Here is a 205,202-nt window from a genome sequence, read left to right on the forward strand (position 1 = left end):
ATTGCATGACGAATTGCTGGATGTCCTGGAATGCCGCCAAACGGGCGATCGAGTGGGGCTACAGTTCGGTAATCTGGTATCCACTCGGCGCTGATGGGTGGGAAGGTGCAAATCTTCCGCTGGAGGTGAAAAGACCATATGAAACGAGCAATTGAAGGAAGGTTTTGCTATTATTCCCGGTAGTTTTGCTTTTCGATTTTTCAAAACCTACTTTTTCGTTTGTCCATTTTGAGACGTGATGGACGAGCCATTGCTTCGGTGCCCTGCAATGGTTGGCTAACAACAGGGATCGGTCCCTTCGGACTGGTATAAGAGGAGAAATGTCATGAAGAAAAACTGGAAAAAACCGACCATGTGCCAGGTTGCTGCGGGCATGGAAATTTCTCGGTATCTGCCTGCCGAAATTACTCCCAAGAGGTAGGCCGCAGAGGTGCGTGTCCCTGGCAACAGGGGCACGCATCCCCGCAAGGGTTTTGGCGAAAGGTTTTGACGCGTGTAGGGCGCGCGCGGCACTTTTCAGGGCTGCAAATTGCCTGCTGGTCAGAGAAGCCGCGGGGCGGGCGTTTTCATGCATTTGAGGATCATCGGATCGGCGGCAGGCGGCGGCTTTCCGCAATGGAATTGTAATTATCGTCTCAGTCGTGCGGCCCGCTCCGGGATGGCTGGCGTGCATTCACGAACCCAATCAAGTGTCATCGCTTCGACGGATGGCGTCGGCTGGGTTCTTTTCAATGCCTCACCCGACATTCGCCAGCAGATCGCGGCAACGCCAGAGTTGCAACCTGCGCGCGACGCGCCGCTGCGTTCGACGCCTATCCGCGCGGTGGTGCTGACCAATGCCGATGTCGATCATATCGCCGGACTGCTCAGCCTGCGCGAGCGGCAGCCTTTCGCCATCTATGCAACGGCGCAGGTTCTGGCGACGCTGGAGGCGAATTCGATTTTCAACGTTCTCGATCCGGCGGTCGTGCCGCGGCGCATCCTGCCGACAGCGAAAGAATTGGTCATCTGCGATGCGGAAGGCAGCGAGACCGGCGTGATGATCGAGAGCTTTCCGGTGCCTGGAAAGATAGCACTCTATCTGGAGGACAAAGACCATCCGGATGCCAATTTCAGCTCCGACGCCGGTGACACGATTGGAGTCCGAATTGCGGGTATCGGCAGCCGCGATTCTGTCTTCTACATCCCGGGCTGCGCGCGCATCGATGCGACGCTGCGCGCGCGTCTTTGCGATGCAGCCTGTCTTCTGTTCGACGGCACTGTCTACACCGACGACGAGATGATCGTCGCCGGCGTCGGTCAGAAAACCGGCGCGCGCATGGGGCATCTGGCGATTTCGGGAGACGCGGGTTCGATCGCCAGCCTGGCCGATGTGAGGCTGGGCCGCCGCGTCTTCGTCCATATCAACAACACCAATCCGATCCTTGACGAGAATTCGGCCGAACACGCGGCGGTCAAGGCGGCAGGCTGGGAAGTCGCAGGCGACGGCATGGAGATGGAATTTTGAACGATTTCCGCGATGCGGCCAAAGGCGGCCTGTCCACGAGCGATCTCGAAGCCGTGCTGAGGCAGGTCGGCGCCGAGCGCTACCACAATCATCATCCCTTCCATCACAGGATGACCAGCGGCGCGCTGTCGAAGGCCGAGATGAAGGCCTGGGCGCTGAACCGTTATTGCTACCAGGCTGTCATCCCGCGCAAGGATGCCATGATCCTCGCACATGCCGAGGATTCGGCGTTTCGCGCCGCCTGGCGCAAACGTATCGAAGACCATGATGGCGAGGACGGCTGGAGCGGCGGTATCGCGCGCTGGCTGCATCTGGCAACCTCGCTCGGTCTGGACGCCGAGGCCGTGAAGAGCGAAAGGCTGGCACTGCCGGCGACACGGTTCGCCGTGGGGGCCTATCTCTCCTTTTGCACCAACCGGACGCTGTTGGAGGCGGTCGCGTCGTCGCTGACCGAGATGTTCTCACCGCTCATCATCGGCGAGCGCGTACCGGCGATGCTGGCCAAATACGATTATATCACCGAGGATACGCTGGCCTATTTCAAGCAACGGCCCGAACAAGCCTCGCGCGACGCCGACTTCGCCCTCACCTACGTGCTCAGCCATGCCGATACGGCGGAACGCCAGCAGCAGGCAATAGATGCGCTGGTGTTCAAATGCGATATACTCTGGGCCATGCTTGATGCGCTTCAACACGCCTATGGCGAGCCGGAAAACATACCGCCCGGCGCCTTCCGCCCCGAGGCAGCCCCATGATGCTGCGCGAAAGAGCCTTGGTGTCGCTGCGATCGATACCCTTCCTGCCGAAGCACGTGCGCATACAGTACGATTCCGTGCGGCAGGCGTTCGCCGTGCTTTCACCGGAGAGAATATTCTGGCCGAACGATATCAGCCTCGACATATTGCGGCGCTGCGACGGACGGTCCACGGTCGGCGAAATCATCGCCGGCCTTGCCACGGATTATGAGGCCGAGGAGGAGGCCGTGGCGGCCGACGTCATCGCCTTCCTGCAAGAGTGGTCGGACAAGCTGCTGGTGAAGCTATGAACACGCCCCTCCTCCCTCCTATCGGCATGCTGGCGGAACTGACACATCGCTGCCCGCTGCAATGTCCTTATTGCTCCAACCCGCTCGAATTGCAGAAGGCCAATCGCGAACTCGACACACAGACCTGGCTCAGCCTGTTCTCGGAGGCCGCCGATCTCGGTGTTCTGCAGGTGCATCTGTCAGGCGGTGAGCCGACGCTGCGCCGCGACCTCGAGCAATTGATCGCCGGACTTTCAGCGCGCGGCGTCTATACAAATCTGATTACCGCGGGCGTCGGCATCGCCGAAGGCCGCATCGAAGCATTTGCCGAAGCCGGGCTCGACCATCTGCAATTGAGCTTTCAGGGCGCACGGCCTGAGACCACCGAACGCATCGGCAACCACAAAGGCAGCCACGACAAGAAGCTGGAGACGGCACGCCGCGCGCGAGCTGCCGGCTTGCCTCTCACCATCAACGCGCCGATCCATCGCCATAACATCGAGGAGGTACCGGAGTTCATCGATCTTGCCCTTTCGCTGGACGCGGAGAGGCTCGAGATCGCCAACGTCCAGTACGCTGGCTGGGCTTTGATCAATCGCGATCAGCTGATGCCCGAGCGTGCAGCAGTCGACCGGCAGGCGGAAATCGTCGCGGAAGCACGCGAGCGGCTGGCCGGCATTATCAACATCGATTTCGTGACACCAGACTATTTCGCCATCTACCCCAAACCGTGCATGGGTGGCTGGGCGCGTGACGCGTTCATGGTGGCGCCTGACGGCACCGTGCTGCCGTGCCATGCCGCGCAGACGATCCCGTCGCTCAGCTTCGAGCGTTTCAAACCACACACCCTCTCCTCGATCTGGGCCGATTCGCCGGCGTTCAATGCCTTCCGCGGCACGGACTGGATGCAGGAACCCTGTCGCGGCTGTGAACGACGCGAGATCGACTGGGGCGGTTGCCGCTGCCAGGCGATGGCGATCGCCGGCGATGCCGCCGCAACGGATCCGGCTTGCGCGAAGTCGCCGATCCACGCGCGCATGGCGATGCTGATCGACGAAGCCAAGCGTACCGCGACAGTTCCTTCGGAGGACGAACCATTCACCTACCGGCGTATCGGCGTCGTGACCGAGCCCGCCTGACAGGTTCTTTCATTCCGCCGTATTCTCGCGCTCGCGCACTGCGTCGGCGAAAGCCAGGGCATCGCGATTGATCCCGACATTGTGCACACGAAAAATCGAAGCACCCTTCAACCGCAGGATGACGCTGGTTGCAGCTGTGCCAACGTCCCGCCCTTCGTCGCTTTCGCCGACCAGGTGATGGGCAAGCCTCTTGCGCGAGGTGCCGACGAGCCATGGAAAACCAAGAGCGCGCAGTTCGCCGAAGCGAGCCATGAGTTCAAGGTTCTCCTCTCCGCTCTTGGCGAAAGCGAAGCCTGGGTCCAGCACGATGCGGTCGTCCGGGATGCCGGCGTTGCGCGCGATCTCCAGCGATCTGTTCAGGAACAGGAACTGGTCGGCGATTACATCGGCCAATTTTTCCCGGTCGCGCCCGGTGTGCATGATGACCAGGCCAGCGCCAGCTTCCGCCGCGACGTGCGCAATGTCGGGTTCGCGCTGCAGGCCGTGTACGTCGTTGACGATATGTGCACCCGCCGCGACCGCGAGACGCGCCGTCTCGGCCCGATAGGTGTCAACCGAAACGATGCAGTCGCCGTCCGACGACAGCGCCTCGATGATCGGGAGGATACGCGATTGTTCCTCAAGCGCCGAAACGCTGCCGGCGCCGGGCTTGGTGGACTCGCCCCCGACATCAATGATCGCCGCGCCCTCGCCGATCATACGCCGTGCCTGTTCGAGTGCCCGCTCCGGCCGATCGAATTCTCCACCGTCGGAAAAACTGTCCGGCGTAACGTTCAAGATCCCCATCAGTAACGATCTCGCACCAAGATCGAGATACCGTCCATGAGCAAGTTGCCAACGGTTCATCGGGCGAGCGCGGCGAGCATCGACGCCACGCCTCCCTGGTGATCGCTCGGACATAGTCTACCGGGTGCATTCTCGCGAGGGATGCTGAGCTCCATGCCACGCAATACCGCAGTTGGTGTCGTGGTCATCGTCATTGTGGAATTCGCGTCGTATTCGATCTTTCGGTCGCCCAGGCTATCATAACCCCACAGTGCGAGAAGCGAATGTTCGGGCGCCGCAGGGTGTGCGAGAGCCGCCGAGGAAGGAACCACGGAGATGGCAATGGCAATTTCGATTTTCGGCTGGTGTCGTCAGTTCGGGCCAGAGATTAACGGAGCCATCGCTGCATAGGCGTCTGCCTCAATGAGTATGGACGGTTTCACTCATGCGCAATATGTATGAGGATTAAGCCTGCCGTGGCGCTCACATTTTTGCCCGCATCGCTAAGGCAAGTAATGCTCGTTCAATGACGCTGCTAACGCCGCCCGCCTAAGTGTCGATATCAGGGGATCTGGTCAATGACCGACAACAAGTCAGACGTTACCAAGGATTGGCAAGCGACGCAGGGCCAGAAGTCCTCCGCCACGCGTCTTCGTCTTTTCGCCGCACTCTCGTGGATCGTCGCCATTGGCGGCGAAATCTACGGGATTATGCTGCTTCGCCAGAACAAATTCGATCAGGCACACCTGCCGCTGATCATCGGCCTTCTGGTCGGCATCGCGATTTTCGCAATCGCCGGCAACTTGCTGTGGAAGGCGGCGAACAGGCATGATCCGGCCCGTGCATCCGACACGGCCAGGTTCTTCTTCCAAAACCAGCTCGGCGCAATCATCACGCTGATTGCCTTTCTCCCGCTGGTTTTCCTCATCCTCACCGACAAAAACATGGACCCGCGGACCAAGAAGGTTGCCGGCGGCGTCGGCGCTGCGCTGGCCGTGCTCGCGACGATCATGGGGATCAGCTTCAAACCCCCGTCGGTCGAACAATACACCCAGGATATGAACGCATGCGCAGCCCAGATCAAGTCGGGGCAGCCCACCACTGCCTGTTCGCCCGACGTCGCCGCTCAGGCGCAGGCGATCGCGACGGACACCGCCGCGGTGGCGGCGGCGACGCGAGACGCGAGCCACCCCGCAGGTCAGGACGTCGTCTACTGGATCGCGCCCGAAAACGGAGCCGCGAAGTCCACCGAGCCGCATGTTTTCCACCTCTGCGCAGGCGTGAGTCCGCTGAAGGACAAGACCGTGAATAGTGGCTCCGTGACGGAAGCCTACGCACAGAACGCCGTCCGCATCACGAAGCAGATCGATATGGAACAGAAGCAGTGCGGGTTCACTGCCACAACCAGCACCAATTGAACCTGCCTGCGCTCGATCGCGTCCAGCCGTTGGTCTTGTCGAGAGAGGCGCGCAAGCGCAGATTCAGTATCGACTCGCCGGAGCAACGCTATTGGGCATGGCTCAGAGCCCTAGCAGTCCGCATCGCGTTGCTTGCCAACAGTGACGGCCCGATGTCTCGGTCGAGCGTAAAGCGCTCGCAACGCTCGCCGTCGGACTCGTCGATGAAGCTCTCGACATGTTTGAATCCAAGCTTCGCAAATATCCGCACCGAGGCAAAATTGCGCGCCGCCGCTTCGCCCGTCACCCGTTCAAGCGCCAGAGTTTCGAAAGCGTAGCGGAGAACTTCGCGCGCCGCCTCGCTGCCCAGTCCGTGCCCCCAATGCGCACGCGCGAGCACAAATCCCAATGCGGCTGCCTTGGCGTCGGTTGCGCCGAAGGACAGGGTTATTGTCCCGATCGCTTCCGAAACTCCTACTTGATCTATGGACCACTGGATCGCCGTACCGTCAGCGAAACGCTGACGCGAACGGGCGAACCATCGCTCGCCCGCGCTTATGTCGTCGGGAACAGGATCGCCGGCAAGAGAGGCGGATTCGACATCCGTCGCGCGCGCAAACCATGCCGGGATATCCCGTTTTCTCGGCGCCCGAAGCACGAGCCTTGGTGTCGTGAGCTTGGGAAATCGGACAGTTTCCATCGAAGCATTTTCCACCTGAGGCGGCGCCAATGATAGCCGGAAAGCGGCAATCATAAGCAGCCGGCAAGCCCCCCGGAAAGCCGTCGGCAAGGCAGGCCGTCAACCCGCCAGGCGTCGGTCGCGCGATATGGAAAGTCCCGCGAGAAGCGGAGCGTACGCGGCGAGCCTGCGGGATACGAATTCCGTGAAGAGCCGCACGCGCTTCGTCTTGCGTGTCTCCCCCTGCGTGAGAAGCCAGAGCGTTCCGTACATGTGCAGGTCGGTACCCGGCACCCTCACCAGCAGGGGGTCGGCATCTCCGACGAAGCACGGCAGTGTCGTGATCCCGAGCCCTTGCCGTACCGCAACGATCTGTGCCTCGGCGTCCGTGGTCCTGAATGGAACCTCCGTGGTGCGAACCTCGCCCTCGCGAGCCCAGTCCGGAATTCCATGAATGCTTATGACGATCCACCGGACGGGATCGGGCGCGCCCGCATGCCAGGCGGCGAGTCGATCGCGGGACATATAGACGCCGCCGAACAACTCTGGCCCCTTCAGGCCGTGAAGATTGAGCGGCAGGGTTTTGCGGTCATAGACGACGCGGATCGCCACGTCGGCCTCTCGGTTGGTCAGATTTGCCAGCTCCCCGGACGACAAGACGTCCATCTCGATGTCCGGATGCAGACGCGCGAACTCGGCGAAATCAGGCATGAGCAGGTGTGTCGCAAGGGTCGGAGCCAATGTCACCCGCAGAAGCCCGCGCACGCTCTGGTCGCGCCCGAAGACGCGTGTCTCCAACTGGTGCGACGACGCTTCCATCTGGTTCGCGAGCTCGAGCACCTCCTCGCCCGCAGCCGTCAGGCGGTAGCCCGAAGGCAGCTTTTCGAACATCTGCGCCCCAAGGCGTTCCTCGAGCTGTCCAACGCGTCGCAGCACGGTCGAGTGGTTCACACCGAGGCGCTCGCCGGCGGCCCGCACCGAGCCTCCGCGCGCCACGGCCAGAAAATAGCGAACATCATCCCAGTCGATCATGGCGCGATCCCGCACCGCGCGGTGCGCTTTCCAAAGCCCGTATCCAACGCAGTCGTACAGCAGTGTGGGCAGTTATCATAGCTTATGTCGACGAGCGCGGCCCAATTCCGAACGACGGACACCAATTCGTCGCGGCTGGCGGCAGTCGTCCGACCGGATCGATTTTGCACCACCGATGTGCGCACTTCCGCACTCAAAGCCTGACCCCTGCAGACTTATTTCCAGGCTCTCGGGGTTCTTCCCGAACGATCAAAGGCAGAGCCTGGAAGGAAAAGTCATGGGAAAGCTAAACGGGAAGGTTGCAGTCATCACCGGCGGCGCTACCGGCATCGGCCGCGCCGCGGCAAAGCGCTTCATCGAGGAGGGCGCCTTCGTCTTCATCTTCGGCCGCCGGCAGGAAACGCTCGACGCGGCTCTGGCCGAGCTCGGGCCCAATGCCCGCGCGGTGACGGGCTCGGTCTCGGATGAGGCCGACCTCAACCGACTCTACGCGACGGTGAAGGCCGAGCGCGGAACCCTCGACATCGTCTTCGCCAATGCCGGGGCGGGAAGCCAGCTTGCGCTCGGCGAGATCACCGCCGAGCACATCGACCAAACCTTCGACACCAATGTGAAGGGTACGATCTTCACTGTCCAGAAGGCGCTGCCGCTGATGGGCCAGGGCGGTTCGATAATCCTGACCGGATCGAGCGCCGGCACCACGGGCGCCGCGGCAATGAGCGCCTACAGCGCGAGCAAGGCGGCAGTGCGCAACCTCGCGCGGACCTGGGCAGAGGACCTGAAGGGCACCGGCATCCGGGTCAACGTGCTATCGCCCGGGGCGACCGCCACCGAACTCGCGAAGGAAGCGCTGGGCGAGGAGGGCCAGAAGGTCTTCGCCGCGATGACGCCGCTCCAGCGAATGGCCGATCCGGCGGAGATCGGCGCCGTCGCCGCCTTTCTCGCGTCGTCGGACAGCAGCTTCATGACCGCCAGCGAGGTCGCCGTCGACGGTGGCCTTGCGCAACTCTGACGCGCCACGCCCGGCCGGCACTCCATTCAACTAACCAGCGCCGTTGAGGGCCGGGAATCGACATCAACACGGATCGGAGAAGTATTATGAGCTATGCAATTGTAGGATTCGGCAAGATAGGCCAGGCCCTCGCCCAGGCCTTCGCCCGTAAGAACATCAAGGTGGCCGTCGCGAGCCGCCGGCCGCCCGAGGCATTGGCGTCGCAGGCTCGGGCGATTGGACCCACGGTCATCGCCAAGTCGCTGCGGGATGCGCTCGAGGCCGACACAATCATCTTGGCGGTCCCGTTCTGGGAGCATCGCGAGGTCGCGAAGGCCCTGCCAAACTGGGAAGGCAAGACGGTCATCGACGCGATGAACACTTTTGGAGTTCTCCCCGAAGAGCTGGACGGTCTCCCGTCCTCGGCCTTCGTCGCGAAGGCGTTCACCGGCGCCAAGCTCGTCAAAGGGTTCAATCACCTGGCTGCGGCCACCCTGGCTGCCGATCCGATCGTCGAGGGCGGCCACCGCGTGGTTTTCCTGTCGAGCGACGACGAGGACACGACCGCTCCCGTGGCGGCCTTGGCCAAACAACTCGGGTTCGCACCCGTCAAGCTGGGAAAACTCGACGAGGGTGGCGCGCTGGTGCACGCACGCGGCCGCACTTGGGGCCACCTCATCTTCCAGGATTTGTTCAAGAAGGAGCAGTAGTCAATCTACGACCGCGTGATCAACGCCGAGAACTGGTCGCGCGCTAACTTCTTCGAGCAGCGCGCGACCGAATATTTGAAGACCACAAGGTCGCGAAGGCTGGCGTGGGATTGACGGCGTATGGGCGCCGTTCGAAGAGCGGGGAGCGGCCAAGCGTGCGCCATGCGGCGGCCGCAATTGGTCGTAGAGCTTTGGGCTGCGGACTGACCGATTGCGCCGGCAGCAATGCCATGCGGCGGCGCGAAAAGGCACTTGGTTGCTGGGCAACGCCCTAAAAGGGCGGAAGTACCGCGGTCAGTCTAATGATCCCTGACCAGTTGCATGAAAGCCCCTATCGGACGTAGCGTTTGGCGAACCTTCAGACACGCCGCGAAGGATTGCGTGAACGGCTTGTGATCCGAGATCGAAAGCGCCGTCAAACGATCGTCCGGAAGGTACTCGGTCCTGGAAACAATACCGGCGCCAAGGCCGGCGGCGACAGCTTCACGAACGCCGTCGCGTGGAATTTCCATCACCACATTGGGCCGCACGCGATTCCTATCGAGTACCTCTTCCAGTGCGCGCCGTGTCATCGAGCCCGGTTCGCGGAAGATCAGGCGCTGCCCGTCCAGTTCCTCCAACTCGATCTGCTGGCGCCCGCCCCAGGGGTGGTCGCGATGCACGAAGATGATCACTTCATGGCTGCCGAGTTGGACAAGATCGAGACGCGGATCATCATAGTCGCGGCCGATGATGGCGACGTCGACCTCGTAGTTCAGCAATTTGTTATAGATGACATCGGAATTACCGCTCTCGAGGAAGACCTGCATCAGCGGGTATTTCGCGTGGAAGGCACTGAGCAGTTCCATGACAAAGAACGGGCCAACGGTGCCGACGCGCAGCTTGCCCGATATCTGGTTGCCCTCGGCCTGCAGAATGCCGACCGCCTGCTCCTCCAGCGAGAAGATCTGGCGGGCAACGATAAGCAGCGCTTCGCCTGCGTCGGTGAGCTTGAGGCCGCGCGGCGAACGCAGGAAAAGCTGAACGTCGTATGTTTCCTCCAGCGCCTTCACTTGCGTCGTCACCGTCGGCTGACCGACACACAGCAGATCGGCCGCCTTGGTGAAACTCAGTTCGCGTCCCACCGCATAAAATGAACGCAGCTGGCTGAAATTGACGAAATGCAGCTTGTTAGAGCCACTCAACCCGTTTCTCCTCCCTGCGGAACGCTTGCGCCAACCGCATGATCCCTTCGGCTATTTCCGACCGCTCCTCCAGCAGATCGCATAGGACCGTGTAGTGGTTTTTGTCCCGCAGCGAAACCAGTTCGGCATGCTGGCCGGCTGCACGCCAATGTTCGACGAACTGTCGCGACTGCCCCGCAAAGTCCGATGTTTCGGCGGCCCCGACAAAGGCCGTCAACGGGCAAGCCATCGGCCGGCGGCGTATCGGGCTGAGTTTTGCGGCTCGCTCCTGATCCAGCTCCAGAGCCGCATTGAGCGACGTTTCCACCAGAGGCTCGAGATCGAAGATGCCGCTGATCGGCGCACAGGCCGCGAGCGCCACATTCGCGGCGTGGCTCGTCATTGCCAGCATCGCGGCGAGATGCCCTCCCGCCGAATGGCCAGTCGCGATCCAGAACGGCGGCGGCGGCCGGAGCGCTTCCAGGACCATTGGCAGGCAGCCGCGGACGCTTTCGACGATCTCCGCGACGCCGGCAGCCGGCGCAAGCGGGTAGTTGAGCAGCGCCACCGAGAAACCACGCGGCACGAGCGCCGCCGCGACGAACGAATAGCGATCCTTGTCGAGGCTCTGCCAATAGCCGCCGTGAACAAAGACGACCAGCGGCGCGCCGTCACTTCCTGGAAACAAGTCGAAGATCTGGCGAGGATGCGCGCCATAGGGCACGTCGCGGCGGCATGGAAAGGAAGCGCGCGCTGCGGCGCTCGCCTCGTCGAACCGGCGATAAACATGCTCGCGCTCCGGATAACGGTCGCGGAAGACGTAGCCGGCTTCATTGGCAAGCCCCATGCCGCTCACTCGAAGTGGACGACACTGCGAACAGTTTCTCCCGCCCGCATCAGGTCGAAGCCGCGATTGACCTCATCGAGCGCAAGCGTGTGGGTGATCTGCCGGTCCAGATCCAGCCGACCCTCCATATAGAAGTCGATCAGGCGGCCGAGCCCGCTGCGCCCCTTGACGCCGCCGAAATAGCTGCCGCGGATGCTCCTCCCGTAACGGACACCGACCGGCGGAAAGCCCAGTTCCGTACCTGGAGGCTCGACACCGAGCAGCACCGCCGTACCCCAGGCAGGCTGGCAGCAGTCGAAAGCTTGGCGCATGACCGGGACAATGCCGGTGCATTCGAAAGCCACGTCGACGCCGCCGTCCGTCAAGTCGCGGATCGCCTGCACGACCTTTGCGCCTTCGCGGCCGGCATTGACGAAGTCGGTCATGCCGTAGGCTCGGGCAAGCGCGTTCTTGCGATCGGTGACATCAATGCCGATGATAGTCTTGGCGCCCGCCAACCGCGCACCCTGCACGACATTGATGCCGATGCCGCCCAGGCCGAAAACGGCGACGGCGTCGTCTTCGCGAATTTCGGCCAGCGCGGCGCCCACGCCGGTAGTGACGCCACAGCCGAACAGGCAGACTTTATCAAGCGGGGCATCCGGCCGTATTTTGGCCAGTGCGATCTCCGGGACAACCGTATAACGAGACAGTGTCGATGTTCCCATGAAATGATGCACGGGCTGGGTCTCGAATGCGAAACGCGACGTGCCATTCGGCATCACGCCTCTGTCGCGCGTCGGCTTGATCGTCCAGCAGAGATTGGTGCGGCCGCTGCGGCACATCCGGCAATGCATGCACTCGGGACCGTAGAGCGGGATAACGTGATCGCCGGGTTTCAGGTCGTAAACCCCCTCGCCCACCTCGAGCACGCGACCCGCGCCCTCATGGCCCGGGATCAATGGATAGACACAGGTCGCGTTGACGCCTTCCAGCGCGGTCAGATCGGTATGGCAAAGGCCGGAAGCGACAATCTCGACCAGTGCTTCACCATGGCCGGGCGGCGCCACCTGGACCTCTTCGACGGCCAGTGGCTTGTTCGGCTCGAAACAGATCGCGGCGACAGAGCGGATCACAATGCCAGCCTTTCAGGCTGAGCTGCGCCAAATGCCGCAAACCCCTTCCCTGCGAGTTCGGCAGGATTCAGTCGGCCGCCGGTCCTGATCGTCTCGCGAGCGATGCGGATGTCGCGTCCGCAGGCGACGCCGATAGCGCCGACAAGACGCTCCGCATCGGCAAAGTAGGCGAGATAGGTGCGGTCGCCCGGCCTGCCGCGCTCATAGGCGGGTTCCCGATCGCCTGGTATTCCCGCAATCTGGATGTTCAGGTCGTATTGGTCGGTCCAGAACCACGGCACCTCGTCATATGACGCCGGGGTGCCGCAGATCTGTGCGGCGACGATGCCGCCCTGGTCTTCGGCGTTCTTCCAGGATTCGAGCCTCCAGCGCCTACCGAACAGACGATTCTCATGGGAGGCGACGTCCCCGGCGGCGAAGATATCGGGATCGCTGGTCTGGCCGAACTCGTTGACCACGATGCCGTTGTCGACGTCGAGCCCGGCATCGCGGGCGAGCTGATCGTTCGGTGTTCCACCGATGCCGACAAGCACGACGTCGGCCTCGATCTGGGTGCCATCGTTCAGTCGGAGCAATGTCTTGCCACCCAACGGCTCGGAAGCAGCGACCTGCCTGCCGCAGAGAATCCTGACGCCCGCCTGCCGATGAACGCCCGCCAGCCATTGCGACATATAAGGCGGGAGCAGCCTGCTCAGCGGACGATCCGCTGTTTCCAGCACCGTCACGGTCGCACCGCGCTTCACTGCGCTCGCCGCGACTTCCAAACCGATGAGCCCTGCCCCCACCAGCACCACCGAAGAGCCGGGCAGGATGCGGTCGCGCAAGTCGAGCGCGTCCTGAAACGAGCGGAGATAGGCGACCCGGTCCGCGACCGGCTCCAGCGATTCGATGCGGCGCGGCGAGAGCCCGGTCGCGAGCACCAGCTTGCGGTACGACAGCCCGCTGCCATCGGCCAGCATCACCGCCTTGGCCTGCCGGTCGATGCTGGTCGCCTCGGCACCGAGATGAAACCTGACACCGAGCTCGCTCCAGCGAGCCGGCGGCAGAAGATAGGCGTTCGCCGGAACCTCGGCCGCGGTCAGCACGCTCTTCGATAGCGGCGGGCGCTCATATGGCAACTCGTGTTCGATCCCGATCACATCGATCGGGCCAACGAAGCCACCGTGCCGCAGCCGCTCGGCGGTACGACCGCCGCCATGTCCTGCGCCGACGATCACCACGCCGGCCGTTCGTCCCAAACCAGCCACGGCCGATCAAGCCTCCTGGCCGGCTGGTGCGGCGCCGGGACGATCGTTCTTCAGCACTTCGCGGATTATCTCGCGATGCACCTGGATGTATCCCTTGCTGACGCATTGCAGATGCGGCGAAACCTCACTGTGAAGGTCGCCGAGCGCATGGAACGGCACGGACGAGGCCAAGTGGTGCTCGGCGTGGAACGGCATGTTCCAATAGAGCATCCGCAGGACCGGATTCGCCAGGGTGGTGCGGGTGTTGGCGAGCAGGTTAGGGCTTTCTTCCGCACCGGTATGCTCGGCCATGCGTATGGCGCGCAGCACCGGTTCGCCCATGATGCGCGGTAGCAGCCAGTAGACCAACGCGATCGTGCTTCCGTAGTAGATCGAGAAGACAGCGACGACGACGTAAGCCAAGACCAGCAGCCGGATCTCCAACATCACCTGCTTCCAGACGGATTCCGGCAGGAATTCGCGCTCTTCTTCGGTGAAGCGCCCGATCGAGCCACGCCATAGGGTACCGGCGAGCTTGGGCCAGAAGGACAGGCCGAGTATCTGCCCGAAATAGTCGCGCAGCGAGGTGGGGAACGGCACGATATCGGGATCGTGGTCCTCGTGCTGGGTGTAGGTATGGTGCGCGGCATGGCGGTATTTGAAATACAGAAAGGGCCGGAAGGTGAACGCGGCGACGGCGAAGCCAATGAGGTGATTGATCCAGCGCGAGTGAAAGGCCGTGCCGTGCGAGCATTCGTGCAGCGGTGCAAACAACAGCACGATAACGACGCCGTAGACGAACATCGCCGGTATCTGGAGCCATGGCGTGCCTGACGACAGATAGACGGCGAGAGCGCCAAGCACCAACGCGCTGATGTGCACCGCGAGCCGGACAAGGCCCGGTCCGTTGGTGCGCGTGCGAAGCCTTTTCAGCTTGTCACGCGAAATGATCTCGGGTCCCGTCAGCGGCCAAATCTTGCTGCCGATGCCGCCGATGCCCGCATAGCTGGCAGAATTATCGCCCTGCATGCCGATCCTCCTTCAAATTAATCGTTATCGAGGAGACCTACCGACCCGGATGGGAAATAGAAAATTCATTGTTTCCATACCGTTATCGATCCTGCGTTCAGGCGACGAAACAATGAGCTATCGCCTCGGCCGAGAATTCCTTGCGCTGGAAATGCCCGGTTATCCGACCACGGCTCATGACCAGGATACGGTCGCAAGCGTCCATCATTTCCTGCAGCTCCGTGGTGAGCAGCAGCACCGCTTTGCCTTCATCGGCAAGGCCCTGGATCGCACGCCAGATCTCGAATTTCGCGCCGACATCGACACCCCGCGTCGGATCTTCGGCGATTACGATATCGCCGCCGCGCGCAATCCATTTGCCGATGACGATCTTCTGCTGGTTTCCGCCCGAGAGCTGGGAAGCGGGCTGCGACAGGCCGCTGGCCTTGATAGCAAGCTTGCGCACCAGGTCATTGGCTGATGCATTTTTCCGTCGGCGCTTGAGAAAGCTGCGGCGGCCAAAGCTGCGCAGGACCGTCAGCCCGAGATTGTCGCCGACGCTCATCGGCAGGACCAGCCCCTCACCCTTGCGGTCGGCCGGCATGAAGGCGATGCCGGAAACGATTGCATCGCGCGGTGAGCGAAACGCCACGCTCTTGCCGTGCACAAGAATTTCCCCGCGGTCGATCGATGAGGCGCCGAAGATCGCACGCGCGACGGCTTCACGCTGGCAGCCAAGCAGGCCGGCGATGCCGACGACCTCGCCGGCACGCACCTCAAGGGATATGTCGTCAAACACCCCGGCCTTGCCGATCGCCTTGGTCTCCAGGGCGACGGAACCTTGCCGGCGCTCCTTGTAAGCGCTCTGGCCCGGCTTGTGCTCGCGCCCAACCATCAGAGAGACGAGCGCCGTCTCGTCGAGGTCGGCAACGTCGCGCGTGCCAACGACACGGCCGTCGCGCAGCACGGTCACGCGATCGGCTATGTCCAGCACCTCGCCGAGCCGATGCGAGACATAGACTATGCCGAGGCCACTTGCCTTCAGCTTGCGGATGACGGCAAGCAGGTGACCCACCTGATCATCGTTCAACGAAGCGGTCGGCTCATCGAAAACCAGCACTTTCGGCCGGCTTGCCAGCGCACGGCAGATCTCGACGATCTGCTGCTCGTTCAGACTGAGTTCGCCGACCGGACGCGAGGGATCGAGGCTGACATGGATTTCGTCGAGGAGTTCCCGCGCCATGCAGTTGAGCGCCGCCCGGTTGTTGCGGCCGAGGCGGGCCGCGGGCTCGCGGCCGAGGAAGATGTTCTGGGCGACGCTGAGGTTCGGGCACAGCACCAGTTCCTGGTGGACCAGAGACAGTCGGTTCGCCAACGCGACCGTCGGATCGCTTAACACGACCGGCTGGCCATCGATGCGGATCTCCCCGCTGTCCGGCGCGATCAGGCCGTTCATGACCGACAGCAGCGTCGACTTGCCCGCGCCGTTCTCGCCAACCAGTGCATGCACCTCCCCGGCCTTCAGGTCGAAGGTGACGTCGGCCAGCGCGACCACGCCGGGAAACGTTTTACGGATCGACTGGACCTCGAGCAGCGGGGTATCCATCGCTGTCATCCCGAATGGTATTGGTTGAGCAGGGCGCGATGACGATCCATGTCGCCACGCAAATTCTGATAAATCGAGGACCAGACCTCGAAGAAATCCTGGTAGCGCTCGTGCAGCTTCGGATCCGGGTCGATTGTCTCCTTGATACGCACGATGCTTTCGAGGGGCTCGATCGGCGACTTGTATATGCCAGCCGCAACGCCCGCGAGGATGGCGTCGCCGATGGGCGCTGCTTCGCCGATGTCCGGCACCTTGAGCGGCAGATTCACGACGCTGGCGGTGATCTGGTTCCAGAAACGGCTCTTGGTCGGGCCGCCGTTCAGGATCAGCCCATCGACATTCACGCCGGCCTGATTGGCGATACGCACGTTCGAGTACAGGTCGAATGCAACGCCTTCGATAAGCGACCGAATGAAATGCGCGCGCGTCGTCGTCGGGCGCACGCCGAAGAAGACACCCGCGGCGCTGCTGTTCCAGTTCGGCGACAGCGTATTGCCGAGATACGGCAAATAGAGCAGACCGTCGGAACAGGCGGGCACATGCTTGGCCTGCTCTGTGAAAAGATCGAAGACATTGTGACCCATGCGCTCGGCCAGCCGGAACTCGGAATCCCCGAACTGGTCGCGAAACCATTTCAGCGATGCGCCGGTGAAGGCCATCGGCCCGTCGAACATGGTCAGGCCGGGCAGTACGTGCGGCCATTTCAAGATGCGATATTCGTGGACGTCCTGCTCGGTCGGGATCATGATGCCGAGGTTCGAGCCAGTGCCCATCGAATAATAGGCCTCGCCGGCCTTGGTTACACCAACGCCCAGTGCCGCCGAGCTGATGTCGGTGCCGCCGGCCGCCACGATGGTGCCGGGGCGCAGTCCGGTCTCTTCCGCCGCCTGCCTGGTGACTTCGCCCACCACCTCGTGAGACTGGTATAGGCGTGGGAATTTCTCCAGTGGGATGCCGATCGCCGTAGCAATGGATTCGTTCCAACGCTCCTTCTGGTACTCGTACGCATAGGCCAGGCCGGCGTCACCGGTGTTCATCGTGAAGTTGCCGCACATGCGGTAGGTGCAGTAGCCGGATGGCGACAGGAACTTGTGCGTTGCGTTGAAGATGTGGGGCTCGTGTTTCTTGATCCACAACGCCTTGGGATCGATGAACCATGGGGCGACGCGGTTACCGTTGTTCTTGTTGATGGTCGCCTCGCCGACGCTGCGGCGAATATCCTCGCATTCTTCTTCCGAGCGGGAATCCATCCATATCATCGCCGGACGCAGCGGCTTGCCCTGATCGCTGACCGGCAACGTGACGCCGACCAGGCCAGACAGCGCGATCGCCGCGATGTCGTCGGAAAACCGGCCCTGCTCCAGGCACTGCCTGACGGCTGATACGACCGCCCCCCAATAGTTCGAGGCTTCCTGTTCCGCCCATCCGGGGAACGGATGGAACAACGGATGCTCCTGCGAGCCGAACGCCACCACCTTTCCCGTGTTGGTATCGAGGATCGCCGCCTTGACGTTGGTCGTGCCGATGTCGATGCCGAGCGTTAGATGTCCGCCCATGAAATGCCTCTCCCCATTATGGATGTGTCTTCTTGCGGCTCATCTTCGACAGGCCGACCGATGCGATGAGTGCGATGCCGACCGCCAGGTTCTGATACCAGGTGCCGACGCCCCAGATCGCCAGCAGGTTCAAGCCGGCGGCAAAGGCAACGCTGCCGAGCAACGTGCGCCATGGCGACCCGACGCCCCCTGAAAGCGCTGTTCCACCGATGACGGCGATGGCGATGGCCGTCAGTTCGTAGCCTGCCGCAAGCGGTGCGTCGACCGACTTCAGCCGCGCCGTAAAGACGACGCCGGCAATGGCGGCGCAGAGCCCGCTGATGACGTAGGCCAGCAGTACGTAGCGATCCGTCTTGATGCCGGCATAGAGTGCCGCTTTCTCGTTGCCGCCGATGGCGTAGAGGCGAGCGCCGCGCACAGTTCCGTTGACGAAGGCGATGAGCGCCAAGAGCACCGCGAGGAAGATCAGGAAGCTCACCGGCATACCGAGGATCTTGCTGTCGCCGATCCAGCCATAGAATGGCGCCTTGAGGTAATAGGGATGGCCGTTGGTGAGCACGTAGTTGAAGCCGCGCAGCGCGGTCAACGAGACCAGCGTCATGATGAAGGACGTAACCTTCAAGTAGGCAACGCCGACGCCGTTGATAGCGCCGGCGATGATGCCAGTCGCAAGCGCGATCAGAATCACCGGCACGATCGGCCCCGCATAGGTGTTGCCGCGCACCAACCAGCGGCTGCCCAGCATCGGCCCGATCTCCGCCATCACGACCACGCCGACAATGATCGAAAAGATCATCAGCGCCGCCACGGAGAGGTCGATGCGGCCGGTGAGCAGCACCACCGTCATTCCGAGCGACAGCAGTCCGATGACGGCCACGTTGCGCATCAGGTTTTCGAGATTCAGCGCGGTCAAATAGTATTCGGAGGTCAGCGCGCCGACCAGGAAGATAACAGCGATCAACCAAACGATCGGGTCGCGGAGCAGACCCTGCGGAAATGGGGCTGCACGGGACGACGACGGACCGGACAGTTCAATGGCACTCATTTCGCGATCCCCCGCTGCCGCATGCCGGGCAAGACCACCGCCAGGATGACCGCCGCGGTTACCACCTGCTGCAGGTATATGCTGACGCCAAACTGGTTGAGGAGGTTGTTGACGATACCGATGATGAGGGCGGCAACCAAAGTGCCCGCGATGGAACCTGAACCGCCGGCGAGTGCCGCGCCGCCCAATACCGTCACCGCCAGCACCGAAAGCTCCATGCCTTCAAGCCCGGCAGGATTGATGTAGGACAGCCGTGCGCTCTCCAGCATGCCGGCGAGCGCGGCACAGGCGCCCGAGATGATGAAGACAGTGGTGCGTACGCCTACGACATTGATGCCTGACAGCGCGGCGGCCCTGACGTTCCCGCCGGTGGCGTAGAGTTCGCGACCGAAGATCGAATACTTGGTCAGCGCGATCGCGGCGACGCCGAGAACGACAAGCAGCACGACCGGGACCGGAATGCCGGCGATATTGCCACGGCCAAACCAGAGGTAAGCACTAATGGCTTCGGGATAGAGCGCCTGCCCGCCGGACGCTATGTTGGCGAGCGCGCGACTTATCCCCAGCATGCCAAGCGTAGCGATCAGCGACGGAATGCCCAAGACGGCGACAAGCACGCCGTTCATCAAGCCGACGACCAGCCCGGTGAGAAGCGTAGCGCCGATGACCAGCACCGCCGATCCGGTCGGAATCAGCAGCCCTCCCACGACACAAGAGAGGATGGCCGCGCCGGCGACGGAAAGGTCGATCTCGCCGGTAATGACGACCAGCGTCATGCCATAGGCCATGATGCCGATCGCGGCCACAGCCAGCAGGATCACGTGGATATTGGCAAGGGAAAGAAAGGACGGCGCGATCACCTGCCCGAGGATGACGAGAGCTGCCAGCACCGCCACCCGGCTTATCGCTCCGATGCTCAGATGCCGACAAGCATCGGAAGGCCGTGCCGGCAACGCGGGCTCGACCACTTTTGTCTCAAGAGTATTCATCGTCATGACGCACTCGCCTGCCTTGGATCAGCAACCGCCGCCCCTCCCGCGAGAGGGCCGGCGGTCGTCCTGGGAGCGGATATCAGCCCGAGACCTCCGGGCCATATGCATAGGGCCATTCGTCGGGCGTCAGCGTCTCGATACCTTCGATGTTCATCTTTTCCTTGGTGATCATCGGCAGGTTCGGCGTCATGATAAGCTTGGGCGGCGCTTCGTTGAGGCTCGCCTTGGCGCCGATGTGCATGACGACGGCGCGGATGCCGATGTCGCCGATCAAGGGCGTGTAGGGCGATACCATGTCGATATTGCCGGCCTTGATCTCCTTCAACACCTCGCGGGCGTCGTCGTTGGCGAGTATCATGATCTTCTTGCCGCCCGGCGCGCTGTTCAGCCGGTTGGCTTCGCGGATCGCGTCGAGCGCACCCATGGCCTCCTCGCCGCCGGTGTTGAACGACACCGAGATGTCCTTAAAGGCCTGGAGGGCATCCGCTGTCGATTTGAACGCCAGCGTGCGCTGGCTGTTGGTGTGGTAGTTGGCCAGCACCTTGTAGCCGGCCGTGTTGCCGATCGCTTCGAGGAAAGCACCGGTACGGATCGAGTCCGCGGTGCTGCCGAGATCCTTGCGATTGAATATGATATTGCCGTCCGGAGCAGCATGCTTGAGGTAAAGGCCCTGCTGGAGACCGTTTGCATAGAAGTTGCCCAGAACCTCAGAGCTGATCTGCTCGGACGAGGTGCGGCGGTCGAGGCTGACGACCGGAATGCCCGCGGCGATGGCACGGTCCACGGGCGGGCCCATCGGCGCTTCACGGTTCGGCCACAGCACGATGCCATCATATTGCTTGGCGATCCACGTATCGATCACCTGACCCATCTTGTTGTCGTCGAACTCGGCGTCGATCACCTCCAGTTCGATATTCGGATGGCGCTTGGCTTCCCAGGCGGCGGTGTCGGCGAGGCTGATCAGCCAGGGATGGTTGAAGCCATGGAAGACGAGGCCGATGCGATATTTCTTGCTGGCGTCCAGCACCAGACCTTCAGGCAGCGGCAGATAATCCGTGAAAGGCGCCTTGATCTGCAGCTTGCTGTAAGGGCCGACGAAGCTGGCGCCCATGCCCGGCTTCCAGACGAATCCGCCGGCGAGGTCCCCGACCGGATAGACGTCGAGATAGTCCCGGAAACCGTCCTTTTCGAACAGCGCACTGACGTCGGCATTCGATATGCCCGCCTTGGCTTCGTCGGAGTATTTCTTGATCAGGCCATTGAGAACGGCGTGGACGGAGTCTTCGGCGAAGGCCGGAACTGTCGTCAGCGGTGCAGCAGCGAGAACGGAAAGCGCCGCGGCTGTCTTCAGCAGATGGCGACGTGATAATTTCAGCATTTTAGGTCTCCTCCCATATTTTGGTTTCAGCCCGGGGTATGTCCCGACAAGTTCAAGTCACTCCTCCTTCCACCAGGATGTGGACGTAGCCGTCCGACACCTTGGTTTCGTAGGTCTTCAGCCGCTCGGTGACGGGCGGTGAAAGCGGTGTGCCGGTGGGGATGTGGAACAGTCCCTGATGCAAAGGACACTCCACCGTCTGGCCGTCGATATAGCCTTCCGAAAGGAAGGCGTGGGCGTGCGTGCAAATGCCTGAAGTGGCGTAGAACTTGCCGGCAAGATTAAAAATGGCGATACATACCCCCTGGTGCTCGATGCGCGTCGCATCGTCGACGGAAAGACTGTCGGCACGGATCGCCTGGATCCACTGCCTGCTTTCTGGATTAGTCTGCGCGTCCATGCGCCTCCCCATATCCGTTTTGTTTCGTTTATTTTCGTTCTCTTTCCTTCGCTCGCAAATTCATTGTGGGAATAGAGATATCGATGAACCCCATGCCGAGTGATCGACCACAGGCAAGCAATCGCCGAAAATACAGCTGCATGGCAGCCGGACGCGGCGATATGTCAGGCACGGAGATCTATCGGAGAATTCGAACCGGTCGTGCCCGAGACGATGCGCCAAGCGCCAATCTGGTGATCAGAAATGGCCCTCACGGTCCATTGCGATGCCTCACGCGCCAATTTGCTGTCGGGGATCTTGATCCTGGAAATCACGTTACCATTCATTATTCTGCTCCATCAATTCTCGAGAACGGCCTGGGGCGTATTCCGAAAGCTGATGGCCATTCGGTTGTAGCTGTTCATCAGGCTGATCGCGATCGTCAGGTCGACGAGCTGCTTTTCATCGAAGACGGCACGCACGGCTTCATAGGCGGCGTCCGGAACCCCGGTCTGTGCAACATTGGTCACGCTCTCGGCCCAGCGAAGCGCGGCGCGCTCTCTCTCGCTGAACAGGCTGCCGCCTTCCTGCCAGGCTTGCACCAGCGCGATCTTCTCGATCTTCACGCCCTTCTTGACGAGGTCACGCGTGTGCATGTCAAGGCAATAGGCGCAGTTGTTGATCTGGGAGACCCGCAGATAGACGAGCTCGACCAGTTCGGCAGGCAAGCCGCTCTGGAGAACATAGCCGTAGACGGTGCCGAGCGCCTTGGCGCCGCTCGGGGCGATCTGGTTGTAGTCGAGCCTCTTGGCCATCGTTCCGATCCGTTCAATTGAGGGGAGTAGTGAGGGCCTTGTCGTCGGAATCGACGACGAAGACCGCAAGCAGCTTCGCCGGCCTGGTCTTGCTGGCGTTGCGGCTAACCGAATGGGTTGCGTTGGGCAGCTCCGACCAACTCTCGCCCGCTTTGTAAATGCGGGTCTCGCCATCGTTCACCTTGGACTCGATCTCGCCCGAGACGACATAGGCGAAGATAAAGGCGGACCTGGCATGCCGGTGCGGCTGGGAAGCGGCGCCCGGCGCATAATCGACCTCGACCACGGCCATCGATTTGCCGGGGATGTTCGGGATCACCTGCTCGAACTTCGGCGTGACCGTCTCCGATTGGTCGTCCTGCGCCCAGGCCGGCCCGACGATGGCAATCGCGGCGCAGGCGGCGGTGAAAATGGCACGAATTCGCATTGGCATCTCCTTGCACGGATAGATGCCGGCGAATCGGGCCAGGAAAAAGCACCAAGAACGCAAAAAAAATCGTGTACTGAGGCTTCATGAGCAAGCCGCTGGACCTGGATTTGGACCGCGCCGCCAAGACTTCCCTTGCGGAGCAAATTCGCAAGGGCGTGGCCGTCGCAATCGAGGAAGGCGCGCTGGAACCAGGCGCACGGTTGCCCTCATGGCAGGACCTGGCAGCACAGCTGGGCGTCGCGCGCGGCACTGTCCGGACAGCCTATGAGAAGCTCGCGGCCGCCCAGTTGATCGAGGCAACGCCAGCCGAGGGAACGCGCGTCGCAAAGCGCCCCCGCGCCGTCGCGAGATCCGAGCCGGTGCCGGATGAAGGCTCCTTCATGCGGATTTATCAGGAGATGACGCAGGGTCCCGGCATCTTCCAGATGGGCATCCCCGCAAGCGATATCTTCCCCGCCACCTTGTTCGCGCGGATACGCGCGCACGCCATCCGCGCCGAAGCCGCTGCCGCCGCCCTCTACCCCGATCCTCGCGGCGAACTCGAGTTGAGGCGGGAAATCGCTGGCTACCTCGCCGTAGCACGGGGCATCATCTGTCTGCCGTCGCAGGTCATTATCACTGGAGGTTTCGGTGCGGGGCTCGGCCTGGCGCTATCCGTTCTGAAGCTGGCGGGGGAGACCGCCTGGATCGAGGAGCCCAGTTTCCCATGGACCCGAAAGGGGCTCGAACTCGCCGGTTTGTCTCTCGCTCCGGTCCCGGTCGATTGCAACGGCATCGATCTCGATGACGCACTGTGCCAGCATCCGACCGCGAAGCTTGCCCTGGTCACACCGGGTCAACATGCGCCGCTCGGCTCGACCTTGTCGCTCGAGCGGCGCCTGCGCCTGCTCGAATGGGCAGCTTCGACCCAGGCCTGGGTGATCGAAGACGATTATCTGAGCGAGCTTCAGCTGACCGGCAGGGCCGCGCCGGCGCTCGCGTCGCTCGACCGCGACGGGCGCGTCATTCACATCGGGTCCTTCAGCAAGACAATCAGCCCGACCCTTCGGCTGGGTTTCGCGATCGTGCCGGCCAGCCTCGTATGCGCTTTCGCTGAAGTCGCGGCGTGCTTAGCGCCCGCCCCGGGACCGGCAGTGCAGCTCGCGACCGCCGAATTCATGCGGGAGGGCCACTATATTCGCCATCTCCGCCGCACGAAGCGGGCCTATGTCGCAAGGCGCGCGACGTTGCTCGAGCAGCTTTGGGCGAATGTGAATGCCGACCAGATTGCAACGCCGGGCCTGGCCGTGCTGCTGAAGCTGCCGAGGGAAATATCGGACATTGCGGTGGCGCGCGAGGTTTCGGCCTTCGGGATGTCGCCCGCACCGCTCTCCGCGTGGTATGCGTCGCCCGCCACTGCCGAATCCGGCCTCTTGCTCGGGGTCGCCACCACGCCGGGCAAGAACCTGGCAAAATCCTGTGATCGGCTCTTCGAGGCGATTAGGCGAATCGACGGCGGACAGCCGATTTGAGACTGCTCCAAGTAAGACGTTGCTAGGCAGCGACACTCGTTGAAACAAGCGACCACTGAACGAGGCCGTCTATGGTAACGCGAATCTTCGCCGGCAGCGCCTTTGTCTGCGGCCACAGGACGCTGATCGGCAGTTCGCCGCCTGACAGGCCCTCCAGGACAATCTGAAGGGCCCCGTCTTGAAGATCGCCTTCCACCATCCATGACGGAAGTTGCGTCAGACCGTGTCCTGCCTTAGCGGCCATTAGCACCGTCTCGAAATCCTGCAGTTCATGCTTGACTGGGACGGCCTGCCGCGCTGTCGAGCCGTCGGGTTGCTTCATCAGCCAGGCGATGCGGTTGCCTTGCCGTCGTCCGACGATGCAATCGTGTCCGGCAAGATCGCTCCAGGATCGCGGAACGCCCCGCCGTGCGAGATAGCCAGGTGCTCCGACTATCACCGTCTGCTGGACCCCAATCTGTCGCGCGACGAGGTCGGTCGAATCCTCAAGATTGCCGATACGCACGGCGAGGTCGATGTTTTCGCCGATCAGGTCGACCCGCCGGTCGGTGAAGCTGACATTGAGGTTCAGCGCCGGATAGCGTTTCGCAACCCCTAACAGTACGGGCATGACGTGCAGTCGACCGAACGCCGTCGGGAGATCGATGCGGACTTCGCCGCCAGGCGTGTCCCGCGCGAGCGCGAGGGCGCTCTCGCCACGCTCAAGTTCGTCGAGTGCCGCGACGCAGTGCTCCAGCCAGGCCTCTCCGGCAGGCGTCAAGGTCAGGCGGCGAGTCGTCCGGTGGAGCAGCTTGGAGCCCAAGCGCGCCTCCAGACGCGACACCGCCCGGCCGATCGCGGACTTGGCCATGCCCATTTCCGCCGCAACCGCGGTGAAACTACCGAGCCGAATAACGGCTACGAATTCGGCGATGCCATCGAAACGCGAGTTCATCCGCCTATTGTAGCTTCAGACGCAATAGTGAGTCCACCAGGCCGGCACTAATCTGCTGAGGAGTCCCTTTATATCGTCTGGAGCTTTAATTCTCCACAGGAGCCGCCCCATGCCCTCTCTATTCGATTCCTTCGATCTAGGTCCCGTCCACCTCACGAGCCGCATCGTCATGCCGCCGATGACGCGCACCCGCACCTCCGAGGGTGCTCTTCCGACAGATGGCGACCTCCCGAACGAACTGACCGTCAAATATTACGGTCAGCGAGCTAGCGCCGGCCTGATCATCTCCGAAGTCAACGACGTGGATCAGTCCAGCCACGGCTACGCGCGGATTCCCGGGATTCACTCCGAAGCCCAGAAGCAGGCCTGGCGCCCGGTGACCGAGGAGGTTCATCGTCAGGGCGGCACCATCTTCATGCAGCTGTGGCATGTCGGCCGACTGGCGCATTCCTCGCTTCTGCCGAACGGCCAGGCGCCAGTGGGCGTGACCGCGGAACAGGCCGTCGGCTCAGAGGTGTTCGCCCATGGCCCGGACGGCCGGTTGCGCTTCATGGCGGCAGAGACGCCGAGGCCGCTCAGCACCGAGGAAGTGACGGCCATGGTGGGAACCTTCGCCAAAGCCGCCGCCAATGCGCGGGAGGTCGGGTTTGACGGCATCGAGATCCATGCCGCCAACGGCTATCTGATCGAGCAGTTCATGAACTCGGTGCTCAACACCCGCACCGACCGCTACGGCGGCGGCAGCATGGAAGATCGTGCGCGCTTCCTGATGGAAGTCGTCGACGCGGTCGTGGCGGAATTCGGCGCGGGACGCGTGGGGGTTCGCCTTTCACCGTTCGGCAAATATGGTTCGATGCCCGCTGATCCGCTCGTCGAGGAGATGTTCCTGTACATCGTCGAGCAGCTCGGGCGCCGCGGCGTGGCCTATGCCCATCTGCTGTATGAGCTGCTGCCCGACGGCAACATGGAATCGGCCACGTTCGAGGCGCGCCATCTCGACCATGACATGCTCGCCAAGGCGCGAGCGTCGTTCCCCGGCGCGTTCATCTGGTGCGGCGGCTTCAATGACGTCGAGCGCGCCCAGGCAGCGCTCGCTACCGGGCTGGTGGACCTGATTGCCTATGGCAGGCCGTATATCGCGAACCCGGATCTCGTCGAGCGTCTTCGGAGCGGCTGGCCATTGGCCGTAGCGGACCGGTCCGTCTATTACACCCGCAATGGCGAGGTGGGGTACACGGACTTCCCCACCTATTCGAAGAATGGCGCCGCAAGCAGGGCCGCCTGACACGACGAAAGGCCGAGCAGGAGTCCGGCGCAGCGCCACGCACTCCTGCCGGTCGAGACGACCTCCATGGGTTCCGGCGGAGTCGCCCTGTGCCCGCGCAGATCCTGGATCTGGGTGCGCCTGACCGCCCTTCTTTCACTACAGGCAGAAACATCATGACAAAGCGAACATTTCTCGTCACCGGCGCCAGCAAGGGCATCGGCCGCGCGCTCTCGGCGCGGCTCGCCGCCGACGGTCATCACGTTGTCGGCATCGCTCGTGGCGATGATCCAGCGGACGAGCTTGGCGTGAAGGCCATCGCGAAATGGAAGAGCAGCCCGCCTCGAGGCCATTGGCAGGAGGCGGGCGTGAGGATTAAATATTCGCTTGTGCTAATATAAAAATGACGTAACGTAATGTCCGGCATCTTGAGGATGCGCAACCGTGGGGGAGTACGATGAGAGTTGCTATATTTTGCGCGGCTATCACGATCGCTGCGACTGGTGGCACCATTGCCAAGGAAAAGAAAGTGGTGGTCGGTGATGCTGCGGCCCTGTGCTCTACGAAGCATTCGACCAAGAAGCCGGTGAGAGATCTGGACTGCGGTTTGACTGGCACGGCCAAAATGCCGGATGGAGCAACCCCGGAAAAGCCGCGCCTCGGATACGACACCGATCCGTGGATGGTCATTGGCTTTTAAAGCTGGCTGCAGATAGCCGCCAACTTGCGGCGTGGCCGATGGTCGCCAGGTACTTGGAATGACACTCGTATCAAATTCCAGTACAACCAAACGAATTACCGCAATCCACCAGCAATCCCCAATTGCCGTGAGCCCATCGGGCGCTTGGCGAATTGGGACGTGGTTTCGGCACGACTACCTGCCGACGAAGTAGCTATCTGCGCGCCGATTGTCGCTGATTGTCTATGGAATTTTTTTACTTTTGTTTTCAGTATGTTGCGTCGCAGATTGGCGTATTTTCGGCGGCGTTTGAGTGGGGGTCAGTAATGATCCGGTGGTGGGCCGAACTCGACGATCCTGCCACGATGCATGACAGAGAACCGCTCGCCAAATGGGCGACGACGGCAACATGGCATGGTGCACCGGCTGCATACGATCTGAGGCGTCACGTTTGCACTCACAAAAAGCTCCATCTCGGCCCTGCGATATTCATGGATGAGGCGTAGGTGTGATAGTTGTGGTAAGGGAATGACGCTTTCTTTTCATGGAGATTGCGATGAGGGAGAGAACCATTGAAAGCGGCCTCAGCCCGCAAATGCAGGAGGCCATTCCGATAATTCGACGCGTTTTCAGACAACATGCGCCGAGGCGGCTTGAGCTTGAGCTTACTGCTGGAAAAGAGTGGTATAATCATTCCCGCTGGTCCCTGCATCATTCCGGCAATGCGGTTGATATTAGGACGAAAAAGCTGGCGGATCGCGGGACCGGTATGTTGTCAATCCTTTTAGGATACTTTTTGCAGCAGGAGCTTAACTCTGAACTTGGCAAGGCCAAGTATTTAGTCCTGGTGAACGATCAAGGGCCTATGTTTCCGCATATTCACGTTCAGTATAATCCAGGGGCCAGAATGAGCACACCTGGGGACTATGACGGCAAGCGACGGCGAGCGGTCTAGCCGCCCAAAGGAACTCATTTGCGTGCTTGGTTGCCTTTTGCACGCTAGCGCGGACAAAAGCCTCGCCGCGCTCTTGCGCCATGCCGTGGAAGGCATCCTTCAATCCACCGCGCGGATACAAAGCCGTTTGATGCGCCGGTACCATCCGCCCAAATTACTCGAAGAAATAAGTAAAGCCCCCGTCGGAGGCTCCGACGGTCACCTTCGTCATCTTTTCACCGTCAAGCGACCGGTTGAGCACGCCGCGGCTTAATTCCGGCAGAAGCGTGTTGGTTAAGATGGCATCGATCATCCGCCCGCCGGATTCGATTTCCGTGCAGCGTGCCCTGACCAGATCGATGACGCCGTCGCCGATCACCAGTTCCGCGCCACTGGTTGCACGCAGCCGGCGAGCGATCCTGGCGAACTGATGACGGGTGATCGCCTCGATCATCGAATCCGACAGCGGGTAGTAAGGAATGGTTACCACCCGTCCAAGAAACGCCGCCGGAAAAACCTTCAGCAACGGCCGGCGCAAGGCCGTATCCAGATCTTCGAGGCCGGTCCGAACCGTGCCGTTCCTCGTCCGGTCCATGATGACTTCAGAGCCGACGTTCGAGGTGAGCAGGATCAATGTGTTCTTGAAATCGATGCGCCGCCCTTCGCTGTCGTCCATCATGCCCTTGTCGAAAACCTGGAAGAAGATTTCGTGGACGTCCGGATGCGCCTTCTCGACCTCGTCGAGCAGGATCACCGAATAGGGTTTGCGCCGAACCGCCTCTGTCAGGATGCCACCCTTGCCGTAGCCGACATAGCCGGGGGGCGCTCCCTTTAAAGTCGAGACAGTATGCGCCTCCTGAAACTCCGACATGTTGATCGAGATCAGGTTCTGTTCGCCACCATAAAGCGTCTCCGCCAAGGCCAGCGCGGTTTCGGTCTTGCCGACGCCGGAGGGGCCACAAAGCAGGAACACCCCCACCGGCTTTTCCGGCGCGCCGAGCCCGGCGCGGCTGGTCTGCACACGCTTGGCGATCATCTCCATGGCATGCTCTTGGCCAACCACGCGCTCGCACAGAGTGGCCGCGAGCCGGAGGGCTTTTTCGGTCTGGCTCGACAGCATGCGCCCCGTGGGGATGCCGGTCCAGTCCTGGACCACCGCGGCCACGGCATTTCGATCAACCGAGGGCAGGATCAGCGGCGCCTCGCCTTGCGCCTCGGCCAGTTCAGCCATGCGTTCGCGCAACCGGGTAAGATCGGCGACCGGATCAGGTGGAAGTCCATCGGCAACAGCCGTTTTCACTTTGGGATCGGATGCCTTGTCCTTGGGCGTTTGGATCTCAGGCAACTCAGACTCAGAGGCGTTGGCATCCGCTGGCGTTTCCATCGCATCGAGCGGCATACCGTCGCCGCGCAGTCGGGCACGCAATTCGAGTATCTCGGCAACTAAAACTCTTTCGCGGTCCCAACGTTGTTGCGCGGCAGCCAGCGCGACCCCTGTTTCGGCAAGTCCGGTGTCGACCCGTGCCTGCCGTTCGGTCACCTCGATCCCGATCGCCGCCTCACGATCGATGATGCCGTGCTCGACCTCCAGCGCCTGGCGCCGCCGTATGATATCCTCGAGCTCGGCCGGCGTGGCATGCTGCGAGATTGCGACCCGGGCGCAAGCGGTGTCGAGAAGGCTTACCGCCTTGTCGGGTAGTTGCCGCGCCGGGATATAGCGGTGTGACAGGCCCACTGCCGCCTCGATCGCCTCATCCAGTATCTGCACCCGGTGGTGCTGCTCGAGAACTCCGGCCACCCCGCGCAACATGAGAACGGCCACAGCTTCGGAAGGCTCGTCGATCTTTACCACCTGAAACCGACGGGTCAGCGCCGGGTCTTTTTCTATGTGCTGCTTGTATTCAGCCCAGGTCGTTGCCGCGACGGTACGCAGTTCACCGCGTGCCAGCGCCGGCTTCAGGAGATTGGCCGCGTCGCCGGTTCCAGCAGGGCCGCCTGCGCCGATCAAGGTGTGAGCTTCATCGATAAAAAGGATAACCGGTGTTTCGGACGACTGCACCTCGTCGATTACAGCCTTAAGCCGTTTTTCGAACTCGCCCTTTACGCTTGCCCCGGCCTGCATCAAACCGACATCGAGCATGCGCACGCTGACGCCCTGTAGCATCGGCGGTACATCGCCCTGGGCAATACGCAAGGCGAAGCCCTCGACGACCGCGGTCTTGCCTACCCCGGCTTCGCCCGTCAGGATCGGGTTGTTCTGCCGCCGCCGCATCAGCACATCAACGATCTGCCTGATCTCGGGGTCGCGGCCGACGACGGGATCGATCTTGCCGTCGCGGGCGCGCTGGGTCAGGTCGGTGGCGTATTTCGCCAGCGCCGAATCCCCACCCGGAGCCCGCCGTGGCATCTCCGTTGCGGAGACCGTGGTCGAGGTGCCAGCTTCGAGTGAGCCCTCCATGACATCGGCGAACCGCGCGATCACCGCGTCGGCGTCGATCTCGTCGAATACGCCGCTGATCTTCGACAGCAGGCCTTCTAGGACCGGGGTCTTCAGGCAAGCGAGCAGAATATGCGCGCTGCGGACTTCCTCGACGCTGAACTCAAGCGTCGCCAAGTTCCAGGCCTCCTGGATGGCATGAAAGATGTGGTCGGAAAATTCCTCGATCGATGTGGCGCCGTATGGCAGCTTGTCCACGGCGCGGGTCATATCGGCCGTGAGCCGGCTGGCATCCACTCCCGCATCGGCGATGATCATTTGCACGTCCGAGCGATCGGAAAGCACCAGTTGCTCGATGAAGTGGACGAGTTCGACGTAAGGGTTGCCGCGCAGCTTGGCGGTGTCCGCGGCTGCCTTGAAGGCGCGCACGCCGACAGGATTGAGCTTGCCGACCAGTTCCTTACGCTTGAAGCTCTGTGACGACCGGCGCTGTTCCATCGAACCTGCTCCTGCAATCTGCCAGTCGACAACCTGCCACATAAGCCGTCGCTTGACAAAGCGCCCGATGGACGGCGTCGCCAAGGCCGTTCGCGGGGCCGTCAGCCTTTGGAAGCCCGAACCACTGGCGGCAGAAGAATTCGCGCATCCGTGTGGTGTATTTTGCCGATTGGGTTCGGCAGTCTCGCCAAGCCATCCCATAGCGAACACGCGGTGGTCAGCTTTCGTTAGCTTTTAAGCAGCGGCTTTAATTGGCGTACGGCACATCAGTGTGGTAACCTTGGGTCAGGTGCCGTTGAGGGCCGGTCGCTGGGGGTCTGTGTGATTGATGTCGCACTTTGGCTTACTCCGCTCGACGGTGAAAATCCGTCAGGGGAGGATTTGCGCAACGACCCGGCCTTTCATGAGCTGGAGCGACTGACGGAACAGCAGAAGAAAGTCGAGTTCCAAGGCAGCAAAAACACTGAAGTCGACGTTCCGATAGACTGGCCTACCGTGCTTACCAGGGCTGAAGAGCTGCGGTCTCACGGCCGTGACCTGCGCCTTCTCGTCATTGTTACGCGTGGACTGGCCAACGAGCATCGGTTGGCCGGCCTGGCTGCCGGCCTGACCCTCATCGCGCAAACTGTCGATCAGCATTGGACGACCATGCATCCGGCCCTGCGGTCCGGTGCCACGCCGCGCGAAGCAGCCTTGCGCCGCATCAATGCGCTTACCGACCTTCAGAACGGCCAGGACGGTCTACTCAAAGATTTGCGGAAAATGACATTCTTTGCGCCGCGCGCCATTGGGCCGATCCTGGGCGCGGATCTGGAGAAGGGTTCGCTTGACGAGCGGGTCATGCTGCAGGAGGCTGCTTCGGGACTGAATGCGGCCGAGAAGGCGAAGCTGGCAAGCGAGCACAGCCAACTGGTGAACCGGGTGCGCAGCGCATGCGCGGCGCTGATTGATCAGGCCGGGCCAGAAATGACGTTGCTCATAGCCGACGCCCGCGCCGCGATCGCCGCTCTCGTGAGCGTCGAAGCCGCCTTTAACTCCCGCCTCGAAGGCGCTGGCGCCACGCTTCCCGAGTTAAAGCGGTTTCTGCAGCGTCTGCTGACGACCCTCGAACGAAACGCGACCGGTGCCACTGCCGCGAACGGCCTCGCAAAGCCGGTCGCGACGCCAGCAGAACCGGCAGCACGTGTTCGCAACGGCGATGGAGCCGATACGATGGCAAGCGTGGCAAGCTACGCAGAATCCGGCGACAGCAGCCTGCCCGACCGGATCTCCTCGCGCGACGATGTCGTCAAATGCCTCGATCTCGTCGTCGCCTTCTATGACAGCACCGAACCGTCCAGCCCGATCCCGCACCTGGCGCGGCGCGTGCGCCGAATGGTGCATATGGATTTCGTTGAACTGATGGAAGATCTCGCCCCGTCGGGACTGAAGGAATTTCGGCTTCTTGCCGGCGTTCCCGATGTCAAGAAGACGGCACAGAAAGATGAAAGGTAAGACACATGCCAGCCGAAAGCAAAGCCAAGGTCATCGAACGAAATCGCGCGCCACGGGTGCAGATCGCCTATGACGTGGAAACCTACGGCAGCCCGACGACGATCGAACTGCCGTTTGTCATGGGCGTGATGGCCGACCTTTCCGGTGCTTCGCAAACCAAGGAAGCGTCAAAGTCGGTTCTGGACCGCTCCTTCGTCGAGACCGACGCGAACCGCTTCCCCAAGTTCATGGAGGCGCTCGGACCCCGCGTCAAAGCGCGGGTGAAGAACACGCTGCCGCAGGCCGAAGGCCAAGAGCGCGACGAGGAACTGGCGCTCGATCTCACCTTCACCAAAATGGGCGATTTCGCCCCCGACAAGATCGCCGAGCAGGTTCCGCAACTGGCCGAGATCCTCAAGATGCGTCGTCAGCTCGAGGAATTGCTGGGCTTCATGGATGGCCGCGTAGACGCCGAAAAGCGTATCGCGCAGTTGCTGAACAACGAGCCACTTCTTGGCAAGATCGCCAGCCAGGCGCTGACTGACGACGACAAGGCGGGAGAATAAACCATGGCCGAACAGCAAAAGACCGCCACCCTCGCCGCCGAGGCCGAAGCCATAGACCTTGGAGAATTCAGTGGACTCCTCGAAAAGGATTTCAAGGTCAAGAAAGACGACAGCGAGAAGCTGCAGCAACTCGTGCGCAATCTCGCGCTCGCAGCGCAGTCCCGTTCCGACACCACAACCATCTCGTCCAATGCCATCAAGTCGATCAAGTCGCTGATCGCCGGTATCGACAAGATGCTGACGGCTCAGGTCAACGAGATCCTGCACGCGCCGGAAGTGCGCGAAATGGAAGGCACATGGCGCGGCCTGTGGTACCTCGTCAACAACACCGAGACCGACCAGAAGCTTAAAATCCGGGTGATGAACATCTCCAAGGAGCAGCTGGCCGACACGCTCGAAGACTACGAAGGCCAGATGTGGGATCAGAGTCCGATCTTCAAGAAAGTCTACACAGACGAATATTCGATGCTTGGCGGCGAGCCGATCGGCTGCGTGATCGGCGCCTACGAATTTTCCAACCACCCGCGCGACGTCGGTCTGCTACGCAACATCTCCGGCATCTGCGCTTCTGCGCATACGCCTTTTATCGCGGCCGCCTCGCCTCGACTGTTTCGTATGGATAGCTGGCAGGAATTGCCGAACCCTCAGGATCTGCAGCAGATCGTTTCCAACCCGGCCTATGCCTCCTGGCAGTCGCTGCGCGAAAGCGAGGATGCTCGCTACATTGGGCTGACCATGCCCCGCGTCCTGGCCCGGCTGCCATATGGCACGGACACCGTTCCGGTGAAGGGCTTCACCTTCGAGGAAGAGGTGCAGGGCGATCACAACAAGTATGTCTGGATGAACGCCGCCTTCCCGATGGGCGTCAACATCAACCGCAGCCACAAGCTGTTTGGCTGGGGTACCCAGATCCGCGGCGTCGAGAACGGCGGAACGGTGCTTAATTTGCCGGTGCACAGCTTCCCGACCGATGATGGGTCGATAGCGATGAAATGCCCCACGGAAGTCGCCATTGATGACCGGCGTGAGGCGGAACTCGCCAAGCTTGGCCTGATGCCGATCCTGCACCGGAAGAACACGGATCTTGCGGCTTTCATCGGTGCCCATTCGTTACAGGACGACGAAACGCGCGCCGGCCGACTGGTGGACCCCGATGCGCAGTCTAATGAGCGGCTGAGCGCCAACTTGCCCTACTTGTTCCCGGTTTCGCGCTTTGCGCACTATCTCAAAGCCATAGCGCGAGACAAGGTCGGGTCGTTTAAGGAACGCTCCGACATGCAGATCTGGTTGACCGAGTGGATCAACCGCTACGTGCTGGCCAACCCGGCCTTTGCCGACGACAAGGCGCGCGCCAAGCGCCCGCTCGCCGCCGCCGAGGTCCAAGTGGACAGCGTGGAGGGGCGGCCGGGCTACTACAACGCCCGCTTCTATCTGCGCCCGCATTACCAGCTGGAGGGCATCAATGCCTCGCTTCGACTGGTGTCGGAACTGCCGTCCGTTAAGACTTGATTGCAGCAACAACAATCTTTTTTTTGACAATGGTGGAGAGAGACAATGCCAGTAAAGATTGATGGTTTTCTGAAGGTTCCCGATATCAAGGGCCCCAGCACCCGCGACGGCCACGATGATGAGATCGAAATCCATGGCGTCGACTACAAGATGGTCGCACCCTATGACCCGAATTCGCTCTCACGTCGGGGGCGCGTGTCCATGGGCATGATCAAGTTCATCAAACACTACGACAAATCTTCGCCTTATCTCAAGAAAGCCTTGTTCGAGAACAAGGCCCTCGATGAAGTGGTGTTCTCGGCACGTCGGACGATCGATGGCGAGACTAAGGATTATCTGGTCGTCACCCTCACCGACGCCTCGATCATGGAATACGACATGTCGCAGGCCGAGGATGAGGAAGACCTGATCCAGGAAGAGGTCAGCTTCGCCTACAAGAAGATCAAGTTCGTCTATGACGGCAATGATGAAGCCGAAATGGATGTCTATGTCGGCAAGTGAGGGTCGGCGACCCGACGCTGGCAAGCAGCACAGTACCGGCAGCTTGCGGGCAAAAAGCGAGGCCGTCCAGCCGTCGCTTTGGGATCGCCTCGTCAATGACCTGCCTGGTCTGACCTCGGAGATAGACGGGCTGCGCCATGTCTTGCTCGACGAGCTTGGCGCCGACCGTGTCGACGCCCTCGTTGGCGCCAGCGCGCGGGCCATCGACGCTGATGCCGAACTCACAGCCGAGCAAAAACGGCGTCTGCATCGATTGGCCTTTCAGACCCAGCATCGGGTCGAGATCGAAAGTCGCGGCGTTGTGGTGTCAGCCCGCGTGCTCAGAGAAGCAGTGCGGCGTGACGTCGAGGCGCTCTTCAATACCGAGCGCTTCGAGGCCACGCCGCTCCTGTCCGATCTGGAAAATGAACAGGTATCGGACAACCCACCGTCGCTCGCAGATTTCCCGGAGGTGCGCCGGAGCGTGGTCAATTACGGCGTCCCCTCCTTCTCGGGCAGGTCTTCGCGCGACTTTGATCGCGATGTGCTGGCGCGTGAGATCCGTGCGGTGCTCGCCACCTTCGAGCCCCGCCTCAAGGAAAGCGCAACAAAGGTCACAGTGACGCTTGGCGACAAGACCGCGGGCCTCAAGATCGAGATTGACGGTGTGCTGATCATAACCCCGACACCGGAACGCATGCGCCTGCGCACTACGATCAATCTCGATAACGGCGCGGCGCGGACCGAAATCAGGGACGCCTGAGATGGATCGGGTCTTCGTCGAATATTACGAGGAGGAGTTGACCCACATCCGCGGCCTTGCGGCCGAATTTGCCGATATGCATCCAGCGGTCGCGCGCAACCTTTCCCTCGACACGGTCCCCTGTCCGGACCCCTATGTTGAGCGGCTGCTGGATGGCGTGGCTTTCCTCGCGGCGCGCACCCGGCTAAAGGTCGACGCCGAGCGTTCGCGATTTTCGCGCAGTGTGCTCGACGTTCTTTATCCCGATCTGGTCACCCCGGCGCCGGCAACGGCGATGGTGGTGCTCAAACCAGGCCAGCAGGTCCAGACCATGCTCGACGGCCACGTCGTCAGGCGCAACACCCGGCTGGTTTCCAGCCTGCGGCCCGGCCTTTCGACGCGCTGCACTTTCTCGACCGCGCAAGAGACGACCCTGTGGCCGATAGCAATCACTTCGGTCAGCTATTTTCAGGACCGCAGCGCGTTGGCGGCGGCCGGGATGGCCACGGTCGGCGGTGTGCGCGGCGAGGCGGCGCTCCGCATCACGCTGGCCCCGACCGGAAAAGGCAAGCTCCACGAATTGACGCTCGACCGGCTCGATATTTATTTTGCCGGGCGAACCAAGGCGCCGCTGCTATTCGACGCGATCTTCGGCACTTGCTCAACCGTTGGCGCACGCGCTGAGGGCAAGAGCAACCCGTTGTCGCCCTTGCCGGCGCCCGAAATGGTTGGCATCAGCGACGACGAAGCCTTGATGCCGCGTACCCGCCCGACATTCGAAGGATATCGCCTCCTGCGAGAATACTTCATAATGCCCGAGCGCTTCCACTATGTGCGGGTTTCGGGGCTACAGCCTGTCATGCGTCGATGCGACGGAGGGCTTGAGATCGTCTTCCAATTCAGGCGTCCGGTGCCAGAGTTGGCCGATCTGACATCGGCCGACTTCGAACTTTTCGCAACGCCGATCATCAATCTTTTCGAACGTGAGTGCAACGTCGTCGAGATCGATGCGCGTAAGACACGCCAGGTTTTGCATGCAGACCGCACGAGGGCGCGCGACTTTGAAATCTATCGGATCATTCGTGTTGAGGACGCCGACACCGAAGGCAACGACGCCGAAATTCCGGAACTGTTCAGCCTGGGGCAGAACAGCGGCAGTGGGTGGGTCTACTCAACCGAGCGGCGCCCTCGGCGCGCGACCGAAGACGAACGGCGCGACGGTCTAACGCGCACGTCATACACCGGCGACGACGTTTTCCTGGCCGTATCGCGACCGCTCGCAAGCCCGGCGTACCGACCTCTGAAGCGTCTCGACGTCGTAGCACTGTGCACCAATCGTGACCTGCCGATCCTCGATGACAATCCCACATTGACGCTTGAGGCCGGCGACCCGGTCGAAATCGTCAGGCCCCTTGGAGCCCTGCGTCCACCGCAGCCGGCGATCCCCGCAGCACTGCCCACAGGGGCCGAGGGTGAATCGCGCGCCGACGATCTCGCCTGGCGGCTGGTGGCACAGCTCATGCTCAACTTCCTCAGCCTTGCCAAGGAGGGCCGCGGCGTCGACCCGTTGCATGCGCTTCTCGATATCTATGCCGACCGAGGCGATCCCAGCCTGGCTCGCAATGTACATTCGATCGCCCGCATCGACTCGCGGCCCGTCGTGGAGCGGCTTCAGATCGAGGGGCCGATGTGCTTCGGACGCGGCACCGAGGTGACGTTGCATGTCGATGAATCCATCCTGGCTGGCCAAAGCACTTTGCTGCTTTCGGCTTTGCTGGCGCGGCTGTTCGCCCGATATGCCGGAATAAACGGTTTCGTGCGGACCCGCACGCGGCTGCTGCAGAAGCAGGAGGATGTGCCATGGCCGATGACGCCCGGCAATCGCTCCCTGATCTAGACAAGCCCAGCCCAAACCCCGCTGAAGGTCTGTCCGAAGGGTTCGACTTTTTCGAATTGCTGCGCCGTCTCGAACAGCAAAATGCCGTGTTCGGCCATTCCGGCCGTCCCGACCGTGAGCCGGCAAGGCTTGGCCAGCATGTGCGCCTCGCCTTCTCGGCCAGGGACCTGGTCCATTTCCGCGAAGCCGACAACGGCAAGCCGGCCCGGGTCACGATTGCAAATCTGGGTCTCTTGGGCCCCGAGGGTCCAATGCCGCTGCATCTGACGCGCTGGGTGCTCGACCGGCTGTCGCAGCGGTGGTTCGCCGGGGCCAACGCACAGCTGACCAGCGACACTACTTTCGTCGATTTCGTCAACATTCTGCAGCACCGCATGATCGCCCTTTACTATCGGGCGTGGGCGGATGCGAATCCGGCCGTTCAGGTTGAACGCGCGGTCGGTGGCCGGGTTCGCGCCATGCTTGCGGCCATGGCCGGTATCGGACTTCCCGGCACCCGAAACATCGATCTCGACATGGTGAAGCTTCGCCAGGCGGCTTCGCTCGCCAGCCAGGTCGAGGGCCCGGAACGACTGACACTGTTCCTGGCGGAAGCCTTCAAGGTGCCGGTAAAGATCAAGGAATTCGTCGCCGCCTGGACAATCATACCAGCAGGCCTCCAGACCCGCCTCGCAAAATCCTTTGCTGTGCTCGGTCGGGGGGCGACGATCGGCCCACGCGTTTTCACCCGCCAAAGCAGGATCGAACTGCGGGTCGGCCCTTTGAAGTATGATGATTTCAAGACATTCCTGCCGGGCAGCCAGCGGCTCAAACTGTTCCAGCACGCGGTTCGCGACATGGTCGGAGAATCTCTCGATGTCGATCTGCGTATCGTGCTTGCGCGTGAAGCAGTGCCGCCGCCCCGTATTGGAGCGGTGCAGCTCGGCCGAACCGCCTGGCTTGCGCGACCCGCTGAAAGGGGAGATGCTGATGATATGCGGCTGCGCACAATCGTCGGATGGCGGCCGGAAATGGCGGGGGGCGCGGCATGAGTCTGCTGCTAACGCTAGAGCAAGGGCCACGCACCCAGGCGGTGCGGCAAACTCGCCTGGACGAAGGTGAGCTGGTGATCGGCCGCAGCGCCGATGCAGGCTGGCAGATCGATGATCCCGACATGTTCGTTTCACGCGCTCACTGCAAAATCTCTGGCGGGCGAGATGGATATTTCGTCACCGACACATCGAGCAGCGGTTTGTTCATAAACGATTCCGATAGCCCGCTTGGTCCAGGCAAGTCCGCACGCCTTCAAAGCGGCATGCGGCTCAGGCTGGGCGATTACGTCGTCTGTGTCGACCTGCAGATCGCGGCCGCTCAAGCGCCCGCAGTCATCCAGCCGGTACCAGAACGTCTGCCAGCGGCATCGCGGGCGCCGGTAAGCATCGGCCGCGATGACTTCTTTTCCGCCAAGGTCGAAGAAGCGCCGCAACGGCCTCGACCTGCTGATCTGCCGAACCCATTCGAGCAGCCGATCCCAGGGGCGTTCGAGCGCGCGTCCTCCGGCCAGCGCAACTCGCCTGCTTTCGACGACCCGTTCAGCCTCGATCCGGTTTCAACGCCGGTGTCGAAAAACGCCGCCGTTTATGTCGAGCAGGGCGGGGTGGGCAGCCGGGCGGATCCATTCAGCCTCGACCGGCCCCCCCCTCCCAGCCACGGAGCTGAATCCGCAGCGGGAAAGCTGTCCGACTTCAACGATGATTTTGGTTTCGGACCGGTCTCCTCGCCCAGTTCGACAAATAACTCGGCCTCGACCGGCCAGCGCGAGCGCATTGCCCAACGGCCACCATCCGCCAATCCCTGGGATATTCCCGCGCAACCGGCCGATGTCCTGCCTCCAGCGCGCATGGGTGCTGCTTCCAAACCTGCCCGCCCGCCGGCAAGCGCGCAGCCCGCCGAGATGGCGCTCCGCGCCGCCTTCTTGCGCGGCATGGGCGTCGAGGAAGCCGATTTCCCCGGGCGCGACAGCATCGTGGAAATGGAGAAGTTCGGCCGCGAATACCGGCTGATGATGGAAGGGCTGATGCAGCTTCTGCGCAAGCGGGCCGAGGAGAAAGGAAATGCTCGCGTCGCCCAGACAATGGTCGGTGCCTCCGAAGTCAATCCGCTCAAATTTCTGCCGTCGGTCGACGACGCCATCGTGACGCTGATCGCCGAGCGCAGCCCCGGATTTCTCGCCGGGGAGGCGGCCATCGCCGATGCAGTTCGCGATCTCGCGCAACATCACGTGCGCGCTTGGCGAGGCATACAGGCCGCTTTGCGACGGATGATCGATCGTTTCGATCCCGCAGCGATCGAGGACGAGCTGAAATCGAATTCGGCGATCGGCACCCTGCTTTCGGGCGGGCGCGGCGCCAAGCTGTGGGAGCTCTATCAAAAACGCCATCGCGAAATCGCCGAAAGCGCGGAAAAAAGCTTCCTTGGCGAAATCGGCACTGATTTTCGAGATGCATATGAGGAGGAGTAAGCCATGATCGACCGACGTGAATTGATGATTGCCCTGGGCGCGACCGGGCTGGTTGCAGCGTGCCAGAGCGGTCCGCCAAAGCCGTCGGTGATCACCGTCAACGTGACCGGCGGGGCCGGCATGAATCCGGGGCCAGGTGGCGGCGACCGGCCGGTGACGGTTCTCGTGATGCGGTTAAAAAGCACCGGCAAATTCAATTCCGCCGACTATTTTGCGCTGCAGGGGGATGCCGGCAGCGCACTCGCAGGAGATCTTATCGGTTCCGACCAGATCGCCGTCGGGCCCGGAAAATCCGCATCCAAGACCATCACTGTCGAGCCGGACGCGACGGCTCTGGGCTTCGTTGCACTGATCCGCGAACCTGGCGGCAGGAACTGGCGGACAACCAAGTCGGTGTCGCCGGGATCAAAGTTCACCATCAATGTCACGTTGGGCAGCGGCGGCATCTCCGCCTAGCAGCCAAGGTAAGGGAGCTCAATGCAGAGAGTAGCGGCATGAGCGATGCAAACAGGGTGCTATGGTCCGAAGGACTTTTCCTGCGAACCCAGCATTTCCAGCAGCAGGATCGTTTCTTCGAGGCGACGGTGCGCGGCGCGTTGCAGGCCGGACAACTGCATACGTTCGGCTTTCGACAGCTGACGCTGGACCAGGCATTGCTGGAATCCGGCCAGGTCGCGATCCTGTCGGCCCGGGGCATCTTCCCGGATGGGACACCTTTTTCCATTCCGGATTGGATGGACGCGCCGCGACCGCTGCCGGTCACCCCCGAGACGGGCGCAGGGCCGGTGCTGGTCGCCTTGCCGCTGGAGCCTCCCGGTGGTGTCGGCTTCGATCCGGCACACGCCGCCGCCTCTGGAGCGCGATATCACGGGCGGATCGTTTCGGTGCGCGACGCTGTCCAGGGCGGTTCGGATCCTGAAGAAATAGAAATCGCCCGTCCGCAGGCGCTGCTGCTTGCACCTGGCAAGTCGGTTGGTGGCTACACCGCCTTGCCGATAGCCGACCTCAACGGAGTTCGAGCCGATGGCGGCGTCTCTCTGGACGAGACCTTCCTGCCACCGGCACTGGTTACCGGCGCGGTGGCCTGGTATCGGCAATTGCTTCTGGAAGTTGTCACCGGCCTCGACCAGATCGCCGAGGCGCATGGCAAGATGGTCATGGGCGGGCCTGGGCGCAGCGTCGAAGATCTGTTGATGCTCAATCTCGCCAATGCGGCGCGTCCGCGTCTGGCTCACATGCTGGCGCAGGATGTCTTCCATCCGGCCGAGCTTTACCTGGAACTCGCCGGGCTCGCCGGTTCGATGGCAACTTACGGATCGAGCGCGCGGCGGCTGGGCGAGTTGCCCGCTTACGATCACATGGCGCCCGGCCCTGCCTATTCGGCGCTGGCGGACGCGCTGCGCTCGCTCATTCTCAGCCTTCGTTACATCGAGCCGAAATCGCGTGCGCTGCCTGTCATGCGGCACTCGACCAATGTCTGGAAAATTCGCATCGACAACCCAAAGCTGCTGGTGGCCAGCCGCATCGTCATCCGGGTCGGCTCGGAGCTGTCGGAGGATGCCCTGCGCAAGATCTTCGTCAATCAGGCGACCGTCGGCTCGGCCGACGAGTTCGAGGGCCTGTGGAAATCGCGCTTGCCCGGCATTCCGCTAAAACCGCTTCATTCCCAGCCACGCGAAATCCCTTACGACGGCGATCGACTGTGCCTCGAATTGGATCAGAAAAGCGAACACTGGGCCTCGCTGCTCGACGCACCAGGCTTCGTCATCGGTGTTTCGGGCGTGTTGCCAAGCGAGCCGCAGGTGGACTGCTATTCGGTGAACAGGTGAGATCATGAGCCGCGATGATCCTTTCGGACTGTCGGAGGATCGCGAACGCACTCGCATACGATTGAGCGGCGCGCCGATGCCAAGGCCCATGGCGCCACTTTCGCCGGGCGCACTGGTAAAACGCTCTCGCACCCACCCGAACGCGCTTGTCAACGCCTTTGCGCCCTTGCTCGAGTTCGCCCCCGAGCTCGAAAGCGCAATGCCGCCAGACAATCCGGAAGTCTTGCGCACCCGTTTGCTCGAAGAACTGGTTCGGGCACGCGACACGGCTATGTCGACGGGGTCCTCGATGGAGCGAGCCGACCAGGCAGCCTGGGTGGTGGCTGCGTTGCTCGACGATCTGGCCCTGAACACGCCTTGGGGCGGGGCCAGCGCCTGGCCGCGGCAGCCGCTCGTCGTCATGCTGCGCGGCGATGTCGATGCCGGCACGCAATTCTTCACGCGACTCGACGAACTGGAACGACATCCTAACCGGGACCGAGAATTGCTTGAACTGCAGTACCATTGCCTGGCGCTCGGCTTCCGTGGCAAATATCGCGTGCCCGGCCGCTCAGGCGACCGCTCGCTCAATGCGGTTCGCGTGGCGGCGGCCCGCTTCCTGCGCAATGCCGACGCCGAAGGCGCGCCTTTAGCGCCAAACTGGAAAGGTGTCATCGCCTCCGACCAGCCGCAGCGCTTCATCGTGCCGATCTGGGTCATGGCGCTCGGTGCTGCGGTTGCAGCCGCGGCGATCCATATCGGGCTGTCGATGGGACTGAGCAGCCAGGCGGTCGAGCTTTCCGCACTTGTTCGTGCCCTGCCACCGCCTGCCCGCGGCGACATCACCCGCGCGTCGCCCAAAGTCGACGCCCCGCCACCGGAAAAAGTGGATTTTGCGCTGTTGCCGGAATTCCAGGCGGGGGCGCCGGCCGAGCTCAAATCTGCTCTCAGCGGCACGGAGAGCGTTTCACTGGCCAAGCTGATCATCCAGGCCTCCAACCCCGAACTATTCCAGTCATCGCGGCCACAATTGACCGATGGTTTCGAACCCTTGATCGGTTCGATCGCCAAGGTGATCCTCGCCAATCAGGAGCTGATCGGAAACATCACGGTGGTCGGCCATACTGACAGCGTTCCTTTGCAAAAGACCAACCCGCTGTCGACCAACCAGCGACTATCCGAGGCTCGCGCCCGGACGATTGCCGACATGCTGGTTCAAAACGGAGTGCCGCAGGATCGCGTCCATTCGGAGGGCCGGGCTGCCACCGATCCTGTGGCCAGCGACAGCACGCGCGAGGGGCGAGCCTTGAATCGCCGCGTCGAGGTGCTCGTCGAAAAGAGGCTGTGAGATGTTCATCCTGCGCTTCCTCTGGGCGGTCCTGACATCGCGCTGGCTGTGGACGCTGATCGGCCTGACGCTGCTATCCCTGGTTATCTGGATCTTCGGTCCGATCGTCAGGGTTGGTCCCTACGACCCCTTCGCCTCCGAAAATGTGCGCATCGTCATCATCGCGCTGCTGGTCATCTTCTGGCTGGTCTGGCTGATCGTTGCCCAGCGCCGGGCGATCCGCGCCAACCGCATGTTCGTCGCCGAGATTGCCGCGCCAGCGGTGGAAAAGCCGCTCAGCCCAGGCGAAGAGAACGTCGCCGCCGTGGGCGCCAAGTTCGCCGAGGTGATGACCGAACTGAGGCGCCGCAAGCTGGGCGGGCGCAAGTTCCTGCGCGAGATGCCTTGGTATGTGATCGTCGGGCCGCCGGCCACCGGCAAGACCACCGCCTTGCGGCAGTCCGGACTGAATTTTCCGATCGACCTCACAGACGACTTGCAGGGGGTCGGTGGCACGCGCAACTGCGACTGGTTCTTTTCCGAAAACGCGGTTCTAATCGACACCGCCGGCCGCTATGTCCAGCAGGAGAGCCAGCCGGATGTCGACGCGGCCGAATGGCTCGGTTTCCTCGACCTCTTGAAGAAACATCGCGGCCGCCGTGCGCTGAACGGCGTGATCGTCGCGCTTTCGATCGACGTCCTTTCCGAGGGCGACGAGGCCATCAAGGCGCACGGGCGCAAGATCCGCCGCCGGTTGGCCGAGCTCAACGACCGGCTTGAAATCCGCCTGCCGGTCTATCTGATGCTGACCAAGGCCGACCTGATCAAGGGCTTCGAGCCCTTCTTCGGCGGCCTGTCGACCGCCTCGCGCGAACAGGTGTGGGGGACGACGTTCGCGCTGGATGCGCGCGTGGATGGCAAGACCATCGAACGAGAAATCGCGACGCTGGCGACCGAACTCGAGCGGCGCCTGGTGACGCGCCTGGAGGACGAGGACAAACTCGCCGCCCGTGCCGAAATCTTCAGGTTTCCCGCCCAACTGACAAGCTTGTCCGAACCGATTCAGGTGCTGGTCGAAGCCATGTTCGGCGAAAGCCGGTATGAGGAGGCTGCCTGGCTGCGCGGCCTCTACCTGACATCGGCGACGCAGGAAGGGGCGCCTATCGACCGGCTGACCGCCGCGCTGTCTTCCTCCTTCGGTCTTCCACCGCGGCGCGCCCTGCCCGCATCTCGGGTCGAGAAACGCAGCTTCTTCCTGAAGAACCTCCTCACTGAAGTCATCTTCAAGGAAGCAGGCCTCGGTACATTTGACCCACTGGCGCAACGCCGCCGAGCCTGGATCTGGCGCGGCGCCGCTGCCGCATGCGCTGCGGCGGCGTTGCTGGCAGGCGGCCTGTTCACCTGGTCCTATTTTGACAACCGCCATGCGATCTCGGCGCAGGCAGGCCAGTTCGAAGCGCTGCAAACGCCGCTGACCTCCGCTGCCGCAACCCCGGCATCGGTGGAGCGGCCTGCCATGGACGGCGCGCTCGAGGCGATGGACGCGGTCGCAAATGCCCGGACAGCACCGCCGGGCGCTGCCCACGATCTGCTTGGCCCATCGGCCTCGGCGGAACTGGTCAGGGCACAGGCCGACACTTATGACCACGCCCTCCGCAACGTGCTCGAGCCCCGGATGGTGGCCCTGCTCGAGGCGACGATGTGGCGCCAGATCCGCGATCCCGACTTCATGCTCGGTGCGCTCAAGACCTATCGCATGATGACGGGCCTGTCGCAGATGGATCCAGACTACGCCCAGAACTGGTGGGTGAACAGTCTGCCCGAATTCGCGGCCGCGGCGCCATTTCCGACAGCCGACGCCGAAGAGCATCAGCTTGCCGCGATCCGCCGGATGACGGTCGACGAAAGCTATGTCGCGCCGGACCAGGCCCTGGTTGCCGAAGCTCTGAAAACGGTCTGCACGATTTCGTTGCCGGCGCGTGGCTACAAGCAGTTGTTGGCCGATCCGGCAGTGGCCGGGCTGAAGGAGTGGATACCGGCCAATTTCGCCGGCCCAAACGGCGGCAAGGTGTTTGCACGGCGTTCGGGCAAGACACTACGCGTCGGCATTTCGGGCGCTTTCACCTATTCCGGCTTTCACGACGTCATTCTCGACCGCATCGACGATGTCGCCGCCCAGGCGGCGCTCGATCGTGCGGTTTTCGCCGGCGGTTGCTCGGAAAATGCCGAGACATCCGTCTCGGCGCTGTCCGAGGATATTCTGAAGCTCTACTACGACGACTACATCGCGCAATGGGATAGCTTCCTGCGCGACATGAGGCTTGCACCATTGACCGATCTCAATGTCGCCGGCGAAAACCTGAAAGACCTCTCAAGTGCGGATTCAGCGCTGAAGCGGCTGCTTACGGCGGTCGTTCAGGAGACAGAACTGACCCGTTCCGACGAAGCGCCTGCCGACGACAAGGCGGCAGCCAAGGGCGCTTCGAAACTGCTCGGCAAGCTGGGCAAGCTGGGCAAACTGGCGACGTCGGGTGCGAAACTACTTCCCCGCGCCGGATCCGCCAGTGAGGTGGACCTGACCGGCAATCTGGTGGCCGAACATTTCAAACCGCTGAAGAGCACCATCGCAGAGGTCGACGGCCAGCCACCGGCGCTGGATGCTGCCGTTGTCGCACTGACCGCGCTTTCGAACGTCCTGCAAACGGTCACCGCGAACCCCAATCCACAGGACGCCATCAAGAAACAGGGGGGCCTTGCCGAACTGACGGGCGCGGTGGCAAGGCAGGCCCAGATCCTGCCCGATCCCATCAACAGCTGGTTGGGCGGGATAGCCGGCGACACCAGCAATTTGACTCAAAAGGCGGTCACTTCGGAACTCAACGCCATCTGGCGGGCCGACATACTGCCTTTCTGCCAAGCGGCGCTGAACAATCGCTATCCCTTCAGCGAAGCCAGTGCGGTCGACGTCAACGTGCACGATTTCGCCCGCCTGTTCGGGCCGGCCGGGCTGATCGACGGTTTCATCAACGACCACCTGATCAATTATGTCGACACGACCGGCGAGCCTTGGAAGTGGCGCGCCGATTTCGGCCTCGACCCTTCGGCGCTGGCGGCGTTCGAGCAGGCCAGGCACATCCGCGACGATCTTTTCCCCGGGGGTGCCGGACCGGTGATGAGCTTCACGCTCGAACCGAAGGATCTGTCTCCCAACCTCACGCGCGTCACGCTCAATCTCGATGGCCAGAGCCTCGTCTACTACAACAACGCAACGCGGCCGCAACCGATGACCTGGCCCGGCAAGGACGGCACCGGGGTCATTTCGCTCGCCTTCCAGCCGATCGACGGATCGCCCGAAATCATGCTCAACGAGACCGGCAGCTGGGCATGGCTGAGGATGTTGCGCAGCGGCCGATTCACCGGAACCTCGCTTTCGGATGTCTACAGTCTGCGCCTGGGCACGAAAGGCATGTACGCCGATTTCGAGCTCAAGGCCGCCAGCGTCGAAAACCCCTACAACCTCGAAATGTTCAAGAAGTTCACATGTCCCGCGCAGATATGAACGCGCCCGGCTTCTACGGCAAGATCCCGGCGACGGGGGATTTCGTCGCTTGGAACCTGCCGCGGACTTTTATCGACCGCTGGGACCGCTGGATGTCGATGGAATTGCTGGCGCGGCCGGATGAAGGTGAGTTGGACTCGCGTGTCTGGCGCTTTACCATGCAGCCCGGTATTTTTGGTGACCTGCCCTGCGCCGGCGCATGGCGCATGAGCGAGGACCGTGTCGGGCGCCGATACCCCTTTGCCATTGTGCGGCTTGGACCGCCACCGGAGCCTACCGCCAGATGGTTTGACGAAATCGCCGCCTGCCTTAACGGCGCTGTGGAAGGAAACTGGTCAACCACCAAGCTAGCAGAGACGCTGGCCTTGCTGAGAGAGACGAGCACGGGCGACGCTTCCGCCATAACGTTCTGGTGCGATGACTTCGACGTCATCGAGTTTAGCTTCGCTGATATCCACGACCTCGCCGACAACGCCTTGCCGAAGCTACGGGCCACCAAGCCCACAATCGAGGATATCTGACGATGGGCCTTACTGTCTTCGCTGAGAGCATGGGCTTTTTTCACAAGGGGAGTGGTGGCAAGGGCATTGCGCCAGGCGACGTTTGTCTCAGCCCTCCTCCGCCACCGGCCGGGCCGGTGCCTGTGCCCTATGTAAACATGCTGCAGGCCGGCGACCTTATTAAGGGAAGCAAGAGCGTTAAAATTGATGGCGAGCCTACCGCGCTCGAGAACGCGTCCGAGATTATGATGAGTTCCGGCGACGAAGGCGGTGTTCAGGGCGGCAACGTCGTTACGCACAAGATCAAGGGTAAGGGCTTCTTCATGCTCTGGTCCTTCTTGGTGAAAGTCGAGGGCAAGGGGGTTGGCCGCCACGGCGATCCGATGGGCCAGGCGGCGGCATCCGCGCCCGCAGGGGCATGCGACATGTCCGCCCTTGCCCGCTTCAAGCGACGCAAGGCTTTCTCGGGAAAGAAGAGATGCTCCCGTCACTACGAGCGTTCAGGCAAAGGATATGGTCCTACTCCCACGCAGACTGCCCATATCCAAGGCAAGCCGTGCTGGGTGATCGGGCCAACAGGAGCACGTTGCGGAAAACCGGGCAAGACGGCCGACCACCAGCCCCCGATCGTCATCGCATGGTACAAAGGTGGTTGCCGGAACGGAGCAGCGTTCAAGAGGTGGGCAACATCCAACGCCGCAGTTCAGCCACAATGCGCCAACCACAGCCTTAATAATGTGCAGAAAGGTATGGCCCATTTCACGCGGTATAATGAGACCATTGCCCAGGTTCAGCAGCGCATCAAGACCTATCTGGCGTAGGACACACGCGCATGAATGCCTTCGATCGCCTGTATGGAAATTACGTTTTTGACCTGCGTGAAGCCTTAGGCGCGGCCAACGAGTGGTGGGCAAAGCTTCAGGTGAAGATTGCAGGCGAAACCTCTTCAAAGGAGGAAGCCGCCCGTATAATCGAGGCCCGCTGGCCGTTCGGTCCGTCCTCGCATCCATTCGTGCTGGCGGTCTTCCGCAAATATTACCTTAGCGTGGTGGCGATCAACGAGGAAATCGAGACCTACGGCGACGCACGTGATTCTGTTGAAAGGATTCCGCCGTCGGAGGACGACTGGGGTATCGACGACGAAGATGATGACAATCGGCGATTTGAAGACGGTGTTCCAATCGCTCCCTGGCTGCTGCTCGTGGATGCGCTGCATGGCGAGGACGAGGATCTCGTCGACGCCGTTGTTTGGCTGGTCTACCAGCCGGTTGGTCTCGACGCCAGCGACCACGTGGTCTGAGAGGAGCCGAGCCATGTCCCCGATCCTTACTCAGCATCGACGCGAGCAGAACATTCGTCGCCTTCTGGAAGCGCCGGACGACCTCATGCTCTCCGGCGCGCCGCTTGCCGGATCGGCCGTGCCACAGCCGGGAGCGCCGCCACATCGCGAACTGTTCGCGACCTATCTCGACCAACTCCGGCCGCACGTGGAGCGTGTCGCCTCTGATTGGCAGGAGGCGATGACCTATCAGACCGTCAGGCTCGGCAGCCCCGAGGCCGCGCGCGACTTCCTAACTCAGGAATATCCGGCTGGTCCTGCTGCCGATATGCATTTCATCGCCGTGGTGCGCAAGTTCTGGCTGGCCTGCGACGCCCTCAACGACGGTGGAGCCGAATCCGTCGACCCGCCGATATTCCTACTTGCATGGGTGATCGAAGCTGGCGAGAACCTTTGCGTCGAAGTGCTGGCCAGCCAGCCCTACTGGCCTGTCGGCCTGTCCAAAGAGGGGCGTTGGTGCTGACATGGCTGCTTTCAACGTCTGGATAGAGAACCGCACGCCGTTTGCCACCGCCACCATGGTACAGGTCGACGCTGAGGGTCAGGAACTCATGGTCGCCATGTTCTCCGCGAGCTTCGAGGCGGCCGACGCGGGCGCCCCATTTTGGCCGGCCGCCGAACAACTTCCCGTGGCGTTGAGCGACGAGCCGTTCGGCGACCCCGCAGCCTCCTCGATACGCTATGAGGCCGATATCGCGCCAGTGAAGACGGTCGCCGAGGTCGTGGTCAATGGCACCGCATACGCGCCGAACGATAAGCCGGTTCGCGAGATGCAGGTTGGCTTGAGAATTGGCGTAGTGCGCAAGGCGCTTCAGGTTGCCGGCGACCGTATCTACGACGCTGGCAGCTATTCGACGCCGCACCCTTTCCGCACCTTGTCGCTGGTCTATGAGCGTGCATATGGCGGTACGACCGAGGACGGGCGCGTCGAAACACGCAACCCGGTTGGCGTTGGCTTCCACCATGCTCGCTCGGCCGACCCTGCGGTAAAGACCCATGCTCCCAACATCACCTATCCGGGGGAACCCTATCTCAGTCCTTCCGACCGGCCGAAGCCTGCGGGATTCGGTGTAATCGGGCGGGGGTGGCAGCCTCGCATCCGTTATGCCGGCACCTATGATCAAGCGTGGACTGACACGCAGTGGCCCCTTCCGCCTAAGGACTTCGATTCTCAGCATTATCTTTGCGCGCCGGCCGACCAGCGCCTGCCGCAGATACTAGGTGGGGAGGCTGTGACGCTAGTCGGGCTAACGCCCGAAAGCCGCTGGGATTTTCGCCTCCCATCCGTCACCGCGCCGGTACGGCTGATCTTCGACGATCGCATCGAGAACGCTGCGTTCCGGGCCGACACGGTAGTGATCGAGCCTGATCTCAGACGCGTCACGCTCAAGGCCCGTCTTGCGGTCTTGACGCGGCGCAACGCGCCCGCGCTGCGGGAGATCGTCTTCGGCCACGTGACACCGATGTTCCTTACTGCTGCCCGCAAGGGCAAGGAATACACAGGCATCGGCGGTGACGGAACACTACGCGACCAGCCTGTGTGGCGGCCATGAGGCGACCGCTTTATATCACAGGCGCAGGCGCAGTCACAGCTGCTGGCCTCAACGCTGCGCAGACGCTCGCCGCTATACGCGCCGGTCTATCAGCAGTCGATGCGTGGATGACCGAGGAGGGCGAAACAATTACCGTTGCCCGCGTGCCGGCGCGCTCCCGGGTACGCCGAAACGAAGGCGAGTGGCTTGCCAACATAGCCGCCCGCGCGATCAACGAAGCGATGCGCACCGGCGAATCGCGCACGGAGGCGACGGCGATTCTTATGACTCCACCTGAGAGCTTTCGCCAGCATACCGCCTACGGAGACATCCGCCCGTCAGCCTTCCCTGGCGCGATCATTGCGGCGACGGGGCAGCACTTCCACCGCGCGTCACGGGCTGTGGACGGCGGCGCGGCGGCCAGTCTCGGCCTCCTTGAACGCGCCATCAATATCCTAGAAACTGAGGGCGCCGAGCAGGTACTGCTCGGCGGCGTCGACAGCCTTGTCAACGACACCGATCTAGCCCGGCTGGCCCGGGCCGGACGCCTTTCTGGGGATGACAACGCGCAGGGTCTAGTGCCAGGCGAAGGCGCCGTCTTCGTACGTCTCACCCGCGAGCCTAAGGCGGTGGATCGTGTTCATGTGGCGATCCACGGCGTCGGCACGGCGCAGGAGACCGATGGCGTGTTATCGAAGCGGTTCAGTCAGGGCCGGGCAATGCTCGGTGCCCTGCGCGATGCGATGAGCGGACCGGGTCCGTCCGAACCAGACATCAATTTCGTCGTAAGCAACGGCAATGGCGAGCGCTACAACGGCTGGGAGCAACTCATTGTGCGACAGCGCTTTTACCGCACGAGCCGTGAAATCCTGCCCACCGCCTATCCAGCGATGACGATCGGCGACGTAGGCGCTGCCGGAGGGGCGATGGCCCTGATGCTGGCCGCTGATAGCTTTGTGAACGACTATGCGCCCGGGCCGACCGCCATCTGCGAGGTGTCTTCCGAAGGCGGCCTGCGCGCGGCAGCGGTGATGGCCGGCATGACCCGCCGCTAACCCTGCGGCCGAACTCACATCCAAGCCGGGAACCGGCGCGTCCTGCGCCAATCGGTCAGCGGCGCATCCGGCTCAACGAGTGCGGCGCGTATTGCGTCCAGCCGAAGCCTGCGCATCGAATAGAAGGGCTCGTGATTGCCTCCGCCGCGCACCTCATCCCACCACGCCGTGATGCGATCGGCAACCGGAAGCGGGCTGGCGGTCAGGAATTCAAATTCCCTGCCGAGCAAGGCCGGATCTATCGTGAACAGGTTGGTATCATTGAAATCCACGTCGAAAAGATCTCGCAGCGCCAGCCCGGCGGCGAAGACAAGCTCCGGCTCACGCATCTTGGCGATCAGCCAGGGCATGACCGACCGGTCGCCAAAGAGTCCGATCGCCGCTGTTGCGGTGGCGCGCAAGGCAGACTGCTTCAAATGGTCCTGCAACCAGCCCCTGCCGGTCTTCAGGGGCGTCGTCAGAAGGCGCATCTCGATCGCTGCGGGCGCGAGGCCGGGTTCTGCCAGCACTATCCGGTCGAGCGCCGAGTGAGCCGAGCGCGCTTCGCCAAGAAGGCAAGCCGCAAGAGCGGCAGTCAGACGTTCCTTCGGCGTGTCGCCCTCAAGTCCGGCCAGCACCGCCGGAAGGAGGTCGCGCCGTTTGAGCCCGCCGGCAAGCCGAAACGCACGTCCACGAACATCCGGGCACGGATCGCTCAGCAAAACGCCGAGGCGGGCACCGGGATCCACGCGATGATGCCAGAGTGCCGCGAGGCCGAGGGCGCGCAGCCGCGCGTCGCGCGCGTCCAGCCAGTCCGCCATGAACGGACGCAGGTTTTCGCGCGGCGTGCGCGCAATCGCGCCGGACAAGCCCGACACGCCAACCTCGCCCAGCGTCGCCGCGGCGTCAATCGCCGAAGCAACGGCTTCGGAATCGCCCCAGCGCAACGCCAGCGCGCCAAGCACGAAAAGCTCGCCGAGTTCGGCATAATCGGCGAAATGCGCCTGCGCCGCCTCCCAACCGGCTTTTCCGGACGCCATCAGCCCGTCGAGATTTGCATTCAGGCGTTGGTCGATGCGGCCGATATCGGTTTCGCCCAGGATCGGCCGATCGATTTCATGGCGGCGACGGAACCAGAGGAAGGCTGCGTTGCTGGCGTGCTGGTCGACGATGGCAGCGATAGACGCGATACGCAGCATCGTGAATGCCTCAGTTGAGATGGATGGCTCCGCCACGGATGCAGTTGGTGCCGCTGGCCTGGCTCGTCAGCTGGCTGCCGCGAATTGTGATACGCCCATCCTTCTCCAGGATGATCGACGCCTGTCCGCAGCGCAGCTCAATGCGCTGGTCTGCGGTTATCGACACCCGTTCACCGTCGCGGAGGATCTGCAGGTCCTTGTTCTTTCGCAGGGGCTCAACGATTCGTCCCACCACAAGCGGCCTCGTTGGATCGCCGCCTTCAAAAAGTAACGCCACTTCCGAACCAATGGCGGTCGAATCGAGCTCGGCCAAGCTGCGCGCCGGGATCGCAGTCTCGCGGGGATTGCCGACAAAGACCACAAGCGGCATTCCGCCGTCAATGCCGATCACAAGCCCGATTACCACTCCGTCAATCCGATTGAGCACATCCATATTGCCTGTCCTCAATTATTGTGAACGTTGCTGCCTTTAATATTCACATTGCTGGAAGCACTGATGTCAATCTTACCGCCGCCCTTTATGGAGATATTCTTCCCATCGATCAGAATCGTTCCATCCTTCTTCATAGTAATCGATGCACTGCCGCATTCTAATGTGATCGAATCCTTCGCATTGATCGTTATATTCTTGCCAGAAGCGATCGACATGTCTTCAGCGACGTCGATGGCGCTGCCCTTGCCGACCTTGAGCGAATGCGCTCCATCGATTTGGGTGCCATCGTCCGCGGTGATCTTGGCGGTCCGTCCCTTGCCGATCGTCGAAGCATGATCGCCGTCTACATTGAATGTCTGATTTCCATTAATTTTCACCGTCTGGTCGGATTTGATGGTCCAACTGTCGGAAGCCCCGATGTCGTGGCTCTGCCCCAGCACCACGCTGACAGAACGGGTCGCGCCGATGCTGTTGATCTGAAAACCGCCGACGCTACGGGTCTCCGCGGCGCCGACGGTGTCGAAACGCGCCGCCTTCACCGTAATCGTCTGTACAATCCCCACTGTCTGAGAATGATTGGCGTCGATGTTTTCCGTCGAGTTCGACACGACATGAATGGTCTCGTTGGCCATGACTGTCAGCGAGCGGTTGGCGCCCACTGTCTCGGTGTCGTTCGAGCCGATGTTGGTGGTCTGGTCGACGCCGATCTTGACCGTCTTGTTGTTGCCGACGTCCTCGTCGAGGTTGTGGCCGACGGAGTGTTTGGCGTCGTGGTCAATGCGGTCGGACTGATCGTGCTGGACCAGCTTTGTGCGGTCATGCTTGATCAGAAGGTTGTGATCCTTCTGCGCCTGGAAATTGACCAGTTCGGAGCCCGCCTTATCCTCGAACATCAGTTCGTTGTAGCCGCCACCGCCTTTGGAAGAATCCGACTTCCAGCCCGATTGTGTGGCGTTGCCAGGCAGGCCGTAGGGCGGCATCTGCGAGGCATTGTAGACCCGGCCGGTGATGATCGGCAGGTCCGGGTCGCCTTCGATGAAGTCGACGATGACCTCCTGGCCGATGCGCGGTATCTGGATGAACCCCCAGCCACTGCCGGCCCAGCTCTGCGACACCCGTACGAAACAGGAACTGTTCTGGTCCTTCTTGCCGACGCGGTCCCAATGAAACTGGATCTTCACCCGCGCATATTTGTCGGTGAATATCTCCTCGCCGGATGGACCGACCACCGTCGCCGTCTGCGGGCCGCGCATGATCGGTCGTGGCGTGGTCCGCGGCGGGCGATAGGGCAAGGCTGTCGGCGCCACACCGAGGACCACTTTGAAACTCTCGCTTTCGACGTCGGCCTGGGCTCTATAGCCGGGGTCAAACAGCCTGTATTCGGCGCTGACCACCAGATATTCCTGGTTCTGGTCTTCGCGCGGAAAACCGTCCAGCTTGAACGTGCAGCCGGAATACAAGCCGCGCACGGTGCCGGCCGCGGCGATGCGCTGGTGCAAGGCCTGGATCTCCTCGCGCCGGATCGAAGCCAGGCTGTCGCCCCGGCTTGCTTCGAGATGCGCGCCCGGCTGGCGGTAGTTCTCACCCGCGGACAGTTTGTGACTGAACGGCTGGGCCGACTTGGCCATGAGGTCGGCGCCCGGCTTCTTGAAATCATAATCGGTGTGGGCATAGGCGCCTGGGCGCACCGAGCTGCCCGGTATCCATTCGGTGATGTATTCGACGTCGCGCCGGGAGCCCTGACCTTCAAAGTTATAGAGCACTTTCTCGTAGCCCGGCGCAGGCTTCAGCTTGCTCATCGCATCGGCCAGGACAAGCGTATGCTTGCCGTCATCGTGCTCGAAGAAATAGAAGATACCTTCGTGCTCCAGCAGCCGCTGCACAAAGTCCAGATCGGTCTCGTCGTATTGCACGCAGTATTCACGCGCCGGATAGGACCCTTGCAGGCGTAGATCGAATTCGGAAATACCGTATTTCTTGAAGACATCCTTGACGATGTCGACGACGCTCTTGTTCTGGAAAATATAGCAATCTGTGGTGTTACCGAGAAACCAGAGCCACGGCCTCATGACGGCCTCGTAGTAGGCTAGCCGGTCCTCCATGCGGGTGAGCCGAAACTCCGATACGATTCCACTGAGCCAGCGCTTTGGATCGGATTCACCTTCGATCGAGACAGGCCCGCCCAGCATCTTCAACGGGTCGATATCGGAGTCTGTGCTCACGAACCCGACCGTGTAGGCAAAGCAACGGCTGATCTCATCGCGTCCGACAAGATGCGTGAAGGTCAGCAAATCGGAGCCAACCGGTGTGCGGACAACGGTGGCACGTTCATTCGGCATGGGTCGAGCCCCCTCCTGGACGCGGCCGCCAATGTGATGGATTTGAAGTTCCCGCTATATCAACGGTGTCATTAGCGGTGTTACGTTCAGGAACTTTCCAAATCCGCCACGCCAGGCCATGTTTAGCCTACCACATGTTTTCCCGCTGACCAAAGAGGACAGGCGGGCGACAGAATCTTATCCGTCGACTCGTCGGCTTGAAACGCCGCTGTCCTGTTTTGCCTGCAAGCTGCTAGAATGTTGGAGTATCGATCAACGATCGACGGCGATCTTGGATGTACATCAGTCTGCGGATCAACAATGTCGACGCCCTGCTCGCTGGCACCTCGACCAGCTACGTGGCGCGTGATAGCGGCTTCGAAATCGGGCGCGATGCTTGTGACTGGACCTTGCCCGACCCCGACAAGTTCATCTCGGGTCGGCACTGCGAGGTTCGATACGAGGCGGGCGCGTTCTGGCTGTACGACATCTCGCGCAACGGGACCTTCATCAATGGATCGAGCCAGCGCATGAGCGGCCCGCATCGGCTGGTCGATGGCGACCGGATGCTGATCGGCCGCTATGTCGTCTTGGTATCGGTCGAAGAAGAGCGCGCCACGGCAGACCACCCCAGCCGCGATTCGACACAGCGGGAAACGCCGGTCGCGACAGGCCGGCCGCTGGAATTCGGAGATGGGCCTTTCTTCGAGCCCGCGCAGCAACGGTCCGCACAGCGCAGTTCCGCGCCGACATTCTCGTCGCCTGCCCTTCCCTCAACCAGGGACGAGGTGCTGCGGGAGATCGCGATCGCAGCCGGCATTTCGCCGGAATTGCTTCAATCGCGCGACCCCCATGAAGTTGCCGCCGAAATCGGCGCGGTCTTGCGGGACGTGGTCGAGGAGCTGACCCTGCTGCTGAAAGCACGCGCGGCCGCGAAAATGTTGGCCAAAAGCACACAGCGAACGATGATCAGCGCCGCCGACAACAATCCGATGAAGTTCGTTCCAGGAACCGACGACATCCTGGAAATCATGTTCGCCCGGCGCAGGACCGGCTATCTTGATGCCAGGCGCAGCATCGAAGATGCATTCCGCGATCTCAAGACTCACGAGTTTGCCACTTATACCGCGATGCAAACCGCGCTCTCCCGGCTGCTTGACGACCTGTCGCCCGAGGCGATCGGCAGGAAACTCCCGCCTACCTCGTTTACGAAGAAGAAGAGCCAAGCCTGGGACGTCTATGTCGCGACATGGCGGACCATGGAGGAGGCACATGAAAACGGCATGCTTGATATATTCCTGGCCTATTTCAGCGAGGCCTACGCCAAGGCCGGCAAGCAGAAATAGGAGGTCCCAGGAAGGCACGGCCCCCGTAAACGTATGGCCAAAAAGCACATGGCCAAAAATGCATGGCACGGCAGTCGGCGAAGAAAAGTCTCGCTGACGCCCGACGTCCGGTTCCAATCGACGATTTCTGAGATTACGATCGCATGAGACAGTTCGCCAAGCGGGTAAGACTCATTGAGCTGGGGGTCTGCGGCAAATGTCATGCCACGGCGGGATAGCATTTTCTAGCCACTGCCACGGCCGGCAGCGGCTGTCTTTCCTTTACCCGACCGGAAACCGTTCTGCGCCCATCTCACCCCATCGCCGGCGCCCCGCCTGCACGGACGATCTGCGATGAGTTCGAAAGACGACCCCTTCGGCCCGGCGGGCAAGACGGTCATTCGCGCAAATCCGCGGAGCAAGCAAAAATCGGCGCTAGTTCCCGAGCTGCCCGTCGCGGACAGAGGCCAGCCCTCTCCGATCAAGGATTCGACGGTGTTCGATCCAGGCGGCGGGCGGTCGCCAGGCTGGGCATCCGGAACCGTGATTTATCAAGGTGGCCCCGGCGATGTTGGGGCGCCGACAGGCTCTGCTGGGACTGCGCCGAGGACAGGCATCGAGCAGGAAAGCCTATTCAACGCCGGGAGCGGCATCAAATACGCCGCGGCAAACCCCATTCTCGCCGCGGCGGCACCTTTGCTGATGCTGCTCGGACAGCTCAGGCTCTTGCCCGTTGAAAGACAGGCGGCGCCATTGGCGCAACATATCACCGAGGCGATTGAGAAATTCGACCGGATAGTTGAGAAGTCAGGCGTTGCCGAAGAGGATGCCCGGATTGCGAAATTCGCCCTCTGCGAAACCGCCGACGATCTCATCGGTAACCTGCCCTGGCCTAGGAATGACGCCTGGGCGCCACACGGGATGCTGCGGCAATTCTTTCACCTCGAGCCCACCGGCACCGGCTTCTACGAAGCGCTGAACAAGATCCTGGCCAGTCCCGAAAAACACTACGATCTGCTCGAACTGATGCATGCCTGCCTGTCGCTGGGTTTCGAAGGCCAGTATCGAGGCGTGACGCGACAAGACAACAATCTCGAACGCGTTCGTCGCGACGTTTACGAGACGCTTCGCTATTTCAGGCCGCGTTCCGGTGGAGACATCTCGCCGCATTGGCAGGGCCTAGCGGCGGCGATGGCGCAGTCCTCCGCCCCCCTGCCGCTTTGGGTCGTCGCGGCAGCGGCGACCGCGTTGCTGACAGCGGCGTTCTTCGCGTTGCGGGTCTTCATCACCAATGAAGGTGAGGCGGTCGCGGGTGAATTGCTGGCGCTCGACCCATTAACACCAGTCGTCATAGAACGCGCCGGCGTGGCGCCGTTGGCTGAGCCGGCGAAAGTCACCCCACCAGCGGCCACCGCGCAGATTGATCGTATTCGTGCGGCATTGGCCAAGGATCTCGAAGGCGGCGGGCTGACCATCGGCACCAAGGGCGACTTCATCGTCGTGGAGATCAACAATCTCCTGCTGTTCCAGTCCGGCAGGGCCGAGGCGAGGCCGGAATTCCAGCCCATTGCCACCGACATCGCCGCGGCTCTGGAACACGAGCCTGGACCAATCCGGATCGTCGGCCACACGGACAATGTGAAACCACGAAAGTCGAGCGCGTTCAAATCCAACTTCGACCTTTCCGTCGCCCGGGCGAAGGCAGTCGAAGTGTTGATGGCAGTGAAATTCAGCGATCCCTCGCGACTGACGGTCGAGGGCAAGGGCGAGGACGAGCCAATCGCCGACAATGCGACACCGGATGGCCGCGCCAAGAACCGCCGTGTCGATGTGATGATCCCCAGGGAGGAAACACTGTGAGCACGGCCCGCTGGAACCACCCATGACGCGTTGGCTGTTGCGGATATTCAGCGTGATCGCGCTGGCCGGCTTCGCCGCGGCAGTGTGGTTTGGCGGGCCATTGATCCGCTTCGCCGACATCCGGCCGCTCGGACCTGGGTGGCTGCGCGCGACGATCATTGGTGTGATCCTCGCGCTGCTGGCGCTTTTTTACGCGCTGCGTTTCTGGAAAGCGAGGAAGGCGCAAAAAGCGCTCGAAGCCGTCGTTGCGCACAATGACGACTGCGATGACGATTCTCGGGTGCTCGAAGCGCGGATGAATGAGGCCGTGGCGGCGCTCAAACGGTCGAGCGGCAAGCGCAACTTTCTCTATGAGATCCCCTGGTACGTTGTCATCGGCCCGCCGGGTGCCGGCAAGACAACGGCTCTGGTCAATTCAGGCCTGAATTTTCCGCTTGCCGGTTCGGGGGACGCCCAACCGGTGGCCGGTGTTGGCGGAACACGTGCCTGCGACTGGTGGTTTACCGATCAGGCCGTGCTGATCGACACCGCAGGTCGTTATACGACGCAGGACTCCAATCCCGAGATTGACAAGAAGAGCTGGCTCGCATTCCTGTCACTGCTCAAGAGGTACCGCACCAGACAACCGATAAACGGCGTCATCCTGGCCATCAGCCTTGCCGATGTGATGAGCTTCGATGATCAGCAGCTTGATGCCCACATCGTCGAGATACGCAGCCGCCTGAGAGAAATTCACGAGACGCTGAAGATCCAGTTTCCCGTCTATCTGCTTTTCACCAAGGCCGATCTGGTTTCAGGGTTCACGGATTATTTCGGCGGTTTCGACGAGGCGCGCAGACGCAAGGTATGGGGCACGACATTCCAGACGGCGGAGCGCGATAGGAACATGGCCGCCGCGGCTCCTGCCGAACTCGATGGGCTGGCGGAACGACTGGCGGACGAGATGGCCGACCGCCTCCAGGAAGAGGCTGATCCGGTCACGCGCATCTCCATCTTCGGCTTTCCGGCTCAGTTCGGCGCGCTGAGGGCTCGCATTACCAGTTTTGTCGCCGGTCTATTCGACCCGTCCCGCAGCCAGGTGAACGCCAGCCTGCGTGGACTCTATTTTTCGTCAGGCACGCAAGAGGGAACGCCCATCGATCAGGTGCTGGGCGCAATCGGCCGCAATTTCGGGGGCAATTCCCGCCCGCACCTTTCCGGAACCGGCAAAAGCTTCTTTTTGCATGATCTGCTGACGGACGTCATTTTTGCCGAATCCGGATGGGTTTCGTATGACAAATCAGCTGCGAGGCGGGCGGCGGTGGCCAGATTTGGCGGCCTCGGTACGATAGCGCTGATCGCTGCTGCCGCACTCGGTACGCTCGCTCTGAGCTTCGCGGCCAACCGCTCGCTGATCGCGTCCGCAACGGTTGCCATGGGCCAGTATCGCGCGACGGCGGAAAAGCTGCTCAAGGCGGCCACGGTTACCGATGTGGACCTTGAAAACGTCATCGGCCCGCTCGACCAGTTGCGCGACCTGCCGGCCGGGTTCGAAGCCGCTGAGCTAGCGACACCGATCGGGGAGACGTTCCGCCTCAGTCAGCGGGAAAGACTTCTTTCCGCGTCCCGGACCGCTTATCGGAAAGGCCTGGAACGCATGTTGCGCTCGCGCCTGCTGATCCAGGCCGAGCGAACGATCCAAGCCAAGATGGGCGATCCCGCCGCACTCTACGAGCCGTTGAAAATCTACCTCATGCTTGGTGGCAAAGCGCCGAAGGTCGATGACGCGCTGATCGTTTCCTGGATGAAGCAAGATTGGGAAAAGAACCGATACCCGGGCGAAAACAACCGCGAGGGACGAGCGCACCTCGAAAAGCACCTGCGCGCCATGCTCGCCTTGGACGACGCCTATGACCCCGTTTTCGAACTGAACCAGCCACTTGTTGAAGCCGCACAACGCTCTCTCGAACGCATGAGCCTTGCCGATCGAGCGACCGCTTTGATCAAGTCGGCGATCTACGCGGCGGCGCTGGAGGACTTTTCCATTTCCAAGCAAGGTGGTCCCGAAGCGCAACTGCTGTTCGAACGTATCGATGGCAGCGATCTGGCGGACCTTCGTGTTCCCGGTCTCTACACCAATGCCGGCTTCAACAGGTTCTACCTTGCCCAACTCTCGCGCGTTGCGCAGATGCTCGTTGACGAGCAGTGGGTTCTCGGTGGTGGCGGAGAGCAAGGCGACATCGATCAGCAATTGCTCAGGCTCGGCCCGGAACTTCTCGATCGCTACGACAAGGCGTTCGCCGCGGCGTGGAACAGCGTTCTCGACCAGTTGAAATTCAAGGCGATGCTGACAGACAAGCCGCACTATACCGCGCTTTCAGCCGCTGCCTCCCCCAATTCGCCGATAAAGCGGCTGTTTTCGGCGATCGCCAACGAGACGGCGCTGACACGGGACCCAGGTGACGGTCCTGGCGCCGAGACAGAATCCGCGGCTCAAAACCAGCAACGCAGCGCCGCAGAATTAGCCAAGGGCTTAGCCCGTATCGGCATACACATAGCCAACGGCAAATCGCAAATCCGCGCCGGCGCACAGCCCGCTGACGTACAGAACTTGAATCCGGGCGCGAACATTGAAGCGCGATTCAAATCATTCCAGGTCCTGGTGAACGGGCCCACCGGACATCGCCCGATCGACGCACTAACCCAGAACTTCAGCGACATCTATCAAAGCCTGCGACTGGCCACCGAAGTTCCTTCGCAGGTGGAGCGGCTCAACGGTAATCTGCAGCTACAGATTGCCACCCTTCGCGCCAATGTCTCGCGTCTGCCCAAGCAACTCGGCCGGATGGTCAACACGACGGCAGATGAGTTCGAAGGTAACGTCGCCGAAACCTCGGTGACAAACTTGAACCAGATACTCGACCAGACGGTCACAGCCCCCTGCGAGGCAGCGATCAACGGCCGTTACCCCTTCGACGGGAGCAGCACCGAGGATGTCGTCATGACCGATTTCGCGAAGCTGTTCGCCCCAGGCGGACTGATGGACCGGTTCTTTGCACAAAATCTGGCCTCGCTGATCGACATGACCGGCCAGGACTGGCGTTGGAAACAGGATACGCGCTTTGGACGCAACTTGTCGAAATCGACCTTGAAGGACTTCCAGTTGGCTGCGGAAATCCGCATTGCCTTTTTTCCATCGGGCGCTTCAGTACCCTCCGTCAGCGTCACCTTTACACCCTTCTCGCTGCATGGCGATGCCGACATGGCCGTACTTGATATCGATGGCCAGACCGTTCAGAGCAACCAGACCGGAAATGGGCCGAGCACGGTGACTTGGCCGACCGGTACGGCTACCCCATCCGCGAGCCTCAGCCTGACGCCAGAAATGCCGGGGCGCCAGTCCGCCATCACGTTCGAAGGGCCGTGGGCCTTGACGCGGCTTCTGAGCAAGGCGGCTATCACGGGCAACGAGGGCAGCATGCAGGCCCGCTTCGTGATCGGCGGGCGCGACGTCACCTACACGATCCAGACAGGGTCCGGCACCAACCCCTTCCTGCTCCCGGCCCTTTCCGGGTTCACCTGTCCCAAGGCGTTCTGAGATTGAGATGATCCTGGGCAGTAAGCCGCAGAAGCGCAAAACCAGGCACACACATATTTTAGTTTTCGATACTCTAATGTTTGAGCCTGTGGCAAAGTGGCACGAACGCGCCCGAAGGTGCGCCGCGGAGGACGCTGGGTGAAGCGTTTGGTGGCAAATTGAACAATGTCGCCCTTCCCATTGAAAGCTTCGGCGTGAGCCACAGAGGCTGTGTGCGGGAGCTCAATGAAGACAACTACCTGGTCGAGCCCCAGGCTGGCCTGTGGTTGGTCGCCGACGGGATGGGTGGTCACGACGCCGGAGAAGTCGCTTCAGCCAGTATCGTCAATCATCTGGCAACGATCGGGATTGCCAGCTCCGCACCGGATCTTCGGGCGCGCTTCGAAGACAGGCTGAGCAGGGCTAATGCCGAGATCCGCCGCATATCCCAGTCTCGCGGGATAACAATCGGCTCAACTTTTGCCGCCCTGCTTGCCATAGACGGGCGGTTCGCCTGCCTCTGGGCTGGTGACAGCCGCGTCTATCTGATCCGCGAGGCCTCGATCTCGCAAATATCGAAGGACCATACCGAGGTTCAGGAACTCATCGATAAAGGCATGCTCACCGAAGCCGAAGCGCTCACCTGGCCGCGCCGCAATGTCATCACGCAGGCAGTCGGCGTCAGCGACGAGATTGTCATCGATTTCCAGCAAGGTGAAATCCTGCCGGGGGACATCTTTGTGCTGAGCACCGATGGCCTGACGGCGCATGTCACCGATGCCGAGATCAAGGCTGCGACAGTGTCCGCGACACCTCAGTCGGCGTGTGAAAACCTGCTGGAAACGGTTCTGGCGCGTGGCGGAACAGACAATGTGACCATCGTGCTTGTCAGGGTCGCGGGCGGATACGATAGCCAGTCGCCCCGTCCAGCTCTGTACAAAGCGCGGGGGCGGGGCTGATGAGCGCCGACGACAAGACGCGGATATCGCCAGGCGCGGCCAACACTGCCGTGGGCACGCAACTGAGCGGTATCTACGAACTTGACGAGCGGATCGCATTCGGGGGCATGGGCGAAGTCTACCGGGGCCACAACATCCAGACCGGCGACCATGTCGCGATCAAGATCGTTTTGCCGGAATTCGCGCGCGACCAAACGATCTTGTCCCTGTTTCGCAAAGAGGCAACTATCCTGAACCACCTGTCGCATGACGCGGTCGTGCGTTATCACGTCTTCACGATCGATCCGGGGATCGGTCGTCCCTACCTCGCCATGGAATTCGTCGATGGAGCGTCGTTGTTCGACATCATGCGACGTGGGGCGATGCCGACGGGAGAGGTACGAAAGCTGTGCCATCGCCTCGCCTCCGGTCTAAGCGCCGTGCACCAGGCCGGAGCAATACACCGCGACCTCTCGCCGGATAACATTATTCTGCCGGGGGACCGGGTTGACCGTGCGAAGATCATCGATTTCGGCATCGCACGCTCGGCGACGGTGGGCGGAGAGACCCTGATAGGCGGAAGGTTCGCGGGAAAGTACAACTATGTTTCGCCCGAACAACTCGGGCTCTACAGCGGCGACGTCAGAGAGCAGTCCGACATCTACAGCCTTGGGCTGGTATTGGTTGCCGCCTTGCGCGGCAAGCCGGTCGATATGAGCGGCTCGCAGTTCGAAGTCATTGAAAAGCGCCGGACCGTGCCTAATCTCTCCGATATCGATGACGATTTTCGCGGCATTGTCGAAGCCATGCTTCAACCGGATCCGCGAGACCGGCCCGTCAGCATGGCCGAAATCGCCAGGATGACACGTGACGACAACGAGGAGACAATCCCGCCGACTTCCCTCACACCCCGCGTTAGGCCGGGTTTGCCGCCGATAGGGCAAGCCGCTGCTCCAGCCAGCAAGAATGAGGTCGAGCGGCACGACGACGCAGACGCGACGGGTTCAGGTAGGCCGCGCTTCGTCCAGCATGTGCGGCCCGCGCATTTGTCTGGACCGCCGCGCCCGCCCCCCCTCGGCGCTGCACGTACGGCCATGGCCGAGGTGCCTGGCAAATCCACAAGGACCCGAACGATCGCGCTCTGTGCCTTGGCGGCGCTAGCCGTGGCCTCTGGAGGCGGCCTTTATCTGGGCGGCGTCATGACGCCCGCGACGCCGACTGTCGGCAAGACGTCGCTTTCCGCGGCAGAGCCAGCAAAGCCCACGCCCCAAACGTCACAGCCCGCCGCTATGCAGGATGTAGCGAACGCGCCCGAGCCGCCAAAGGTTGTTCCGCCGGCGCAGCCGGAAACGCAGGCCGGCACACCGCCCGCCGAGGATAAGCCACATGCTGTGGCAGCTCAAAGACTGCCGTCGGCCAAGCCCGTCGACATACCTCTACGAACCGAGGCGCCGCCGAAGCCAATCGCGACGAACGCGCCGCCGCCCGAAAGGGCATCGCCGGCAATCCAGCCCGACACGACGGCCAGCGATAGGCAAAAGCCGACTTCACCCGCTACGACCGCTCCAACCCCGCCAGAAGCCGAAACGGTCCAAACTCCGCCGCCGGCTGAGACGGAGGTTGTCGAGACCAAAAAGCCCGAACCACGGGCCAGCCCGCCGGCCGCCCCAATCCCGGAACTGAAATCGAATGCAGGTCCAGCGGTGGATGCCAACGGCAACAGCCAGATTTCTGCATTGCCGACAGGCAAGCAGCCGAACCAACGCGTTGTAGCGTTGAACGTGCCCAAACCAGCGATCCCCCCGGCGGTCGACGATATCGCTCAACGCGTCGCCTGGGTTCGCGCCTTCGGCGGCGGCGACTGTTTCTATGCCGCCGTCACATCTGCTACCGACAAGGCCGCCGCAATCGAAGGATTTGGCACGGCCGTCCAGCCATTCGAACGCATGCTCGGCGATTTCCAGGCAAAATTCCATGTCGAGCCAGACATCAGCGTCCGCCTCATTGAGCCAAGCCAATGCGAGGTAACCAATTTTCTGCGCTTTCTGGGACAGACCGCGGCCGACCAGCCGCAGCTTGTTCTCGACCGAACATCCGTGCCGAACGGTACGCCGATTAGCGGTACATTGGTAACGCGCAGAGGGCTCATCTCCAGCGTTCTGCTGATCGACCACAAAGGCATGGTGTTCAATCTCGACGACCGCATCGTCACGGGGTCGGACAAGGCGACCTTCAGGATCCCGATTGGTCTCGGCACGGCCGATAAGGCTGCTGGAAAGTCCGTGCCGCAGATAATACTGGTGATCACGGGCCCTCGCGACATTCAGTCGGCTGCCTTCTCCGATCCCACGCCAGCTTCGGCGCTGTTGCCCAAAATCATCGAGGAAGTCGAGACCGACGGATCTCGGTTCTCAGCCACTGCCAAGTATTTCCGGCTCGGCGGATAGCGTGGGCCTAGCATGGAACGCCGCCGCTGGTGTTTGACCGCTTGGTCTGCCCTGCCCGAAAAGCAGCAGGTCCGGTTCCAGCCCTATCTGCCCCGAGGGCGCGCATGAAACTCGCGATCATTTTGGGCGCTCCCCTCGCCCTGCTGTTGTCCAGCCAAGCGCGAGCCGAGTTCACGGTCTGCAATCAGACACTCGATGTCGTCAATCTCGCCGTCGGCCAGAAGGTCGACAATGCGGACCAGACCGATGGATGGTGGACCATCGGCGCAAACCAATGCGTGAACGTTATCCGGGAGGAACTGACCAACCGCTACGTCTACATCTATGCAACTGACGTGTTTGGTCATGCCATCCTCGCCGGATTGACCGAAATGTGCATCGAACGGCGACGTTTCTCGATCCGCGGCAGTGACGAATGCTGGCAGCGCGGCCACATCACCGCCCGGTTTCTGGAAGTCGACACCCTCGAACAGGTGCGGTGGACCTTCTTCCTGACCGCAAGCAATCCGTGACACACCATATCGACACGAGCTTCAGACAGAAGAAGCAGGCGCGCGCCGCCCTTCGCAGGCGCACGCTATGGCGTAGGTTGATGGTGGGTTTGACCTCGGCTGTGCTGCTTTGCGTGGCCGCCGGTTTTTACCTGACCGCGGACTATTGGGCATTCGGCGACGAAGACGAGGAGTTGCATGCAGTCGAGGGGGCGGACGATGTGCCGGCCGACGCATCCGTCTACGTGCCAGCGCTGATCGATCTGGCGGGGGACCCGATGTGGATCACCCTTGCGCCAGATGCCGGCGCCGCAACCAAAGGCCGAGTGGTCCCGCGTCCGGCAGAACTCGATCAGGCCGACGTTTCTCCCCAGCTCGAAGTCCTGTCAGACGTCATGCTGAGCGCCAGCGAAAAATTCATGACGACGATACCATCGACGCAGGAGGATTTCGCATTCTTCCAAGCACAACGAAAAACCGCTGCCGCGCCATCGGGCGATCTGGAGAACGATCTTCAACCCTCGCCTCCCGCCAGGGAACTTGAAGCGGCTTCCGGTCAGAAAGCCGACAGCGACGATCCCGAAGCCGGATGGGGTGAGACGATCGATGCAGGCGATGCAGCCCTGCCGGCATTCCAGAAGACCGAGATCGAGAACAACACGAGCGTCGTAGCCGTCACCAATGAGTACCAGCGATTCGCGGCGACCGAAGACACGTTCGTGAAGGTTCTCAATGATCGCAGTCTGGACAGCGTAGCGTTGGATGCGCACTTCTCCGCGCAGGATGCCAAGCTGGCAGGCGAGGCCCTGAGCGCGCTTTTCCACCGGGACGGCCTGGCAGCGGGTTACGTCGTTGCGATGCGAGGGTTCAGGCCGACGCGCGACACGAGCGCAATGTCCCTGATGCAGGTTTCGATCTACGCCAAGAACCTGTTCGTCGGCACGCTGACGCGCAACGGCGCGGGCGCCTTCGTGTCGGGTGTTGATCCCTGGGTTCGCGAAGATCTGTTCAACTATTCGGGCGCACAGGAAGAAGGTACGCATAAACGACAGTATCGTCTGCTCGACGCCATCTATTCGACGGCAGCCCGCAACAATGTTCCAACCGGCGTGATCGGCGAGGCGATCATGTATCTTTCGAGAGGACAGGATCTGGACGCCTTTGCAAGCGAGGACCAGCGTCTGGTGATGATCTATTCACAGACGCCCAGGGGCAAGGACGAGGGCGCGGGACGGGTTCTGTATGTGGGCGTGCAGGGGAGCGAGAAAAGCCTCGACTGTTTTGTCTTCCAGCAAAGCGACGGCCAGTTTGCGTGTGTTACAGGTGACGATCAGGTACGCTCGCTGACAGTCACCAACGGCATGGTCACGCCGGTGAATGGCGTCATGACCTCCACCTTCGGACCACGAAAGCACCCCATTCTGGGGACCGTGCGCATCCATAAGGGCGTCGATTGGGCGGCACCCGTCGGCACGCCGATCGCAGCCGCCTTCGATGGCGAGATCACCTTCCAGGGCGATGGGGGAAGCTACGGCAATCTGGTCAAGATCTTGCACAAAAACGGCCGCGAGACGCGTTATGCGCACATGCAGAAATTTGCAATCGAAGCCGGCGTCGGCACCAAGGTCAAGGCAGGCGACGTCATCGGCTATATCGGCACCACCGGATTATCGACCGGCCCTCACCTGCATTTCGAGCTTTACCAAAACGGCGAGGCGATCGACCCCTTGGGCACGGTTACCGCGGTCGCATCGAACGATTCCGCGGTCGAAACGCTCACCGAGCGCATCGTTCACGTCGAAAGTGGCGGTAGCGCTCGCGCCAAGAATCCTAATTCTTCCGCGACGGGCGCCGGCCAGTTCATAACCAAGACCTGGATCAGGATGATGAATACCTACCGCCCGGAGCTTGCACGCACGCTGTCGACCGACGACCTACTCGCCCTGCGCTACGACGCCACGATCTCGCGAGAGATGGTGCGCAACCTGGCGCGCGAAGGCGAGGCCTACCTGCGCCAGCGCGGCCACCAAATCACGGCCGGCCGGCTCTATCTCTGTCACTTCCTTGGAATGGAAGGCGCGCATCAGGTTCTGTCGGCATCAGGTTCGGCGCAGCTGAGCGCTGTCCTGGGGTCGGCCGTCATCCAGGCCAACCCGTTCCTCACCGGCAAGACAGCCAGCTACGTGGTGGACTGGGCCGAAAGAAAAATGGGCCAGAAGCTGACTCATCTGGCAACCGACGCCGGGTCACAGACAACGACCACCGAAATCCGTCAGACGTCGCCGGAGTTCGAAAAATACAAACAGGCCATCACTGCTCTCATGGGCTCGATCCCAAATACGCTCTGAGCGTCAGGTCTGGCATGAGTTTCTTGCGCAGAAGGGTTCCCCCTCGGTTTGCCGCGCAGTTTCGACGGTTATTGCGTTTTTATCCGCATTTCCACGCGGCGGTTGGCAGGATCGTACGGGTTGGCGTTGCGAGGGTTCTTCTCGCCCATGCCGACGGCGTTGATGCGCGCGGCCTCGACACCGCTGGCCGTCAGGAAAGCTGCCACCGATTTCGCTCTTCGTTGTGACAGACCTTCGTTGTAGCGCAGCGTGCCCGTCGCATCGGTGTAGCCTTCGACGACGAAGTTGAACGTGCTCAGCCGGTTGTCTTTCAAAGCCTTGGCAAACTCTTCGAGCTCAGCGCGCGCGGTTGCGTCGAGTTGGGCCGAATCCAGCCCGAAATTGATCAGCATGTCGAGGTTGGATCTGCCTTCCTGCTGCCCATTGGTGTTGCTCTTGTTGCACTCCTCTTCGGAACCGACACAAATTCCTCGAGATTTGCCAAGATCGGCTGCGCCGGCAAAAAACTTCACGATGTCTTCTGATTTCCGAGCCGGATCGGCGGAAGCATGGTTCGAGAAAAACACGACCGCCAACACAAAGGCTGAACGACTCCACTGCATAGCGCTCCTCCTGTTTGAGTATCCGATTTTGATCGATCGCGAACATATCAAATTCCAGCGCAATTGTCTGTGGCCAAACGTTGGAGGTGCGATCATCGCGACTGTTTTGGCCGTGGCACGGCTTGAGACTTGACCCGCGCCGTGCCTGAGGCTTGAGTGGCCAAAGTTCCTCGATGAAAGCGCGGCGTTCATGGCCCATGGGCTCCGATTCAAAACGGCACGGGATCTTTTCGCAGCTTGTCCCGCTATCACCAGGGACATGCGCACTCCTCCGACCGAACAGCACTCGATCGCGTTTTGCCGCGACCTCCTCGCCGGGCGCATTCCTGAGGAAGCGATTACATTTTGCGCCTACCTGCTTCCCGAGCGGGCCGCGGTCTGGTGGGCCCACGAATGCCTAAGCCATCTGAGCGACCTCTTCGATGAGACCGATCACCGGTTGCTCGGTCTTGTCCGCGACTGGGTGAGCGAACCCGACAGCCCCCGCCATCGAACAGACGTCAGAGCCGCCGCGGCAAAATCGCCAACAACCCCGGTCGGCTGGATTATCCTAGCTGCGGGATCGCGTGAAGATCGGTCAGCCGTGGCCGCGATGCCGGCACTGGATTTGCAGCCTTCTCCTGCTGCCTATGCAATCAATGCCGGAATTCTGGCCGGTCTGGCACGCGTGGCGCTCGTGGACCGCTTCTCGGTGCTGTCGGCGTTCGTCGAAATCGGTATCCAGATGGCCGAGATCGAGGCCCTCCACCAGTCAACGGATGCATCTTAGGGGCACTCGCCCACAGGACCGGCTCCCACAGAACTGGAGGACGCCCTCCGTCCCGCCTACTTGCAACCGCCTTGAGCCCATTTGGCGAGCGCCACCTTGAAGCGTGTCCCAAGCGGATGCTGCAAGCGCAGAACGGAGACATCGTTGGCGGCGAAATTCTTCGCCTGATCACACAGTCGGGTCTCGTTCCACTCATGGCAGCCGTCGCAGTGCTTGCCCTGCCATACCGAATTGTCGAGGCCCTCCACCGGACTGAAGCGTGGCTCGCCTTTTATGAGCTCCGCAATACTCTTCCCATCGATTTCGGGGTCACCGAAATCGATGGGAACGTCGAAAAAGATCGGGTCGTCAGAGGCGAGTTTTGGGATTTTCTGACGGAGCACATTGAGTGCGAGTTGGGCGTCATTGGCGGAGCTCGACGGATTAGCAGTGGCATTGCGCGTATCCGAGCCGCCTTGCGGTCGGGGAACGCCCGCCTCACCGACGATCAGCGGTGCGTTGAGATCAACCTTGTGCAGGACGACCTCGGTGGTCAGCGAGACGTTGCTCCAGGGGCGCTGCTTGCTAGCGGTTGCCTTGAACACATCGGCGGTAACACGGTTCATCGCCTCAGTGATGGACACATTTGTCTCGCCAATGTGCGCAAGCAACGCCGAGGTGAACGGCGAATGTTTGCCGGATCCGTCGTAGGCGACCTGATTTGGACTGGTGGCGAACGCGACAAGCGTACCGGCACCGCCATTCTCGATCGAGATTTCCGCAAGGCCGCTTTTTGCTCCCCTGACGCCGGCGGTCTTTGCCAGCACCTCGGCTAGAGGATTGTCGCGACAGGCGTCGAGGAAAATAAGCCTTATGCTGGTCTCGCGAGACATCTGTCGCAGAACGAAATCGACAGGCACCGCCTCGAAGTCGAGCGAAGTCTCGTCCTCCAGGGCGGCATCGATCGGAAGAAGGTAGTTGCTGCCTGAAACCTGCAAGCCATGGCCCGCATAGAAGAAAAGCGCGATGTCCGCCCCGCGCACCTGCTTTGCGAACTGCGCTATTGTCGTCTGGGTCTGCAACTTGGTCAGATCGAAGCCGGAAACGACTTCAAAACCAAGATCTTTCAGGCTTTCGGCCATGGCTTTGGCGTCGCGCACCGGATTGGCGAGTGCCGGGGCGTGCTGATACTGGGAGTTGCCAAGCACCAGCGCTGTACGGCGCTCGGCATCGGCTGCCGTCAAAGTGAAAAGCAGCGCAACTGCCGCGAGCCCGATTGCGCGCAGAAGGCTACTGCGACGGGCGATCAGATCGAAACCCACCGGGACAACAGATCCTTCCTCAGTTGACGAGCTTGGTGGCGGAAAACTCGATCCGCCGATTGAGCGCCTTGTTCTTCGGCGTGTCGTTGCCGGCGACTGGGCGCTCCTCGCCGTAGCCGGTCGCCGTGATCTGCGTGCGCGGAATGCCCGCCCCAACAATGGCGTCGGCCACTGCCTGGGCCCTGCGCTCCGATAAGCGTTTGTTCTCTGCAACCGGTCCATCGGCATCGGTGTGTCCGGAAACTTCGACCTTTAGGCCTGGGCATTTGCTGACGACACCGACGACCTCAGCAAGGAGCGGGCGGCTTTGGGCATCGAGCCGCGCGCTCGCGGGGCGAAAATAGATCGCCCCGGTACGGGACAGCACCGCAAACCTGTTGAGGCATTCCTCATCGTTGAAGTTGGTCTTCGTCGCATCGGTGGCGACGGGCCCGACCTCAGTGCTTGCCGCAACGGTCTGGGCGGGGAGCGGCTTGCTCCCGTCGGCCGTGAACACGAAATCGAACGACACCGATGCGGTGGGAACAATGTTGGTCACACTGGCCGCCTGTTGGAGTTTGTCGACATTGGGCAATAGACCGAAGTCCTCCACATGCACCGCGACAGGGGCCTCCGAGGCAACCGACACCATGGTGTCGCTGACCATGGTCACCACGACGTTGGCCTCAAGATCCTTGTCGACCCCATGCAGGTTGAGACGGAATGGAAGAACCGCCTTCATACGTCGCTTGGTGGCGAGGTCGGCAAATGCCGCCGGATCCACTTTCGCTGTCAGTTCGGCGGTTGGAAACTTGTAGGTCTCAAAGAAGAGGAACCGCATCCGGACATTGCGCAGGTCGACCCCGGTATCGACTGAGTTGAGGTCAAAGGAGACCTTGGCGTCGCCGGTCGAAGTAAGGCTGCCGGAAATATTCCTGATCTTGTTGGTTTCGACGATCGTGTTCTTCTTGACCGACTGATAGGTGAGGACCGAAGCGGTCGGATCGAGCGCCCAGTTCGTCTGGGCGTTCGCCGTTCCCAGTCCGGGCAAAAACAACACGAACAACGAAACGATCAAGCCAAGCGTCTTCGCGGCGACTCTGCTTCTTGACCGTGCTTTGCGCCAGACTCCGAGAACTTCGAACATGGCTCCCCCTGCCTACGACAACAGAACCCCGTATCGACATCACGACCATGCGGTGTCTCCAGAGAGCATAGAGCACTTGCTGCCAATTGGCGAGCATCCCGGTTGGTGTGTTTGGCCAGCCCGCGATCCCGGCATCACGATACCGCACCTTGCCTGAGTGCGGGGGATTCGAAGGTCCTGCTATTCCCATCCCAAAGACGTCAGGAACTCAGCGCGGGCGCGGATGATCCGCGGATCGAGGAACCGCTAGAAAGCTATCTTAAGTCCGAGCTTGGCGCCAATAGTGGAGCTATCCGACGAGGCCTTACCACGGACTTCGCCGTTGACGGTCGTCAACTCCGAAACTTTCAGGTTGAACCCCGTCGATAGCGCCACGGAAAAATCCGCATCGTCGAAGGCGATCGTCCTGGTACCGATCTCGGTCGTGTTCTTGTAACCGAAACGCTGCTGCAATTCGCCACGCGCATAGGGGCTGAACACCATACCGTTGCTCAGCGTGTAATCGCCATAAATGCCAGGCTCGAACTTGATGGCGCCAAATGAAAGCCGGCTCTTGCCGAACTGATTGCCACCGCTGTCAGTGTAGGGATCGCCGCGGAATGAAACACCAAGCAGGCCGCCACGCAGATCGAAACGGGTGCGTTCGCCCAGCGCGAAGATGTGGCCGACAGATCCCGTGACCGCGTAGCCCTCGGTGTCATAGCTGCCGGTGGTGTCAAGCACCCCGTTCATCACGTCGCTTCGGCCGAAGAAACCGGAGGCCGAGACCAGCGCGTAATTGTAGTCCTTGCGCAACAGTGCGTAGCCGCCGAACAGTCCGGCCTTGTTGTTACCTTCCCCTATGGCATCAAATCCCTGGAAGGCCCCGAGATTGACGTCAGTCGAGGCGTAGCCGGCGAATACACCGATGTTCAGGCCATACTCATTGTCGAACTGGAAATGCTTGGCGGCATTGAAGTCCAGGCTGATGGCGGCCGAAAAATCATTGGCATCGAAGCTCGGGCCCGGGCCATTCAAGCCGCCGCCACTGATGTTATAGCCGTCATGCTCGGTATGAGCGAACTGGCCGGAAGCAAAGACCCCGAAGCTCGAAGAAACCGGTACCATTCCAGATCCGGATGCAGGCGAAAGGTGGAGGTCAGCATCGATCGCGTCGCGGTTTATGCCGTAGAGAGCGTCGAGTGCCACCTCGACCGCGCCCGCGTTGGTCGCGCTGGTCGGCGCCGCCGCAATGCCGAAACTGGCCGGCGTGGCACGCAGGAACAAGCCGCCATTCGGGCCGTTTACGATCTCATAGCTGAAAAGCGAACCCGGCGTGCCGGAAATACTTCCGAGACGGAAGGTGCCGGCAACCGGTCCGCTGGCCGAGACGATGATCGGGATATTGGTCACTTGGGCGAATTGGGGGGTGCCCAGCAGATTGACAATAATGGTGCTGGTGCCGGCGGCCGAAAACGCATTGGCAACGAGTTGATCCGACCGTAGCGTCTGTTGGTTGATGTCGAGGCTGATGGCGGCGCTGTTGAGGGCGAGGCCGCCGAGCGTCAACACGTCACCGGCGACACCGTCCATCATGTTGATCAGGGAATTTGTCGCGATGATCGAACCCGGCATAGTGACGTTGCCGTTGATGAACAGCGTTGAACCGTTACCGAGGTTGAGTTGGTTTATGCCCTGCGTGCCACCGCTGAAGCGAAGGGTCGAATGGTCGGCCGAAAAATTGTCGAAGCCGGCAAAGTTCTGGCTCTTGCCGCCGGCGGCAAGGTCGGTGCCGACGACTGTGCCGTTGGCGCCTGTACCGCTGAATAGCACCCCGTCGCTAAGGATGAGCGGCTCGACGGCGCCGATATGATCGATGGTTAGCGTGTTGGGTCCAAGGCCGGTAATGTCACCCTCGATCGTGCCACCCGACAAATGGACATGTTCGGCGTCGATGCCGCCCTTTATGTCGCCGCCGACGACCGAGACGCTGTCGAAGCCTAGGCCGCCGGTGATGTTGCCGCCTGTCGTGGCGCCTATGGTTCCGCCGTTGATGTTGACGGTGTCGTCGCCGTCATTGCCGAATATGCTGCCGCCAATGGTGGCGTTGCCAGCGACCATTATCGTGTCGTTTCCGGCAGCTCCGTCGAGGTCGAGGTCGACCGCGGCACTGCCGCTGACGCTGACCCGGTCATTGCCAGCCCCGGCATCCAGGGCATCAACTGTGCCCCCCGCAATGATGATGGTGTCATTGCCATCGCCCCCGGAGAGAACGCCGACGGTCGGCGCGCTGAAAAAAATTCCCTCCTCGGTAGTGAGGATGCCGATCGATAACAGGTCGTCACCTCTGCCGCCGGTCACATTGCCAACCTGTGTACCGTCGCCGAATATCACGGCGCTGTCGGCACCATCTCCAAGGTCAATGTCCTGAATACTGCCGGCCTGAATGACGACCAGGTCATCCCCGGCCCCGGTATTGAGATTGGCCGCGACGGTTGGGGCGTACGGAACCCCCAAGAAATCCCCATAGAACGTCTCAAACCGGTCGTTGCCGCCGAGGAGTTCGATTGTACCGTCCGCCGGCTGTAAGGAGGTCGACCCTCCCGCAGGCAGGCCGCCTACACCGGGTGTTGTCGCCGCTTTATCGGTCAGGAGGCCGCCAAAAATTCTCACGACGTCGTCGCCATTGCCGTCGTAGTCGTTGACGATGACTTCCGACGAGTTCTCGAACCCGCTAAATCGGGTGGTGAATACGCCATCGACGTCCTGAAAATCCCCGGTCGTCGTGCAGTTCACGGTAACCGATGTCGCCTGGAAGGGAGTGCCGCCGCCGTTTGCAGTAGCGGAGCAGGCCGCCGCGCCAGAGACTTGGAACGTGGACGCCGCCGCTAAGGCGAGCAACGAGACTCCCGTCAATTGATAGGCCTCGCGCGACACTCTCATTCGACCCCACCTTACGAGAAATCGATACCGTCACAAATCAAGGCAATTAAATAGATCAACGATCCATCTCATGGGATCGTTGACTGCTTAACCGGCACTGTACGCGTCGCGTTGCTGGGCGGCAATGGTTTGGCGTTCGCTCTCAGGAGACTATAAGGCTATCTGTGGCGACAAGGACACTATCGTAAACTTAAATGAGCCTGTCAAAAGCAGTGGCCAAACTTCAAAGGCATCTTTAAAGATCAGAATAGGCCGCCGAAACAGTCAGATCTCCCGCATGTGCAATCTTGCGATGGTAGCTTGCCCATATTTCGCCACCACACTGCTCAACCCAGCGGTAGCAGAACGAGAAGTCGGTAGGGAGGTCCAGTTCCGGCGTCACAATCTTCGCAAACGGCGTCAGGAAATTCTCGAACTGAGCGGTGTACTTGCTCTTTCTGTAACGAGACCGGTCCACCGTCTCGGGTAACTTCTCGATTATGGCCGTCACGCAGTCGCGGGAGACCAGAAAGATGCCCGTGCCGCATGACGTTACCCGGACAAAGCCTTCTTGCTCTTGCCGAGGTTCGACGACGGTTCCGATGAACTCCAGGCTTTGCGCAAAGGCTTTGTCGAAGGGCAGTGTCGAGAGGGAGTGGAGTTTGCGCAGATCGATCCGGCGCCGCGGATACAGGGTGCCGACGACTTGCTTGTCCAGCGCCAGCATCGCCGCGATAAGATCAGGTGAAAAGCCCATGTCACTGTCGATCATCAGAATGTGGCTGCAATCCGGTTTATTGTAGTAGAAATTCGTGAGCAGATAGTTCCGCGAAAATGGAATATCCGTGTACTCGATTTCCGACAACGTGAAGGCGTAGTTGGACAGGCTCTTATGAGTTAAGACCGCGAACAAGCTGCGAACGAACACGCTTTTGTAGGCTGCTCCATAAACCGGCAGCGCAAGATTGATCTTGGTCGGCATCTTGTCCTCCACAGTCCAATGACTGATCGCATACAAATCCCTTTTCCCTATCTTTGACAGGATTCTTGGTATAAATTTTGGTGACCTTCGCCGGTATGAGGGCAGGCGCTCAGGCTGATTGTGGTTGCGTCGTGGTGCGTTGGGAAGTTGCTGGACCAAGATTGAGGCAGGCCGGAGCGAGCATGCTGATATGACCCACTGCAACAGACTTCTGTTTCGTGTCCCACTGTTTCTCATTTTTCTGCTTCTTGGCTCAGCTGGTGCTCGCGCCGCGGTCGAGCCGAGCGCGGCGCCGCAGCCACGCAACCGGCTAGCGATCGTCATCGGGAATTCGAACTATCAAAGCAGCCGACTTGAGCATCTCCCCAATGCCGCAAATGATGCCGCAAAGCTCTCAGAGAGCTTGAAGCGGCTAAATTTTGAGGTCCTGACGGGCACCGATCTTTCGACCCAAGATTTTTCCAGAATCTTTCGAGAAGCTGATGCAAGGCTGCCTACCGTCAGCGCAGTTTTGATTATCTACGCCGGTCATGGCGTGCAGTTGAACGGCGAAAACTACCTGCTCCCGGTCGATACGCCCGATCCTGAAAGCCTGGAAAAACTCACCGCCACGGCCATCAAGCTGAATGATGTGATCGCGCGGTTCGCGCGCCGCGACCGCCAGACGTTCATATTCCTGGACGCGTGCCGCAACAATCCGCTCGGTGCCGGTGCCGGCAATGGTCTGGCGCAAGTTGAAGTCGGTGAAAACACGTTCGTTGCCTTTGCCACCCAGCCAGGCAATGTCACGGCCGATGGCGGCGGCGAAAACAGCCCGTTCACCATTGCGCTGCTGAAGAATCTCGAGATCCCCGGGCTCAGCATTTCGGATATGATGATCCGCGTCCGCAACGAAACCGAAGCGTTGACGGTTGGCCGTCAAGTGCCGTGGGATCAATCGAACCTGCGTGAGCAGTTCTATTTCACGGAGCAACAGGTACTCGATCCGGGACAGTTGAGCGCAAGCCTTTCACGCATCCTTGCGGACCCTGCGGCAAAGAAGAGATTGCAAGTCGAACTTGCCTCCAATGACCTGCAGACCGCCGTGCTAATCGTCGGACAGACGTTGCGGTCGGTCGAGATTCCGGCACCGTCCGCCAGTTCACCGGAGCCGGTTGGCACACAGGTCGCCAATCTGTCTCCGACCGAAAGGGTTGAGGACGCTCGCCAAAGCGTCGTCTCCGGTCTCGAAACGCTCATTGTCGGCGCATCTATGGGCGAGGCGGACAAAGACAAGACAGCCGATCTTGCGCGCAACGTTCAGACCGAACTTCGTCGCTTGGGTTGCTACCGGATGCAGATTGATGGAGATTGGGGCACGGGTTCAATCCGTGCTCTCACCGACTACTACAAGAATACCAAGCAAGTCGCGGCGACGACGGAGCCGAGCGTCGGACTGCTGGGCGATCTCTTTTTGCGCTCAGGCAGAATCTGCAAGCAGCCGGTCATCGTGAAGGCCAAGCCGGCTAAGATAGCGTCGGACGCCGCCCCTTCACGAAACGGCTCCGTACGGACGACTGCGAAACGCTCGCAGGCCGCCCCGAGACGTCCCGCGCCTCCCCCACCGGACATCAGTGGCGGCATAGGCATTGGTGGTGTGTTTTAGCGAGCCGGTCAGCAATGGGCTGCGCTCGAGTTCCAGATCAGGTGCTGCAGCCCAACAAGATGATCAAGCGTCACGGTAACGAGCGCCACGCTGGAATTCGAGGCGAAAAGCTGCGCGGATGATGAAACTGTCCGACCCCGGCCCCTGAGACGGGCGATCATATGCTGGCGTAATTATTCATTCATATTCGGTGGCTCAGTACAAGGTAGATAGCGGGGACTAACATCAACCAGCCCCCCATTCCCAACACTACCAAAATCGCCACGCGCTCGGTTCGCCTGACAAGGTCGGCAATGTTTTCCTCGTTCGTCAAAGAAACAGCGTCCAGTAGCGCAGGCGCATGATCATCGTTGTCATTTGCCCGTTGGTTTGCGTTGCCACTCTCATTGGTTCTCTGGATCGATGTCATTGTCTTTTGCTCACCAAACATACTGGAAATAGAGGGCCCGCCAGCCACCGAAGCGGCTTGCGGGCCCTATCAGCACAGGAAGGGACGTAGCTGTGCCGATCCACGACATGTCAGCCAAGGAATATGCCGATCACCAAAAATGTGACGGCTGCGGCGAAAGTTGGCGCGAGCAACCAACGCGCTTGGCCAATGCTTTTATCCATCTGCTTTCTCCGAGTCTGGAGAAGCAACTAGCCTAGCCCTAAGCCGTTCCGCCTAGTCTCAAGAGATAAGACCATTGCGTTTTGTGATCGGCCTTTGGTCTGGTCAGGATTCCGACTGAAGCCTGATCGAGGAACGTTCGGCCTGCCGACGTGTTCAGTTGCCTGGCGCACAGAAGACTTGTGCTGTCGCCGGAACAACAGGAGAAAAACCATGAGGATCCCCCTTACCAGCACCGCTGCCGCGCTATTGCTTTTGGCCGGCGTCGGCGCAGTTGCGGCACAGGATGTTGTCATCACACCGGAACAGGACACCGTCGTGCGCAAATACGTGAAGAAGCAACCGCTGGCTTCCGTGAACCTTCTCGGACTTGAGCTGAATGTCGGCACGGCTCTGCCGGACACGGTCGAGCTCCATGAGGTCCCCAATGTCAAATACCGGTATGTGGTGATCGACAACCGCACGGTTTTGGTGGACCCGGGCACCCGCAAGATCGTCAAAGTCTACGACTGAGACCTAGAACGAACCCGACCTCCGCCATAGCTGGCGGCGGGTTGGGTATGTCAAATCGCCAGTCGGACAGTTGAGATAAACTCCTGAAGTCGAGACGTCGCAACCCCCTCGTGGCGCGCCTGGTGGATCTCTAGAACACGCGCTCAACTCGACTTGGCACAAGGTACTTACTTCCTGGTGATCCAATCCAGCAAGCCAACTTCGACCTGATCGCACCCGGCGTATTCGAGTACCAGGGTCTTAGCCAGATCGCGCCATCGACATTTGGGCGCGTATGTTCCCAACACCAAATCTTTGAACACTGCCCGGAGAACATCGGCATCGAACGCTGAGATAGCGAAGGGAACCGGGTCTGCATCCTCCCAAGCTCGGGAGGTGTCATCGCCATGGCTTTGGCGCAGGCGTTTCAGAAGCTCGCGTGATGCCGCGAGCACGCGTCGGGAGTGATCAATATCGCGCGGAAATGTGGCGCGACGTGGCAGGAAGGTGGCTTCAATAGCCGCCCGCGCAATGTCTGTATGGGTATCGAGCATCGCTGCCTCCCTTAAGCAGCTATCGGGGCTGCACCTTCTTAGGTGCTGAGCTGCGAATCTCAGTCATCAGCGCTTGCTCTCGGAGCCGAGCTGTCTTCGCATCCCGTGCCGCCCGCTCGACCTCGATCGACTCGCGCGCAACATCCGAGGTGCGCTCTTTTCTCTCGTGCCTTTTTTGTCCGTGAACCGTTGCCTTCTCCGCATCGTCGCCCCGATCTGACGGTCCCGCGGTGTTGTCGCACAGAACGATTGTGGCCAGATGCGGGCGACCTGGGAGGTGTTTCACCTGCCGAGCCAGCAGCCGCTGCCGCTCGGGCTGCGACTGTTTTGCGAACCGTCTAAAAGGTTGGACATCATGGCCAAGCCAATCATCCACTTTGAAATAATAGGGCGTGATCCTGCGAACCTGCGCCGCTTTACGCGGAACTCTTCGGATGGGAATTCGAGATCGGCGGATCGGTCTCGCCGCTTGTTCCCGACGCAACTATGGCTTCCTTGCCCCGCCTCCGGGGCTCAATCGGTAGCAGGGGCGTTGGAGGCGGGAGAAATTTTGATCCGGATGTAGTCCCGCTTCTCGGACGCGGTGCGCTTTTCAGAGCCCCCTTTAGAACTCAATTTCCAAGGCTTGCCGGCCTACCAGCCGCTCCAGCGCTGCGATCCGCGCCTCATAGGTCTGCATCGTGTCGGCCGCCGCCACGTCTTCGTCGAAGGAGCCGGCCTCGTATTTCTGAACCCAGATGCGGATCAGGTTACGCGGCAGTTCGTGCCGCTTGGCGAGACCATGCAGCGTCTCGCCGGACAGGAACTCCTGCACTACCTGACGTTTGAACTCGATGCTGTGCGTGCGATAAGCCACCATGGGCTTCCATCCTTCGAAAGCCCGGCTTCCAAGTCAATTCTGCTTGTTCATCCTGTCCGGTCCGAGGGGCGCACTCCACACATGGGTCTCATTTAGCCGGTATTTGCATCGTCATGACGCAGAGAAGCTCGAACAGGAGGGTGGCACCGGTTAGCGCGGTGACGCCCGAAGGATCGAGCGGCGGCGAGACTTCGACCAGATCGGCGCCGATGATGTCGACGCCGGCCAGCGCTCGGATCATCTTCTGGGCCTCGCGCGTCGTTATGCCGCCGATCTCCGGGGTGCCGGTGCCGGGGGCAAAAGACGGATCGAGCGCGTCGATGTCGAACGAGACGTAGGTCGGCGCGTCGCCGACGATCGAGCGCGCCTCGGCCATCACCGTGCCCACGCCGCGCTCCATGAATTCCTCGATGAAGATGATCCGGATGCCGGCCTCGCGGGCGAAATCGTAGTTTTCCACATCGGAGATCGCTCCTCGGATGCCGATCTGGACCATGCGCTTGGGATCGAGCAGGCCTTCCTCGACGGCACGGCGGAACGGGGTGCCGTGATTATAGCGGTTGCCGAAGAACTCGTCATAGGTATCGGAATGGGCATCGAAGTGAATGAGGCCGGCCGGTTCCTTGGCGATGCCGCGCAGGATGGGCAGCGTGATCAGATGATCGCCGCCGACGACCAGAGACCGGGCGCCGGAGTGGTGGACGTTTTCGAAGAAGGCGCTGATCGTGTCCAGCGAGCCGGGCAGGTCGAGCGGGTTTACAATCACGTCGCCGCAGTCGCCGGCACGCACCTGTTCGAAAGGCGAGACGCCCGTCACATGGTGGACGCGCCGCACCAGGCTGGATTGGTTGCGGATTTCGCGCGGTCCATGGCGCGCGCCCGGCCGGTTGGTGGTGCCGCCGTCGAAGGGGACGCCGATCAGCGCGATGTCGACCTGCTCGGGGGTAGCCATGGGCAGGCGCATGAAGGTTGAAGGGCCGGCAAAACGCGGAACGCTGCCGGAATCGAGTGGCTGGAAATTTGTAATGCTCATGGTCTTGTGTCCTGTTGGCGCATCGGGTCGCTTGACCGCGAGGCGCACTCCGAAGGTGGTGCTATTTCTGTTGGAAGTCGGACCTGTGGGCGTCGCGCCAGGCGTTCTGCTTGCCGGCGCGCTTGGCCGCGAGGCAGAACAGGGCCTCGGCCAGCAGCCGGCCGGCCAGGATGCTGGTGGTGCCGCTGGAAGCATCGAAATCCGGCGATACCTCCACGAGGTCGAACCCAGCAAAGCCGTCGCGGGCCACTATCCTTACGCCGCGAATGATCTCGCGCGAGGTAAGGCCGCCTGGTTCGGGGCTGTTGGTTGCCGGGGCAAAGGCTGGATCGACGCCGTCGATGTCGAGGCTGATATAGAGGCGCGCGCCGTCGGCACTGGCGATGGCGCGTGCGCGTTCGGCAACCGTTTCGATGCCGAGGCGCTCGACTTCCTCCATGGAAAACACGGTGATGCCGAGCTTGCGGTAAAGCGGGGTCCATTCGAGCAGGTTGCGGGGGCCGCGCGCGCCGATGACAACGATGCGGCGAGGGGCCACCTTGTCGAGTTCGGCAATGCGCAGCAGGGGCGAGGCGCGGGTGAGGCGGTCGCCGCCGAAGGATTCGCTGAGATCGAGATGGGTGTCGAAGACGATGAGCCCGACCGGGGTGTCGCCGGCATCGGAGACCGCGCGTACCGCCGGATAGCTGATGCCGTGATCGCCGCCGATGGTCAGCGGCACCGCCCCGTTGACCAGCACCGCGGCAAGCCGCGCTTCGAGGCGGGCGTAGCTGGCGGCATTGTCCCCCGGCACTACATCGATGTCGCCGGCATCGGCGACGGTGATATGGGCCAGCATGTCGAGGTCCCAGTCGAAGCTGTAGCTGCCGTAAAGAAGCGAGTATTTGCGGATTTCCTGCGGGGCGCGGCGGGTCGCGCCGCCGCGAAAGGTGGCGATGCCGTCATAGGGCATGCCCACCACCACAGCGTCGGCGGAAAGACCCGCCAGATCGCGCACATAGGGAAATGCCATGAAGGGTGGCACGTCGCCATACATGCGGGGAACACCTGCCGGGCTCAAACCTTCGCTCATGGTACGGTCCTCCGTCTTGTCGTGTCGATTGTGCCGCTGCCCTACTGGCCGGCGGCGGGCTCGCTCTGGAACAGCATGTTGCGCTGTCTCCAAGTGTCGAGGAATTCACGCAAGCGCGGGCTTTGCGGATCGTTGAAGAGTTTGGCGGGCGGGCCCTGCTCGATCACCTTGCCGCGGTCCATGAAGACGACACGGTCGGCGACCTGGGCGGCAAAGCCCATCTCGTGCGTCACCACCACCATGGTAATGCCCTCGACGGCCAGTTGCTTCATGGTGTCGAGAACCTCGCCGACGAGCTGGGGATCGAGTGCGGAGGTCGGTTCGTCGAACAGGATCACATGCGGCTCCATCGCGACCGCCCGGGCGATACCGACGCGCTGCTGCTGGCCGCCGGAAAGCTGCGAGGGGTAGCGCTCGGCGAAATCCGCGAGGCCGACCTTGGCCAGCGCACGGCGCCCGCTTTCCTTCGCCTTGGCCGCGGGAGCGCGCTTGGAAAGACGCAATCCCAGCGTCACGTTATCCAGCACTGTCATATGCGGCCATAGGTTGAAGTGCTGGAACACCATGCCGACGTTGCGGCGCACGGAATCGATGTTCTGGTCGCTTTCTCGTACCAGTCCTTCGGCACCGCGCTTGTAGCCGAGCAACCGGCCCTCGATCTCGATCTCGCCGCTCGTATATTCCTCGAGGAAGCTCGCGCAACGCAGCAACGTGCTCTTGCCCGACCCCGACGGTCCGATGATGCAGACGACCTCGGAGAGGTTGATGTCGAGCGAGATCCCGGACAGGGCCGCGAATGTGCCGAAATCCTTGGTCAGATTCCGGATCTTGATGACGGGCTCGGTGGTTTCAGTGGCCATCGTTTATTCCCAAATTGGTGGTTGAGCGGCCTAGAACCGCACCCGGCGCTCAACATATTTGCCGAGCTGCGCGACTGCCTCGACCAGCAGCCAGTACAGTAGGGCGGCGGCGAGATAAGGTTCGATGACCGCGTAGGTCTCGTTGACGAATTGCGTCGTGTTCTTGGTCAGCTCGGCAACGGTGATGATGGACAGCACCGCGGATTCCTTGATGAGGATGATGATCTGGTTGACCATCGGTGGCGTGATCATGACCAGCATCTGCGGCAGCTTGATATGGCGGATGATCTGCGTGCCTGAGAGCCCGGCCATGCGCGCCGCCTCGATCTGGCCTTTGGAGATCGACTGGAAACCGGAGCGGAAGATTTCGGCGAAATAGGCGGCACCATAGAAGCCGAGGCCGAAAACACCCACCGCTTCGGCACTCAGCCGGAGGCCTATGCTCGGGCCGCCATAATAGAGCACGAACAGCAGGATCAGGATCGGCAGGCCGCGCATGATCTCGATATAGGCACGAACGGCCCAGCGCAGCGGCGTGAACGGCGTGCTCTCGAGGCAGGCGAGCAACAGGCCGATCGCCAGCCCGAGGGCTGTGGCAAGTGCGCAGATCCAGGCCGTCGTCGCCAGGCCGGCCAGCATCAGCGGTCCGTATTGCACCCATAGGTCGAAGAATTGCGCCATGGCTCAGGCCCTCCGCGCCAGCCGTTGCTCGGCCATGCGGCCGATCAGCGACAGAAGGAAATTGATGACGATATAGATGACGGCGGCGGTGATGTAGATTTCGAACGGGCGATAGGTGGTCGCGACGATCTGCTGGCTTACCCGCATCAGTTCCGTCACCGCGATGACGGAGACCAGCGATGAGTTTTTCAGGATGCTGATGGTCTCATTGACCAGCGACGGGATGACGAGGCGCAATATCTGGGGCACGAGTATATGCTGGCGCCCCGCCCATTTGCGTATGCCTACCATGCGCGCCGCCTCCAGTTGCCCTGGCGGAATGGCCAAAAGTCCGCCGCGAAATATCTCGGCCTGGAAGGCGATCGTGTTCAGGGTCAGCGCGAGGATGGCCGCGAGGATGGGCGCTACATTGATGCCGATGAGCGGCAGCAGATAATAGATAATCAGCAACTGCACGAGGATGGGCGTGCCGCGCCACACGCTTTGATAGATGCGCGAAAAGCAGCGCAGCCACGTCTTCTTCGAGGTGACGCCGAAGCACAGGACGAGGCCGAGCGGCATGCCGAGGATGATGGCGACGCCCGACACCAGGATGGTCATGCCCGCGCCCCAGAGCATGATGGGCAGGTTGTTCTGGATGAGGGCGAACATTGCCAAGTCGTCAGACCTTATGGACTTGAGGCCAGGCTTGCAGCCTGTGCGTTTTTAGGCAGGCGAGGCTGGAAAGCCTCGCCCTTATCCGGGCGTTGGACGCCGACTCGTCAGCTCTTGGGTTCGGGCAGAGCGTCCGTCGGCAGTTTCATGGTGAAGCCGAACCACTTTTCCTGAAGTTTGGCCATGGTTCCATCGGCGGCGAGCTTGCGGAACTGGTCATCGATGAAGTCGGCAAGCGCCTTGCTGTCGTCGTCCTTGCGGAAGGCCCAGCTGAAATAGGTCGGGTTCCCGAACGTTGTGCGGATGGTTTCGAAGACGTCGCCGCGCTGCGTCTGCAGGTAGAGCAGATTGGGCAGGGAATTCACGACGGCATCCGTGCGCCCGGCAGCGAGATCGGCATAGGCTTCATTGAAGTCGACATAGGTCTGGATGTTGGCGATCGGCGCTAGGCCTTTTGCCTTTAAATCCTCGGAAAAGGCCTCGGTGCCCTTGAGCTGTGCCGAGCCGGCCTGCGTGCCGACATTTTTGCCGCTCAGGTCTTCGGGCGTGTTCAAGGCGGTGTCGCCTTTGCGCTTGACGTAGGAGAACGACGCGTCGGCGATTGGCAGAGACAGCCTGTAGGTATCGTAGCGCTGTTTGTTAACGGTGACGGACGTTATGATGGCATCGAACTTCTCCGTCTGCAAACCGGGCAGCAAGCCCTGGAACGGCAGGTCGAGCCGGTTCACCTTCACGTCCGGCAGCGCCTTCATGACTTCTTCGAAGAGGTCAACTCCGTAGCCTACGATCTTGCCGTTTTCGACATATTCGAACGGCGGGTAGCGGGCCTCGGACGCGATGGTGATTTCCCCCTTTGCCTTGATCCGATCCAGAAGATCGGAGGCGGTGGCAAAGCTCGCCACGGCGAGCGAGAGCGACGCGGCCAACAGCGTCGAAGTGCACAGTTTCAAAGCGGATCGCATAACTTCCTCCAGTTTCGTATGTTCCCGTTTATTATGGATTATTTGGAGTCCGAGGCTTCTGTACGCGCTCAGGAATCTCGCATGCGTGACGAGCCTTAAACCTCCAGGTCGTCAGCCGGCTGCAATGCCGGCCCGATTGTTTGCTTCCCCAGTGGCATGACGGCACGGCACCATCTGGTAGGGCAGCATGGCAGGATTGAATCTTTGATAAACATGGAAGGAATAGACTATACATCGAAGTTGGCGATGTAAGGCTGATACCCGACACCGTCTGAGAGGCTCAGGGAGGAGTGTCAGAATGCGTCTGTCGGTTGCCGACATTCGTGCGCTCAGGGTTTTCCGCTCGGTGGTCGAGCATGGCGGATTTACCGGAGCACAGCTTGCTTTGGCGATGAGCCAATCGACGATCAGTTTCCAAATCAACGCGTTGGAGGAACGGCTGGGGTTTTCGCTATGCCAACGCGGCAGGCGCGGCTTCGAACTAACCGATAGGGGCACCGCGGTCTATGAATATTCCCATTCGCTGACTTCAGCGCTGTCGGCGTTCGAGATGCAACTGGGCGAACTGCGCTCCAAGGCGACGGGTGTGCTGCGCGTCGGGATCGTCGATGCCACCGTTACCGATTCAGCCCTGGGCCTCGATGACGTCATTCATCAGTTCATCAAGAAAGCCAGCGAAGTCGATCTGCGCATCACCATCGGCTCGCCTGAACAGCTTATCGCGGAAACCGCCAAGGGCGGGATCGACTTCGCGATCTCCCCCCGCATCAAATTGCTGCCCGGCTATTCGCAGACCGAGTTCCATTATGAAATCAACTCGCTCTACTGCAGCGAGCGCCACCCGCTGTTTTCCCGCAAGCTGGTGACAAAGGCTGATGTGGAAGCATCGCAGATGGTGGTGCGCCCTTATGCCAACAAGTCGGAATTGCAGCATTTCCCCAACGCGCATGTCGGCGCCTATGCTTCGAATATCGAGGCGCAGGCAATGTATATCCTGAGCGGCCACTTCGTCGGCTATCTGCCGGATCACATGACCGTCACGTTTAGACAGAACAACCGGCTTAAGGCGCTGCTTATTCCCGAGGCGCAGATCCGCTCGCCCTTCGTCATCATCGCGCCAAAGCACAAGAAAGCGTCGCTGTCGCAGAGGATTTTTTTTCAGGAACTGCGCAAAAGGGTGGGGAGTGCCGAAAAATCGGCCGGAAAAGGGCAAGCCGCCGACGCAAAAAACAAGATGCCCAAGGTACGCGGCATGTAAAAACTCCTTTATGCATTGATCCCGAAAAGCGGGAGCCGCTTTTCGGGATCAATGGTCTGGATGCTGGGCTGCGCTTTAAAGGCGCGGCGCCTTGGCGTCGATCCGATAATGCGCTTCGGTTGGAACGCAGCCTTGACCGTTTACCGGAATGAGGTCCTGGGGGCAGGCTGAGAACGCGACGATCAAATCCATTTCCGCGCACATCGACACATAGGAGCCCGGTCCCGCCACCGGTGCCTCGAAGGTGACCGAACCGTCTTCGCCGACGGGAATGTTCATGAACAGGTTGAGCGGCGAAGGGGTTTCGGGTGGCGTCAGCCCGACCGCGCCGAGGGCCGTCGCCAGATTGTCGGTGCAGTTGTCATGGTGCCCGACATGGCCCAACTGCTGGTAGCGATAGCGGTCGCAGGCGGCGATCAGCGTATCGTGCACGCCACCCGACGTGTCCTGTATCAGGGTCAGCATCGGACGCCGCCTGTTGCTGCACAGCGTGTCGCCGTTCTTCGGGTTCACCTTGAGCATGGCTCCACGACTGTGCTCCATCGACATGAATTCCGCGATATCGTCGGCGCAGAAGGCCCAGGTGTCCACCACCTGGGTGCCGTGGGTGTTGATGACGGTGATCACCTGGCCTTGGGCAACGCGCGTCGCCACGCCCTGGCGGGCAGGAATGACGTGAACCTGACCGTTACTTGCGTTTGTTGGCATCGTTGAATTCCTTTCGTTCAGCGTCCGCGCGCTTCGTGTTCGACGAAGATATAGCCGAGAAAGTTCAGGAGTACCTGTGCTGCGAGAAAGCCGGTGATGCCCGAAGGGTCGTAGGCCGGGGCCACCTCGACGAGGTCGATGCCGACGACGTCGCCGCGCTTCACAAGCCCCCGGAGCATTTCCATTACTTCATAATACAGGAAGCCGCCATGGCTAGGCGTGCCAGTGCCCGGCGCAATCGACGGATCGAAACCGTCGATGTCGATCGTCACATAGTAGCGTACGCCTTCCGGAATGGTCGCCAGAACACCTTCGACCCCGAGCTTGCGCGCCTGGCGGACGGAAAGGATCGTCGAGCCGCGTTGGCGCGCATCCTCGTAACCGTCGCGGGCGGTCGAGGAGACGTTGCGGATGCCGATCTGGCTGAGGCCGCTAACATGCGACTGTTCGGCCGCGCGGCGCATCGGATTGCCGTGTCCTTCGCGCACGCCATGACGCACGTCGACAAAGTCGAGATGCGCATCGATCTGCACGATGTGAATGGGGCCATGTTCGCTGAACGCCCTGACGCAGGGAATGTTGATGGCATGGTCGCCGCCCAGAACGACGGGCAGCGCTCCGCGTTCAAGAATCTTGCGGACCGCCATTTCCGTATTCGCGTGGCTGGCCACGGTATCGGTATGCACGATATCTGCGTCGCCTATATCGACGATCCGCACCTTGTCGAGCGGCAGATAGATCTGGTCGTCCTCATGGTCGTAAGCGCCGGCATGACCGAAGGAAAACAGCGTCGAGGCCTCGCGGATGGCGCGGGGGCCGAAACGTGCACCGGAGCGGTACTGGGTCCCCATGTCGAAGGGCACACCCAGCACGGCGACATCCGCGTCGATCTTGTCCCAATCAAGGCAGATCGGCCGTTTACCGAAGGTGCTAAGCCCAACGAAGGGGAGATCGAGCCGCCCACCCTCATACCCGTGTCCAGACATCGAGACTCTCCCTTTCGGATAACCCTCACGCCATCCGGCAGCGACCTTCGATATGAGCCGAAGCGCTTAAGCTGGAGTGAAGCACGACAGGCCTGCGGTCTGTCTGCCTCGTGGCTAGCATGGTCCCGCCACTCCTATCCATCACGAGTATCGGGCGTTCATATCGATTTATCCGGAAATTGGCCGTATTAGGGTTAGAACAAGAGCAGCCCGAAATCGATGGAAGGAAGACTCCCGCTCCGCCGGTGAGCGCTGTCGTTCGAGCTTGCTGTGCCCGAGCAGCACCTGGATGACGCTGATGTCGACATCCTGCTCAAGCAGGTGAGTGGCGAAGCTGTGCCGGAGAGTATGCGGGCTGAGAACGTTCTCACCGCTCCCAAAGCAATATCTCTTGTCAGCCGAGATTTGACGGCCGCGTCTCGCTATTGACGCACAGCTGAAGCAGGCCTACTGGTACATATACCGGACCACTAGACCTCTTCGGATGTAAGGACGGATGGACCTACGAGCGATTCTGACCGACGACGGGAGTGCGCTTGGCGGCGTGCCGAAGCATTCGATGAAGGACTTCGTCGTCCAGAAGATCGCGACATTCATTGCGACCGGCATTCTTGACGTGGGGGACCCGTTGCCAAGCGAGCGTGAACTTGCGGGCGCTTTGTCGGTAAGCCGCGAGACGGTGCGCGGTGCGATCCTAATCCTTTCCACAAAGGGCATCCTTTCCGTCGCCCAAGGCACGCGGACAGTGGTGGCCTCGACGGAAGTCGGGGAACTCGCGGTCCAATCGGCCCGCTATCGCGACATTTCCAGGTACAGTCTTGACGACGTGCATGAGGCGCGGTTGCTGATCGAAGATCAGGTGGCGCGGGCCGCGGCCGTCCGGGTTGAAGCCGCGACGCTCGAGACCCTGCAAAAATCGATCGAGGCGCAGGAAGCGGCGATCGACGATCCCGTTCGCTTCCTCATTTGCGATCGCGAATTTCACACGGCCATCTATCGGGCGGGCGGCAATGCCGCGCTGGCGGATATCGCCGCCGATCTCTATTCCTACCTTCTCGACCATCGGCGGCGAGCAGTCGCCCAGCCTTCAAGCATCGCAACGAGCATCGCCGATCACCGTGCCATTCTTGCGGGACTTGAGGCGCGCGATTCCGAGGCGGCCGCAAGGGCCTTCGCGGTCCACGAAACACGCATCTACACCACGACCAAGCAGCTTTTAACGCAATCCGCTCGAAAGGGATAAGAATAGGGGCGGATTGCCGGGCAACCATGCAGCACAACAGGAGGAGTTCCCATGCTGACAAGACGCCTTTTTGCCACCGCAGCCCTCGCGGGCGTTGTCGCGCTGACCGGCATTGCCGGGACGGCGACCGCCGCTCTCGCCGAATCCAAGGAGTTGGTCTATCTGACTCCAGGCCTTGATCTTGCCTTCTGGCGATACCTCTCCAAGGGCATCGAGAATGTCGCAACCAAGGGAGGCTACACCTATCAGGCGCTGGATTCGGGCAACAATGCCCAGACCCAGCTTAAAAATGCCAAGGACGCGATCGCCCGCGGCGTCGCCGGGATCATCATCTCTCCGACAGACAGTTCAACCGCGCCGGCCGTGCTCGATCTCGCCAAGCAGGCAAACATTCCCGTGGTCATCGCCGACATCGGCACGGACAGCGGCGACTATGTGTCCTTCATCATCTCTGACAATTATCAGGGCGCGAACGGCGTCGGCAAAGCGCTGGCCGAGGCAATGAAGGCCGCCGGCAAGCAGGACGGCAGCGTGGGCATTGTCGGCATCAGCCAGGCCCGCCTCAACGGCCAGGCCCGCACCAAGGGCTTCAAGGACGCGATGACAGAGGCTGGCATCACCAAGGAAGCCGGGCTGCAGCAGATGCAGACCTACACCGCGGACGAAACCTTCAAGTTCACGCAGGATATGACGACCGCGAATCCGGACATGAAGGGCCTCTTCGTCCAGACCGACGGCCCGACGCTGGGCGCGTTGCAGGCAATCAAGGCGGCCCGCCTCACCGGCGACGTGCTGGTTGCCGGATTCGACGGCGTGCCGGAATTCGTGCCGTTGCTGCAGTCGGGCGAACTGGTCGTTTCGGGCATGCAGCAGCCGTATCTGATGGGCCAGGAATCGGGACGCGCGATGGTCGACCATCTCGGCGGCAAGACTCCCGAAAAGAAAATCCTCGTGCCGATCAAGATCGTGACCAGCAAGAACATCGAGCAGGAGCTTCCAACCATCAAGGAAACGGTCTTCGCCAACGAGATGTAATCGGGGCCTGGCCGACATAGGCCGTCCGGGGGCAACCTCCCCCGGACGCTTTATTCGTACCACTTGGAGTGTGTCCTCGGATGGTAGACAGCAGCAAGATTCCCGAGCCGCTTCTCGTGGCTCGTGGCGTCACCCGCCTGTTTGGGAACGCCTACGCGCTCAGCAACGCGTCGATAGCGCTCTGCCGGTACGAGATCTGCGGATTGCTGGGCGCGAACGGCGCGGGAAAATCGACGCTGTCACGGATCGTTTGCGGACACCTGCCGCCTTCGTCGGGCGAGATACTCTTCAAGGGTGCTCCCTTGACCGTCGGATCCGCGCGCGACGCGCTGCGTTCCGGCATTGCCCTCGTGGCACAGGAAACCAGCCTGGCGCCCGACATGAGCGTGCTGGAGAATATCTTCCTGCCCAGCTACGCGATGCCGGGCCGTCTGTCTTTCAGCCAGTTGCGACACAGGGCGCAGACCATCCTGTCGGAACTTGGCCACGACCACGTACTGCCACTCGACATCGAGGTGCGCCGGCTCTCGGCAGCGCAACGCCAACTCGTCGAAATAGCCAAGGCGCTGGCCCTCAACGCCGATCTTGTCATCTTCGACGAGCCGACGGCCTCCCTCTCGCCGATCGAGGTTGACCGGCTGTTCGAGATCATGGGGCGGCTGAAAAACAGCGGGAAGGCACTCGCCTTCGTGTCGCATCGGCTCGAGGAGGTCTTCGCAGTCACCGATCGCGTCACAATCCTGCGCGAGGGCAAGACCGTGGCCGAAAGCGTGCCCACGGCGGGGCTCACGCAGGCCGACGTCATCCGCCACATGGTGGGACGCGACATCGGAAATGTGTATCGAAAGGCCGTCTCGCGAGTGACCACTAACGAGCAGCCGGTGGCTCTGGAGGTAATTGGGCTCAAAGCCCCGCCTTTCGTGCGTGACGTCTCGTTCACGGTGCGCAGGGGTGAAATTCTCGGCCTCGGCGGGCTTGTCGGAGCTGGACGCTCGGAGAGCGCCGAAGCGATATTCGGACTGCGCCACCGCAGCCGCGGGCGCGTCTTTGTCGGCGGCAAGGAGATTGCCCCCAACAGCCCTATCGCGGCAATCCGCGCCGGTCTCGGAATGGTCGCCGAGGACCGGCGGGCCCAGAACATCGTGCCCGACATGACGGTCGGCGAAAATCTCTTCCTCGCCCAGATGGGCAAGCACAGGGGTTTCGGGCGAGGCCATTCGGCGCGCCGCAAGCAGGCCAGCGAGCTGATTTCGCGTCTCGACCTTCCGACCGACCGCATGGATGCAAACCTTCTGCACTTCTCCGGCGGCATGCAGCAGAAGATCATTATCGCGCGCTGGCTGCTGATCGAGCCCGAAGTGCTCATCCTCGACGAGCCTACGAAAGGCGTCGACATAGGGACACGCCAGGCAATCTACGAGCTGCTGCGCGAGGTGGCCGAAAGGGGGATAGCCGTAGTCGTGATCTCCTCGGATTTCCAGGAATTACTGGGGATCTGCGAGCGGGTCGTCGTGGTGAGTGACGGCTATACCATCGCCGACCTGCCCGCCTCGCGACTGAGCGAAGAGAGCCTGACGCTGCTCGCCGCGCCCCGAAGCTCAGCCGAGCGCAACACGGCATTCCTGCGCGATCTTGTCGCCAGCCATGGCGGCACGGCATTTTGGGGATTGATCGACGACGACCGGTTCGTCTGCCTCGCCCTCGCCGAGGGTACGCCGGGTGCAACGATGGGACTCGCGGCCGGGCATGTCTATCTTGCGCAGGAGACGGCAATCCCCCTCGCGCTTGGAAGGCGTCAACCCGGCATCGTGACCGAGAATGACGGCCGCTCTACCTTGCTTGCACCACTGTCCAATCGCCGAGGGCACGATCTGGGATGGATCGGGCTCAGCCTGCCGGCCGGCTCCAGGCTGCCGGACGCCGGGGCCCTGTCGGCCCGGATCGCCGGCCTGTTCGATACACCTCAAGACGAAAAGATCGACGCATGAACGCGCCCACACGATCCTTTGCGATGCCCAGATTCGCCAGCACGCTTGAGTTCCGGATGCTCTGCCTCGCCATGGTGCTTGCGGTGATCCTGTCGTTCATCTCGCCGCACTTCTTCACCGAGCGGAACATGTTCAACATACTCGACCAATCGGTGGTGCTTGGCATAGTTGCCGTCGGCATGACCCTGGTGATCCTGACTGGCGGCATCGACCTTTCCGTCGGGTCGGTCGCGGGCGTGACCGGCATCATCCTCGCCCTACTCCTGAAGGAATTCCCCATTCCGGTGGCGATCGCGCTCGCCATAGGTTGCGGCGCCCTGATCGGGCTTTTCTCCGGCGTTCTCATCGCAGTGTTCGGCCTGGCCCCCTTCGTGGTGACGCTCGGGGTCATGGCGATGGGGCGCAGTCTCGCCTACATCGTGTCGGGACAGCGCTCGATTTCGGGACTGCCCATGGGGCTGCAGAATATCGTCTACACGAACCTGCTGGGCATCCCCGCCAACGTCATCTTCCTCATCGCGCTCTACCTCGCCACCTGGGCGTGGCTGACATATTCCAAGGGCGGGCGAACCATCTACGCGGTCGGCTCGAACATTGAAGCCGCCCGGGCGGCCGGCCTCAACACCCTCTTCTACTCGATCTTTCCCTACGTGGCGTCCGGTGCCCTTTCGGCGACGGCGATGACCTTTTCGCTGGCGCAGATCATGTCGGCTGACCCGATCGGGGGGAACCAGCTTGAACTCGACGCCATCGCGGCCGTGGTCATCGGTGGCGCGAGCCTCTACGGCGGACGAGGCACGATATTCGGCACGCTGATGGGGGTTCTGATCATGGTGATGATCCGCAATGGCCTCAACCTGCTCGGCGTCTCGCCGTTCTGGCAGGGGACCGCCATCGGCGCCATCATCATCCTCGCCTTGCTGGCCGAGCGCCTCATCACCTGGAAATCGCGCCGCGTTTGAGACCAGGAGAATCCTATGACACAGTCCGATCCTTCCCGCGCCGTCCGCCTCTACGGCACCGAAGAACTACCGGCAGAGGAGCGGCTACTGAGCGCCGGGCCCCTCAGCGTGCTTTTCGACGGCGCGAACCTGCGCGACTGCCGCATGCATGGCGAAGAGGTGATCCGCGCAATCTCGTTCGTGGTCCGCGACAAGGACTGGGCGACGCTCATTCCGAAGATCACCGACCTGGTCGTCGAAAAGGACGACGATCGCTTTCGTGTGGCCTATCGCGCAAGCGTTGCCAGCAAAGGCGAGACCTTCGGCTATGACGTGGGCATCGCTGGTACCGCGGCAGGCGTTCTGACCTATTCGGCTCGCGGAACCACGCCGACCGGGCTTCTCACGAACCGGACCGGCTTTGTCGTCCTGCATCCCATAGAGGGCATAAGCGGCGCGGCCGCCACGATCACGCACACAAGCGGCGAGAGGGTCGAGACACGGTTTCCTGTGGAGATCGATCCGGTGCAGCCGATGATGGATCTGCGTGAAATCTCGCACCGTACTCCCGGCGGGCTGGAGGTCAGCTGCCTTATGGAGGGCGACGCGTTCGAGATGGAGGACCAGCGGAACTGGACCGACGCCTCCTACAAGACCTATGTTCGTCCCCTCGCTCTGCCCTGGCCATACAGGATCGAGCCCGGCGAGGTCGTCGAACAGAAGATCACCCTGACCGTCAAGGGCTCTCCCAAGGGTCCGTCGCGTCAGGCGGGAGGCATCGCCGCCCTGACGCTCGGCGAGGCGGCGGACGCGATTCCACCTCTCGGCGTCGGATTGCATCCCGATGACGCTTCGGCCGCATTGCGGCATGTCGAGACGCTTGCCCAGCTCGGCGTCGCCCATGTCATCTGCCATTACGATCCGCGGCTCGGCCATGATGCCGAAACGCTGGCGAGGCAGGTCGAGATCGCCATCGCAATGGGCGCCCAACCCTGGCTCGAAGCAGTGGTCGAGCATGCCGACGATGCTGGCGCCGCGGCGGAAATCGACTCCCTGGGCAAGGTGGCCGCGAGGCTCGATCATCGCTTCACGACGGTTCTGGTGTCGCCCGCACCCGATCTTAAATGCACGCTGCCCGGCAGCATCTGGCCGCCAGCGCCGGATGCGGCGAAGCTCTATGCGGCCGCGCGCGCGGCCTTCCCCGCATCTCGCATCGGCGGAGGCATGTTCAGCTTCTTCACCGAGCTCAACCGCAAACGTCCCCCGGCCGAGGCGATAGACCTCGTGACATTCACGACGGCGGCGATCTTTCATGCTGGTGACGACCGCTCCTTGATGGAGACGCTCGAATGCCTGCCGCATATTGTCAGGACCGTGCCGGCGATCGCCAAGGGCCGCCCATATTCCGTTGGGCCGTCCGCAATCGGGTTGCGCGACAATCCCTATGGCGAAGCGCCGGTCGCCAATCCCGCCAACATCCGGCAGGCGGTCAATTTCAATGATCCGCGCCAGCGGGGCGTCATGGGAGCGGCCTGGAACCTCGGCTACTTCGCCGCCTTCGCGGAAGGCGGCGCGGCGGCCATCGCGCTCGGCGCCGCGGTCGGCCCGTTCGGCGTCCTCTCCGTGCCGACGTCGTTTCCGCAGCCCTGGTTCGAAGGCAAGGGCGAGCTCTATCCTGTCTGGCACATCGTGCGAGGCCTGGCGAAGCTCAAAGGCTGCCCGCTCCGTCCGCTGCGATCGTCGGTCCCTGGCGCAGTGCGAGGGATCGCGGCGGTTACCGAAAAAGGCACCGAGCTGTGGTTATGCAACCCCTCGCCCAACGCGCTGGAGGTGCGCCTCCCCGAAGGCTTCGCGCGCGCTGCAATTCTTGACGCCTCATCTTTCGTCGCGGCATCGCGCCAACCGGATCTGCTCGATCGGCTGACGCATGACGGAACGCAAACCCTGTCGCTCGAAGCCTACGCAGTCGTGCGCGCGCTCAGGCAGGTCTGAAGCGGCATCACAAACCAGTCCCGGAAGAGAACGGAGCATCCATGCATATACTCATCATTGGCGCTGGTGGAATGATCGGCCGCAAACTCGCGGCCGAGCTTTCGCGGACAGCATCGCTTGGAGATCGAAAGATCGACCGGATGACGCTGGCGGACGTGACGAAGCCGCCGGTGCCAACCGGTGACATAGGTTTTGTCGAAGCCATTGCCGCCGATATTTCCGCTCCCGGCGCAGCGCAGGATCTGGCCGCGCGCCGCGCGGATGTGATCTTCCATCTCGCGGCCATCGTGTCCGGCGAAGCGGAACGCGATTTCGAGAAGGGCTATCGCATCAATATGGACGGCACGCGCGCTCTTTTCGAGGCGATCCGGCTGGAAGGAACCCGGCGGAAATATATCCCCAGGCTGGTGTTCACCTCCTCGGTTGCTGTCTATGGCGCGCCTCTGCCCGACCCTATTCCCGACGACTACATCCTTGCCCCGCTGACCAGCTACGGCACCCAGAAGGCGATATCCGAGCTGTTGCTGGCCGACTATTCGCGCCGCGGCTTCCTCGACGGCGTCGGGATACGCCTGCCGACGATCGTCATTCGGCCCGGCGCTCCCAACGCGGCAGCCTCGGGCTTCTTCTCCGGCATCCTGCGCGAGCCACTCGCCGGGCAGCGCTCCGTGCTGCCGGTGAAGGAGACCGTCAAGCATTGGCTGGCGAGCCCGCGCTCGGCGGTAGCCTTCCTCATCCATGCCGCGATGCTCGATACATCCGCGCTGGGCGCCCGGCGCACGCTGAACATGCCGGGTGTCGCGGCCACGGTCTCCGACCAGATTGCCGCGCTCCGCCGCGTGGCAGGGGCCGAAGCCGAGGCGTTGATAGACCGCACGCCGGACGAGGCGATCGAGGCCATTATTGCCGGGTGGCCGAAATCCTTCACGCCCAGGCTGGCCAACAGTCTGGGCTTTGTGGCCGAAAGCACGGTCGACGAACTGATCGCGGTTTACCTGGCGGACGACGCCCCGAAGACCATCCCTTAACCGTTAGGGCATGGTCACCAAAGTTCCGTGAAAGTTGAAACTGGGGAATTCCGATGCTTCTGGGCTGCATAGGCGATGATTTCACCGGGTCTTCCGACCTGGCCAACACGCTTGCAAAGGGGGGCATGCGCACGGTCCAGTACAACGGCGTTCCCAACACCGCCTCCGACCGCTCGGTTGACGCGGGCGTCGTTGCCCTGAAGACCAGAACGATATCCGCCTCGGAGGCGGTGAAGCAGTCGCTCGCGGCGTTGGAGTGGCTTCGACGCCAAGGCTGCCGCCAATATCTGTTCAAGTACTGCTCGACATTCGACTCGACGCCCGAAGGCAATATCGGTCCCGTGCTGGACGCTCTTGGCGACGCGTTGGGAGCGGCACGCGCGATCGTCTGTCCGGCGTTTCCCGCAACCGGCCGGTCGATCTACCAGGGGCATCTTTTCGTCAACGATCAGCTGTTGAGCGAATCCGGCATGGAGAAGCATCCGCTTACGCCGATGACGGATCCCGATCTGCGGCGTTGGCTCGCGCGACAGACCAGGCGTGGGATCGGTCATATCCCCTACAGCGTCGTGGCGGAAGGAAGCGGCCCGATCAGGGATGCGCTGGAGGCAGCATCCGCCAGGGGCTCTCGTTACGTCGTGGTCGACGCCATCCAGGACAAGGACCTTATCGCCATTGGCGAGGCTGCCGAAGCCGATGTTCTGCTCAGCGGCGGTTCGGGAATAGCGCTGGGACTTCCGGCCAACTTTCGTCGGGCCGGGTTGATCGGCACGGCGGCCACGCATTGGAAGGGAATACAGGGGCCAGGGGCCGCGCTTTGCGGTTCGTGCTCGACCATGAGCCGGCGCCAGATTGCCGAGCACCGGAAAAACCATCCGACGCGCATTGTGGAGGTGGATGCGGTCGTGGACGGCACGGCCAATCCTGTTGAATATGCCGAGTGGGCGATCGGCCATCAGCACCACGGCTTGCCACTGGTGTTCTCGTCGGCCGATCCCGAAGCCGTCGCCGCCGCACAGAACCGCTACGGGAAGGAGCGCGTCGCGACGGCGGTTGAAGGTTTTTTCGGCGAACTGGCGCGTCAGCTTTCGGCGCGTGGCGTACGCCGGCTGGTTACGGCGGGCGGCGAGACATCGGGGGCCGTCGTATCAGCGCTCAACATTTCGTCATTCGAGATCGGACCGGAGATCGACCCCGGTGTTCCGGCGTTGAAGGCCCGTGACCCGGATATGGTGCTCGCCCTTAAATCGGGCAATTTCGGTTCGGCCGGGTTCTTCGAAAAGGCAGCCGACGTCCTTACGGGAGGCGTTCTACGATGAGCGATGAAACAAGACTCAGGGATCAGATCTGCAGCATCGCTGCGTCCATGTTCGCGCGCGGCCTCACTGCGGGAAGCTCGGGGAACATCTCCGCCCGCCTCGGCGATGGTCGGCTGCTCGTCACGCCGACAGGATCGTCCTTTGGCGCGCTCGACCCCGCCCGCCTGTCGCTCTTCGACGCTGAGGGACGGTTCCTGGACGGCGACAAGCCGACGAAGGAGATGCCGCTGCATCAGGCGTTCTACGAGACACGCGGCGCGCGCACCGGAGCGGTCGTCCATCTTCATTCGACCCATTCTGTCGCGGTTTCGCTTCTGCCCGACATCGATCCCGACAGCGTCTTCAAGCCGCTGACGGCCTATTCGATCATGCGGCTGGGAAAGGTGAAACTGCTGCCCTACATCCGGCCCGGCGATCCGGCGATGGGAGACGCCGTGCGCGGACTCGCTGGGAAACGGTCGGCCGTATTGCTGGCCCACCACGGACCCGTCGTCGCCGGCAAGGATCTCGAAGCCGCCGCCTACGCGATGGAGGAACTTGAGGAAACGGCCAAGCTCACGCTTCTCACCCAGGGCTTGCGGCCCAGGATCCTCGCGGCTCCGCAAATTCGCGAGTTGGTGGAACACTTTGACGTGGAGTGGGACGACTGATGCAACTTTCGGCCAATCTGGGATTTCTCTTTCGTGACCTAGCGCTTCCGGATGCGATCCGCTCGGCCAAGCGGCGCGGTTTCGCGGCGGTCGAGATGCATTGGCCGTACGATACCGACGCATCGGTGGTCGCGGCGCTGCTCGCCGAAACCGGTCTTCCGCTGCTTGGCATCAACACGGCCCGGGGGGATGTTGGGGCGGGTGATTTCGGCCTCTCCGCGCTGCCGGGCCGTGAAACGGAAGCGCGCGCGGCGATCGACCAGGCGGTTCAATGGGCAGCCGTAACAGGCTGTCGCAACATCCATGTGATGGCAGGAAAGGCAATCGGCGACGAAGCCTTCGCGACGTTCACCGGCAATTTGCGGTACGCTTCGAAGGCGGCGGCACGGCACAACATCGGCATATTGATCGAGCCCCTGAACCCGCGCGATGCGCCGGGCTATTTCCTCTCCGACCTTTCCACCGCATTGCGTGTGATCGATGCGACAGACGGTGCGGTAAAGGTAATGTTCGACTGCTATCACATGCAGATCATTCAAGGCGATTTGCTTAACTCGGTAAGGCAATTTTCCGACAAGATCGGCCATATCCAATTCGCCGCCGTACCGGATCGTAGCGAGCCCGATCACGGCGAGGTGGACTATGGCTGGCTCCTGCGCGCAATCGCGGACGCCGGCTATGATGGTGCATTCGGCGCCGAATATCGCCCCGTCACCGATTCGTTCGGATGGATGAAGCGTTTCGACCACTAGAGGCCTGAGTGCGCGTGCTTGGCGCGGCACGCTTTCGGCCCCGGCGGAGCCGATATCCACGCCAGACAGGAGGCGCGAGAACACCCGGTCGATAGCGGATCTGCCGCGTTCGGGATGACCTAGGCTACTCGCCAAAACTCTTGGCGTCGTTCAGGCGGCGCCTGTAATCAAGCCGAAATGAGATCGCCCCACCGGGCATGACCCGGACATATAGGCCATCTCGGCCAGCAATCTTGTAGATATTCTGTGGTTCCAGCGCCTTAAGGGCGGCATCCGTCAACAACCCTACTGCGTCCTGAAAAGTACCGTCGGTACAATTTGGAGGCTCGTGGCAGGAAATTCCTTTTTCCTCTATGCCTTAGGCAAAAAACACCGTCACGAGCCTCATTGCTCCGACGTACTTAAGTCGCGGATTGGCGTATTTTCGGCGGCGTTTGAGTGGGCCTGAATCATTCCCACTCAATTGTTCCCGGCGGCTTCGACGTCACATCATAGACCACGCGGTTGATGCCGCGGACCTCGTTGATGATGCGGGTGGCGGCGGCGCCCAGGAAGGCCATGTCGTAGTGATAGAAATCTGCCGTCATGCCGTCGACCGAGGTGACGGCGCGCAGCGCGCAGACGAATTCGTAGGTGCGGCCGTCGCCCATGACGCCGACCGTCTGCACCGGCAAGAGCACGGCGAAGGCCTGCCAGATGGCGTCATAGAGGCCGGCCTTGCGGATCTCGTCGAGATAGATGGCGTCGGCTTCGCGCAGGATCTCCAGCTTCTCGCGCGTGATGCCGCCGGGGCAGCGTATGGCAAGACCCGGGCCCGGGAACGGGTGGCGGCCGATGAAACTCTCGGGCAGGCCGAGTTCCTTGCCGAGTGCGCGGACCTCGTCCTTGAACAGTTCGCGCAGCGGCTCGACCAGCTTCATGTTCATGCGCTCGGGCAGGCCGCCGACATTGTGGTGCGACTTGATCGTCACCGACGGGCCACCGGTGAAGGAGACGCTTTCGATGACGTCGGGATAGAGCGTGCCTTGCGCCAGGAAATCGGCGCCACCGAGTTTCTTGGCCTCTTCCTCGAACACCTCGATGAAGAGCCGGCCAATGGTCTTGCGTTTCTTCTCGGGATCCGCCTCGCCTTCGAGCGCACCGATGAAGCGATCCGACGCGTTCACCAGAATGAGCGGCAAATTGTAATGTTCACGGAACATCGAAACGACGCCGGCGGCCTCGTCTTTACGCATCAGGCCATGGTCGACGAGGATGCAAGTGAGCTGGTCACCGACGGCCTCGTGGATGAGCAGCGCGGCGACCGAGGAGTCGACCCCGCCCGAGAGCGCGCAGATGACCTTGCCCTTGCCGACCTGCTTGCGGATCGCCTCGACCGCGTGCTCGCGGTAGGCGCGCATCGTCCAGTCGCCCTCGATGCCGGCGATGTTGTGGACGAAATTCCTGAGCAGCCGGGCGCCGTCGGGCGTATGCACCACTTCCGGATGGAACATGATGCCATACATCTTGCGCTCGACATTGCCGAAGATGGCGAAGGGCGAGCCTTCCGACTTGCCGAACACCTCGAACCCCTTGGGCAAGGAGATGACGCGGTCGCCATGGCTCATCCACACCTGGTGACGCTGGCCGATTGCCCAGAGGCCCTCGAACAGCGGACTTTCCTTCTCGATCTCGACGAAGGCGCGGCCGAATTCGCGATGATTGGAGCTTTCGGCAACGCCGCCCATCTGCACGCACATGGCCATCTGGCCATAGCAGATGCCGAGCACCGGCACGCCGGCCTCGAAGACGATCTGCGGCGCCCGCGGGCTGCCGATATCCGTGGTCGAGGCCGGACCGCCGGACAGGATCACGGCTTTTGGATTGATGCGCTTGAATGCCGCCTCGGCCGACTGGAACGGCACGATCTCGGAAAACACGCCGGCTTCGCGGATGCGGCGGGCAATGAGCTGGGTGAACTGGCTGCCGAAATCGACAATCAGGACGGTGTCGGGTTGATTGGCTGTTTTCATGGCGAGCGTTTAGAGAAAGAAACGAGTCGGCGCAATGGGTTGCGAGCCCGACTTTCAGAACGGTCCCGCCACGTCACCAGGAGAACCCGTCCAAAGCAAGCCCGAGCCGATCGCCTGTTCGAGGCGCATGACGGCATCCGCCAGCTTTTCGTCGATGACGTGCAGATATTCGGTCCAGTCGCCGACATGCCTGAGATCAGCCGCGCCGTCGGAAATGCCGCGCAGCCCAATCAGGGGCACCTCGAACAGCTGGCAGGCGCGCAGGCAGGCGAAGGTCTCCATGTCCACCATGTCTGCCGCAATTGCATCAAAGGCCGCGCCGGTGATGATCGCGCCGCCGGTCGACAGCGTGGCTTGCTTTATCCCCGGAATCCGCAACGGCAGCGACACCGTCATCGGCAGGTCGAGGAACGGCGTCGCGCCTTTCTCAAAGCCAAGCGGCGAGGCGTCGATGTCACGATAGCTGACCGAGATGGCCTGGTAAATCTCCGTCTGCTCCAAGGTCCGGCTGCCGGCGGAGCCGAGCGACACGACGAGGTCCGGCAGCGCATCTTGCGACTTCAGCCAAGACAATTCGGCGCCAAGCCGGACGGCTGCCTCGACCGGGCCGACACCGGTCATCAGCGGGGTAAACAGCCGCTGTAGATGCGGCCCGTATTCGGCCTGCACCGCCATGACGAAGAGGACGTTCTTGCCGGACAGGCGCGACACTTTATCGGTCATGATGATTTACTCCTCCCTGTCCTGCTGTCTCCACCACCTGCTCGCCGGGACCCGCTGCCTCCGGCAGCTCCCGGCGTTCGTGGCCTTTCATCGTGCCACTGGCACGATGAATTCGCCTGCGGCGAACCGGCCATTCACCCAGCAATCCCGTCGCGGCCCACCATCGTCATCATGGTGCCGGTCATGGTGGCGATCAACTTGGCTTCGCCGTCGGCGGCGAAGGCATAGGCCTGGCCGTCGGCGACGATGATGGTGCGGCCAGGCTTGGTCACCGAGCCGCGGAACAGGAAGCGCTCGCCCCTGCCCGGCGCCAGCAGATTGACCTTGAACTCGATGGTCAGCACGCCGGAATTCTCCGGCATCAGCGAGAAGGCCGCATAGCCGCAAGCCGAGTCCAGCGCGGTCGAGATGACGCCGGCATGCAGGAAACCATGCTGCTGGGTGAGTGCGGCCGAATAGGGCATTTCGATTTCGATGATGCCGGGCGTCACCAGCGTCAATTCGGCGCCGATGGTCGCCATCGCCTGCTGGCGCGCGAAGGACGCCCTGACGCGGTCCTCATAGTCCGGAGCGGGTACGATCTTTGCTGCCATGGCCGTCGCTGCTTTCACCTTTGCCGGAAAAGCTTATTGCAGAGGCGTGAGCGGCAAGCAATCATCCAATGCTGCACTGCAGCAATTTGATCTCGAGAGCGGAAGCGCAAGTTTCGCTTCCGCTCCATTCAGGAAGCCCTACGCAGCGCGCAGATGTAGAAACCGTCGGTGCCGCTCAGCGCCGGCGACAGGCAGATACCGCCCAGCGCGCCGAGCCGCATCGCCGTTTCATGGCCGGGAAAACGGCTGTCCCAGAGCCGGCGATGGTCGACCGGGGCAAAACCGCCATTGCGCTGGCAAAACGCTGCGACCTGGTCGCCATTCTCCTCGTCGAACACCGAACAGGTGACGTAAACCAGCAGGCCACCCGGCTTGACGAAGCTGCTTGCGGTATCGAGGATCGCCATCTGCTCGCCCTTGCGGGCGTCGAGCTGCCTTTGCGTCAGCCGCCATTTGGCGTCCGGGCGCCGCCGCCAGGTGCCGCTGCCGGTGCAAGGCGCGTCGACCAGGACGAGGTCCACATGGCCAGTGAGCGGCGACAATTCCGCCGGCTTGGTGACGATCTGCACGTTGCGGTTTTCCGAGCGGCGGATGCGGTCGAAGATCGGCGCCAGCCGCGCCTTCTCGGCATCATGGGCGAAGACCTGACCCGTATTGCCCATCGCCGCCGACAGCGCCAGCGTCTTGCCGCCGGCGCCGGCGCAGAAATCGAGCACCTGCATTCCAGGCTCGGCGCCGGCAAGAGCGGCGGCGATTTGCGATCCCTCGTCCTGGACTTCGAACCAGCCCTTCTGGAAAGCCGGCTCGGCCTGCACGTTGGGATGCCGGCCGTCGCCGTGGATCGGCGGTATGCGAATGCCTTGGGGCGCGATTTGGGCTGGCTTGGCGCCGGTTTCGGCAAGTTCCGCCAGCACTTTGGCCCGATAGGCCTGCAAAGTGTTGACGCGGATGTCGAGCGGCGGGCGGGTGGCGAGCGCCGCGCCCTCCTCGACCCAGGCCTCACCGAACGCGCGTTGCAAAAGCGGCTCGCACCAATCCGGTATGTCGGCGCGCACCGCGGGCGGCGCGTCGGCAACCCGCCGCTCGTCGGTTGCCTGGAGTTCCGCGGGCGTCAGCAGCGGCGGCGCGAACTTGTCGCCGTCGAGCGCTTCGTTGAGCGAGCGCGCGGTCTGGCCCCATTCGAGCAGCAGGGCGCCGAAGCCGATGGCGCGCGGCGTGTCCTCGCCCAGCAGCCAGCCTGCCGAGCGCTTGCGGCGTAGCGCATCGTAGACGATGTTGCCGATCGCCGCACGATCGCCGCCGCCGGCGAAACGGTGCGACAGGCCCCAGTCCTTCAGCGCATCGGCCACCGGCCGGTGACGCCGGCCAATGTCTTCCAGCACTTCGATGGCCGCAGCCAGCCGTCCGCCTAGTCGCATTCTTCAGTCCACCAAATCGAGCGCATCATTTCGGTCTGCTCTTAGAGCCTTTCACGGTGAGATTGAACCCCGCCCCCTCTCGCGACGGCAGGCCGCCTGTTGGGATCGGCGAAAACCGCTCGAGCAGTAAATCTTCCGGTGCGGTCAACAGCAGTTCGTCAATAGATGCAAGCTCTCTAATGTTCTTAACTGGGGGCTGCAAGCACGGTAGGGATACGACAGCTCAGCTTTCCAAGTTTTTTGGTTGGGAATACTCTTACCACCATGATTCGCGGCGCGGAAAGCGTTTGACCGGCGGATCGTCACGAGGAGAGGGCAATGAAGACTTATCTGGCGGAAGTTCTAGGCACATTCCTGTTGGTGTTCATCGGCACCGCGTCGGTGGTGACGGGCGGCTTCGGCGGCGCGCTGCCGCTGGGACAAGAAGGCATCGGGCTGGCCTTCGGCATCGGCCTTATCGCGGCCGCTTACGCGATCGGCCCCATTTCGGGCGCGCATCTCAACCCGGCTGTGACACTCGGCGTGTTCCTTGCCGGCCGGTTGCCGGCCAAGGACGTCATCCCCTACTGGATCGCGCAGATCATCGGCGCCATCCTGGCATCGCTGGCGCTGTGGATCATCGTCTCCGGCCAGGCCGGGGGACACACTGGCGGCTTCGGCGCCAATGGCTGGGACGAGACGAAATGGGGCGTCTCTTCCGCGTTCCTGTGGGAGCTGATCGGCACCTTCACCTTCGTCACCGTGATCCTCGGCGTTACCGCGGAAAGGCATGCGACGGCCTTCGCCGGACTGGTCATTGGCCTGACGCTGGCGGGCATCCACTTCGCCATGATCCCGGTGACCGGCACATCGGTCAATCCGGCCCGTTCCATTGGCCCGGCGCTGTTCTCGGGCGGCGCCGCGATCAGCCAGCTCTGGCTGTTCATCGTCGCGCCGCTGATCGGCGGCGCCATTGCCGGCGTCGTCGCCAAGGCGCGCGTCTTCGAAAAGGACTGATTTCGAAAGCCTGGACAAGAAAAGGCGCGGGGCCGAGCCTCGCGCCTTTTTTATGGGGTGGAAAAATTCCGCCTGAATCAGGCGGTGATATCGAACCGGTCGGCGTTCATCACCTTGGTCCACGCCGCAACGAAATCCCTGGCGAATTTCTGCCCGGCATCCGCGGACCCGTACACCTCAGACAGCGCACGCAGTTGCGCATGCGAGCCGAAGATCAGGTCGGCGCGGGTGCCGGTCCACCTGACCGCCTTGGTCTTGCGGTCGCGCGCTTCGTAGATCTCATCCAACCCGGCGGCCGGATCCCAGACCGTGTTCATGCTGAGCAGGTTGACGAAGAAGTCGTTCGTCAGCGTGCCCGGCCTGTCGGTGAACACGCCGTGCCTGGACTTGCCGGTATTGGCGCCGAGCACCCGCAGGCCGCCGACCAGCACCGTCATCTCCGGCGCGGTCAGCGTCAGCAACTGTGCCCGGTCGACCAACATCGCCTCGACCGACATCGGCTGCGGCCCCCGGACATAGTTGCGGAAGCCGTCGACCTTCGGCTCGAGTGCGGCAAAGGAGGCCACATCGGTCTGTTCCTGCGAGGCATCCATGCGGCCCGGCGTGAACGGCACCTTCACCTCGTTTCCGCCATCCTTTGCCGCCTTCTCGACCGCGGCGACGCCGCCGAGCACGATCAGATCGGCCAGCGAGATCTTTTTCCCGCCGGTCTGTGCGGAGTTGAAGGTCTTCTGGATGGCTTCGAGCGTGGCAAGCACCTTGGCCAATTCAGCAGGCTGATTGACGTCCCAGTCCTTCTGCGGCGCCAGCCGAATGCGGGCGCCATTGGCGCCGCCGCGCTTGTCGGAACCCCTGAACGTCGAGGCCGAAGCCCAGGCGGTCGAGACCAGTTCGGAAACAGACAGGCCCGAGGCCAGGATCTTGGCCTTCAGCGATGCGATATCCTGTTCGCTGACCAGTTCATGGTCGACGGCCGGGATGGGATCCTGCCAGATCAGCTCTTCCTTCGGCACGAACGGGCCAAGGTAGCGAACGACCGGGCCCATATCGCGATGGGTGAGCTTGAACCAGGCGCGGGCGAAGGCGTCGGCGAACTGATCCGGATTCTGGTGGAACCGCCGCGAGATCTTCTCGTAAGCCGGGTCAACCCGCAGCGCGAGGTCGGTGGTCAGCATGGCCGGCGCGCGGCGCTTGGAGGGATTATGCGCGTCCGGCACCGTGCCGGCACCGGCGCCGCCCTTAGGCGTCCACTGATGGGCGCCGGCCGGGCTTTTCGTCAATTCCCATTCGTAGTTGAACAGGTTGTCGAAGAAGTTGTTGCTCCATTTGGTCGGCGTCGTGGTCCAGGTGACCTCGAGCCCCGAAGTGATGGCATCGCCGGCAATGCCCGACGCGTGCTTGCTCGACCAGCCGAGGCCCTGCGCCTCGATGCCGGCGCCTTCCGGCTCGGCGCCAACCAGCGAGGCATCGCCGGCGCCGTGGGTTTTGCCGAAGGTGTGGCCGCCGGCGATCAGCGCCACCGTCTCCTCGTCATTCATCGCCATGCGGCCGAAGGTTTCCCTGATGTCGCGTGCCGAGGCAAGCGGATCAGGCTTGCCGTTCGGGCCTTCCGGATTGACGTAGATCAGGCCCATCTGCACGGCCCCGAGATGGCCGCGAAGCTCGCGGTCGCCGGAGTAGCGCTCGTCGTCGAGCCATTTGGTTTCCGATCCCCAATCGACGTCCTGCTCGGGTTCCCAGACGTCGGCGCGGCCGCCGGCGAAGCCGAAGGTCTTGAAGCCCATCGATTCCAGGGCGACATTGCCGGTGAGGATCAGCAGGTCGGCCCAGGAAATCTTGCGGCCATATTTCTGCTTGACCGGCCACAGCAGGCGGCGCGCCTTGTCGAGATTGGCGTTGTCAGGCCAGCTGTTGAGCGGTGCGAAACGCTGCTGGCCGGCGCCGGCGCCGCCGCGGCCGTCACCGATGCGGTAGGTGCCGGCGCTGTGCCAGGCCATGCGGATGAACAGCGGCCCGTAATGGCCGAAGTCGGCCGGCCACCAATCCTGCGAATCCGTCATGACATGGTGCAGGTCCTTGATCACCGCGTCGAGATCGAGGCTCGCGAACTCCTTGGCATAGTCGAAGTCCTCGCCCATCGGGTCGGAGAGGTTCGACTGCTGGTGGAGAACACCGAGGTCCAGCTGGTTGGGCCACCAGTCACGGTTGGTCCTGGCACCGGGTCCATGCGCGACAGGGCATTTGCCCGCGCTGTTGTCGTCGGTTTTCGCGTCCATCTTGCACTCCAATTTTGCCGAGGGTTCCGGGCAGCCAGCGCCGCCATCCTGGAATGATTCCAGACTAGGCCAGCCTGCCGATAAAAACAAATTGCCTTTCCTGTTCCTTTCAATAGGATTTTCTTATGATAGGCCTAACCGTCCGCCAGATGCATTATTTCGACGCACTTGCGCAGACGCTGCATTTCGGGCGTGCGGCGAAACTTGCAGGCGTGAGCCAGCCGGCGCTGTCCTCGCAGATCGCGGAAATGGAGCAGCGGCTGAACTGCCGGCTGTTCGAACGCGGCGGCAAATCGGTGCGCATGACCGACGAGGCGGCAGCCCTTTTGCCGCGCATCGAACGCATCCTTTCCGACATACGCGAGGTCGAGACCATCGCCCGGCGTGGCCGCCCTGCCATGGGAGGGCGCTTCCGGCTGGGCATCATTCCGACCGTCGCGCCCTATCTTTTGCCGCGTGCGCTGCCCGAGCTGAAAATGCATTTCCCGGACTTGATGCTCGAACTGCGCGAGGCGGTGACCGCCTCGCTCGTCGAGGACATCGCGTCGCAAAAGCTCGATGCTTTCATCGCCGCGCTTCCGCTCGACCATCCCGGCCTGGTGACCGAGGCTTTGTTCCCCGACCGGTTTTTCCTGGCCGTGCCGTCAGGCGATCCGGCTTTCGCCTCGCCGCCGGTGCCGCCTGAAAGCCCGGCGCTGGAAAGGCTGATGCTGCTGGAGGAGGGCCATTGCCTGCGCGAACAGGCACTGGCTGTCTGCGGCAATGTGCGGCCGGTGGCGATGGCAAGCTACGGCGCCACCAGCCTGACCACGCTCTTGCAGATGGTGGCGCACGGGCTCGGCGTGACGCTGATCCCGGAAATGGCCACGGGACCTGCCGGCACTATCCCCGATCTCAAGATCGTGCCGTTCCAGGAACCCATGCCGCAGCGCACGATCTGCTTTGCCTGGCGGCGCAACAGCACCTTGCACAATGAGTGCAGGGAGCTGGCGAAGATCATACGAGGATTGGCGGCGGCGGTGCAGGCGGTGTGAAGGACGAGGAGCCCAAGCTTACTATCGGCCCAGGCAAACCTCGAATGTGCGCCTGTTGAACGGCTTGAGTGGATAGCTCGTCTTCATAAAAGCAAGTGGGTCAAGTGCCACGGAACGTGTTGGGCAGAATTACGGAACCGGGCTCATCGTTGGGTCCATAATGTGTGTCACAAATGAATGTGTGTCACAAATGCGATATGTCTGCGATCCGGTCTGTATGTCGCAAGCCGGCGGGCGTTGCGACTTCAGGCGGCGGTGCTGGCGCGGCTTGGCTCAAGAATAGACTTGACCTTGTCGGCGACCGCGCGGCCGAGATCGGCGTTGTTGCCAGCGGTGAAATGGATGCCGTCGATACCGTCCGTGGTGACGAAATCGCCGGCATTCAGAAAGTCGATCTTCATGAAATCCGCCATCGCCTTGTACTGCCTGGCCAGCTCCCTGGATTTTTCGTGGCCGCCGCCGAACATGCCCTCGAACCAGGGATCGGGCATCGGGGTCAGCGGCGGCGGCGCGATGACCAGCGCCTTCGGAGCCGGATAAGGCGTGCCGATACCGCCGGCGCTCGTCAGGATCTGCCCGACCAGTTTCGCCATTCCGTTAGCGATCTCGTAGGGTGTCCGGCGAAAATAGGATTTCGTGTCATTGGTGCCCAGCATGACGATGACCAGATCCAGCGGCAGATGGCTGGCGATGGCAGAGGGCAGGTAATTGGCGCCGTTGAGGCGCGGGTCGTTGGGATCGTCGAGACAGGTCGTGCGCGCACTCAAACCTTCTTCGATGATGTGGTAGCCCGCTCCCAGCGCCGCCGCCATAACACCCGTCCAGCGCTGATCATAGGGGTAGCGGTAGGTCGGCGACCCTTCCTTGACCGGAACCCAGCCCCAGGTCAGCGAGTCGCCGTAGCACATGATATTTTTTGGCGGTGACATCCATGTTTCTCCATCTGTTTGCAGTTGTCTGAACGTGCAGATCTATCGATCCAGCCCTAACGCCGGTGCCGGCTTGCCTTGTTTCGATTCAGGAGGTTCGCACGCGCACTCCGTAGAAGATCGCCGCACCGAGGATGATGACGCCCTGGGCGATGAGCTTGCCGGGTTCGTCGATGCCGAGCACCGTCATCACGACGAACAAAAGCGCGAAGCACAGCGAGCCGAAGAAAGGTCCCCAGACGCCGCCGTCGCCGCGACCGAAGGCGACGCCGCCAAGGATTGTCGCCGCGACTGCCAGGATCGGCAGGTCGAGACCGACGCGCACGCTGCCGACGGCGATTGAACCTGTCTGTACCAGGGCCGCGATCGCCGCGATCAGGCCGGCGAGCGTATGCGCCAGGATGACCGTGCGCTGGACCGGCACGCCGGAAAAATGGGCGGCTTCGGCATTCTCGCCGACAGAGGCCACGTAACGACCAAACACTGTCTGCGACAGAAGCAGCCACACCGCGGCGGTCAGCATGATCCAGAACAGCACCGGCGTCGGAACCGACAGGAACTTCGTGTTGTAGAGGTCGTTGAACAGTTTCGGCACATCGCCGGGTGGATTGCCGCTCGACAGGAACTGCACCAGTCCGACCAGGATGATGCTGACGGCCAGCGTGACTATGACGGCCGACACCCGCCGGATGCCGATCATGAAGCCGTTGAACAGGCCAATGACGAGGCCCGTGGCGAGCGCCAGTACGACGAAGAAGGGCAGCGACGCGCCCGGGAAACTGCCCGACGAGATGAAATAGTTGATCAGCAGGATGATGCCGCCGCCGGAGAGGTCGATCGACTTCACGCGCATGACGACGAGCTGCCCCAGCACGAGAATGCCGAGCGGAACGATCTGCCTGATGAAGATGCCCATGATGTTGAGGTTGAGCATGTTCGGCCGTGCGACCCACAGCGTGGCCAGAAGCACGAGGAAGACAAAGTAGGACGGCGGTATGCGAAGCAGACGCCGGGCGATCGGGTTTGCGAGAACGGCAGTCATCGCTCAGAGCCCCATCTTCTTGCGGGATTGCAGCCCGACCACGGCCAAGAGAATGCCGCCCTTGATCGCCGTCTGGACAAAGGGCGAGACGTTGGCGAGGTTCATGCCATTGGCCAGCAGTGCCATCACAAGCGCGCCGATCACCGTGCCGTGCAGGCTGCCGATTCCGCCTGAAAGCTGGGTGCCTCCAAGTGCCACGGCGGTGACCGTGTCGAGTTCGAAAAGCAACCCGACATTTGGATCACCCGACACGATGCGCCCGGCCAGGAAGACACCGGCAACGGCCGCGAAACAGGAGCAGACCACATAGGCGAGGATGATGTTGCGGCGATCGGAGACGCCGAAATTGCGGGCAGCGCTTTCGGCCCCCGACGCGATGCCGCCGCCGATCGCAAACAGATGCAGGCCGTATCGCGATCCGTAGAGCAGCTTCCAGGCCAACAGCATCACGACGATTCCCCAAAAGACCGTATAAGGAATACCGAGGAAACTGCCTGAGACGGCAGCAATGACGATCTCCGGAACGGTGCCGCCGGAGACGGGACGCAAGATGCGCGTGATGCCAAGGACAATGTACTGCGTCGATAGCGTGGCGATGATTGGATGGACGTTGAAACGGGTGATCGCCAGGCCGTTGATCAGCCCGATGAATGCGGCCAGCACGAAGACCGCCGGGATCAGCACGATCGCCGGCTGGTCGAGCGCCAGCACCGCCGTCGTGAAACTGATGACCGAGCCGACCGATAGATCGAGCCCGCCGACGAGCACGACAACGAGTTGTCCGGCCGCCGCGATGACCAGCGGCATCGCCTGCGCAACCAGGTTGAAAAGGTTTTCGGCCGTTGCGAACTGCGTCGTCTGAACCGACAGCCACAGCGAAATGAGCAAGGCAACCAACAATGGCAGACCCCATTGGCCCTGCCGTGTGTTCCGGCCACTCACGATGTTGGACAGGCTACGATACATGGAAGGCCCCTAGTGCCGGCGCGCCGAGCCGCCCGTCAGGGCCGCGTCGAGGATCTTGTGCTCCGTCGCCTGTGCTGCCGGCATTTCGGCCACGACTGTGTCGTGGTGGACGACATAGATGCGGTCGCACAGCCCGATCAGCTCGATCGTCTCGCGCGACAGCACCAGCACCGCGCCACCCTTGCGGGTGAAGTCGCGCAGCAGATGGTAGATCTCGGACTTGGCGCCGATGTCGACGCCACGGGTCGGCTCTTCCACCAGGAGAAGATCGAGATCCGCGGCGAGGTAGCGGCCGAGCAGCACTTTTTGCTGATTGCCGCCCGACAGCGAACCGACCGGAGCGGACGGCCCTGTCGCCTTTATGTTCATGACATCCATCATGCGGGCGATGACGCTTCGATAGGGCCGCGCCGGCGCAAGTTCGCGTCGCCTCGAATGCAATCCGATGGCGATGTTGTGGGCGATCGGCAAAGCGAGAAAGAGCCCCTCCTCCTTGCGGTCCTCGGGGACGAAACCGACCTTCAGCTGCTGCAAATGGCGAACGCCTGATGATGTCGAGAGCGGCATGTCGAGCGTTTTGCCGTTGATGGAAATCGTCCCGGCAAAAGGATGGTAGCGGCCGATGAGGGAGCGCAAGAAGCGCTGCTGGCCCTGTCCCTCAAGCCCGGCGAGGGCGACGATCTCGCCCTTGTGCAACGTCAGCGACAGAGGCTGCGATGTCTCGGTGATCCTGAGATTCTCGACGCGCAGGATTTCGCCGCCCCTGTCGCCTGTGCGATCTGGGAACAGGTCCTGGAGTTCGCGCCCGACCATCATGGCGATGAGTTCGTCTGCGGTGATCTCGGACACCGTTCTGGTGCCGACCAGTGCGCCGTCCTTCAGCACCGTCACAGTGTCGCACAGCTCGAAGATTTCCTCCATGCGATGCGAAATGTAGACGATTGCCTTTCCCCTATCGCGCAGGCGGCGGATATTGCGGTTGAGCACATCGACATCGGCCGCGTTGAGCGCCGCTGTCGGCTCGTCGAGAATAAGCACGCCGGCGTCGGCCTGGATGCAATGCGCGATCTCGACGAATTGCCGCTCGGCAATGGTCAGGTTGGAAACGAGTTGCGAGGAGTCTAGCGTGAGACCGAGTTCGCCGAGTGCCTTGGCGGTTCGGCTGTTCATCGCGGAATAGTCGATCGAGCCGAACCGGTTCGTCGGCTCCCGGCCGAGAAACATGTTCTCGGCGATCGACAGATTAGGCAGCAGCGAGTGTTCCTGGAAAACGGTCGAGATGCCGGCATCGAGCGCGGCGCGCGGTGACTTCAGATCGAGCTTTTCCCCATTCATGAAGATCTCGCCGGAATCGGGCTGATACACGCCCGCCAGGATCTTCATCAAGGTCGATTTTCCGGCACCGTTCTCGCCCATCAGGGCGTGAACGCTGCCGGCCTTCAGATCGAGGGAAACGGAGTGGAGCGCCTTGCTTCCCCCGAATGCCTTCGAAATGTGCGACATCTCGATAAGATTGGCCACTAAACCCTCGCTTCACCACTGGAAGGGCCCGCGGGGACGCTTGTCCACTCCCCGCCGGCCACGGCGTGTCACTTCTTGCCGTAATATTCCTTGAGCTTGTCTTCGGGGAGTTCGCTCGGCCACCAGACATTGGCCGTCAGGTCGTCGCGATAGTATTTCGCGGCCTTGTCCTTGTCCCAGCCATCAGGGTTGTAGACATAGCGCTTGTAGAGTTGCTTGCCCTCGAGCAGGGCTACAGCGGCGCGCACGCCGGCAGCACCCTGGGCCGGGCTGTATTCCGGAGAGATCGACTTGAATCCATCCGTGATCCACTGGCCGAAATAGCCATTGTTGCCCTCGCCCGAAATCGGCGGGATCGGCGTGCCGAACTGCTTGAAGACATCGACGCAGGCGCGCGTCATGTCGGCGCCGGACGACCAGATGCCGTCGACCTGCGGATTGTTCAGATAGAGCGTCTCGCACAGCTTCTTGGCCTTGTCATACTGCCAGTCGCCATGCTCCTCGGCGATGATCTGCACATGCGTGCCCTTGAGTGATTCCAGCAGCCCGTTGTAGCGGTTGGTGTCTTCCGGGTGGCCGGCAAGGCCGCGCAAGACCCAGATCTTGCCGTTGTCGCCAACGGTCTTCACCAGCCAGTCGCCCATTACCTTGCCGAAGTGCTCGGCTCCCCCTTGGATCTCGGTGGTGTAGGCATCGGAATCGATGCGGCCGGTGTGAAGGATGACGGGGATGCCGGCGGCGACCGCCTTGGCGATGCTGGCGTTGGCGGACGTGCTGGTCACCGGCTGAACGATGATCGCGTCGACATGCTGGGCGATCAGATCCTCGATATCGGCTACCTGCTTCTTCTGATCGAAGCCGGCATCGAGCAGGATGAACTTCGAGATGCGCTTGTCCTTTGCCGCGGCATTTTCCGCCTCATGCGCGACCTGCACGGTCCAGGTGTTGGCGTTGACGCCGAAGTCGCTCATTCCGATCACCCAGGGGGGATCCTTCTTGAATGCGCCGGCCGCGGTCATGCGCGTGTCGTCGTGGCGCGGCGCGACGCCGTCCATCAGCTTGATATCTTCCGCGTGCGCCAGGGGCGTTACGGCAAGCGCTGATACAACGAGCATCCCCAGCCCGACGGTTTTCAGCAATCCTAACATTGAACTCCTCCTTGTGGTTGCTCCAGCCGTACGGACGCGCACGGGCCGCGAGACGCTCTCCCGATGCATGCTTGTCGTCGCGAACCGACCTATGCACGCAATTCTCCCGCCCCCGAACACATGTGTGTCGAGGCCCAATTTCGGCTGGACAATGATGACGGTCGAGAACTCCTCCGGGCACTTTAGAAGCATAGTGGGTTTGACCTGTCAATAGTTAGTCATGTTGAATGACTATTCCGTTGCTTGCCTTTCGCCACTCCGCTATTCATCATGAAGAGCGCTCGTCCTGCACCGGCGCGCGGTCAGTCCCGGCGGGAAAATCATGCGATCAGTCTTGTGCTACGGCGACTCCAACACACACGGCCAGATCCCCGGCAAGGGGCCGCTCGAGCGCTATGGCCCGGCTGAGCGCTGGCCGGGGATACTGCGCGCTCATCTAGGCCCCGACTGGTATGTCATCGAGGAAGGATTGAGCGGTCGAACCACCGTCCACGACGATCCGATCGAGGGGGCACACAAGAACGGTAGAACCTATCTCCGCCCCTGTCTGCAGAGCCATGCGACGCTCGACCTCGTCATCATCATGCTCGGCACCAATGACCTCAAGATCCGCTTCAACAAACCGCCGTCGGAAGTGGCTATGGGCATCGGCTGCCTTGTCTACGACATCAAGGAACTGGCGCCCGGTCCGGGCGGCACCACACCCGAAATCATGATCGTCGCACCGCCGCCGATGCAGGACGACGTCAAGGAGTGGAAGTCCATCTTCGCCGGCGCACCGGAGAAATCGCGGCTGCTGGCGCTCGAGTTCGAGGTGCTGGCGGATTCGCTCGAACTGCACTTTTTCGATGCCGGCTCGGTGGTGTCCTGCAGCGAAGCGGACGGATTTCACATCGATGCCGAAGCGCACAGACTGCTTGGCACCGCACTCGCCCGCGCGGTCGATGCGATCGGCTGGAGCCGCTCGACATGAGCAACCATACCGCCGCCCGGCAATGCGCTCTTACCGATGGGGCGACCCTTGCCTGACATGAGGTTTGCACCACCCAATCCCTTGCGCATCGCCGATCGTGCGAGCGGGCTGAACGCGTTGAGCGTGCGCAGCTACAACGAGCGTCTGGTGCTGTCGCTGCTGCTTCAGAACGAGGGCATATCGCGGATGGAAATCGGCGAGAAGACCGGTCTGTCGGCGCAGACGGCCTCGGTCATCGTCCGCTCCCTCGAACAGGAAGGGCTGGTCTCGCAGGGCGAGGCGCAGCGCGGCCGTGTCGGGCCCCCCACCATCCCGCTTTCACTCAACCCGGAAGGCGCCTACGCGGTCGGCGTCGGCTTCAGCCGGCGCAGGATCGACATCGCGCTAATCGACTTCATCGGCACCGTGCGCTTCCACACGCAGTTGCCCGCGGATGAAGCCAATCCGTTTCCGCAAAACAACGATTTGCTTGCGACGATCAGGCAAGCCATGACGAGCCTGCCGGTCGAGGCGCGCAGCCGGGTCGCGGGTATCGGGCTGGCCGTTCCCGATGAGGTCGACGCCATGGCTGCAACCGGCAACGGATCGAGCACGTCCCTGAAGGCTTTGCAAAGCGAGATCGAAGAGCAGATCAAGCTGCCGGTCTTCGTCCAGAACGACATCACCGCGGCGGCCGGCGGCGAGAGCATGTTCGGCGTCGCAAAGCCGCTGAACGACTATTTGTTCTTCTATCTCGGAGCTAGGCTGCAGAGCAGGCTCATCCTCAACCACCAGATCTATAAGGGAAACTCCAGTGCCAGCTTCGATCATGGCCTCATGCGCCTGGAAAGCGAACTGGCCATGCGCGGACGCTCGTCCGAAATCATCTGGAGCAGCAGCCCTGAGTGGCCTGATCTTGGAGAGGCCTACACCGAATGGCTGGGGGAATGCTCAAACCGCCTGAAAGCATCGATCTCGGCGCTGACCCAGTTTGTCGAGTTCAGGACGGTCCTCCTGTCCAGCTATGCGCCGCAGAAAATCGCCAAGGCCTTGTGCGCCGATATCGGCCGGGAATTTGCCGCTGTCCAAGCGTTGCCAGCGCGGGTGACCATCAGCCCGAAAGCCGTCGGCGCAGCCAGCCTGCCGTTCAGCTCGCGGTTTATGATTCAATGATCGGAACGCTGATAACAGAAGGGTTGCAAAGCCCCATCTGAGACGTGGATGCACGCGGTTTGAATGTCGGCTAACTCCGGTGCGAGAAGCTGTCCCTCACGCCATCTTCTGTGACCTCGCGCATCAGGAACGGGATGCCGACGACCGTCATCGGCAATTCCGCGCGGAAGCGGATGTGCGTGGGACCTCGTAATGCACGATCTGGCCTGGGGTGATGGCCCGTCACCCTGTCGGAGCACCGCGACGCCGGCGTAGTGGCTTCCCAATTGCCAGAAGGGCAGCGGGAACCGCCCGCGCTCCTCTTCAACGATGCGGAAGCCCGCCTCTCGGATCAAGTGCAGCGGTTGGCGGTTGAGATGACAGCCGCCGGCGATCTGTCCCCACGGCTTGTTCAGCCGCTCCTGCCATCTGCGGCCGCGCGGCCCCTCGGCCTGGCCGTGCTCGATGAAGATCAGCCGGCCCATAGGTTTCAATATGCGGCGGATCTCGGTCAGCGCCGCGTCAGGGTCGGGAATGGTGCAGAAGGCATAGGTGACGACGACCGTGTCGGCGAGGTCATCGATCAAGGGCAGCCTTTCGCCGCTGGCCCGGATGCAGTCGACGTCGAACGGCAGGGAACGGATCTTCGGTTCGGCCAGGCCAAGCATTGTGCCGTCGGGATCGATGCCGACCAGCCGCTCCACCCTGGCGGCGTCGTAATAGGGAAGGTTCAGGCCGGACCCGAAGCCGACTTCGACGACAATGCCCTGCGCCCGCGGGATCAGGCGCCTTCGCATGCGCGCGAACACGTTTGCCGAACAGCCGGCGTGGACGAGGTAGGGAGCAATGCAGCGTGCGTACCAGGAGAGACAGGATTGGCACATGTCTCAGCCTCCTTTCCCTGCGTTCTTGACGCCGATGGGAACGCCACCCCCGGCAATGGCCTCGGACGTGCAATGCTGGCTGAGAGTATTGACCGGTGACATTTCTCGCTCCAAGGAGTCTCCTGATCGGGCCCGATCGGCCCGACGTCGTGGGATGGATAGAAGGCCGGCGTCCCCTGAACGTCCCCGCTCGGCCGCGTACGGGTCGATGGAAAGATTGGAGTTCCGACTTCTGGGGTTTCCGGAGTTCCGTCTGAACGGGCAGCCGGTGGAGCTCGCCTTGCGCAAGGCGGCCGCGCTCCTCATCTATGTCGCCGAGGCCGGCGGGCCCGTGGCGCGCGAGGTCGCCGCCACGCTTCTGTGGCCCGAAACCGACGAAGAAGCCGCACGAGCACGCCTTCGGCGCACACTGCATAAAATTCGCATCGCGTTCGGCACGGAGGTCATCGCCGCCACGGGGGCATCCCTCAGCCTACACCCGGCGCTTTTCGTCGAGCTCGACTCCAAGATTTTCGAGCATGCCTGCAATGTCGGCCCGCTCGACGAGGCGGCCGACATCTATAAGGGCGACTATCTCGGCGGCTTCTCACTCCCGGATTGTCCGGAATTCGACGAATGGGTCTTTTTCAGGCGCGAGGCCTTGCGTAGCCGACTGGTGCAGACGCTGGAGCGTACCATCGAAGCGAAGATCGCCGGCGGCGAACCACGCAGCGGGGTGGTGCATGCGACGCGCCTGGCGGCACTCGACCCCTTGAGCGAAAGTGCGCACCGTCACCTGATCCGCGCCCACCTGGCGGCCGGGGACAGGGCGGCAGCCGAGCGCCAGGCCGAAAGCTGTGTCCGGCTGTTACGAGACGAACTCGGCGTAGCGCCGGACCCGGCCACGCTTGCCCTGGTGCGGGAGCCAACTCAAGATGTCACTTTGGACGTGCCCAGGACGCGCTACGTCGAAGTAGACGGCATCCATCTCGCCTATCAGATCGTCGGCAGCGGACCGACGGACATCGTGCTTGTTCCCGGCTTCATTTCGCATGTCGAGCGTATCTGGGAAGACAGACGCTGCCGCGCCTGGATATCAGCGGTTTCGCGCTTGGGCCGCCTGATCCTGTTCGACCGGCGCGGCATGGGACTTTCCGACCGTGTCGGTGTCCGTGCCACAGTCGAAACGACAGCGCAGGATATTCTGGCAGTCATGAACGCGGCCGGCAGCAGCCGGGCCTTGCTCATCGGCGCCTCGGAAGGCGGGCCGGGTTGTGTCCGTTTCGCCATCGATCATCCGGATCGGCTCATCGGCCTTGTCCTGTGGGGCTCGCTCGCGAAAGGCAGCCGCGCGTCGGACTATCCCTTCGCCTTGACCGCCGCGCAATACGATCTGTGGAAGCAGCGGCTGATCGCCGGCTGGGGCGGCCCGGCGGAAATCGAGACGTTCGCCCCGGGCCTCACCGGAGACCGCCAGGCGGAGACCTGGTGGGCGGGATTGCTCAGGGCAGCCTCCAGCCCCGGCGCGGTCGCGGGCCTGCTCGAAGCCCTGCGTGATACCGATGTCCGTTCCCTGCTCGCAAAGGTCTCCGTCCCGACGGTTGTCCTGCACCGGTCCGGCGACCGCGCCGTGCGCGTCGAGGCGGGGCGGCTCCTGGCCGCCGGGATCCCGGGCGCGCGGTTCATCGAGGTCGCCGGTGACGACCACTGGTTTTGGGTCGGCGACCAACAGCCGCTGCTCGACAGCATCAGCGCGCTTGCACGAAGCAGCTGATGCGCGATTGCGGCGTCAGCCGCCGTCAGTTCCGCGTGTGGAAATGGCTGTGGGACTGACCGCGAATGGCGAGGCCGGCGCGGATGCCATTTTGGCCATGCTCCGGGACGACGCCGGGCGGCGTCGAGCACGACGTCCGGTGGAAGGCCGGTTTTCGGCCTATTTCGGTGCAGCGGCAGCGGTTCCGCCCGGCGGTATGATCCGCATCATGGATCTCGACACCGTGTCGCCAGGCTTGAACGGGACCGGGACCTTGTTGCTTACCGGCTTCACGCTTTGCAGGAACGCCGCGATCGCCATGGCATCGTCCGCTGTGAGATGCGCAAAAGCAGGCCAGGGCATAATCGGCGCCAGGGTGCGGCCGTCCGGCCGCTGGCCCGTCTGGATCGCAGCGACGATCTGCTCCGGGGTCCAGCTGCCGATGCCGGTCTCCTTGTCGGGTGTGATGTTTCGACCGGGAAAGACACCGACGCCAGGTATCTCAAAGCCCACATCCGAGCCGCCAAGAAAACGCGACATATCGGGTTTGCCGAAGAAGTAGCCGGGCGTGTGGCAGTCGTTGCAGCCGGCGATCGTGACCAGGTACTCGCCACGCGCGACCTGCGCGTCGTCGGCCATGGCGGCGTATGATGGAAGGGCGACGACCGAGGCCGTGAGCAATGCGAGACGAACTGACGCTGGAAACATGGTTTTCTCCCTTGGTTTGTTCTTGGCTTCTCCTATGACCTTTGTCGTGCTCCCGTCGGGGGCTGCCGTTACGCAGCCCGGCCAGCCGATTGCGGCGCACCTGATCCGCTCTACGTTGCGCCTTACGGTTTGCGGCCGATCACGGCGCCGTTCGCGGCGGGAGCATCGAACCAGACCGTCTCGACGTGCCTGAATCCGGCTTCCTCGAGCCACGCCGAATACTCGGCCGGGGTGTAGTTTCGTCCTTCCGTCTCGATCAGCATGTTGAGGCTCATCAGCGCGGCCGGCGCCGGGCCGGTCTTTTCATCATTGACGAGAAGCTCGCTGATGACGACCGCGCCGCCGCTTGGCAAAGCCTCGAAGGATCGGCGCAGCAGGGCGCGGTTCTTCGCTTCGTCCCAATCGTGCATGATCATCGACAGGAGATGCACGTCGTGATCCCCGGGAAGCTGTTCGAAGAAATTGCCGTCCGCGGTCTCGATGCGGTCGGTCAAGCCGGCCTCGGCGATCTTTCCCGCGGCGATCGCGGCGACATGCGGCAAGTCGAACACGGTCGCACGCAGCGCCCCATATTGTTTGCAAAGCTCGATGTCGTACGCGCCCGATCCGCCGCCGATGTCCAGGAGGCGGCGGAAATGACTGAGATCCACGGCTTCGCCGAGCTTGCGCGCGGTCATCGTGGAAAGCGAATGCATCGCCTCCCAGAAAAGCGCCAGCATCGTAGGATCCTCGCCCTCGAACATCGAGGATTGCACTGCCGGATCCCATGTGGTTGGCCGGTTCGTGCGCAGCGCCTCTGCAAGCCTTCCCCAGCCCGCATAGAGTCGCTTGTCGGCCATCTGCACGAAGCCGCCGAAGTAATACGGCTTACCCTTCACGAGATAAGTTTCGCTTAAGGGCGTGTTGCGATAGCGGCCGTCCGTTTTCTCCAGGAGCCCAAGTGCAGCGCAGCCGGTCAACAGCATCTCGGCCGGTCGTTGATGCAGGCCGAGCGCTTCCGCCAAACCGGCAACCGTGATGGCGGCGCCGCTCGCAAGGCGGCTGAAGAGGTCCAACTCGTGCGCGGCGGCCAGAGTCTTGAAGGCCCAGAAACCGGTCGAAAGCGCCATCAGTGGGACAGCGGAAGGAAGCTCTTGCTTGGTGACGATTGGTCGGTCGGCCGCGCGCAGCCCTGTCTCGCCCGGGATCGAACCGGGCTGGTGGGCAAGCGTTGTCGTGCGCGTAGCAGAGCGCTGATGGTTGGGCATGGCACTCTCCCCAAAATGTTGACGGTTGGTTCGCAGCTTCGAGCCGCGCGGTGGTCTCGACGGCGCGGGTTTCGAAAATGCCGCCGATCGAATGGTCCACCAGCAAGCGGCGGCGGCCTTGTGCTCGCAAGGCCGCGCCGATGGCGCGAATAGGGTCAGCCGTGGCGACCGGCGTAGGATCGGCCCCGTGGTCCGAATGTCCCTCAACAGCTCGGGGGACAAATCCGCGATTGCCCGACCTCTTGAGACGGATAATTGCCAAGTCTTGAGGGCCGCGACTGTGGTTTTCGGCACAGACCAAGGTAGTCGCACGCTCGACGGGTGATGGATTCGAGTCTCCGCTCGAGGCATTTCAGCCTCCCATAGCCGGCCATCCGCTTCTTCCCTTGCCGCCGAAGCAATGGTAAGGAGGCTAGAGGACCGATAGAAGTGCCAATTCATGGATTCTTGGCCAGTCCAATTCCAATTGGCATGACGACACTTGCAAGGCGCTACCGCTAAGCCAGCGCAGGACGCAGGAGGACTGGTGGCAGGCTGAATTCCAGTGCCTGCGTCAGACCAATTCCAGTTGCTGAACAATGACCGCCTTTCACATAAGCCTGGTCGGGCGCAAGAATCTCAGCGGCGAGATTTATCGTCAGATACGGCGCGCCGTTCTGGATCGACGGCTGCGGCCCGGCGACCCTCTGCCGCCTGGCCGCGAACTGGCGCGGACGCTTGCCGTGTCGCGTGCCACCGTGACCGTGGTTTATGAACGGCTCGCCGCGGAAGGGTTCGTGACATCCCGGCAGGGGTCTGGGACGTTCATCAGCGAATTGGTCGTGCCGGCCGGGCGAGAAAAGACCGGACGCCGATCTACCGGCGTGCTCCAGCCACGCCAGATCTGGGAGGCGATAGCCCCACCACCCGCATTCGAGCCGGTTCGGTTCGACTTTCACGCCGGGTTTTGCGATGCTTCGCTGTTTCCGCACGGGGCGTGGCGGCGGTCGGTGGTTTGGGCGCTGCGTTCGGGCGAAGCGACCGCCGGCACTTACGAGCATCCCGCCGGACATCACGATCTCAGGGTCGCAATCGCCAGGCACATAGGCATCTCCCGAGGGATCGGGGCGGCTGCGGACGACATCATTGTCACAAACGGTACGCAGCAGGCACTGGATGTCCTGGCCCGCGTCCTGCTGGCACCGGGCGATGCAATTGCCATTGAAGATCCGGGCTACGGTCCTCCGAGGCATTTGTTCAAGGCCTTGGGTATTCGTGTGGTCGGTGTACCGGTGGATCGCCAGGGCCCGGTCGTTGATGCGCTACCGCGCGGAGTCCGAGCGGTGTATGTCACGCCGTCTCATCAATTTCCGCTTTCGGTGACGATGACGCTGCCGCGCCGGCAGGCGCTGCTGGCCTGGGCCGAGCGAAATAACGCGGCCATCATCGAAGACGACTACGACAGCGAGTTCCGTTTCGGGGGCCGTCCCCTCGAGCCGTTGCAGACGCTCGACGCAAACGGCCGGGTCATCTACGTCGGCTCCTTCTCGAAGACAATGCTGCCGATGCTTCGGCTGGGCTTCATATTGACGCCGCCATCGCTGCGAGCGGCCGTGCACAAAGCGAAATTCGTCAGCGACTGGCATTCATCGACCCCGGCGCAAGCAGCGCTCGCGCGTTTCATCGATGAGGGCGCCTTTGCGCGTCACATCCGTCGGGTGAACGCAATCTACCGGGAACGGCACCAGATCATCGCGAACGCCATCGCCAATGATTTTGCCGATCATCTCGAGCTCATCCCATCGACAACGGGGCTCCATCTCACCGCTCTTGCCCGGAAAATGTCGGCGGACCAGATCGCCGAGGTCGCGCGCCGCGCAGCCGATCGCAGCGTCGCCGTCCAGATCCTGTCACGGTTCGCCGTGAACGCCATACCGCGAGCCGGCATCATGCTGGGGTATGGCGCCATTCCGACGCCCCGCATCGAAGAAGGGTTGCATTTGCTGCGCGCCTGTTTCGACAGTGAACCGCCCTGACCTTCGATTTATCTACGCCACGCGTGGTTGAGCTGGCCTGGGTTTGACCACGGTGGCGAGTACGATGCCTGTGACGATGAAGGCCGCGCCGACCAGATCGTAATCGTGCAAGCCCTCGCCGAGCAGCAGATAGGCAAGCATGGCGACGAACATCGTCTGCAGGTAGAGCAGCATGCTCGCTCGGCTCGCGCCGAGCGTTTCCACGCTTTTGTTGTAGAGATAGTACATCAAGGCGCCGCCCGGACCTGCCAGATAGGCGAGCGCGAGAATGCTGTGGACGTCCATGGCGGAGCGTTCGTCGTTGAACAATTCCCAGACGTGGAACGGCAAGGCGACCAGCGCACCGGCGCCGAGCAGCAGCACGACCATCGGCAGGAGTTCGATGCCGAATTTGGCACGGCGCAAAAGCACGGTGTACAGGCCCCAGCAGAACGCGCTGCCGACGATCCAGAGCTCGCCGGCGTTGAACTTGAGTTGCAGCAGCGCCGTCAGGTTCCCGTGGGCAACGATGAAAATCATCCCGGCGAGCGCAACCAGCGCGCCTAGCGACTTCCACAGCCCGAGCGGCTCGCCAAGCACGAAACGGGCGAGCACCATCGTCATGACAGGCGACAGCGCCATGATGATGCCGGCCGTGGTGGCGTCGGTGTCGTTGAGGCCATGATAGATCATACCCTGACATAGGGTGAGGCCGATCGCCCCCACCGCAACGACCTCCACGACGCGCGTTCGCAACAGTCCGATCATCGCGTCGTGATGACGGTGCACGATCGGCAGCAGGATGGCGCAGGCAAGCGTCAGCCGCCAGAAGCAGAGGCCCCAGGGCGGCATTTCAGGCGCCACCCATTTGGCCGCGATATAGACGCCAGCCGAAAGCAGCCAGCACAGGACGGCGGCCGGATAGCCGGTCACGGAGGGCACGACCTCGGGTTGCGCGACGTGGTGCGCTATCGGCATTGCCTGCATGTCATGCCCTCCCCTTCGATGACGTCGGCCCGATGGGACAATATAGCCTGCGCAGTTGGGTCGTGCATCCGTTTTGAAAGGCGAAAGAAACTGCACTTGGCCGCGGCGCCTGATACAGGCCCCCTGTTCCGATCGTGCGGCGCTCGGTGGCTCGCTCGCGATCCAGGCGCGAGCGTAGCCGGGTTTGGAAATGTGAGCGACAGATAGAACCAGTGCACAATTGCGATAAGATGTTTCACCATTTCCGGTTTTCGAGGTCCAATGTCTGAAGTGGACTGGCTCAGCCATCTCTTGCAAATCATCACCGTTACCGGCCAGCTCGAGGTCCGCTGCGCCTACGGTGCGCCGTGGCGCATTGCCTGGAGCAAGGCTGCCGCAAACGAAATTCCCTACCATGTCATCGTCAGGGGCCGGGCCATTTTGGAGGATCCGGACACGAGAGCAGCAAGGGAGCTGGTGAGTGGAGATATTGTGCTGCTGCCTCACGGCGCGGCGCATGTGCTGCACGACGGCAGCGGGCAAATACCAATCCCTACCCAGCAACGGCGGGGGGCTGCCGGATGGATGCTGAGCGAGAATGATGGCCAGGGCGAGCAACTGGATCTGCTGTGTGGGCGATTTTTTATCGCGCCGCCCCATGATCGGCTTGTCCGCAACTACCTGCCTGCGGATCTGGTGGCGCGGTCCAAGGATGGCGATGAAGAAAACGGCATCGGCTCCGCCTCCAGCCAACTGGCCGGCCTGGTGACGCTGATGCGAATGGAGGCCGCCGGAGACAGAGCCGGAGGACGGGCCATTCTCAACGCGCTTTCTTCGGCCCTGTTCACATTGGTACTGCGCGCGGCCAGCCGATCCGGGAAAGCCCCCGAAGGTTTGTTGGCCCTGGCCGGCAATCCACGGCTTGCTCCAGCCATTTCCGCGATGTTCGCCGATGCGGCACGGCCCTGGAAACTGCCCGATCTGGCCGATTTGTGCGGGATGTCGCGCGCTACGTTCATGCGCCAGTTCCAGGACAAGCTGGGTCGCTCCGCCCTCGATTTGTTGACCGATCTTCGCATGAGTCTGGCCGCCAACGAGTTGAAGAAGCCGGCGATCAGCACCGAGGCCGTGGCCGAGACCGTCGGGTATCAATCCGTTTCGGCGTTCCGGCGTGTCTTCGCCGAAAGGATGGGGATGACGCCGGGGGAGTGGCGGCGACTGGCGCACAAGGGCGAGTAAGACGCGCAGTCTGGTATCTGGAAGGCAATTTGATCCTTTCACGCATCATATTGAGCTTATTCAGTCTCGAGATAATCACTCCTCCCCGTAAATTAGGCTAGGCAATCACTTGATAAGGGAGCCATCCAATGAACTGCCTCGCCACCACCGGACCCGCAACCCGCGTAGCCGCCCAGATCTTCGCGCAAACCGGGAAGAGCGAAAACGCTTTCGCGACGAATGCCGTCATCGAAACGATCCTGAGCCGCAGCGCCGCCAAGTACTACGATCCCGCTGCCACCCTGAGCGACGACCAAATCCGCGACCTGGTGCGTATCGGCACGTCCGCGCCAACCTCCTTCCACCTGCAGAACTGGCGCTTCATCGCCGTACGCTCGCCGGAAGCCAAGGCACGGCTGCGCCCGATCGCCTGGAATCAGCCGGCGATCACCGATGCGGCCGTGACCTTCATCATCATCGGCAGGCTGGCCGATGCCAGCACCGTCCCAGCCCGCCTGGCGCCCGTGGTGGAGGCCGGCATCATGCCGGCGCACCTGGTGCCGGAATGGGAGATCCCCGCTCGCGGTTTGTATGACGATCAGCCGCAGCGCCAGCGCGACGAGGCGGTACGCTCCGCGACCTTCGGCACCGCGGCGATCATCTACACGGCCCGGTCGCTGGGCATGGGTTCGACACCGATGATCGGTTTCGACGCCGAGGCGGTGCACCGCGAGTTCGGCCTGGCCGAAGACGAAGTGCCGGTCATGCTGCTGACCGTCGGGCCGGAGCGAGCCGGCAACTGGCCGCAGAAGCCGCGCATGCCGGTGGCCGATGTCCTGGAGTTTGCATAATCCCCGGCAACTCCAGATCTTACGGAGACGAGGATGGCAAGAACTGCCGCTCTCGTGGAAGGCGCCGCGCCAATGGCTGATTGCATGAGAGATCGAAAAGTCCTTCCACGCCCGTAAATTACCCCGAACCAACAAATGTCTGAGGAGACAATTCCCATGAAAGCGATCGTAGTGACGGACCAGGCTGCAGGAACGGCCGGGATGAAATTGGTGCAGCGGCCCGAGCCGCAGGCGGCGATAAACGATGTCGTCGTCGAAATTCATGCGTCGGGGTTCGTCCCGACCGAGCTGACGTGGCCCTCGACCTGGACCGATCGCGTCGATCGCGACCGGACGCCATCGATCCCCGGGCACGAACTGGCCGGAGTGGTCACCGCCCTCGGCTATGGCACGACCGGGCTCTCGGTAGGCCAGCGGGTGTTCGGCCTCGCCGATTGGTATCGCGACGGCACCCTGACGGAGTATATCGCCATCGAGGCCCGCAACCTCGCGCCACTGCCGGGCGATGTCGACTTCACGGTGGGCGCTAGCCTGCCGATCTCGGGCCTGACCGCGTGGCAGGGACTGTTTCAGCACGGCCGTCTTCAGGCGGGGCAGAGCGTCCTTGCGCATGGTGCGGCCGGCGCCGTTGGGTCGATGGTGACGCAGCTCGCACGAGAGGCCGGCGCCTACGTCATTGGCACCGGACGCTCTGCCGACCGCCAGAAGGCGCTCGACTTCGGCGCGAATGAATTCGTCGACCTCGAGAACGACACCCTGGAAGACGTGCGCGGCGTCGATCTGGTGTTCGATGTCATCGGCGGCGACATCCAGAAGCGGTCCGCGGGCCTGATCCGAGCCGGAGGCACGCTCGTGACCGTCGTCGGCCCGGCCGAGACGCGGCCCGTGGATGGCCTGGCGGTCGACTTCGTCGTCGAGTCCGATCGTGCCCAGCTGAGCGAAATCGTCCAGCGGGTGCGGGACGGACGCCTGCGGACAAACATCGGCAAAGTCGCGACCCTCGACGAGGCGATCGCGGCCTTCAACTCGACCGAACGACGCGCGGGGAAAACGGTCATCCGTGTTCGCCCGTGAGGACTTGGGGGAGAGAGGACGGTTCCCCTCTCCTCGATTTCGTCCAGACGGGCGGCTCCGGATAGGCTGCGAGCAGCGAGATCTCATGTCGAACCCGGTTGTTTTCAGTGTCGCATTCTGTTGGCCCGCGACCGCCGACCGGCAGACATACTCAGGATGGCAATTTCGGGCGGGACGAAGATGTTCGTCCCGCTATTCGAGATACGGCGCCAGTACATCTTCGATCCATTTCATGAATGCGCGGACGCGGCGCGACAGATTGCTGCGATGTGCTACGACGAAGGACACGGGGATCGCCCGGCGACGCAAATCGGGCATGATCTCCACCAGCGCTCCACTCTTCAAGTATTGGCCAATCCCCAGGAGCGGCGCTTGAATCAGGCCAAGGCCGGCGACGGCGGCAGCGTCGTAGGTCTGCGCGCTGTTGACGTGTAGCGCGCCTGGCAACTGAAGCGTCGCGTAGCCGTCGCCGTCCGGATATTCCCATCCATGCGGTCTCGCGCCCAGCATCGTCGAAAAATGAATTGTCCGATGTTCCTGGCGCTGGAGGTCGTCCAGCGACCGAGGGACGCCATAGCGCGCCAGATAAGCGGGACTGGCGGCGTTGACCATGCGCAACAGGCCCAGCGGGCGGGCAATCAGCGTCTCGTCCCCGATGGGACCAAGTCGCAAGACGCAGTCAAACCCCTCCTGAACCAGATCGACTTGCCGGTCGGTACTCGACATCTCCAGCTCTAATTCTGGGTGAGCCGCCATGAAATCCGGCAAGGCCGGAACGATCGTCGTGCGGGCCACTTCGGTCGGGAGATCGACCCGTAAACGCCCGCGAAGCGCCACGCGATCGCCCGCGAACATCGAGTGCAGATCATCGACTTCAGCCAGCAGATCGCGGGCACGGGCATGAAATGCGCGCCCGTCCTCCGTCAACCGCACGCTGCGCGTCGTCCGGTGCAGGAGCCTGGCACCGACATCTTCTTCCAGCTTCCGGACCGCCGTCGAGGCCCTCCCCTTCTGGATGCCCAGGCTATCGGCCGCGCGGGTGAAGCTGCCCATTTCCGCGACCGTTATGAAAATGAGGACGTGCTCGAGATTCTGCATTCGTGCCTCGTATTGTTTTCCAGAAAGAGAACAGTTGGTTCATTTCCTCGGTGTTTATCACACTCAGGAGGCACAGTAAGTTTCGGATATGGGATCTCCCCATCGGAGAACGACAAGTGTCCGAAACCATGAACCCGCGTCAGACAGCCGAAACCGTGACCTTGCATCGCGCCCTGTGGACCGGCCGGATCATGAGCGCGCTTGTCGTTATCGTTCTGGTGGCAGACGGCACCATCCAGCTTTTTGCGCCGGCACAGATCGCGAGCATGTTGCAGGAAACCGGGTTCGCGCTGGACCTGACCCGTGTCGTGGGTCCCATCATACTCGCCTGCGCCATCCTCTACGCCATTCCGGCCACCGCCGTCCTCGGCGCGATCCTGGTGACGGGCTTTTTGGGCGGTGCCATCTGCGCCCACGTCCGCATTGGTGAGTTGGGGTCGCCGCCGGAGATCATTTCCCTGCTTCTGGGCGCGCTGGCATGGGGCGGCCTCTATCTGCGCGATCCCCGAGTCCGGGCCATTCTACCACTCATCCATTGAACCAACCGGGGCAGTGCCCTGTCCCTCAACATCAGGAGAAAACACATGTTTCTAGTCATGGGAATCACGGGAAAAGTTGGCGGCGCAACGGCAGAACATCTGCTGGCGCACGGCAAGGAAGTACGCGCGCTTGTCCGCAATCGCGAGAAGGCAGCCAACTGGGCGAGCAAGGGCGTGGAGCTGGTAGAGGGCGATTGGAATAATTCGGCAGCCATCGAGGAAGCGCTCGGAGGCGTCGAAGGCGCGTTCGTCATGTTGCCCCCTGTCTGGGCGCCCTCGCCCGATTACAAGGAAGCAAAGGGCGTGATTACAAATTATGTCGAGGCGCTCACCAAGGCAGCGCCGCCGCGCGTGGTTGCGCTTTCGTCGATGGGCGCGAACAGAACCGGCGGACACGGAGTGATCACGGCCTTGTCGCTTCTGGAGCGAGGTTTTCGCGACCTGAAATCGCCAATCGCATTTGTGCGCGCCGGCGGGTTCTTCGAAAACTTCCTCTACGGCTTGCAGGTCGCGCAGGGCGGAACGCTACCGGTCTACTACAATCCGACAAACCGCAAATCGACCATGGTCGCGACGAACGACATCGGCGCGGAGGTCGCAACCCTTTTGACCGGGCCGGCGTGGTCGGGCCAGCGCGTCATCGAGCTTGGTTCGATGGTCACCGCCGATGACGTCGCGGGACAGCTGGGTGAAGTCCTCAATCGCGACGTGAAAGCCTTTGCAATCCCGCGTGCAGGGTGGGCGAAAGCCTTCGAGCAATTCGGCATCCCGAAAGGCCACTCCGGACCTGCCGAAGAAATGTTCGAAGCCGTGAACGCGGGATGGATGGACCTTGGCGTCGCGAGTACGGAGCACGTAGCCGGTACGACGTCCGCACGCGATGTGTTCGAGGCTGCACACAACGCCGCCAAGGCGTAAGGCCGGGAGAGACGGAGACTTCCCGCGTTAGACGCGGCGCGGGAAGTGCTCAGCCGTTCACGCGGAGCGAGCGCCTCGGAAGCGGATGTGGCAGGCGAAAACAAGACGTGCCGGTTGGCGCGCTTACCGAGCGCCCGAACGTCTATGAATGGCAGGCGCGCTGATCGATCCGCTGCCGGTGCTCTATCATTCTTCGTCGAGCCCCCTCTATGAGGGGGCGGTGAAGGAGTGGGGGGCTGAGGCGGTGCCCTTCAGGCTTGAGGTCGGCGCAAGGCGAATGCGCGTTTGTTGGACGGCTGCTATGCGCCTCTTTCCCGCCATTCAGCAAACTTCAAACGTTCCCGAAAGTGGTCGTTTTCGTCTGCGTTCATGGCGGCAGAGATGTGAGCCGGATCCGAGCGGATCATCGATCTTCATTGCCTTCCCGATTGGCGCTTGGTTTGAGTGGCACGGGAAGACGCTATCTCGCAAGAACCCTGAATGCCGGAACTCCGAGCCGAGATAGGTAAGTCGACAGCCAATTGACGCAAATATCTTGCCCTGCGACTCTAGAAACGACTGAGCATGTTCTCTGATGGCGTATTCGCCGTTCTCATCACCGTGCTGGTGCTGGAGTTGAGACCACCCGGTCAGCCGACTTTCGTTGCGTTGCTATCCCTGTGGCCGACGTGGCTGAGTTACGCTGTGAGTTACATCTTCATCGCCATCGTCTGGGCCAATCACCACTACCTCATGCGCTACGCTCGCGAGACGACACCGCACCTCATGTGGTTCAATTTCGCGCATTTGTTTTCGATCTCACTGCTCCCGCTATCCACTGCTTGGATGGCGGTGAGCGAACTCGAGCCGCAGCCCGTAGCCTTTTACGCAGCCGCCTTCTCTCTGGTGAATGCAGCCTACATCGGGCTGATCTGGGAGCTGCTCGATCGGCGAAGCAGCGTCAAGATTTCGCCCAAAGTACGCAGGCTCATGCGCGTCCGATCCTTTACGACCTTGGCCCTCTTCGGCGTGGCTGCAATGATTGCGCTGAAGTACCCCCTTGCGGGCTTGGGTCTCTGCATCTGCTGTCTGCTCGGCTATTTGAATCCCGAACCGCCAATGGCTGAAACGCGGCGAAACTGACAAAAGTAGGCCTAACTCCGCAGCATTTTTGCGATTTCACAGCGCTGCTCGCGCATCACACATCAGGGTGTCCCCGTTCCTGCAGCACCCAAGTGTTGCCATCTGGATCCGAGAAGCCCGCGAAGCTGGCATAGTCTCGGTGGTTGGGGTCGAAACCTGGGGCGAACGCCCCACCCCAGCCGTCGATCGGAGCCTTGTGCTTGAGTTCGCTGACTTCGACTCCGCGTTCGAGCAACCGGCTTCGCGCAGTCTCAATATCCGTAACGACAAGATAGATGTTGCGAAGCGACCCTGCGGGCGCGTCCGTAACGCCTTTGCCGAATTGTATTGAGCAGTGGGAGCCAGGCGGCGTGAGCTGGACCACACGGAAGGTGGTGTTCGGCGCATAGTCGACATCGAGCGCAAAGCCGACCCGGTCCACATAAAACCGGAGCGCACGATCGATATCGCTTATCGGCAGTGTGACAACCTCAAGCGATAATATTCCGAACGCGGCTGTGCCAGACTTCATAGTCCGTCCCCTTCGATTAGCTTACAAATCGATGACTAGATCACGGGTCGGTTGCGAGCAGCAAATGAGAAGGTTGCCGTCGGCCGGCCTTTCAAGCGGTTTAGGCTCATAGGCGATCGCGCCTGATATCAACCCACTTTCGCAGTTGTGACAAACACCGGTTCGGCATGACCACCGGGAGGGAACGTCACAGGCCTCTGCCAGCTCCAGAATGCTCCGGTACACTGAAGGGTTCCAATGGGCGGCTACACCACTTCGAGCGAAGGAGACCAGCGGACCGGCATCGGTGTCGCCTTCCGGCAGATGTGGCGCGCGCCGCTCGCTGGCAACAACACCGGGGTTCAGCGGCTCGCTCCCGTTGAAGATCTCGATACGAACGCGATCCGGGGCGACGCCCGATGCGGCTAGCGCCTCTTTCATGTCTGCCATGAAGTCGACAGGTCCGCAGAGATAGACGTCCGCGTCCTGCGGGATACTGACACTATTGAAGACCAATGGTGATAGGTGGCCGGTTGCATCAAAATCGACGCCGAGTCTGTCGACCGGGTCTGGCCTGCTATAGCAGACATAACTGCGACCATGGGGGAGACTGGCCATCAGACGGCGGACTTCGGCTGCAAAAGGATGGTGCCGTCTGTCGCGAGCCGCGTATAGCCAGAGGACCTGCCGCGTGTCCCGGGCTGCCGCCAGCGCGTATAGTATTGCCAGAAGAGGTGTCGCGCCGATGCCTGCGCTGAGCAGTACCACGGGGCTCTGCCCAGGCTGCAATGTAAAGCTTCCGCGCGGCGAGCTTACGTCGACAAGATCGCCTATCCGCACATGATCCCGCAGAAAAAGGCCGGCCGTCCCGTGCGGTTCGATCTTGACGCTGATTCTGTAGCGCTCTTCCGAGAGTGGGCCCGAGAGCGAGTAGCTGCGAAATAGCGCAGCACTGGAACGGGTCGGGCGAAGGCGCAGCACGATATATTGACCAGGTAGAGCGGGCGGGAGCGGCTTTCCATCGGGATGCCGCATCGACAGAGAGACGACGTCCACGGACTCCTGCTCTAGATCGGCCACCGCGAGCGGCTGAAAGCCGGGCGCAGCAGGATGCAACGCGGCTGGCGGAGCGAGCCCGGCATTGCCGCTCTCTTCGCCAGCCGACTGGCTGCGCAGCAGGGCCTCAAAAGACTCTCTCCATCCCGGTGAAAGCGCTTGGATCCGCACAGCGCGTTCCAATTCGACGCGGGGATGATTCGGCGAATAGAGCAGTGCATTCAGCGCAGCGACGGTTACCCGTTCATTCGCTTCGCCCACCTTGAGGATTTCGTCGCCCGCTCCTACCTCGCCTTCTTGCAGAACTCGGAAGTAGAATCCTGGCCGGCCGCTGGAAGTCAGCAATGCCGACATTCGGGGCTCGTCCATGCGGATGCCAACCCGGTAGCATGTGACGCGAGGTTGAGTGACCTCGAAAAGCGCCTCCAATACGAAATCGATCTCCGATGCAAACTGCATCGTCTGGCAAGCCCTCGACCGTGAAGTTTTCGCCGAACTGACCATAGACGAAGTCGGTCCTGTTCAGGTGCTTCTGCCAGTAGCGATATGATGCGATTTGATAGACGAAGACGGCCCGCTGCTCGCCCCCGTGCCCGGCGAGGTCGCCCTGACCGTCGCCGTCCAAATTCAATCGGCCAACGCGACAACGCCCGGCTACCGGGTTTTTGAAAATGCCGGTGTATACGGTGCGGTCATTCCAAGAGATGTTGCGCGGAAGCCCCACGTTCACGGACAATAGTCGCGCCATGCTCCGCTCCGTTTAATCGCGACCGGTAGCTAGCCGCCGGCAATCATTTCGGGGCCTCCACCAGGTGCCCGCTCCAACTCGGCCACATCGAGATTTCGATCAGGACCGTGAGGGACGACCGTCTGGCCAGGCTCGAGATGAAGCTGAACGTCGTCGAGGAAGACCGAAACTATGTCCGGCTCAAACGACACAAGGTTGGAAATGCGGCGGACTTCGGGATAGGCGTCGGTGTAGGACCATGCCGCCTGACGAGCGTCGCCAATAGAATAATAGCTGCAGAGCCCTTTGTAGGGACAGAACGTCTGAAGCTTTACCGCTGTGAGGGAGGACTCGTGGATGTCATCACGAGGGACATACCAGCGTGGAGCGAACCCGGATTCGTAAAGGCCCAATGGATGCCTGGTATCCGCAACGACGCGGTCGTTGTAGCGGACCACGAGGTGACGAGAACTGTGTCGAATATCTATGCGATGGTATGGGTCGGCAGCATGACCCAGGATTCGTTCGTCTTCTTCATAGAAGGCATCCATGGCGCGCCATGCGAACGCCAATCGTCCCTGGAGTTCTGTTGCATGGGCAGGGAGGTTCGTGTGTTGCCACGCTCCTCTGACGGCCACGTGTTGCTCGCCTACCCGGACAGTGTACCATGAAGTAGACCCAAGATCAGGATGTTGGGTGATCTGCTCTGTCCGCTCCAACACATGTGCTGAAATGTCGGACTCCGGAAAATAAGCTACCGGGTAGCGGGCGGGTTCAAACAGTAGGAGAACGTCGTTGCTTTCGGCAACCCAAACCCCGCCAAACAATACGCGCATGCGCCGGCGCAGCCGTTCCACATATAACATTCTCTTGGGCAACGCTTCGGGGACGAGAAACCGACCGATGGCTCCCGTCGAGAGAGGACCTTGTTGCCAAGACAGTCCCACTGCTCAGTTCCCGATATCGCGGCAGAGCCGCAAATAGCTATTTGCAACGTAAGTCCGAGAAATTGGTTCCACCACCGATCGCAAACTTCCAGAGCGGCTCGCGCGCTCGGAAATTCGCACCCACTTCGCGGAAGATGGCTAGGCGACTGCAAGCCGGCTGAGGGACGGCCGTTCGCACGCTATATGGGTCGATCAAATCGGCGCGGCGCAGCAGCAATCGGCCATTCAACCACCCCAGCGATTGTCCAATTTGGCAGGCGCATTGCCTATAACCTGCCAGTCCGCTTTCGGCCCCGAAATGCGACATTCACACTCGTCTCGGCAACCGCACCTTCCTGCCCCGCGCTCGCCTCACGCAGTCTTCTGCGCCACCAACCCCAGCTCCTCGACCATCGCCTGGCGCATCAGGAATTTCTGCGGCTTGCCGGTCACCGTCATCGGCAATTCCGTGCGGAAGCGGATGTGACGCGGGATCTTGTAATGCGCGATCTGGCCGGCGCAGAAGGCCTTGATCTCCTGCTCGGTGGCGATCTGGCCGGGCTTGAGCACAATCCAGGCGCAGAGCTCCTCGCCATATTTGGCGTCGGGAACGCCGAACACCTGTACCTCCCTCACCTTAGGGTGTCGATAGAGGAACTCCTCGACCTCGCGCGGATAGACGTTCTCGCCGCCGCGGATGACCATGTCCTTAACCCGGCCGACGATGTTGCAATAGCCCTCGGCGTCGATGGTGGCGAGGTCGCCCGTATGCATCCAGCCGTCGGCATCGATCGCCTCGCGGGTCTTGTCCTCGTCGTCCCAATAGCCCTTCATCACGGAATAGCCGCGTGTGCAGAGTTCGCCCGGCGCACCGACGGCAACGGTCGCGCCATCGGCATCGATGGCCTTGACCTCGACATGGGGATGAACGCGCCCGACGGTCGAGACGCGTTTTTCCAAGGGGTCGTCGACGCTGCTCTGGAAGGAGACCGGGCTGGTCTCGGTCATGCCGTAGGCGATGGTCACTTCGGACATATGCATCAGCGACACCACCTTCTTCATCACCTCGATCGGGCATGGCGAGCCGGCCATGATGCCGGTGCGCAGGCTGGACAGGTCGAAGGCGGCGAAATCGGGATGGTCGAGCAGGCCGACGAACATGGTCGGCACGCCGTAGAGGCCGGTGCAGCGTTCCTGCGCCACGGCGTTCAGCGTGGCGCCGGCATCGAAGCCCTCGCCAGGGAACACCATGGTCGCGCCCTTGGTGACGCAGCCCATCGTACCCATCGACATGCCGAAGCAATGGTAGAGCGGCACGGGAATGCAAAGCCGGTCGTCGACCGTCAACCTGATGGCCGAGGTGACGAAATTGCCGTTGTTGAGGATGTTGTTGTGGGTCAGCGTCGCGCCCTTGGGTGCGCCCGTGGTGCCGCTGGTGAACTGGATGTTGATGGCGTCGTCCGGCTTCAGCCCCTCGGAGATGCGGTCGAGGCTGTCATGCTCGTCGCGCCCCGCCATCGCCAGCACATCGGCGAAATTGAACATGCCGGGCGAGTTCTCCTCGCCCATGCGGATGACGATCCGGAGCGCGGGCAGTTTCTGTGCCCTGAGCTTGCCGGGCGTGGCCGTTGCGATCTCCGGCGCCAGCGTCTCGATCATGCCGAGATAATCCGAGGTCTTGAAGCTGGCCGCGGTGACCAGAGCCTTGCAGCCGACCTTGTTCAGCGCATAGTCCAGCTCGGTGAGCCGGTAGGCCGGGTTGATGTTGACCAGGATCAGGCCGATGCGGGCGGTGGCGAATTGCGTCACCAGCCATTCCCAGCGGTTGGGCGACCAGATGCCGACGCGATCTCCCTTTTCGAGGCCCAGCGCCAGGAAACCGGCGGCCAGCGCATCCACCGTGTCGGACAGCTCGCTCCAGGTGAAGCGCTTGTCCTGGCCGACGAAGACGGCGGCATCGAGCGTGCCGTATTTGCCGGCCGTGTCGGAGAACAGTGCGGGAATGGTCTTGTTGAGCAGCGGCACGCCACGCTCGCCCGAGACGTGCGCCTTGCCGTCGACGGGCGCGACAAAGACGCTGCCGGCGCGCGCCCCGCGTCCGCGCAAACTGGTGGCGTTCTTCAGCTCGTCGAGATTGACCGGCATCGCTCTCTCCTCCCAGAACATCCGAGCCTATCAGCCTGCCGGGACGGTGGAAATCCCGCCGAAGGTAGGGCCAAGCTTCGAAGGCGGACCGCGCCGCCTTCCACGGTCATAAGAATGGCAGGGTCGTGAGAATGGCGCAGAACGAAAAACCCCGCCTCGAAGGGCGGGGGGCGCAAATCATCACCATAGCGGTATTTGTAGCATAGTGGCCGGCACAAAGCAAGAACAAAATTTGTCCGCCGCCAGCTATCCCTTCACCGAGGCCATGCTGGCCGCTATGTCGCGCAGCATCGTCTCGTCGGCCGTGGAACGCGTCTTTCGCGATGCGACAAGACACGCCTGCGACCGCAGCACGACGCCGTCGATCAGCACCTTGAGATGGTTGGCGCGCAGCGTCGAGCCGGTGGTGGTGATGTCGACGATGACATCGGCAAGGCCGGCCGCCGGCGCGCCCTCGGTGGCGCCCAGGCTCTCGACGATGCGATAGACCTGGATACCGTGCTTCTGCGAGAAGAATTGCTGGGTCAGCCGCCAGTATTTGGTGGCGATCCTGAGCCGCCTTCCGTGACGCTGGCGGAAATCGGCGGCGACATCATCGAGGTCGGCCATGGTCTCGACGTCGAGCCAGATGTCGGGCACGGCCACCACGACATCGGCATGGCCGAAGCCGAGACGGGCGACGATTTCGGCGCGCGCCTCCCAGTCGGCGAGGTTCTCGCGCACGAGGTCCTCGCCGGTGATGCCGAGATCGACGGCACCTTGCCCGATCTCGCCCGATATTTCGGAGGCGGACAGGAAAACGACCTCGACATTGTCCATGCCTTCGACGCGGGCGTGATATTTGCGCTCGTCACCGGGCAGGCTGATGGCGAGGCCGGCTTTCGCCAGCACCTCCAGCGCCTGCTCCTTCAACCGGCCCTTGGACGGGATCGCCAGCGTGATCATGGCGCGTGCTCCCGCAATGCCTCGATGCGGTCGAGCCAGACCGAGAAGCCGACGCCGGGGATCGGCGTCTTGGCGCCGAGCAGCGTCAGCAGCCGGTCGTAGCGGCCGCCGCCGGCCAGCGGCCTTTCACCATCTTGCGCCGCGATCTCGAAGACGAGGCCGGTGTAATAATCGAGCGGGCGGCCGAAGGCGGCGTCATAGCGGATCTTTTGCGCCGGCAGGCCGTTCGCCTCGACGGCCTTGGCGCGCGCCGCGAATTTTTCCAGCGCGGCCCCGAGCGATAGCCCGGCGGCACCGGCAAAACTCTCGAGCGCCTGGGCCGCGCCGTCGAGCGGCACGTCGATCGCCAGAAAGGTCTTCAGCGCCGCGAAGGCTTCGTTGGACAGCCGCACGCTGCGCAGCTCGGCCTTTTCGATCAGCCGCCGCGCGATATCGGCCGGCGCGCGTCCGGCCGAAGCCGACAGGCCGGCCTGTTCCATGCCGCCGGCTATATGCGCGGAGAGACCGTCCAGGTCACCGTCGAGCACAAGTGCCGCGACCGGGCCGGAGAGCTGGCTGTTGCGCGGCGGATTGGCGAGATCGGCAAGGGCTGCCTCCAGCATCGTCGCCGAGCCGAAGGCGCGGGCGAGCCGCATGCGCCAGCCGCGCGGCAGGCCGAGAGCCGCCAGCACCGCCTCGAAGATGGCCTGGTCGCCGAGCGTGATCGAGAGCTGCTGGCCCGGCAGCGCCAGCGACAGCAGTGCATGCGCGTCGGCCACCGAACGGGCATCGGCAGCGGCCGTGTCGCGGTCGCCGAGATCCTCGATGCCGGCCTGGAAGAACTCGTTGCCGCCTTCGCGGCGCTGGCGGAACACTTCGCCCAGATAGGAGTAGCGACGCGGCGTACCGGCCTGGCTGGCGATATGATCGAGGCAGACGGGAATGGTGAATTCCGGCCGCAGGCAGAGCGTCTGCCCGGTCTCGCTTTCGGTCAGGAAAATGCGGCGGCGCAAATCCTCGCCGGCCATATCGAGAAACGGATCGGCCGGCTGCAGCACGGCGACCTCCACCGCATGCGTGTCGCGGGTCGCGAACAGGCCGGCGATGTCGGCCGCGATGGCGGGATAGCGGGAGGTCAATTTGCAAACCTCAGCGCTGTACGACCCTCTGGTCCCAAACCGGAGACGCCAATGATCCAGGTCAAGGCTGGTGCTCTACGGCGCCCCCCTCTGCCCTGCCGGGCATCTCCCCCTCTAGGGGGGAGATTGGCTGCTTCGCAGCTGGTGCCCTTCTTGGAATCCTGAAAATTGGCGAAAGCCATGGTGACAGCCGATCTCCCCCCTTGAGGGGGAGATGTCCGGCAGGACAGAGGGGGGCGCCGTAGAACGCGGCCTCTATTTGCCACGCGCCCTCTCCTCAGCCTGCTCCGCCAGGATCTTTCTCACCTGCGCCACCAGCTCGCTTTCCGCCACCGTGACCTGTGCCGGGCGGGCGGCGCGCCATTCGGCATTATCCGTGATCTCGGCCGACAGGCGCGCGCCTTCGATCAGGTCCTTGATCTGCAATTCGCCCTTGGCGCGCTCGTCGCCGCCCTGGATGATCGCGACCGGGCAGCCGCGACGGTCGGCATATTTGAGCTGCGCCTTCATGCCGGCGCCGCCGAGATACATTTCGGAGCGAATGCCTGCGGCACGCAGCTCGCCCACCATCTTCTGGTAGCGGCCGAGGCTGTCGGTGTCCCTGTCCATCACCAGCACGACGACCGGCGCGATCACGTCGGCGTTGTCGAGCTTGCCGAGGTTCTTCAGCGCCGTCATCAGCCTGGAAACGCCGATGGAAAAACCGGTCGCCGGCACCGGCTCGCCGCGGAAGCGCGACACCAGCCCGTCATAGCGGCCGCCGCCCCCGACTGAACCGAAGCGCACGATCTGGCCATCCTCGTTGGGGATCTCGGCCAGGAGCTCGGCTTCGAAGACCGGGCCGGTGTAGTATTCGAGGCCGCGCACCACGGAGCGGTCCATGGCGACGCGATCTTCGCCGTATCCCGCCGCCCTGACCAGGGCCTCGATGGTCGCGAGCTCGCCAACGCCCTCCTGGTAGACGGCGTTCGCACCGACGCTGGCATCCTGGCCGGCCTGCGCGTTTCGCGCCGTCGCCAGAAGAACCGCCTCGGCTTGCGTATCATTCAGCCCGGCGCCTTTGGCGAAGTCGCCCTCGCCTTCCTTGCCGCCGTCCCAGCGCCCTGGTCCCAAGAGAAGCCGCACGCCTTCCGGCCCGAGCTTGTCCAGCTTGTCGATCGCCCGCAGCACGGTCAGCCGACGACTCGTATTCCCTTCACCTGCGAGGCCGATCGCCTCGAGCACGCCGTCCAGCACCTTGCGGTTGTTGACGCGGATGACGTAGTCGCCGCGCTTGATGCCGAGCGCTTCCATCACATCGGCCATCATCATCGCCATCTCGGCGTCGGCGGCGACGCCCGGCGTGCCGATCGTGTCGGCGTCGAACTGCATGAACTGGCGGAAGCGGCCGGGACCGGGCTTCTCGTTGCGGAACACCCAGCCGGAACGGTAGCTGCGATAGGGTTTTGGCAGGCGCTCGAAATTCTCGGCGACGAAACGCGCCGTCGGCGCGGTCAGGTCGTAGCGCAGCGACAGCCACTGGTCGTCATCGTCCTGGAAGGAGAACACGCCTTCGTTCGGCCGGTCCTGGTCGGGCAGGAATTTTCCGAGCGCATCGGTGTATTCGATCAGCGGCTGGTCGGCGGGTTCGAAACCGTAGAGTTCGTAGACCGAGCGGATGGTCGCCATCATCTTCTCGACGGCGCGGATATCTTCGGCGCTGCGGTCGGCAAAACCGCGCGGCAGCCGCGCTTTCGTCTTTTCCGATTTGTCGGCCATGGATTCGCCCGGTGTTTCGTGTTGCTGAAAACTCAACAGCGTTGCGATTTTCGCAACGGGCGTGTCCTAACCGAACAGGTCCTACCGGGCAAGGCCGGCGGCAGGCGCTGTCTCCATGCATGCGAGAAGGCACGCGGGCGTTCGCCGAAACAAAAACGCACCGAAAATGAAACAATCCCGCCATCGGCGCGGCATCGTGCCGACATAATCGAGGCCGATACAGCGCACCGCAATGGAGGGGTTCGGGACATGATGAGCGCGGTGGAATTTCACGACAACAGGGATGCGGGCGACATGCCGGCACGCCTGCGCGCCGCAGATGTCCAAGCTCCCAGCATGATCGGCCAGCCGGCCGGACCGTTCGAGGTACACGCCGATACCGGACCTTCCCTGCGCGACGCATTGGTGACCGGCCTGCTGGTGATCTATCCAACCGTCGCCACCGTGGTCGCGATCGTCGCCGGCCTGTTCCTGGGAAGTGCAAACGGCGCCTGAGGCTATTTCGGCCGTTTGAAAGCCTTCCGTTCTTTCTCGACCTCTTTGCGGCACACACACCCCTCGAGATGATCGTTGACCAGGCCCATCGCCTGCATGAAGGCGTAGACCGTGGTCGGGCCGACGAAGGTCCAGCCGCGCTTCTTCAGGTCCTTGGAAATGCGGATCGAGACCGCCGTGGTGGGATTGGCGCGCAGATGGGCGAGGTCGACGACCTGCGGCCGTTCCTCCCTGCCGGGTTCGAACTTCCAGAACCAGGCAGCGAGCGAGCCGAATTCATCGGCCATCTCGCGGGCACGCCTGGCGTTGTTGATGGTTGAGACGATCTTGCCGCGATGGCGGATGATGCCGGCATCGCCGAGCAGGCGCTCGACGTCCTTGTCGGTGAAGGCGGCGACCTTGTCGAAATCGAAGCCGGCGAAAGCGGCGCGAAAATTCTCCCGCTTGCGCAGGATGGTCAGCCAGGACAGGCCCGACTGGAAACCTTCGAGACAGATCTTCTCGAACAGCCGGCGGTCGTCCGCCACCGGGCGGCCCCATTCATGGTCATGGTAATGCAGGTAGTCGGGCAGATTGCCGTGCCAGAAGCAGCGCGCGACACCGTCGGGTCCGGCGAGAAGGCCGGTTTGTTCCTTGTCCATGGCGAGAATTCCATTCGTTAACGCGCTGGTTGCGCTGCTTTACCTTGGCTTTACCAGATTCCTGAACGCGGCGGTAACCACACCGAAAGGTTTACCGACAGTTCCGCATTTTACACATTCCGATTCATGTTTCGGTTGCTGTTCCCGCGCCAATGATCGCTGAACCGGGAGGTCGTTTCCACCCGGTTTGTCAGACGATCAAGGTGCTTTCCCGATGAAGAGAGTTTTGTTTCCCGTGCTCGGCGCCGTGGCTGCGGTTGCTGCCGGCGTCACACCTTCCACGGCCGGAGACCGCTATGCCGACAGACCGCCGGTGATGGTGAGCCCCGACCTTTCCGCGCCCTGGGTGCTGCAGCTTGGCCATGCGCCGGGCATCGTGCGGCAGAACCGGCAGGTCGCGCAGCAGCCGCGCCCGCGTTATGCGCAGCCCGACCGCGTGCAAACGGCGGCCGTGCAGGCCCCGGCCAAGCGCATGGTCGCTCGCCCGCAGATCAATCCGATCTACCTGCCGCAGGAAGTCGCCTATGACGGCTCCCAGAAGCCGGGCACCATCGTCATCGATACGACCCAGAACTTCCTCTATCTGGTCGAGAAGGACGGCAAGGCGCGGCGCTATGGCGTCGGCACCGGCAAGCCGGGCTTCGAATGGTCGGGCACGCACAAGATCACCAACAAGCGGGTCTGGCCGGACTGGCGCCCGCCGGCCGCGATGATCAAGCGCGAGGCCGCCAAGGGGCGCTACCTGCCAACCTACCTGGCCGGCGGCATGGAGAACCCGCTCGGCGCGCGCGCGCTCTATCTCGGTAGTACGGAATATCGCATCCACGGCACCAACCAGCCCTGGACGATCGGCGGCGCCGTGTCGTCGGGCTGCATCCGCATGCGCAACGAGGATGTCGTCGACCTTTATGAACGGGTCGATGTCGGAACCACTGTCGAGGTGATATAATAGTTGCTGCGAATCACCCGATCCGGAAGCGCAGCGCTTCCCGGGATCGGAAGGAATAACGGGGGACGGGCCGTATGGGGATGCGGCCGGTCAGAAAGGGCGGCACGGGAAACCGTGCTGCCCTTTCCGTTTCGGACGAAGCACTGCCGCGCCCGCACGTCGCGCAAAAGGCATGACGGTTCGCATTCGTGCTGCCATTGCCGCTGTTCTTTTGCTATGGCAAGGCAACGCTCAGGTCAGAAGAGTCCGATCATGTCACTGTCCGACGACAGCCGCTATCTCAAGGGCGGCCCGGTTGCCCGGCGCATCATCGCCGCCGTGCGCGAGGATGCGGCGATCGCAAGGGCCGAAGGGTTCCCGCCCAAACTGGTGTCGATCACCGTCGGCGATACGGCGGCGGTGGATGTCTATGTACGAAACCAGCGCGCCAAGGCAGAGCTGGCGGACATCGATTTCGACGAACGGCGCTTTCCCGCCACCATCACCGCGGGCGAACTGGAAGCGGCGATCCACGGCCTGAACGCCGATCCGCGCGTTACCGGCATCATCATCCAGCGGCCGGTGCCGGCACATATCCCGATCAGGACGTTGCAGGCGGCGGTGCATCCGCTGAAGGACGTCGAAGGCATGCATCCGGCCTCGATCGGCAACATCGTCTACAACCAGCTCGATCTGGCGCCCTGCACGGCGGCCGCCTCGGTCGAGTTGCTCAAGGAAACCGGCCTCGACCTCAAGGGCCTGGAAGTGGTGATGGTCGGCCACTCCGAGATCGTCGGCAAGCCGATCGCCTTCCTGTTGATGAGCGAAGGCGCGACGGTCACGGTCTGTCACCACATGACGCGCTCGGTCGCCGCGCACGCGCGCCGCGCCGATGCGCTGTTCGTCGCCGTCGGCAAGCCGCGCCTGATCAAGGCCGACATGGTAAAGCCGGGTGCGGCCGTCATCGATATCGGCATCAATTCCGAGACGCTGCCGGACGGTTCCACCCGTATCGTCGGCGACGTCGACACCGACAGCGTGAAGGACGTGGCCTCCTGGATCACGCCGGTGCCGGGCGGCGTCGGCCCGATCACCGTTGCGATCCTGCTGCGCAACACGATGGTGGCGCTCAGCCGCCAGCGCGCGCTCTACGAGGCGACCTACGGCACGATCGACAGGCTGGCGGCCGAATAACGCCGGGGCGGCCCCTACTCAGCGGCGATCAGGCCGGGTTCCGCGACACCTTCCGGCCTCGGCCCGCCATAGGCCCAGTCGAGCAGCTTGATCGTATGCACCACCGGCAGCTTCGCGGCAGACGCGATCTGCGTTATGCAGCCGATATTGCCGGTCGCGACGACCGAAGCGCCGGTAGCCTCGATGTTTTTCACCTTGCGGTCGCGCAGCCTGGCCGAAATATCCGGCTGCAGAATGTTGTATGTGCCGGCCGAACCGCAGCACAAATGCCCTTCGCGCGGCTCGCGAACGATGAAACCGGCTTTGGCCAACAATTCCCTAGGCTGGCGGGTGATCTTCTGGCCGTGCTGCATCGAACAGGCCGAATGATAGGCGACGACCGTGCCCGGCTTGCGCACCGGTTCGGGCAGGTCGATGGCGGTCAGGTATTCGGTAATGTCCTTGGCCAGCGCGGAGACACGTGCAGCCTTTTCGGCGTAGGCCGGATCAAGCCGCAGCATGAAACCGTAATCCTTGATGGTCGTGCCGCAGCCCGACGCGGTGATGATGATGGCATCGATCCCGCCTTGTTCAATCGCGCGGGTCCAGGCATCGACATTTTGCCTTGCAGAAGCAAGGGCGGCTTGCTCGCGGCCCATGTGATGGACGAGCGCGCCGCAACAGCCCTCGCCCGGCGGCACCAGGACCTCGACGCCAAGCCGCGTCAGCAGTGAAATGGTCGTGTCGTTGATGGCGGGATCGAGCACCGATTGCGCGCAACCGGTGAGGATGGCGACGCGGCCCCTCTTCGCCCCCTGCCCGGTATGGGTGCCCGGCGAAGCCATCGGCGATGCTCCCGGGATCGATTCCGGCGCGAGCTTGAGCATTGCGCCAAGCGGCTTCAATGCCGGGATCTTCTCGAACAGGCCGATGAACGGCTTGCCCAGTTTCGCCAATTTGAGCGCGGCGCGAAAACGCTGGGGATAGGGCAGGACGAGGGCCAGCATGGCGCGGGTCAGGCGATCGAGCAGCGGCCGCCTATAGGTCTGCTGGATATGGGCGCGGGCATGGTCGACCAGATGCATGTAGTTGACGCCAGACGGGCAGGTGGTCATGCAGGCGAGGCAGGACAGGCAGCGATCGATATGGGTGACGATCTCCTTGTCGGCGGGGCGACCGTTTTCCAGCATATCCTTGATCAGGTAGATGCGCCCGCGCGGTGAATCGAGTTCGTTGCCCAGCGTCACATAGGTCGGGCAGGTAGCGGTGCAGAAACCGCAATGCACGCATTTGCGCAGAATCTTTTCCGACTCGGCAACATGCGGGTCGGCAAGCTGTGCGGGCGAGAAATTGGTCTGCATCTCTTGATGTCCTAGGCCATGCGGCCGGGATTGAGGATGTTCTTGGGGTCGAATTCGTGCTTCAGCCGCTGGCTGAGCGCTGCCAGTGAGGGAGCCTGCGGCTCGAACACCGGCAGGGCGGCACGGTGCGAAGGAGCCGCGCGCACCAATGTCGCATGGCCGCCGCCATGTTTTCTCAGAAGTCCGCGCAGCAGCGTCGCTTCCGGGTCACCCTCCTCCATGCGCAGCCACACCAGTCCGCCCTGCCAGTCATAGAAGGCGCTGACGGCAGCCTGCATGCGCAGCGTGAAAACCATCTGGTGCGCCTGGGCAGGCGCCATCGATACGCGCCAGACCGGTTTGTCGCTGTTGTCCGCGAAAGGCCTGCAATCGCGCACGTCACGCCACAGGGCAGCCGACGCTTCGCTGGAAATCTCTTCGAGTGGTCCGGCATTTCCGAGCAACGTCTTCAGCGCGGCGATGCGATAGACGACGGAGGGGCCAAAACCTTCCACCCGCAGCAGCGTGGCCGCATCGTTGCCGAGCACGCCTGCGGCAACCCGTGCGGCAATCCGCTCCGGCAGGTGCGCGGCGCTCGATACTTCCGCGCTGGAGCCGAGCGCCAGCGCCATCGCCGCGGCGGCCGCATCGTCGAGCAGGCCGCGGACAGCGAGCGTGACCTCGGTCTCGGCCGATGGCAGCACCTTGAAGGTGACGTCGGTGAACACCGCCAGCGTGCCCCAGCTGTTGGCCATCAGCTTGGACAAATCGTACCCGGTGACATTCTTGACCACGCGGCCGCCGGATTTGAATGCCTCGCCGCGGCCGGACACCACGTTGATGCCCAGGATATGGTCGCGCGCCGCCCCCGCCTTCAGCCGGCGCGGGCCGGAGAGGTTCGCTGCAAGCGCACCACCAAGCGTGCCCTTGCCCGGCTCGCCGCCGAGCAGCGGGCCGTAATCCATCGGCTCGAAAGCGAGTTGCTGGCCGTTTTGCGCCAGCAGCGTCTCGATTTCGGCCAGCGGCGTGCCGGCCTTTGCGGACAGCACCAGTTCGGCTGGTTCATAGAGCGTGACCCCGGCGAGCCTCGACAGGTCGAGCGTGTGCTCGGTCTGCAGCGGACGGCCGATGCCGCGCTTGGAGCCGTGACCGAGGATTTCGAGCGGCGAGCCTTCCGCCGCCGCCCAGGCGACGGTGGAGAGAACTTCGGAAGGGGTGATGGGAGTGAAGGTGGTCATGGCGCCGATGCGCAATATGCGGGAATGCCGCGTTCCTTCGCGCCCCCCTCTGTCCTGCCGGACAACTCCCCCTCAAGGGGGGAGATTGGATGCCGCGCCGGGTTTCGCCAATCTCCAGCGTTGGCGGAAGGGCGAAGCGACGAAGCTGCCAATCTCCCCCCGTGAGGGGGAGATGTCCGGCAGGACAGAGGGGGGCGTTCAGGCGCTGACATAACCCTCAAAACCTCGGAATGTCCGGAAACGCTAACTCTCCGCGATGCACATGCATGCGCCCCAGCTCCGCGCAGCGGCGCAGCTGCGGGAACACCTTGCCCGGGTTGAGCAGATGATTGGGATCGAAGGCGCATTTGACGCGCATCTGCTGGTCGAGGTCGATCCCGTTGAACATTTCCGGCATCAGGTCGCGTTTCTCGACGCCCACCCCATGCTCGCCGGTCAAGACGCCGCCGACCTTGACGCACAGCCGCAATATGTCGGCGCCGAAACTCTCGGCCTTGTCGAGTTCGCCCGGCACGTTGGCGTCATAGAGGATCAGCGGATGCAAATTGCCGTCGCCGGCATGGAAGACATTGGCGACGCCGAGCCCGTATTTTTCGGAGAGCTCGCGCATGCCGGCCAGCACGCGCGGCAGTTCCTTGCGCGGGATGGTGCCGTCCATGCAGTAATAGTCGGGCGAGATGCGGCCGACCGCGGGGAAGGCTGCCTTGCGCCCTGCCCAGAAGCTCAGCCGCTCCTGCTCCGACTGCGAAATGCGGCAGGTGGTCGAACCGTTGCGGATGGCGATCGCCTCGACCGCGGTGATGAGATGATCGACCTCGACGCCCGGCCCGTCGAGCTCGACGATCAGCAGCGCCTCGACATCCAGGGGATATCCGGCATGGACGAAATCCTCCGCCGCGTGGATCGCCGGGCGGTCCATCATCTCCATGCCGCCGGGAATGATGCCGGCGCCGATGATGTCGGCGACGCATTGGCCACCCTGCTCGCTGGTCGGGAAGCCGATCAGCAGCGCACGTGCCGTCTCCGGCTTCTTCAAAATGCGCACGGTGACTTCGGTGACGACGCCCAGCAGGCCTTCGGAGCCGGTCATGACGCCGAGCAGGTCGTAGCCCTCCGCGTCCAGATGCCTGCCGCCGAGCCGCACCACCTCGCCGCTCATCAGCACCATCTCGATGCCGAGCACATTGTTGGCGGTCAGGCCGTATTTGAGGCAGTGCACGCCGCCGGAATTTTCGGCGACATTGCCGCCGATCGAACAGGCGATCTGGGAAGATGGGTCGGGGGCGTAGTAAAAACCCTCCTGCTCGACGGCGGTGGTGATGCCGAGATTGGTGACGCCCGGCTGGGCGACGACGATGCGATTGGGGAAATCGATCTCGATAATGCGGTTGAAGCGGCTCATGACCAGGAGCACCGCGTCCTCCAGCGGCAGCGCACCGCCCGACAGCGAGGTGCCGGAGCCGCGCGGCACGACGCGGATGTTGCGGTCATTGCAGTATTTCAGCACGCGCGAAACCTGTGCCACCGTTTCGGGAAGCACCACGACCAATGGCAATTGCCGGTAGGCGGTCAGGCCATCGCTCTCGAAGGCGCGCATTTCGTTGGCCGCGTCGACCACACCCTCGCCCGGCACGATAATGCGCATGTCGGCGACGATCTCGCCGCGCCGGCGCATCGTGGCGTCGTCTGGCTTGGGCATGGCAAGGCCGGACATCGGCAGCCTCATCTCGCGTGACTGGTCAAAATCTTTTACCAGTGAAGGGCGTCGGTTGCAAACCCCGCTTTGACCGAGAGCGGACACGGACGCAACGGACGCCTTCCGTAGCGGCAATCTGCCGCTGGCGCGCTTTACCCTGTGGGAAGTAAAGGCGCGCCTACTCGCCCGGATGTTTCGTCGGCTCGGAATGCATGCGCCGCACCCGCCGCACGCCCCACCAGACCAGCAGGATGGCGAGCGGCACGCACGCCGCCGTGACCACTTCGGGCGCGAAGGCATGGCCGAAGATCGAGGCGCCCTTGGCGACATAGCCGACGAGGCCGACGACATAGTAGGAAACGGCCGCGACCGACAGGCCTTCGACGGTCTGCTGCAGGCGCAGTTGCAACCGGGCGCGATTGTTCATCGAGGCGAGCAGGTCGCGGTTCTGCTTCTCGACCTCGACATCGACCCAGGTGCGCAGCAGCGTGGTGGCGCGCGTCAGCTTGCGCGACAGGTTGGCCTGACGCTCCTCGACCGAACGGCAGGTGCGCATGGCAGGCGCCATGCGCCGCCGCAAGAACCCCGCCCAGGTGTCATATCCCTGTACGGCTTCTTCCTCGAGCGCTTCCAGCCTTTCGCCGACGATGCCGTCATAGGCACGGCTGGCGCCGAAGCGGTAGAGGCTCGACGCCGCGTCGGCCTCCAACTCAGCCGCGAGTTCGGTCAGGTCGGCAAGCAATTTCTGGCTGTCGCGGGTCTCGGCGAGTTTCATCTCCAGCGTGATCTGGGCCAGCCTGTCCTCAATACGGCGGGCGCGACCGGACAAGGCCAGCGCCAACGGCAGGCCGAGCATGGCCAGCGTGCGGTAGGTCTCGATGTCGATCAGCCGCTGCGACAAGGCGCCGGTGCTGGCCGGCGTCAGGGCGCGGTCAAGGATCAGCATACGGGTCAGGCCGTCGCCATCCTGGCGGAAATCGGTGACGATTGCTGCATTGCCGCGTTCGACCAGCGAATAGCAGAGGCTGGTCGGATCGAAGCCGGCGATCGACCGCTCGCCCGCCTGCGTCCATTTGCGGATCTCGAGCCGGATGCCTGAAATAACGGTTCCGGGTGGAGAAAATCCGTTGCCGAACGGCGAATCCTCCTGGCCCTTGCCGCCTTCGGCAAGCGGCCCTTCCCACAGATAGGTGGAGAATTCGGTATGCCGCTCCCAGCGCAGCGAGCCCTGGCCCCATCTCATGGCGTGATGGCGTGCCTGACGGTCGGGCGCGGCGATGCCGAGGCGACGCGACAGCTCGGAAAGCACCGAATGATCGACGCCGGCGCCACCCTCGGTCATGAAGGCGAGCTGGATCAGCACACGCGGCTTCTCGACCAGCGGGTGCGGACGGGCATGGACCTCGCCCAGCGCGCCGGGCCGTCCCTCATGCGCCGGAAAGCCGAGCACGCTGCCCTTGGCGCGCGGCTGAAATTCGAGATTGGAAGGATCGTGCGACACGGCTTGTTCCCCGGGTTTCTTTGAACCCTCTTGCAGTTGCGTCCTCTAGAGCCAATAGGCTCCTGACGCAAACAGCAAAGTTTAGCCGAAGAGGATAGGGGCGCGAGCGGGGAACCGGCACGCTTCAACCAATTGGATAAATAATTTGACCAGTTGGCGACGCTGGCTTTATCTTGCGCGACACCGGTTCAACACTCCCAGGCATGCCGTTGAGCGACATTTTTTCCAGGATCGAGCACTCGCGAACCGCCGACGAGGTGGTGCAGCAGATCGAAAGCCTCGTCCTCGAAGGCGTGCTGCGCACCGGCGACCGGCTGCCTGGCGAGCGCGAGCTGGCGCGCCAGTTCGATGTGTCCCGGCCGATCCTGCGCGACGCGCTGAAGGCGCTCGAGGGACGCGGCCTTTTGACGACGCGGCCGGGCGGCGGCACATATGTCGCCGACATCATCGGCCAGCTGTTCACCAAGCCGGTGGCGGACCTGATCTCGACGCATCGCAAGGCGGTGGCCGATTACCTGGAATATCGCCGCGAGGTGGAGGGGATCGCCGCCGAATATGCGGCGCGGCGCGCCACGCCGGAGGACCTAGCCCTGCTCGACCGCATCATGGCACGCATGGACGAAGCGCACCGCACCGGGGATTTCGACGACGAAGCCGAGATCGACGTCGAGTTCCATCATGCGATCTGCGAATGCGCGCACAACATCCTGCTCCTGCATACGCTGCGCTCCTGCTACAGGCTGCTGTCGGAAGGCGTGTTCCAGAACCGGTTGCTGGTGTTCACCGTGCCCGGCGCGCGCGATGCGCTGCTGGCCCAGCACCGGGCGATCCACATCGCGGTCAAGGCCGGCGACCCGGCCGGCGCGCGGCAGGCGGCGATGGACCACATGATCTATGTCGAGCGGTCGATGGCGCAAGCCGAGCGCAGCGGCGACTGGCAACGCGTATCGCGGCTCAGGCTCAGGCAACGCTCTGAAGCCGGCGATGCCGAACCGGCGCGCAAACGCTCCTGAACGATATCGATCAAGCGGGGACACGATGAGCGACATTCTCACCATTGCCGACCTCAAGGACCTGGCGCGACGGCGCGTGCCCAGGATGTTCTTCGAGTATGCCGATTCCGGCGCATGGACCGAGAGCACCTACCGGGCCAACGAGGAGGACTTCCAGAAGATCAAGTTCCGCCAGCGCGTGCTGGTCGACATGAGCAACCGCTCACTGGAATCGACCATGATCGGCGAGAAGGTGGCCATGCCGGTGGCGTTGGCCCCAACCGGCCTGACCGGCATGCAGCATGCCGACGGCGAGATGCTGGCGGCGCAGGCGGCAGAGGAATTCGGCGTGCCGTTCACGCTATCGACGATGAGCATCTGCTCGATCGAGGATGTCGCGTCGGTGACGAAGAAGCCGTTCTGGTTCCAGCTTTACGTGCTGCGCGATAAGGACTTCGTGCTCGACCTGATCGACCGGGCAAAAGCGGCGAAATGCTCGGCGTTGGTGCTGACGCTCGACCTGCAGATCCTCGGCCAACGGCACAAGGATGTCCGCAACGGACTTTCGGCGCCGCCCAAGATGACGCTGGCCAACATCGCCAACATCGCGGTCCGTCCGCGCTGGTGGATGGGCATGGCCGGCACGAAGCGCCGCACGTTCCGCAACATCGTCGGCCACGCCAAGGGCGTCGGCGACGTGGCTTCGCTGGCGTCATGGACGACGGAGCAGTTCGACCCGCATCTGTCGTGGAAGGATGTCGCCTGGATCAAGGAACGCTGGGGCGGCAAGCTGATCCTGAAAGGCATTCTCGATAAGGAAGACGCATTGATGGCCGCTGAAACGGGCGCCGACGCGATCGTCGTTTCCAACCATGGCGGGCGTCAGTTGGACGGCGCATCCTCGTCGATCATGGCGCTGGAGGAAATCGCGGACGCGGTCGGCGACAGGATCGAGGTGCACATGGATGGCGGCATCCGCTCCGGCCAGGACGTGCTGAAGGCACTGTGCCTCGGCGCCAGGGGCACCTATATCGGCCGGCCGTTTCTCTACGGCCTGGGCGCGCTCGGCAAGGAAGGCGTTACCAAGGCGCTGGAAATCATCCGTAAGGAGATGGACATCACACTGGCCCTGTGCGGAAAACGTCTGGTGACCGACATGGGCAAGGACCAGATCCGGCGCTAGCCAGGTCGGCGACGGCCTGATCACGGAGACAGCGATACGTTGGCAGAACCCGACATTCATTTCCTGGACGCGCGCGGACCGGACGGCATGCGTCTCTACGCAATCGGCGATGTCCATGGCCGGCTCGATTTGCTGGCCGCCATGCATCAGCGGATCGAGAGCGAGCTCGAATGGAAGCCGGCTCGCGACTGGCGCGTCATCCACCTCGGCGACTATGTCGACCGTGGGCCGGACTCCAAGGACGTCGTCGATTTCCTGATCGAGGCGCGCAAACGCGATCCGCGAAACCTGATGCTTGCCGGCAATCACGATCTCGGCTTTCTCGATTTTCTCGATACCCCTGACCCGGACGGGCTTTTCATGCGCTATGGCGGGGTCCAGACGGCGCTATCCTACGGTGTGCCCCTCGCGGCCGACGCCGGCTGGTTCGGCAGGATGGAGACGATGAGACGGGGGCATCAGGCTCTGCTCGAAGCAGTACCGCAACACCATATCGATTTCCTGCGTTCGCTACCCTTCTCAATCAGCTTCGGCGACTTCTTCTTCTGCCATGCCGGCATCCGGCCAGGCGTTGCCCTGGAGAACCAGAATCCGCAGGATCTGATCTGGATCCGCGACGTTTTCCACGATCACGCAGGCCTTTTCCCGAAGATCGTGGTGCACGGCCACACGCCCGTTCCCGAGGCGGAGGTCATGGCCAACCGCGTCAATGTCGATACGCTCGCCTGGCAATCAGGCATGCTGAGCGCGCTCGTTGTCGAGGACGCCGACAAACGCATTCTGACAATGACAATAAGGGAAGCTTGAGTGGCGCGCGTCGCGGAAACGACGCGAACGGTCCGGCTATTCAGCGCAGCGAAGCGGTGACGCCGTAGCCGTCGACGGCGTTGTGGTTGTTGGCGGCATCGGCCGCATAGATGCCGAGACCGCAAATCACGATGGCGGACATCATGGCAAAGGACAGAAGCGCTGCTTTCACGGACGTCATCTCTTGTTGAGCTTCCTGCATCTGTGCACGAGGCGGTTACCAATGCGTTGAAACCGAAAATACGTCTCAAAGTTTCGACGATTTCGCGCTTCTAGGCACGTTCTGTATCGGCGGTGTGTCGCACGGGCCACACAAAGGTCCATCGCGGTTGCACCGGTGATGCAGAGCGCGCGCCTTCTAGGATGGCGGGCGTACACAAGCCAAGGACGAAACCGGTTTTCCCCAGGCGGATTCACCGCCGCGTGCCAATTATGCCACGCCCTGGTCCGCAGAGATGATGCTCAGATCGTCGCCACCCATGCGCGGGCGATGGCAAGGCCGGCAGCATCGGCATCCGGTCCGTTACGGGCCATTTCGCCATCGAGCTTGCCGGCCCAGTCGGGGTGGCGCGCTGCAATGATCGGCGCGAAAGAGGTGCTCCAGTCCTTCACCAGCGGCCGATCGGCCTCGAAGTGGAACTGGAAGCCGTAGACGGCGCGGCCGACGCGGAACGCCTGGTTCTCGGCGACATCATTGCCGGCGAGCCGCACGGCGTCTTCAGGCAGCACGAAGGTGTCGTCGTGCCATTGGAAGATCGGGAACTTTTCCGGAAGCTCGGCCAGCACCGGATCGGCCTTGGCGTCCGGCGTCAGCGAAACGCCGCGCCAGCCGAATTCGTTGGCGCCGCCGATGCGGTTCTCGCCGCCGAAGGCGCGGGCAACCAGCTGGCTGCCGAGGCAGATGCCGAGCACCGCGCGGTTCTTGCCGGCGAAATCGCGGGTCAGCTCGAGCAGCGCCGGAAAATAGGGATATTCCTCATCGGCCAGCGCGTTCTGGCCGCCGCCGAGCACCACCATGGCGTCGTGGCCGTTCGCATCATCCGGCAGCGGATCGCCCTTGTAAAGAAGGCGGATGTCGAGATCGGCACCGGCTTCCGCAAGTGCCGCGCCGACCTGGCCGAGGCCGGTGTTGTCGTAGTTCTGGATCACCAGCACCCGCATCGCAAAACCCTGCTGACGTGAAAACGATGCGACGAGCGATATCATGGCGCCGGCATTTCAGCCAAGATGCGGGCGCGCGGAGAAAACTATGCCACTGCAAAACCGGGTCGATCCGTTCGGCGCCATCCACGCCGTGCCCGAGCGCGGCCTGTTCATGGGCAATCGCGGCATCATCCACGATCCCGAGACCAGGACGCTGTTGAAAAAACGCTGGGCGCTTCACGCCTGGATCATCTGCGTCTGCGACTTCGGCGACGTGCGGCGCGAGCCGATGGGCCGCAACCGGCGACGTGATGATCTATCGGGACCCAAGGCGGGCTGGACGGAACTGTTCTTCCTCGACGAGGTGACGGCGCTGGCGGCGGGCCATCGGCCCTGCTTCTTCTGCCGGCGCGAACGGGCCAGGGATTTTGTGGGTCGCTTCGGCGAAGCCTTCGGCATAACGGAGCCGCGCGCGCCGCAGGTCGACAAGCGGCTGCACAAGGAGCGGCTGGCCGCGGGCGGCAAGCCGCCGGTGGTGGCGGCTGACGAGCTTGCAGGCCTGCCCGACGGCACGATGGTCGAGGATGGAGGCAATGCCTACGCCTTGCGTCGCGGCAAGGCGCTGCGCTGGTCGTTCGCAGGATATTGCGGAGCGCAGGATTTCAACGACCTCGCTCATCGGCCGCTACGGCTGCTGACGCCGCCGACCACGATCGGGGTGTTGAGGCGAGGCTACGAACCCGTCTGGCATCCTTCCGCCAAGGCTTGACGCCAACCGCCGGCTCGCCCATTCCTCGGCCATGCGCGCCAATTACAAGATGCAACGCCTGTTCGTGCCCGACGATCTCGGGCCGGAGATCGAGTTCGACGCCGGCCACCAGCAGAGCCATTATCTCCTGCACGTGCTGCGGCTTGGCGAGGGCGCCGAGATCCTGTTGTTCAACGGCCGCGACGGCGAATGGTTGGCGGCCATCGCGGCCAAATCCAAGAAGGCGGTGAAGTTGAGGGTGCTGGCGCGGCAACGGCCGCAGCCGCCGCTGCCCGATCTCGTCTACTGCTTCGCACCGCTGAAGCAGGGCCGGCTCGACTATCTGGTGCAGAAGGCGGTCGAAATGGGCGCCGGCGTGCTGCAGCCGGTCATCACCCAGCACACGCAAGTGGCGAAACCCTCCATCGACCGCTTGCGCGCCAACGTCGTCGAGGCGGCCGAGCAGTGCGGCATACTTGCGGTGCCGCAGGTGCGGGAAGCGGAAAAGTTCGAACGCCTGCTGACCGGCTGGGACACGGATCGGCGGCTGGTCTTCTGCGACGAGGACGCTTCGACCAACAATCCCCTGCCCGCGCTGCAAGCGGTAAGCGAAAGGAAGCTCGGCCTGCTGGTCGGGCCGGAAGGCGGATTTTCCGATGAGGAGCGCAAGCTGTTGCGCGCTCTGCCTTTCGTCACTGCCATTCCGCTCGGCCCGCGCATCCTGCGCGCCGATACGGCCGCCGTGGCCGCACTGGCGGTGATGCAGGCCACAATCGGCGATTGGTGAGGGTTTCTTCCTCCCCTCTTGTGGAGATGGGAAGAGCCGCATCGTTCAATTCCTGTTGACCTCTGGCTCAGGATTTTTCGCTTGATCGGCTACTGACATTTCGTCCATCTAGCGCCGGCGGTCTTCCGGCCGCCCTGCAGTGCCGCGCGTCGACGCGCAAAGGCCGCTGTAGTACTTTGATTTTGGCGCATATCCCGAAAATCGAGGTCGATTTCGGGATCATAGCGCCGCAGGGGCTTGATGATGGCGCGCGACACAACCGATTTCCGGCCGATCGAAGGCATGGACGAACTCGTCGCGCATCTGGCCGAGGGCAACAAGCCGCGGGACAAGTGGCGCATCGGCACCGAGCACGAGAAATTCCCGTTCTACGTCGACGGCAACGGGCCCGTGCCCTATGGCGGCGAGCGCGGCATACGCGCCATCCTCGAAGGCATGCAGTCAAAGCTCGGCTGGGACCCCATCATCGATGACGGCCGCATCATCGGCCTGGTCGAGCCGACCGGCCAGGGCGCGATTTCGCTGGAGCCCGGCGGCCAGTTCGAACTCTCCGGCGCGCCGCTGGAGACGATCCACCAGACCTGCCGCGAGGGCAATGCCCACCTGGCGCAGGTGCGCGAGATCGCCGAGCCGATGGGCATCCGCTTCCTTGGCCTTGGCGGCAGCCCGAAATGGTCGCTGGCCGAGACGCCGAAAATGCCGAAGTCGCGCTACGAGATCATGACGCGCTACATGCCCAAGGTCGGCACCAAGGGCCTCGACATGATGTACCGCACCTGCACGATCCAGGTTAATCTCGACTTCGAGAGCGAGGTGGACATGCGGCGCAAGATGCAGGTGTCGCTGAAGCTGCAGCCGCTGTCGACGGCGCTGTTCGCCAATTCGCCCTTCACGGAAAGCCGGCCGAACGGCTTGCAGAGCTGGCGCGGCGACATCTGGCGGGACACCGACAACCAACGCTCGGGCCTGCTCGAATTCTGCTTCTCGCCCGATTTCGGTTTTGCCGACTATGTCGAATGGGCACTCGACGTGCCGATGTATTTCGTCATCCGCGACGGCCAGTACCACGACATGACGCACGTCACCTTCCGTCAGTTCATGGCCGGGGCCGTCCGCAATGAAATCCCGGACGGATTGCCGACGATGGGCGACTGGGCTAACCATCTGTCGACGCTCTTCCCCGACGTGCGGCTGAAGCGCTTTCTCGAGATGCGCGGCGCCGATGGCGGGCCGTGGCGGCGCATCTGCGCCCTTCCGGCCTTCTGGGTCGGGCTGCTCTACGACGAGGCAGCGCTCGATGCGGCGGAGGCGCTGACCTCGAGCTGGACCTACGGGGAAGTGCTGGCGATGCGCAACGCCGTGCCCGAACAAGGCATTTCGGCGCCGTTCCGCAACGCCACGTTGCGCGACATCGCTCGCGACGTGCTTACCATCTCGCGCATGGGGCTGAAGAACCGCGGCAAGAAGAACCGCGACGGCTATGACGAGACCTCGTTCCTCAACACGCTCGACGAGGTCGTGGCGCGCGGCACCACCAGCGCCGAGGAGATGCTGTCGGCCTACCACACACGCTGGGGCGGCTCGATCGAGCCGGTGTTCATGGAATACGCCTATTGACCCTCGGCTTCGAGGCGGCCGAGCTCCTGCAAAAGCCGCTTCAATCGGCGGTGGAAACGAATTAGGCTTCTCCGGCGGGGATTTCCGGAGGAGAGACCAATGCCTTCCTTGTTCGACATGCTGGCACAAGCCCAGAACGGCAGCGGCATGCAGGCGCTTGCCCAACAATACGGGCTCTCGATGCAGCAGACACAATCTGCGGTGGAGGCGTTGCTGCCTGCCTTTTCGCAAGGACTGAGGCGCAACACCGCCGATCCCTATGGGCTCGGCGCCTTCATGACGGCGATGGCGAGCGGCCAGCACGCCAAGTATTTCGAGGACGCGACCCGGGCCTTCTCGCCGCAAGGCATCAATGAGGGCAACGGCATTCTGGGGCATCTGTTCGGCTCGAAGGATCTGTCGCGCGCGGTTGCCGGCCAGGCGGCGCAAGCGACCGGTATCAGCCAGCAGGTGCTGCAACAGATGTTGCCGGCCCTGGCCTCGATGATGATGGGCGGGCTGTTCAAGCAGACCACCAATCAGTTGGCCGGGGGGCAGATGCAGGCGGCCAGCGGCTTCGGCGCCGCCGGCAGCAATCCGCTGGGCGAGATCATCGAGCAGATGATGCGCCAGGGAGGCGGCCTGGGCGGCGCCCAGGCGCCGGCGCCGCAGCCGAGCCCGCCATCGCAAGACCCGATGGACAACCCGCTTGGCAAGGTGCTGCAGGACATGTTCGGCGGCGGCGTGCCACAGCCGCAAAGCCGATCCCAGCCGCAACCGCAGCAGACACAGAACCCCTTTGGCGACAATCCGCTCGGCAAGGTGCTGCAGGACATGTTCGGTGGTGGCGCGCAGCCGCCGCAAGACCAGCCTCAGCCGCAGCAGACCCAGAGCCCCTATGGCGACAGTCCGCTGGGCAAGATCTTCGAGGAGATGCTGCGGCAAGATGGCGGTGTATCAGGCGGCGAGCAGCCGGCGCCGCAGCCCCAAGCTCGGCGGCAGCCCCAGGCGCCGCAGCCGCAGGCCAATCCGAGCGGCAGGCCGACGAACCCGTTCGACGATCTGTTTGGCAAGATGTTCGAGACCGGAGCGCAGCAGCGCGACGACTACCAGAAAGGCATGGAGTCGATTTTCGACCAGTTCAAGCGCGGCATGGATCGGCGGTAGCCGTCGCCCAGGTTTTGGCTTTTGCCTCGCGCAAAAAGAAAGCCCGGTCCTTGGGAGGACCGGGCAGCGTGCAGGCAGGCCGGCGGGGGACCGGCAGGGAGTGGGAAGCCTGCATGAACCTTGGTCGCGCTGACTGATGAAAAGGTTCAGCGGGACCGAAATTCAACCGATCAGGCCACCCTGCGGGCGATGTCCTCGATGGTTTCGACGCGATCGCTGGCGATTTCGCGCAGCATCGCCGTCGGATCGCGGCCAAACGGCACGTCGATGGCGACGTGCAGGTCGGCGCGCGTCAGGCCGATATCGGCAAGCTCGGCGTCCGACATCTCGCCGAGGCGATAGAAGGCACGGCGGTTTTTCCAGGCCTGGTAGACATTGGAGACCGCATTGATCGCGCGCGTCGCAACGGCCGGACGCGTGGTGATGCGCGAGGTCTCGGTGGCGAAATCAAACGTAACCATGTCGGTCTCCTTCAGACTCGAACGGGCAAAACCAGGCGATCGGCGCTGGCGACAGCGGCCGTTCCGGCTTCGATTCACATGCCTTCATGTGGACATCAGTAATTTGCCATTGCTCGATTGATTAATCCAACGAATGTTTCTAATCTTAAGCATCAACACTAGTGATGGATCATGCCGATGAAAGCGCCGCTCGATCTAGATCAGTTGCAGACCTTCATCTCGATCGCCGACACTGGCAGTTTCACCCGGGCGGCCGAAGAGGTGCACCGCACCCAGTCGGCGGTGTCGATGCAGATGCGCCGGCTAGAGGAGCGGATCGGCAAGCCGCTGTTCGAAAAGGAAGGGCGCAGCAACAGACTGACGGAGGAAGGCGACAAGCTGCTTTCCTACGCAAGACGGCTGCTCTATCTCAACCGCGAAACGCTGGCCGCCTTCGACGACCGGCGGCTCGAAGGCACGATCCGGATCGGTACGCCGGACGACTACGCCGACCGTTTCCTGCCCGAGATCATGGCGCGCTTCACGCGTTCCAATCCACGCGTCGAACTGACCGTCGTCTGCGAACCGACGCCGGGGCTGGTCGAACACATCAAGCGCGGCAATCTCGACCTGGCGTTGGTGACGCATAACGACGTGCGGGGCCAGTCCGAGGTGGTGCGGCGCGAACCGCTGCTGTGGGTCACCTCGGCCAACCACGCCACGCACGAGCAGGAGACGCTGCCTATGGCCTTTGGCCGGCCAAACTGTATCTGGCGACGCGCCGCCGTCGACGTGCTTGACCAGCAGAACCGCGACTATCGTATCCTGTTCACCAGCTTTTCCGCAACGGTCATCACCGCCGCGGTGTTGTCGGGCCTGGCGATCTCGGTGCTGCCGGAATGCGCGCTCAGGCCCGGCATGCGGGTGCTGGGCGAGGCCGACGGCTTCGGCGCCCTGCCCGACTGCCGTATCGGCATCATGCGCGGCCAAACCTCGCGGCCGGAGATCGTCGATGCACTGGCCCGGCACATTTCCGAAAGCCTGGACAACATCTCGGTGCCGCTTGGCGAAGAGGCGGGAACGTTCGATTTCGCGGCACTCGCCTTCAGCAAGATGCGGCGAACCAAGCCGAACCAGATCCTGCCGGGCTGGTAAGCGATCAGACGCACCTGAACGCCGACCTGAAAACAGCCAGCTTGACGCCGGCGCGCAACCACCCCCCAATCGGCCGATGAGCGAAGCAGCATCCGAATCACGCAGCAACGCCACCGAATATACGGTGAGCGAAATATCAGGCGCCCTGAAGCGCACGGTCGAGGATGCCTTCGGCAATGTGCGGGTGCGCGGTGAAATCTCGGGTTATCGCGGGCCGCACTCCTCCGGCCATGCCTATTTCACGCTGAAGGACGACCGCGCGCGGCTCGACGCCGTGGTGTGGAAGGGCACGATGGGCCGGCTGAAATTCCGCCCCGAAGAAGGAATGGAGGTGATCGCCACCGGCAGGCTCACCACCTATCCCGGCAAATCCAACTACCAGATCGTCATCGACAATCTGGAACCGGCGGGCGCCGGAGCCTTGATGGCGCTGCTGGAGGAGCGCAAGCGCCGGCTGCAGGCCGAAGGACTGTTCGAGGGGGGCCGCAAGCGGTTGCTGCCCTTCATGCCGCGCGTCATCGGCGTCGTCACCTCGCCGACGGGTGCCGTCATCCGCGACATCATCCACCGGATCAAGGATCGTTTTCCGCTGCATGTGCTCGTCTGGCCGGTGCGGGTGCAAGGCGAAACCGCGGGCGCCGAGGTGACCGCCGCCGTCGCCGGTTTCAACGCGCTGGCAAGGGATGGCACCATCGAGCGCCCGGACCTGCTGATCGTGGCGCGCGGCGGCGGCAGCCTCGAGGACTTGTGGGGCTTCAACGACGAGGCGCTGGCCCGCGCCGTCGCCGCCTCCGCCATTCCGGTGATTTCGGCCGTCGGCCACGAAACCGACTGGACGCTGATCGACCTCGTCGCGGATGTGAGAGCGCCGACGCCAACAGGGGCGGCCGAAATCGCCGTCCCGGTGAAGGCCGACCTCGAAGCGACGCTCGCCAGTCTCGGCGCACGGCTCAAGGCTGCGGTTTCGCGCAATTTCGAGCGCAAGCGCCAGTCCGTGCGCGCGGCGGCGCGTGCGCTGCCCTCGCCCGATCAGTTGCTGGCGCTGCCACGTCGTCGCCTCGACGAGGCGGCGAGCCGGCTCGGGCGCGGCCTCATGGTTTCGACCGAACGAAAGCGCGGACGCTTCCTCGCCCTGAAACTGACGCCGGCAATGCTGTCGCAGCGAATTGCCGAGGCGCGGCGGACCAACGAGCGCAATCTCCTGCGGGCACAGGGCGCGTTGCGCACGCTGACGAGGGCCCGGCGCGCGGAGCTCAATCGCGCCGCCGATCAGTTGCCGAAATGCGCCCGGGCGTCGCTGCAGCGGCACCGGCAGCAATTGGCGGCGCTGCAGGGTCGCATCACCATCGAGCCCACGGCGCGGCGGCAGCGGACCCAAAGGGATTTCCTGACCGCGCTGACGCGGCGCAGCACGCATGCGGCATCGCTGAGGCTGGAGCGGCTGCGCAGTCGCGTCGCCCAGGCCGACCGCTTGCTGGCGACGCTGTCGCACAAGGCCGTGCTGGCACGCGGCTTCGCCCTGGTGAAGGATGCCGACGGCGCCGTCGTCAAGCGTGCGGCGGAATTGTCGGCCGGGATGGCGCTGTCCCTGGAGTTCGCCGACGGCACGGCGGATGCTGTCGCGACCAGCGGCTCGGCGCGGCCACGACCGGCCGCCAAAACCGCGACCAAGGCCAAGGAGCCCGGCAGCCAGGGCTCCCTATTCTGAACCGTGACATGACAGACAATCCGCATCATCACAAAACGCCCTCCGGCAAGCCGCGCGCGCGAAGCTTCGGCATCGGCTTCGACGGCACGCCCGGCCCGTTCAACGCGATCACCGACGTGGCTGGAGTGTCGGTCGGTTATTCCACGCTGATTTCAGGCGACGGCCCGCTCGTCGTGGGCCAGGGACCGGTGCGCACCGGCGTGACCGCGATCCTGCCCAGGCCGCGGGCCGACCTTGCCACACCGGTCTTCGCCGGCATCTTCAGTCAGAACGGCAATGGCGAACTGACCGGCTCGCATATCGTCGAGGAGACCGGCGCCTTCAACTTCCCCATCACCGTCACCAACACGCATTCCTGCGGCATTTCGCGCGACGGCACGCTGCGCTGGATGAGCAAGGTGCTGCCAGCCGCACTCGACAGCGGCTGGGGACTGCCGGTGGCAGCGGAAACCTATGACGGCTTCCTCAACGACATCAACGGCCACCATGTGACATCAGGGCATGTTGCCGAGGCGCTCGACGGTGCCGCCAGCGGACCGATCGAGGAAGGCAGCGTCGGCGGCGGCACCGGCATGATCGCCTTCGGCTTCAAGGCCGGTTCGGGCACCGCGTCGCGCATCACCGAATGGCAAGGGCGTGCCTACACCGTCGGCGCCTTCGTGCAGGCGAATTTCGGCAAGCGGCGCAATTTCACGCTTCGAGGCCTGCGCGCCGGGCCGGACCTCGTCGAACCGGCGATCCGCGAAGGCACCCCACGTGCCGAAAAAGGCTCGATCATCGCCGTTATTGCCACCGACGCACCGTTCCTGCCGCATCAGGTGAAGCGGCTGGCCCGCCGCGTGCCGCTCGGCGTCGCCATGACCGGCGGCTTCGGCTATCACAGTTCCGGCGACATCTTCCTCGCCTTCTCTACCGCCAATCCCGACGCGGCCCTGGCGCCGCCGGGCCGAATCGCTCGCGCCGAGTTCATTCCTGACAGCGACATCGATCCGTTCTTCGACGCCGTGGTCCAGGGCGTCGAGGAAGCCGTCCTCAATGCGATGGTCGCCAACGAGGACATGACCGGCCGCGACGGCAATTTCGTGCCGGCGCTGCCGAAGGCGTGGCTGAAGGAGAAATTCGGCTGAGACAAATACGCGGACCGAATGGTCCGCGTATTCATACAGGATTGCTCCTGAATTATTCCGCGGCCTTGCTCGCGGCCTGCTGGTGCTCGTCGGCTTCGGCCGCTTCCTCGAGCCGGGACGCAATGAGTTCCTGGATATCGCCGACTTCTTCCTGGATATCCTCCAGCGGTATGCCGACCTCGGCCGCCTTGGCAGCGCATTCCCTGGCCAGCGTCTCGGCCTGCTTCTCGATCCTGGCGTGGGACTGGCAATGGACTTTTTCGCCAATCCATCCCTGCAAGAATTCGATGGCGTGCTCACTCATATTGCTTTTCCCTGGCGGCGAAGCCGGTTGGTAATCATAAACGTCGGCATCCGGTGAAGGATGCATGTCCCCATTCCAGCCGAGTCGCCACCGGACGGCAAGCCGATGTCGTCCAAGGTCCACAGAGCCAAAGGAAATAGAGGATTGAAGAACATTTTCTGTTTCTGGGGGGCGAGTATCGTTTGGCGGGAATCCTGTCCCGCCTCGAGAGGCTGCTTCTACTTGCTTCTTACGGTTTTCAGGTCCGTTTGCATCTCAATGGCTGTCACAACAGCTGCCCGATGACGTTGCCGTTTCCAGGCACAAGCCATCGAAGCCGCCGCTATATAGTGACATCCCCATGCAATGTCGACTCTCCCCGCGGCCTTGCATGGAAGCCCCGCGAAAGCCGCATAGGTCGCCGTGCCGATCAGAAGGTCTCGACCCAGGGCCTGAGCTCGAGTTCCCAGGTCCAGGCGCTGCGGTTCTGGCGATGGATGCCGAGATAGGCCTCGGCGATCGCGTCCGGCGATAGCCGTCGATCCTGCGGATCGGGGGCCCCTCCCGGCGCGGTCGAGGCAATGGCGCCGTCGATGACGAAATGCGCGACATGGATGTTCTTGGGAGCCAGTTCGCGAGCCATGGATTGCGCCAGTCCACGCAAGCCGAATTTGGGCATCGCGAAACCGGCCGAGCCGGCGAATCCCTTGACGCTTGCCGTCGCGCCGGTGAAGAAGATCGAGCCCGAGCCTTGCGAAAGCAGCCGGTTGGCCGCTTGCTGGCCAACCAGGAAGCCGCCATAGGCCCCCACCAGCAAGGCCTGCCTGACAGCCTCTGGATCGAGTTCGGCGATCGGGCCACGGGCGCGTCCGCTGGCATTGAAGACCACGAGCGACAGCGGGCCGGCCTTGTCAGCGACCTCGAACAGGCGCTGCACCGACGCAGCATCGGAGACATCAGTTGCCACGGCTTGGGCACCGGTCTGCGCCAGCAACGGGTCGAGCTTCTCGACGTTGCGGGCGGCCAGCACGACACGAAAACCTTCCCTTGCGAGAAGGCGCGCAAGCGAGGCGCTCAATCCGGATCCCGCTCCGGCAATGACGGCGACATTGGATGTCATGAGCATCTCTCTTTCGCGGTGGTGACTGGATTGGACAGGGTTGCGCCTTCCCAAGTGGAACGCAAGAGAAAGCATTTCCAAGAAAATCGCATGTCGTCGCGGCGCGGTTCCGTTGGCGTCGCGCTTCCCGGGCTGCAAAAAGACTGCTTTCGGCAAAGAAAAATGGCCGGGCGCGAAGACGGCCCGGCCAGAAAGAAGGTCATAACCTTCAGAGGGGAACACCGTTCGGAGGAATGGGAGGAAACCTCGAACGATGTTTTTATGTTGAGCCCATTTTCGCGCGCTGGCGACGAATAGGATCCTAAAATCGTGCTGTCCTACAAAAATTTCTACCTGCCGAATGGCTCAGCCTGCCCGGGTCTCGGGCTCAAGCAGATCGGCATAGTGACGCCGCGCAACGTCCGGATGGGAGCGCAACCTGCTCTTCAGCACATTGGTTCCGACATCGCGAAACAGCGGATTGTCGGGATCGCTGGCCGGCCCGCGCGCCTGCTCCGCCAGTTCCTCGGGAAGCTCGAGCAGCGGTATCGTGGCATCGAGCTTGGCGCTGAAGAAGAACGGCACCGAGATGCGTTCGACGCCGGCGGGCGGCGTCACGACGCGATGCACGGTGGCTCTCAAATAGCCGTTCGAGGCGAGCTCCAGCAGCTCGCCGATGTTGACGACGAGCGTTCCGGGAATCGGATCCACGTCCACCCAGCTTCCGTCATAGTCGACCTGGAGGCCCTTGTTGTCGTCCTGAAGCAGCAGCGTCAGGAAACCGCCATCCTTATGCGCGCCGACGCCCTGGTCGCCGCCGGTCGCTTCGCGGCCGGGATAGCGCACGATCTTCATGCGATGATTGGGTTCGCCGCCATAGATCGGATCGAAAGCGTCCTCGGCCTGGTCGAGCGACAGCGCGAAGGCCTTGAGCAGACGAATGGCCACGGCCGTCGCCTTGGCCTGCCAGGCCAGCAGCGCCGGCTTCAGCGCCGGCAACGCCGACGGCCACTGGTTCGGCCCCTGCAGCCGCGTCCAGGCAGGAATTCCCGGGCCTTGCGCGATGGGCGGGCGCTCGACGCCGATGTCGAGCTGCTCGCGCCAGTCGGCCTTGCCCTTGGTCAGTTCGCCGCCAGCGCGGGTATAACCGCGGAACTGCGAGGAATTGACCATCTCTATCGACAGCTTGTCGGCTTCCGGCAAGGCAAAGAAACCCCGCGAAGCGGCGAGCGTCTCGCTGATGTCGGCCCATGGGATGCCGTGGCCAGCCAAATAGAAAAAACCGATGTCGCGCGAGGCGGAGCGCAGATCCGCCAGAAACGTCCGGCGCTCCGACGGGCCTTGTTCGAGACGGCTCAGATCGAGCACGGGCACTATTCTGGGCATGTCAGCTCCTTTCCGGGTTCTTTCCGGATGCTGCTTGAAAACTTCGCCCGGAAAACCGGGCCCGTGGATGTGCTGCTCCTTTTTAGCGGACGAAGCCGCCATCGATGCCCAAATCTCACGGAGTTCAGTGCGCCGGGGAAGGAACGATCGGCTTTTCGGGGCCGCCGGGACGAACAATTTTTCTATTTGGGCGGGCAGCCTGATGATGAGCGCGATCATTGCGCGAAACACCGGCGTGTCATTTCAGGCACAGCGCGAAGCTCTCATTGGCCCTTGAACGGCCGCGCGGGAGGCGCGTAACATCACGTCACTTGAATTTGAGTCTGTTTCATTCGTCCGGCCTAAAGTCCGGATCGGTTTGGATAATTTCCTTGAACACGCAAACAATCGGCAGCGCGACGGGGCGCGGCAAATCGTTTGCCCATGTGGCGCAAGCCTCCTGGGGCAAGGGCCTCGGCACCTTGCTGCGTATCATGCGCATGACGGTGCGCCACCCTTGGCAGGTCGCCATCACCATCGTCTCGACCTTCATCGCCGCGACGCTGCCGCGACGCTGCAGCTTTTCATTCCGCGCCTGCTGGGACACGCCATCGACCAGGCGCAGGGCGTGGTGGCTGCCGGTGCAAATACCGGGCCGAGCAGGCGCTGTGGAATACGGCGCTGACGCTGCTCGTCGTCAGCATCCTGCGCGGCCAAGGCTGAGCGCTCCTACGGTCAGTTCCGTTCGATGGGGCGGGAAGGGTTCCGGCTGTTCCGGATCACCCTGGCATGAAACAGTCGGTTCCTGACGCATCAGCATCCCGATCCGCAAGGCAGTGAAACTGGGCGAGGACAAACCCACGCTTGTTGCGGCGGAGCAATCCTCTTTGTCTCGGTCCTCAAACGATCAGATCGTCAATTCTGATCGGCAAGTCGCGGACCCGCTTGCCGGTCGCGTGGTAGACAGCGCTGGCGACGGCAGCGGCGGTGCCGACATTGCCGAGTTCGCCCAGGCCCTTCACACCAGCCGGATTGACCTCATGGTCAATCTCCGGAACCAGTATGACGTCAAGGTCCCTGACATCGGCATTCACCGGGACCAGATAATCCTGCAGGTCGCGGTTCACATAGCGGGCATAGCGGGTATCGATCTCGGTCGCCTCATGCAGGGCCTGGCCAATGCCCCAGATCATGCCTCCCATCAGCTGGCTGCGCGCGGTGCGCGTGTTCATGATGCGCCCGGCGGCGAACGCACCGACAATGCGCGGCACACGGATTTCGCGCGTGTAGCTGTTGATGTGCACCTCCACGAATTCGGCCCCGAACGCATATTTCACCGAATCCGCTTCGGACTCGCCGCCATGGAATTCCGACTGGCCGGCATAGAGTTTTTTGAGCGCTTCGGGGGTCGAGCCCTTCGGCGCGAATTCGGCATATTCCTCGATGGCGCCTACCTGCATGGCCTTGAATATATCGGCGGTGCTTGCCGACGCCCCGCCCTTGGTGAGGATCCGTCCCTCGTGGAGGTCCAGTTCCTCATTGTGCGAGCCTGCAAGAGGGCCACCCTCCGCGACCGCTGCCGCGAACAATTTCGTGCGCACAGCATCACACGCCTTGAGCACGGCCGAACAGACGCTGGCAGTGGAAATCGAACCTCCCGATACCGGCGCCGGCGGCAAGGCACTGTCGCCCATCTCGACGGCGACCTTGCCGATGTCGACACCGAGACGTTCCGCCGCCATCTGGCCGGCAACGGTTCGCACACCGGTGCCGATTTCATGCGAGCCGCACTGCACGCGCACGTCTCCTTCGGCCGTCAGGCGCACGCGGGCCGCGCATGGCGCGGCCGCGGTCGGGTAGACTGCCGTCGCGCATCCCATGCCAACGAGCCAGTCTCCGTCACGCATCGAGCCGACTTTCGCATCCCGTCTTGTCCAGCCGAAGGCGTCAGCGGCCTGATCGTAGCATTTCATCAGCGACCGGCTGGAGAACGGCTTGCCGCCGATCGGCTCCTTCTGGGGCTCGTTGATCCGGCGAAATTCGATCGGGTCCATGCCGAGTGCGACGGCCATTTCGTCCATGGCGCTCTCGAGGGCATAGACGTAGGGCGTCTCGGGCGGCGAGCGCATATAACCGGGCGTGTTGCGATCCGCCTGCACCAGCGAGACATGCGTCAGCACCGAGCCATAAGCATACATGCGACCGGTGGCCGAAGTCCCGCCGACGACATAGGAATCGGGTCTCGAGGTCACCTCCCAGCCTTCATGGCCGAAAGCAGTGATGCGGCCGTCCTTGCCGGCGCCGATGCGGATGCGGTGCCGGGTTTCGGCCCGATAGGTCTGGGTGCCGAACGCCTGCATGCGGCTGACCACACAGCGCACCGGCCGGCCAAGCCGCCTGGCGGCCACAGCCACGATGGCCGTTCGCGCCGTCATCGGCCCCTTCGAGCCGAATGCACCGCCTACGTTAGGGCAGACGATGCGCACATTCGCTGGGTCGAGCCTCAATTGCCGCGCCAACTCGACTTTCCAGCCGGTCACGTTCTGAGAGGGCTCGTAAACGGTGAGTTGGTCGCCTTGCCAAACAGCGGTGGTCGAGAACAGCTCTATCGGGTTGTGATGCTGGGTCGGCGTCGAATACCGCGCATCGATCTTCATCGGGGCCGATTCATAGGCGGCATCGAAATCGCCGGCCTTGACGTCCTCCTTGAACAACGGGCTTTTGCCGGCGGCGTCGATGGTCTTTGTCCCCGGCATGTCGAAACTGGCGGTCGGTTTTTCCTCGGCATAGTCCGCGCGGATCCTTTGCGCCGCCTCCTCGGCCGCTTCGAAGGTCTCGGCGACCGCCAGCGCAATGATCTGACCGTCATGGAAGATCGCCTTGTCATGCAGCGGCCCGATAGAACTCGCGCCGGTATTTCCGAATTTCGGCGTCTCGACCTTGTCGAGGTCGCCATAGGTGACGATGTCGAGCACGCCGGGCACCGAGCGCGCGTCATCCAGGTAAAGCCTGGCGACCTTGCCCTTGGCGATGCTGCTCGTCGCGAGCACGGCGTGCGCAATGTTGGCGGCCGGGAGATCCGCCGCGTATTCGGCCTGGCCGGTCACTTTCAGCCGCGCATCGATACGCGGCAGCGGCTGTCCCATGTTTTCCTTCGGCTGTGGAGCGGCGACGTTCATGATCACACCTTCATGTCACGGGTTTCGAGCAGCCCCCTGATCAAGGTTCGCTTGCCGAGTTCTATCTTGAATGCGTTGTGCCGACGCGGCTGGGCCTCGGCGAACGCGGCTTCGGCGGCCTCGGCCGCCGCTGCCTCGTCGAGCACCTTGCCGCGCAGGATCTCCTCCGCCGCTCTTGCCCGCCAGGGTACGGTCGCCACGCCGCCAAGCGCGATGCGCGCCTCGTTCACGGTCTCGCCGTCGAGGTCGAGGGCGACCGCGGCCGATGCAAGGGCAAACGCATAGGATTGCCGATCGCGGATCTTGAGATAGCGCGAACGCCTGGTCCATGCGCCGGCGGGCACCTCTATGGCGGTGACGATCTCGTCGGGTGCCAGGTCGGTCTCGATGTGAGGGCTGTCCTCGGGCAGGCGATGCAGGCTGGCAAACGGAATCTTTCGCCGCCCGTTGTGGCCTTGGACATGAACCGTGGCGTCAAGCGCGATCAGGGCCTGGGCAAAGTCACCGTGATAGGTCGCGATGCAGTTCTCACTGGTCCCCAGCACGGCATGCTGGCGGTTGAACCCGTCCATCGCGGCGCAGCCCGAGCCTGGCTCGCGCTTGTTGCATGGCCATGAGGTTTCGCGGAAATATTCGCAGCGGGTCCGCTGCAGGATGTTGCCGGCAAGGCTTGCCATGTTGCGCAGCTGGCCGCTTGCCGCCAGTTGCAGGCTCTCCGCGATCACCGGATACCGACGCTTGATCTCGGCATTCTCGGCCGCGTCGCCCATCCGCACAAGAGCGCCAAGGCGCAGACCCTCACCACCGGTCTCGATCCGCCGCAATGCCGGTTCGGAGAGACCGTTCAAATCGAGCAAGCGTTCCGGCCGGGCGACGCCGAGTTTCATATAGTCGGCGAGATTGGTGCCACCGGCAATGAACTGCGCGGGGGCTTGCGTCGGCGGATGCCTGGTGGCCGAGCGCGAGGCGACGGCGACCGCCGCGGAGAGGCTGGCGGGCCTCTCATAGACGAAAGGATGCATCTCAGGCCCTCCTGATCTGGTCGCGGGCCTGGAGGATTGCCGCGACGATGTTCGGGTATGCCGCGCATCGGCAAAGGTTGCCGCTCATATATTCGCGAATGTCGTCCTCTGAACCGGCATGTCCTTCGTCGACGCAGCCGATCGCGGACATGATCTGGCCGGGCGTGCAATAGCCGCACTGGAACGCATCGTGATCGATGAAGGCCTGCTGCATCGGATGCAGGCCGCCATCCGTCGACGCCAACCCTTCGACGGTGGTTACCGCCTTGCCCTCGTTCATCACCGCGAAGCTGAGGCAGGAGAGCACGCGATGGCCATCGACCAGCACCGTACAGGCACCGCATTGGCCATGATCGCAACCTTTCTTCGTGCCCGTCAGGCCGACATGGTCGCGCAAGGCGTCGAGCAGGCTGGTTCGGCTGTCGAGCGCCAGATTGTATGGCTGCTTGTTGATGGTCAGTGTTGTCATGACAGGCTCGTTTGGCTTGGCGGCAGCAGCCGGAGGCTCCTCGGACCTGGCTGTCGAGGCCAGAAGCGGAGTCACCGCAGCCGCGGAGACGGTCGCGGTCATAAAGCTTCGTCTGCTGAGACTGGAGGAGTTTGGGGGAACATGCTCGGACATCGCTGGCTCCGTCGCTCGCTATGTCGCGACCAAACCCCTCATCGGGGCCATTGTTCCGGGCCATCCGCGATAAAACGCACAAGGAAGACGGCTCGCAAGGCAAGCCGCCCGATTTGGATGCAAGGATATGACGGGTCCGTTCGAGACCGTGCCCGTCCTCCCCTGGCGAATTTGCAGGCGCGCGGCCGATCCCCTAACAAGGCGCGCGGGCCCTCACTGCTGGCGGGCAATTCCGAGAATATCAAGCGCCTGCGCGGCAGAGGCAATCGGGCGCCCCGTGCGGCCAGCGGCTTCGACGATTGCCGCGACCCGTTCGGCATTGTCGCGGGCGAGGCTGCCATCGGCGTGCCAGAGAGAGTTCTCGAAGCCGACCCGCACGTGCCCTCCCGCCGCGATCGCCGCCGTCAGCGCCAAGGTCTCGCCCCGTCCGAAGGCGCAGACCGACCATACGGCGCCTTCAAGACCATGCGCATCGAGCCCTTCAAGGAAGACATCGAGGTCTTCGGGCCGGCTTTCCTGATCGGCGGCATAGCGTCCAAGGACGAACAGCAGCCGGGGGCTTGTGGGCTCCGCCAGAATGCCTCGCCGCCGCAGATCGATGAAACGGTCGAGATCGGCCCGATCATAGAGAATGTGCTGGACCGCGATGCCTTCCCGACCGGCCCACGCGAAGAAGCGGGCCGGCTCCGCCTCGCCATCGCTGATTATCTCACGCAAGCCGATCGAGACGAAAACCGGATGAAGCGCCCGAACAAGGTCCATCTGTTCGCGTGGCGAATAGAGCCCGATCGCTTCAGTCGTGATCTGGATCGCCATGACGCCCTGCGTCCGCTCCCGGATCGCCGCGATGGCATCCCGGTAAAGCGCGGCGTCAAGCGTGTGCCGGCCTGAAGCATCGCGGACATGCACATGGATGGCGGCGGCGCCGGCAGCGAGACACTGCCTCGCCGTTTCGGCAAGTTCGTCGGCGGTCATCGGCAGAGCCGGATGATCGGCCTTCGTTCTGCGCGCTCCGTTCGGCGCAACCATGATCAGCAACGGCTTCAATTTCATCTCCGGGCCCAATTGGCTCTCCCGCAACGTGGTTTTCCATGCTTCATTTCACCGACTCGCACAGGTAGGACAGCATGAACGCCACCGCCCAAGGGATTTCCGCCTTCGCCACCGCCGCCGAACTCAGCCGCGCGCTCGCCGATGGCAACACATCCTCGACCGAGATCGTCCGGCGCGCGCTGGATCGTGTCGACGTTCATGACAACTCGCTGCATGCGTTCGTCCGGCTGTTTCCTGAGGCTGCGCTCCAGGCCGCCGGCGAAGCCGACGAGCGTCGCAGTCGCGGCGTCTCGAAAGGGCCGCTGGACGGTATCCCTTTCGCGGCCAAGGACCTGCTTGACGTCGAAGGCTATCCGACCCTGGCAGGCTCGAAAGCGCTTGCGGGCGAACTCGCAACCGCCACGGCAACGGCAATCGAACGCCTTGTCGCGGCCGGGATGATCCTGCTGGGCAAGGTGCACACCGTGGAATTTGCTTTTGGCAGTTGGGGGACCAACCCGGTCGCCGGCACGCCCCTGAACCCGCGTGACAGCGCCATCCCGCGCGCGCCGGGCGGATCGTCGAGCGGTTCGGGCGTGGCCGTCGCCGCCGGACTGGTGCCGGTCGCGCTCGGCACCGACACTACGGGCTCCATCCGCAATCCGTCCGCCATGTGCGGAATCGTGGGCCTGAAGACGTCCTTCGGTCTTGTCGGGCGCGGCGGCTTGCTGCCGCTTGCCATGTCCTTCGACAGCATCGGTCCCATGACCCGGTCGGTGGAGGATGCAGCCCTTCTGCTGGCCGCGCTCGAGGGTCCCGATCCCGGCGATCCGGCCACCTTTGGCGTGGCGCCGACCTCGCCGCTCGACGGGCTCGAGCGGAGCATATCGGGCCTTCGCCTGCGCATCCCCTCGGCCGTGGACCTTGCCGGCGTAGACCCCGGCATCCTGGACCGCTTCGACTCCACCGTCGCTGAACTGGAGGCGCTCGGTGCCAATGTCGATCGGATGCCGATGCCGCAATCTTACGACACCTACAAGGCCCTGGCCGGCGACATCATGGCCGTCGAAGCCTGGCATCATCTCGGCCGTTACGTGGAACCCGCGGACAGCGGCGTCGGCACGGCGATCCGCATGCGGGTTCTCAAGGGCAGGGAAATCGGCCTCGCCGCTTATCACGAGTTGATTGCAAGGCGCCGAGCCGCGCAGATCGAGTTTCATCGCGATCTCGAAGGCGCCGATGCGTTCCTGACGCCAACGGCGCCGATTACCGCGCCGCCATTGGCCGACATCGATGAGACAACGACGCCGCTTGGGACGTTTACCCGCATGGTGAACCTCCTCGATATGGCAGCGCTCAGCGTCCCCATCGGTCTCGTCAATGGTCTGCCCGCAGGATTGCAGATCGCGGTTCGCCGCTTCCAGGATCCGCTGGCGCTGAGGATCGGGCGGGCGCTCGAGATTCGGCGCGGCGGGCTGTTCGAACAGCCGCCGGGCTACGCCACGCCGTAAGCTGGATGTTCATTCTCCGCTCGCATACAGCCAACGTGCGACAAGAGCGTCGGTATCGGCACCGAAATCCGCGCGCGCGCCTTCGGAAAAAACCGTGCCGTTCTTGACCACATAGACGTAGTCGGTGATGGCAAGCGCGGCGCGAATATCCTGGTCGACCAGCAGCACGGCCTTGCCGAGTTCGCGGGCAAGATCGCGGACGATGTCGTAGATCGTCTCGCTGGTCTGCGGATCGACGCCGGCGGTCGGTTCGTCGATCAGGTAGACCGACGGATCGGCCATCAGGCTGCGTGCGATCTCGACCTGTCGCTGCTGGCCTCCCGAGAGCTGGCCGGCAGGCTGCGTGCGTTTCTCCCGAACGACGGGAAACCGCTCATAGACATGTTCCAGTTTCTCGGTCAGCACCGTCTTCTTCGGCCTGGCATGCCAGAGACCGAGTTTCAGGTTCGATTCGACCGAGAGATGAGGAAAGAGGCTCGGCCGCTGCGGCAGGTAGGCCAGGCCAAGGCCCAGCATCCGGAAGGGCGGGTTTCCGGTGATGTCCACGTCTCGCAGAAGCACCCGGCCAGCACTCGGTTTCAGAAAGCCGAACAACGCCTTGAGAAGCGTCGACTTGCCCGTGCCGTTCGGCCCGACCACACAGGAAATGCTGCCAGACCAGGCTCTGACCGAAACGTCGCGCAATATGTCGATGTCGCGCGTATAGCCGGCGACAAGGTTCTCGCAGGCGATCAGCGGCGGGGTCGACGGCAGGGAAGCGGATTCCATCATCGTGCTTCCCGATGCGTTGCGCGGGATCCCGTATAGGCGTGCACGACCTCAGGATTGCGCAGCACCTCGGCGACCGCGCCGTCGGCGATCTTGCGCCCCCGCGCCATCACCATGACGCGCGTTACGACCGACTGGATGGCCTCGAGGTTGTGATCGACGACGACGATGGTGTGACCGTCGCGATTGAGGCTCCTTATGTGCTCGATGATCTCCTCCAGCAGGCGCGGGTGGACGCCGGCGAAGGGCTCGTCCAGAAGCAGCAATCTCGGTTTGAGCATCAGCGCCCGGCCGAGTTCCAGCAGCTTCTGCTGGCCCCCGGAAAGCGCTCTTGCATAACTGTCGGCGAGATGGTCGAGCCTCAGGAAAGCAAGAACCCCACGGGCGCGCTCCTCTGCCGCGGCGCGCCGTTCAGCCGGGTCGGAAAGTGCCGGCACGATCAGGTTTTCCAGCACGGTCATGCGGCGGAACAGGCGGGGAACCTGAAAAGTACGGGCGACGCCGCGGCGCGCGAAAAGATTAGCCGGCGAGCGGGCCATGTCGGTGCCCTCGACGAGGATGGCACCGCCGTCGGGTTTGAGCGCGCCCGTCACCATGTTGATGGTGGTCGTCTTTCCCGAGCCGTTGGGACCGATCAACCCGACAATTTCGCCGCGGGCCAGGGCAAAGGATAAGCCCTCGACGGCATGGATGCCGCCGAAATGCTTGGCAAGACCACTGACCGAGAAAAAAGCGGTGTCCTTCTCAACCGGCATGGGGTTCCTCGGTGGTAGCAGTTGGAACAGGCGCTTGTTCCCGTGGCCGCGCGCGGAAGCGCGCCCAGTTTTCGACCATCGGATACAGGCCGTTCTGCGCGAAGCGTTGCACCAGGATAAGCGCCAGACCCATCAGCACGAAACGCCATTCGCCGTAGGACCGCAGCGTCTCGGAAAGCAGGAAGACGACGACTGCACCGACCACGGCGCCGGGCAGGCTTTCGATGCCGCCGATCACCGCCATCGCGATAACCAGACCCATCTCCGGCAGGATAGCCATGTTGGGCGTCAGGATGCCGATGAAATGGCCGTAATAAATGCCGGCTATCGCCGCGATCACGCTGGTTACCACGAAGACGAGGATCTTGTAGCGCGTGGTATCCACGCCGCTGGCGCGCGCGGCGCCCTCGTCTTCCCGGATGGCACGCAGAAAAAGACCGACGCGGGTCGCCAACAAGGCGTTCATTCCCAATACCGCCAGTACGACGAGCGCAAGGCCGAGATAGTAATAAGGCAGGTCCGATCGACCGGAAAAGAGGCCGGGCACCGGCAAGCCCAGCATGCCGCGTGTGATGTCTTCCTCCGCGACCAGCACGAGGCGGAAGATTTCCGAAATGGCAAGCGTGAAGAGGGCCAGATAAGGCCCGGAAAGCCTCAGGACGAGCGCGCCGATCAGGGCGCCCGCCACAATGGCAAGAGCGATGGCGGCAAGAATGGCAAGCGGCAGGGGCATGCCGATCTGGCCAACGAACAAGGCCGAGGCATATCCGCCCAGCGCGGCAAAAGCCACATGGGCGAAGGAGAACTGACCCGCGAAACCGGCAAGCAGCGCCCAACCCGCGGCAAGCAGTGCATAGTACCAGGCGATGGCGCCGACGTGGGTCCAGTATGGTCCGACGCCGAGCGGCACCAGCAACGCCACCACGAGCAGAATCGCCTGGGCCGATTGCGAGAATGTTGGACGGACCATTGCCGTGATCCTATTCCAGCCGCAGATGCGAGCGGCCGAACAGGCCGGTCGGCCTGAAGAGCAATGCAATGACGAGCAGCAGCGCTCCGAACGCCTGCGTATAGGCAAGCGCGCGATTGGGATCCGGCAGATAGCCGACACCCAGCCCTTGCACCAGGCCGAGCAGGATGCCGCCGGTAATGCTTCCGCCGACGGAACCCATGCCGCCGAGCACGATGATGATGAAGGCCTGCACGGCCGGCAACTCACCCATCGACGGCGACAGGGCGAAGATCGGCGCGATCAACGCCCCTGCCCCGCCGGCAAGCGCCGAGCCGATGCCGAAAGCGATGGTGTACATGCGGCGTGGATCGATACCGATGACCGCGGCGGACTCGCGGCTCTGGCTCACCGCATCGAGTGCCTGGCCAAGCGAGGTGCGCTTCAGGAAAAGCGTCAGACCGACAAGCAGGACGACGGCAGCGACCGCAGCGATCAGCCGGTCGTAAGGCAGGATCAACGGACCGAGGATCAGCGCTCCTGTCATGAAGGACGGCGGCGCCTTGGCGAAGGGACCGAAGACGACAAGGCCGAGATTGGTGATCAGAATGGTGAGGCCGAAGGTGACGATAATGGCGTATTCGTCCTTGCGCTCGACCTTGTCGGTATACATCGGCGCTATGACGAGCCTCTCGAAGAGCACGCCGAAGATGAACAGGGCCACCATCGCGCCGGCGACACCGAGAAGCGGCGGCGCATGGAACCAGGCGATGATGTAGTAGGACGCATAGCCGCCCAGCATATAGAGCGATCCATGGCCGAAATTGACGACCTTCAACACCGAGAAGACCAAAGTGAGCCCCGCCGCCGTCAGCGCGAAAATGAGGCCGATGACCAGGCCGTTGACGGCCAGGAGGAGGAAATAGCTCATGGGTTCACATCACCTCGTTGTCGGCCGCCTGTCCAGTGAAGCGGCCGCCGGCGGCCATGGAGCCGCCGGCGTGCCGTTCATTTGCCGGGCATGACCTTGTCGGTGGTGGCCCACTTCTTCGGATAGACGATCGCAGCATCCTCCGGCGCCTGGTTCACGGCCGTGTATTGGATGATCGTGAACGGCACGTCGACGAACTGATGGAAAGCCCAGTCGGGAGATTTGGTGGTCGGGAAGGTGTAGGTGGCGTTCACCCCTTCATATTTGATCTCTTCCAGTGCCTTCACGATCGCCGCGCGGTCAGCCGAGCCTGCCTTCTTGATCGCTTCGACGACGACACCGAACGTGTCATAGGCCTCCATGGCCACGCCGGTCGGTGCCCTATTGTAGCGTTCGGTGAACGCCTTCACGAATGCTTTGGCCTTGTCGTTCCATTGCGACTTGGGCTGCGCGACGTTGACGATGAGAAGATTGTTGGCGCATTCGCCGTCGACTTCCCACACTTCCTTCTGCAGCAGACCCGAGGAGCCGATGAGGGCCGTTTCGGCAGTCGGTGCGAGGCCGAGCTGGCAGGCCTGCTTGACGAGTTGATACTGCGCCTGTCCGGCGATCACCATCTGGATCGCATCGGGCCTCGGGCTCTGATTCATCAGCCGCAGCAGCGCGGGCGTGAAATCCTGCTGGTTGAGGTCGATCGTCGCCAGCGTATAGGGGAGGTTCTTGGCCTTCAGCTCATCGGCGATGACCTTGGCCCCGCCCTGGCCGAAATCCGTGTTTTCGGCGATAATGGCAATGTTCTTGAAACCTTGCTCGACCGTCCAGTCGGCCGCCTTGACGTAAACGAGGGAGTTGGCCGGAGCGAGACGATAGACTTCCGGATACTGCTTGGCCGTGATGGCATCCGCCCATACGTCTGTACCGACCCAGGCGACGCCGTATTTGTGCGCCTCCTCGATTTCGGCGAGGGCGACCGAGGAATGGAATTCGCCGAAGATTGCGGCGACGTTGTCCTTGGTGATGAGCCGAACCGCCGCCGCGCTGCCGTCGGCCGGCTGCCCTTTGGTGTCCTCGTAGCTCACCTTCAGCTGACGGCCGAGCACGCCGCCGGCTTTGTTGACCTCGTCAACTCCGAGCTGCACCGCCCATTGCATTTCCTGGCCGCCGGAATAGTTGCCGGGCGGCGACAGCGGCCCCACCCAGCCTAGCGCGATTGGATCCTCGGCCAGAGCCGGTGCGGCTGCGAACGGCAAGGAAGCCAGCGCGAGTGCCGCCAGCGCTCCCAAATGACTGGATATGGTCTGTTTCATGCGAATTTCCCCTGTTCTTGTTTTCTGATTGAATGAAACACTACGCTCATTTCTGGCAGATTGAAATATTCATTGCAGCTCGTCAACGGCCGGCGTAAATTCGCGCCATGTTGGAACCCGCCTTCCGCTCGCGCCTGCTCGAGAGTTTCGAGACGATGCCGCGCCAGCTTCGCGCGGCGGCGCAATGGGTGCTCGACAATCCGCGTGACGTTGCCCTCCTGTCGATGCGCGTCCAGGCGCAGCGCGCCGGGGTGACCCCGGCATCGATGACGCGGCTTGCCCAGCGCATGGGCTTCGACGGCTACGATAGCCTGCGCGACCTCTACGCCGAGCAACTTCGCCGCGGCGAGAAGGAGTTCTTGGGCAAGGCCGAAGCATTGATGGCGCGGCGCAAGCGCGGAGGAGACGGCGCGCTGGCCTTCGAGCTGGCCGAAACGCTCGAGCGCCATATGGCGAAGCTTTGCGATCCGGCGACGCTGGAGGCGGTGACCCGGGCAGCCTCGGTGCTGGCAGGCGCCAAGCGCATCTATGCGCTGGGCTATCGGTCGAGCTACCCCGTCGCCTGCCATTTCGCCTACGTCTATGGCCTCGCCGGCGGCGCGGTGCGTCTGCTTGACGGCGTCGGCGGAACCGGACCTGATCCTTTGTGGGAATCGGGAGCGGGCGACGTGCTTTTGGCGATCAGCGTCAAGCCCTATACGCGCGCCGCCGTCGAACTCGTCGATTATGCACGCAGCCGTGGGCTCGAAATCGTGGCGATTACCGACAGCGTCGTCTCGCCTCTCGTCAACCGGGCGGGCGCCGTCATCATCGTGCCAACCGAGAGCCCGTCCTTTTTCCACACCATGGCGCCGGCCTTTGCCATCGCCGAAACGCTGGCCGCGATCCTGGCGGCCGCCGCCGGCGATCGCGCGCTGGCCGCCATGCGCGACGTCGAACGTCAGTTCGATACCCTTTCCACCCATATCTACGAAACCAGGCAACGGTCATGACGCATATCCTCCATCGCCAGATCCACCACGACTATCCCGTTGCCGTCGGCGGCGATGGCGTCACCGTCATCGACAGCAAGGGACGCCGCTATATCGACGCCTCCGGCGGTGCGGCCGTCTCATGTCTTGGCCATCAGCATCCGGCTGTTCTTGCCGCGATGCATGCCGAACTCGACCGGCTCGCCTATGCGCATAGCAGCTTCTTCACCACCCGGCCGGCGGAGGAACTGGCGGACGAACTTGCCGCTCACGCGCCGGGCGATCTTCATCACGTCTATTTCGTCTCCGGCGGATCGGAAGGCATCGAGACCGCCCTGAAGATGGCGCGGCAATATTTCGTCGAGCGCGGCGAGCCGCAGCGCCGCCGCTTCGTGGCCCGTCAGCAGAGCTATCATGGCAATACGCTGGGCGCGCTTTCGGTGGGAGGCAACGCCTGGCGCAAGGCGCCGTTCGAGCCCATGCTGATCGAAAACCATCATATCGAACCATGCTATGCCTATCGGCATCAGCGGCCGGATGAAGGCAGCGAGGCCTACGGGCTGCGCGCCGCCGATGCGCTTGAGACGAAGCTGCAGGAACTCGGGCCGGAAACGGTCATTGCTTTTGTCGCAGAGACAGTGGTTGGAGCGACTCTCGGCGCCGTGCCACCCGCACCCGGTTATTTCAGGCGCATCCGCGAGATTTGCGATCTCCACGGCGTGCTGCTCATCCTCGACGAAGTCATGTGCGGCATGGGTCGTACCGGAACACTGCATGCCTGCGACCAGGAAGGCGTCGCACCCGACATCATGGTGATCGCCAAAGGGCTCGGCGGCGGCTATGCCCCGCTCGGGGCGGTGCTGGCATCCGACCGGATATTCGATGCTTTTTCGCAAGGCAGCGACTTCCAGCACGGTCACACCTACATCGGTCATCCGCTCGCCTGTGCGGCCGGCCTCGCCGTGCAGCGGGTCATCGAGCGTGATGGTCTGCTTGCCAATGTCGCGGCGCGAGGCGCCACGCTCGAACGACGGCTGCGTGAGCGCTTCGGCAACCATCACCATGTCGGGGACATTCGCGGGCGCGGCCTTTTCCAGGGCATCGAACTTGTCGCGGATCGCTCGGCCAAGGCCCCGTTCGATCCGCGCCTGAAGGTCCATGCCCGGATAAAATCGGAAGCGATGCAGCGGGGGTTGATGGTTTATCCGATGGGCGGCACCGTCGATGGGCGGGCCGGCGATCACGTCCTGCTTGCACCGCCATTCATCGTCGACGACGGCACGGTCGATATTATCGTCGACCGTTTGGGCGACGCCGTCGATGCCGCGATCGGCAGCATTGCGATCTAGCGCATGAGACGCTCACCGACCGGACTCTGGTCCAATCGGCATCAGCCCCGACCTGGCCTCACAGTGCCGCGCCAGACCATCGGCGCGTGGCAGGTCAGGCGACTGCCGGCGCCTGCTTCCTCGCGCGAACCGGCGGCCAGTCGCACGGCGTGCGTGGCGATCTCCTCAATCGGCGGCGCAAAGGTCGTCAGCCGGTAGGAAGCCCAGTCAGCCTGCTCGATGTCGTCGAAGCCGGCGACGCAGAGATCGCGCGGGACGTCGACGCCGAACTCGTGGCGCGCCGCGTCCAGAAAACCGCAGGCGATCAGGTCGGTCACGCAGAATGCCGCATCCGGTCGCTGCCGGCCCGAAAGCAGGCGCCTTGCGCCTTCTGCCCCGGTCGCATAACCCGTGCGGCCCTCGCGCCACTGGATCACCTCCAGTCCTTCCTTGCGCGCTGCGGCAAGAAAGGCCGTCTCGCGCGCCACCAGACTGGGCGTGCCGGCTGCCGACGTCACCAGGGCAGGCCTGGTGCAACCGGCACGAATAAAGGCGTGAAGTGCCGCCTCGGCGGCGGCGGCGTTGTCCACGCCGATGTTATGCGGTCCGTCGAACCGGTCGTCGCGATTGATCAGGATCAGGCGCTGCCCGTTCTCGAGGCAGGTTCGGATCAGCTCCTGCGGCGGCGTGCCGGACAGCACGATCGTCGCATCGGCACGGTAGTTCAGCGTGTTGCGCAGCGCCTGGTCGACATGGTGGCTGGGGCCCGACGTGTTGAATACCATGGCCACTTTGCCGGCATCCCTCAAATGCTGTGTCAGCGCCCGCAGGATACGAGCCTGATAGGGCGTGTCGCCATCGGCGACGACAAGGCAGACGATGCCCGTCGATGCCCGCATCAGGCCGCGCGCCAGGTGGTTGACGTGATAGCCGAGCTGCTCGGCCGCCAGCAGCACCCGCTCGCGGGTTTCTTCCGAAACGCTGGCGCCGGGCGTGAACGTGCGTGATACCGCCGAGCGCGAAACGCCGGCAAGCTCCGCGACCTGCTGGGCACTGGAAAAGCCAATACGGCCTCTTGGCGTCGTCATGCACACTCTCGCTGCGTTTCTCGATTCTTTGCACGCACGTGCAGCATAGCGCAAGCCAGTCACAGGTGTAACCGCTGCCCTTGACACACATGCGTAAATGAAACAGCTTTGCACAGCCGTGCATGAAGCCGGCGCCGGAGGCTACCTTGCCCATTTCTTCGCGGACCGCATCGGAACTGCCATTGTCTGGACGGACAGCATGAACAGCGTGGCGGTGCAGCCTAACGCGAGCCGGATGTCCGAAGCCGAACTCGACAGGCGTGCCGATGTTTGCCGGCAACTGCTCTTGTCGTCGGGAAACATGGCGATGCAGGGCTACAGCCAAATCGACGGCGCGCAGCCTGTGGAGATGAAGGGGCCGCAGGATTTCCTGACCGAGACCGACGGCAAGGTCGAGCATCACATCCGCACGACGTTGGCCGCGGCCTTTCCCGAGGACGGGTTTTTGGGCGAGGAAACCGGTGGCAGCGGCGGCTCTGATCGCATGTGGGTCGTCGACCCGATCGACGGTACGGCGAATTTCATGCGCGGCATTCCGCATTTCTGCGTTTCGATCGCCTTCGTCCAGGACGGCCGCAGCGAGATCGGCGGCATCGCCAATCCGGCCATCGGGGAGGTCTATTTTGCCCGCCGCGGGCACGGTGCGACGCGCAACGGCGCGGCGATCCATGTTTCGCGCACCCAGGCCTTCGACCGCGCCTCCGTGGAGTTCGGCTGGTCGCCGCGGATTCCCAACCGCGACTATCTGGACAAGGTGGCCCTGGTCTGGTCGCTGGGCGCCAATGTGCGCCGCTCCGGTTCGGGGGCGCTCGGCCTTGCCTATGTGGCCGACGGCCGCTCGGATGCCTATGCCGAGCTTCATATCAATGCATGGGACTGCCTGGCCGGATTGCTGCTGGTCGAGGAAGCCGGCGGGCGCGTCAACCGCTTTCTCGACGGCGACGGCATGGCGAAGGGCAATCCGGTGCTTGCTGCGGCGCCGGGTGTGGCGGCGAGATTGTCCCAGGTGATCGGAGTGCCGCTCGACGACGAATAACCAATTCCAGAGAGCATGAAAGGGAGGAATTATCGATGAAAGGTCCATTTGATCGCAGACAAGGCAGGACGTGGCTTGGCCTTGCGGTGCTGGCCATTTTCGGTCTGGCCGGCGGCGCCCATGCGGCGGATCGCAACCTCGTGATGTATTGCGGCGTCGACGAAGCCTGGTGCCGGGCCATGGCCACGACCTACCAGAAGGAAACCGGCGTCAGCGTCGACATGACCCGCATGAGCGCCGGCGAGATCTATGCGCGCCTGCGGGCCGAGAAGGACAATCCGCAAGCCGACATCTGGTGGGGCGGCACCGGCGACCCGCATCTTCAGGCGGCGGAAGAAGGTCTCACCCAGGAATACAAGTCGCCGCAGCTGGCGAACCTGCGCGACTGGGCTTTGAGGCAGGCTGAACGCGCCAAGAACCGCACCGTCGGCATCTATCTCGGCGCGCTTGGCTACGGCTACAACGAGGAAGACCTGAAACAGCGCGGCCTGACGGCGCCGGCCTGCTGGGCGGATCTGGTCAAGCCCGATTTCCAGGGCGAGATCGAGATGGCCGACCCCAATTCCTCGGGTACCGCCTGGACGATGCTGGCGACAATCGTGCAACTGATGGGCGAGGACAAGGCTTTCGACTATCTCAAGCAGCTCAACAAGAACATCGCCGAATACACCAAGGCGGGCGCCGCACCCGCGCTCGCCGTGGGCAAGGGCGAGACGCTGGTCGGCATTTCCTTCCAGCACGACGTCATCAACGCCGCCAAGCAGAACCCGGCCGTCAAGGTGGTCTCGCCCTGTGAAGGCACCGGTTTCGAGATCGGGTCGATGAGCATTGTTGCCGGGGCCAAGCACATCGACGAGGCGCGGAAATTCTACGACTGGGCGCTGACGCCAGACGCGCAGAAACTGGCGGCTCCGAACGGCAGCTACCAGATCCCGTCGAACACCGGCACCCCGGTGCCGCCCGAGGCGCCGGACCTCAGCAAGATCAAGCTGATCGACTACGACTTCGCCAAATATGGATCATCAGCGGAGCGCAAGCGGCTGTTGAAGAAGTTCACCGATGAGATCCGCAACGGCGGCTGATCTGGTCCGTACGGCCGATCCGCCGGCTGCCTGCGGGGCAGCCGGCGCAACCCCGACCATACCGAAGGAAGATGTCGAATGGCACGGGCTTCGCCCTATCCCATGGCCAATGACCTCCCGGGGCGCAGTGCCGCCGGATGGCTGGCGCTGGCATGGGCGAGCTTCATTGTGCTGCCATGGTACAAAGTCGAAGGCGGCTTGCTTTCCTTTGACTGGCTGGCGCGTCCGGCGGAGGCGGCACCAGCCATCCTGCTGTCGCTGAACGGTCAGCTGTGGCTGCTTCCCTTGATCCTGCCACTTCTCCTGGCAAGCTGGCTCGTCGCGCGCCGGAACCTCCCCGGCCTGGCGGTGGCGGGCGCAGCCGGCCTCGCCTGGCTGGTGATCGAGGGTTTTTCCATCATCCATTCGGGTTGGGGATTTGCCTGGCTCGGGCATCTCGCCAGTACGCCGGGACCGGTGCAGCCGGGGCTCGGCTGGGGTGCCGTGCTGTACGCGCTGGCGATGCTGATGTTCATCGCCGAGGCGCTGGCCGCGCGTGGCTGGTGCAAAGGCGATCGTTTTGTCGTCGGCTCGCTGCTGATCGTGATCGCTTCGCTGATCCTGTTCGTGGCCTATCCGCTGTTGTCGATCCTCGCTTCCGCCATCGAGGACAATGACGGCAATATCGTGCCGGCTCTGTTTGCCGAAAAGCTGTTCAGTGCCAACATCTGGAGCCTGCGCTGCCTCTACGACGACGGTTCCTGCGGCGTGGCGTGGAATACGGTGGCGATCGCGGTGCTGGTGGGTTTCTTCTGCACGGCGCTAGGCCTGGCGCTGGCGCTGATTGCGTTGCGCACCAGGCTGCCTGCCAAATGGCTGCTGCGCGGCCTCTCCATCCTGCCGATCATCACGCCCCCTTTCGTCATCGGCCTGGCGCTGATCCTGTTGTTCGGCCGGGCCGGCATCGTCACCAATCTTTTGTCCGAACATCTCGGTATTCCGCGCAGCCGCTGGATCTACGGCATGGCCGGCATCACCATCGCGCAAGTGCTGGCCTTCACGCCGATCGCTTTCCTGGTCCTGGCCGGCGTGCTGCAGGGCGTCAGCCCGAGCATGGAGGAGGCCTCGCAGACCTTGCGCGCCAGCCGTTGGCGCACTTTCAGCACAATCACCTGGCCGCTGATCCGCCCGGGGCTGGCCAGCGCCTTCCTGATCTCGTTCATCGAGAGCATGGCCGACTTTGCCAACCCGCTGGTGCTGGGCGGCAACTTCAACGTGCTGTCGACGGACATCTTCTTTGCGGTGGTGGGCGCTGCGCATGATCAAGGCCGTGCGGCGGTGCTGGCGATCGTGCTTCTGGGATTCACGCTCGCCGCTTTCGTCATCCAGCGCCGCTGGATCGGCAGCCGCAGCTACGTCACCGTCGCGGGCAAGGGCGATGGCGGTGTGCCGGCCACGCTGCCCAAGGGCTTGCGCATCGGCTGCTACGCCGCCGTCGTTCCCTGGTTGCTTCTGACCGTCGTGGTCTATGGCATCATCCTGGGCGGCGGCTTCGTGCAATCGATCGGCCGCGACAACACGCCGACGCTCGAATATTTCCTCACCGCTTTCTCCGTCGAGAAAGGCGTCAATGGCTGGTTCCTGAGCGGGTCAGCCTGGCCGTCGCTGCTGATGACCATCGGCCTTGCGCTGGTGGCGATGCCGTTCACCGCCGCGCTCGGCATCCTGACCGCCTATCTGCTCGACCGGCAGCATTTCGCCGGGCGCACGATGTTCGAATTCCTCGCCATGATGAGCTTTGCCATTCCCGGCACGGTCGTCGGCGTCAGCTATATCCTCGCCTTCAACGTGCCGCCGGTGCAACTGACCGGCACCGGACTGATCATCGTCATCTCGTTCATCTTCCGCAACATGCCGGTTGCGATCCGTGCGGGCCTCGCCAATCTTGGGCAGATCGACAAGAGCCTGGACGAGGCATCGCTGACACTGGGGGCGCGTTCCTTCGCCACCTTGCGGCGGGTGATCCTGCCGATCCTGAAGCCGGCTATCGTGACCGCGATGATCTACAGTTTCGTGCGTGCGGTCACAGCGGTCAGCGCCGTCATCTTCCTGGCGACCGGCCGCTTCAATCTCGCCACCGTCTATATTGTCGGGCGAGCCGATGTCGGCGAATACGGCATCGCCATCGTCTATTCGGCGGTGCTGATCGTCGTCATGATGATCATTCTGATCGGCATCCAGCTGCTGGTCGGGGAACGCCGGCTTGGCCGGCGCCGGGCCGAGGCGCAAGCCGTCGTGGCACCAATCTGATCGGGAGAAGCGTATGGATCAAACGGCGAAGAACGCTGCCCCCGGCGTGGTGGACAGACCGGCAGTGCGTTTCGAGGGCGTCACCAAGAAATACGGCGCCGTCACTGCCGTCGACAATGTCAGCTTCGACATCGCACCGGCCAGCCTGGTGACGCTGCTCGGACCTTCCGGCTGCGGCAAGACGACGACGCTTAGGCTGATTGCCGGGCTGGAGCACGCAAGCCACGGGCGCGTCGTCATCGACGGCAAGGACGTCACCTTGCTGTCAGCCGCCGAACGGGACGTCAGCATGGTCTTCCAGTCCTACGCGCTGTTCCCGCACATGAACGTCATAGAAAATGTCAGCTACGGCCTGCGGGCGACCGGGCTCGGCAAGGTTGAGGCCGCGGGGCGCGCCGCCGAGAAGCTGGCACAGGTCGGCCTGTCCGGCTACGAGAAGCGCCAGCCGAGCGAACTTTCGGGCGGCCAGCAGCAGCGCGTGGCCGTGGCGCGCGCCATCGTGCTGGAGCCGAAGGTGCTTCTGTTCGACGAGCCGCTGTCCAATCTCGATGCCAAGTTGCGCCGGCGAGTGCGCGATGAAATCCGCGGTCTTCAGCAGGACCTCGCGCTGACCGTTGTCTATGTGACGCATGACCAGGAGGAGGCGCTGGCCGTGTCCGATCGCATCATCGTTATGAACGCTGCCCGCGTCGCTCAGGACGGGACCCCGCGCGACCTCTACAACGAACCCAGGAACTCTTTCATCGCCGATTTCATGGGCGACGCCAACCTGCTCGATGTCGAGGTTCTCGCCAGCAATGGGACGAATGCCGAGGTAAAGATCGGGCCGCTGCGGCTCGACATGCCGCATCGCGGCATCGCGGCGGGGCCGGCGGTGCTGGCCGTCCGGCCGAATGCCGTGCGCCTCGTCGCCGGCCAGCCGGCAGCCGGCGGGATGAGAGGGCGCGTGGTCAAGAGTTCTTATCTCGGCGACCACATGGAATACCGCGTCGCGATAAACGATCCGGCGGTCGAGCTGTTTGCGACGTCGCCGATCGTCACACCTGCCCTGCCGGAAGGCAGCGTCGTCGCGGTCGATTTCGATCCGGCAAAGATCGTGCTGATAGCGCGCGACAAGTCCTAGCCAGCAGCGCACACCGCTACCGGTGCGCCTGATACGAAAATAGTGGTTCTCGACGTTCCATGTCGATGTTACGAATCCCTGTGCATTCCGAATGTGCGCTTGTGACCATGTGTCCGGGCACTTTGGAACTGTGGCGAGCACAGGACGTATTCTTCACGCGGGACCAGACGGTGCACTCGAAGCCGTCACAGGGCCGCAATGGGCGTTTTCGACAGTGGCCACAAGGGAGGAAATACCAGTGAAAGCATCCTATCTCATCTCAGCCGCGCTGCTTGTGGGGACCGCGATGCCAGCGGCAGCAGCCGAAATTTCCGACGGCAAGGTCAAGATCGGCATCCTCAACGACCAGTCGGGTGTCTATGCCGATTTCGGCGGCAAATGGTCCGTCGAGGCGGCCAAGATGGCTGTCGAGGATTTCGGCGGCAAGGTCCAGAACGCGCCTATCGAGGTCATCAGCGCCGACCACCAGAACAAGCCGGACATCGCCTCCAACATCGCGCGCCAGTGGTACGACACCGAGCAGGTCGATGCCATAATGGAACTGACCACCTCCTCGGTGGCGCTAGCCGTTCAGGGACTTTCCAAGGAAAAGAAGAAGATCGACATCGTCACCGGCGCGGCTGCGACCGACCTGACCGGCAAGCAGTGCTCGCCCTATGGTTTCCATTGGGCCTACGACACCCATTCCCAGGCCGTCGGCACAGGCGGTGCCCTGGTGCAGCAAGGCGGTGACAGCTGGTATTTCATCACCGTCGACTACGCCTTTGGCTATTCGCTCGAGGAGCAGACCGCCAAGCTCGTCAAGGATCGCGGCGGCAAGGTGCTTGGTGAAGTGCGCTATCCGCTCGGCTCGACCGACTACTCATCCTTCCTGCTGCAGGCGCAATCCTCCGGCGCCAAGATCGTCGGCCTTGCCAATGCCGGTCTCGACACTTCCAATTCGATCAAGCAGGCCGCCGAATTCGGCATCGTCGCCGGCGGCCAGCGGCTCGCGGCACTTCTGTTCACGCTGGCCGAAGTGCATGGCCTTGGCTTGCAGGCGGCCCAGGGCGTCGTGCTGACCGAAGGCTATTACTGGGATCGCGACGACAAGAGCCGCGAGTTCGCCAACCGCTTCTTCAAACGCACCGGCAGGATGCCGAACATGGTCCAGGCCGGGACCTATTCGGCGGTGTCGCAGTATCTCAAGGCCATCGACAAGGCCGGCACCGACGAAACCGAAGCGGTGGCCAAGGAATTGCATTCGATGCCGGTCAATGACGTCTTTACCGCCAACGGCAAGGTGCAGGCCGACGGCTCCATGGTGCACGACATGTACCTCTATCAGGTCAAGAAGCCCGAGGAGAGCAAGAAGGATTGGGACTACTACACCTATCTTGCAACCATTCCGGGCGACCAGGCCTTCATGAAGGCCACGGATAGCGGCTGCCCGCTCGTCAGCAAGTGACGACGGCAACCGCCGCGGCCGTCAGGCCTGACGGCGATGGAGCCGTGCTGCGGGTGGTGCTTTCCGCCCGCGGCCTCAGGCGCGATTTCGCCGGGTTCGTTGCGGTGAAGGATGTCGATCTCGACGTTCATCACGGCAGGATTCACGCCTTGATCGGACCCAACGGCGCCGGCAAGACCACGATCTTCAACCTTTTGACCAAGTTCCTGCAGCCGACCAGCGGCACGATTGAACTGCTCGGCACCGACATAACCCGGACACCGCCGGCCAAGGTGGCGCGGATGGGCCTCGTGCGCTCGTTCCAGATCTCGGCGATCTTTCCGCATCTGAGCGTGCTCGACAATGTGCGCGTCGCGCTGCAGCGGCCAGGGGGGCTGGGCTTCCAGTTCTGGCGCCCGCTTTCGGCGCTCGACCAACTGACGCCGCGGGCGCGCGAGCTTCTCGGCACGGTCGGCCTCGACGACGCGGCGCACCGGCTCGCCGGCGATCTCTCCTATGGCCGCAAGCGCGTGCTCGAGATCGCCACCACGCTGGCGCTCGATCCAAAGGTGCTGCTGCTCGACGAGCCGATGGCCGGCATGGGGCACGAGGATGTCAGCATGATCTCCGGGATCATCCGCGCCTTGGCCCGCGATCGGGCCGTGCTCATGGTGGAGCACAATCTGACCGTCGTTGCCGATCTTTGCGACTGGATCACCGTGATGCAGCGCGGCAAGGTGCTCGCCGCGGGCGACTATCCGACGGTCAGCCAGGATGAACGCGTCCGGATAGCCTATATGGGAACCGAGCATGAGTGAGCCGCTGCTTGCCGTGCGCGATCTCCATGCCTGGTACGGCGAGGGCCACGCGCTGCACGGCGTCGACCTCGATGTGTTCCGCGGCGAAACTGTGACGCTGCTTGGCCGCAACGGCGTCGGCAAGACCACGACGCTGCGCGCCATCATGGGGCTGATCCGCAAGCGCACCGGCAGTGTCGTCTTCAACAGCAACGACTTGATCGGCCTGCCCTTGCACCGTGTCGCCCACCAAGGCATCGGTTTCGTTCCCGAGGAGCGCGGCATTTTCGCCACGCTGACAGTCGACGAGAACCTGATCCTGCCGCCGGTGGTGGCCAAGGGCGGCATGAGCGTCGAGGAGATCTTCGAGCTCTTTCCCAACCTGAAGGAGCGCCGCAACAGCCCGGGCACCAGGCTATCCGGCGGCGAGCAGCAGATGCTGGCGATCGCCCGCATCCTGAGGACGGGTGTCCGGATGCTGCTCCTCGACGAGCCGACCGAAGGCCTGGCGCCGGTCATCGTCCAGCGCATCGGCGAATTGCTTGCGACGTTGAAAAAGCGCGGCATGACGATCCTGCTCGTGGAGCAGAATTTCCGTTTCGCCGCCCGCATTGCCGACCGCTTCTACCTGATGGAGCACGGCAAGGTGCTGAGCGGGTTTCCGGTCGGCGAACTGGCCGCCCACGACGCTCAACTTCACGAGGTGCTCGGAGTATGATCGCGCCATGACGATGATCTTCGGCATCCCCATCCAGGCCTTTCTCGGGCAGTTGCTGGTCGGGCTGATCAACGGTTCCTTCTATGCGATGCTGAGCCTTGGCCTCGCCGTCATCTTCGGCCTGCTGCGCATCATCAATTTCGCCCACGGCGCGCTCTACATGCTGGGCGCCTTCATCGGTTATCTGCTGCTTGTCCATCTCGGCATCGGCTATTGGCCGGCGCTGATCCTGGTGCCGCTCGCCGTCGGGCTGTTCGGCATTGCGGTCGAGCGTGCAGCGCTCTCGCGGCTCTACCAGCTCGACCCTCTCTACGGCCTGCTCTTCACTTTCGGCCTGGCCTTGGTCATCGAGGGCGTCTTCCGTTATTATTACGGCGTCTCGGGAAATCCCTATGCGGTGCCGGCGCTACTTGCGGGCGGCACCAATCTCGGCTTCATGTTCCTGCCCAACTATCGCGGCTGGGTGGTGCTGGCATCGCTTCTCGTCTGCCTGGGCACATGGCTTTTGATCGAGAAGACCAGGCTTGGCTCTTATCTGCGCGCCGCGACCGAAAATCCAGAACTGGTCCAGGCTTTCGGCGTCAACGTGCCACTGCTTTTGACACTCACCTATGGACTGGGTGCGGCACTTGCCGGTCTTGCCGGGATCCTGGCGGCTCCCGTCTACCAGGTCAGTCCGCTGATGGGGTCGGATCTGATCATCGTCGTCTTCGCCGTCGTCGTGGTCGGCGGCATGGGCTCGATCCTGGGCGCCATCGTCACCGGCTACATGCTCGGCCTCGCCGAGGGCCTAACCAAGGTATTCTATCCCGAGGCGTCGAACCTTGTCGTCTTCGTCATCATGGCGATCGTGCTTCTACTGCGGCCGGCCGGCCTGTTCGGAAGGGACGCCTGAGATGAGCGAGCTGACGCTTCACGAAAAGCGCGCCGCGGCCTCCGTGCGGCTGGAACGCGCGCTGGTGGCGCTGGCGGTATTGGCGCTCATCGCCGCGCCGTTCTTCGTCTACCCGTTCTTCCTTATGAAGATGCTGTGCTTTGCGCTGTTTGCCTGCGCCTTCAACCTGTTGCTCGGCTACACCGGCCTGTTGTCCTTCGGCCACGCGACCTTCTTCGGTGGCGCCGCCTATTTCTGCGCGCATGCCGTCAAGGTATGGGGCTGGCCGCCAGAGGCAGGCATTCTGCTGGGTACCGCCGGCGCGGCCCTGCTCGGGCTGGTCATGGGCTTCTTCGCCATCCGCCGGCAAGGCATCTATTTCGCCATGATCACGCTGGCGCTGGCGCAGATGTTCTTCTTCTTCTGCGTGCAGGCACCGTTCACGCAAGGCGAGGACGGCATCCAGGGCGTTCCGCGCGGCAACCTCTTCGGCATCATCGATTTGAACGCCACGGTCAACATGTACTATGTCGTGCTGGCCATCTTCCTGATCGGCGTCTTCGCCATTTGGCGGATCATCAACTCGCCGTTCGGCATGATCCTGCGCTCGATCCGCGAGAACGAGAACCGCGCCATCTCGCTCGGCTATTCCGTCGCCAGGTATAAACTCGCCGCTTTCGTGATGTCGGCCGCGCTAGCCGGGCTTGCCGGCGCGGTCAAGGCAATCGTGTTCCAGTTCGCGACGCTCACCGACGTGACATGGCAGATGTCGGGCGAGGTGATCCTGATGTCGCTGCTTGGCGGCATCGGTACCATGGTCGGGCCGGTCGTCGGCGCCGGCTTCGTCGTCGGCCTTGAAAACACACTCGCCACCTCCGGCTTTCCGGTGACCATCGCCACCGGCCTGATATTCATGATCTGCGTGCTCGTCTTCCGGCGCGGCATCGTCGGCGAATTCCATGCGCGGCTGCCCAGGCCGGCGGACGGTGGAAGTGGTTGATATTCATCCCGTGGCCGATCTCCCTGCTGTCTCCAGCCATGTGGTGGGCAGTCCAGTGAGCAACCGGGAATGCAGCCTGGATGTTTATCGAAGCGCCTGCTTTACAGGCAGGTTTGGTAGCGCTACCGTCTCCGTATCGCGTGACCACATGAAGGTTGGAGGGCCGTCGCCGGGAGAGGTCAGCGGTTCCTTCGAAGAGACGTCGCGGGAATCGTTCGGGAGGAGGATCGATGGCGTCTGTCGCGATTAGCGAGGTTCACAAATCATTCGGGACCGTCGAGGTTCTGCACGGCGTCAGCGTGAACATCGACGACGGCGAATTCGTCACGCTGGTCGGGCCGTCGGGTTGCGGAAAATCAACCCTGCTCAGGATGATCGCGGGCCTGGAAAAGATTTCGCGGGGCCAGATCGCGATTGGCGAGCGTGTCGTCAACAACGTTGCGCCGAAGGAACGCGACGTCGCCATGGTCTTCCAGAACTATGCGCTGTACCCGCATATGACCGTCGCCGAGAACATGGCGTTTTCGCTCATGCTGAAGGGCGTTTCGAAGGCTGAGAGCGGCGCCGGCGTCCAGCGCGCTGCGGAGATTCTGGGGCTCGTGCCGCTGTTGGCGCGCTATCCCCGCCAGCTTTCCGGCGGACAGCGCCAGCGAGTTGCCATGGGGCGGGCGATCGTGCGCGATCCGGCGGTTTTCCTGTTCGACGAGCCGCTGTCCAATCTTGACGCCAAGCTCAGGGTGCAGATGCGCGCCGAGATCAAGGAACTGCACCAGCGCCTGAAAACCACGACGGTCTATGTTACCCATGACCAGATCGAAGCCATGACCATGGCAGACAAGATCGTGGTCATGCATGACGGCATCGTCGAGCAGATCGGGCCGCCGCTGGAACTCTACGACAGGCCGGACAATCTCTTCGTCGCCAGTTTCATCGGCTCGCCCGCCATGAATTTGCTGCGGGGCGAAATCGCGACGAACGGGTCGCCGTCCTTTCGGGGCGCGGGCGGAATTTCCGTGCCGTTGGACGCAGCATCGTCCGTCAAAGGCGGCGAGCCGGTGGTGCTGGGCATACGGCCCGAGCATTTGCGGCTGTCCGACCAGGGCATTGCGGTCACCATCGCGGTGATCGAGCCGACCGGGTCGGAGGTACAGCTCATCGGCCGGACAGCCGGCGGTGAAGAGATCGTGGCCAACTTCCGGGAACGTCATTCCTTCACGCCGGGCGAAACCATCCGGCTCACCGCCGAACCCGGCCTCATTCATCTCTTCCACGGCGAAACCGGGCAGCGGCTTCAAACGCGCAGCAAGCTGTAGAGACCAAAGGGCAAGAGAAACAAACAGGAGGAACGAGCATGAAATTCACCAGACGTGACGTGATCCGCACGACGGCCGGCGCTGCTGCCGGCGTTTTGGGAAGCCGCTTCGCCGGCTCTCCGGCATTCGCCCAGGAGGGGCTGAAGTACAAGCCGGAGGACGGTGCGAAGCTCAGGCTGCTGCGCTGGTCGCCTTTCGTGCAGGGTGACGAGGACCAGTGGCTGAAAAACACCAAGCGGTTCACCGAAGCGACGGGCGTGGAGGTACGTGTCGACAAGGAAAGCTGGGAAGACATTCGCCCCAAGGCAGCGGTCGCCGCCAATGTCGGTTCAGGTCCGGATCTGATGTTCGTCTGGTTCGACGACCCGCATCAGTATCCCGACAAGCTGCACGACGTGACGGAACTGGGCGAGTATCTGGGGTCGAAATATGGCGGCTGGCACGACGGACCAAAGCAATATGCGACCCGGGAAGGCAAATTCATCGGCCTGCCGCTCGCCACCATCGGAAATGCCATCGTCTATCGGGAAAGCTGGGTGAAAGAGGCCGGCTTTTCGGAGTTCCCCAAGGATACGAAAGGCTTCCTCGAACTTTGCAAGGCCCTGCAGGCGAAGGGGCATCCGGCCGGCTTCACGCACGGCCATGGTGTCGGCGACGGCAACAACTACGCGCACTGGCTGCTGTGGAGCCATGGCGGCCAGATGGTCGACGAGAGCGGCAAGGTGACGATCAACAGCCCCGAGACCCTCAAGGCGATCGAATACGCGCAGGAACTCTACAAGACTTTTATTCCAGGCACCGAAAGCTGGCTCGACGTCAACAACAATCGCGCCTTCCTGGCCGGCGAACTCAGTGTGATCGCCAATGGCATTTCCGCCTACAACACGGCCAAGATCAACAAGGACAATGATCCGAAGCTGGCGGAAATGGCCAAGGACATACGCACCACCAACCTGCCGATCGGTCCTGTCGGCAAATCCGTCGAACTGTTCCAGGTGACCACAGCCGTCATCTTCGACTACACGCCCTACCCCAACGCGGCCAAAGCCTATCTGCAATTCATGTTCGAGGACCCGCAAATGCCAGATTGGATCACCTCCTCGGCGGGCTACTGCTGCCAGACGCTCAAGGCGTTCGACAACAATCCGGTGTGGACAGCCGATCCGAACAATGCCGCTTACGCCAAGGCTTCGGCGACGCTGCGGCCCAACGGCTATGCCGGGCCGCTCGGCTATGCCTCGGCGGCGACCATGGCCGACTATGTCCTGGTCGACATGTTCGCCAAGGCCGTCACGGGGCAGGCCACGCCCCAGGAGGCAATGGAAGAGGCGGAGAAGCGCGCAAACCGGTATTATCGCGTTTGATCCATGCCAGCTGAGCCTGGCGGCTCTGCCCCGCGCTATCCGACCCTCCGGAAGCGCAGGGCGGCCGCCAGGCCGATCAACGAGACCCTTGCAGGGAGCCCGCCCCATGGCCGTGCCGTCCGTCGCCGCTCAGCCGCGTTCCTCGATGCTGTCGCGCCTGGCCGAGAGCAGGAACGCGCTTGGCTTCGGCTTCATGCTGCCGGCGGCGGCATTGCTGCTTGTCTTCCTGACCTATCCGCTTGGGCTCGGCGTCTGGCTCGGCTTCACCGATGCCCGCATCGGCCGTCCCGGCATCTTCATCGGCATCGAGAACTATGAATATCTGTGGAGCGACGCCGTCTTCTGGCTCTCCGTCTTCAACACCCTGCTCTACACCGTCAGCGCCTCGATCCTGAAATTCGCGCTCGGCCTCTGGCTGGCGCTCATCCTCAACCAGAACCTTCCCTTCAAATCGTTCTTCCGCGCGATTGTCCTGTTGCCGTGGGTGGTGCCGACGGTGCTGTCGGCCATCGCCTTCTGGTGGATTTACGATTCGCAGTTCTCGATCCTGTCCTGGGCACTCCAGCAGATGGGCCTGATCGACCATCGCATCAATTTCCTCGGCGATCCGGAGAACGCGCGTGCTTCGGTGATCGCGGCCAATGTCTGGCGCGGCATCCCTTTCGTAGCCATCACGCTGCTTGCCGGCTTGCAGACAATCCCCCAATCGCTTTACGAGGCCGCCACGCTCGACGGCGCCAGCCGCTGGCAATTGTTTCGCCATGTGACGCTGCCGCTGCTCACCCCCATCATCGCGATCACGATGACGTTCTCGGTGCTGTTCACCTTCACGGATTTCCAGCTGATCTATGTGCTGACCCGCGGCGGACCGGTAAATGCCACCCATCTGATGGCGACGCTGTCGTTCCAGCGCGGCATTTCGGGCGGCCAGCTCGGCGAGGGCGCCGCGATCGCGGTCGCCATGATCCCATTCCTCCTTGCCGCGATCCTGTTCAGTTATTTCGGCTTGCAGCGCCGCAAATGGCAGCAGGGGGGCGGAGACTGACATGGCTGCCACCAGGAAGACAAAACAGCCGCAGCTCGACGAAGGCGGCATGGGCTATTTGCAGAGCGTGCCGCGCCGTGTGGTGACGGTCTATCTCCCCCTGCTCGTGTTCGTCATCGTGCTCTTGTTCCCGTTCTACTGGATGACGATCACAGCGGTTAAGCCCAATGTCGAAATGACCGACTATGCCAATTTCAACCCGCTCTGGGTCGTGCATCCGACATTGGAGCACATCCGCTATCTTCTCTTCGAGACGTCCTATCCGGGCTGGCTGCTCAACACGATCATCATTTCGACCGCCGCCACTTTCCTGTCGCTGGTGGCGTCGGTTTTCGCGGCCTATGCGATCGAGCGGCTGCGGTTCTCCGGGGCACGGCAGGTCGGCCTCGCGGTGTTCCTCGCCTATCTCGTGCCGCCCTCGATACTGTTCATCCCCTTGTCGGTGATGGTGTTCAACCTCGGGCTTTACGACACACCCTTCGCGCTCATCCTCACCTACCCGACCTTCCTGATCCCCTTCTGCACCTGGCTGCTGATGGGTTACTTCCGCTCCATCCCGTTCGAACTGGAAGAATGTGCGCTCATAGACGGGGCAAGCCGCTGGCAGATCCTGAGCAAGATCGTGCTGCCCCTGTCGGTGCCAGGCCTGATCTCGGCGGGCATATTCGCATTCACCCTGTCATGGAACGAGTTCATCTATGCCTTGACGTTCATCCAGTCGTCCGAAAACAAGACCGTGCCGGTCGGGGTGCTCACCGAACTCGTCCGCTCCGACGTCTATGAGTGGGGTGCCCTGATGGCGGGCGCGCTGATCGGATCCCTGCCGGTCGTCGTGCTTTATTCGTTCTTCGTCGAGCACTATGTCTCCTCGATGACCGGCGCGGTGAAGGAATAGCGCCGCCCCGATGCCGCGGGCGATTTTCCTGGAATGCCCTAGCCCAGGCTTTTGCCGTAGCGGGCAAAGCTTTCGGCCAGGACAGTCGTGCTCGCACCGGCCCGTTCGGGCCGTTTGTAGATGCCGCCTTCGACGCGGATCGGCTCCTCGAAGTGATCCTTGATCCAGGGGATGTATTCGAGGATCGTCGATGCAGGATGCCAGTAGCTCAGATGCACATGCACCTGGCTCATCTCCCCTGCATGCGGAACGACGGGAAGCCGATGCGCCAGTGCCAGGTCCGCGACCTGGATGTATTCGGTTATTCCTCCGAGCCGCGTGACGTCCGGCTGGACGTAGGCGACGGCTCCTGCATCGACGAAGGAGCGGAACGCGTCGATCGTGTAGAGCTGCTCGCCGAGCGCGATCGGGATCGATGTATTGCGCGCGAGCGTCGCGTGGCTGGCGACATCGTCATACCAGAGCGGCTCCTCGAACCAGTAGATATCTAGGTCGCGCGCCAGCGCGCAGAACCGCTGGCAGGTCGGAAGATCCCACTTGCCGTTGCCGTCGATTGCGATCCGGATCCTTGATCCGACACGTTTGCGCACAGCCGCCAGGCGCTCGACGTCGATATTTGGGTCGTCATGGCCGACCTTGATCTTGATGCGTGTGAATCCATCCTCCTCGACGGCTTTCGCGGAGCCGCGCAGCAACGTGTCCAGGTCGAACGAAATCCAGCCGATATCGGTATTGTAGGCCTCCAGGGCATCGGTGCGCGCGCCGCCGAGATAACTCCACAGCGGCAGGCCCGCCCGTTTCGCCTTCAGATCCCACAGCGCGATATCGATTGCGGCCAGCGCCAGATGCGTGATGCCGGCCCGACCGACCCATTGAAGTGAAGGATGGCGCGCAAGCCTGGTCCATAGACGCTGATGATCCGAGGCGTCTTCGCCTACCAGAAGCGGCGCGTAACACTCACCGATGCAGGACGTTATCAGCCGGTCGGCGGCCAGATGGGCATGCGTGCCGGTGAAGCCATAACCTTCCAGCCCATCCGTGGTGACGATCTTCGTACCCACGACACCCCAATGGGTGATGCTGTGGGTCGAGTCCGAAATGGAGTCCGACGTGAGTGGAAGATGGAGAATGAACGGGCGGACGGAGGCGATTTTCATCTATGACCCTTGGGGGATATGAATTTGTCAATGAAGGAGCTGCGAGAGGAATTCGCGTGCACGCTGATGCTTCGGGGCTGCGAAGAACTCCTTCGGCGTGGCCTCCTCGAGTATCCGGCCCTTGTCCATGAAGACGACCCGGTCGGCCACCTGGCTGGCGAAGCCCATTTCGTGCGTCACGCAGATCATCGTCATGCCTTCGGAGGCCAGCGAGACCATGGTGTCGAGCACTTCCTTGACCATTTCCGGATCGAGAGCCGAGGTCGGTTCATCGAAGAGCATGATCTTGGGCTGCATGCAGAGCGCGCGGGCGATCGCGACGCGCTGCTGCTGGCCGCCGGAAAGCTGGGACGGATACTTGTCCGCCTGATCGGCGATCCGAACCTTGTGCAACATCTCCAGCGCTCTCTCCGAAGCGTCCCTGCGCGATTTTCCGAGCACGCGGATCGGCGCCAGCGTACAGTTCTCGATCACCTTGAGATGCGGGAAGAGGTTGAACTGCTGGAACACCATGCCGATGTCCCGGCGCGGAACCATACGTCCGTGGGACTTCTCGACCAGCGGTTTGCCGTCGATTTCCACCGAGCCTTGCTGCAGGTCTTCCAAGCCGTTGATGCAGCGGATCAAGGTCGACTTGCCTGAGCCCGACGGCCCGCAGACGACAATCTTTTCGCCCTTCGCCACCTCAAGGCTGACGTGATCGAGCGCCTGAAACCCGCCGAACATCTTCACCGCATCGCGCAGTTTCACAAAGGCGCTGCCGTTGGCGTCCATGAACTCCTCCTTGTTGCGAAGTTGGCTTGTAACCCGAAAGATCGAAATCGGAAAATAAAAAATTTTCTATTTTTAATTTTTCTGTTGCGCCGAACCGGAACCTGACCGATGCTTGGGCCATGAGCATGATCAAGACAACATTGGCCGAGCAGGCCTACCAGGAGCTGCGGTCCCGGATCGTCGGCGGCAGGCTGGCAGGCGGGCAGCGCCTGTTGCCAAACGAATTGGCGGCGGAACTGGGCATCAGTCCCACGCCTGTCAAGGAAGCCTGCCTGCGGCTGGAGGCGGACGGGCTTCTCGTCAATTCCTCGCGGCGCGGCATGGTGGTCCGCAGCTTCAACGAGGAAGCCGTCGAGGAATTATACGCGGCCAGGACACTGCTCGAGAAAGGGGCCGTGGAAGCAGCCTTCGACGCAGGACGGCTCGATGAGGCGCTGCGGGCGAAGCTCCAGGACAGCCTCGAAAACCACAGGCGCTTCGCCAAAGGGTCGTCGCTCGACGATCTGGCGAAGGCGCTCTCCCATGACCGGGCCTTCCACAGTTCGCTCGTCGGCGCCGCGGGGATACCGATGATCTCCGAGGTCCACTCCCGCATTGTCGGCCAGACGCATACGGTCTTCGTCTCGATTCCAGGCGATTACAGCCGCTCGGTCGAGGAGCACCAGGATATTCTCGATGCCATCGTCGCCGGCAAGAAGAGCCAGATCCTCGCGGCGCTTCAGCGACATCTCGAGAGAAGCCGGCAGAACACCTTGCGCCAGGTAAAAGTCCTTGCGCGAGCGATCGAACCGAACCTTGTTTGAAGACCGGGGACGAGTGTGGGGTACCTAGATTTTTCCGGGACATTCGCGCGCGGCGACCTGTTCGTGCACGCCGCCATGCTGACTGTCGGCCTGTCGGCCGCCGCGCTGGTTCTGGGCATGTGCGTCGGCATCGTCGGCGCCCTGATGAGACTTTCGAGCTCGAAAGTCCTCTCCTCAATCGCGGCCGCCTATGTGGAAATCATCCGAAACACGCCGTTTCTGGTGCAGATCTACATCGTCTATTTCGGCCTGCCCTCGGTCGGCATTCGCATTTCCGAAGTGACGGCGGCCATCCTCTCCCTGACGCTCTACGCGGGCGCCTATATCACCGAGATCGTCCGTGCCGGCATCCAGACGATCGGCAAGGGACAGCGGGAGGCGGCGCACACGCTTGGCATGTCACCGTATCTCACCTTCCGCTATGTCGTTCTGCTGCCGGCGATTTCAGCGATCTTTCCGGCACTGACCAGCCAGTTCATCCTGATCATGCTGGCCTCCAGCGTCGTTTCGGTCATCTCCGTCCCGGAACTGACCGGCGTCGCCAATGATGTGCAGGGCCTGACCTTCCGAAGCCTGGAAGCCTATCTCGTGGTCGCGGCCATCTACCTTGTCCTGACGGCTGCATTCAAAGGCGTCTTCGCACTGATTGACCGTGCCCTCTTCTCCTTCCGCTTTGCAGGGCGATGACGATGTTCCAGACATTCAATCTCCATCATGTCGGGTTTCTGCTGCAATGTGCGACGTGGACGGTCGTCCTCTCGGGAATTGCGCTTGCAGGCGGCGCCATCGGCGGATCGATTGTCGCCCTCATGCGCCTCTCCCGCTTCGCCTGGATGCGCTGGATCGCACAGGCCTATATCTATGTCATCCAGGGAACGCCCCTGCTCGTCATTCTCTTCATCGCCTATTTCGGCGTCGCCAATCTCGGCTATGACCTTCCGGCGATCTACGCGGCCGGCCTTGGATTTACGCTCTACAGCAGCGCGTTCCTCGGCGAGATCTGGCGCGGGTCGATCCAGTCGATCAACAAGGGGCAATGGGAAGCGTCGTTCGTGCTGGCGCTTGGCTGGCGGCACACGATGACCGACGTCATCATCCCGCAGGCGCTTCGCGTCGCCATTCCTCCGACGGTCGGCTTCTCCGTTCAGGTCGTCAAGAACACCGCGCTTGCTTCGGTCGTCGGCTTTATCGAACTGACGAGAGCAGGACAGATCGTCTCCAGCGCCACGTTCCAGCCGCTGCCCGTCTATCTGACGGTCGCGGCCATCTACTTCGGCATCTGCTCCATACTGTCCCATGCCAGCCGCCGCCTGGAGCGCCGCCTGCAGCAGGCAGCCAACTGAAGATCCGGTTCATCACACCAGGGAGGAAAGTATCATGCTATTGAAGAGACTTGCTGTCGGGGTCGCCGCGATGCTGGCGATGATATTGCCCGCAAAGGCCGAGAGCACGCTGGACGCCATCGTGCAGCGCGGCACTATCAATGTCGGCGTCGGCCTTGGAACGCCGCCTTATGGCCTGATGGACAGCAGCATGCAGCCCGACGGCTATGACGTGTCCGTGGCAAAGGCAATCGCCCGCGATCTCGGCGTCAAGGTCAACATCGTCGACACGACGGCAGCCAACCGCATCCCGAACCTGACTTCGGGCAAGCTCGACATCGTGATCTATTCGTTCTCGATCACCGCCGAGCGCGCCAAGGCCATCGCGTTCACCAACACGTACTATGTCGACCAGCAGGTCTATGTCGGTCCCGCCGACCAGCCGATCACCAAGATCGAGGATCTGGCGGGCAGGAAGATCGGCGTGACGCGGGCCAGCACGAACGACATCGTCATGACCAAAAAGGCCGTCGAAGGCGCACAGATCCAGCGCTATGACGATGACGCGTCGACATCCCAGGCGCTGTTCGCAGGCCAGGTCGAAGGCATCGTGACCAGCGGCGCGCTTGCCCGCGCCGTCGAGGAGCACGATCCTAACCTCAAGAAGCAGTTCGTTGTGGCGCAGGCGCCGATGGGCATAGGCCTGCGCCGCAACGACCCGGACTTCCTGCACTGGCTGAACACGGAGCTCTTCATGCTTCAGTCGACAGGTGAGCTGCAGGCCCTGCAGAAAAAATGGATGGGTGTCGAAGTCGACCTGCCCCGCTTCTGAGAATGACTGGATCCGGGACTCCCCCGGATCCACACATGCCGCTGCGATCGGTTTATCGAAGGTTTTTCCATGAAAATCACGGATGTGAAGGTGCGCTGCTGCCAGCGCAAACCAGGCGATTTTGCCGCCAGCGCGTTTCGAACCGGGGATTTCGCGAAGTTCGAATTTCTCACCGTCACCATGATGACGGATACCGGGCTCGAGGCAACCGCCTTCGGGTTCGCCGGTCGTTCGGCGGCGGGCGCCGGCAGGCTGATTGCCGACACGCTGCGTCCGTTCTTCATCGGCCGTGACCCGCTCGACCGGGAAAAGGCATGGCACGATTTCCGGGTGGCCGACCGCTGGTGGGGCCACTTGCCGATCTATGCCTACGGACCATTCGACACCTGCCTCTGGCTGCTGTCGGCCACCGCCGCCGGGCAGCCTCTCTACAAATATCTCGGCGCCTTCCGCGAACGCGTGCCGGTCTATGGCAGCTCGATGATCCTGTCGGGGCCGCAGGACTATGTGAAAGAGGCGCTGCGCGCCAGGGCCGAAGGGTTGCGGGCCTACAAGCTCCATACACCCGGTCTCGATCTCGACTACGATATCGACGTCCATCGCCAGGTCCGCGCCGCCGTCGGGCCGGATTTCACGCTGATGTCGGATCCGGTCTCGATGTTCAATCTCGAGCAGTCGATCCGCTTCGGCCGCGAGCTGGAAAGGCTCGACTTCTACTGGCTGGAAGAGCCTTTATACGACGAGGACGTGCATTCGCTGCGGGAGCTCGCCCGCACCCTCGAAATCCCGCTCGTCGGGACGGAAGTCCTTGCGAAGCACCCTTACAGCATCGCCGAATGCATCTCGACGCGTGTCGTCGATCGCGTCCGGGCAGACGTTTCCTGGACGGGCGGCGTCACGGGCGTCATGAAGACGGCCCGCCTCGCCGAAGCCTTCGGCGTCAATTGCGAGATCCATACCGCCATCTTCCACCCGATGGAGATCGTCAACCTGCATTGCGCCGCGGCGATCAAGAACTGCGACTTCTTCGAAGTGCTCTATCCAATGGAGAACTTCGCCTTCGGCCTCAAGCAGCCGCTGCCGATCAAGGACGGCTACGCCGCGCCGCCGTCAGCCCCCGGCCTCGGGGTCGAGATCGACTGGGATGCCATCGACAACAGCACGATCTGTGAGGCCTGAGCGCCATGATGAAAGCTGTCTGCCTCGAGGAACCCGGCAAGATCTCGCTGGTCGAATTGCCCGAACCAAAACCGGGCCCGGGCGAAGTCGCGGTGCGGATGGAGTATGTGGGGTATTGCGGTTCCGACCTGACGTCGTTTCGCGGCCTCAATCCGCTGATCTCCTACCCGCGCGTCCTGGGCCATGAAATCTCCGGCACCATCTCGGCGCTCGGCGACGGCGTCAGCGCGCTTGCGGTCGGCCAGTCCGTGACTATTCTTCCCTATTTCAATTGCGGCAGGTGCCATGCGTGCCGCCTTGGCAGGCCGAACGCCTGCAAGGACAACCGGACGATGGGCGTCCAGCGCGAGGGCGCGATGGCCTCGATCGTCGTCGTTCCCGCGGGCAAGGTCATTCCGGTCGAGGGCATGCGCCAGCGGGACCTCGCGCTGATCGAGCCGCTTGCCGTCGGCTTCCATGCCGTCCGCCGCTCCGAGCTTTCGGCTGGAGAAACCGTCGTCATCCTTGGCTGCGGCGTCATTGGGCTCGGCGCCTTGCTCGGCGCTGTCAGGCGGGGCTCACGCGTGATCGCAGTGGACCTTAGCGCCGACAAACTCGCCGTTGCCAAGGTGCTCGGCGCCACTGACACCATCGATGCGTCGCGCGAAGATGTCCTGGCGCATGTCCTGGAACTGACCAGTGGGGACGGTCCGCAGGTCGTCATCGAGGCGGTCGGCGCGGATGCGACCTTTCGGCAGGCGATCGATCTCGTGGCGTCCTGCGGCCGGGTCGTCTATGTCGGCTACGCCAAGAACAAGATCGCTTACGACACCAAGTTCTTCCTGCTCAAGGAGATGGATATCCGCGGGTCGCGCGGCTCCGAGATCGCCGATTTCCACGATGTTATCGGCTATCTGAAGCAACATCGGGACGCCGGCGACCGCATCGTCTCACGCGTCGTGCCAATCGAGGAAGCCGGTGCGGCCATGCAAGCCTGGGACAAGAACCCCGGAGGCTTCACCAAGATCGTCGTCCGGATCGAAGCGAAGGAAGACGCATGAGCATCAAGGATATCTTCGGGCTGGAGGGGCAGCATGCGCTGGTGACCGGCGGCGGAAGCGGTCTCGGCCTTGCGATCGCCACCTGTTTCGTCGAAGCCGGCGCCAAGGTGACGATCGTCGGCACCAACGCCGCGAAGCTCGCTGCCGCCTGCGAGACGCTGGGGCCTTCCGCCACGAGCCATGTCTTCGACGTGACCGACACTGCCGGTGCCACGGGTTTCGCCAGCGAGGTGGCAAAAAAATCCGGACGCGTCTCGATCCTCGTCAACAATGCCGGCAACACGGTCAAGAAGCCGCTCGGCGAGATGAGCGTCGAGGCTTTCAATTCGGTGCTGAACGTCCATGTCGGCGGCGCCTTCGCCCTCTCGCGCGCCTTCCTGCCGCAGGTGACGGAAGCAAGGGGCAGCATTCTTTTCACCGCCTCGATGAGCTCTTTCCTCGGCATTCCCAACGTGATCGGCTATTCGGCGGCGAAAGCCGCCTATGTCGGCATGGTGAGGGCGCTCGCGACCGAACTTGCGCCCAGCGGGATACGCGTCAACGGTGTGGCACCAGGCTGGATCGACACCGCGCTTCTACGCCAGGCCACCGCAGCCGATCCGGAAAGGGCGCGCAAGATCAACAGCCGCATTCCCATGGGTCGTTTCGGCGAGGGCGCCGATATCGGCTGGGCCATGACCTATCTCGCCTCACGCGCCTCAGCCTATGTGACCGGCCATATACTGGTGGTCGACGGCGGCGCGCTGCACGGCTTCTGACACCATAGTTTTTCGAGGGAGAAAACAGATGACGACCGATACTGACAAGGCGATCTTCGAAGTCATCCGCAAGGAACTCTTCACGGCCGTCGTCGGCGACGTGCTCGATGTAATGGGCCACCGCCGGCAGTTCCTGCCGGCCGGGATCGTGCCGTTGCAGCCGGAGATGAAAGTCATCGGCCGCGCGATGCCGGTGCTGGAGGCGGACGTGTTTTCCGGCGGTTCGCCGGATGCGCACGGTCCGCTCGCGAACAAACCGTTCGGCCTCATGATGGAAGCGCTGGACAGCCTGACGGAGAACGATGTCTACATCGCCAGCGGCTCCTCCTTCCGCTACGCGCTGTGGGGCGGGCTGATGTCCACCAGGGCCCAGAAGCTGAAGGCTGCCGGCGCCGTCCTCAACGGCTATATCCGCGACTCCTGGGAAATCGAAAAGCTCGGCTTTTCGGTCTTCTCGCGCGGCATCTATGCCCAGGACCAGGGCCCGCGAGGCAAGGTGATCGACTATGGCTGCCCAATCGAGATCGAAGGCATCCTGGTAACGCCCGGCGACCTGATCTTCGGCGACCGCGAGGGCGTGCTTGTGATCCCGCGCGAGGCGGAAAAGGAAGCGATCGAGCGCGCGATCGAGAAGGTCAGCACAGAGAACAAGGTCGCAACCGCGATCCGCGACGGCATGAGCGCCTGCGAAGCCTTCCGTACCTTCGGCGTCATGTGAGCCGACGATGGACGATCCTCGTCTGCTCCTGCTCTGCGATCACGACAATGTGCTGGTCGCCTGCCGGCGCATCGAAGCCGGTGAGACCATCATCGTCGGCGGCGAGTCGCGCATTCTGATCAAGGCCGTGGAGCTCGGCCACAAGCTGGCGCGGCTGCCGATCGCCCCGGGGATGAAGGTCATCAAATACGGCGTCCCGATCGGCTCGGCGACGCGGTCGATCGGACCCGGCGAGCACGTCCATATTCACAATCTGAAGAGCGACTACACCAAAACGCACGTAATAGCGGAGACCGGATCATGACCGGCGAACAGTCCACCATCCTCGGCTATCTCAGGCCGGACGGTCGCAAGGGCATCCGCAACATTGTGATCGTGGCCTATCTGGTAGAGTGCGCGCATCATGTCGGTCGCGAAATTGTCTCCCATTTCCGCGGCAGGGACGTGCATCTGATCGGCTTTCCAGGCTGCTTTCCCAATCCCTATGCGCAGCGGATGATGGAGCGTCTGTGTACGCATCCCAATGTCGCCGCGGTACTGCTGCTGTCACTGGGATGCGAAAGCTTCAACAAATTCTCGCTCGCCCGCACCGTCGAGGCAAGCGGACGGCCGGTGGCCACGCTGACGATCCAGGAAAACGGCGGTACCTTGTCGACGATTTCCGACGGCATCGAATGGGTCGGGCAACGCCTGCAAGAGCTGGGCGCGGTCGCGAGAGTGCCAATGGATGCGAGTGAACTTATCGTCGGCACGATCTGCGGCGGGTCGGACGGCACCAGCGGCATGACCGGCAACCCCGCCGCCGGCCTTGCCTTCGATCGGCTGGTCCGTGCGGGAGCAGCCTGTATTTTCGAGGAGACCGGCGAGCTGATCGGCTGCGAAGAGATCATGGCGAGCCGTGCCGTGACGCCTGGACTCGGCGTCGAGCTGCGCGCCTCCGTGGCAAAGGCAGCGCAATACTACGCGACGCTAGGCTATGGCAGTTTCGCTCCGGGCAATGCCGATGGCGGCCTATCCACCATCGAGGAGAAATCGATGGGTGCCTATGCCAAATCGGGCTCGTCGCCGATTTCGGGCCTCATCAAGCCGGGCGACATTCCCCCTGGCGGCGGACTCTACCTGATGGATGTCGTGCCGGACGGGGACGTGCGTTTTGGCTTCCCCAACATCTCGGACAATGCCGAGATCGTGGAGCTCATCGCTTCCGGTTGTCACCTCACGCTCTTCGTCACCGGCCGCGGTTCGGTCTCGGGGTCGGCGGTCGCACCGGTCATAAAGATCTGCGCCAATCCCGAAACATACCGTCGCCTGTCGGGCGACATGGACGTCGATGCCGGACGTATCCTCGAAGGGGCCGCCACCTTGTCGGATGTCGGCGACGAAATCTTCAATCTGGTTCTTGCTGTCGCCAATGGCCATGCGACGAAATCCGAACAACTCGGGCACCGCGAATTCATCCTGACCTACAAGACTTTCGAACCGATCGGTCCCGCATGTCTGCCGGGCGCACAGCGAAAGGCTGGTCACCGAAGCTGAAGCCGCCGGCGTTTGCCGTGTGCCTGCGAGCGCTGTTTGCCTCTGTGCTGAAGCTGCGCGATCCTTGACCAGCGCAGGAGCAAATGCGTGGCGGGCCGAACAATCTGGCGACAAGCTCACTCGTTTTGTTTGAAGCGCGGCACGCCGAAACGGATTCATGCGAGCCGCTTAGGTCTTGTTTTGCATGTCGCTAGATCGAACCGAGGTTGCTTGGGCAAACCAGCATTGGGCTGGCGGCTCGCAACCGCCTCACCTCCATACGGACAATTCAAATCAGCGGGCCTGCGTCAGCCATACGCCGCTTCCTGATATCTGGGGGAAGCGTCTTCTCGTTTTGGCGAGGGTTCTGTTCCGCCGGCGCGAATGAGCTGCCTGCCTGGTCGGAAAAAAACAGCTTCCAGCGGCCCGGGCGGAACGCTACCCGGCTCTTCTGGGCCGCGGGATGATCGACGGGCAGCTCGATCTCGACGCGCTGGCGTTCGCCGCCGATCTCGAGTTCCACCCGGCGGGTGCCGGCGACGCG

183 protein-coding genes and 6 pseudogenes (1 of these 189 only partly in view) are annotated in these 205,202 nt (G+C 62.6%); 105 read left to right on the forward strand and 84 right to left on the reverse strand.

The genetic code is table 11. The features are described 5' to 3' along the window. From FJ959_RS22735 to pqqE, 5 genes are all read left to right on the forward strand, one after another. Positions 1-155 carry the 3' portion of a PQQ-dependent catabolism-associated CXXCW motif protein gene (locus FJ959_RS22735; protein WP_140581044.1) on the forward strand. 406 nt of this gene lie to the left of the window's left edge, so only the last 155 of its 561 coding nucleotides appear in the window; the start codon falls outside the window, past its left edge; the stop codon is at positions 153-155. A gap of 413 nt (positions 156-568) precedes the next feature. Further along, positions 569-1,507 carry a pyrroloquinoline quinone biosynthesis protein PqqB gene (gene pqqB / locus FJ959_RS22745; RefSeq protein ID WP_140498251.1) on the forward strand — a complete coding sequence of 313 codons (939 nt, stop codon included), beginning with the start codon at positions 569-571 and terminating at the stop codon, positions 1,505-1,507. Continuing rightward, positions 1,504-2,262: a pyrroloquinoline-quinone synthase PqqC gene (gene pqqC / locus FJ959_RS22750; protein WP_140632191.1), complete on the forward strand. Its 759-nt coding sequence runs from the start codon at positions 1,504-1,506 to the stop codon at positions 2,260-2,262. Before pqqB ends, pqqC begins: the two co-directional genes overlap by 4 nt. Then, positions 2,259-2,552 (forward strand): pyrroloquinoline quinone biosynthesis peptide chaperone PqqD, encoded by a 294-nt coding sequence (gene pqqD, locus FJ959_RS22755; protein ID WP_140498256.1) that lies wholly within the window; start codon positions 2,259-2,261, stop codon positions 2,550-2,552. Before pqqC ends, pqqD begins: the two co-directional genes overlap by 4 nt. Next, on the forward strand, positions 2,549-3,670 hold the full coding sequence (pqqE, locus tag FJ959_RS22760) for a pyrroloquinoline quinone biosynthesis protein PqqE (protein WP_140557402.1): 1,122 nt from the start codon (positions 2,549-2,551) through the stop codon (positions 3,668-3,670). The genes pqqD and pqqE overlap by 4 nt, the downstream gene beginning before the upstream one ends. Before the next feature lie 9 nt (positions 3,671-3,679). On the opposite strand, the gene folP is transcribed toward pqqE, so the two are convergent. Next, entirely contained in the window at positions 3,680-4,456 is a 777-nt protein-coding gene (folP, locus tag FJ959_RS22765) for a dihydropteroate synthase (protein ID WP_246679003.1), read from the reverse strand. Between the two features lie 557 nt (positions 4,457-5,013). Here folP and FJ959_RS22770 point away from each other — a divergent pair. Further along, positions 5,014-5,853: a hypothetical protein gene (locus FJ959_RS22770; protein ID WP_140557399.1), complete on the forward strand. Its 840-nt coding sequence runs from the start codon at positions 5,014-5,016 to the stop codon at positions 5,851-5,853. An 88-nt stretch (positions 5,854-5,941) separates the two neighbouring features. On the opposite strand, the gene FJ959_RS22775 is transcribed toward FJ959_RS22770, so the two are convergent. Both FJ959_RS22775 and FJ959_RS22780 read right to left on the reverse strand, forming a co-directional pair. Next, positions 5,942-6,532: a GNAT family N-acetyltransferase gene (locus FJ959_RS22775; RefSeq protein ID WP_140557397.1), complete on the reverse strand. Its 591-nt coding sequence runs from the start codon at positions 6,530-6,532 to the stop codon at positions 5,942-5,944. Between the two features lie 99 nt (positions 6,533-6,631). Beyond that, positions 6,632-7,543 carry a LysR family transcriptional regulator gene (locus tag FJ959_RS22780; RefSeq protein ID WP_140557395.1) on the reverse strand — a complete coding sequence of 304 codons (912 nt, stop codon included), beginning with the start codon at positions 7,541-7,543 and terminating at the stop codon, positions 6,632-6,634. A 277-nt stretch (positions 7,544-7,820) separates the two neighbouring features. Between FJ959_RS22780 and FJ959_RS22785 the strand changes: the two genes are divergently transcribed. Together FJ959_RS22785 and FJ959_RS22790 are read left to right on the forward strand one after the other, a co-directional pair. Further along, entirely contained in the window at positions 7,821-8,555 is a 735-nt protein-coding gene (locus tag FJ959_RS22785; protein WP_140560464.1) for an SDR family oxidoreductase, read from the forward strand. Positions 8,556-8,638: 83 nt separating this feature from the next. After that, the gene (locus tag FJ959_RS22790) at positions 8,639-9,244 is read left to right on the forward strand and encodes an NADPH-dependent F420 reductase (RefSeq protein ID WP_281405879.1); all 606 of its coding nucleotides are present in this window, start codon (positions 8,639-8,641) and stop codon (positions 9,242-9,244) included. Positions 9,245-9,543: 299 nt separating this feature from the next. Here FJ959_RS22790 and FJ959_RS22795 read toward each other — a convergent pair whose 3' ends face one another. The 13 genes from FJ959_RS22795 to FJ959_RS22855 form a co-directional block, all read right to left on the reverse strand. After that, positions 9,544-10,428 carry a LysR substrate-binding domain-containing protein gene (locus tag FJ959_RS22795; RefSeq protein ID WP_140632198.1) on the reverse strand — a complete coding sequence of 295 codons (885 nt, stop codon included), beginning with the start codon at positions 10,426-10,428 and terminating at the stop codon, positions 9,544-9,546. Next, positions 10,415-11,254, reverse strand: coding sequence for an alpha/beta hydrolase (locus FJ959_RS22800; RefSeq protein WP_140632201.1), 840 nt, complete (start codon positions 11,252-11,254; stop codon positions 10,415-10,417). Before FJ959_RS22800 ends, FJ959_RS22795 begins: the two co-directional genes overlap by 14 nt. Positions 11,255-11,259: 5 nt before the next feature. Then, positions 11,260-12,366, reverse strand: a complete 1,107-nt coding sequence (locus FJ959_RS22805) for a zinc-binding dehydrogenase (RefSeq protein WP_181165318.1) — start codon at positions 12,364-12,366, stop codon at positions 11,260-11,262. Continuing rightward, the gene (locus FJ959_RS22810) at positions 12,366-13,616 is read right to left on the reverse strand and encodes an FAD-dependent oxidoreductase (protein ID WP_140581057.1); all 1,251 of its coding nucleotides are present in this window, start codon (positions 13,614-13,616) and stop codon (positions 12,366-12,368) included. Before FJ959_RS22810 ends, FJ959_RS22805 begins: the two co-directional genes overlap by 1 nt. 6 nt (positions 13,617-13,622) lie before the next feature. Further along, complete coding sequence (locus FJ959_RS22815; RefSeq protein WP_140581060.1) at positions 13,623-14,624, reverse strand: fatty acid desaturase; 1,002 nt, start codon at positions 14,622-14,624, stop codon at positions 13,623-13,625. A gap of 97 nt (positions 14,625-14,721) precedes the next feature. Further along, positions 14,722-16,209 (reverse strand): sugar ABC transporter ATP-binding protein, encoded by a 1,488-nt coding sequence (locus FJ959_RS22820; RefSeq protein WP_181170011.1) that lies wholly within the window; start codon positions 16,207-16,209, stop codon positions 14,722-14,724. A 5-nt stretch (positions 16,210-16,214) separates the two neighbouring features. Continuing rightward, a complete protein-coding gene (locus FJ959_RS22825; RefSeq protein WP_140581066.1) occupies positions 16,215-17,765 on the reverse strand; it encodes an FGGY family carbohydrate kinase in 1,551 nt (516 codons plus the stop codon). Positions 17,766-17,781: 16 nt separating this feature from the next. Next, positions 17,782-18,810, reverse strand: coding sequence for an ABC transporter permease (locus FJ959_RS22830; protein WP_140632206.1), 1,029 nt, complete (start codon positions 18,808-18,810; stop codon positions 17,782-17,784). After that, positions 18,807-19,805, reverse strand: coding sequence for an ABC transporter permease (locus FJ959_RS22835; protein ID WP_140632209.1), 999 nt, complete (start codon positions 19,803-19,805; stop codon positions 18,807-18,809). Before FJ959_RS22835 ends, FJ959_RS22830 begins: the two co-directional genes overlap by 4 nt. 76 nt (positions 19,806-19,881) lie before the next feature. Continuing rightward, positions 19,882-21,180 carry a sugar ABC transporter substrate-binding protein gene (locus tag FJ959_RS22840; protein ID WP_140632212.1) on the reverse strand — a complete coding sequence of 433 codons (1,299 nt, stop codon included), beginning with the start codon at positions 21,178-21,180 and terminating at the stop codon, positions 19,882-19,884. A 52-nt stretch (positions 21,181-21,232) separates the two neighbouring features. Then, positions 21,233-21,580 (reverse strand): non-heme iron oxygenase ferredoxin subunit, encoded by a 348-nt coding sequence (locus FJ959_RS22845; RefSeq protein WP_181165314.1) that lies wholly within the window; start codon positions 21,578-21,580, stop codon positions 21,233-21,235. 338 nt (positions 21,581-21,918) lie between these two features. Then, positions 21,919-22,374 carry a carboxymuconolactone decarboxylase family protein gene (locus tag FJ959_RS22850; RefSeq protein ID WP_140498278.1) on the reverse strand — a complete coding sequence of 152 codons (456 nt, stop codon included), beginning with the start codon at positions 22,372-22,374 and terminating at the stop codon, positions 21,919-21,921. Between the two features lie 13 nt (positions 22,375-22,387). Further along, on the reverse strand, positions 22,388-22,801 hold the full coding sequence (locus tag FJ959_RS22855; protein WP_140632215.1) for a cupin domain-containing protein: 414 nt from the start codon (positions 22,799-22,801) through the stop codon (positions 22,388-22,390). Positions 22,802-22,887: 86 nt separating this feature from the next. On the opposite strand from FJ959_RS22855, the gene FJ959_RS22860 reads away from it, so the two are divergent. Further along, positions 22,888-24,315 carry a PLP-dependent aminotransferase family protein gene (locus FJ959_RS22860; RefSeq protein ID WP_140632217.1) on the forward strand — a complete coding sequence of 476 codons (1,428 nt, stop codon included), beginning with the start codon at positions 22,888-22,890 and terminating at the stop codon, positions 24,313-24,315. A 22-nt stretch (positions 24,316-24,337) separates the two neighbouring features. On the opposite strand, the gene FJ959_RS22865 is transcribed toward FJ959_RS22860, so the two are convergent. Beyond that, positions 24,338-25,249 carry a LysR family transcriptional regulator gene (locus FJ959_RS22865; RefSeq protein ID WP_140498281.1) on the reverse strand — a complete coding sequence of 304 codons (912 nt, stop codon included), beginning with the start codon at positions 25,247-25,249 and terminating at the stop codon, positions 24,338-24,340. 109 nt (positions 25,250-25,358) lie between these two features. Between FJ959_RS22865 and FJ959_RS22870 the strand changes: the two genes are divergently transcribed. The 4 genes and pseudogenes from FJ959_RS22870 (at position 25,359) to FJ959_RS22885 (ending at position 28,147) form a co-directional block, all read left to right on the forward strand. Further along, the gene (locus FJ959_RS22870) at positions 25,359-26,534 is read left to right on the forward strand and encodes an alkene reductase (RefSeq protein WP_140632219.1); all 1,176 of its coding nucleotides are present in this window, start codon (positions 25,359-25,361) and stop codon (positions 26,532-26,534) included. A 155-nt stretch (positions 26,535-26,689) separates the two neighbouring features. Further along, positions 26,690-26,806, forward strand: a pseudogene (locus FJ959_RS22875) (SDR family NAD(P)-dependent oxidoreductase); the annotation flags it as partial. A 164-nt stretch (positions 26,807-26,970) separates the two neighbouring features. Then, a complete protein-coding gene (locus FJ959_RS22880; protein ID WP_140632222.1) occupies positions 26,971-27,213 on the forward strand; it encodes a hypothetical protein in 243 nt (80 codons plus the stop codon). A gap of 535 nt (positions 27,214-27,748) precedes the next feature. Further along, complete coding sequence (locus FJ959_RS22885) at positions 27,749-28,147, forward strand: hypothetical protein (RefSeq protein ID WP_140498284.1); 399 nt, start codon at positions 27,749-27,751, stop codon at positions 28,145-28,147. A 154-nt stretch (positions 28,148-28,301) separates the two neighbouring features. Here the strand turns inward: FJ959_RS22885 and tssH are convergent, their stop codons facing one another. After that, positions 28,302-31,061 (reverse strand): type VI secretion system ATPase TssH, encoded by a 2,760-nt coding sequence (tssH, locus tag FJ959_RS22890; RefSeq protein ID WP_140515256.1) that lies wholly within the window; start codon positions 31,059-31,061, stop codon positions 28,302-28,304. A gap of 321 nt (positions 31,062-31,382) precedes the next feature. Here tssH and tssA point away from each other — a divergent pair, with 321 nt between their 5' ends. The 18 genes from tssA (at position 31,383) to FJ959_RS22980 (ending at position 51,348) form a co-directional block, all read left to right on the forward strand. Then, the gene (tssA, locus tag FJ959_RS22895; RefSeq protein ID WP_140632223.1) at positions 31,383-32,555 is read left to right on the forward strand and encodes a type VI secretion system protein TssA; all 1,173 of its coding nucleotides are present in this window, start codon (positions 31,383-31,385) and stop codon (positions 32,553-32,555) included. Positions 32,556-32,560: 5 nt separating this feature from the next. Continuing rightward, entirely contained in the window at positions 32,561-33,100 is a 540-nt protein-coding gene (tssB, locus tag FJ959_RS22900) for a type VI secretion system contractile sheath small subunit (protein WP_140498287.1), read from the forward strand. Between the two features lie 3 nt (positions 33,101-33,103). Further along, complete coding sequence (gene tssC / locus FJ959_RS22905) at positions 33,104-34,609, forward strand: type VI secretion system contractile sheath large subunit (RefSeq protein WP_140498288.1); 1,506 nt, start codon at positions 33,104-33,106, stop codon at positions 34,607-34,609. A 45-nt stretch (positions 34,610-34,654) separates the two neighbouring features. Then, complete coding sequence (locus tag FJ959_RS22910) at positions 34,655-35,110, forward strand: Hcp family type VI secretion system effector (RefSeq protein ID WP_115143971.1); 456 nt, start codon at positions 34,655-34,657, stop codon at positions 35,108-35,110. Further along, positions 35,097-35,852, forward strand: a complete 756-nt coding sequence (gene tssE / locus FJ959_RS22915; RefSeq protein WP_140498535.1) for a type VI secretion system baseplate subunit TssE — start codon at positions 35,097-35,099, stop codon at positions 35,850-35,852. The genes FJ959_RS22910 and tssE overlap by 14 nt, the downstream gene beginning before the upstream one ends. A 1-nt stretch (position 35,853) precedes the next feature. Further along, positions 35,854-37,728 carry a type VI secretion system baseplate subunit TssF gene (gene tssF, locus FJ959_RS22920; protein ID WP_140632226.1) on the forward strand — a complete coding sequence of 625 codons (1,875 nt, stop codon included), beginning with the start codon at positions 35,854-35,856 and terminating at the stop codon, positions 37,726-37,728. After that, positions 37,692-38,759, forward strand: a complete 1,068-nt coding sequence (gene tssG, locus FJ959_RS22925; RefSeq protein WP_140557374.1) for a type VI secretion system baseplate subunit TssG — start codon at positions 37,692-37,694, stop codon at positions 38,757-38,759. Before tssF ends, tssG begins: the two co-directional genes overlap by 37 nt. Next, entirely contained in the window at positions 38,756-40,228 is a 1,473-nt protein-coding gene (gene tagH, locus FJ959_RS22930) for a type VI secretion system-associated FHA domain protein TagH (protein WP_140515106.1), read from the forward strand. The genes tssG and tagH (FJ959_RS22930) overlap by 4 nt, the downstream gene beginning before the upstream one ends. Before the next feature lie 3 nt (positions 40,229-40,231). Continuing rightward, positions 40,232-40,684 carry a type VI secretion system lipoprotein TssJ gene (gene tssJ / locus FJ959_RS22935; RefSeq protein WP_140498291.1) on the forward strand — a complete coding sequence of 151 codons (453 nt, stop codon included), beginning with the start codon at positions 40,232-40,234 and terminating at the stop codon, positions 40,682-40,684. Between the two features lie 38 nt (positions 40,685-40,722). Continuing rightward, positions 40,723-42,057, forward strand: a complete 1,335-nt coding sequence (gene tssK, locus FJ959_RS22940; RefSeq protein ID WP_140560453.1) for a type VI secretion system baseplate subunit TssK — start codon at positions 40,723-40,725, stop codon at positions 42,055-42,057. 4 nt (positions 42,058-42,061) lie between these two features. Next, complete coding sequence (gene icmH / locus FJ959_RS22945) at positions 42,062-43,384, forward strand: type IVB secretion system protein IcmH/DotU (protein WP_140623892.1); 1,323 nt, start codon at positions 42,062-42,064, stop codon at positions 43,382-43,384. Between the two features lies 1 nt (position 43,385). Further along, a complete protein-coding gene (gene tssM, locus FJ959_RS22950; RefSeq protein ID WP_140632228.1) occupies positions 43,386-46,922 on the forward strand; it encodes a type VI secretion system membrane subunit TssM in 3,537 nt (1,178 codons plus the stop codon). Then, entirely contained in the window at positions 46,904-47,443 is a 540-nt protein-coding gene (gene tagF / locus FJ959_RS22955) for a type VI secretion system-associated protein TagF (protein ID WP_140632231.1), read from the forward strand. The genes tssM (FJ959_RS22950) and tagF overlap by 19 nt, the downstream gene beginning before the upstream one ends. 2 nt (positions 47,444-47,445) lie before the next feature. Continuing rightward, positions 47,446-48,243 carry a DUF4150 domain-containing protein gene (locus FJ959_RS22960; protein WP_140560449.1) on the forward strand — a complete coding sequence of 266 codons (798 nt, stop codon included), beginning with the start codon at positions 47,446-47,448 and terminating at the stop codon, positions 48,241-48,243. 11 nt (positions 48,244-48,254) lie between these two features. Next, positions 48,255-48,722: a hypothetical protein gene (locus FJ959_RS22965; protein ID WP_140560448.1), complete on the forward strand. Its 468-nt coding sequence runs from the start codon at positions 48,255-48,257 to the stop codon at positions 48,720-48,722. A 13-nt stretch (positions 48,723-48,735) separates the two neighbouring features. After that, complete coding sequence (locus FJ959_RS22970; protein ID WP_140560447.1) at positions 48,736-49,224, forward strand: hypothetical protein; 489 nt, start codon at positions 48,736-48,738, stop codon at positions 49,222-49,224. A 1-nt stretch (position 49,225) separates the two neighbouring features. Next, positions 49,226-50,314: a DUF2169 domain-containing protein gene (locus tag FJ959_RS22975; protein ID WP_140632234.1), complete on the forward strand. Its 1,089-nt coding sequence runs from the start codon at positions 49,226-49,228 to the stop codon at positions 50,312-50,314. Positions 50,315-50,421: 107 nt separating this feature from the next. Next, positions 50,422-51,348, forward strand: a complete 927-nt coding sequence (locus FJ959_RS22980) for a beta-ketoacyl synthase N-terminal-like domain-containing protein (protein WP_181171976.1) — start codon at positions 50,422-50,424, stop codon at positions 51,346-51,348. A 14-nt stretch (positions 51,349-51,362) separates the two neighbouring features. On the opposite strand, the gene FJ959_RS22985 is transcribed toward FJ959_RS22980, so the two are convergent. The 3 genes from FJ959_RS22985 to tssI are packed head-to-tail and all read right to left on the reverse strand — an operon-like array spanning position 51,363 to position 55,298. Beyond that, the gene (locus FJ959_RS22985) at positions 51,363-52,526 is read right to left on the reverse strand and encodes a hypothetical protein (protein ID WP_140632236.1); all 1,164 of its coding nucleotides are present in this window, start codon (positions 52,524-52,526) and stop codon (positions 51,363-51,365) included. 10 nt (positions 52,527-52,536) lie between these two features. Beyond that, on the reverse strand, positions 52,537-52,959 hold the full coding sequence (locus FJ959_RS22990) for a DUF6484 domain-containing protein (protein WP_140560443.1): 423 nt from the start codon (positions 52,957-52,959) through the stop codon (positions 52,537-52,539). Between the two features lie 11 nt (positions 52,960-52,970). Then, positions 52,971-55,298 (reverse strand): type VI secretion system tip protein TssI/VgrG, encoded by a 2,328-nt coding sequence (gene tssI / locus FJ959_RS22995; RefSeq protein WP_140632239.1) that lies wholly within the window; start codon positions 55,296-55,298, stop codon positions 52,971-52,973. A 275-nt stretch (positions 55,299-55,573) separates the two neighbouring features. Between tssI and FJ959_RS32635 the strand changes: the two are divergent. From FJ959_RS32635 to FJ959_RS23030, 8 genes and pseudogenes are all read left to right on the forward strand, one after another. Further along, positions 55,574-55,843 (forward strand): annotated as a pseudogene (locus FJ959_RS32635) (FHA domain-containing protein); the annotation flags it as partial. Further along, entirely contained in the window at positions 55,844-56,623 is a 780-nt protein-coding gene (gene tagH / locus FJ959_RS23000; protein ID WP_318013584.1) for a type VI secretion system-associated FHA domain protein TagH, read from the forward strand. It abuts the pseudogene before it with no gap. A 333-nt stretch (positions 56,624-56,956) separates the two neighbouring features. Continuing rightward, a complete protein-coding gene (gene tssL / locus FJ959_RS23005) occupies positions 56,957-58,462 on the forward strand; it encodes a type VI secretion system protein TssL, long form (protein ID WP_140632242.1) in 1,506 nt (501 codons plus the stop codon). Between the two features lie 22 nt (positions 58,463-58,484). Beyond that, positions 58,485-62,039, forward strand: coding sequence for a type VI secretion system membrane subunit TssM (tssM, locus tag FJ959_RS23010; protein WP_140632245.1), 3,555 nt, complete (start codon positions 58,485-58,487; stop codon positions 62,037-62,039). Between the two features lie 158 nt (positions 62,040-62,197). Further along, positions 62,198-62,977: a protein phosphatase 2C domain-containing protein gene (locus tag FJ959_RS23015; protein WP_140581123.1), complete on the forward strand. Its 780-nt coding sequence runs from the start codon at positions 62,198-62,200 to the stop codon at positions 62,975-62,977. Then, positions 62,977-65,403: a serine/threonine-protein kinase gene (locus tag FJ959_RS23020; RefSeq protein WP_140632247.1), complete on the forward strand. Its 2,427-nt coding sequence runs from the start codon at positions 62,977-62,979 to the stop codon at positions 65,401-65,403. The genes FJ959_RS23015 and FJ959_RS23020 overlap by 1 nt, the downstream gene beginning before the upstream one ends. A gap of 104 nt (positions 65,404-65,507) precedes the next feature. After that, positions 65,508-65,915 carry a DUF1036 domain-containing protein gene (locus FJ959_RS23025; protein WP_181165311.1) on the forward strand — a complete coding sequence of 136 codons (408 nt, stop codon included), beginning with the start codon at positions 65,508-65,510 and terminating at the stop codon, positions 65,913-65,915. Continuing rightward, positions 65,912-68,242 (forward strand): M23 family metallopeptidase, encoded by a 2,331-nt coding sequence (locus FJ959_RS23030; protein WP_140632398.1) that lies wholly within the window; start codon positions 65,912-65,914, stop codon positions 68,240-68,242. The genes FJ959_RS23025 and FJ959_RS23030 overlap by 4 nt, the downstream gene beginning before the upstream one ends. 68 nt (positions 68,243-68,310) lie before the next feature. Here the strand turns inward: FJ959_RS23030 and FJ959_RS23035 are convergent, their stop codons facing one another. Continuing rightward, positions 68,311-68,844, reverse strand: a complete 534-nt coding sequence (locus tag FJ959_RS23035) for an OmpA family protein (RefSeq protein WP_140498307.1) — start codon at positions 68,842-68,844, stop codon at positions 68,311-68,313. A 259-nt stretch (positions 68,845-69,103) separates the two neighbouring features. On the opposite strand from FJ959_RS23035, the gene FJ959_RS23040 reads away from it, so the two are divergent. Then, on the forward strand, positions 69,104-69,613 hold the full coding sequence (locus tag FJ959_RS23040; protein ID WP_226880417.1) for a hypothetical protein: 510 nt from the start codon (positions 69,104-69,106) through the stop codon (positions 69,611-69,613). A 56-nt stretch (positions 69,614-69,669) separates the two neighbouring features. On the opposite strand, the gene FJ959_RS23045 is transcribed toward FJ959_RS23040, so the two are convergent. The 4 genes from FJ959_RS23045 to FJ959_RS23060 form a co-directional block, all read right to left on the reverse strand. Further along, positions 69,670-70,914, reverse strand: a complete 1,245-nt coding sequence (locus FJ959_RS23045; protein WP_140632250.1) for a caspase domain-containing protein — start codon at positions 70,912-70,914, stop codon at positions 69,670-69,672. A gap of 19 nt (positions 70,915-70,933) precedes the next feature. After that, positions 70,934-72,040 carry an OmpA family protein gene (locus tag FJ959_RS23050; RefSeq protein WP_140632253.1) on the reverse strand — a complete coding sequence of 369 codons (1,107 nt, stop codon included), beginning with the start codon at positions 72,038-72,040 and terminating at the stop codon, positions 70,934-70,936. Between the two features lie 246 nt (positions 72,041-72,286). After that, the gene (locus FJ959_RS23055; protein WP_140632256.1) at positions 72,287-74,962 is read right to left on the reverse strand and encodes an autotransporter; all 2,676 of its coding nucleotides are present in this window, start codon (positions 74,960-74,962) and stop codon (positions 72,287-72,289) included. Positions 74,963-75,197: 235 nt separating this feature from the next. Further along, positions 75,198-75,923 (reverse strand): hypothetical protein, encoded by a 726-nt coding sequence (locus tag FJ959_RS23060; RefSeq protein WP_140581131.1) that lies wholly within the window; start codon positions 75,921-75,923, stop codon positions 75,198-75,200. 190 nt (positions 75,924-76,113) lie between these two features. Here FJ959_RS23060 and FJ959_RS23065 point away from each other — a divergent pair, with 190 nt between their 5' ends. Together FJ959_RS23065 and FJ959_RS23075 are read left to right on the forward strand one after the other, a co-directional pair. Then, entirely contained in the window at positions 76,114-77,568 is a 1,455-nt protein-coding gene (locus FJ959_RS23065) for a caspase family protein (protein ID WP_140581134.1), read from the forward strand. An 823-nt stretch (positions 77,569-78,391) separates the two neighbouring features. Further along, entirely contained in the window at positions 78,392-78,691 is a 300-nt protein-coding gene (locus tag FJ959_RS23075) for a DUF1236 domain-containing protein (RefSeq protein WP_140515085.1), read from the forward strand. Positions 78,692-78,858: 167 nt separating this feature from the next. Here the strand turns inward: FJ959_RS23075 and FJ959_RS23080 are convergent, their stop codons facing one another. From FJ959_RS23080 to FJ959_RS23115, 8 genes are all read right to left on the reverse strand, one after another. Beyond that, positions 78,859-79,224, reverse strand: coding sequence for a hypothetical protein (locus tag FJ959_RS23080; RefSeq protein WP_140632259.1), 366 nt, complete (start codon positions 79,222-79,224; stop codon positions 78,859-78,861). A gap of 604 nt (positions 79,225-79,828) precedes the next feature. Beyond that, the gene (locus FJ959_RS23085) at positions 79,829-80,083 is read right to left on the reverse strand and encodes a transposase (protein WP_348640295.1); all 255 of its coding nucleotides are present in this window, start codon (positions 80,081-80,083) and stop codon (positions 79,829-79,831) included. 88 nt (positions 80,084-80,171) lie between these two features. Further along, complete coding sequence (gene speB, locus FJ959_RS23090; RefSeq protein WP_140524765.1) at positions 80,172-81,116, reverse strand: agmatinase; 945 nt, start codon at positions 81,114-81,116, stop codon at positions 80,172-80,174. A gap of 61 nt (positions 81,117-81,177) precedes the next feature. Beyond that, the gene (locus tag FJ959_RS23095) at positions 81,178-82,188 is read right to left on the reverse strand and encodes an agmatinase family protein (RefSeq protein ID WP_140498318.1); all 1,011 of its coding nucleotides are present in this window, start codon (positions 82,186-82,188) and stop codon (positions 81,178-81,180) included. 41 nt (positions 82,189-82,229) lie between these two features. After that, positions 82,230-83,048, reverse strand: coding sequence for an amino acid ABC transporter ATP-binding protein (locus FJ959_RS23100; protein ID WP_140557328.1), 819 nt, complete (start codon positions 83,046-83,048; stop codon positions 82,230-82,232). Between the two features lie 30 nt (positions 83,049-83,078). Then, positions 83,079-83,729 carry an amino acid ABC transporter permease gene (locus FJ959_RS23105; protein ID WP_140498320.1) on the reverse strand — a complete coding sequence of 217 codons (651 nt, stop codon included), beginning with the start codon at positions 83,727-83,729 and terminating at the stop codon, positions 83,079-83,081. 3 nt (positions 83,730-83,732) lie between these two features. Beyond that, on the reverse strand, positions 83,733-84,380 hold the full coding sequence (locus FJ959_RS23110) for an amino acid ABC transporter permease (protein WP_140632261.1): 648 nt from the start codon (positions 84,378-84,380) through the stop codon (positions 83,733-83,735). Between the two features lie 110 nt (positions 84,381-84,490). Next, on the reverse strand, positions 84,491-85,345 hold the full coding sequence (locus FJ959_RS23115; RefSeq protein WP_140632263.1) for a transporter substrate-binding domain-containing protein: 855 nt from the start codon (positions 85,343-85,345) through the stop codon (positions 84,491-84,493). Positions 85,346-85,643: 298 nt separating this feature from the next. On the opposite strand from FJ959_RS23115, the gene FJ959_RS23120 reads away from it, so the two are divergent. Then, positions 85,644-86,603, forward strand: a complete 960-nt coding sequence (locus FJ959_RS23120) for a LysR family transcriptional regulator (protein WP_140498323.1) — start codon at positions 85,644-85,646, stop codon at positions 86,601-86,603. Positions 86,604-86,678: 75 nt separating this feature from the next. Here the strand turns inward: FJ959_RS23120 and FJ959_RS23125 are convergent, their stop codons facing one another. The 3 genes and pseudogenes from FJ959_RS23125 to FJ959_RS32395 form a co-directional block, all read right to left on the reverse strand. Further along, positions 86,679-87,311: an urea carboxylase-associated family protein gene (locus FJ959_RS23125; RefSeq protein ID WP_140515081.1), complete on the reverse strand. Its 633-nt coding sequence runs from the start codon at positions 87,309-87,311 to the stop codon at positions 86,679-86,681. 17 nt (positions 87,312-87,328) lie between these two features. Beyond that, positions 87,329-88,297 carry an agmatinase gene (gene speB, locus FJ959_RS23130; protein ID WP_140515080.1) on the reverse strand — a complete coding sequence of 323 codons (969 nt, stop codon included), beginning with the start codon at positions 88,295-88,297 and terminating at the stop codon, positions 87,329-87,331. A 261-nt stretch (positions 88,298-88,558) separates the two neighbouring features. Continuing rightward, a pseudogene (locus FJ959_RS32395) lies at positions 88,559-88,696 on the reverse strand (tyrosine-type recombinase/integrase); the annotation flags it as partial. 97 nt (positions 88,697-88,793) lie between these two features. Here FJ959_RS32395 and FJ959_RS23140 point away from each other — a divergent pair. From FJ959_RS23140 to FJ959_RS23180, 9 genes are all read left to right on the forward strand, one after another. Then, positions 88,794-89,540 (forward strand): FCD domain-containing protein, encoded by a 747-nt coding sequence (locus FJ959_RS23140; protein ID WP_140498326.1) that lies wholly within the window; start codon positions 88,794-88,796, stop codon positions 89,538-89,540. Between the two features lie 51 nt (positions 89,541-89,591). Then, entirely contained in the window at positions 89,592-90,575 is a 984-nt protein-coding gene (locus FJ959_RS23145) for a substrate-binding domain-containing protein (protein ID WP_140498327.1), read from the forward strand. An 80-nt stretch (positions 90,576-90,655) separates the two neighbouring features. Further along, positions 90,656-92,563, forward strand: a complete 1,908-nt coding sequence (locus tag FJ959_RS23150; protein WP_140632266.1) for a sugar ABC transporter ATP-binding protein — start codon at positions 90,656-90,658, stop codon at positions 92,561-92,563. A gap of 23 nt (positions 92,564-92,586) precedes the next feature. After that, entirely contained in the window at positions 92,587-93,525 is a 939-nt protein-coding gene (locus FJ959_RS23155) for an ABC transporter permease (protein ID WP_224619126.1), read from the forward strand. A 15-nt stretch (positions 93,526-93,540) separates the two neighbouring features. Next, on the forward strand, positions 93,541-95,496 hold the full coding sequence (locus FJ959_RS23160) for a hypothetical protein (protein ID WP_140632269.1): 1,956 nt from the start codon (positions 93,541-93,543) through the stop codon (positions 95,494-95,496). A 41-nt stretch (positions 95,497-95,537) separates the two neighbouring features. After that, the gene (gene denD, locus FJ959_RS23165) at positions 95,538-96,524 is read left to right on the forward strand and encodes a D-erythronate dehydrogenase (protein ID WP_140498331.1); all 987 of its coding nucleotides are present in this window, start codon (positions 95,538-95,540) and stop codon (positions 96,522-96,524) included. A gap of 53 nt (positions 96,525-96,577) precedes the next feature. Next, entirely contained in the window at positions 96,578-97,843 is a 1,266-nt protein-coding gene (otnK, locus tag FJ959_RS23170) for a 3-oxo-tetronate kinase (protein WP_140632271.1), read from the forward strand. Beyond that, positions 97,840-98,493 (forward strand): 3-oxo-tetronate 4-phosphate decarboxylase, encoded by a 654-nt coding sequence (otnC, locus tag FJ959_RS23175; protein ID WP_140498333.1) that lies wholly within the window; start codon positions 97,840-97,842, stop codon positions 98,491-98,493. Before otnK ends, otnC begins: the two co-directional genes overlap by 4 nt. Further along, positions 98,493-99,245 (forward strand): TIM barrel protein, encoded by a 753-nt coding sequence (locus FJ959_RS23180; protein WP_140632274.1) that lies wholly within the window; start codon positions 98,493-98,495, stop codon positions 99,243-99,245. Before otnC ends, FJ959_RS23180 begins: the two co-directional genes overlap by 1 nt. Positions 99,246-99,382: 137 nt before the next feature. Here FJ959_RS23180 and FJ959_RS23185 read toward each other — a convergent pair. From FJ959_RS23185 to FJ959_RS23205, 5 genes and pseudogenes are all read right to left on the reverse strand, one after another. Beyond that, positions 99,383-99,528 (reverse strand): annotated as a pseudogene (locus tag FJ959_RS23185) (Arm DNA-binding domain-containing protein); the annotation flags it as partial. Positions 99,529-99,694: 166 nt separating this feature from the next. Then, positions 99,695-101,257 (reverse strand): glutamine-hydrolyzing GMP synthase, encoded by a 1,563-nt coding sequence (gene guaA / locus FJ959_RS23190; protein WP_140498335.1) that lies wholly within the window; start codon positions 101,255-101,257, stop codon positions 99,695-99,697. A gap of 54 nt (positions 101,258-101,311) precedes the next feature. Next, positions 101,312-101,980, reverse strand: coding sequence for a 5'-methylthioadenosine/S-adenosylhomocysteine nucleosidase (locus FJ959_RS23195; protein ID WP_140524774.1), 669 nt, complete (start codon positions 101,978-101,980; stop codon positions 101,312-101,314). Positions 101,981-102,114: 134 nt separating this feature from the next. Further along, entirely contained in the window at positions 102,115-102,573 is a 459-nt protein-coding gene (locus FJ959_RS23200; protein WP_027146613.1) for a PaaI family thioesterase, read from the reverse strand. 128 nt (positions 102,574-102,701) lie between these two features. Beyond that, complete coding sequence (locus tag FJ959_RS23205; protein WP_140632276.1) at positions 102,702-103,991, reverse strand: RsmB/NOP family class I SAM-dependent RNA methyltransferase; 1,290 nt, start codon at positions 103,989-103,991, stop codon at positions 102,702-102,704. Positions 103,992-104,309: 318 nt separating this feature from the next. On the opposite strand from FJ959_RS23205, the gene FJ959_RS23210 reads away from it, so the two are divergent. Further along, a complete protein-coding gene (locus tag FJ959_RS23210) occupies positions 104,310-104,987 on the forward strand; it encodes an MIP family channel protein (protein WP_140498338.1) in 678 nt (225 codons plus the stop codon). Positions 104,988-105,064: 77 nt separating this feature from the next. Here the strand turns inward: FJ959_RS23210 and katG are convergent, their stop codons facing one another. Continuing rightward, complete coding sequence (katG, locus tag FJ959_RS23215; RefSeq protein ID WP_140632279.1) at positions 105,065-107,263, reverse strand: catalase/peroxidase HPI; 2,199 nt, start codon at positions 107,261-107,263, stop codon at positions 105,065-105,067. A gap of 125 nt (positions 107,264-107,388) precedes the next feature. Here katG and FJ959_RS23220 point away from each other — a divergent pair, with 125 nt between their 5' ends. Continuing rightward, on the forward strand, positions 107,389-108,297 hold the full coding sequence (locus FJ959_RS23220) for a hydrogen peroxide-inducible genes activator (RefSeq protein ID WP_140515065.1): 909 nt from the start codon (positions 107,389-107,391) through the stop codon (positions 108,295-108,297). 245 nt (positions 108,298-108,542) lie between these two features. Here FJ959_RS23220 and FJ959_RS23225 read toward each other — a convergent pair whose 3' ends face one another. The 5 genes from FJ959_RS23225 to FJ959_RS23245 all read right to left on the reverse strand — a co-directional run bounded on the left by FJ959_RS23225 (position 108,543) and on the right by FJ959_RS23245 (position 113,870). Next, the gene (locus tag FJ959_RS23225) at positions 108,543-109,226 is read right to left on the reverse strand and encodes an SGNH/GDSL hydrolase family protein (protein WP_140498341.1); all 684 of its coding nucleotides are present in this window, start codon (positions 109,224-109,226) and stop codon (positions 108,543-108,545) included. Between the two features lie 88 nt (positions 109,227-109,314). Beyond that, positions 109,315-110,268 (reverse strand): ABC transporter permease, encoded by a 954-nt coding sequence (locus tag FJ959_RS23230; protein WP_140498342.1) that lies wholly within the window; start codon positions 110,266-110,268, stop codon positions 109,315-109,317. Positions 110,269-110,271: 3 nt separating this feature from the next. Further along, complete coding sequence (locus FJ959_RS23235; RefSeq protein WP_140632282.1) at positions 110,272-111,234, reverse strand: ABC transporter permease; 963 nt, start codon at positions 111,232-111,234, stop codon at positions 110,272-110,274. A gap of 9 nt (positions 111,235-111,243) precedes the next feature. Next, on the reverse strand, positions 111,244-112,755 hold the full coding sequence (locus FJ959_RS23240) for a sugar ABC transporter ATP-binding protein (RefSeq protein WP_140632284.1): 1,512 nt from the start codon (positions 112,753-112,755) through the stop codon (positions 111,244-111,246). A gap of 68 nt (positions 112,756-112,823) precedes the next feature. After that, a complete protein-coding gene (locus FJ959_RS23245) occupies positions 112,824-113,870 on the reverse strand; it encodes a substrate-binding domain-containing protein (protein ID WP_348640297.1) in 1,047 nt (348 codons plus the stop codon). Positions 113,871-114,225: 355 nt separating this feature from the next. On the opposite strand from FJ959_RS23245, the gene FJ959_RS23250 reads away from it, so the two are divergent. Then, positions 114,226-114,876 carry an SGNH/GDSL hydrolase family protein gene (locus FJ959_RS23250; RefSeq protein ID WP_140632289.1) on the forward strand — a complete coding sequence of 217 codons (651 nt, stop codon included), beginning with the start codon at positions 114,226-114,228 and terminating at the stop codon, positions 114,874-114,876. A gap of 57 nt (positions 114,877-114,933) precedes the next feature. Then, positions 114,934-116,028, forward strand: a complete 1,095-nt coding sequence (locus FJ959_RS23255) for an ROK family transcriptional regulator (RefSeq protein WP_140498347.1) — start codon at positions 114,934-114,936, stop codon at positions 116,026-116,028. On the opposite strand, the gene FJ959_RS23260 is transcribed toward FJ959_RS23255, so the two are convergent. Next, positions 116,022-116,816, reverse strand: coding sequence for a class I SAM-dependent methyltransferase (locus tag FJ959_RS23260; RefSeq protein WP_246679002.1), 795 nt, complete (start codon positions 116,814-116,816; stop codon positions 116,022-116,024). The genes FJ959_RS23255 and FJ959_RS23260 overlap by 7 nt on opposite strands. 283 nt (positions 116,817-117,099) lie before the next feature. Between FJ959_RS23260 and FJ959_RS23265 the strand changes: the two genes are divergently transcribed. Further along, complete coding sequence (locus FJ959_RS23265) at positions 117,100-118,644, forward strand: alpha/beta hydrolase (RefSeq protein ID WP_140632292.1); 1,545 nt, start codon at positions 117,100-117,102, stop codon at positions 118,642-118,644. A gap of 159 nt (positions 118,645-118,803) precedes the next feature. Here FJ959_RS23265 and FJ959_RS23270 read toward each other — a convergent pair whose 3' ends face one another. After that, entirely contained in the window at positions 118,804-119,262 is a 459-nt protein-coding gene (locus FJ959_RS23270; protein ID WP_224619145.1) for a cytochrome c, read from the reverse strand. Between the two features lie 191 nt (positions 119,263-119,453). Continuing rightward, the gene (locus tag FJ959_RS23275; protein ID WP_224619146.1) at positions 119,454-120,578 is read right to left on the reverse strand and encodes an acetylserotonin O-methyltransferase; all 1,125 of its coding nucleotides are present in this window, start codon (positions 120,576-120,578) and stop codon (positions 119,454-119,456) included. Positions 120,579-121,156: 578 nt separating this feature from the next. Between FJ959_RS23275 and FJ959_RS23280 the strand changes: the two genes are divergently transcribed. Beyond that, positions 121,157-122,593: a PLP-dependent aminotransferase family protein gene (locus FJ959_RS23280; RefSeq protein ID WP_140632295.1), complete on the forward strand. Its 1,437-nt coding sequence runs from the start codon at positions 121,157-121,159 to the stop codon at positions 122,591-122,593. A gap of 12 nt (positions 122,594-122,605) precedes the next feature. Here the strand turns inward: FJ959_RS23280 and FJ959_RS23285 are convergent, their stop codons facing one another. After that, positions 122,606-123,559, reverse strand: a complete 954-nt coding sequence (locus FJ959_RS23285) for an EamA family transporter (protein ID WP_140632298.1) — start codon at positions 123,557-123,559, stop codon at positions 122,606-122,608. A gap of 261 nt (positions 123,560-123,820) precedes the next feature. Between FJ959_RS23285 and FJ959_RS23290 the strand changes: the two genes are divergently transcribed. The 3 genes from FJ959_RS23290 (at position 123,821) to FJ959_RS23300 (ending at position 126,681) form a co-directional block, all read left to right on the forward strand. Next, the gene (locus FJ959_RS23290) at positions 123,821-124,777 is read left to right on the forward strand and encodes an AraC family transcriptional regulator (RefSeq protein WP_140632300.1); all 957 of its coding nucleotides are present in this window, start codon (positions 123,821-123,823) and stop codon (positions 124,775-124,777) included. 128 nt (positions 124,778-124,905) lie between these two features. Beyond that, entirely contained in the window at positions 124,906-125,607 is a 702-nt protein-coding gene (locus FJ959_RS23295) for a nitroreductase family protein (RefSeq protein WP_224681810.1), read from the forward strand. 156 nt (positions 125,608-125,763) lie between these two features. Next, positions 125,764-126,681, forward strand: a complete 918-nt coding sequence (locus FJ959_RS23300) for an NADP-dependent oxidoreductase (RefSeq protein WP_140632303.1) — start codon at positions 125,764-125,766, stop codon at positions 126,679-126,681. Between the two features lie 192 nt (positions 126,682-126,873). On the opposite strand, the gene FJ959_RS23305 is transcribed toward FJ959_RS23300, so the two are convergent. Further along, positions 126,874-127,779, reverse strand: a complete 906-nt coding sequence (locus FJ959_RS23305) for a LysR family transcriptional regulator (protein ID WP_140581190.1) — start codon at positions 127,777-127,779, stop codon at positions 126,874-126,876. A gap of 116 nt (positions 127,780-127,895) precedes the next feature. Here FJ959_RS23305 and FJ959_RS23310 point away from each other — a divergent pair, with 116 nt between their 5' ends. The 3 genes from FJ959_RS23310 to FJ959_RS23320 all read left to right on the forward strand — a co-directional run bounded on the left by FJ959_RS23310 (position 127,896) and on the right by FJ959_RS23320 (position 130,358). Continuing rightward, entirely contained in the window at positions 127,896-128,318 is a 423-nt protein-coding gene (locus FJ959_RS23310; RefSeq protein WP_140581192.1) for a DoxX family protein, read from the forward strand. A 45-nt stretch (positions 128,319-128,363) separates the two neighbouring features. Beyond that, positions 128,364-129,236 (forward strand): NmrA family NAD(P)-binding protein, encoded by an 873-nt coding sequence (locus FJ959_RS23315; RefSeq protein ID WP_140557292.1) that lies wholly within the window; start codon positions 128,364-128,366, stop codon positions 129,234-129,236. Positions 129,237-129,800: 564 nt separating this feature from the next. Beyond that, a complete protein-coding gene (locus FJ959_RS23320; RefSeq protein ID WP_140632306.1) occupies positions 129,801-130,358 on the forward strand; it encodes a TMEM175 family protein in 558 nt (185 codons plus the stop codon). Between the two features lie 55 nt (positions 130,359-130,413). Here the strand turns inward: FJ959_RS23320 and FJ959_RS23325 are convergent, their stop codons facing one another. From FJ959_RS23325 to hisS, 7 genes and pseudogenes are all read right to left on the reverse strand, one after another. Then, complete coding sequence (locus FJ959_RS23325; protein ID WP_140515048.1) at positions 130,414-130,869, reverse strand: VOC family protein; 456 nt, start codon at positions 130,867-130,869, stop codon at positions 130,414-130,416. 21 nt (positions 130,870-130,890) lie between these two features. Continuing rightward, positions 130,891-132,652, reverse strand: a pseudogene (locus FJ959_RS23330) (MOSC and FAD-binding oxidoreductase domain-containing protein). A 29-nt stretch (positions 132,653-132,681) separates the two neighbouring features. After that, positions 132,682-133,497, reverse strand: a complete 816-nt coding sequence (locus FJ959_RS23335) for a DUF427 domain-containing protein (RefSeq protein WP_246679006.1) — start codon at positions 133,495-133,497, stop codon at positions 132,682-132,684. 432 nt (positions 133,498-133,929) lie between these two features. Beyond that, complete coding sequence (locus tag FJ959_RS23340) at positions 133,930-135,702, reverse strand: AMP-binding protein (RefSeq protein ID WP_140632311.1); 1,773 nt, start codon at positions 135,700-135,702, stop codon at positions 133,930-133,932. A gap of 246 nt (positions 135,703-135,948) precedes the next feature. Then, positions 135,949-136,647: an ATP phosphoribosyltransferase gene (hisG, locus tag FJ959_RS23345; RefSeq protein ID WP_140632314.1), complete on the reverse strand. Its 699-nt coding sequence runs from the start codon at positions 136,645-136,647 to the stop codon at positions 135,949-135,951. Continuing rightward, positions 136,644-137,765: an ATP phosphoribosyltransferase regulatory subunit gene (locus FJ959_RS23350; protein WP_140524793.1), complete on the reverse strand. Its 1,122-nt coding sequence runs from the start codon at positions 137,763-137,765 to the stop codon at positions 136,644-136,646. Before FJ959_RS23350 ends, hisG begins: the two co-directional genes overlap by 4 nt. Before the next feature lie 255 nt (positions 137,766-138,020). Next, positions 138,021-139,523: a histidine--tRNA ligase gene (gene hisS / locus FJ959_RS23360; RefSeq protein WP_140632317.1), complete on the reverse strand. Its 1,503-nt coding sequence runs from the start codon at positions 139,521-139,523 to the stop codon at positions 138,021-138,023. Positions 139,524-139,772: 249 nt separating this feature from the next. Between hisS and FJ959_RS23365 the strand changes: the two genes are divergently transcribed. Further along, complete coding sequence (locus tag FJ959_RS23365) at positions 139,773-140,018, forward strand: hypothetical protein (RefSeq protein ID WP_140566655.1); 246 nt, start codon at positions 139,773-139,775, stop codon at positions 140,016-140,018. 2 nt (positions 140,019-140,020) lie between these two features. Here the strand turns inward: FJ959_RS23365 and FJ959_RS23370 are convergent, their stop codons facing one another. Continuing rightward, complete coding sequence (locus FJ959_RS23370) at positions 140,021-140,659, reverse strand: DNA-3-methyladenine glycosylase I (RefSeq protein WP_140632320.1); 639 nt, start codon at positions 140,657-140,659, stop codon at positions 140,021-140,023. 214 nt (positions 140,660-140,873) lie between these two features. On the opposite strand from FJ959_RS23370, the gene FJ959_RS23375 reads away from it, so the two are divergent. Together FJ959_RS23375 and FJ959_RS23380 are read left to right on the forward strand one after the other, a co-directional pair. Beyond that, entirely contained in the window at positions 140,874-141,608 is a 735-nt protein-coding gene (locus FJ959_RS23375; protein ID WP_140632322.1) for a L,D-transpeptidase, read from the forward strand. A gap of 252 nt (positions 141,609-141,860) precedes the next feature. Next, on the forward strand, positions 141,861-142,781 hold the full coding sequence (locus tag FJ959_RS23380) for a bifunctional 5,10-methylenetetrahydrofolate dehydrogenase/5,10-methenyltetrahydrofolate cyclohydrolase (protein ID WP_140498366.1): 921 nt from the start codon (positions 141,861-141,863) through the stop codon (positions 142,779-142,781). Positions 142,782-142,795: 14 nt separating this feature from the next. Here the strand turns inward: FJ959_RS23380 and glcF are convergent, their stop codons facing one another. From glcF to FJ959_RS23405, 4 genes are all read right to left on the reverse strand, one after another. Beyond that, a complete protein-coding gene (gene glcF / locus FJ959_RS23385; protein ID WP_140632325.1) occupies positions 142,796-144,121 on the reverse strand; it encodes a glycolate oxidase subunit GlcF in 1,326 nt (441 codons plus the stop codon). Between the two features lie 11 nt (positions 144,122-144,132). After that, positions 144,133-145,338 carry a glycolate oxidase subunit GlcE gene (glcE, locus tag FJ959_RS23390; protein WP_140623973.1) on the reverse strand — a complete coding sequence of 402 codons (1,206 nt, stop codon included), beginning with the start codon at positions 145,336-145,338 and terminating at the stop codon, positions 144,133-144,135. Positions 145,339-145,555: 217 nt separating this feature from the next. Then, entirely contained in the window at positions 145,556-147,052 is a 1,497-nt protein-coding gene (locus FJ959_RS23400; RefSeq protein WP_140623975.1) for an FAD-linked oxidase C-terminal domain-containing protein, read from the reverse strand. Between the two features lie 160 nt (positions 147,053-147,212). Further along, complete coding sequence (locus FJ959_RS23405) at positions 147,213-148,535, reverse strand: DUF3422 family protein (RefSeq protein WP_140498370.1); 1,323 nt, start codon at positions 148,533-148,535, stop codon at positions 147,213-147,215. Between the two features lie 209 nt (positions 148,536-148,744). Between FJ959_RS23405 and FJ959_RS23410 the strand changes: the two genes are divergently transcribed. Genes FJ959_RS23410 through FJ959_RS23420 form a run of 3 tightly spaced genes read left to right on the forward strand, consistent with a single transcriptional unit; the run spans position 148,745 to position 151,517 of the window. Continuing rightward, positions 148,745-149,548 carry an FCD domain-containing protein gene (locus tag FJ959_RS23410; RefSeq protein ID WP_140515030.1) on the forward strand — a complete coding sequence of 268 codons (804 nt, stop codon included), beginning with the start codon at positions 148,745-148,747 and terminating at the stop codon, positions 149,546-149,548. A gap of 25 nt (positions 149,549-149,573) precedes the next feature. Beyond that, on the forward strand, positions 149,574-150,710 hold the full coding sequence (locus tag FJ959_RS23415; protein ID WP_140524799.1) for an alpha-hydroxy acid oxidase: 1,137 nt from the start codon (positions 149,574-149,576) through the stop codon (positions 150,708-150,710). Positions 150,711-150,749: 39 nt separating this feature from the next. Continuing rightward, complete coding sequence (locus FJ959_RS23420) at positions 150,750-151,517, forward strand: metallophosphoesterase family protein (protein WP_140498373.1); 768 nt, start codon at positions 150,750-150,752, stop codon at positions 151,515-151,517. A 40-nt stretch (positions 151,518-151,557) separates the two neighbouring features. Here FJ959_RS23420 and FJ959_RS23425 read toward each other — a convergent pair whose 3' ends face one another. Further along, complete coding sequence (locus FJ959_RS23425; RefSeq protein WP_181165325.1) at positions 151,558-151,698, reverse strand: hypothetical protein; 141 nt, start codon at positions 151,696-151,698, stop codon at positions 151,558-151,560. Between the two features lie 281 nt (positions 151,699-151,979). Continuing rightward, positions 151,980-152,678: a type 1 glutamine amidotransferase gene (locus FJ959_RS23430; RefSeq protein WP_140632401.1), complete on the reverse strand. Its 699-nt coding sequence runs from the start codon at positions 152,676-152,678 to the stop codon at positions 151,980-151,982. Positions 152,679-152,766: 88 nt separating this feature from the next. Between FJ959_RS23430 and FJ959_RS23435 the strand changes: the two genes are divergently transcribed. From FJ959_RS23435 to FJ959_RS23450, 4 genes are all read left to right on the forward strand, one after another. Continuing rightward, on the forward strand, positions 152,767-153,429 hold the full coding sequence (locus FJ959_RS23435) for a hypothetical protein (protein ID WP_140632327.1): 663 nt from the start codon (positions 152,767-152,769) through the stop codon (positions 153,427-153,429). A 31-nt stretch (positions 153,430-153,460) separates the two neighbouring features. Then, the gene (locus tag FJ959_RS23440) at positions 153,461-154,195 is read left to right on the forward strand and encodes a 16S rRNA (uracil(1498)-N(3))-methyltransferase (RefSeq protein ID WP_140632330.1); all 735 of its coding nucleotides are present in this window, start codon (positions 153,461-153,463) and stop codon (positions 154,193-154,195) included. A 243-nt stretch (positions 154,196-154,438) separates the two neighbouring features. After that, the gene (locus tag FJ959_RS23445; protein WP_140515023.1) at positions 154,439-155,812 is read left to right on the forward strand and encodes a glutamate--cysteine ligase; all 1,374 of its coding nucleotides are present in this window, start codon (positions 154,439-154,441) and stop codon (positions 155,810-155,812) included. 99 nt (positions 155,813-155,911) lie between these two features. Beyond that, positions 155,912-156,958, forward strand: coding sequence for a DUF937 domain-containing protein (locus FJ959_RS23450; RefSeq protein ID WP_140632332.1), 1,047 nt, complete (start codon positions 155,912-155,914; stop codon positions 156,956-156,958). Between the two features lie 170 nt (positions 156,959-157,128). On the opposite strand, the gene FJ959_RS23455 is transcribed toward FJ959_RS23450, so the two are convergent. Beyond that, positions 157,129-157,419: a DUF1127 domain-containing protein gene (locus FJ959_RS23455; RefSeq protein ID WP_140498379.1), complete on the reverse strand. Its 291-nt coding sequence runs from the start codon at positions 157,417-157,419 to the stop codon at positions 157,129-157,131. Between the two features lie 177 nt (positions 157,420-157,596). Here FJ959_RS23455 and FJ959_RS23460 point away from each other — a divergent pair, with 177 nt between their 5' ends. The 3 genes from FJ959_RS23460 to FJ959_RS23470 all read left to right on the forward strand — a co-directional run bounded on the left by FJ959_RS23460 (position 157,597) and on the right by FJ959_RS23470 (position 161,388). Continuing rightward, entirely contained in the window at positions 157,597-158,553 is a 957-nt protein-coding gene (locus FJ959_RS23460; protein ID WP_140498380.1) for a LysR substrate-binding domain-containing protein, read from the forward strand. Between the two features lie 76 nt (positions 158,554-158,629). Next, positions 158,630-160,261 carry an exodeoxyribonuclease VII large subunit gene (xseA, locus tag FJ959_RS23465; protein WP_140632335.1) on the forward strand — a complete coding sequence of 544 codons (1,632 nt, stop codon included), beginning with the start codon at positions 158,630-158,632 and terminating at the stop codon, positions 160,259-160,261. Positions 160,262-160,269: 8 nt separating this feature from the next. Further along, positions 160,270-161,388, forward strand: a complete 1,119-nt coding sequence (locus FJ959_RS23470) for a P1 family peptidase (RefSeq protein ID WP_140632337.1) — start codon at positions 160,270-160,272, stop codon at positions 161,386-161,388. A gap of 52 nt (positions 161,389-161,440) precedes the next feature. Here the strand turns inward: FJ959_RS23470 and FJ959_RS23475 are convergent, their stop codons facing one another. Then, positions 161,441-161,692 carry a DUF768 domain-containing protein gene (locus FJ959_RS23475; RefSeq protein ID WP_140498383.1) on the reverse strand — a complete coding sequence of 84 codons (252 nt, stop codon included), beginning with the start codon at positions 161,690-161,692 and terminating at the stop codon, positions 161,441-161,443. Positions 161,693-162,101: 409 nt separating this feature from the next. Beyond that, positions 162,102-162,791, reverse strand: coding sequence for an SDR family NAD(P)-dependent oxidoreductase (locus FJ959_RS23480; RefSeq protein WP_140632340.1), 690 nt, complete (start codon positions 162,789-162,791; stop codon positions 162,102-162,104). 30 nt (positions 162,792-162,821) lie between these two features. Between FJ959_RS23480 and FJ959_RS23485 the strand changes: the two genes are divergently transcribed. Further along, on the forward strand, positions 162,822-163,088 hold the full coding sequence (locus FJ959_RS23485; RefSeq protein ID WP_140632342.1) for a hypothetical protein: 267 nt from the start codon (positions 162,822-162,824) through the stop codon (positions 163,086-163,088). Positions 163,089-163,136: 48 nt separating this feature from the next. On the opposite strand, the gene FJ959_RS23490 is transcribed toward FJ959_RS23485, so the two are convergent. Further along, positions 163,137-164,156, reverse strand: coding sequence for an isopenicillin N synthase family oxygenase (locus FJ959_RS23490; RefSeq protein WP_140632345.1), 1,020 nt, complete (start codon positions 164,154-164,156; stop codon positions 163,137-163,139). Positions 164,157-164,629: 473 nt separating this feature from the next. Here FJ959_RS23490 and FJ959_RS32400 point away from each other — a divergent pair. Beyond that, positions 164,630-164,849, forward strand: a pseudogene (locus FJ959_RS32400) (ABC transporter ATP-binding protein); the annotation flags it as partial. Positions 164,850-165,034: 185 nt separating this feature from the next. On the opposite strand, the gene FJ959_RS23500 reads toward FJ959_RS32400, so the two are convergent. From FJ959_RS23500 to FJ959_RS23515, 4 genes are all read right to left on the reverse strand, one after another. Beyond that, on the reverse strand, positions 165,035-167,314 hold the full coding sequence (locus tag FJ959_RS23500; protein WP_140632348.1) for a xanthine dehydrogenase family protein molybdopterin-binding subunit: 2,280 nt from the start codon (positions 167,312-167,314) through the stop codon (positions 165,035-165,037). Between the two features lie 2 nt (positions 167,315-167,316). Next, the gene (locus tag FJ959_RS23505) at positions 167,317-168,336 is read right to left on the reverse strand and encodes a xanthine dehydrogenase family protein subunit M (RefSeq protein WP_140623986.1); all 1,020 of its coding nucleotides are present in this window, start codon (positions 168,334-168,336) and stop codon (positions 167,317-167,319) included. Position 168,337: 1 nt separating this feature from the next. Next, the gene (locus FJ959_RS23510; protein ID WP_140632350.1) at positions 168,338-168,958 is read right to left on the reverse strand and encodes a (2Fe-2S)-binding protein; all 621 of its coding nucleotides are present in this window, start codon (positions 168,956-168,958) and stop codon (positions 168,338-168,340) included. Between the two features lie 213 nt (positions 168,959-169,171). After that, positions 169,172-170,005, reverse strand: coding sequence for a 3-keto-5-aminohexanoate cleavage protein (locus FJ959_RS23515; protein WP_246679000.1), 834 nt, complete (start codon positions 170,003-170,005; stop codon positions 169,172-169,174). 80 nt (positions 170,006-170,085) lie between these two features. Between FJ959_RS23515 and FJ959_RS23520 the strand changes: the two genes are divergently transcribed. After that, a complete protein-coding gene (locus FJ959_RS23520; RefSeq protein ID WP_140632355.1) occupies positions 170,086-171,501 on the forward strand; it encodes an amidase in 1,416 nt (471 codons plus the stop codon). A 9-nt stretch (positions 171,502-171,510) separates the two neighbouring features. On the opposite strand, the gene FJ959_RS23525 is transcribed toward FJ959_RS23520, so the two are convergent. The 5 genes from FJ959_RS23525 to FJ959_RS23545 form a co-directional block, all read right to left on the reverse strand. Further along, complete coding sequence (locus tag FJ959_RS23525; RefSeq protein ID WP_181168630.1) at positions 171,511-172,269, reverse strand: ABC transporter ATP-binding protein; 759 nt, start codon at positions 172,267-172,269, stop codon at positions 171,511-171,513. After that, a complete protein-coding gene (locus tag FJ959_RS23530) occupies positions 172,269-173,024 on the reverse strand; it encodes an ATP-binding cassette domain-containing protein (RefSeq protein WP_140515007.1) in 756 nt (251 codons plus the stop codon). Before FJ959_RS23530 ends, FJ959_RS23525 begins: the two co-directional genes overlap by 1 nt. Further along, complete coding sequence (locus tag FJ959_RS23535) at positions 173,014-173,994, reverse strand: branched-chain amino acid ABC transporter permease (protein ID WP_140632360.1); 981 nt, start codon at positions 173,992-173,994, stop codon at positions 173,014-173,016. The genes FJ959_RS23530 and FJ959_RS23535 overlap by 11 nt, the downstream gene beginning before the upstream one ends. A gap of 10 nt (positions 173,995-174,004) precedes the next feature. Further along, positions 174,005-174,904 carry a branched-chain amino acid ABC transporter permease gene (locus FJ959_RS23540; RefSeq protein WP_140632363.1) on the reverse strand — a complete coding sequence of 300 codons (900 nt, stop codon included), beginning with the start codon at positions 174,902-174,904 and terminating at the stop codon, positions 174,005-174,007. Positions 174,905-174,981: 77 nt separating this feature from the next. Beyond that, on the reverse strand, positions 174,982-176,211 hold the full coding sequence (locus FJ959_RS23545; protein WP_140632365.1) for an ABC transporter substrate-binding protein: 1,230 nt from the start codon (positions 176,209-176,211) through the stop codon (positions 174,982-174,984). A 107-nt stretch (positions 176,212-176,318) separates the two neighbouring features. Here FJ959_RS23545 and FJ959_RS23550 point away from each other — a divergent pair, with 107 nt between their 5' ends. After that, positions 176,319-177,203, forward strand: coding sequence for a MurR/RpiR family transcriptional regulator (locus tag FJ959_RS23550; protein ID WP_140558647.1), 885 nt, complete (start codon positions 176,319-176,321; stop codon positions 177,201-177,203). Then, positions 177,200-178,531 carry an aspartate aminotransferase family protein gene (locus tag FJ959_RS23555; protein ID WP_140560389.1) on the forward strand — a complete coding sequence of 444 codons (1,332 nt, stop codon included), beginning with the start codon at positions 177,200-177,202 and terminating at the stop codon, positions 178,529-178,531. Before FJ959_RS23550 ends, FJ959_RS23555 begins: the two co-directional genes overlap by 4 nt. Before the next feature lie 41 nt (positions 178,532-178,572). Here the strand turns inward: FJ959_RS23555 and FJ959_RS23560 are convergent, their stop codons facing one another. Then, positions 178,573-179,598 (reverse strand): substrate-binding domain-containing protein, encoded by a 1,026-nt coding sequence (locus tag FJ959_RS23560; RefSeq protein ID WP_140632367.1) that lies wholly within the window; start codon positions 179,596-179,598, stop codon positions 178,573-178,575. Between the two features lie 235 nt (positions 179,599-179,833). Between FJ959_RS23560 and FJ959_RS23565 the strand changes: the two genes are divergently transcribed. From FJ959_RS23565 to FJ959_RS23625, 13 genes are all read left to right on the forward strand, one after another. After that, the gene (locus FJ959_RS23565) at positions 179,834-180,634 is read left to right on the forward strand and encodes an inositol monophosphatase family protein (RefSeq protein ID WP_181165316.1); all 801 of its coding nucleotides are present in this window, start codon (positions 179,834-179,836) and stop codon (positions 180,632-180,634) included. 35 nt (positions 180,635-180,669) lie between these two features. After that, the gene (locus FJ959_RS23570) at positions 180,670-181,716 is read left to right on the forward strand and encodes an ABC transporter substrate-binding protein (protein ID WP_140560387.1); all 1,047 of its coding nucleotides are present in this window, start codon (positions 180,670-180,672) and stop codon (positions 181,714-181,716) included. A 78-nt stretch (positions 181,717-181,794) separates the two neighbouring features. Beyond that, entirely contained in the window at positions 181,795-184,005 is a 2,211-nt protein-coding gene (locus FJ959_RS23575) for an iron ABC transporter permease (protein WP_224680648.1), read from the forward strand. A 13-nt stretch (positions 184,006-184,018) separates the two neighbouring features. Then, positions 184,019-185,128, forward strand: coding sequence for an ABC transporter ATP-binding protein (locus tag FJ959_RS23580; RefSeq protein ID WP_140514996.1), 1,110 nt, complete (start codon positions 184,019-184,021; stop codon positions 185,126-185,128). 238 nt (positions 185,129-185,366) lie between these two features. Then, on the forward strand, positions 185,367-186,575 hold the full coding sequence (locus FJ959_RS23585) for an ABC transporter substrate-binding protein (RefSeq protein ID WP_140632370.1): 1,209 nt from the start codon (positions 185,367-185,369) through the stop codon (positions 186,573-186,575). After that, a complete protein-coding gene (locus FJ959_RS23590) occupies positions 186,572-187,372 on the forward strand; it encodes an ABC transporter ATP-binding protein (RefSeq protein ID WP_181165310.1) in 801 nt (266 codons plus the stop codon). The genes FJ959_RS23585 and FJ959_RS23590 overlap by 4 nt, the downstream gene beginning before the upstream one ends. Further along, on the forward strand, positions 187,365-188,069 hold the full coding sequence (locus tag FJ959_RS23595; RefSeq protein WP_140498404.1) for an ABC transporter ATP-binding protein: 705 nt from the start codon (positions 187,365-187,367) through the stop codon (positions 188,067-188,069). Before FJ959_RS23590 ends, FJ959_RS23595 begins: the two co-directional genes overlap by 8 nt. Positions 188,070-188,076: 7 nt before the next feature. After that, a complete protein-coding gene (locus FJ959_RS23600; protein ID WP_140514993.1) occupies positions 188,077-188,964 on the forward strand; it encodes a branched-chain amino acid ABC transporter permease in 888 nt (295 codons plus the stop codon). Position 188,965: 1 nt separating this feature from the next. Next, positions 188,966-189,943, forward strand: coding sequence for a branched-chain amino acid ABC transporter permease (locus FJ959_RS23605; protein WP_140632373.1), 978 nt, complete (start codon positions 188,966-188,968; stop codon positions 189,941-189,943). Positions 189,944-190,173: 230 nt separating this feature from the next. Continuing rightward, complete coding sequence (ugpC, locus tag FJ959_RS23610) at positions 190,174-191,256, forward strand: sn-glycerol-3-phosphate ABC transporter ATP-binding protein UgpC (RefSeq protein ID WP_140632375.1); 1,083 nt, start codon at positions 190,174-190,176, stop codon at positions 191,254-191,256. Positions 191,257-191,294: 38 nt separating this feature from the next. Continuing rightward, complete coding sequence (locus FJ959_RS23615) at positions 191,295-192,620, forward strand: ABC transporter substrate-binding protein (RefSeq protein ID WP_140498408.1); 1,326 nt, start codon at positions 191,295-191,297, stop codon at positions 192,618-192,620. 106 nt (positions 192,621-192,726) lie between these two features. Beyond that, positions 192,727-193,665 (forward strand): sugar ABC transporter permease, encoded by a 939-nt coding sequence (locus FJ959_RS23620; RefSeq protein ID WP_140498409.1) that lies wholly within the window; start codon positions 192,727-192,729, stop codon positions 193,663-193,665. 1 nt (position 193,666) lies between these two features. Continuing rightward, positions 193,667-194,560: a carbohydrate ABC transporter permease gene (locus tag FJ959_RS23625; RefSeq protein ID WP_140498410.1), complete on the forward strand. Its 894-nt coding sequence runs from the start codon at positions 193,667-193,669 to the stop codon at positions 194,558-194,560. 38 nt (positions 194,561-194,598) lie between these two features. Here FJ959_RS23625 and FJ959_RS23630 read toward each other — a convergent pair whose 3' ends face one another. Beyond that, positions 194,599-195,717, reverse strand: a complete 1,119-nt coding sequence (locus FJ959_RS23630; RefSeq protein ID WP_140632378.1) for a mandelate racemase/muconate lactonizing enzyme family protein — start codon at positions 195,715-195,717, stop codon at positions 194,599-194,601. Positions 195,718-195,744: 27 nt separating this feature from the next. Continuing rightward, positions 195,745-196,491, reverse strand: a complete 747-nt coding sequence (locus tag FJ959_RS23635; protein WP_140632381.1) for an amino acid ABC transporter ATP-binding protein — start codon at positions 196,489-196,491, stop codon at positions 195,745-195,747. A 119-nt stretch (positions 196,492-196,610) separates the two neighbouring features. On the opposite strand from FJ959_RS23635, the gene FJ959_RS23640 reads away from it, so the two are divergent. The 10 genes from FJ959_RS23640 (at position 196,611) to FJ959_RS23685 (ending at position 204,679) form a co-directional block, all read left to right on the forward strand. Then, positions 196,611-197,294 (forward strand): GntR family transcriptional regulator, encoded by a 684-nt coding sequence (locus FJ959_RS23640; protein WP_140581261.1) that lies wholly within the window; start codon positions 196,611-196,613, stop codon positions 197,292-197,294. A gap of 15 nt (positions 197,295-197,309) precedes the next feature. Next, positions 197,310-197,981, forward strand: coding sequence for an amino acid ABC transporter permease (locus FJ959_RS23645; protein ID WP_140632383.1), 672 nt, complete (start codon positions 197,310-197,312; stop codon positions 197,979-197,981). A 2-nt stretch (positions 197,982-197,983) separates the two neighbouring features. Beyond that, complete coding sequence (locus FJ959_RS23650; protein ID WP_140632386.1) at positions 197,984-198,637, forward strand: amino acid ABC transporter permease; 654 nt, start codon at positions 197,984-197,986, stop codon at positions 198,635-198,637. A gap of 34 nt (positions 198,638-198,671) precedes the next feature. After that, the gene (locus FJ959_RS23655; protein WP_181165309.1) at positions 198,672-199,448 is read left to right on the forward strand and encodes a transporter substrate-binding domain-containing protein; all 777 of its coding nucleotides are present in this window, start codon (positions 198,672-198,674) and stop codon (positions 199,446-199,448) included. A gap of 69 nt (positions 199,449-199,517) precedes the next feature. Then, complete coding sequence (locus tag FJ959_RS23660; RefSeq protein WP_140514980.1) at positions 199,518-200,627, forward strand: enolase C-terminal domain-like protein; 1,110 nt, start codon at positions 199,518-199,520, stop codon at positions 200,625-200,627. 5 nt (positions 200,628-200,632) lie between these two features. After that, positions 200,633-201,667, forward strand: a complete 1,035-nt coding sequence (locus FJ959_RS23665) for a zinc-binding alcohol dehydrogenase family protein (RefSeq protein ID WP_140632389.1) — start codon at positions 200,633-200,635, stop codon at positions 201,665-201,667. Next, positions 201,664-202,425, forward strand: a complete 762-nt coding sequence (locus FJ959_RS23670; protein WP_140514976.1) for an SDR family oxidoreductase — start codon at positions 201,664-201,666, stop codon at positions 202,423-202,425. Before FJ959_RS23665 ends, FJ959_RS23670 begins: the two co-directional genes overlap by 4 nt. 28 nt (positions 202,426-202,453) lie before the next feature. Beyond that, positions 202,454-203,143, forward strand: a complete 690-nt coding sequence (locus FJ959_RS23675; RefSeq protein WP_140498420.1) for an RraA family protein — start codon at positions 202,454-202,456, stop codon at positions 203,141-203,143. Positions 203,144-203,150: 7 nt separating this feature from the next. Next, complete coding sequence (locus tag FJ959_RS23680) at positions 203,151-203,447, forward strand: UxaA family hydrolase (RefSeq protein WP_140498421.1); 297 nt, start codon at positions 203,151-203,153, stop codon at positions 203,445-203,447. After that, positions 203,444-204,679 (forward strand): UxaA family hydrolase, encoded by a 1,236-nt coding sequence (locus FJ959_RS23685; RefSeq protein WP_140632392.1) that lies wholly within the window; start codon positions 203,444-203,446, stop codon positions 204,677-204,679. The genes FJ959_RS23680 and FJ959_RS23685 overlap by 4 nt, the downstream gene beginning before the upstream one ends. Before the next feature lie 268 nt (positions 204,680-204,947). Here FJ959_RS23685 and FJ959_RS32405 read toward each other — a convergent pair. Further along, a partial coding sequence (locus FJ959_RS32405; RefSeq protein WP_224619170.1) for a TOBE-like domain-containing protein occupies positions 204,948-205,202 on the reverse strand: 255 nt, incomplete at its 5' end.

It is taken from the genome of Mesorhizobium sp. B2-2-4 (genome assembly GCF_006442375.1).
Taxonomy (GTDB): domain Bacteria; phylum Pseudomonadota; class Alphaproteobacteria; order Rhizobiales; family Rhizobiaceae; genus Mesorhizobium.

Bases quoted from the DNA above. Each gene is read 5' to 3' on its own strand.
- pqqB (WP_140498251.1), top strand. From the start codon at position 569: ATGCATTTGAGGATCATCGGATCGGCGGCAGGCGGCGGCTTTCCGCAA.
- pqqD (WP_140498256.1), top strand. From the start codon at position 2,259: ATGATGCTGCGCGAAAGAGCCTTGGTGTCGCTGCGATCGATACCCTTC.
- pqqE (WP_140557402.1), top strand. From the start codon at position 2,549: ATGAACACGCCCCTCCTCCCTCCTATCGGCATGCTGGCGGAACTGACA.
- folP (WP_246679003.1), bottom strand. From the start codon at position 4,456: ATGGGGATCTTGAACGTTACGCCGGACAGTTTTTCCGACGGTGGAGAA.
- FJ959_RS22770 (WP_140557399.1), top strand. From the start codon at position 5,014: ATGACCGACAACAAGTCAGACGTTACCAAGGATTGGCAAGCGACGCAG.
- FJ959_RS22775 (WP_140557397.1), bottom strand. From the start codon at position 6,532: ATGGAAACTGTCCGATTTCCCAAGCTCACGACACCAAGGCTCGTGCTT.
- FJ959_RS22780 (WP_140557395.1), bottom strand. From the start codon at position 7,543: ATGATCGACTGGGATGATGTTCGCTATTTTCTGGCCGTGGCGCGCGGA.
- FJ959_RS22785 (WP_140560464.1), top strand. From the start codon at position 7,821: ATGGGAAAGCTAAACGGGAAGGTTGCAGTCATCACCGGCGGCGCTACC.
- FJ959_RS22800 (WP_140632201.1), bottom strand. From the start codon at position 11,254: ATGGGGCTTGCCAATGAAGCCGGCTACGTCTTCCGCGACCGTTATCCG.
- FJ959_RS22815 (WP_140581060.1), bottom strand. From the start codon at position 14,624: ATGCAGGGCGATAATTCTGCCAGCTATGCGGGCATCGGCGGCATCGGC.
- FJ959_RS22820 (WP_181170011.1), bottom strand. From the start codon at position 16,209: ATGGATACCCCGCTGCTCGAGGTCCAGTCGATCCGTAAAACGTTTCCC.
- FJ959_RS22825 (WP_140581066.1), bottom strand. From the start codon at position 17,765: ATGGGCGGACATCTAACGCTCGGCATCGACATCGGCACGACCAACGTC.
- FJ959_RS22830 (WP_140632206.1), bottom strand. From the start codon at position 18,810: ATGAGTGCCATTGAACTGTCCGGTCCGTCGTCGTCCCGTGCAGCCCCA.
- FJ959_RS22835 (WP_140632209.1), bottom strand. From the start codon at position 19,805: ATGACGATGAATACTCTTGAGACAAAAGTGGTCGAGCCCGCGTTGCCG.
- FJ959_RS22840 (WP_140632212.1), bottom strand. From the start codon at position 21,180: ATGCTGAAATTATCACGTCGCCATCTGCTGAAGACAGCCGCGGCGCTT.
- FJ959_RS22845 (WP_181165314.1), bottom strand. From the start codon at position 21,580: ATGGACGCGCAGACTAATCCAGAAAGCAGGCAGTGGATCCAGGCGATC.
- FJ959_RS22850 (WP_140498278.1), bottom strand. From the start codon at position 22,374: ATGGCCAAGAGGCTCGACTACAACCAGATCGCCCCGAGCGGCGCCAAG.
- FJ959_RS22855 (WP_140632215.1), bottom strand. From the start codon at position 22,801: ATGCGAATTCGTGCCATTTTCACCGCCGCCTGCGCCGCGATTGCCATC.
- FJ959_RS22860 (WP_140632217.1), top strand. From the start codon at position 22,888: ATGAGCAAGCCGCTGGACCTGGATTTGGACCGCGCCGCCAAGACTTCC.
- FJ959_RS22865 (WP_140498281.1), bottom strand. From the start codon at position 25,249: ATGAACTCGCGTTTCGATGGCATCGCCGAATTCGTAGCCGTTATTCGG.
- FJ959_RS22870 (WP_140632219.1), top strand. From the start codon at position 25,359: ATGCCCTCTCTATTCGATTCCTTCGATCTAGGTCCCGTCCACCTCACG.
- FJ959_RS22880 (WP_140632222.1), top strand. From the start codon at position 26,971: ATGAGAGTTGCTATATTTTGCGCGGCTATCACGATCGCTGCGACTGGT.
- FJ959_RS22885 (WP_140498284.1), top strand. From the start codon at position 27,749: ATGAGGGAGAGAACCATTGAAAGCGGCCTCAGCCCGCAAATGCAGGAG.
- tssH (WP_140515256.1), bottom strand. From the start codon at position 31,061: ATGGAACAGCGCCGGTCGTCACAGAGCTTCAAGCGTAAGGAACTGGTC.
- tssB (WP_140498287.1), top strand. From the start codon at position 32,561: ATGCCAGCCGAAAGCAAAGCCAAGGTCATCGAACGAAATCGCGCGCCA.
- tssC (WP_140498288.1), top strand. From the start codon at position 33,104: ATGGCCGAACAGCAAAAGACCGCCACCCTCGCCGCCGAGGCCGAAGCC.
- FJ959_RS22910 (WP_115143971.1), top strand. From the start codon at position 34,655: ATGCCAGTAAAGATTGATGGTTTTCTGAAGGTTCCCGATATCAAGGGC.
- tssE (WP_140498535.1), top strand. From the start codon at position 35,097: ATGTCGGCAAGTGAGGGTCGGCGACCCGACGCTGGCAAGCAGCACAGT.
- tssF (WP_140632226.1), top strand. From the start codon at position 35,854: ATGGATCGGGTCTTCGTCGAATATTACGAGGAGGAGTTGACCCACATC.
- tssG (WP_140557374.1), top strand. From the start codon at position 37,692: ATGGCCGATGACGCCCGGCAATCGCTCCCTGATCTAGACAAGCCCAGC.
- tagH (WP_140515106.1), top strand. From the start codon at position 38,756: ATGAGTCTGCTGCTAACGCTAGAGCAAGGGCCACGCACCCAGGCGGTG.
- tssJ (WP_140498291.1), top strand. From the start codon at position 40,232: ATGATCGACCGACGTGAATTGATGATTGCCCTGGGCGCGACCGGGCTG.
- tssK (WP_140560453.1), top strand. From the start codon at position 40,723: ATGAGCGATGCAAACAGGGTGCTATGGTCCGAAGGACTTTTCCTGCGA.
- icmH (WP_140623892.1), top strand. From the start codon at position 42,062: ATGAGCCGCGATGATCCTTTCGGACTGTCGGAGGATCGCGAACGCACT.
- tssM (WP_140632228.1), top strand. From the start codon at position 43,386: ATGTTCATCCTGCGCTTCCTCTGGGCGGTCCTGACATCGCGCTGGCTG.
- tagF (WP_140632231.1), top strand. From the start codon at position 46,904: ATGTCCCGCGCAGATATGAACGCGCCCGGCTTCTACGGCAAGATCCCG.
- FJ959_RS22960 (WP_140560449.1), top strand. From the start codon at position 47,446: ATGGGCCTTACTGTCTTCGCTGAGAGCATGGGCTTTTTTCACAAGGGG.
- FJ959_RS22965 (WP_140560448.1), top strand. From the start codon at position 48,255: ATGAATGCCTTCGATCGCCTGTATGGAAATTACGTTTTTGACCTGCGT.
- FJ959_RS22970 (WP_140560447.1), top strand. From the start codon at position 48,736: ATGTCCCCGATCCTTACTCAGCATCGACGCGAGCAGAACATTCGTCGC.
- FJ959_RS22975 (WP_140632234.1), top strand. From the start codon at position 49,226: ATGGCTGCTTTCAACGTCTGGATAGAGAACCGCACGCCGTTTGCCACC.
- FJ959_RS22980 (WP_181171976.1), top strand. From the start codon at position 50,422: ATGACCGAGGAGGGCGAAACAATTACCGTTGCCCGCGTGCCGGCGCGC.
- FJ959_RS22985 (WP_140632236.1), bottom strand. From the start codon at position 52,526: ATGCTGCGTATCGCGTCTATCGCTGCCATCGTCGACCAGCACGCCAGC.
- FJ959_RS22990 (WP_140560443.1), bottom strand. From the start codon at position 52,959: ATGGATGTGCTCAATCGGATTGACGGAGTGGTAATCGGGCTTGTGATC.
- tssI (WP_140632239.1), bottom strand. From the start codon at position 55,298: ATGCCGAATGAACGTGCCACCGTTGTCCGCACACCGGTTGGCTCCGAT.
- tagH (WP_318013584.1), top strand. From the start codon at position 55,844: ATGCTGATCGGCCGCTATGTCGTCTTGGTATCGGTCGAAGAAGAGCGC.
- tssL (WP_140632242.1), top strand. From the start codon at position 56,957: ATGAGTTCGAAAGACGACCCCTTCGGCCCGGCGGGCAAGACGGTCATT.
- tssM (WP_140632245.1), top strand. From the start codon at position 58,485: ATGACGCGTTGGCTGTTGCGGATATTCAGCGTGATCGCGCTGGCCGGC.
- FJ959_RS23020 (WP_140632247.1), top strand. From the start codon at position 62,977: ATGAGCGCCGACGACAAGACGCGGATATCGCCAGGCGCGGCCAACACT.
- FJ959_RS23025 (WP_181165311.1), top strand. From the start codon at position 65,508: ATGAAACTCGCGATCATTTTGGGCGCTCCCCTCGCCCTGCTGTTGTCC.
- FJ959_RS23035 (WP_140498307.1), bottom strand. From the start codon at position 68,844: ATGCAGTGGAGTCGTTCAGCCTTTGTGTTGGCGGTCGTGTTTTTCTCG.
- FJ959_RS23040 (WP_226880417.1), top strand. From the start codon at position 69,104: ATGCGCACTCCTCCGACCGAACAGCACTCGATCGCGTTTTGCCGCGAC.
- FJ959_RS23050 (WP_140632253.1), bottom strand. From the start codon at position 72,040: ATGTTCGAAGTTCTCGGAGTCTGGCGCAAAGCACGGTCAAGAAGCAGA.
- FJ959_RS23055 (WP_140632256.1), bottom strand. From the start codon at position 74,962: ATGAGAGTGTCGCGCGAGGCCTATCAATTGACGGGAGTCTCGTTGCTC.
- FJ959_RS23060 (WP_140581131.1), bottom strand. From the start codon at position 75,923: ATGCCGACCAAGATCAATCTTGCGCTGCCGGTTTATGGAGCAGCCTAC.
- FJ959_RS23065 (WP_140581134.1), top strand. From the start codon at position 76,114: ATGACCCACTGCAACAGACTTCTGTTTCGTGTCCCACTGTTTCTCATT.
- FJ959_RS23075 (WP_140515085.1), top strand. From the start codon at position 78,392: ATGAGGATCCCCCTTACCAGCACCGCTGCCGCGCTATTGCTTTTGGCC.
- FJ959_RS23080 (WP_140632259.1), bottom strand. From the start codon at position 79,224: ATGCTCGATACCCATACAGACATTGCGCGGGCGGCTATTGAAGCCACC.
- FJ959_RS23085 (WP_348640295.1), bottom strand. From the start codon at position 80,083: ATGGTGGCTTATCGCACGCACAGCATCGAGTTCAAACGTCAGGTAGTG.
- speB (WP_140524765.1), bottom strand. From the start codon at position 81,116: ATGAGCATTACAAATTTCCAGCCACTCGATTCCGGCAGCGTTCCGCGT.
- FJ959_RS23095 (WP_140498318.1), bottom strand. From the start codon at position 82,188: ATGAGCGAAGGTTTGAGCCCGGCAGGTGTTCCCCGCATGTATGGCGAC.
- FJ959_RS23100 (WP_140557328.1), bottom strand. From the start codon at position 83,048: ATGGCCACTGAAACCACCGAGCCCGTCATCAAGATCCGGAATCTGACC.
- FJ959_RS23105 (WP_140498320.1), bottom strand. From the start codon at position 83,729: ATGGCGCAATTCTTCGACCTATGGGTGCAATACGGACCGCTGATGCTG.
- FJ959_RS23110 (WP_140632261.1), bottom strand. From the start codon at position 84,380: ATGTTCGCCCTCATCCAGAACAACCTGCCCATCATGCTCTGGGGCGCG.
- FJ959_RS23115 (WP_140632263.1), bottom strand. From the start codon at position 85,345: ATGCGATCCGCTTTGAAACTGTGCACTTCGACGCTGTTGGCCGCGTCG.
- FJ959_RS23120 (WP_140498323.1), top strand. From the start codon at position 85,644: ATGCGTCTGTCGGTTGCCGACATTCGTGCGCTCAGGGTTTTCCGCTCG.
- FJ959_RS23125 (WP_140515081.1), bottom strand. From the start codon at position 87,311: ATGCCAACAAACGCAAGTAACGGTCAGGTTCACGTCATTCCTGCCCGC.
- speB (WP_140515080.1), bottom strand. From the start codon at position 88,297: ATGTCTGGACACGGGTATGAGGGTGGGCGGCTCGATCTCCCCTTCGTT.
- FJ959_RS23140 (WP_140498326.1), top strand. From the start codon at position 88,794: ATGGACCTACGAGCGATTCTGACCGACGACGGGAGTGCGCTTGGCGGC.
- FJ959_RS23145 (WP_140498327.1), top strand. From the start codon at position 89,592: ATGCTGACAAGACGCCTTTTTGCCACCGCAGCCCTCGCGGGCGTTGTC.
- FJ959_RS23150 (WP_140632266.1), top strand. From the start codon at position 90,656: ATGGTAGACAGCAGCAAGATTCCCGAGCCGCTTCTCGTGGCTCGTGGC.
- FJ959_RS23155 (WP_224619126.1), top strand. From the start codon at position 92,587: ATGCCCAGATTCGCCAGCACGCTTGAGTTCCGGATGCTCTGCCTCGCC.
- FJ959_RS23160 (WP_140632269.1), top strand. From the start codon at position 93,541: ATGACACAGTCCGATCCTTCCCGCGCCGTCCGCCTCTACGGCACCGAA.
- denD (WP_140498331.1), top strand. From the start codon at position 95,538: ATGCATATACTCATCATTGGCGCTGGTGGAATGATCGGCCGCAAACTC.
- otnK (WP_140632271.1), top strand. From the start codon at position 96,578: ATGCTTCTGGGCTGCATAGGCGATGATTTCACCGGGTCTTCCGACCTG.
- otnC (WP_140498333.1), top strand. From the start codon at position 97,840: ATGAGCGATGAAACAAGACTCAGGGATCAGATCTGCAGCATCGCTGCG.
- FJ959_RS23180 (WP_140632274.1), top strand. From the start codon at position 98,493: ATGCAACTTTCGGCCAATCTGGGATTTCTCTTTCGTGACCTAGCGCTT.
- guaA (WP_140498335.1), bottom strand. From the start codon at position 101,257: ATGAAAACAGCCAATCAACCCGACACCGTCCTGATTGTCGATTTCGGC.
- FJ959_RS23195 (WP_140524774.1), bottom strand. From the start codon at position 101,980: ATGACCGATAAAGTGTCGCGCCTGTCCGGCAAGAACGTCCTCTTCGTC.
- FJ959_RS23200 (WP_027146613.1), bottom strand. From the start codon at position 102,573: ATGGCAGCAAAGATCGTACCCGCTCCGGACTATGAGGACCGCGTCAGG.
- FJ959_RS23205 (WP_140632276.1), bottom strand. From the start codon at position 103,991: ATGCGACTAGGCGGACGGCTGGCTGCGGCCATCGAAGTGCTGGAAGAC.
- FJ959_RS23210 (WP_140498338.1), top strand. From the start codon at position 104,310: ATGAAGACTTATCTGGCGGAAGTTCTAGGCACATTCCTGTTGGTGTTC.
- katG (WP_140632279.1), bottom strand. From the start codon at position 107,263: ATGGACGCGAAAACCGACGACAACAGCGCGGGCAAATGCCCTGTCGCG.
- FJ959_RS23220 (WP_140515065.1), top strand. From the start codon at position 107,389: ATGATAGGCCTAACCGTCCGCCAGATGCATTATTTCGACGCACTTGCG.
- FJ959_RS23225 (WP_140498341.1), bottom strand. From the start codon at position 109,226: ATGTCACCGCCAAAAAATATCATGTGCTACGGCGACTCGCTGACCTGG.
- FJ959_RS23230 (WP_140498342.1), bottom strand. From the start codon at position 110,268: ATGACTGCCGTTCTCGCAAACCCGATCGCCCGGCGTCTGCTTCGCATA.
- FJ959_RS23235 (WP_140632282.1), bottom strand. From the start codon at position 111,234: ATGTATCGTAGCCTGTCCAACATCGTGAGTGGCCGGAACACACGGCAG.
- FJ959_RS23245 (WP_348640297.1), bottom strand. From the start codon at position 113,870: ATGCTCGTTGTATCAGCGCTTGCCGTAACGCCCCTGGCGCACGCGGAA.
- FJ959_RS23250 (WP_140632289.1), top strand. From the start codon at position 114,226: ATGCGATCAGTCTTGTGCTACGGCGACTCCAACACACACGGCCAGATC.
- FJ959_RS23255 (WP_140498347.1), top strand. From the start codon at position 114,934: ATGAGGTTTGCACCACCCAATCCCTTGCGCATCGCCGATCGTGCGAGC.
- FJ959_RS23265 (WP_140632292.1), top strand. From the start codon at position 117,100: ATGGAAAGATTGGAGTTCCGACTTCTGGGGTTTCCGGAGTTCCGTCTG.
- FJ959_RS23270 (WP_224619145.1), bottom strand. From the start codon at position 119,262: ATGGCCGACGACGCGCAGGTCGCGCGTGGCGAGTACCTGGTCACGATC.
- FJ959_RS23275 (WP_224619146.1), bottom strand. From the start codon at position 120,578: ATGCCCAACCATCAGCGCTCTGCTACGCGCACGACAACGCTTGCCCAC.
- FJ959_RS23280 (WP_140632295.1), top strand. From the start codon at position 121,157: ATGACCGCCTTTCACATAAGCCTGGTCGGGCGCAAGAATCTCAGCGGC.
- FJ959_RS23285 (WP_140632298.1), bottom strand. From the start codon at position 123,559: ATGCAGGCAATGCCGATAGCGCACCACGTCGCGCAACCCGAGGTCGTG.
- FJ959_RS23290 (WP_140632300.1), top strand. From the start codon at position 123,821: ATGTCTGAAGTGGACTGGCTCAGCCATCTCTTGCAAATCATCACCGTT.
- FJ959_RS23295 (WP_224681810.1), top strand. From the start codon at position 124,906: ATGAACTGCCTCGCCACCACCGGACCCGCAACCCGCGTAGCCGCCCAG.
- FJ959_RS23300 (WP_140632303.1), top strand. From the start codon at position 125,764: ATGAAAGCGATCGTAGTGACGGACCAGGCTGCAGGAACGGCCGGGATG.
- FJ959_RS23305 (WP_140581190.1), bottom strand. From the start codon at position 127,779: ATGCAGAATCTCGAGCACGTCCTCATTTTCATAACGGTCGCGGAAATG.
- FJ959_RS23315 (WP_140557292.1), top strand. From the start codon at position 128,364: ATGTTTCTAGTCATGGGAATCACGGGAAAAGTTGGCGGCGCAACGGCA.
- FJ959_RS23320 (WP_140632306.1), top strand. From the start codon at position 129,801: ATGTTCTCTGATGGCGTATTCGCCGTTCTCATCACCGTGCTGGTGCTG.
- FJ959_RS23325 (WP_140515048.1), bottom strand. From the start codon at position 130,869: ATGAAGTCTGGCACAGCCGCGTTCGGAATATTATCGCTTGAGGTTGTC.
- FJ959_RS23335 (WP_246679006.1), bottom strand. From the start codon at position 133,497: ATGTTATATGTGGAACGGCTGCGCCGGCGCATGCGCGTATTGTTTGGC.
- FJ959_RS23340 (WP_140632311.1), bottom strand. From the start codon at position 135,702: ATGCCGGTCAATCTCGACGAGCTGAAGAACGCCACCAGTTTGCGCGGA.
- hisG (WP_140632314.1), bottom strand. From the start codon at position 136,647: ATGATCACGCTGGCGATCCCGTCCAAGGGCCGGTTGAAGGAGCAGGCG.
- hisS (WP_140632317.1), bottom strand. From the start codon at position 139,523: ATGGCCGACAAATCGGAAAAGACGAAAGCGCGGCTGCCGCGCGGTTTT.
- FJ959_RS23365 (WP_140566655.1), top strand. From the start codon at position 139,773: ATGATGAGCGCGGTGGAATTTCACGACAACAGGGATGCGGGCGACATG.
- FJ959_RS23370 (WP_140632320.1), bottom strand. From the start codon at position 140,659: ATGGACAAGGAACAAACCGGCCTTCTCGCCGGACCCGACGGTGTCGCG.
- FJ959_RS23375 (WP_140632322.1), top strand. From the start codon at position 140,874: ATGAAGAGAGTTTTGTTTCCCGTGCTCGGCGCCGTGGCTGCGGTTGCT.
- FJ959_RS23380 (WP_140498366.1), top strand. From the start codon at position 141,861: ATGTCACTGTCCGACGACAGCCGCTATCTCAAGGGCGGCCCGGTTGCC.
- glcF (WP_140632325.1), bottom strand. From the start codon at position 144,121: ATGCAGACCAATTTCTCGCCCGCACAGCTTGCCGACCCGCATGTTGCC.
- glcE (WP_140623973.1), bottom strand. From the start codon at position 145,338: ATGACCACCTTCACTCCCATCACCCCTTCCGAAGTTCTCTCCACCGTC.
- FJ959_RS23400 (WP_140623975.1), bottom strand. From the start codon at position 147,052: ATGTCCGGCCTTGCCATGCCCAAGCCAGACGACGCCACGATGCGCCGG.
- FJ959_RS23415 (WP_140524799.1), top strand. From the start codon at position 149,574: ATGAGCGACATTCTCACCATTGCCGACCTCAAGGACCTGGCGCGACGG.
- FJ959_RS23425 (WP_181165325.1), bottom strand. From the start codon at position 151,698: ATGACGTCCGTGAAAGCAGCGCTTCTGTCCTTTGCCATGATGTCCGCC.
- FJ959_RS23430 (WP_140632401.1), bottom strand. From the start codon at position 152,678: ATGCGGGTGCTGGTGATCCAGAACTACGACAACACCGGCCTCGGCCAG.
- FJ959_RS23435 (WP_140632327.1), top strand. From the start codon at position 152,767: ATGCCACTGCAAAACCGGGTCGATCCGTTCGGCGCCATCCACGCCGTG.
- FJ959_RS23440 (WP_140632330.1), top strand. From the start codon at position 153,461: ATGCGCGCCAATTACAAGATGCAACGCCTGTTCGTGCCCGACGATCTC.
- FJ959_RS23445 (WP_140515023.1), top strand. From the start codon at position 154,439: ATGGCGCGCGACACAACCGATTTCCGGCCGATCGAAGGCATGGACGAA.
- FJ959_RS23450 (WP_140632332.1), top strand. From the start codon at position 155,912: ATGCCTTCCTTGTTCGACATGCTGGCACAAGCCCAGAACGGCAGCGGC.
- FJ959_RS23455 (WP_140498379.1), bottom strand. From the start codon at position 157,419: ATGGTTACGTTTGATTTCGCCACCGAGACCTCGCGCATCACCACGCGT.
- FJ959_RS23460 (WP_140498380.1), top strand. From the start codon at position 157,597: ATGAAAGCGCCGCTCGATCTAGATCAGTTGCAGACCTTCATCTCGATC.
- xseA (WP_140632335.1), top strand. From the start codon at position 158,630: ATGAGCGAAGCAGCATCCGAATCACGCAGCAACGCCACCGAATATACG.
- FJ959_RS23470 (WP_140632337.1), top strand. From the start codon at position 160,270: ATGACAGACAATCCGCATCATCACAAAACGCCCTCCGGCAAGCCGCGC.
- FJ959_RS23475 (WP_140498383.1), bottom strand. From the start codon at position 161,692: ATGAGTGAGCACGCCATCGAATTCTTGCAGGGATGGATTGGCGAAAAA.
- FJ959_RS23480 (WP_140632340.1), bottom strand. From the start codon at position 162,791: ATGACATCCAATGTCGCCGTCATTGCCGGAGCGGGATCCGGATTGAGC.
- FJ959_RS23490 (WP_140632345.1), bottom strand. From the start codon at position 164,156: ATGCCCAGAATAGTGCCCGTGCTCGATCTGAGCCGTCTCGAACAAGGC.
- FJ959_RS23500 (WP_140632348.1), bottom strand. From the start codon at position 167,314: ATGAACGTCGCCGCTCCACAGCCGAAGGAAAACATGGGACAGCCGCTG.
- FJ959_RS23505 (WP_140623986.1), bottom strand. From the start codon at position 168,336: ATGCATCCTTTCGTCTATGAGAGGCCCGCCAGCCTCTCCGCGGCGGTC.
- FJ959_RS23510 (WP_140632350.1), bottom strand. From the start codon at position 168,958: ATGTCCGAGCATGTTCCCCCAAACTCCTCCAGTCTCAGCAGACGAAGC.
- FJ959_RS23520 (WP_140632355.1), top strand. From the start codon at position 170,086: ATGAACGCCACCGCCCAAGGGATTTCCGCCTTCGCCACCGCCGCCGAA.
- FJ959_RS23525 (WP_181168630.1), bottom strand. From the start codon at position 172,269: ATGGAATCCGCTTCCCTGCCGTCGACCCCGCCGCTGATCGCCTGCGAG.
- FJ959_RS23530 (WP_140515007.1), bottom strand. From the start codon at position 173,024: ATGCCGGTTGAGAAGGACACCGCTTTTTTCTCGGTCAGTGGTCTTGCC.
- FJ959_RS23535 (WP_140632360.1), bottom strand. From the start codon at position 173,994: ATGGTCCGTCCAACATTCTCGCAATCGGCCCAGGCGATTCTGCTCGTG.
- FJ959_RS23540 (WP_140632363.1), bottom strand. From the start codon at position 174,904: ATGAGCTATTTCCTCCTCCTGGCCGTCAACGGCCTGGTCATCGGCCTC.
- FJ959_RS23545 (WP_140632365.1), bottom strand. From the start codon at position 176,211: ATGAAACAGACCATATCCAGTCATTTGGGAGCGCTGGCGGCACTCGCG.
- FJ959_RS23550 (WP_140558647.1), top strand. From the start codon at position 176,319: ATGTTGGAACCCGCCTTCCGCTCGCGCCTGCTCGAGAGTTTCGAGACG.
- FJ959_RS23555 (WP_140560389.1), top strand. From the start codon at position 177,200: ATGACGCATATCCTCCATCGCCAGATCCACCACGACTATCCCGTTGCC.
- FJ959_RS23560 (WP_140632367.1), bottom strand. From the start codon at position 179,598: ATGACGACGCCAAGAGGCCGTATTGGCTTTTCCAGTGCCCAGCAGGTC.
- FJ959_RS23565 (WP_181165316.1), top strand. From the start codon at position 179,834: ATGTCCGAAGCCGAACTCGACAGGCGTGCCGATGTTTGCCGGCAACTG.
- FJ959_RS23570 (WP_140560387.1), top strand. From the start codon at position 180,670: ATGAAAGGTCCATTTGATCGCAGACAAGGCAGGACGTGGCTTGGCCTT.
- FJ959_RS23575 (WP_224680648.1), top strand. From the start codon at position 181,795: ATGGCACGGGCTTCGCCCTATCCCATGGCCAATGACCTCCCGGGGCGC.
- FJ959_RS23580 (WP_140514996.1), top strand. From the start codon at position 184,019: ATGGATCAAACGGCGAAGAACGCTGCCCCCGGCGTGGTGGACAGACCG.
- FJ959_RS23595 (WP_140498404.1), top strand. From the start codon at position 187,365: ATGAGTGAGCCGCTGCTTGCCGTGCGCGATCTCCATGCCTGGTACGGC.
- FJ959_RS23600 (WP_140514993.1), top strand. From the start codon at position 188,077: ATGACGATGATCTTCGGCATCCCCATCCAGGCCTTTCTCGGGCAGTTG.
- FJ959_RS23605 (WP_140632373.1), top strand. From the start codon at position 188,966: ATGAGCGAGCTGACGCTTCACGAAAAGCGCGCCGCGGCCTCCGTGCGG.
- ugpC (WP_140632375.1), top strand. From the start codon at position 190,174: ATGGCGTCTGTCGCGATTAGCGAGGTTCACAAATCATTCGGGACCGTC.
- FJ959_RS23615 (WP_140498408.1), top strand. From the start codon at position 191,295: ATGAAATTCACCAGACGTGACGTGATCCGCACGACGGCCGGCGCTGCT.
- FJ959_RS23620 (WP_140498409.1), top strand. From the start codon at position 192,727: ATGGCCGTGCCGTCCGTCGCCGCTCAGCCGCGTTCCTCGATGCTGTCG.
- FJ959_RS23625 (WP_140498410.1), top strand. From the start codon at position 193,667: ATGGCTGCCACCAGGAAGACAAAACAGCCGCAGCTCGACGAAGGCGGC.
- FJ959_RS23630 (WP_140632378.1), bottom strand. From the start codon at position 195,717: ATGAAAATCGCCTCCGTCCGCCCGTTCATTCTCCATCTTCCACTCACG.
- FJ959_RS23635 (WP_140632381.1), bottom strand. From the start codon at position 196,491: ATGGACGCCAACGGCAGCGCCTTTGTGAAACTGCGCGATGCGGTGAAG.
- FJ959_RS23640 (WP_140581261.1), top strand. From the start codon at position 196,611: ATGAGCATGATCAAGACAACATTGGCCGAGCAGGCCTACCAGGAGCTG.
- FJ959_RS23650 (WP_140632386.1), top strand. From the start codon at position 197,984: ATGTTCCAGACATTCAATCTCCATCATGTCGGGTTTCTGCTGCAATGT.
- FJ959_RS23655 (WP_181165309.1), top strand. From the start codon at position 198,672: ATGCTATTGAAGAGACTTGCTGTCGGGGTCGCCGCGATGCTGGCGATG.
- FJ959_RS23660 (WP_140514980.1), top strand. From the start codon at position 199,518: ATGAAAATCACGGATGTGAAGGTGCGCTGCTGCCAGCGCAAACCAGGC.
- FJ959_RS23665 (WP_140632389.1), top strand. From the start codon at position 200,633: ATGATGAAAGCTGTCTGCCTCGAGGAACCCGGCAAGATCTCGCTGGTC.
- FJ959_RS23670 (WP_140514976.1), top strand. From the start codon at position 201,664: ATGAGCATCAAGGATATCTTCGGGCTGGAGGGGCAGCATGCGCTGGTG.
- FJ959_RS23675 (WP_140498420.1), top strand. From the start codon at position 202,454: ATGACGACCGATACTGACAAGGCGATCTTCGAAGTCATCCGCAAGGAA.
- FJ959_RS23680 (WP_140498421.1), top strand. From the start codon at position 203,151: ATGGACGATCCTCGTCTGCTCCTGCTCTGCGATCACGACAATGTGCTG.
- FJ959_RS23685 (WP_140632392.1), top strand. From the start codon at position 203,444: ATGACCGGCGAACAGTCCACCATCCTCGGCTATCTCAGGCCGGACGGT.